188 protein-coding genes, 1 other RNA gene and 1 pseudogene (1 of these 190 running past the window's edge) are annotated in these 198,997 nt (G+C 55.2%); 54 read left to right on the top strand and 136 right to left on the bottom strand.

From position 1 onward, the window contains the following. Positions 1–126 (bottom strand): annotated as a pseudogene (locus E0L35_RS09190) (electron transfer flavoprotein subunit beta/FixA family protein); the annotation flags it as partial. Positions 127–621: 495 nt separating this feature from the next. On the opposite strand from E0L35_RS09190, the gene E0L35_RS09185 reads away from it, so the two are divergent. After that, positions 622–2,286 carry an electron transfer flavoprotein-ubiquinone oxidoreductase gene (locus E0L35_RS09185; RefSeq protein ID WP_009286425.1) on the top strand — a complete coding sequence of 555 codons (1,665 nt, stop codon included), beginning with the start codon at positions 622–624 and terminating at the stop codon, positions 2,284–2,286. Positions 2,287–2,357: 71 nt separating this feature from the next. Here E0L35_RS09185 and E0L35_RS09180 read toward each other — a convergent pair whose 3' ends face one another. From E0L35_RS09180 to E0L35_RS09095, 18 genes are all read right to left on the bottom strand, one after another. Continuing rightward, positions 2,358–4,544 (bottom strand): EAL domain-containing protein, encoded by a 2,187-nt coding sequence (locus E0L35_RS09180; RefSeq protein WP_249362115.1) that lies wholly within the window; start codon positions 4,542–4,544, stop codon positions 2,358–2,360. A 109-nt stretch (positions 4,545–4,653) separates the two neighbouring features. Then, on the bottom strand, positions 4,654–5,091 hold the full coding sequence (locus E0L35_RS09175; protein WP_022523865.1) for a hypothetical protein: 438 nt from the start codon (positions 5,089–5,091) through the stop codon (positions 4,654–4,656). Between the two features lie 11 nt (positions 5,092–5,102). Further along, positions 5,103–6,332 carry a porin gene (locus tag E0L35_RS09170; RefSeq protein WP_138800099.1) on the bottom strand — a complete coding sequence of 410 codons (1,230 nt, stop codon included), beginning with the start codon at positions 6,330–6,332 and terminating at the stop codon, positions 5,103–5,105. A 160-nt stretch (positions 6,333–6,492) separates the two neighbouring features. Continuing rightward, entirely contained in the window at positions 6,493–8,703 is a 2,211-nt protein-coding gene (locus E0L35_RS09165; RefSeq protein ID WP_138800098.1) for an ATP-dependent helicase, read from the bottom strand. Continuing rightward, positions 8,700–9,272 (bottom strand): DUF1285 domain-containing protein, encoded by a 573-nt coding sequence (locus tag E0L35_RS09160; protein WP_027959114.1) that lies wholly within the window; start codon positions 9,270–9,272, stop codon positions 8,700–8,702. The genes E0L35_RS09165 and E0L35_RS09160 overlap by 4 nt, the downstream gene beginning before the upstream one ends. Positions 9,273–9,311: 39 nt before the next feature. Then, positions 9,312–10,142, bottom strand: a complete 831-nt coding sequence (locus tag E0L35_RS09155) for a TatD family hydrolase (protein WP_138800097.1) — start codon at positions 10,140–10,142, stop codon at positions 9,312–9,314. A 62-nt stretch (positions 10,143–10,204) separates the two neighbouring features. Further along, complete coding sequence (locus E0L35_RS09150; RefSeq protein WP_022523869.1) at positions 10,205–10,540, bottom strand: PilZ domain-containing protein; 336 nt, start codon at positions 10,538–10,540, stop codon at positions 10,205–10,207. Positions 10,541–10,592: 52 nt separating this feature from the next. Continuing rightward, a complete protein-coding gene (locus E0L35_RS09145) occupies positions 10,593–11,579 on the bottom strand; it encodes a DNA polymerase III subunit delta' (protein ID WP_022523870.1) in 987 nt (328 codons plus the stop codon). Further along, positions 11,570–12,223 carry a dTMP kinase gene (tmk, locus tag E0L35_RS09140; RefSeq protein ID WP_022523871.1) on the bottom strand — a complete coding sequence of 218 codons (654 nt, stop codon included), beginning with the start codon at positions 12,221–12,223 and terminating at the stop codon, positions 11,570–11,572. Before tmk ends, E0L35_RS09145 begins: the two co-directional genes overlap by 10 nt. 48 nt (positions 12,224–12,271) lie before the next feature. Next, the gene (gene mltG / locus E0L35_RS09135; RefSeq protein ID WP_138800096.1) at positions 12,272–13,279 is read right to left on the bottom strand and encodes an endolytic transglycosylase MltG; all 1,008 of its coding nucleotides are present in this window, start codon (positions 13,277–13,279) and stop codon (positions 12,272–12,274) included. 43 nt (positions 13,280–13,322) lie between these two features. Further along, positions 13,323–14,135, bottom strand: coding sequence for an aminodeoxychorismate lyase (gene pabC / locus E0L35_RS09130; RefSeq protein WP_138800095.1), 813 nt, complete (start codon positions 14,133–14,135; stop codon positions 13,323–13,325). A 6-nt stretch (positions 14,136–14,141) separates the two neighbouring features. After that, positions 14,142–15,380: a beta-ketoacyl-ACP synthase II gene (gene fabF / locus E0L35_RS09125; protein ID WP_022523874.1), complete on the bottom strand. Its 1,239-nt coding sequence runs from the start codon at positions 15,378–15,380 to the stop codon at positions 14,142–14,144. A gap of 192 nt (positions 15,381–15,572) precedes the next feature. Next, a complete protein-coding gene (gene acpP, locus E0L35_RS09120; protein ID WP_008956801.1) occupies positions 15,573–15,806 on the bottom strand; it encodes an acyl carrier protein in 234 nt (77 codons plus the stop codon). Positions 15,807–15,930: 124 nt separating this feature from the next. Further along, on the bottom strand, positions 15,931–16,674 hold the full coding sequence (gene fabG, locus E0L35_RS09115) for a 3-oxoacyl-ACP reductase FabG (protein ID WP_009286414.1): 744 nt from the start codon (positions 16,672–16,674) through the stop codon (positions 15,931–15,933). Between the two features lie 58 nt (positions 16,675–16,732). Then, on the bottom strand, positions 16,733–17,692 hold the full coding sequence (gene fabD, locus E0L35_RS09110; protein ID WP_138800094.1) for an ACP S-malonyltransferase: 960 nt from the start codon (positions 17,690–17,692) through the stop codon (positions 16,733–16,735). A 113-nt stretch (positions 17,693–17,805) separates the two neighbouring features. Beyond that, positions 17,806–18,855 carry a phosphate acyltransferase PlsX gene (plsX, locus tag E0L35_RS09105; protein ID WP_138800093.1) on the bottom strand — a complete coding sequence of 350 codons (1,050 nt, stop codon included), beginning with the start codon at positions 18,853–18,855 and terminating at the stop codon, positions 17,806–17,808. A gap of 43 nt (positions 18,856–18,898) precedes the next feature. Then, positions 18,899–19,069 carry a 50S ribosomal protein L32 gene (gene rpmF / locus E0L35_RS09100; protein WP_138800092.1) on the bottom strand — a complete coding sequence of 57 codons (171 nt, stop codon included), beginning with the start codon at positions 19,067–19,069 and terminating at the stop codon, positions 18,899–18,901. A 36-nt stretch (positions 19,070–19,105) separates the two neighbouring features. Next, positions 19,106–19,636 (bottom strand): YceD family protein, encoded by a 531-nt coding sequence (locus tag E0L35_RS09095; protein ID WP_041158158.1) that lies wholly within the window; start codon positions 19,634–19,636, stop codon positions 19,106–19,108. A gap of 202 nt (positions 19,637–19,838) precedes the next feature. Here E0L35_RS09095 and E0L35_RS09090 point away from each other — a divergent pair, with 202 nt between their 5' ends. Next, complete coding sequence (locus E0L35_RS09090) at positions 19,839–20,480, top strand: nucleoside triphosphate pyrophosphatase (protein WP_171051135.1); 642 nt, start codon at positions 19,839–19,841, stop codon at positions 20,478–20,480. Positions 20,481–20,502: 22 nt separating this feature from the next. On the opposite strand, the gene sppA is transcribed toward E0L35_RS09090, so the two are convergent. The 3 genes from sppA to E0L35_RS09075 are packed head-to-tail and all read right to left on the bottom strand — an operon-like array spanning position 20,503 to position 23,258. Continuing rightward, a complete protein-coding gene (gene sppA, locus E0L35_RS09085) occupies positions 20,503–21,624 on the bottom strand; it encodes a signal peptide peptidase SppA (protein WP_138800091.1) in 1,122 nt (373 codons plus the stop codon). Positions 21,625–21,633: 9 nt separating this feature from the next. Continuing rightward, complete coding sequence (locus E0L35_RS09080) at positions 21,634–22,278, bottom strand: HAD-IA family hydrolase (protein WP_138800090.1); 645 nt, start codon at positions 22,276–22,278, stop codon at positions 21,634–21,636. Positions 22,279–22,316: 38 nt separating this feature from the next. Beyond that, a complete protein-coding gene (locus E0L35_RS09075) occupies positions 22,317–23,258 on the bottom strand; it encodes an RluA family pseudouridine synthase (protein WP_071692872.1) in 942 nt (313 codons plus the stop codon). 707 nt (positions 23,259–23,965) lie between these two features. Here E0L35_RS09075 and rne point away from each other — a divergent pair. Continuing rightward, on the top strand, positions 23,966–27,412 hold the full coding sequence (gene rne / locus E0L35_RS09070; RefSeq protein WP_138800089.1) for a ribonuclease E: 3,447 nt from the start codon (positions 23,966–23,968) through the stop codon (positions 27,410–27,412). A gap of 91 nt (positions 27,413–27,503) precedes the next feature. On the opposite strand, the gene murB is transcribed toward rne, so the two are convergent. The 7 genes from murB to E0L35_RS09035 form a co-directional block, all read right to left on the bottom strand. Then, a complete protein-coding gene (murB, locus tag E0L35_RS09065; protein WP_138800088.1) occupies positions 27,504–28,514 on the bottom strand; it encodes a UDP-N-acetylmuramate dehydrogenase in 1,011 nt (336 codons plus the stop codon). A gap of 25 nt (positions 28,515–28,539) precedes the next feature. Continuing rightward, positions 28,540–29,004: a low molecular weight protein-tyrosine-phosphatase gene (locus tag E0L35_RS09060; RefSeq protein ID WP_138800087.1), complete on the bottom strand. Its 465-nt coding sequence runs from the start codon at positions 29,002–29,004 to the stop codon at positions 28,540–28,542. Positions 29,005–29,078: 74 nt separating this feature from the next. After that, positions 29,079–29,867 (bottom strand): 3-deoxy-manno-octulosonate cytidylyltransferase, encoded by a 789-nt coding sequence (gene kdsB, locus E0L35_RS09055; protein ID WP_138800086.1) that lies wholly within the window; start codon positions 29,865–29,867, stop codon positions 29,079–29,081. Beyond that, a complete protein-coding gene (locus E0L35_RS09050; protein ID WP_022523886.1) occupies positions 29,867–30,100 on the bottom strand; it encodes a Trm112 family protein in 234 nt (77 codons plus the stop codon). The genes kdsB and E0L35_RS09050 overlap by 1 nt, the downstream gene beginning before the upstream one ends. A gap of 13 nt (positions 30,101–30,113) precedes the next feature. Beyond that, the gene (lpxK, locus tag E0L35_RS09045; protein WP_022523887.1) at positions 30,114–31,142 is read right to left on the bottom strand and encodes a tetraacyldisaccharide 4'-kinase; all 1,029 of its coding nucleotides are present in this window, start codon (positions 31,140–31,142) and stop codon (positions 30,114–30,116) included. A 38-nt stretch (positions 31,143–31,180) separates the two neighbouring features. Further along, positions 31,181–32,917, bottom strand: coding sequence for a lipid A export permease/ATP-binding protein MsbA (msbA, locus tag E0L35_RS09040; RefSeq protein WP_022523888.1), 1,737 nt, complete (start codon positions 32,915–32,917; stop codon positions 31,181–31,183). Between the two features lie 55 nt (positions 32,918–32,972). Beyond that, positions 32,973–35,252: a DNA internalization-related competence protein ComEC/Rec2 gene (locus E0L35_RS09035; protein ID WP_138800085.1), complete on the bottom strand. Its 2,280-nt coding sequence runs from the start codon at positions 35,250–35,252 to the stop codon at positions 32,973–32,975. A 95-nt stretch (positions 35,253–35,347) separates the two neighbouring features. Here E0L35_RS09035 and E0L35_RS09030 point away from each other — a divergent pair, with 95 nt between their 5' ends. Further along, the gene (locus E0L35_RS09030; protein ID WP_009286403.1) at positions 35,348–35,905 is read left to right on the top strand and encodes a DUF2062 domain-containing protein; all 558 of its coding nucleotides are present in this window, start codon (positions 35,348–35,350) and stop codon (positions 35,903–35,905) included. 16 nt (positions 35,906–35,921) lie between these two features. Here E0L35_RS09030 and E0L35_RS09025 read toward each other — a convergent pair whose 3' ends face one another. Both E0L35_RS09025 and E0L35_RS09020 read right to left on the bottom strand, forming a co-directional pair. Then, positions 35,922–36,635, bottom strand: a complete 714-nt coding sequence (locus E0L35_RS09025; RefSeq protein ID WP_022523890.1) for an ATP-binding cassette domain-containing protein — start codon at positions 36,633–36,635, stop codon at positions 35,922–35,924. Positions 36,636–36,660: 25 nt separating this feature from the next. After that, the gene (locus tag E0L35_RS09020; RefSeq protein WP_138800084.1) at positions 36,661–37,902 is read right to left on the bottom strand and encodes a lipoprotein-releasing ABC transporter permease subunit; all 1,242 of its coding nucleotides are present in this window, start codon (positions 37,900–37,902) and stop codon (positions 36,661–36,663) included. A 179-nt stretch (positions 37,903–38,081) separates the two neighbouring features. Between E0L35_RS09020 and E0L35_RS09015 the strand changes: the two genes are divergently transcribed. Together E0L35_RS09015 and E0L35_RS09010 are read left to right on the top strand one after the other, a co-directional pair. Further along, the gene (locus E0L35_RS09015) at positions 38,082–39,149 is read left to right on the top strand and encodes an agmatine deiminase family protein (protein ID WP_138800083.1); all 1,068 of its coding nucleotides are present in this window, start codon (positions 38,082–38,084) and stop codon (positions 39,147–39,149) included. Positions 39,150–39,159: 10 nt separating this feature from the next. Beyond that, on the top strand, positions 39,160–40,062 hold the full coding sequence (locus E0L35_RS09010; RefSeq protein ID WP_022523893.1) for a carbon-nitrogen hydrolase: 903 nt from the start codon (positions 39,160–39,162) through the stop codon (positions 40,060–40,062). Between the two features lie 114 nt (positions 40,063–40,176). Here E0L35_RS09010 and E0L35_RS09005 read toward each other — a convergent pair whose 3' ends face one another. From E0L35_RS09005 to E0L35_RS08990, 4 genes are all read right to left on the bottom strand, one after another. Next, positions 40,177–41,133 carry a Nudix family hydrolase gene (locus E0L35_RS09005; protein ID WP_138800082.1) on the bottom strand — a complete coding sequence of 319 codons (957 nt, stop codon included), beginning with the start codon at positions 41,131–41,133 and terminating at the stop codon, positions 40,177–40,179. Between the two features lie 121 nt (positions 41,134–41,254). Then, complete coding sequence (gene argJ / locus E0L35_RS09000) at positions 41,255–42,484, bottom strand: bifunctional glutamate N-acetyltransferase/amino-acid acetyltransferase ArgJ (RefSeq protein ID WP_138800081.1); 1,230 nt, start codon at positions 42,482–42,484, stop codon at positions 41,255–41,257. A gap of 67 nt (positions 42,485–42,551) precedes the next feature. Then, the gene (gene secA, locus E0L35_RS08995; RefSeq protein WP_138800080.1) at positions 42,552–45,284 is read right to left on the bottom strand and encodes a preprotein translocase subunit SecA; all 2,733 of its coding nucleotides are present in this window, start codon (positions 45,282–45,284) and stop codon (positions 42,552–42,554) included. A gap of 101 nt (positions 45,285–45,385) precedes the next feature. Continuing rightward, positions 45,386–45,736 (bottom strand): hypothetical protein, encoded by a 351-nt coding sequence (locus tag E0L35_RS08990; RefSeq protein ID WP_022523897.1) that lies wholly within the window; start codon positions 45,734–45,736, stop codon positions 45,386–45,388. Between the two features lie 110 nt (positions 45,737–45,846). Here E0L35_RS08990 and E0L35_RS08985 point away from each other — a divergent pair, with 110 nt between their 5' ends. Continuing rightward, positions 45,847–46,308 carry a DciA family protein gene (locus E0L35_RS08985; protein WP_009286397.1) on the top strand — a complete coding sequence of 154 codons (462 nt, stop codon included), beginning with the start codon at positions 45,847–45,849 and terminating at the stop codon, positions 46,306–46,308. 137 nt (positions 46,309–46,445) lie between these two features. Here the strand turns inward: E0L35_RS08985 and lpxC are convergent, their stop codons facing one another. The 17 genes from lpxC to rsmI form a co-directional block, all read right to left on the bottom strand. Then, positions 46,446–47,357: a UDP-3-O-acyl-N-acetylglucosamine deacetylase gene (gene lpxC / locus E0L35_RS08980; RefSeq protein ID WP_009286396.1), complete on the bottom strand. Its 912-nt coding sequence runs from the start codon at positions 47,355–47,357 to the stop codon at positions 46,446–46,448. 133 nt (positions 47,358–47,490) lie between these two features. Continuing rightward, complete coding sequence (gene ftsZ / locus E0L35_RS08975; RefSeq protein ID WP_022523898.1) at positions 47,491–48,666, bottom strand: cell division protein FtsZ; 1,176 nt, start codon at positions 48,664–48,666, stop codon at positions 47,491–47,493. A 34-nt stretch (positions 48,667–48,700) separates the two neighbouring features. Next, positions 48,701–49,990, bottom strand: a complete 1,290-nt coding sequence (gene ftsA, locus E0L35_RS08970) for a cell division protein FtsA (protein ID WP_022523899.1) — start codon at positions 49,988–49,990, stop codon at positions 48,701–48,703. Positions 49,991–50,303: 313 nt separating this feature from the next. Continuing rightward, on the bottom strand, positions 50,304–51,017 hold the full coding sequence (locus E0L35_RS08965; RefSeq protein ID WP_009286395.1) for a cell division protein FtsQ/DivIB: 714 nt from the start codon (positions 51,015–51,017) through the stop codon (positions 50,304–50,306). 40 nt (positions 51,018–51,057) lie between these two features. Beyond that, positions 51,058–51,999 carry a D-alanine--D-alanine ligase gene (locus tag E0L35_RS08960; protein ID WP_138800079.1) on the bottom strand — a complete coding sequence of 314 codons (942 nt, stop codon included), beginning with the start codon at positions 51,997–51,999 and terminating at the stop codon, positions 51,058–51,060. Then, positions 51,996–53,441 (bottom strand): UDP-N-acetylmuramate--L-alanine ligase, encoded by a 1,446-nt coding sequence (gene murC, locus E0L35_RS08955; RefSeq protein WP_138800106.1) that lies wholly within the window; start codon positions 53,439–53,441, stop codon positions 51,996–51,998. Before murC ends, E0L35_RS08960 begins: the two co-directional genes overlap by 4 nt. Positions 53,442–53,458: 17 nt before the next feature. Next, a complete protein-coding gene (gene murG / locus E0L35_RS08950) occupies positions 53,459–54,556 on the bottom strand; it encodes an undecaprenyldiphospho-muramoylpentapeptide beta-N-acetylglucosaminyltransferase (RefSeq protein ID WP_138800078.1) in 1,098 nt (365 codons plus the stop codon). 33 nt (positions 54,557–54,589) lie between these two features. Continuing rightward, the gene (gene ftsW, locus E0L35_RS08945) at positions 54,590–55,771 is read right to left on the bottom strand and encodes a putative lipid II flippase FtsW (RefSeq protein WP_022523903.1); all 1,182 of its coding nucleotides are present in this window, start codon (positions 55,769–55,771) and stop codon (positions 54,590–54,592) included. Further along, complete coding sequence (gene murD, locus E0L35_RS08940) at positions 55,768–57,156, bottom strand: UDP-N-acetylmuramoyl-L-alanine--D-glutamate ligase (protein ID WP_035539170.1); 1,389 nt, start codon at positions 57,154–57,156, stop codon at positions 55,768–55,770. Before murD ends, ftsW begins: the two co-directional genes overlap by 4 nt. Before the next feature lie 72 nt (positions 57,157–57,228). Then, positions 57,229–58,311 (bottom strand): phospho-N-acetylmuramoyl-pentapeptide-transferase, encoded by a 1,083-nt coding sequence (gene mraY / locus E0L35_RS08935; protein WP_022523905.1) that lies wholly within the window; start codon positions 58,309–58,311, stop codon positions 57,229–57,231. Between the two features lie 14 nt (positions 58,312–58,325). Beyond that, complete coding sequence (gene murF, locus E0L35_RS08930) at positions 58,326–59,678, bottom strand: UDP-N-acetylmuramoyl-tripeptide--D-alanyl-D-alanine ligase (RefSeq protein ID WP_009286390.1); 1,353 nt, start codon at positions 59,676–59,678, stop codon at positions 58,326–58,328. Next, the gene (locus E0L35_RS08925; RefSeq protein ID WP_022523907.1) at positions 59,678–61,171 is read right to left on the bottom strand and encodes a UDP-N-acetylmuramoyl-L-alanyl-D-glutamate--2,6-diaminopimelate ligase; all 1,494 of its coding nucleotides are present in this window, start codon (positions 61,169–61,171) and stop codon (positions 59,678–59,680) included. The genes murF and E0L35_RS08925 overlap by 1 nt, the downstream gene beginning before the upstream one ends. A gap of 17 nt (positions 61,172–61,188) precedes the next feature. Beyond that, a complete protein-coding gene (locus E0L35_RS08920) occupies positions 61,189–62,895 on the bottom strand; it encodes a penicillin-binding transpeptidase domain-containing protein (RefSeq protein ID WP_022523908.1) in 1,707 nt (568 codons plus the stop codon). Further along, positions 62,892–63,227 carry a cell division protein FtsL gene (gene ftsL, locus E0L35_RS08915; protein ID WP_022523909.1) on the bottom strand — a complete coding sequence of 112 codons (336 nt, stop codon included), beginning with the start codon at positions 63,225–63,227 and terminating at the stop codon, positions 62,892–62,894. The genes E0L35_RS08920 and ftsL overlap by 4 nt, the downstream gene beginning before the upstream one ends. Positions 63,228–63,235: 8 nt before the next feature. Beyond that, positions 63,236–64,192, bottom strand: a complete 957-nt coding sequence (gene rsmH / locus E0L35_RS08910) for a 16S rRNA (cytosine(1402)-N(4))-methyltransferase RsmH (protein ID WP_138800077.1) — start codon at positions 64,190–64,192, stop codon at positions 63,236–63,238. 67 nt (positions 64,193–64,259) lie between these two features. Beyond that, positions 64,260–64,618: RNase P RNA component class A (gene rnpB, locus E0L35_RS08905), an RNA gene on the bottom strand. A gap of 32 nt (positions 64,619–64,650) precedes the next feature. Then, positions 64,651–65,508: a 16S rRNA (cytidine(1402)-2'-O)-methyltransferase gene (gene rsmI, locus E0L35_RS08900; RefSeq protein WP_138800076.1), complete on the bottom strand. Its 858-nt coding sequence runs from the start codon at positions 65,506–65,508 to the stop codon at positions 64,651–64,653. Between the two features lie 114 nt (positions 65,509–65,622). Between rsmI and E0L35_RS08895 the strand changes: the two genes are divergently transcribed. From E0L35_RS08895 to E0L35_RS08880, 4 genes are all read left to right on the top strand, one after another. Then, positions 65,623–67,131: a penicillin-binding protein activator gene (locus tag E0L35_RS08895; protein ID WP_138800075.1), complete on the top strand. Its 1,509-nt coding sequence runs from the start codon at positions 65,623–65,625 to the stop codon at positions 67,129–67,131. Beyond that, on the top strand, positions 67,121–67,492 hold the full coding sequence (locus E0L35_RS08890; protein WP_138800074.1) for a YraN family protein: 372 nt from the start codon (positions 67,121–67,123) through the stop codon (positions 67,490–67,492). The genes E0L35_RS08895 and E0L35_RS08890 overlap by 11 nt, the downstream gene beginning before the upstream one ends. 87 nt (positions 67,493–67,579) lie before the next feature. Continuing rightward, positions 67,580–68,170 (top strand): phosphoheptose isomerase, encoded by a 591-nt coding sequence (locus E0L35_RS08885; RefSeq protein WP_007114714.1) that lies wholly within the window; start codon positions 67,580–67,582, stop codon positions 68,168–68,170. A gap of 64 nt (positions 68,171–68,234) precedes the next feature. Beyond that, positions 68,235–68,807, top strand: a complete 573-nt coding sequence (locus tag E0L35_RS08880; RefSeq protein WP_009286384.1) for a BON domain-containing protein — start codon at positions 68,235–68,237, stop codon at positions 68,805–68,807. 88 nt (positions 68,808–68,895) lie between these two features. Here the strand turns inward: E0L35_RS08880 and E0L35_RS08875 are convergent, their stop codons facing one another. From E0L35_RS08875 to zapE, 8 genes are all read right to left on the bottom strand, one after another. Then, on the bottom strand, positions 68,896–69,402 hold the full coding sequence (locus tag E0L35_RS08875; RefSeq protein ID WP_009287785.1) for a ClpXP protease specificity-enhancing factor: 507 nt from the start codon (positions 69,400–69,402) through the stop codon (positions 68,896–68,898). A 66-nt stretch (positions 69,403–69,468) separates the two neighbouring features. Next, positions 69,469–70,095 (bottom strand): stringent starvation protein SspA, encoded by a 627-nt coding sequence (gene sspA, locus E0L35_RS08870; protein WP_007114711.1) that lies wholly within the window; start codon positions 70,093–70,095, stop codon positions 69,469–69,471. A 154-nt stretch (positions 70,096–70,249) separates the two neighbouring features. Next, complete coding sequence (locus tag E0L35_RS08865) at positions 70,250–71,017, bottom strand: cytochrome c1 (protein ID WP_009287784.1); 768 nt, start codon at positions 71,015–71,017, stop codon at positions 70,250–70,252. Then, positions 71,017–72,276, bottom strand: coding sequence for a cytochrome bc complex cytochrome b subunit (locus E0L35_RS08860; protein ID WP_009287783.1), 1,260 nt, complete (start codon positions 72,274–72,276; stop codon positions 71,017–71,019). The genes E0L35_RS08865 and E0L35_RS08860 overlap by 1 nt, the downstream gene beginning before the upstream one ends. After that, a complete protein-coding gene (gene petA, locus E0L35_RS08855) occupies positions 72,276–72,875 on the bottom strand; it encodes a ubiquinol-cytochrome c reductase iron-sulfur subunit (protein ID WP_022523917.1) in 600 nt (199 codons plus the stop codon). Before petA ends, E0L35_RS08860 begins: the two co-directional genes overlap by 1 nt. A gap of 208 nt (positions 72,876–73,083) precedes the next feature. Beyond that, entirely contained in the window at positions 73,084–73,473 is a 390-nt protein-coding gene (gene rpsI / locus E0L35_RS08850) for a 30S ribosomal protein S9 (RefSeq protein ID WP_022523918.1), read from the bottom strand. Between the two features lie 13 nt (positions 73,474–73,486). Continuing rightward, positions 73,487–73,915, bottom strand: a complete 429-nt coding sequence (gene rplM / locus E0L35_RS08845) for a 50S ribosomal protein L13 (RefSeq protein ID WP_022523919.1) — start codon at positions 73,913–73,915, stop codon at positions 73,487–73,489. A gap of 184 nt (positions 73,916–74,099) precedes the next feature. Beyond that, positions 74,100–75,296, bottom strand: coding sequence for a cell division protein ZapE (gene zapE / locus E0L35_RS08840; protein WP_138800073.1), 1,197 nt, complete (start codon positions 75,294–75,296; stop codon positions 74,100–74,102). Positions 75,297–75,506: 210 nt separating this feature from the next. Between zapE and E0L35_RS08835 the strand changes: the two genes are divergently transcribed. Next, the gene (locus E0L35_RS08835) at positions 75,507–75,965 is read left to right on the top strand and encodes a DUF1043 family protein (protein ID WP_022523921.1); all 459 of its coding nucleotides are present in this window, start codon (positions 75,507–75,509) and stop codon (positions 75,963–75,965) included. 54 nt (positions 75,966–76,019) lie between these two features. Here E0L35_RS08835 and E0L35_RS08830 read toward each other — a convergent pair whose 3' ends face one another. Then, the gene (locus E0L35_RS08830; RefSeq protein WP_138800072.1) at positions 76,020–76,781 is read right to left on the bottom strand and encodes a Nif3-like dinuclear metal center hexameric protein; all 762 of its coding nucleotides are present in this window, start codon (positions 76,779–76,781) and stop codon (positions 76,020–76,022) included. 128 nt (positions 76,782–76,909) lie between these two features. Here E0L35_RS08830 and E0L35_RS08825 point away from each other — a divergent pair, with 128 nt between their 5' ends. Continuing rightward, on the top strand, positions 76,910–78,175 hold the full coding sequence (locus tag E0L35_RS08825; RefSeq protein ID WP_022523923.1) for a Do family serine endopeptidase: 1,266 nt from the start codon (positions 76,910–76,912) through the stop codon (positions 78,173–78,175). A gap of 46 nt (positions 78,176–78,221) precedes the next feature. Here the strand turns inward: E0L35_RS08825 and hisD are convergent, their stop codons facing one another. From hisD to E0L35_RS08780, 9 genes are all read right to left on the bottom strand, one after another. Further along, complete coding sequence (hisD, locus tag E0L35_RS08820) at positions 78,222–79,538, bottom strand: histidinol dehydrogenase (RefSeq protein ID WP_249362114.1); 1,317 nt, start codon at positions 79,536–79,538, stop codon at positions 78,222–78,224. A gap of 25 nt (positions 79,539–79,563) precedes the next feature. Next, entirely contained in the window at positions 79,564–80,217 is a 654-nt protein-coding gene (gene hisG, locus E0L35_RS08815; protein ID WP_022523925.1) for an ATP phosphoribosyltransferase, read from the bottom strand. Between the two features lie 61 nt (positions 80,218–80,278). Continuing rightward, entirely contained in the window at positions 80,279–81,541 is a 1,263-nt protein-coding gene (murA, locus tag E0L35_RS08810; RefSeq protein WP_022523926.1) for a UDP-N-acetylglucosamine 1-carboxyvinyltransferase, read from the bottom strand. 10 nt (positions 81,542–81,551) lie between these two features. Then, positions 81,552–81,803 carry a BolA family protein gene (locus E0L35_RS08805; RefSeq protein WP_022523927.1) on the bottom strand — a complete coding sequence of 84 codons (252 nt, stop codon included), beginning with the start codon at positions 81,801–81,803 and terminating at the stop codon, positions 81,552–81,554. 93 nt (positions 81,804–81,896) lie between these two features. Beyond that, on the bottom strand, positions 81,897–82,235 hold the full coding sequence (locus E0L35_RS08800; protein ID WP_027959089.1) for an STAS domain-containing protein: 339 nt from the start codon (positions 82,233–82,235) through the stop codon (positions 81,897–81,899). Beyond that, positions 82,232–82,891, bottom strand: a complete 660-nt coding sequence (locus tag E0L35_RS08795; RefSeq protein WP_022523929.1) for an ABC transporter substrate-binding protein — start codon at positions 82,889–82,891, stop codon at positions 82,232–82,234. The genes E0L35_RS08800 and E0L35_RS08795 overlap by 4 nt, the downstream gene beginning before the upstream one ends. A 72-nt stretch (positions 82,892–82,963) precedes the next feature. Beyond that, positions 82,964–83,428: an outer membrane lipid asymmetry maintenance protein MlaD gene (mlaD, locus tag E0L35_RS08790; RefSeq protein WP_022523930.1), complete on the bottom strand. Its 465-nt coding sequence runs from the start codon at positions 83,426–83,428 to the stop codon at positions 82,964–82,966. A gap of 16 nt (positions 83,429–83,444) precedes the next feature. Beyond that, positions 83,445–84,245, bottom strand: a complete 801-nt coding sequence (gene mlaE / locus E0L35_RS08785) for a lipid asymmetry maintenance ABC transporter permease subunit MlaE (protein ID WP_035539165.1) — start codon at positions 84,243–84,245, stop codon at positions 83,445–83,447. Between the two features lie 67 nt (positions 84,246–84,312). Further along, positions 84,313–85,125, bottom strand: a complete 813-nt coding sequence (locus E0L35_RS08780; protein WP_027959086.1) for an ATP-binding cassette domain-containing protein — start codon at positions 85,123–85,125, stop codon at positions 84,313–84,315. Positions 85,126–85,452: 327 nt separating this feature from the next. Here E0L35_RS08780 and E0L35_RS08775 point away from each other — a divergent pair, with 327 nt between their 5' ends. The 10 genes from E0L35_RS08775 (at position 85,453) to E0L35_RS08730 (ending at position 92,653) form a co-directional block, all read left to right on the top strand. Next, positions 85,453–86,439: a KpsF/GutQ family sugar-phosphate isomerase gene (locus E0L35_RS08775; protein ID WP_022523933.1), complete on the top strand. Its 987-nt coding sequence runs from the start codon at positions 85,453–85,455 to the stop codon at positions 86,437–86,439. A gap of 52 nt (positions 86,440–86,491) precedes the next feature. Further along, positions 86,492–87,034: an HAD hydrolase family protein gene (locus tag E0L35_RS08770; protein ID WP_022523934.1), complete on the top strand. Its 543-nt coding sequence runs from the start codon at positions 86,492–86,494 to the stop codon at positions 87,032–87,034. Further along, positions 87,035–87,604: an LPS export ABC transporter periplasmic protein LptC gene (lptC, locus tag E0L35_RS08765; RefSeq protein ID WP_009287775.1), complete on the top strand. Its 570-nt coding sequence runs from the start codon at positions 87,035–87,037 to the stop codon at positions 87,602–87,604. Between the two features lie 11 nt (positions 87,605–87,615). After that, on the top strand, positions 87,616–88,131 hold the full coding sequence (gene lptA, locus E0L35_RS08760; RefSeq protein WP_009287774.1) for a lipopolysaccharide transport periplasmic protein LptA: 516 nt from the start codon (positions 87,616–87,618) through the stop codon (positions 88,129–88,131). Positions 88,132–88,142: 11 nt separating this feature from the next. Continuing rightward, a complete protein-coding gene (gene lptB, locus E0L35_RS08755) occupies positions 88,143–88,892 on the top strand; it encodes an LPS export ABC transporter ATP-binding protein (protein ID WP_022523936.1) in 750 nt (249 codons plus the stop codon). 129 nt (positions 88,893–89,021) lie between these two features. After that, entirely contained in the window at positions 89,022–90,437 is a 1,416-nt protein-coding gene (locus E0L35_RS08750; RefSeq protein ID WP_138800070.1) for an RNA polymerase factor sigma-54, read from the top strand. A gap of 97 nt (positions 90,438–90,534) precedes the next feature. Then, positions 90,535–90,843 carry a ribosome-associated translation inhibitor RaiA gene (raiA, locus tag E0L35_RS08745; RefSeq protein WP_007114683.1) on the top strand — a complete coding sequence of 103 codons (309 nt, stop codon included), beginning with the start codon at positions 90,535–90,537 and terminating at the stop codon, positions 90,841–90,843. 4 nt (positions 90,844–90,847) lie between these two features. Further along, entirely contained in the window at positions 90,848–91,318 is a 471-nt protein-coding gene (locus E0L35_RS08740) for a PTS sugar transporter subunit IIA (protein WP_039859784.1), read from the top strand. A gap of 87 nt (positions 91,319–91,405) precedes the next feature. Further along, positions 91,406–92,338 carry an RNase adapter RapZ gene (rapZ, locus tag E0L35_RS08735; RefSeq protein WP_022523939.1) on the top strand — a complete coding sequence of 311 codons (933 nt, stop codon included), beginning with the start codon at positions 91,406–91,408 and terminating at the stop codon, positions 92,336–92,338. Positions 92,339–92,383: 45 nt separating this feature from the next. Next, the gene (locus E0L35_RS08730; RefSeq protein ID WP_022523940.1) at positions 92,384–92,653 is read left to right on the top strand and encodes an HPr family phosphocarrier protein; all 270 of its coding nucleotides are present in this window, start codon (positions 92,384–92,386) and stop codon (positions 92,651–92,653) included. A gap of 16 nt (positions 92,654–92,669) precedes the next feature. Here the strand turns inward: E0L35_RS08730 and pmbA are convergent, their stop codons facing one another. Beyond that, positions 92,670–94,010: a metalloprotease PmbA gene (pmbA, locus tag E0L35_RS08725; protein ID WP_027959079.1), complete on the bottom strand. Its 1,341-nt coding sequence runs from the start codon at positions 94,008–94,010 to the stop codon at positions 92,670–92,672. Between the two features lie 123 nt (positions 94,011–94,133). Here pmbA and yjgA point away from each other — a divergent pair, with 123 nt between their 5' ends. Then, entirely contained in the window at positions 94,134–94,655 is a 522-nt protein-coding gene (gene yjgA / locus E0L35_RS08720) for a ribosome biogenesis factor YjgA (protein WP_039859781.1), read from the top strand. Between the two features lie 51 nt (positions 94,656–94,706). On the opposite strand, the gene tldD is transcribed toward yjgA, so the two are convergent. The 7 genes from tldD to E0L35_RS08685 form a co-directional block, all read right to left on the bottom strand. Next, positions 94,707–96,158 carry a metalloprotease TldD gene (tldD, locus tag E0L35_RS08715; RefSeq protein WP_027959077.1) on the bottom strand — a complete coding sequence of 484 codons (1,452 nt, stop codon included), beginning with the start codon at positions 96,156–96,158 and terminating at the stop codon, positions 94,707–94,709. Next, complete coding sequence (locus tag E0L35_RS08710; RefSeq protein WP_138800069.1) at positions 96,155–100,006, bottom strand: AsmA-like C-terminal region-containing protein; 3,852 nt, start codon at positions 100,004–100,006, stop codon at positions 96,155–96,157. The genes tldD and E0L35_RS08710 overlap by 4 nt, the downstream gene beginning before the upstream one ends. Before the next feature lie 2 nt (positions 100,007–100,008). Continuing rightward, on the bottom strand, positions 100,009–101,472 hold the full coding sequence (rng, locus tag E0L35_RS08705; protein ID WP_041158045.1) for a ribonuclease G: 1,464 nt from the start codon (positions 101,470–101,472) through the stop codon (positions 100,009–100,011). 71 nt (positions 101,473–101,543) lie between these two features. Then, positions 101,544–102,125 carry a nucleoside triphosphate pyrophosphatase gene (locus E0L35_RS08700; protein WP_039859775.1) on the bottom strand — a complete coding sequence of 194 codons (582 nt, stop codon included), beginning with the start codon at positions 102,123–102,125 and terminating at the stop codon, positions 101,544–101,546. Further along, positions 102,122–102,610, bottom strand: coding sequence for a rod shape-determining protein MreD (gene mreD / locus E0L35_RS08695; protein WP_022523947.1), 489 nt, complete (start codon positions 102,608–102,610; stop codon positions 102,122–102,124). Before mreD ends, E0L35_RS08700 begins: the two co-directional genes overlap by 4 nt. Continuing rightward, positions 102,610–103,572 (bottom strand): rod shape-determining protein MreC, encoded by a 963-nt coding sequence (mreC, locus tag E0L35_RS08690; protein ID WP_009287769.1) that lies wholly within the window; start codon positions 103,570–103,572, stop codon positions 102,610–102,612. The genes mreD and mreC overlap by 1 nt, the downstream gene beginning before the upstream one ends. Before the next feature lie 24 nt (positions 103,573–103,596). Continuing rightward, complete coding sequence (locus E0L35_RS08685; protein ID WP_007114671.1) at positions 103,597–104,634, bottom strand: rod shape-determining protein; 1,038 nt, start codon at positions 104,632–104,634, stop codon at positions 103,597–103,599. Positions 104,635–104,863: 229 nt separating this feature from the next. Here E0L35_RS08685 and gatC point away from each other — a divergent pair, with 229 nt between their 5' ends. The 3 genes from gatC to gatB all read left to right on the top strand — a co-directional run bounded on the left by gatC (position 104,864) and on the right by gatB (position 108,150). Beyond that, positions 104,864–105,151 (top strand): Asp-tRNA(Asn)/Glu-tRNA(Gln) amidotransferase subunit GatC, encoded by a 288-nt coding sequence (gene gatC / locus E0L35_RS08680; RefSeq protein ID WP_022523948.1) that lies wholly within the window; start codon positions 104,864–104,866, stop codon positions 105,149–105,151. 84 nt (positions 105,152–105,235) lie between these two features. Next, positions 105,236–106,696 (top strand): Asp-tRNA(Asn)/Glu-tRNA(Gln) amidotransferase subunit GatA, encoded by a 1,461-nt coding sequence (gene gatA, locus E0L35_RS08675; protein WP_138800068.1) that lies wholly within the window; start codon positions 105,236–105,238, stop codon positions 106,694–106,696. Further along, on the top strand, positions 106,696–108,150 hold the full coding sequence (gene gatB, locus E0L35_RS08670) for an Asp-tRNA(Asn)/Glu-tRNA(Gln) amidotransferase subunit GatB (RefSeq protein ID WP_009287767.1): 1,455 nt from the start codon (positions 106,696–106,698) through the stop codon (positions 108,148–108,150). The genes gatA and gatB overlap by 1 nt, the downstream gene beginning before the upstream one ends. Positions 108,151–108,322: 172 nt before the next feature. Here the strand turns inward: gatB and sixA are convergent, their stop codons facing one another. The 4 genes from sixA to E0L35_RS08650 all read right to left on the bottom strand — a co-directional run bounded on the left by sixA (position 108,323) and on the right by E0L35_RS08650 (position 112,491). Next, positions 108,323–108,805 carry a phosphohistidine phosphatase SixA gene (gene sixA, locus E0L35_RS08665; RefSeq protein ID WP_041158042.1) on the bottom strand — a complete coding sequence of 161 codons (483 nt, stop codon included), beginning with the start codon at positions 108,803–108,805 and terminating at the stop codon, positions 108,323–108,325. After that, positions 108,798–109,943, bottom strand: coding sequence for an NAD(P)H-dependent glycerol-3-phosphate dehydrogenase (locus tag E0L35_RS08660; protein ID WP_249362113.1), 1,146 nt, complete (start codon positions 109,941–109,943; stop codon positions 108,798–108,800). The genes sixA and E0L35_RS08660 overlap by 8 nt, the downstream gene beginning before the upstream one ends. Positions 109,944–110,072: 129 nt before the next feature. Further along, positions 110,073–112,007: a molecular chaperone HtpG gene (gene htpG, locus E0L35_RS08655; RefSeq protein ID WP_138800067.1), complete on the bottom strand. Its 1,935-nt coding sequence runs from the start codon at positions 112,005–112,007 to the stop codon at positions 110,073–110,075. 151 nt (positions 112,008–112,158) lie between these two features. Beyond that, on the bottom strand, positions 112,159–112,491 hold the full coding sequence (locus tag E0L35_RS08650; RefSeq protein WP_022523954.1) for a DUF1232 domain-containing protein: 333 nt from the start codon (positions 112,489–112,491) through the stop codon (positions 112,159–112,161). Between the two features lie 139 nt (positions 112,492–112,630). Here E0L35_RS08650 and E0L35_RS08645 point away from each other — a divergent pair, with 139 nt between their 5' ends. Beyond that, positions 112,631–114,580 carry a transglycosylase SLT domain-containing protein gene (locus E0L35_RS08645; protein WP_138800066.1) on the top strand — a complete coding sequence of 650 codons (1,950 nt, stop codon included), beginning with the start codon at positions 112,631–112,633 and terminating at the stop codon, positions 114,578–114,580. 35 nt (positions 114,581–114,615) lie between these two features. Here the strand turns inward: E0L35_RS08645 and E0L35_RS08640 are convergent, their stop codons facing one another. After that, positions 114,616–115,272 carry a LysE family translocator gene (locus E0L35_RS08640; protein ID WP_138800065.1) on the bottom strand — a complete coding sequence of 219 codons (657 nt, stop codon included), beginning with the start codon at positions 115,270–115,272 and terminating at the stop codon, positions 114,616–114,618. Positions 115,273–115,405: 133 nt separating this feature from the next. On the opposite strand from E0L35_RS08640, the gene E0L35_RS08635 reads away from it, so the two are divergent. Next, on the top strand, positions 115,406–115,609 hold the full coding sequence (locus E0L35_RS08635) for a cold-shock protein (protein WP_007114660.1): 204 nt from the start codon (positions 115,406–115,408) through the stop codon (positions 115,607–115,609). A gap of 69 nt (positions 115,610–115,678) precedes the next feature. Here E0L35_RS08635 and E0L35_RS08630 read toward each other — a convergent pair whose 3' ends face one another. The 4 genes from E0L35_RS08630 to E0L35_RS08615 form a co-directional block, all read right to left on the bottom strand. After that, on the bottom strand, positions 115,679–116,569 hold the full coding sequence (locus tag E0L35_RS08630; protein WP_138800064.1) for a hypothetical protein: 891 nt from the start codon (positions 116,567–116,569) through the stop codon (positions 115,679–115,681). Between the two features lie 44 nt (positions 116,570–116,613). Beyond that, entirely contained in the window at positions 116,614–117,573 is a 960-nt protein-coding gene (gene yegS, locus E0L35_RS08625) for a lipid kinase YegS (RefSeq protein ID WP_022523958.1), read from the bottom strand. 55 nt (positions 117,574–117,628) lie between these two features. Beyond that, entirely contained in the window at positions 117,629–120,259 is a 2,631-nt protein-coding gene (gene pepN, locus E0L35_RS08620) for an aminopeptidase N (protein WP_138800063.1), read from the bottom strand. A gap of 67 nt (positions 120,260–120,326) precedes the next feature. Further along, positions 120,327–120,812, bottom strand: a complete 486-nt coding sequence (locus E0L35_RS08615) for a YajQ family cyclic di-GMP-binding protein (RefSeq protein ID WP_007114656.1) — start codon at positions 120,810–120,812, stop codon at positions 120,327–120,329. A 248-nt stretch (positions 120,813–121,060) separates the two neighbouring features. Here E0L35_RS08615 and cobO point away from each other — a divergent pair, with 248 nt between their 5' ends. After that, positions 121,061–121,660: a cob(I)yrinic acid a,c-diamide adenosyltransferase gene (gene cobO / locus E0L35_RS08610; protein WP_022523960.1), complete on the top strand. Its 600-nt coding sequence runs from the start codon at positions 121,061–121,063 to the stop codon at positions 121,658–121,660. Positions 121,661–121,728: 68 nt separating this feature from the next. Here cobO and E0L35_RS08605 read toward each other — a convergent pair whose 3' ends face one another. The 11 genes from E0L35_RS08605 to E0L35_RS08555 all read right to left on the bottom strand — a co-directional run bounded on the left by E0L35_RS08605 (position 121,729) and on the right by E0L35_RS08555 (position 134,861). Further along, on the bottom strand, positions 121,729–123,024 hold the full coding sequence (locus E0L35_RS08605; RefSeq protein ID WP_022523961.1) for an adenylosuccinate synthase: 1,296 nt from the start codon (positions 123,022–123,024) through the stop codon (positions 121,729–121,731). Then, positions 123,024–124,220, bottom strand: coding sequence for an ATP phosphoribosyltransferase regulatory subunit (locus tag E0L35_RS08600; RefSeq protein ID WP_022523962.1), 1,197 nt, complete (start codon positions 124,218–124,220; stop codon positions 123,024–123,026). The genes E0L35_RS08605 and E0L35_RS08600 overlap by 1 nt, the downstream gene beginning before the upstream one ends. Before the next feature lie 143 nt (positions 124,221–124,363). Further along, entirely contained in the window at positions 124,364–125,260 is an 897-nt protein-coding gene (gene hflC / locus E0L35_RS08595; protein ID WP_009287760.1) for a protease modulator HflC, read from the bottom strand. Then, positions 125,261–126,532: an FtsH protease activity modulator HflK gene (gene hflK / locus E0L35_RS08590; RefSeq protein WP_138800062.1), complete on the bottom strand. Its 1,272-nt coding sequence runs from the start codon at positions 126,530–126,532 to the stop codon at positions 125,261–125,263. It lies immediately after the preceding gene. 149 nt (positions 126,533–126,681) lie between these two features. Continuing rightward, positions 126,682–127,992 (bottom strand): ribosome rescue GTPase HflX, encoded by a 1,311-nt coding sequence (hflX, locus tag E0L35_RS08585; RefSeq protein ID WP_009287759.1) that lies wholly within the window; start codon positions 127,990–127,992, stop codon positions 126,682–126,684. 37 nt (positions 127,993–128,029) lie between these two features. Further along, positions 128,030–128,278 (bottom strand): RNA chaperone Hfq, encoded by a 249-nt coding sequence (gene hfq, locus E0L35_RS08580; RefSeq protein ID WP_007114649.1) that lies wholly within the window; start codon positions 128,276–128,278, stop codon positions 128,030–128,032. Positions 128,279–128,470: 192 nt separating this feature from the next. Continuing rightward, positions 128,471–129,409 (bottom strand): tRNA (adenosine(37)-N6)-dimethylallyltransferase MiaA, encoded by a 939-nt coding sequence (gene miaA / locus E0L35_RS08575; protein WP_027959066.1) that lies wholly within the window; start codon positions 129,407–129,409, stop codon positions 128,471–128,473. Positions 129,410–129,469: 60 nt separating this feature from the next. Next, the gene (gene mutL, locus E0L35_RS08570) at positions 129,470–131,386 is read right to left on the bottom strand and encodes a DNA mismatch repair endonuclease MutL (RefSeq protein ID WP_249362117.1); all 1,917 of its coding nucleotides are present in this window, start codon (positions 131,384–131,386) and stop codon (positions 129,470–129,472) included. 9 nt (positions 131,387–131,395) lie between these two features. Further along, entirely contained in the window at positions 131,396–132,859 is a 1,464-nt protein-coding gene (locus tag E0L35_RS08565) for an N-acetylmuramoyl-L-alanine amidase (RefSeq protein ID WP_138800061.1), read from the bottom strand. Further along, positions 132,850–133,377 (bottom strand): tRNA (adenosine(37)-N6)-threonylcarbamoyltransferase complex ATPase subunit type 1 TsaE, encoded by a 528-nt coding sequence (gene tsaE / locus E0L35_RS08560; protein ID WP_035539154.1) that lies wholly within the window; start codon positions 133,375–133,377, stop codon positions 132,850–132,852. The genes E0L35_RS08565 and tsaE overlap by 10 nt, the downstream gene beginning before the upstream one ends. A gap of 11 nt (positions 133,378–133,388) precedes the next feature. Next, complete coding sequence (locus E0L35_RS08555) at positions 133,389–134,861, bottom strand: NAD(P)H-hydrate dehydratase (protein ID WP_138800104.1); 1,473 nt, start codon at positions 134,859–134,861, stop codon at positions 133,389–133,391. 136 nt (positions 134,862–134,997) lie between these two features. On the opposite strand from E0L35_RS08555, the gene queG reads away from it, so the two are divergent. Continuing rightward, positions 134,998–136,086 carry a tRNA epoxyqueuosine(34) reductase QueG gene (gene queG / locus E0L35_RS08550; protein WP_138800103.1) on the top strand — a complete coding sequence of 363 codons (1,089 nt, stop codon included), beginning with the start codon at positions 134,998–135,000 and terminating at the stop codon, positions 136,084–136,086. A gap of 16 nt (positions 136,087–136,102) precedes the next feature. On the opposite strand, the gene orn is transcribed toward queG, so the two are convergent. From orn to E0L35_RS08505, 9 genes are all read right to left on the bottom strand, one after another. Continuing rightward, the gene (gene orn, locus E0L35_RS08545; RefSeq protein WP_039859766.1) at positions 136,103–136,708 is read right to left on the bottom strand and encodes an oligoribonuclease; all 606 of its coding nucleotides are present in this window, start codon (positions 136,706–136,708) and stop codon (positions 136,103–136,105) included. 253 nt (positions 136,709–136,961) lie between these two features. After that, on the bottom strand, positions 136,962–137,936 hold the full coding sequence (locus E0L35_RS08540; RefSeq protein WP_138800060.1) for a 2-hydroxyacid dehydrogenase: 975 nt from the start codon (positions 137,934–137,936) through the stop codon (positions 136,962–136,964). A gap of 24 nt (positions 137,937–137,960) precedes the next feature. Then, a complete protein-coding gene (locus E0L35_RS08535; RefSeq protein ID WP_138800059.1) occupies positions 137,961–138,671 on the bottom strand; it encodes a GntR family transcriptional regulator in 711 nt (236 codons plus the stop codon). 180 nt (positions 138,672–138,851) lie between these two features. Next, on the bottom strand, positions 138,852–139,895 hold the full coding sequence (locus tag E0L35_RS08530; RefSeq protein WP_027959059.1) for an L-idonate 5-dehydrogenase: 1,044 nt from the start codon (positions 139,893–139,895) through the stop codon (positions 138,852–138,854). 9 nt (positions 139,896–139,904) lie between these two features. Then, positions 139,905–140,672, bottom strand: a complete 768-nt coding sequence (locus E0L35_RS08525; protein WP_041158031.1) for an SDR family oxidoreductase — start codon at positions 140,670–140,672, stop codon at positions 139,905–139,907. 11 nt (positions 140,673–140,683) lie between these two features. Continuing rightward, positions 140,684–141,883, bottom strand: coding sequence for a mandelate racemase/muconate lactonizing enzyme family protein (locus E0L35_RS08520; protein WP_138800058.1), 1,200 nt, complete (start codon positions 141,881–141,883; stop codon positions 140,684–140,686). A gap of 12 nt (positions 141,884–141,895) precedes the next feature. Continuing rightward, positions 141,896–143,203, bottom strand: coding sequence for a TRAP transporter large permease subunit (locus E0L35_RS08515; protein WP_022523978.1), 1,308 nt, complete (start codon positions 143,201–143,203; stop codon positions 141,896–141,898). Continuing rightward, positions 143,193–143,714, bottom strand: a complete 522-nt coding sequence (locus E0L35_RS08510) for a TRAP transporter small permease subunit (protein WP_138800057.1) — start codon at positions 143,712–143,714, stop codon at positions 143,193–143,195. The genes E0L35_RS08515 and E0L35_RS08510 overlap by 11 nt, the downstream gene beginning before the upstream one ends. A gap of 57 nt (positions 143,715–143,771) precedes the next feature. Then, positions 143,772–144,797, bottom strand: a complete 1,026-nt coding sequence (locus E0L35_RS08505; RefSeq protein ID WP_249362112.1) for a TRAP transporter substrate-binding protein — start codon at positions 144,795–144,797, stop codon at positions 143,772–143,774. Positions 144,798–145,590: 793 nt separating this feature from the next. Between E0L35_RS08505 and rsgA the strand changes: the two genes are divergently transcribed. The 3 genes from rsgA to asd all read left to right on the top strand — a co-directional run bounded on the left by rsgA (position 145,591) and on the right by asd (position 148,556). Next, positions 145,591–146,610, top strand: coding sequence for a small ribosomal subunit biogenesis GTPase RsgA (gene rsgA / locus E0L35_RS08500; RefSeq protein ID WP_138800055.1), 1,020 nt, complete (start codon positions 145,591–145,593; stop codon positions 146,608–146,610). A gap of 18 nt (positions 146,611–146,628) precedes the next feature. Further along, positions 146,629–147,471 carry a sulfurtransferase gene (locus tag E0L35_RS08495; RefSeq protein ID WP_138800054.1) on the top strand — a complete coding sequence of 281 codons (843 nt, stop codon included), beginning with the start codon at positions 146,629–146,631 and terminating at the stop codon, positions 147,469–147,471. A gap of 251 nt (positions 147,472–147,722) precedes the next feature. Continuing rightward, on the top strand, positions 147,723–148,556 hold the full coding sequence (asd, locus tag E0L35_RS08490; protein ID WP_138800053.1) for an archaetidylserine decarboxylase: 834 nt from the start codon (positions 147,723–147,725) through the stop codon (positions 148,554–148,556). Positions 148,557–148,577: 21 nt separating this feature from the next. On the opposite strand, the gene E0L35_RS08485 is transcribed toward asd, so the two are convergent. Next, positions 148,578–149,240: a TetR/AcrR family transcriptional regulator gene (locus E0L35_RS08485; protein ID WP_022523985.1), complete on the bottom strand. Its 663-nt coding sequence runs from the start codon at positions 149,238–149,240 to the stop codon at positions 148,578–148,580. A 182-nt stretch (positions 149,241–149,422) separates the two neighbouring features. Between E0L35_RS08485 and E0L35_RS26605 the strand changes: the two genes are divergently transcribed. Genes E0L35_RS26605 through E0L35_RS08475 form a run of 3 tightly spaced genes read left to right on the top strand, consistent with a single transcriptional unit; the run spans position 149,423 to position 152,126 of the window. Then, positions 149,423–149,965, top strand: a complete 543-nt coding sequence (locus E0L35_RS26605; RefSeq protein ID WP_249362111.1) for a biotin/lipoyl-binding protein — start codon at positions 149,423–149,425, stop codon at positions 149,963–149,965. Beyond that, positions 149,962–150,579 (top strand): HlyD family secretion protein, encoded by a 618-nt coding sequence (locus E0L35_RS26600; protein WP_249362116.1) that lies wholly within the window; start codon positions 149,962–149,964, stop codon positions 150,577–150,579. The genes E0L35_RS26605 and E0L35_RS26600 overlap by 4 nt, the downstream gene beginning before the upstream one ends. Positions 150,580–150,617: 38 nt before the next feature. Further along, the gene (locus E0L35_RS08475; RefSeq protein ID WP_231500663.1) at positions 150,618–152,126 is read left to right on the top strand and encodes a DHA2 family efflux MFS transporter permease subunit; all 1,509 of its coding nucleotides are present in this window, start codon (positions 150,618–150,620) and stop codon (positions 152,124–152,126) included. 28 nt (positions 152,127–152,154) lie between these two features. Here the strand turns inward: E0L35_RS08475 and epmA are convergent, their stop codons facing one another. Together epmA and efp are read right to left on the bottom strand one after the other, a co-directional pair. Beyond that, positions 152,155–153,135 carry an EF-P lysine aminoacylase EpmA gene (gene epmA / locus E0L35_RS08470; protein WP_009287746.1) on the bottom strand — a complete coding sequence of 327 codons (981 nt, stop codon included), beginning with the start codon at positions 153,133–153,135 and terminating at the stop codon, positions 152,155–152,157. A gap of 86 nt (positions 153,136–153,221) precedes the next feature. Next, positions 153,222–153,788, bottom strand: coding sequence for an elongation factor P (gene efp, locus E0L35_RS08465; protein WP_022523987.1), 567 nt, complete (start codon positions 153,786–153,788; stop codon positions 153,222–153,224). A 164-nt stretch (positions 153,789–153,952) separates the two neighbouring features. Here efp and epmB point away from each other — a divergent pair, with 164 nt between their 5' ends. Further along, positions 153,953–154,987, top strand: coding sequence for an EF-P beta-lysylation protein EpmB (gene epmB, locus E0L35_RS08460; protein ID WP_022523988.1), 1,035 nt, complete (start codon positions 153,953–153,955; stop codon positions 154,985–154,987). 71 nt (positions 154,988–155,058) lie between these two features. On the opposite strand, the gene E0L35_RS08455 is transcribed toward epmB, so the two are convergent. Continuing rightward, entirely contained in the window at positions 155,059–155,457 is a 399-nt protein-coding gene (locus E0L35_RS08455; RefSeq protein ID WP_236557278.1) for a type II toxin-antitoxin system VapC family toxin, read from the bottom strand. Continuing rightward, positions 155,447–155,686, bottom strand: coding sequence for a type II toxin-antitoxin system prevent-host-death family antitoxin (locus E0L35_RS08450; protein ID WP_022523990.1), 240 nt, complete (start codon positions 155,684–155,686; stop codon positions 155,447–155,449). The genes E0L35_RS08455 and E0L35_RS08450 overlap by 11 nt, the downstream gene beginning before the upstream one ends. Positions 155,687–155,934: 248 nt before the next feature. Between E0L35_RS08450 and E0L35_RS08445 the strand changes: the two genes are divergently transcribed. Then, positions 155,935–156,300 (top strand): hypothetical protein, encoded by a 366-nt coding sequence (locus E0L35_RS08445; RefSeq protein ID WP_022523991.1) that lies wholly within the window; start codon positions 155,935–155,937, stop codon positions 156,298–156,300. Between the two features lie 10 nt (positions 156,301–156,310). Beyond that, positions 156,311–158,329 (top strand): pyrroloquinoline quinone-dependent dehydrogenase, encoded by a 2,019-nt coding sequence (locus E0L35_RS08440; protein ID WP_138800052.1) that lies wholly within the window; start codon positions 156,311–156,313, stop codon positions 158,327–158,329. Positions 158,330–158,399: 70 nt separating this feature from the next. On the opposite strand, the gene E0L35_RS08435 is transcribed toward E0L35_RS08440, so the two are convergent. Genes E0L35_RS08435 through E0L35_RS08425 form a run of 3 tightly spaced genes read right to left on the bottom strand, consistent with a single transcriptional unit; the run spans position 158,400 to position 162,169 of the window. Further along, entirely contained in the window at positions 158,400–159,521 is a 1,122-nt protein-coding gene (locus tag E0L35_RS08435; RefSeq protein WP_138800051.1) for a hypothetical protein, read from the bottom strand. Positions 159,522–159,555: 34 nt separating this feature from the next. Then, complete coding sequence (leuA, locus tag E0L35_RS08430) at positions 159,556–161,262, bottom strand: 2-isopropylmalate synthase (protein ID WP_138800050.1); 1,707 nt, start codon at positions 161,260–161,262, stop codon at positions 159,556–159,558. 16 nt (positions 161,263–161,278) lie between these two features. Beyond that, positions 161,279–162,169, bottom strand: a complete 891-nt coding sequence (locus tag E0L35_RS08425) for an ion transporter (RefSeq protein ID WP_138800049.1) — start codon at positions 162,167–162,169, stop codon at positions 161,279–161,281. Between the two features lie 175 nt (positions 162,170–162,344). On the opposite strand from E0L35_RS08425, the gene E0L35_RS08420 reads away from it, so the two are divergent. From E0L35_RS08420 to E0L35_RS08395, 6 genes are all read left to right on the top strand, one after another. Further along, positions 162,345–165,185: a monovalent cation/H+ antiporter subunit A gene (locus tag E0L35_RS08420; RefSeq protein WP_138800048.1), complete on the top strand. Its 2,841-nt coding sequence runs from the start codon at positions 162,345–162,347 to the stop codon at positions 165,183–165,185. Continuing rightward, positions 165,185–165,517, top strand: a complete 333-nt coding sequence (locus tag E0L35_RS08415) for a Na+/H+ antiporter subunit C (protein ID WP_022523997.1) — start codon at positions 165,185–165,187, stop codon at positions 165,515–165,517. The genes E0L35_RS08420 and E0L35_RS08415 overlap by 1 nt, the downstream gene beginning before the upstream one ends. Next, the gene (locus tag E0L35_RS08410; RefSeq protein ID WP_138800047.1) at positions 165,514–167,025 is read left to right on the top strand and encodes a monovalent cation/H+ antiporter subunit D; all 1,512 of its coding nucleotides are present in this window, start codon (positions 165,514–165,516) and stop codon (positions 167,023–167,025) included. The genes E0L35_RS08415 and E0L35_RS08410 overlap by 4 nt, the downstream gene beginning before the upstream one ends. Next, positions 167,022–167,519, top strand: coding sequence for a Na+/H+ antiporter subunit E (locus E0L35_RS08405; RefSeq protein ID WP_138800046.1), 498 nt, complete (start codon positions 167,022–167,024; stop codon positions 167,517–167,519). The genes E0L35_RS08410 and E0L35_RS08405 overlap by 4 nt, the downstream gene beginning before the upstream one ends. After that, positions 167,513–167,782, top strand: a complete 270-nt coding sequence (locus E0L35_RS08400; protein ID WP_138800045.1) for a K+/H+ antiporter subunit F — start codon at positions 167,513–167,515, stop codon at positions 167,780–167,782. The genes E0L35_RS08405 and E0L35_RS08400 overlap by 7 nt, the downstream gene beginning before the upstream one ends. A gap of 67 nt (positions 167,783–167,849) precedes the next feature. Continuing rightward, positions 167,850–168,236, top strand: coding sequence for a Na+/H+ antiporter subunit G (locus E0L35_RS08395; protein ID WP_027959043.1), 387 nt, complete (start codon positions 167,850–167,852; stop codon positions 168,234–168,236). A gap of 169 nt (positions 168,237–168,405) precedes the next feature. On the opposite strand, the gene serB is transcribed toward E0L35_RS08395, so the two are convergent. The 5 genes from serB to pgi form a co-directional block, all read right to left on the bottom strand. Further along, complete coding sequence (gene serB, locus E0L35_RS08390; RefSeq protein WP_138800044.1) at positions 168,406–169,332, bottom strand: phosphoserine phosphatase SerB; 927 nt, start codon at positions 169,330–169,332, stop codon at positions 168,406–168,408. 20 nt (positions 169,333–169,352) lie between these two features. Beyond that, positions 169,353–171,608, bottom strand: a complete 2,256-nt coding sequence (gene parC, locus E0L35_RS08385) for a DNA topoisomerase IV subunit A (protein WP_233974806.1) — start codon at positions 171,606–171,608, stop codon at positions 169,353–169,355. Between the two features lie 74 nt (positions 171,609–171,682). Next, positions 171,683–173,650, bottom strand: coding sequence for a methyl-accepting chemotaxis protein (locus tag E0L35_RS08380; protein WP_249362110.1), 1,968 nt, complete (start codon positions 173,648–173,650; stop codon positions 171,683–171,685). A 125-nt stretch (positions 173,651–173,775) separates the two neighbouring features. Continuing rightward, a complete protein-coding gene (gene parE, locus E0L35_RS08375; protein WP_022524004.1) occupies positions 173,776–175,671 on the bottom strand; it encodes a DNA topoisomerase IV subunit B in 1,896 nt (631 codons plus the stop codon). A 190-nt stretch (positions 175,672–175,861) separates the two neighbouring features. Beyond that, complete coding sequence (pgi, locus tag E0L35_RS08370; protein WP_138800042.1) at positions 175,862–177,544, bottom strand: glucose-6-phosphate isomerase; 1,683 nt, start codon at positions 177,542–177,544, stop codon at positions 175,862–175,864. Positions 177,545–177,703: 159 nt separating this feature from the next. Here pgi and cmoA point away from each other — a divergent pair, with 159 nt between their 5' ends. Both cmoA and cmoB read left to right on the top strand, forming a co-directional pair. After that, on the top strand, positions 177,704–178,447 hold the full coding sequence (cmoA, locus tag E0L35_RS08365; RefSeq protein ID WP_138800041.1) for a carboxy-S-adenosyl-L-methionine synthase CmoA: 744 nt from the start codon (positions 177,704–177,706) through the stop codon (positions 178,445–178,447). A gap of 2 nt (positions 178,448–178,449) precedes the next feature. Further along, positions 178,450–179,460: a tRNA 5-methoxyuridine(34)/uridine 5-oxyacetic acid(34) synthase CmoB gene (gene cmoB, locus E0L35_RS08360; protein ID WP_138800040.1), complete on the top strand. Its 1,011-nt coding sequence runs from the start codon at positions 178,450–178,452 to the stop codon at positions 179,458–179,460. Positions 179,461–179,479: 19 nt separating this feature from the next. On the opposite strand, the gene E0L35_RS08355 is transcribed toward cmoB, so the two are convergent. The 4 genes from E0L35_RS08355 to E0L35_RS08340 form a co-directional block, all read right to left on the bottom strand. Further along, positions 179,480–180,154, bottom strand: a complete 675-nt coding sequence (locus tag E0L35_RS08355) for a zinc metallopeptidase (RefSeq protein ID WP_041158012.1) — start codon at positions 180,152–180,154, stop codon at positions 179,480–179,482. Between the two features lie 85 nt (positions 180,155–180,239). Then, positions 180,240–181,268 (bottom strand): phosphatase domain-containing protein, encoded by a 1,029-nt coding sequence (locus E0L35_RS08350; RefSeq protein WP_249362109.1) that lies wholly within the window; start codon positions 181,266–181,268, stop codon positions 180,240–180,242. Between the two features lie 89 nt (positions 181,269–181,357). Continuing rightward, positions 181,358–181,921, bottom strand: coding sequence for a type 1 glutamine amidotransferase domain-containing protein (locus E0L35_RS08345; protein ID WP_022524012.1), 564 nt, complete (start codon positions 181,919–181,921; stop codon positions 181,358–181,360). Positions 181,922–182,030: 109 nt separating this feature from the next. Next, the gene (locus tag E0L35_RS08340) at positions 182,031–182,918 is read right to left on the bottom strand and encodes a helix-turn-helix transcriptional regulator (protein WP_027959030.1); all 888 of its coding nucleotides are present in this window, start codon (positions 182,916–182,918) and stop codon (positions 182,031–182,033) included. A 171-nt stretch (positions 182,919–183,089) separates the two neighbouring features. Between E0L35_RS08340 and E0L35_RS08335 the strand changes: the two genes are divergently transcribed. The 3 genes from E0L35_RS08335 (at position 183,090) to E0L35_RS08325 (ending at position 185,397) form a co-directional block, all read left to right on the top strand. Then, entirely contained in the window at positions 183,090–183,794 is a 705-nt protein-coding gene (locus E0L35_RS08335) for an ABC transporter permease (protein WP_138800038.1), read from the top strand. Continuing rightward, complete coding sequence (locus E0L35_RS08330) at positions 183,791–184,522, top strand: ATP-binding cassette domain-containing protein (protein ID WP_039859750.1); 732 nt, start codon at positions 183,791–183,793, stop codon at positions 184,520–184,522. Before E0L35_RS08335 ends, E0L35_RS08330 begins: the two co-directional genes overlap by 4 nt. A 65-nt stretch (positions 184,523–184,587) precedes the next feature. After that, on the top strand, positions 184,588–185,397 hold the full coding sequence (locus tag E0L35_RS08325) for a substrate-binding domain-containing protein (protein ID WP_027959028.1): 810 nt from the start codon (positions 184,588–184,590) through the stop codon (positions 185,395–185,397). Positions 185,398–185,592: 195 nt separating this feature from the next. Here the strand turns inward: E0L35_RS08325 and cysN are convergent, their stop codons facing one another. The 6 genes from cysN to E0L35_RS08295 form a co-directional block, all read right to left on the bottom strand. After that, positions 185,593–187,035, bottom strand: a complete 1,443-nt coding sequence (gene cysN / locus E0L35_RS08320) for a sulfate adenylyltransferase subunit CysN (protein WP_009287724.1) — start codon at positions 187,033–187,035, stop codon at positions 185,593–185,595. 14 nt (positions 187,036–187,049) lie between these two features. Next, positions 187,050–187,982: a sulfate adenylyltransferase subunit CysD gene (gene cysD, locus E0L35_RS08315; protein ID WP_138800101.1), complete on the bottom strand. Its 933-nt coding sequence runs from the start codon at positions 187,980–187,982 to the stop codon at positions 187,050–187,052. Between the two features lie 253 nt (positions 187,983–188,235). Beyond that, positions 188,236–189,000: a phosphodiesterase gene (locus E0L35_RS08310; protein WP_138800037.1), complete on the bottom strand. Its 765-nt coding sequence runs from the start codon at positions 188,998–189,000 to the stop codon at positions 188,236–188,238. Continuing rightward, on the bottom strand, positions 189,000–189,446 hold the full coding sequence (locus tag E0L35_RS08305; RefSeq protein WP_022524019.1) for a DUF1249 domain-containing protein: 447 nt from the start codon (positions 189,444–189,446) through the stop codon (positions 189,000–189,002). Before E0L35_RS08305 ends, E0L35_RS08310 begins: the two co-directional genes overlap by 1 nt. Before the next feature lie 2 nt (positions 189,447–189,448). Then, positions 189,449–190,168: an NUDIX domain-containing protein gene (locus E0L35_RS08300; RefSeq protein ID WP_041158009.1), complete on the bottom strand. Its 720-nt coding sequence runs from the start codon at positions 190,166–190,168 to the stop codon at positions 189,449–189,451. Between the two features lie 72 nt (positions 190,169–190,240). Continuing rightward, the gene (locus tag E0L35_RS08295; protein WP_138800036.1) at positions 190,241–190,900 is read right to left on the bottom strand and encodes a hypothetical protein; all 660 of its coding nucleotides are present in this window, start codon (positions 190,898–190,900) and stop codon (positions 190,241–190,243) included. 173 nt (positions 190,901–191,073) lie between these two features. Between E0L35_RS08295 and greB the strand changes: the two genes are divergently transcribed. Then, positions 191,074–191,604, top strand: a complete 531-nt coding sequence (greB, locus tag E0L35_RS08290; protein ID WP_009287719.1) for a transcription elongation factor GreB — start codon at positions 191,074–191,076, stop codon at positions 191,602–191,604. Positions 191,605–191,632: 28 nt separating this feature from the next. On the opposite strand, the gene E0L35_RS08285 is transcribed toward greB, so the two are convergent. The 4 genes from E0L35_RS08285 to E0L35_RS08270 all read right to left on the bottom strand — a co-directional run bounded on the left by E0L35_RS08285 (position 191,633) and on the right by E0L35_RS08270 (position 195,143). Then, complete coding sequence (locus E0L35_RS08285; RefSeq protein ID WP_022524022.1) at positions 191,633–192,361, bottom strand: SIMPL domain-containing protein; 729 nt, start codon at positions 192,359–192,361, stop codon at positions 191,633–191,635. A gap of 130 nt (positions 192,362–192,491) precedes the next feature. Next, positions 192,492–193,514 (bottom strand): zinc-binding alcohol dehydrogenase family protein, encoded by a 1,023-nt coding sequence (locus E0L35_RS08280; protein ID WP_027959023.1) that lies wholly within the window; start codon positions 193,512–193,514, stop codon positions 192,492–192,494. A 23-nt stretch (positions 193,515–193,537) separates the two neighbouring features. Next, positions 193,538–194,380, bottom strand: a complete 843-nt coding sequence (locus tag E0L35_RS08275; RefSeq protein ID WP_027959022.1) for a fumarylacetoacetate hydrolase family protein — start codon at positions 194,378–194,380, stop codon at positions 193,538–193,540. Between the two features lie 22 nt (positions 194,381–194,402). Beyond that, positions 194,403–195,143, bottom strand: coding sequence for an SDR family oxidoreductase (locus E0L35_RS08270; RefSeq protein ID WP_138800035.1), 741 nt, complete (start codon positions 195,141–195,143; stop codon positions 194,403–194,405). Positions 195,144–195,390: 247 nt separating this feature from the next. On the opposite strand from E0L35_RS08270, the gene E0L35_RS08265 reads away from it, so the two are divergent. Next, positions 195,391–196,146 carry a FadR/GntR family transcriptional regulator gene (locus E0L35_RS08265; protein WP_022524026.1) on the top strand — a complete coding sequence of 252 codons (756 nt, stop codon included), beginning with the start codon at positions 195,391–195,393 and terminating at the stop codon, positions 196,144–196,146. Between the two features lie 23 nt (positions 196,147–196,169). Here E0L35_RS08265 and E0L35_RS08260 read toward each other — a convergent pair whose 3' ends face one another. Continuing rightward, complete coding sequence (locus E0L35_RS08260) at positions 196,170–197,174, bottom strand: methyltransferase (protein ID WP_041158006.1); 1,005 nt, start codon at positions 197,172–197,174, stop codon at positions 196,170–196,172. Continuing rightward, entirely contained in the window at positions 197,171–198,010 is an 840-nt protein-coding gene (locus tag E0L35_RS08255) for a methyltransferase domain-containing protein (RefSeq protein WP_041158005.1), read from the bottom strand. The genes E0L35_RS08260 and E0L35_RS08255 overlap by 4 nt, the downstream gene beginning before the upstream one ends. Positions 198,011–198,289: 279 nt before the next feature. On the opposite strand from E0L35_RS08255, the gene E0L35_RS08250 reads away from it, so the two are divergent. Beyond that, positions 198,290–198,997, top strand: partial view of an HD domain-containing phosphohydrolase gene (locus E0L35_RS08250; protein ID WP_138800034.1) — the 5' end (the start) only. The gene runs 1,032 nt beyond the window's last position; only the first 708 of its 1,740 coding nucleotides appear in the window; its start codon is at positions 198,290–198,292; its stop codon lies beyond the right edge, outside the window.

Here is a 198,997-nt window from a genome sequence, read left to right as displayed (position 1 = left end):
GGCAATTTCGCAGAAAGGGTTCATGGCCATTTTGACGTTGGTAAGATCGACGTCCGAATGATCCGCCTTAACGCGGATTTTGACGTTATAGTCGATGACGCGTTTCACCGCGACGAGTACTTTCATAGGTTCCTCGCTTGGCTTGTCGTAAAGCCGTTACCCTGAGACGGCACCCGCCCAGCGGATACCCCTTTTTAAGATGTGTGGTGTATTGAAGACTTACCGGCAATCGCTCAACAGCGATTCGCCTGCCCCAATACAGGCGCTGCCAACAAAAAATGGCGGCGCTTTTAAATTCAATCGAGCGTTTGATAGGTGCGCAATTGAAAAACCCTCCCAATTTGCCATAGCCTGCCACAAAGCGACAATACCTAATGCTTAATCATCCACTACGGCCTTAGTTGTAGCACTGAACGAGGGTTAACAAAGCATACCGTCAATAAATGCTCCTTTCACCATCGTAGGCGTGACCTGACACAGGTATTATGCCTATCATGGGGCATAACCAGAAGCAAACGACCGTTTTAAATTAAGGCCGACTTTTTATAAGCTAGTTCCCTGGAGTTAACCTTAGATTAGCTTTGTAAACGCTGGCACTTAAAGAGAATAAGGAGAAACCGGGTGGAAACTGTAGAACGCGATGTAATGGACTTTGATGTCGTCATTGTCGGTGCGGGCCCATCTGGGCTTTCCGCCGCATGCCGACTAATGCAGCAAGCCAACGAGGCTGAGCAAGAGCTCACGGTTTGCGTCGTTGAGAAAGGCTCAGAAGTTGGCGCACATATTTTATCGGGCGCAGTCTTTGAACCTCGCGCACTGGCGGAACTGTTTCCAGATTGGGAAGAGCGCGGCGCACCGCTCAATACCCCGGCGATTCGCGATGACGTTTTCTTGCTCAAAGACGCCGAAAAAGCGCAGAAAGTGCCCAACGCCTTGGTACCTAAAAGCATGCATAACACCGGCGGCGAGCTTACCCGCTATGTAATCAGTGCAGGCAATCTGTGCCGCTGGCTGGCGGAACAGGCAGAGGGCCTCGGCGTAGAAATCTTCCCAGGCTTTGCCGCCCAAGAGGTCATTATTGAAGAAGGCGCCGTGCGCGGTATTCTGATTGGCGACATGGGTGTTGCCGCAGATGGCACCCCTAAAGATGGCCATATGCCGGGCATGGAACTACGCGCCAAATACACGCTGTTTGCCGAAGGCTCGCGGGGGCATTTGGGCAAGCGCTTAATCAAAGACTTCTCACTGGATGCAGGACGCGACCCGCAACACTACGGCATCGGCCTTAAAGAGCTGTGGGATGTGCCTGCCGACAAGCATGAGCCTGGGCTTGTGTTGCATGGTTCTGGCTGGCCATTAGATAAAAACGCTCACGGCGGCTGGTTTCTTTACCATGCGGAAAACCAGCAGGTGGTGGTGGGTTTGATTATGGATCTGGGCTACCAGAACCCGTGGCTCTCGCCCTTCGACGAATTTCAGCGTATGAAGCATCATCCGGTACTTAGTCAGTATCTGGAGGGGGGCAAGCGCGTGGCTTATGGCGCCCGGGCGATTACCAAGGGGGGCTTTAACAGCCTACCCAAAATGACCTTCCCCGGCGGGCTATTGATTGGCTGCGATGCGGGCACTCTCAACTTTTCCAAGATCAAAGGCCTGCACACCGCCATGAAGTCTGGTTTGGTTGCCGCGGAGAGCGTATTTGAGGCGATCAAAGGTGGTGATGAAGGCGCCCAGGAGCTAACGAGCTTTACCCAGAAATGGGAAGCCAGCTGGGCCTACCAAGAGCTTAAAGAGAGCGCCAGCTTCGGCCCCGCGATCCATAAATATGGCACCGTGGGCGGTGGAGCATATAATTTTGCTCACCAGTTGCTGGGCAACAAGCTGCCTAACGTCCACGACACCACCACAGACTATGGCGCCCTCAAGCCTGCAGCCGAGTTTGAAAAGATTAACTATCCCAAACCGGACGGCAAGCTCTCCTTCGACAAGCCTACCTCTGTGTTTCTGTCGAACACCAACCATGAAGAGGATCAGCCGTGTCATTTGCGCCTGGACGATCCTGAGCTACCGATCCGCGAAAACCTGCCCAAATACGCAGAACCGGCGCAGCGCTACTGCCCGGCCGGTGTTTACGAAGTGGTAGAGGATAGCGCGGGCCAGCCACGCTTTCAGATCAATTTCCAAAACTGCGTGCACTGCAAAACTTGCGACATCAAAGACCCAGCGCAAAATATTACCTGGGTAGCACCAGAAGGCGGTGGCGGACCCAACTACCCTAATATGTAAAGTAGTCGGCTAAAACCTGTGCACTGCTTGCCCTACATTGGCTGTAAAAGGGTAAGCGGTGTCTGTCTGGGCTATTTCTCCCTTTGACAGCTCTCCTCTGCTGATAACGGTCTATTACTATAAAAGCCGTGAAAAGGGAGACTGGAGTGGCTGCCTATGAAATGGGACTGCTCATGAGAAGCGACCCCTTTCGCGAACACCTGCATCCCTAGACGCTTACCCAACTCAATGACCGATGACGATAACTGCTGGTCGCGATGAGTGCCTGATAAGCGCTTAACTAAAGAAGAACTTACTTTTAACGTATCGACAGGCAAAGCGTTTAAGTCAGATAAAGAAGAATACCCTGTACCAAAATCGTCAATGACTATCTTAACCCCGAGTTTTTTAATCTCGGCAAAGATACTCGCCGTACTCTGAACATCCTGCAGCAGCATGCTCTCTGTCATTTCCAACTCAAGTAGCCAGGGATCCATTCCAGTAGTGGCTAATGCCTCCTTGATACTCTCCACAAAGCTGTTGTCGTAAAATTGACGTGCAGAAATATTGACCGCCATTGTTAATGTGGGAAACCCTTCTTGTTGCCACAGCATGTTTTGCCTACAGGCATTTTCGAGCACCCATTGAGCGATAGGCATGGCCAAACCGCTCTCTTCAGCCAGGGGCATGAATTGGGCGGGTTCCAGCAATCCAAGCGTTGGATGCTGCCAACGAAGCAATGCCTCCATGCCAAGCGTGCTGCCTACTTCGACGTCATGCTTTGACTGGAAGAACAACCTAAACTCATGACTCACAAGCGCACGATGCAGGCCAGACTCCAAGGTTAAACGCACATCCATTTCCGCACTTAATTCATCGGTATAGAACTGAACAGTGTTTTTGCCCAGCAGCTTCGCCTGATACATCGCCATATCAGCGCTTTTCATTAATGTTTGCTCGTCAAGCCCGTCAAACGGATACAGCGAGACACCAATACTTACCGAGACATGGCACTCCTGGCCCGCTAGCATAAAGGGCTCTCTGATGGCTGAAAGAATTTTTTGGGCGATGGGCTCAATCTGGTCTCGTCGACTAACCTTACTCAAAAGGATGACAAATTCATCGCCCCCTAACCGAGCGACGACATCACTTTCACGCACCGAAGTGGTCAGTCGACTTGCTGCTTCTTGCAGGAGATGGTCTCCGGCATCGTGACCCAAGGTGTCATTGATTAACTTAAAGCGGTCAAGATCCAAGAAAAGCAGCGCGAAGGATTCACTATGGCGACCGCCAAGCTTCACGGCCTGAGTAATCAAGTGGCTCAAAAAGGCTCGATTAGGCAAATCGGTTAGCGTGTCATGGAAAGCTAAGTGTTCGACCTGCTGAGCATGTGATACACGCTCTTCCATTACCCGCCGCCGCGCCCACTGAAGTTGCCAGCTCAAACGACCGAGTATAGCCAGAATGATGAGTAGCAGGCCGCTAGTCCAACCGGCCCGCTGCCAATAGTTTCGCGCAAGCTGGTGAGCTGCGGCCAACTGCTCCTGGGCAGAGAGCCCTACCACGATCGAGAGTGGAAAATCATACAGCTCGCGCACCAGTGTGTAACGCTCAACCCCTTGCCAGTGGGTCATAAAGGGCGCACTAACAGCATCCAGTGTGCTACTTTTCCAGGCTCCTATATCCATTAACTCGCCTGAATGGATCACATCTCCAGAACGCCTGACCCGTACGATGCCATCCGCACCGACGAGTGCCAGCATGCCCTGCTGGCCCAAAGACCGAACTTCATAACTGCTCACAAAGTAATTGGCATCAATAGCGATGATGACCCAACCTGAGCCTCCCCCTTGCGCAGATTCTTGCTCAGGCCTTAATGGCCGAGTAAAGGTAATCTGGTTAGCATCCTTTTCTCCCACGGCTAAGTAATCATCGTCCAGCATTGCTTGCGCAGGAGGCGTTAGGCGCTGCCCAAGCAGCCCAGGATCAGTGGTCTCAACAACCATGCCCTGCGAATCAACAATACTGATGGTAAAAAGCAGTGCGGGAGGCAGCAGCCGCTGCTCATTTAACACACTGAGCACGCTCGAGTGATTGCTGCTATTGGCGGTAAAACGTACTAACTTCAGTGTCGTGTCAATTTCCCTGAGGGCCCTTACAACCCTTGCTTCGTAGGTGTCGGTGATTTCACCCACGGACAGCTCTGCCTGGCGCTCAATGGACATACGCTCTTTATTGACTAAAAAATAAGTACTTCCCCATATAACCAGTAACATCATAAAAGCCACGATGCTAAAGAGTACCAGTGGCTCTACAAGATGATGTGACCATCGATGAATAAAGGCTCTGGATGAGCTGACCCGGCTCGGGCCTCTTGGATCATTGAGACTACTCAATTGTCACCACTCTCAAACGCTCATCAAGAAAGGAAGGGTCTATATAGCCCAGTGCTTTTGCATCACTGACTAATCGCTCTACCACTGCGCGACTATTAGCCAGCGCTTGGGGCGGCTGCCCTCGCCCGGTAAATATCTGCCTGGCCCAGTGTGCCTTGATCTGCGCAGGGGTTTGCCCCGTGTAGCGGGTATAGAACTCACTTCTCGCTGCCGTACCTTCAGTCAGATCCAAGGGCACCACCTGTGCTCCGTTAACTATTAGCGTGCGGCGCCCTAAATAAACATCCCTTAAATCGCTGCTGGTAAGGCGAGTAAAAGGCGCCTCGGCTGATACCACCACCAATACTTCGGCTGAAGCAGGATGATAAGTCATGCTCAACATCGCCCCCAATAAGAGGCTGATTCCGGATCCAGTTAGACGTTTAAGCATGGCCACTCTCCTTAAAACACAAAGTCGAGCGAAAGGCTGAACAGGTTAATACGTCCACCTGGGGTAAACTCGGGCTGTTGATTAATCAGCCCCCCTGATGTCCCTGAGCGCATATCGATGTGATCATATTGGGCCGTAAGAGCCATACCCGGTCTGAAATCCCAGCGTGCACCAACCGTTATGCTTTCTTGCTGTATTCCGCTGGATAGTAGCTCATTCAACATCCCGTTAAGGAGCTGGGCACCTTCTGCAAAGGGTGATGGATACAGGGCAGCATTTAGCCCAGGCTCTGACGTATTGCTGGTGACTTTTGCTCGCGCCACACCTACATACGGTGTCCACTCGGCGACACGGTAACCTAACGTCATGTAGGCTCCTTCACTCTCCCCTAACAGAGAAGGCGACGAAGAGCGTGCCCACTCGCCCATAACAAACCATGACCCAGGGTCATAACCTAACCCTAAACTCAGCAGGCTCGTACGCTTACCATCAACTTCGTAGCGGCTAGCAAGCTGTTCACCGGGTAGACCAAAGAGGCGGTAAACATCGAAAAATTGTGAGAGTTCATCTGCGCTTACTTTCAGTTCGCCGTAGCTGGCGAACAGGGTGACATCCCCCCAATGAGTACGGTGAGAAACGCCCCAGGAATCGCTGGCGTCGATACTACCCGTTGAGTAATCAACGCTGCCACCACCAAAATTCAACTGCAATTCATTGGTAGTCTCCCCTACTGGGTATCGATAGCGCATATCAACACCGTCAAAATTAGCCACCGGCATTAGACGATAAACTTCTTGCGGAGGCCGCACCCATGGAGTGGCGTAATTAACTTTACGATGTTCAGAAGCCATGAATGAGCTCTGCACCATACGCCCAACGCGGAAACTAAGATTAGGGGTAATGTCGTATTGAACATTCGCCCATTCAATCTCAGGTGCGTAAAAGCCGTCATACCGCTTCTCGCTGACTACTTGAACAACCGAGGACAGTTTAGGCGTGAGATGCAGCGTAGCTTGAAGCCCTAAGCGGCTATCAACTTCTGCGCTCCAATCATGGCTGTATCCAGCACCTTGTGAAGCAAAAGGGTCATTAACGAAGTCAGCATTTTGCTCGTCAGAGTGAACGACCCCCAGCGTGCCAAAACCATTGAATTCAAGATTAGGTAGGGAGTTATCAGCAAGCAAGGCGCCGCTTTGGGTAACGATCAAAATGGCGCAAAGCCAAGTGACTTGCCTTACCATGCTCGTTCCCTATTTCATTAGTTATATACTATGAGCTGCTGAGTATTAACTCGGTAGAAGTGTGGGTATTAAATCGGCAGGGCGATGCTAAGTCAAACAGCTCTAAAGCTTAATTTGAGTTCAAATGTGAAAGAGTGTGTACTATTAGAAAATCAATGACTTACCCAGCAAGCGTTGAGCCATTTTCGAGTAGCTCAATGGGTGCGCGGCGGGCAATGAGTCGCCTTCGCCCTGCCTGATCAAAACGCACATCAATGACCGGGTCGCTGGCGCTTCCCTCCACCGCCGCCACTTCGCCTACGCCAAATACCGCGTGATGAAGCCGTTGACCAGGGTAGAAATTCGCCTCTGCTGAATAACCCGCTTTGACCTCATCAACCTGTGCCGGCGCAAGCGCAATATCGTCTCGCCCCAGCCGAATCAGATAGCGTTCAACCAGGCCCACCGATGTCACTTGCAGGGTCGCCGCGGGCGCACTGGTACTGGCCAAGCAGGAGGCAACCCGCATGCTATCCTGCCAGGCGCTTTCGGCAATAAAGCGACTCGGCCGGTGCACGCCCCCATCATGAAGCACTAATAGCTGCTCCTGGGCGCGGGTAATTGCCACGTAGAAGAGCCGCCGCTCCTCCTCAAGCCGCTCATCGCTGAGCGGGTTATCGCGGCTATAGTGAGGAAAGTCTTCTTCGTTAACACCGGCTACCGCTACCAGTGGCCACTCCAGCCCTTTGGCCCCGTGCACAGTGCTAATCAGCACACCACCCGCCTGATTTTCTACCGGGCGCTCAAGAAGTTCGATAAAGGCATCCGGGTCTTGCACGCTTTGCGCTTGTTCGATCAGCACGTCAAGTAAGCGCACATCCTCTTCGCCTTTATCCCGCCGCGCTGCCGCACGCTTAAGCGTTTTTTCAGCATCAATGCTTTCCACCACATGGCGTAGCAACTTCGCGGGCGGCCATGCACTCAGCTGTGGCAACTCACAAAGCAGCAGCCAGCGCTTTTTCAGCGTGCGCCTCTGGATCGGCTTTAACGCCGTTAACATGGCGTCATGCCGCTCGGGCCACTGCTGAGTAGTCGCCAGTTGGTGCGCCAAGCGCTGAAGCCGCTCACGGGCAACGAAGGGGGTCGGCTGTGAAAGCAGCAGTAACAGTTGCTGCGGGTCGCGAAGAAGATCTGGACGACGCGACAGCTTTAAATAGCCCGCCAAGGCCTGCACCAGCGGCAGACGAAACACAAAACGATCCTCGCGCTGAAGCCGAAATGGAATCCCTGCTTGTAGCAGCGCCAGTTGAAACGGCACCGAAAGCGCCCAACTGCGTACCAGCAAACTAGCTTCGTTAAACGCTCGTCCCTGGGCCTGCCAGTCCATCAACGCATCAAGTAGCAAACGGCTCCCCTGCCCGACTGAGACGCGGGTCTCCGGGTTATTAGCCGCTGCAAGGCATAGCTGATTAGGACGCCGCTGGTTAGCGGCAATGGCATGGTTAGCAGCCAGCGCCAACGCATGACCGTGCCGGAAGGTGGTTGATAGTGGGTAATCGGTCGCTTCGCCAAAGGTGGCGGCGAAATTTTCCAGCATGGTGTCGGGCTTGGCACCGCGCCACTCGTAAATACACTGGTTGGCATCGCCAACTGCCATTACCTCGGCACGAGTGCCCACCAACACAGATAAAAGTCGCTGCTGTGCGGCGTTAATATCCTGATACTCATCAATAATGACATGGTCGAGGAACCCTTCGACGCGACCACGTAAAGCACTATCTGCTTCTAGCGCCAACAGCGGACGATAAAGCAGATCGGCATAAGTCATCACACCTTCCGCTTCCAATAGCCTCTCTGCTTCGGCAAACGCCGCTGGGAAATAGTCGGTGTCTGGATCAAAATTCAGCCGCTCATAGAGCGCCTCTGGGGTGATCATTTCTGCTTTAACCAAGCCGCAAAAGTGGGCTAAGGTTTCTAGCCGATCCCCTTCCAGAGCAGCATCTCGGCGCTCAACGGCATCACGCAGTACATTAATACTTGCCTGACGAAGCAGCCTCTCTAATTGCCAATCGGCGGATAATAGCTGGCGCGGCGCTAGCGCCCCCCAGCGGCATAAGCTTTGAGTCAAGCGGTGCCCCAGGGAGTGGAAGGTGCGGACATCGGGCAATGCCTGCCCGGCAGGTGCCATTGCGGCTAAACGACGCTGAAAATCATCCTTTGCTGAGCGGTTAAACATCAGCACTAAAATACGTTTTGGCGGTACACCGCTGGCCAATAGATGCAGCACCCGAGCGGCCATGGTGGTGGTTTTGCCTGCCCCGGCCACCGCTGCCACGCGCGCATGCCCGGCCTGATGATTAACAACAGCTTGCTGTTCAGCAGTTAACTTCACGGCGCCTCGCCAAGTAATTCATCATCCACCTGACCCAGCGCAAACCACTGACCGGCACTCGTTAGCCCCAGTTCACTCTTGCCACCGGCCACATCACGGCTTTCAGCCGCCTCAACCAACTGGTAATAGACATTGCGGTGCAAGCGGGCAGCTAGCCCAAAACGCACTGGCAGCTGTGGCACCGCCTCACCTTGGGGGGTTGAGGTGACGGTGAGCGGATGCTCGGCATCTAAGCGAACAACGTCGTCAAACTGGGTGGTAAACCACCAGGCACCGTCACGGAAGTCAGCCTCTACCGCCACCAATGGCAGGTCTTCGACCTTTATTCGCCAGCGCTCTACCGGCGTAACCAGGCAGTAACCCTCGTCATCCAGGCGCAGCAGCGTTGCCAATAGGCGTGCCACCTTGGGTCGGGCAAACGGCTGACCTTCGTGCGACCAGCGACCATCGGCGTGAATGATGATGTTCATATCGCCAGAGAGCGCAGGCTGCCACTCATCGAGTGGAGGAATAGCGCCAGTGCGCCCTTCATCTCCATTACCTTGCTGCAGCAATCGATCAATATTCATCTCACCCACCTCGCTTGAGCGTATTCAAGGCACTTCAGGCTATAGAAGCCCTGAGTGGGCCAACGCCTCTTTAACGTGTTCCGGGGCATCGGGAGCGGCGGCACGAAAAAGCTGATAAAAGTTAGCGGTCGTCTGCATGGCCACTTCATCGACACTGATACCTCGCTCCTTGGCGATGCACTCAGCTACTTGCACCACCCACGCGGGCTCATTGGGCTTGCCGCGATGAGGAACGGGTGCTAGATAAGGGCTATCGGTCTCAATCAGCAGGCGATCCAGCGGCAGTTGACGGGCAAGTTCACGCAGCGGAGCGGCGTTTCGAAAAGTAATAATGCCCGACAGCGAGATATAAAAACCCAGCCGCACCGCCTCACGGGCCATCGCCAAGTCTTCAGTAAAACAGTGTAATACACCGCCCACCCGCGGGTCGCTATATTCACGTAGCAAGGCCAAGGTTTCCTCTTTGGCTTCGCGGGTATGAATAATCACCGGCAGTTCTAACTCAAGCGCGGCGATTAAGTGACGCTTAAAGCGCTCGTGCTGAATCTCGATAGGTACGCTGTCGCGATAGTGGTAATCCAGGCCAGTTTCGCCGATCGCCACCGCACCATACTGCTCAGCGGTGTCTTTTATATCGGCAACGCTGGGTTCATTCTCACTGTGGTGCAGGGGGTGCAAACCAGCGGAAATCGCCACATCGTGATGTTCGCGTGAAATGGCCGCAAGCTGCGGCATGTCTTCTAGGGTAACCGCTACAGCAAGAAATTGGCTGACATGGGCAGCGCGGGCGGCGGCCAAAGTGGCGGCAATATCGCCCCCATGGGTCTGGTCGGATAAACGATCTAAGTGACAGTGTGAATCAACAAACATACGGTTCTCAACAAATAGGTCAAAACAGATAGGCCATAACGACTGGATCAGAAAAATGGCATTCAGAGCGTGAACGATGGAGCTGCTTTATCTAATTGACCGGCAAGCAGCGCCTCAATGCGGTCACGCACGGGATAGTCCTGCTGGCTGAAGTGAAGGCCAATGCCTGGCATACGGCGGCCACTCACCCCCTCTGGAGATACCCACACCACCTGGCCGGTAATTGAAAGGCGCTCGCTTTCACCCGGCAGCGTAAGCAGCAAAAACACTTGCTGGCCAAGTGCGTAAGGGGTTTGAGTAGGTACAAAAATCCCCCCGCGATCCAGAAAAGGCATATACGCGGAAAGCAGTGTCGGAACATCCGGAACGGTAAGAGAGAGCGCTTTCTGAGCTGCCATGACGACCTCGCTGCACTGTTTTGAACAGCCGTGGGGGATTGAATAAACACCACTATGAACGCAGCAGCGCCGCCCAGCGCACCAGCCATGCTTCAAGCACTAGCTGAGGATTGGGGTTTGCCCCCACCGCCAACAACCGTCGCTGCTCGCGGGCATAATCAAGCAGGCGAAACCAATCCTGAACACGACCATTTTTCACCGCCTGGCGGTAGAGCGGTTCTAAATCAGGGTTATGCAACACCGCCGCCTCCCCAGACAAACCTAGACGAATCAGGTCTTCCAGCCAGGCGATACCGTACCACAAGATGGCATCAATCGCCTGGCGATCCAGACGGGCCGCCTCTGAAACGGGCTCGGCCCCGCGCACCAGCTGTTCGAAACTGTCGTGAATTTGATGGCGTAAAGCGCGCTCTTCGGGCGCTGCCAGCTCCACGGCGAGCAGTGGTAGCCCACCCGCTACCTGCCACCAGAAGTAGGCTTCGTCAGTGCTGCCCAATTGCTCAATCAACCAACCACGACACGCCTCAAAGGCAACGCTGGGTAGTGACCACTGCTGACAGCGCGAACGGATCGTCGCCAGCATCCGCGACGGCACGTCGGAAAGCAGAATAAACAGGGTTTTGTCACCGGGCTCTTCAAGGCTTTTGAGCAGCGCATTGGCGGCGGCAACGTTCATTGCCTCGGCGGGGGAAACCACAATCACTCGATAACCGCCCTGCTGAGCCGTTTGCGACACAAAGCGATTAACCTCGCGGATAGGGTCAATGCGGATTTGGCGCTTTCCCTCTTCTGGTGAAACCCGCAGCAGATCCGGGTGATAGCCCGATTCCAGCATCGAGCAGCTATGGCAATGGCCACAGGCTTGATCAGCGGGCGAGGCGCATAGCGTTCGGGCAATTAACGCCTCCGCTAACTGCTGCTTACCCACGCCGTGGGCGCCGTGAATTAACAACGCGTGGGGCATCCGTCCACCATCAGCCAAGCGGGTCAAATGCTGCCAGGTGGCTTGGTGCCACGGCATTACGCCGGTTAACGCCATGCCGCGACCTTTGTTAATAGGACTTGTCGGATTTGGCTTTGTACCTTATCCAGTGTGTATTGTGCATCGATCACCGCAAAGCGCTCGGGCGCTTCTTCCGCTCGTGCCAAATAGCCATCCCGCACAGCCTGGAAAAAGTCAGCCTGCTCCTGTTCAAAACGATCAAGCTGCTCATGGCGATCACGCAGGCGCGACTCTAAGCGTTGTCTTGCAGCCTCTTTGGGCATATCGAGCAGTAGGGTTAAATCGGGAGAGAGCCCCTGCTGAACAAAATTCTCCAGCACGGCGATACGCTCCTTGGGAATGCCCCGCCCCCCGCCCTGATAGGCAAAGGTGGCATCGGTAAAGCGATCACACACTACCCACGCCCCTCTTGCCAAGGCGGGGAGTATTTTTTCCGCCAAGTGCTGCGCTCGCGCGGCGAACATTAGCAGCAGCTCAGCGTCGACATGTAGCGGCTCTTGGGGGACAGGATCCAGTAACAGTGCGCGAATAGCTTCACCACGAACGGTGCCGCCCGGCTCGCGGGTACGCACCACTTCCAACCCCTGGGCCTCCAAACACTCGGCCACAAAGCCCACATTGGTGGATTTACCCACACCTTCGCCGCCTTCCAGCGTAATGAAGCGTCCACGCTTACTCATCATGCTCCCTTACAGTGGTCATCAATCATGGGTGATGTGTCATGGCGATTAGCGATTGCGGATATAGCGATTAACGGCATTGTTATGCTCCCGCAGCGTACGCGAGAAATGGTGCGTGCCATCGCCACGGGAAACGAAATAGAGCGTTTCGCCAGGCAGTGGATTCACCGCTGCCTCCAAGGAGGCACGCCCAGGCATGGCAATCGGCGTGGGCGGTATGCCGTCAATGACGTAAGTGTTATAGGGCGTGGCCTCGCGAATATCGGCGCGGGTAATTCGCCCTTCATAACGCTCCCCCATACCGTAAATAATCGTCGGGTCGGTTTGCAGGCGCATGCCCTGCTCCATGCGGCGCTTGAACACACCGGCAATTTCGCGCCGCTCCTCGGGCGCACCGGTTTCCCGCTCGATCAAGGAGGCCATAATCAGCGCTTCGTAGGGGGAGTCAATGGTTAGGTCGTCCGCGCGCTCCTCCCACACCTCTTCCAAAATGCGCTCCATCCGCTCCAATGACTGGCGCAGGATATCGACATCGCTCATACCCAGATGATAGCGATAGGTATCGGGAAAGAACCAGCCCTCGGGAAAGGTGCCTTCTCGATCGAGTAACGTCATCACCTCTGCATCGCTCAACTCCGCCGTGCGGTGGTCGAGTTTCGGCGCCGCATTGAGTAATTCGCGCATCTGCCGAAAAGACCACCCCTCAGGAATGGTCAGCGAGTAGGTAACCACCTTATTGCTACCCAGCAGTGCCATCATTTCCAGACCGCTCATATTCGGCAATAGCTGATACTCGCCGGTACGCAGTTGCGGCACGCGTTCCGGCTCGACCCGCGCTAGCAAGCGAAACGCCCAAGCATCCTCCAGCACGCCCTGCTCTTCCAATTGCGCCACGACCTGATTAAAGCCCGCACCAGAGGGCACTTGGTAAAGCATTGGCTCATCGAGCACTAGCGGTGCCTCTAATCGGCTCTGCCAATAGAAATAACCGCCTGCTGCACTTGCAGCCCCAACCACTACTAACACCAATAAAGCGGTTAATAACCGTTTCACCATGACACCTCTAAAAAATTGCAGAGCGATATCTAAACACTGGCGTTTAAACAACGCCCAATAGCTGATGTGCCAAACGCTGGAACGGGTCAGGCTGACTCAGAGGCCAGCGTTGCAGCAGTGAACCATCCGCGGCAAGCAAGGTGGTAACAGGCCATACACCCTGAACAGAGTTGGCCACCCATAGCCGCTCGACATCAACAAGTTGATGAAGCGTCAGCGACGCCTGAGCGGCGGCACCTTGGTCAAGCAATGCAGCACGCAACGTGCCAGCCACGCCGCACTGGTCAAGCAGAGGCGTTAACACTTCCCCCGCCTGTTGCCAAAAAACATTCATACTGGTGGCTTCTACCACAAGGCCTTCACTGTCGGCGAGCAATCCTTCGGCAATAGTGGCATCGCCCCACTCTTGGCGGGCCAGTACGTTTTCCAGTCGATTGAGGTGCTTGATACCCGCCAACCGAGGCTGACGGGCCAGCCGCAAATCGCAAAGCCGCACTGTCACGCCTTCCTGCCAGCGCTTAACCGACGGTTGAAACGGCGTTCGACGACTGAGCAGCCGCGGCGTGATCTGATCGGGCTGGGCATAGCCACGCCCGCCGCTGCCTCGGGTCAGTATCAGCTTAAGCACTTCGAACTCAGCAGTGGGATCGCCTTGCCAAGTGGCGTCAAGGGCCTCCTGGCAAGGTAACGGTAGCCCCAGGCGATGACAGCCTTGTGCCAGACGCTCCCTGTGATAGCGCCATAGCACCGGCTTTCCCGTACGCAATAGCACCGTTTCAAACAGACCATCACCATACGCCAGCCCACGATCATCAAACGGCACAGATTGATCATCACATAACGTAGGCGTCAGCATCGCTAACTACACCTTCTTAAATAGCAGCGAGCCGTTGGTACCACCAAAACCGAAGGAATTTGAAAGCGCCATATCAATGCGCATATCCCTCGCAGTATGCGGCACATAGTCCAGATTGCAGCCTTCCTGCGGGTTATCCAGATTAATCGTGGGCGGCGCGACCTGATCACGAATAGCCAGAATACTAAACACCGCCTCTACCGCACCGGCGGCGCCCAACAGGTGGCCAATCATCGATTTGGTGGAGCTCACTGCCACGCTGCTTGCAGCGCCACCCAAGACGTTCTCAATGGCACGACTTTCGGCCAGATCGCCTGCCGCAGTGGAGGTACCATGGGCGTTGATGTAGTGAACCGAAGAAACGTCAACCTGGGCATCTTTAATCGCATTGCGCATGGAGAGCGCTGCGCCACGTCCATCTTCCGGCGGTGAAGTCATGTGATAAGCATCATCGCTCATACCAAAGCCCACCAGCTCGGCGTAGATATTGGCACCCCGCGCCTTGGCGTGCTCATACTCCTCAAGCACCAGCACACCGGCACCATCGGATAACACGAAACCATCACGGTCGGTATCCCAAGGGCGGCTTGCCGCTTGTGGATCGTCATTACGCGTAGAGAGCGCGCGAGCCGCAGAAAAACCACCCAGGCCCAGCGGCGTGGTGGCCATTTCAGCCCCACCACAGATCATCACGTCCGCATCGCCATAGGCGATGGTGCGTGCGCTATAACCAATATTATGAGTACCGGTGGTGCAGGCAGTCGTAATGGCAATGTTCGGGCCTCTGAAGCCGTGCTGAATCGCCATATTGCCCGAAATCATATTGATGATAGAGCCCGGCACGAAGAATGGCGATATCTTGCGAGCGCCACCTTTGTTGAGTGCGTTGTGGTTATGCTCAATCATGGGTAGGCCACCAATGCCTGAGCCGATAGCCACACCGATGCGATCGGCATTCTCTTCGGTGCACTCAATCCCCGAATCTTCTACCGCTTGGGCGCCCGCCGCCATGCCGTACTGAATAAACAGATCCATCTTGCGGGCATCTTTAGGATTCAGATACGGGCTAATATCAAAGTTTTTGATCGATCCACCAAAACGAGTGTTAAAACCGCTGGTGTCGAAATGCTCAATAGGCGTAATACCGCTTTTACCGGCCACAATGTTGGCCCACGACTCATCAACGCTATTACCCACTGGGGTCACCAGGCCTAACCCAGTTACCACTACCCTTTTCCGTGCCATCAGCTTTCCTCCAGGCATCCATGGTGACGCGACCCACTTGGGTCATTTGCTGCTTAAATTTGGTCAACAGTATAACGGAGATTGAACGTTATAAGCATTGTGGCAGCAAAGCAAAAAAGCCGTCCTGGAAAAGGACGGCTTTTAAGGCGGGTGGCTAGCACCCCACCCTGGTTCGATGCATCGACGCAGCCCTTACTGGTGGGCGTTCACGTAATCGATGGCTTCTTGAACCGTGGTGATCTTCTCAGCTTCTTCATCGGGAATTTCAGTATCGAATTCCTCTTCCAAAGCCATGACCAGCTCAACGGTGTCGAGCGAATCAGCACCCAAGTCTTCTGTAAAAGAAGAGCTGTTTTGGATGTCTTCTTCTTTAACGTTCAGGCGCTCTGCTACAACTTTCTTAACGCGCTCTTCAATAGTACTCATTAACGTACTCCAGTCGTTCACATTAGCCGTTTTTGATAACCAGCTATTTGGAAACCGCAAGCCAAAAGCTGCGGGGTAGTTTATAGACGCCCTTGGGTAGACGCAACCGCCAAGCCCAAGGCCATCAACGCATATTCATGCCGCCATTCACGTGAAGCGTCTCGCCAGTGATGTAACCGGCTGCATCACTGGTCAAAAAACCCACTGCTGCGGCGATCTCTTCCGGCGCCCCTAAACGGGCCAGCGGAATTTGCTTAAGCAGCATTTCGTGCTGTGCTTCAGGTAGCGCTTCGGTCATATCAGTCGCAATAAAGCCCGGTGCCACTGCGTTAACCGTAATCGCACGAGAGGAGACCTCACGCGCTAATGCGCGGCTAAAACCTTCCATACCGGCCTTAGCTGCAGCATAGTTAGTTTGGCCCAGGTTGCCCATGGTTGCCACTACAGAACTAATCGACACAATACGCCCAAACCGCGCCTTGGTCATACCCCGTAAACACGCCTTGCTAACACGATAGACAGATTTCAGATTGGTATCCATGACGGAATCCCACTCATCTTCTTTCATGCGCATCAGCAGATTATCACGCGTGATACCCGCGTTGTTGACCAAAATAGTCGGCGCACCAAAGCGCTCAGTAATCGTTTTCAATACGCTATCGATACTGGCCTGGTCGGTCACGTTAAGACATAGACCTGCCCCTTCAATGCCGTGCTCTTTCAAATCGGCATCAATTTTTTCAGCGCCAGACTCACTGGTCGCGGTGCCAATGACGATACGGCCCTGGCGACCTAGCTCGCGAGCAATGGCCTGACCAATACCACGACTCGCCCCTGTTACCAGGGCAACTCTACTCTCTTGTGTCATAACGTTCTGCCTCTAACCGTGTAATCAAGCAAGGATAGTGGATTGCAATCTCTCTTGGTCACGCCTTATCAGCCAAGGTTTCACGCGCCAGCTCAAGCGCGGCTTCCAGACTGTCAGGATCATTCACCGCCAATCCCTTGCTACCCTTCACGATACGCTTATTGAGGCCAGTCAACACCTTCCCTGGCCCGCACTCAATGAACACCTCCACGCCTTGATCCGCCATGGCTTCAACACAGGCGCTCCAACGCACCGGCTGATAGAGCTGCTCGACTAGCCGCGTGCTCAATGTCGCGGTATCGGCATGGGCCTGGGCATCGACGTTTTGGATGACACTGTAGCGCGGCGCCCGCAGCTCGATAGTTTGTATCGCCTCTGCCAGGCGCTCGGCCGCAGGGCGCATCAATGCACAGTGCGAAGGCACGGAAACCGGCAATGCCATGGCACGCCTGGCACCGGCCTCCTGGCAAGCAATAATAGCTCGCTCAACGGCTACTTTAGAGCCCGCTATCACCACTTGCCCTGGGGAATTGTAGTTGACCGCTGAAACAACGTCGCCCTGGGCAGCCTTTTCACAGGCGGCTTCAACCGCATCGTCTGCCAAGCCCAGGATCGCCGCCATGCCGCCTTCGCCAGCAGGCACTGCCGCCTGCATGGCTTCTCCGCGCAGACGTACCAAGTTGACGCCTTCGGCAAAGCTCATGACGCCTGCGCACACCATAGCGCTGTATTCGCCCAGGCTATGGCCCGCCATAACCGTCGGCCGCGGCCCTTCCAGCTCTTGCCACACACGCCAAATGGCGACGCTGGCAGAAAGCAGCGCAGGCTGGGTACAAGCGGTTGCATTAAGCGACTCTTCGGGGCCTTCTTGGACGACTTTCCACAAATCGTAGCCCAAAGCATCCGACGCTTCCTCAAATGTCGTTCCCACCACACTATAGCGCTCGGCAAGCTCTCGCAGCATTCCAAGCTGCTGAGAGCCTTGCCCGGGAAAAATGAGGGCAAGGGGTTGAGACATGTCGTTCACCTTTGCTCTTGTAGGCATTTGCTCATATGAGCGATAGGCGAGGTTATTGGCACATCCTGATGCCACCTATAAACCCGCAAAAAAGTTAAATCGTTATTATCTGATCATGGCTGGCCTGTGCCATCGTTTTCACTTGATGGCGCTTGCCAGCGGCCTGCGATCCGCGCAGGTAAGTTATGTTCTACTTCCTGCAGGGCGCGATGAATAGCGTAGTAAAACCCATCGGCATGAGTACTGCCGTGACTTTTCACTACGATACCGCGCACCCCCAATAAACTGGCCCCGTTGTAGCGCACGGGATCAAGCTCTTGCTTTAAGCGCTTTAACACAGGCTTGGCCAGTAGGCTTGCCAAACGACCACTTAGGCGCGACTCAAACGCCATCTGCACGCGTTCAACCAACATACTCGTCAAACCTTCGCTCGCCTTGAGGACAGCGTTGCCCACAAAGCCATCACACACCACCACATCAAGCTGGCCTTTAAACAGGTCGCCACCCTCAGCATAGCCTTGATAGTCGAAACCACTACCACTGGCATACTCACGCAGCAGACGATCAGCCTCACGTACGCTCACACTCCCCTTGGTGGCTTCAGCGCCAACGTTGAGTAGCGCCACGCGCGGCACCGCAGTGCCATCGATACACTGCGACATCGCCGCCCCCATCAGTGCAAAATCGACCAGTCGATGGGCAGGGGAATCCACGTTGGCGCCTAAGTCCAGCAAATAGCAGCGGCGCCCTTGGCGGGCTGGGATCGCGGTACTGATTGCCGGACGAGAAATCCCCTCGACCATCCCCAGTTCGCGCCTTGCCAAGGCAACAAGCGCTGCCGTATTGCCTGCGCTTACACCAGCCACAGCTTCACCCTGGGCGACGCACTGCAGCATGCGCGCCATGCTCGTTGCCTCGCCTCTGCGCAACGCCCAGGCCGCTGTTGCCCCCGGCATTACGCTATCGGGCGAATCACGCGCCACCAAACGTGACGTTGCCGCAGCCAGAGGCTGCGGCAAGCGCGAAAGCTCAGCAATAATCTGCTGACGCGGGCCAAACAGAACCAGCTCAAGACCGGGGTGTTCCAGCACCGCCCTTGCGGAGCCTGCGATAATCGCATGAGGGCCTTGGTCACCCCCCATCACATCAATCGCTAAGCGCATACCGCACTGAGTCCGTTTAACCGCTTAGTAATGCAGTTGAGGCTTATACCTCAACCATTTTACGACCACGGTAGAAACCGTCTGGAGAAACGTGGTGACGCAGGTGAGTCGTACCGGTTTCTTTGTCCTGAGACAGCGTCGGAGCGGTCAGCGCATCGTGGCTGCGACGCATGCCGCGCTTGGAACGAGTTTTACGGTTCTGTTGAACTGCCATGGGGGTTTACTCCAAGGTATTTAAGGTAAAGGGTGCTTATTTTTTGCCTTTCAAGACATTCAGCACCGCGAAAGGGTTCGTCGCTGGCGCTGTATCTGACGCCGCGCCTTCTGTTTTGCTGACCAGCTGCTCCGCCGAGACATGACATTCGGCTTCATCGTGATAGACCACCTGGGGCAGGCTGAGAATCAATTCATCCTCAACTACCGTCAGAAGATCCAGCTGTTCCTTTTCCACCAGCACCGGTTCATGACTAGCAGGCAACTCGGCCGCCAAGGCTTCATCAGTGACCATTCCAAGCAGAAAGTCACTACTCACCTCTTGAGGCAGCGGCACTAGGCAGCGTCGGCAGGCAAGCGCCAACGTCGCTTGCAAGTGGCCACGAATTTCACGACGGCCTTGAGCATCGACACCAAACTCAAGCACGACATGACAGTCGCCGGTTTGGTCACCCGCTTCTTCGGCAAGACGTGGCAGCTTATCCAGCGCTACCAAGCCTTCGATTCGTTCGTGGCGGGCTGCGAGCTTATAAGGCTCCACCCGACTGGGGAGTTGTGAGGTCAACATAGGCGCGCAATGATAGGCACTCCCCCTGCTGGTGTCAAAGCTGTCGGTGTATTTCTTCATCGCTTCCTCAATAAATAACCAACATAGGCCTCAATAAACAGCCGACATGGGCACAATTCGCAGCTTTCGCTACACTCTACTGCTTTGCCGTCCCACTAGCGCAACCACATTAGCCAGGAGTTATACTGTGACCTCACCCGCCATGACCGAGCCATCAAGCACTCAGTCATCAACTGCGCAGTCCTTAAGTACAGAAAATACAGAGCTAGTGCTTGCCTCAAGCTCACGCTGGCGGCGTGAGCTGCTGGATCGCCTACAACTCCCCTACCGGTGCCATTCACCGGATATTGATGAAACGCCGCATAATGGCGAAACACCACACGCACTGGTACATCGCCTAGCACTTAGCAAAGCCAACGCCGTGTCGGCTCACTTCCCCCACCACTGCATTATAGGCTCCGACCAGGTTGCGGTATTTGAAGGCGATATTCTTGGCAAACCACATACCACAGAAAAGGCCTGCGCTAACCTTGCCCGCTTTTCTGGCCAGCGCGTCACCTTCCTGACCGGTTTAGCGCTACTGGATACTCGCCACCAGCGCCATCAAGTCCATGTCGAGCCCTTCGAGGTCGTGTTTCGCACTCTTAGCACGCAGGAGATCGAAAACTATGTGGCCAAAGAGCAGCCCTTAGATAGCGCTGGCAGCTTTCGTATGGAAGGCCTTGGCATTGCGCTGTTTGAAAGACTGGAAGGCCGTGACCCCAACGCGCTGATTGGGCTACCGCTGATCGCGCTCTGCGACATGTTGCGCCAAGCGGGCTTGGATCCGCTTGGCGCGCCCTAGGGCCCAGGACGTGAATTGGCGATCAGAAACGAAGCGGGGTGTTAGGCGCCCTAATACCTAGCACTTCAGCGGCAACCTCGGTAAAACGCCGAGTAAAGCGCTCAAATGGATCAAGACTCGGCGTATAGTCCACCCAGTCGATGTTACCTACTTGATCGCGAGACAGCTGTTCGAGGCTACCCAACTGATCGACCAACCCTAGCTCGATGCTCTGCTCGCCACTCCAGATCAGGCCTGAGAAAATATCCGAGCTATCACTGAGCCGTTCGCCGCGACCCGCGCGGACGTCATCGATAAATTGGCGATGGGTTTGGCTCAGCACACCTTGCCAAAACGTCTCTGCATCATCGTCCAGCGGCTGGAATGGATCTAAGAAGGCCTTATTCTCTCCTGCCGTAAGCACGCGGCGCTCAACGCCAAGGCGCTCTATCGCCTCCTCAAAGCCAAAACCAGCGTAAATCACACCAATCGAGCCCACTAAGCTCACCGGCGAGGCAATAATCTCATCTGCTGCTGCAGCAATGTAATAAGCGCCGCTGGCACCGATATCCTCAATCACCGCGATAATCGGCTTATCACCCTGCTCGCGCAGGCGCATGATTTCCGCATAGATACGCTGAGACTGAACGGGGCTACCACCGGGACTATTAATGTGCAGCACCACGGCTGCAGCGCTTTCCGATTCCCAGGCACGATTCAAGCCTTGGATGATACGCTCCGCATTGGCTGGCGTGTCGCTTGCAATCACCCCATCAACCTTAACAATACCCAAGTGACGCTGGGTGGGCGTTGCGACACTCGGCGAGTCCCAAAACAGGCTATAAAGCGCGGCAGACAGCGCGACCAATACCACAGCGAGAAACATCAGACGGAAAAACAGCTTCCAGCGGCGTGTACGCCGTTGCTCGGTCAAGACACCGCCTATCCAGTGATCCATCATTTCCAGCTGCGCTAATCGCTGGCGTTCGCGCAGGGTTTCGGCATCATCACCTGGCGCCCCAGGGGGCTGCTTAGCCCCCTTACCAGGCGGAACCTCGGCCCCTTCAGTCCAAGGATCTTCCTTGAACTCGTTGAGCTGGTCGCTATTAACCGGGCCATCATGACCCTCTTGTGCACCCTCTTGGCGGGTTGGATCGTCACTCATAAAATGTCCTTATAACCGATCAAAAAGCTCGTCTACGCTATGGGCAATCCACTTGGGTTCGCTCATTGCCAGGCGCTCAGGCGCATGCACCCCATAGCTTACCCCCACCCGATCCATGCCCATCGCCCTAGCCATTTCCATATCATACTCAGTATCGCCGACCATCACCGCCCGCTCGACCGGCACCGCAAGCTCAGCCAGTAACTCTGAAAGCATCTGCGGGTGCGGTTTAGAGCGGGTTTCATCCGCGGTACGGCTGGCATGAAACCACGCGCCGCTGCCGGTCTCAGTAAAAATACGGTCAAGCCCGCGACGGCTTTTACCTGTTGCGACCGCTAAACGCTGCTGCTCATGCCCGCGCAAACGGGCGATATGTGCTTCGACACCGCCAAAAAACGCCATCGGCGTGGCGTCGGCCTGCACAAAGTGGTGCGCATAACGTTCGCGAAGCCGCTCTGCCTGGGCAGGTAAAATACCTGGACAAAGCTGGGCAATTGCCTCGGGCAGCCCCAGGCCAATAATATCTTCCACCTCAGCCGCTGTAAGCGCCCCCCACTCAGCCTCTAAAGCAGCCGCCTGCATACATGACACAATCCGCGGCACCGAGTCCATCAAGGTGCCGTCCCAATCAAATATAATTAACTCATACTGCATAGCAGCTCCCTGTAAAAGGCAACGCGGTGAAAAAGAAGTTATTGACGGGCGCGCTTGAGCGTTTCTTCCAGAGCTTCTGGCAGCGGCGCCTTGACGGTAACCGGGCGGCCGTTAGTGGGCTCAGGAAAGGTCAGCGCTCGCGCATGAAGGAACAGACGCCCCAGCCCTAACTGCTTGGTGAGCAGACCACTTTCACGGGTAGCGTACTTATCGTCACCTAATAACGCATGGCCTGCGTGGGCGGCATGTACCCGAATCTGGTGGGTACGGCCCGTGACCGGCTCAGCCTCTATAAGGGTTACTTTTTCGAAGGTTTCGACCACTGAAAAGTGGGTGCGCGACACTTTCCCGTTAGGATCTACCCTTACCCTCCGCTCGCCGTTACCGGCATCAAAGCGGTCTAACCGAGCACTCTCATAGGTTTTCCGCGCTGGCCAGCGCCCACTGACCAGGGCCAGGTAACGCTTATCCATGCCATGCTTTTTCAGTGACTCGTTCAGCGTCACCAGCGCATCCCTAGACTTGGCCAACAGCAAACAGCCGGACGTATCGCGATCCAGGCGGTGAACCAGTTCCAGAAAGCTTAGGTCATCGCGCACCTGGCGCAGCGCTTCTATTAAACCAATTTTAACCCCGCTGCCGCCATGCACCGCCAAACCAGAGGGTTTGTTAAGCACCATCCAATCGGGGCCTTCCATAATAACGCTGCCTACCAGGAGGTCGCGCAAATTATCACTGACTTCCTTCACCGCTTCGCGAGGCGCCAAACGCAGCGGCGGAACGCGTACTAAATCGCCGGCCTGCAAACGGTAATCCACCTTCACGCGCTTTTTATTAACGCGCACTTCGCCTTTACGCACGATGCGGTAAATAAGCGCGCGAGGCGCCCCTTTAAGCCGCGTCATGAGAAAATTATCAATTCGCTGCCCTGCTTGCTCCGGGGCGATATCCACCCACTGCACTTCACGCCCTTCGGACATTACTGCTTACTCCTGCTTAAAAACGGCATTCTAGCGTAGACCCAAGGGCATTGCGTCAATTGCTGGTCGTAGTCTTTACTGTTATATTCGAAATCGTTCACCAGCTAAGCGCAGAAAGCTGTCTTGTCTAGCGCTAGTGACTAGCTGTTCGATAGCTAATTGATTAAATTTGTTAGCAGAGAGCATCACCGCTGAGCTTGGTTAATGCGCCTGCCCGACTAACACGCAGGCCTGAACGCAAAAACGGCACCAGTGTACGCATTGCCCGTTTTCCAGTATTAAAACTGATCTTAAAAATGCAGTAACTCTGCCGCCCGTTTTTTATGCCGGCAGAGGAAAATAAGCCTTGCCCTCAACGGCAGGCAGCAACGAAACAACGCCACGTCCTGAGCAGCTCCGCCTTATTCGTCACAAGGCGATGACTGTCTCCGGGCGAAAAGTTCAACGCTGTGCCGGTGGCCGGCGTTGGTGAATCGATGAATGCCAGGTGTTGGCGGTGTCAGCAGGGCCGGATGGACGTGACAGCCACCGGAACACGTCCTGCCTCCGCCACGTACTCAACGCCCTATCGGCCGGGTTGGCGATGATGCCTTCCCGGCTTGACGCGTCAGCATTGCAATGCGCCGAGCACAAGCACGCAGCACCCAGCGATTCGCCTACGTCACCCAATAGGCAGTTCGCCGGCACGCAACGCTATGCGAGACACTATGAAACGGATGCTTATCAATGCGACCCAGCCCGAAGAGCTGCGTGTCGCTTTAGTTGATGGACAACGCCTATACGATTTAGATATCGAATCCGGCGCAAGAGAACAGAAAAAAGCCAATATCTATCGCGGTAAAATCACCCGCGTAGAACCCTCCCTGGAAGCTGCCTTCGTTGACTACGGCGCCGACCGTCACGGCTTTTTGCCCCTCAAGGAGATCTCTCGCGAGTACTTTGTCAAAGACGTTTCCGGACGTCCGAGCATTAAAGAAGTGCTTAAAGAAGGCCAAGAGGTCATCGTCCAGGTCGATAAAGAGGAGCGTGGCAACAAAGGTGCCGCGCTAACCACCTTTGTCAGCCTGGCTGGTCGCTTTTTGGTATTGATGCCCAATAACCCGCGTGCAGGTGGCATTTCTCGCCGTATCGAAGGCGACGAGCGCAGTCAGCTCAAAGACGCCATGGGTCAGTTGACCGTGCCGGATAAAATGGGCCTGATCGTGCGCACTGCAGGCATTGGTCGCAATCCGGAAGAGCTCCAGTGGGACTTGGACTACTTGGTTCAGGTGTGGGAATCGATCACCACTGAAGCTGCCAAGCGCCCTGCCCCGTTCCTGATCTACCGTGAATCCAACGTCATCATTCGCGCCATGCGCGACTACCTACGCCAGGACATCGGCGAAGTATTGATCGACAGCCCCGAGATTCACGCCGAAGCGCTGAGCTTTATTCGCCAGGTAATGCCCTCGTATCAACAGAAGATCAAGCTCTACGCGGACGAAGTACCGCTATTCTCGCGCTTCCAGATCGAATCACAAATCGAAACCGCCTATCAGCGCGAAGTGAAGCTGCCTTCTGGCGGCTCGATTGTGATCGATCACACCGAAGCGCTAGTCTCCATCGATATCAACTCCGCCCGCGCCACCCGCGGCAGCGATATCGAAGAGACCGCCCTACAGACCAACTCTGAAGCCGCCGATGAAATCGCCCGCCAACTGCGCTTGCGTGATATCGGCGGTTTAGTGGTGATCGACTTTATCGACATGGGGCCTGCGCGCAACCAGCGTGAAGTTGAAAACCGCATGCGCGATGCCCTCAAGCTGGATCGCGCACGGGTACAGATTGGGCGTATTTCACGCTTTGGTCTGATGGAAATGTCCCGCCAGCGCCTGCGTCCCTCACTGGGGGAAACCAGCGGCGTGGTCTGCCCGCGCTGTAATGGCCAGGGCACCATTCGCGATGTTCGCTCGCTCTCCCTCTCTATCATGCGCCTGATTGAAGAAGAGGCGATGAAAGAGAATAGCGCGCAGATTCGCGCCATTCTACCGGTACCCGTGGCGACTTACCTGCTCAATGAAAAACGCAGCGTGTTGGCAGATCTTGAGTCTCGCCAGAATGTTCGTGTGGTACTGCTGCCCAATCCTGATATGGATACGCCCCACTACGACGTGCAGCGGCTGCGTGATGACCACCTGGACGAGGATGACACTCAAAGCCTATCGAGCTTTGAGCTCTCCACCGACACCGAAGTAGGCAAAGAGCCGACACCCAGCTTCGTGCCGCCCGCTCAACGCGCCGAAGCCGCCGTCAAGAGTGTCACCCACAACGCTCCCGCCCCGGCATCGCTGCAAACGGAAGAGAAGGCGCCCGCTGCAGCTCCAGCGGCCAAAGCAGCACCGGTGACCAGCGAGCAACCCAGCGTTATTGGGCGCTTTATCCGCGGCTTCGCCAAACTGCTCGGTAGCGACGAAAGCAATACCGAAGCCACGCCAGAGCCCAAGGTTGAAACACCGGCTCCGCGCAAGCCAAGCGAGCGCAAAACCAATCAGCGCAGCAGCGAGTCGCGGCAAAAATCGTCGCGTGGCGACAACGCCAGCCGTAACGAGTCGCGCAGCGATAATAGCGCCCGCCCTGAGCCAAAAGCTGAACAAAAAGCCGAGCAGCGCAGCAGCACACCGCGTCCTGCCAGTGACGACAATAGCGATAAGAGGAGCGGCCCCAGCCGTACCCGCAACCGCCGTCGCCACCCTCAGCAGGACGATGCTAACGGTCAAGAATCAGCCAAAGCACCTCGTAAAGAGAACCAGGCTGATAGCTCTTCCAAAGACAGCCCTAGCAAAGACAGCTCCACGAAAGAGGGCTCTAAAGAGAGCACCAGCGGCAAAAGTGCAGCGCAGAAAGAGTCGCGTCGTGATGGTGGTGACAAAAACCGCGACAGCCAGCGCGATGCAACGGCCAAGAGCTCAGAGTCCAAGAACTTAGAGACCAAGCAGGATGACGGCAAGCCGAAGCGTACGCGTAACAACCCGCGTAACCGCACGCGCACCCAGGCGATCAACCCCCAGGCAGAAGCTGAGCAGTTAAAACTGCAGGCCGAGGCTCAGAATGAAGCGTCAGCAGTAACACCAGAGCCGGCCGAAGCCCCTGCGGCAGAAGAACAGGCACAGGCGGCTAAAGCAGCGACAAATGACACAACGATTGCACTAGGATCGGACTCGGACGTCACCGCTCAGCCAGAAGCGGCAGCAGCCGATGCGCCTGAGTCCGACGCCGAGCAAGCGGACGACGCAACGACCGCCGACCGCCCCGTGGCAGAAAACGCTAAAGCGCGCAAGTCGACGCACCAGCGCCGCCAACCTAAAGCGGCTTCACCGGCGGAGCAAACGTCAACTGCCAGCACCGTTGAGCAGGATGAGGCCGCCGCCAAGCCAAGCGAACCGGAGGCCACAGCCAGCGAAGAGCCGTCAGCGCCATCTGAGGTGACCTCAGCAACGGCCAAAGCCAACGCCGAACCAGCTGAAAGTAAGAAAACCGCCGATAGTCAGCAGCCCAGTGCTAGCGAACAGGCAGCGCCTGAAGCCGTCGAACCGCCTGCGACCAACGCCGTTGATCCAGCCGCAACTATTGAAGAGGCGGCCTCCCCGGCACCTTTCAATATTGCGGGTACGGATCAAAGCAGCGACGAGCATCAGCCCGAAGCGCCAGCTAGCACCCAAACTCGCCAGGAAGCGGCAAACCCAGATGTTGCTGAGAGTACTTCTGAGAACGCTTCTGAGAGTGTCGCCGCAGCCCCTTCAACTGAAGAGCCTGCCAACAGCGAGCCAAAGCAAGACAGCGCAGAAAAAGGTGATGAGCCTAAGAGCGTTAAAGACACAAACGCTGAAGACCGAGTCGCTGAAGAAAGGAGCATTGAAGAGAGTAGCGCTGAACCGAATAGTTCTGAAGACAGTCCTGAAAAGAGCAGCGACGAACTAGCAGCGACTGAAACGCCTGTGACTGCTCCCCCTGCAACTGAAGCAGACGCTCAGCCCACTCAACCGGTCACCAGTGAAGCACCCGCTGAAGCCGCAGTAACTGAAGAAGCGCCTAAACCCCGCCGCCGTCGCACACGGGCCCACAATGACCCGCGTGAGAAGCGCAAACAGGCGCAGCAAGACACACGCTCCGAATAGATCGGTTCGCGCGTATTGTAGTAACAAAAATCCCCGCTTCGGCGGGGATTTTTGCGTTATGTGCACCTTAGAGACAGGGCCTAGAGATTAACTAACAGGGATTAATTAACCGCGGCTCGGGCTCTAAACGCACCCCAAAGCGTGCCTCGACCTGGTCCGCGATATAGCTAGCTGTTTTCATTAGCCCCTGACGATCACCGCCGCCAAAGTGCACCAGCACCAGCGCTTGATGCTGGTGTACTCCGAAGGCACCATCACGCATCCCTTTCAAGCCACACTGGTCGATTAACCACCCCGCCGCCAGCTTTGTTTGCCCTCCTTCCTGGGGGAAATGGGGCATAGCAGGATACTGCTGCAACAACTGCGCTGCCAGCACATCAGCTACCAGCGGATTTTTGAAGAAGCTCCCCGCATTGGCCAGCACCTGTGGGTCGGGCAGCTTCTCGCGTCGAATACCACATACCGCTTCGGCTACCGCGAGCGGTGTGGGAGGGCTTGCTAAGCGTGCGGCGAGATCGCCATACCCTAGCCGGGGCGCTGGCGTGCGTGACAAACGCAAGACTAACTGAGTGATCACAATGCTACCTGCCAACTCGCCTTTAAAAATACTCTCACGGTAACCAAAGGCGCACTCTTGCGCGCTTAGCCAATTTACCCGCCCGGTGGCAAGCTCCATTACCTGCACCGCTTGCAGCGTATCGGCAAGCTCAACACCGTAGGCGCCAATGTTCTGCACTGGCGCAGCACCACAACTGCCAGGGATCAGCGCCAGATTTTCAATGCCCCACAGGCCGCGTGCAGCAGTCGCCATCACCAACGTATGCCAATTAACTCCCGCCCCTACATGGGCAAGCACATGCCCTTGACGCTGACTGAGCCAGTGTTGTTGCAAATCAGGCCGCACCACCAAACCTGGTAGTGCCTCGGGAAGCAGAACATTGCTGCCGCCACCGAGCAGCGTGACGGGCCAGCCTTCATGGCGTGCCTCTGCTAGTGTTTGGCGTAGAGCTGTTAATGTCTTTGGTGACGCGAAGCGCTCTGCTTGGCAGGGGAGCCTAAGTGTATTAGCGGCGGACAAATCCACATTGCTGAGAATATTCATCTGTGCAGCCACACCATTAGCCCCATTACAGCTCTCGCTTAAGGTGTCGAATCAGCCCTTCTGATGCAGCTTCAATCATATCCAGAGCCTTCTCAAATCCCTCATCACCGCCAAAATAGGGGTCTGGGACTTCAGCACCGGGGGTACCAGCAAAATCTAAAAACAGCCCAACATGCGCTTGGCTATTAGCAGGCTTCAGCTCGCGTATGGCGCGTAAATTGTCCTGATCCATGCCTAACACGTAGTCGAATTGGGTAAAATCGTGCTCGCTTAGCTGACGGGCACGCAGGTCGCTTATATCGATACCGCGCAGTAGTGCTGCCTGCTGCGCGCGGGCGTCTGGCGCTTTGCCCAAATGCCAACTGCCGACGCCGCAGGAGTCTATCTCGACCTCATCGGCCAACCCTGCTCGCTCAAGAGCACGACGAAAAACACCTTCGGCGGTCGGTGAACGGCAAATATTGCCTAAACATACAAATAATACTTTCACGATAGCTCCTTAAAAACTGAGCTGCCCAAGCAAGCGCCCGCCCCTGCGCTAAGCCGGCAACGCCCGAACCCGCGCTAGGCCAGCAGCGCCCGAATCCGCGCTAGATCCTCGGCCGTATCAACACCGGCAGGGTTTACTTCGCAGGCCAGCGCCACTTGAATAGCGTGACCATTCTGCAGCGCACGCAGTTGCTCGAGCTGTTCAAGCTGTTCGAGGCTTGAGGCTGGCCAGTCTCGGTAGGCAGCTAGAAAACCGGCACGATACGCATAGAGACCGATATGGCGCAGCCAGGCATCGGTTGCCAGCATGGTCGGTGGCGTTTTGAACTGCTCACGATCCCAGGGGATAGGGGCCCGTGAGAAATACAGCGCGCGGCCTTGTAGCGTTCGCACCACCTTGACCACGTTGGGATTAAACAGCGTGTCCACGTCATTGATAGGCTCCGCCAACGTGGCTATCGACGCTCCGGGATCGTCGGCTAGGCGCAGAGCCACCTGGTCGATCAGCGCGGGAGGAATCAGCGGCTCATCGCCCTGCACATTCACCAGCAGCGCATCATCCGTCAATGCCAATATACCAGCCACCTCGGCTAATCGGTCGGTGCCCGAGGGGTGATCGTCGCGGGTCATGATCACTTCGGCGCCGTAAGGCAGCATGGCATCACGAATACGGCTATCGTCTGTTGCCACGACCACTCGGCTGGCGTGGCTTTGGCAAGCACGGCGCCATACGTGAGCGACCATCGGTTCCCCGGCAATATCAAGCAGTGGCTTGCCGGGCAGCCGGGTAGAGCCGTAGCGAGCAGGTACGACGACGGTAAAATCAGGCACCTTGAAATCAACCATGTCATCAAAGACAGCCATTAAGCGTCTCCTAAACGCTCTTGGGAACGTCCTGGAGAGCGTCCTGGAGAAGTAGGCAGCTTTTCATCAGCATCCATCACGCGAGCCTCTTCCGGCAACATCACCGGAATCCCCTCTTTGATCGGATAGGCAAGGCCATCGTAGTGGCAGCGCAGCTCTTGAGCATCGCGATCATACTTCAGCTTACCGTTACACAACGGGCAGACCAGCATTGCCAGCAGTTCCTTATCCATGCGCTTATCTCCTTTAGGAAAGTGCCGACAGCCGCGCTGCCAGCCAGTGCTCAAATTCGGGTGGAAGGGATGCCTCCACATCTAATACCCAACTGTTAGGCGGAGCCAGGGCGTAACACTTAACGGCGTCTTTAGCGGTCATAATCACTGGGCGGGTATCTGCAAAGCTTAGCGCGCCCGCACTAAAGTGCTGGTGGTCGGCCAACGGGTGCCACTCGCCCTCAACACCCAACGCGGAGAGTGTACGAAAAAAGCGCTCGGGATGCCCGATACCTGCCACCGCGTGCACCGGCAGCGTAAACGGCAGCGGCGCAAGCGGAAAACGTGCGCCGTCATCAAGGCGGCGCCAGCGCAGCGGCGCCAGCTGCATAGTAGTGGCTGCTTGCATGATAGACGGAGTAAGCGACAAAGAGGGCGGTGAGTCGCCGTTAATGATCACCGCGTCAACACGCTGCAACCGGCTGGGCGACTCGCGCAGCGGCCCGGCGGGCAGGCAGCGCCCGTTGCCCAATCCACGGTCACCATCCACAACCACCAACTCAATATCTCGATCCAGTGCCAAGTGCTGTAAACCGTCGTCGCTCAAGATAATATCGCAGCCCTTCTCGATCAGTGCCTGAACACCGCGCACGCGATTGGGGTCTGCGGCCACTGGCAGTCCCGTCTGCTGTGCCAGCATCAGCGGCTCATCACCGCTTTCGACAACGTTCGTGTCGGCGGTGACCAGCAGCGGGTAACTGGGCGCTTTTCCGCCATAGCCGCGGCTAACGATACCTGGCGACCAGCCTTGGGCCACCAGCCAGCCAGCTAGCCACGCCACCAGCGGCGATTTACCCGTCCCCCCCAAGGTGATATTGCCTACCACGATAACCGGCACCGGCGCCTTCCAAGTAGCTTTTTGGCCGCTAGAGTATTCCCGCTCCCGCCGCGCCATGGCCCACTGATAAAGCGCCCCTAAAGGCCTCAGCGGCGATAGCCAGCGACTGCCCTGGTAAGCGCCTTGCAGCCAGCGCTCCGCCAGCGTTCTCTTGGCAAAGCTCATAACGATAGGCTCATATCAAAAGGCTCATATCGATAGCCTCATGGCGCTTCTTGAAACTGCAGTTGATGCAGCGCCGCGTAGGCGCCATCGGCATCCAGCAGCGACTGATGCGACCCCTCTTCGATAATGCGCCCCTGATCCATCACCACAATCCGGTCAGCCCGCTCTATGGTAGAGAGGCGGTGGGCGATGACCAGCGTGGTGCGCCCTTCACAGACTCGCTCAAGGGCTTTTTGAATATAGCGCTCGGATTCTGTATCCAACGCAGAAGTGGCCTCATCCAGCACCAGTAGCGGCGCGTCCTTGAAGATCGCCCGGGCAATCGCCAGCCGCTGGCGTTGGCCGCCCGAGAGCATCACGCCATTTTCACCCACGGTGGTGGCATAACCATTGGGGAGCTTATCGATAAACTCATGGGCATAGGCGGCTTCAGCTGCAGCCTGTACAGCCTGGGGGTCAGGATTGGCCACCCCGTAAGCAATATTATCGGCAATCGAGGCGTTAAATAGCGTCACCTGCTGCGACACCAGAGCAATTTGCTGGCGCAGTGGGCCAAGCGCGTATTCATCAACATTAATGCCATCGATAGTAATACGGCCTTGAGTGGGGCAGTAAAAACGCGGCAGCAAGCTGACCAGAGTGGACTTGCCGCTCCCCGAACGCCCGACTATCGCCACCAGTTCGCCCGGTGCTATGCGCAGATTAATATCGTGCAGGACTTCGGGCTGGTCGTCGGCATAGCGGAAGCTAACATGATCGATCACGACATCGCCGTTTAAACGGCTGGCAATATGTTTGCCACTATCCTCTTCAGGGGTCATATCCAGCAATCCGAAAAGCTCTGACGCGGCCGCCAGGCCTTTCTGAATTTCACCGTTAATCTCGGTCAGTTGACGTACCGGCTTGATCATCAGGGCAGCCGCGGTAATAAAGGCCACAAACTCACCAGGCGTCATGTTCTCCATCAGCGAGGGTGCCATGGCCAGCCAGACCAGTAGCGCCATGGAGATGGCCACCAACATCAGAATCACAGGGGAACTGACCGCACGGGTCATGGCTTCTTTCATACTTTGGCGGCGATTCTCTTCACTGACCCGCTCAAAGCGCTGCTTTTCATACGGCTCTGCGCCGTGGGTGCGCACTACCCGATAGCCCGACAGCGCTTCCGAGGCAATATGGGTGACATCGCCCATGGAGTGCTGAATGCGTTTTGAAATGCGTCTAAAGCGCTTGCTGACGTAGCTTACCACCACGGCAATGATCGGCGTCACGCCCAAAAACAGCAGCGTTAGCATCCAGTTAGTCCAGAGTAGATAGAGCACCAAGCCGACGACGAACAGGCCTTCCCGAAGAATAATCGTCACCGCTTTGGTGGCCGCCCCCGCGACTTGCTCAACGTGGTAGGTCACCCGTGATACCAGTTGACCGCTGGAGTGATGGTCAAAAAACCAGCCCGGCAGATGGAGTAGATGGGCAAACACGTCGCAACGCAGGGTATGAATCACGTAGCGGCCCACATAGGCCATGAAGTAGGTGCTTAAAAAAGTACCTAACCCCCGGGCGGAAAACATAATAATTACAAACAGCGGTAGAAAGAACCGAAACGCCGCATCTGGGTTTTGAATGCCATCAATTAATCGCTTCATCATTTCCGCCAGCGCGGTACTCGACGCGGCGTAAACCACAAAGCCCACTATCGCTAGCGCAAAAGCTCGCCAATGCGGCTTCACATAGCCCAACAACCGCTTATAAATACCCCAACCTGAATCAGTCACACGCGCTCCTGGCCATAGTGTGCAATCGGAGAATTCTACCTGATGGCGACGCGCTTCAACACTGGTTGCGTCGCCCTGGCAATGGTCGCGTTGTTTCAACCTGGATGGGCTGGGCCGCTTTTAGCCAAAAACGCAGTGCGCCGTCATGCGCCGTGTTCCATAGACAGCTGCCCTGCTGGCGAAAACGGCGCACGACAGAATCTACCGGATGTTGAAACGCATTACTCCGCCCGGCGCTAAATATCACATGCTCAGGAGCGATGGAACGTACGAACTGGATACCCGAGCTGGTGCCGCTGCCATGGTGCCCTGCCACCAATACACTAACAGGCGGCTCCACCTCTCGCAGAAAGCGACGCTCTACCTCAGTGCTCACATCCCCCGTAATCAGCAGTCTCTGCTCACCAGCGCTCACCTCAAGTACGCAGGAGCGATCGTTGGCAGATAAATCGTTATCACCCGCGGGCGGCCAGAGAATACGGTAACTCACCCCATCACGCTGCCATGTTTGACCACGCTGACAATCAATACCGGAAATTGGCAGCGCCTCACCTGCAGGAGCCATCCACTGTTTGACCCGATGATCGGCTAACAATGCGCTGATACCGCCCGCATGGTCATTATCAGCGTGGCTGACTAACACTTGATCAAACAACTGCCCCGGTGACCAAAGCGCCTCCAGAGGCATAAAACCACTACGAAAGCGAGGGCCGGTGTCGTAGAGCAGGCGATAATGCGCGCTGCGCAGTTCTATCAACTGCCCCTGCCCCACATCATGGACGCTGACTCTGAGCGCATTGGGGGGAATCGATGACGGAAGCGACCACCAGGGCAGCGCAACGATCAGCGCTGAGGCTGCCAGCCGTAAGCTTGGCAGCACGGCAGGTAGCCCCCAGCATAACGACAGTAGCAACAGTGCGAGGGAGAGCGGATACGTTAACGACCGATCAGGTTCCCATAGTGGCCAGTGCTGCACCACCAGCGTCAGCAACAGGTGGAAAACGCTTAGCGCCTGCTCAAACAGCCACCATACCGTCTCTCCCACCATGGGCAGAGGTGACAGCAGCCACCCCAGCAGTGCGGTCGGCACCATCACCGAGCTTACCCAGGGTACGGCGACTAAATTGATCAATGGGGCAGCGGGTGCCACTCGCCCAAAGGCCACCAATACGGCGGCGGCCATTAGCGGGGCTAGCAGCAGTTGCGATCTCACCAGCGCCCAGAACCAGCCCTTTATCCCTTGAGGACGCCGCCGCCCCTGCCAAATAATAATCAGCCACGCCACTGCCACAAACGATAGCCACATCCCTGGGCGCCATAGCGCTAGCGGATCGACAATAAGTACCAGCGCGAGAGCCAGCCACCAGCCCTGCCAAGCCCCCGGCGCATGCCGACCACTCAGCACCCACAGCCCGATCAATGTCATCACCATCGCCCGCATAGCCGGTGGCGCCATCCCGGCAAGGGTGGCGTAACTGACACAAGCTAGCGCTGCTAACCACCACGGCCAGGTGCGCATACGCCAGTTGGTGGGAGTTGCAAACTGAGCGACTGACTTGGCTAGCAGCAGTACAAATGAGGCCACCAGCCCGACATGCAAGCCTGAAATCACCACCAGATGCGTGGTTCCGGTGGCATTCAGCAGCGACCAGTCGTCTTGGGTAAGCTGTTCGCTATCGCCTAACGTCAATGCGGCCAGCCAGCGTTTGGTTCGATCGTCGAGCGGCTGACGGGCTAAAAAATCCAGCGCTAGCTGGCGCAACGAAGGGCCCGCAGAAGAAAGCCGAACCGGCGCTGGCTCCTGGCGCAAGTAGCCGGTGGCGTGGATTCCCTCACGCCACAGCCACTGCTCATAATTGAAGGCATCAGGATTGGCAAAGCCACTTGGGGGACGCAAACGAAGCGTCATTTGCCACTGCTCGCCGGGCCTAAAGCGAACATCGCTATAAGCGGTAATGCGCACCTTGGTGAGCGCGGAACAGCTGGGCCGTTGTGCCAGGCTAGTCGAAGAGCTTTGACACTGATCAACGCTTAACAGCAGGCGCGTGGCATTACCCACCGGTTGGGCGGTCAACACGGTTGCCTCAACAGCAAGATCTTCTCCGCTTAGCCCCGTCGGTAAGCGACTCCCCCACTCTTCTTGTACGCCAGTGAAGACCCAGGCGCCGATCAGCAGCCATATACCAAATCGCGGGCACCGCCCCACTACCAGCAACGCGGCTACCAACACCCAGCCAAACGCATTTGGAGTCACCTCTGCGGTGTGGAAATACCAGGCAAAAATACCTCCTGCAAGTGCTGCAAGCGCCGCGGGCATGGCAACACCTAACCGCATAGAGCCCTCCAGCGAATGTTCATTAATGGCCTAGCATAGCCGAAGAGTGGATCTATATGGATAATGAGCCACATCGATAGGCAAGAGTATCCGCCATGCCGCGCAGATTCCTGCAGCGCTACATGCCCAAACCCGACACTATCAGGAAACAGCGCTCGCTACGCTTTATTGCACCGCTGATTGCAGACCCGGGGTTGTGGCTTCTAACTCGCCGAAGCGTTGCCAATGCGTTTAGCGTGGGCGTGTTTTGCGCGATGCTGCCCATCCCCTTTCAGATGGTCGTTGCCGCGCTAGGCGCGCGCCTAACACGCTGCAATTTAGCCCTCTCGGTAGGCTTGGTATGGATTACTAATCCATTAACGATGCCGCTGATTTTTTACGGCAACTACTGGATTGGCACCTTTATCCTCGGCGCGCCCGTGCGGGAGGCCCCTTCGCGTATTTCAACGCACTGGATCGCCGAACAGATGCACGACATTATGCCGCCACTGATCGTCGGCTCGTTGGTAACAGCGATCATATTAGCCATCGTGGTCAATATTGGCATTCGCTTGATCTGGCGCTGGCACGTCTCCCATAACTGGAAACGCCGCCGCCAGATACGTCGGCAGCGGCGTGCGCAGATAGAAGCAGAATTTGACGATAAGGTTTAATGATTGAACCCGACGGTTAAAGCGCCGGCGCCTGCTCGACCAACTTACCCGCATCCAGTTTAAGCACGCGGTCTTGATGGGCCGCCAGGCTAACGTCATGGGTCACAATCACGAATGCACAGGCGCTCTCTTTGGCCAGTTCATCCATTAGTGCCAAAATAGTCGCCGCCGTGGTTTGATCCAGATTGCCCGTGGGCTCATCCATCAGCACCAAACTAGGATCGGTGACCAACGCACGGGCAATCGCCACGCGCTGGCGCTCCCCGCCGGAAAGCTCACCCGGCTTATGATCCGCCCGCGGCTGCATGCCTACCCGCTCGAGTATCTGCATGGCACGCTTCTCGGCCGCCTTTTTCGACTGACCGCGAATAATCAGCGGTAACGCCGCATTTTCGAGTGCAGTGAATTCCGCCAATAGATGGTGGAATTGATACACAAACCCGATGTAGCGGTTACGAAAGCTGCCAAGCGCCGCTTCATTCAGCCCTGATAGAGGCTCACCGGCGATAACGACGCTGCCTTCACTAGGGCGGTCAAGACCGCCCAGCAGGTTTAACAGCGTTGTCTTACCTGACCCCGAGCTGCCGACGATGGCCACCCGTTCCCCGGCGCGCACCTGCAAATTGAGCTTATCCAGTACCGTCAGATCCTGGGGGCCTTCGCTGTAGGTTCGTGTCAGCGTCTGACAATCGAGCATGACGGCAGCTTCTTGCCCTGTATTTATCGACATCGTGTCATCCTTATTCCTGAAGCCATTATTCATAGCGCAACACATCCGCCGGCTGAACTTTTGCCGCCCGCCAAGCGGGATAAAGTGTCGACAGGAACGTCAGACCAAAGGCGGCCAATACGATACGACTGACATCATTCCACTGCAGGCGTGAAGGCAGGTCGCTAATGAAATAGACCCCAGCATCCAGGAACTGAATCCCCAGCGTTCCTTCCACCCAGCCAATCAGATCCGCAATGGTCAGCGCCAGCAGCACACCCACGACCACCCCAACAGCGATACCAATCAGCCCGATGGCCATGCCCTGAACAATAAAAATCCCCATAATCGAGCTCGGTTTAGCACCGATAGTCCGCAGAATGGCGATATCCGCGCGTTTATCGGTGACGACCATGACCAGCGTCGAGACGATATTAAACGCCGCCACGGCGATAATCACCGTTAACAGTAGCGCGATCATGCGCTTTTCCATCTGTATCGCCTGGAAAAGATTGCCTTGAGAGAAGGTCCAATCGCTGCCCCGATACTCCGGGCCAAGCTCATTGAGAATCGCCTGGGTCTCGCTACTGGCAGCAAACAGATCATCCAGCTGGAGGCGAAGCCCGCCAACCGCATCACCCAGGCGCGCAAGAGTCTGCATATCTTCAATATTGGCGTAGGCCAAATTAGCGTCTAGTTCGGCACCGACGCTAAAAATACCGCTAACGGTAAAGCGTTTTAAGCGTGGAAAGACCCCGGCGGGGGTAATTGATGCTTCGGGTACCAGCAGCGTTACTCGATCCCCCACGCCAACGCCCAAGTTGCGCGCCAGCATTGAGCCCAGCACCACATGCCACTCTCCGGGAACCAGATCGGTCAATTCACCTTGGCGCATGTGCTCACCAATAATTGACACTCGGTCTTCCCATTCCGGGTTGATGCCATTGACCATGGCTCCCTGATTACGCCCGCCCACGGAGAACATACCTTGTTGCTCAACGTAGGGCGCCGCACCAATGACCCGCTCCCTTTGCATAAGCTCTTCAGCCAGAGCCTGCCATTCAACCATGCCCTCCCGGGACTCAATTTTAGCGTGGGGCACCATGCCTAAAATACGTGTGCGCAGCTCATGGTCGAAGCCATTCATCACCGACAGCACCAAAATAAGTACGGCGACCCCCAGCATTAGCCCCAACATTGAGGTGAGCGAAATAAACGAAATAAAGTGGTTCCGGCGTTTAGCGCGCACGTAGCGCAGCCCCACCAGAAAAGGCAAACGATCAAGCATGGCGTCATTCCTTATCAATAAGCGCTCATGGTACGGTTTTTTTAGTCTCTCTGCATGTTCAAACGGCCATTAGAGCGGCCTTCGCCGTGAGCGTTCAGAATAAAAACGTTACGCTTGCAACTTGCCCCGCCACACCCTACATTGCGCCGATTTACTGCTGACAGTGGGGCTGCGCTTTTATGACGTATCGTTTGCTACCCGAATGGTATCCCCAAGATGGGATACAACTGACCTGGCCACGCCCAGACGGCGATTGGGCGCCTCTGCTTGCGCGCATCGAAGCCACCCTCGAGCGTATCGTGATGGCCACCGCGCGCTATCAGTGTGTGCTTATTTGCGTACCAGACGAACTAACCAAGCAGCGCCTGGCCGATACTTTTCACGCCTACGGCGTGCCCGCTGAACGCCTGCAGCTTATTGTCGCACCCACTGACGATACCTGGGCACGGGATCATGGCCCGATCAGCGTGGTCGATGAAGATGGCCAATGTGTCTTGCTCGATTACACGTTCACCGGCTGGGGTGGAAAATTTCCCGCCGAGCGCGATAACTTGCTCACCCAATGGCTTGCCAATGCGGGGGCCTGGGCCTGCCCGGTGGCCTCGCGGAATCTGGTACTGGAAGGCGGCGGTATAGAAACTGACGGCGAAGGCACCCTGCTCACCACCGAAGCATGCCTGCTTAACCCCAACCGTAACCCCACGCTAACCCGAGCAGAGGTAGAAGCGCAGCTTAGCGACGACTTCGGCGTTGACCGTGTGCTGTGGCTGGCCAACGGCCATTTAGAAGGCGACGATACCGACAGCCATATTGATACCCTGGCACGCTTCTGCAACCCAACCACCATTGCCTATGTGCGTTGTGACGATCCCCACGACCCGCACTACGCGGCCTTGGCGGCGATGGAGCAAGAACTGCAGTCTTTCCGGCAACGCAATGGTGAACCCTACCGGCTTGTTCCACTGCCCTGGCCCCAAGCCTGCTTTGACCCGGAAGATGGCCACCGCCTGCCCGCCACCTACGCAAATTTCCTGATCATCAATCAGGCCGTACTGGTGCCTACCTACGGCGACCCGGCGGATGTCACTGCACTGAACGCGCTAGCGGTTGCTTTTCCTGAGCACACGCTAATTCCGATTGAGTGCGTAAGCGTTATTCGCCAACATGGCAGCCTGCACTGTTTAACCATGCAGCTTCCACAAGGCACGCTTGCCCGGGGCACGCCTGCCACGACCGCTATTTGCTAAAGGAGTCACCATGTCGACAACGCTAACCGTCGCTGTTGTGCAGCAACCCGCGTGGCCGGACAAAGCCCAAAGCCTGTCAGCAAGCGAAGAAGGTATCCGTAGCGCCGCTAAACAAGGCGCGCAGTTGGTACTGCTACAAGAACTGCACGCCACCCACTACTTCTGCCAATTTGAAGACCCTGCCCTGTTTGATCTAGCGGAACCGCTGGATGGCCCTACCGGCCAGCGCCTGGCGGCGCTCGCTAAAGAGTTGAATATTGTGCTGGTTGGGTCGCTATTTGAACGCCGCGCTCCAGGGCTATACCACAATACTGCGGTGGTCTATGACCGCGCCAAGGGCCGGGTAGGTCAGTATCGTAAGATGCACATTCCCGATGATCCCGGGTTTTATGAGAAGTTTTACTTCACGCCGGGTGATCATGACAGCACCCGCGGAGAAGGCTTTACTCCGATCGAAACATCCGTGGGCCGTCTCGGCGTCTTGGTCTGCTGGGATCAGTGGTACCCCGAAGCCGCCCGTCTTATGGCGCTAGCCGGTGCCGATTTACTGCTCTACCCCACGGCGATCGGCTGGGATCCCAATGACGACGGGGAAGAGAAGAGCCGCCAAAAAGATGCCTGGACAGTGATTCAGCGCGCCCACGGTGTCGCCAACGGCTTGCCGGTTCTAGTCGCCAACCGGGTTGGCTTTGAGGCGGATCATTCTGGGGTGGGAGACGGTATTCAGTTCTGGGGCGGCAGCTTCGTCTGCGGACCACAAGGTGAACTATTGGCCCATGCGGGGGAAGAGACTGAACAGTTAGTCGTTCAGCTAGATATGGCGCGCAGTGAAAATACCCGCCGCATCTGGCCCTATCTGCGCGATCGTCGTGTGGACGCTTATGGGGATCTGACTCGCCGCTACCGCGACTAGTAGGCTTGGCCTTAGTCTTAAAGATGAAAACGTAAAAACGCCTGCCTTGGCTAAATACCGAGGCAGGCGTTTTTCATTATATAACGCTCTTTTTATGCGTTCTGGCTTGGCGTGTTATTTCCAGAAATCGCGGATCGATGCGATTCCTTGAGCGCCCACGGCACGGGCATGATTGGCATCAAAGCGCGTCATGCCACCCAGTGCGAATACCGGCATGCCTGCGCGCTCTACCAACTGCTGGAAATCATGCCAGCCGAGCGGGAATACTTCCGGGTGTGACGGTGTGGTGCGCAGCGGCGATAAGCTAACAAAGTCGCAGCCTAACACCGCCGCCTGGGTAAGCTGCGTTTGGTTGTGTGTCGATGCGGACAGCCACTTGCTTTCGGCAATCGGACGACGCTCGAGCTGCATCAAACGCTCGCTGGTCAAATGAATGCCATCGGCGTCAATGTGATCAAGCAGCGTCGGCTCACCATTGAGCAGTAATCGCGCGCCGTGCTCACGACACAGGCTCAAGGCACGCTGGGCACGAGCCAGATAAGCCGCTTCATCCAACTGCTTGGCGCGCAGTTGTACCAGGCGAATTTTGTCTTCACGCAGCGCGCGTTCCAAAAACGCATCGAAACGCGCCTCATCCAACTCTTCCCCGGTAATTAAATACTCGGTAGGCAACCTTACCGCTCGCAGAATCGGCAGATTAGCCGCCGGGAAGGGGTAGTTGGAGAGCTCGCTCATGGGCACCCAGCGCACCGCCTGCCCTTCACGACCAAAGGGCTCGCCAGCAAACTCATGCACTTGCCATACATCGAGCAAGATATGCTTGTCGGGGTACTCATGGTGGACGCGAATCAACGGCTGGGCACAAACAATCTCAACGCCTAGCTCTTCGTGCAGTTCACGCTTTAACCCTTCAAGACCTGTTTCATAAGGGGCCAGTTTGCCGCCTGGAAACTCCCAAAGCCCGCCATGATCTACGTTTGATGGCCGACGAGCGATCAGTACTTGCTGTTGATCGGCGCTGATAATCGCTGCCGCCGCGACGTGAACCCGTCGTTTTACCTTTATGCTCATAGACTCATATACTCGTTACGTCTTTATCCACTGCGTGCACCAATGCTAAAGGCATCGGTGCTATATCGCTGCGTGTGCCCACTACCCCTGCCAACCAACGCCCCACACAGGGGGAGACTGATTAGCTGCGGTAATCCGCGTTAATAGACACATAGTCATGGGAGAGGTCGGAGGTCCATACCGTGGCACTTTCCTCGCCGCGCCCCAAGTTAATGCGAATGGTAATTTCTGACTCGGCCATGACGGCGCTTCCTGCCGCTTCGGTATAGCCTGCAGCACGCCCGCCATTTTCAACTAGACGTACATCGCCTAAATCAATCACCACACGGTTGACATCAAAGTCGCTTACAGGCGCTCGTCCTACCGCGGCCAAAATACGCCCCCAATTAGCATCTGAAGCGTAAAGCGCTGTTTTGACTAGCGGTGAGTGCGCAACAGTAAAGGCCACATCGAGCGCCTCTTGACGACTTTTCGCTTCGTCGACCTGAAGGGTAACGAATTTGGTTGCGCCCTCGGCGTCGCGAATAATCGCCTGCGCCAGCTCGGTCATTACCCGCTGCAAGGCGTTGCTGAAAACGGCAATCTGCTCATCATCGGCAATGCGGGGGCCTGTGCCGGTCGCTGCCAACATACAAGCGTCATTGGTAGAGGTATCGCTATCCACCGTGATGCAGTTAAACGAGCGATCGACGGTTTCACGCAGTAGCCGATCCAGCAGCGGTGCTTCGATAGTTGCATCGGTCACCACAAAGCCCAGCATGGTCGCCATATTGGGCTTGATCATGCCAGACCCTTTCGTGATGCCGTTAATCGTTACCTGCTGATTGCCTATTTCAACCGTGACACTGGCGCCTTTGGCACGAGTATCGGTGGTTAAAATACCTTGGCCTGCGTGTTCCCAGGCAACACTGTCGCTGGCCATGCTTTCAAGTGCCGGTGCCAATCCCGCTAGCAGACGCTCCATCGGCAGCGGCTCGCCAATTACGCCGGTTGAAAACGGCAGCACGTCCTGCGACGACACACCGGCTTGTTTAGCCAGTTCTGCACAGCTAGCCCTGGCATCCCGCAAACCTGCTTCACCCGTACCTGCGTTAGCATTGCCAGTGTTGATCAGCCAAAAGCGTGGCGAACGGTGTTCTGCCCGGCACTGCTCGAGGTGTTGCTTGGCCACCAAAACGGGCGCTGCGCAGAACGCATTACGGGTAAAGACCCCAGACACCGTCACGGTCTCGGGCAGTTCAATCACCACTACATCACGACGATCCGGCTTTTTGATACCCGCCATTGCAACCCCCAGGCACACCCCTTTTAGGGGTGGCAACTCTGGAAAGGGAGTGTTTCCAACCGCCATGATTTTCTCCTTTAGACAAAGACCGTTTCACAGACCGTCTCAAAAAACGGTCTCAAAACGGGCGCCGTTAGCTTAGTTTTCCACAGCACTGCTTGTACTTTTTACCCGAGCCACAAAAACAGGGGTCGTTGCGGCCCACTTTCGGGCCTTCGCGACGCACAGGGCGGCCATCAACACCAGGCGCTTCCTGCTCAGTTTCGGGCTGCTCCTGGGTCGGGGTGTCATGACGGCTTGCCGCCGTGGCGGTTTCCCGCGCCAGCGCTTCGCGGCGCTGTTGCTCAAGGGCGTCTACTTCCTCGGGCTGACGAACCTGTACGTGGCTCAGAATACGCGTCACATCGGCTTTAATGTGCTCTAACAGCTGCTGGAAGAGTTCAAAGGATTCACGCTTGTACTCTTGCTTGGGGTTTTTCTGAGCATAGCCACGTAGGTGGATACCGCGACGCAAATGATCCATCGACTGAAGGTGTTCTTTCCAACGCGTGTCCAGTACTTGCAGCATGACCTGCTTCTCAAAGCGACGAATCAGCTTCTCGCCAGCCGCCTCGATTTTGGCTGCATAGGCCTCGCGGTGCATAGTCTGCAGCCGTTCACGCAACTGCTCTTCACTAAAGCGATCATCTTCGGCGGCCCATTTAACCACCGGTGCGTCAAGGTTGAACTCCGTCTTCAAGTGCACTTCCAAGCCGGGCAGATCCCACTGCTCGGGCAGGCTTTGGGGCGGCACGTAGTCGCTGATGGCCGTCTCCATCACCTCTTCGCGGATACCAATAACGGCATCAGCCACATCGTCCGCGGCCAAAATCTCATTGCGCTGGTCGTAGATCACCCGGCGCTGATCGTTGGCAACGTCGTCGTACTCAAGTAGCTGCTTACGAATATCGAAGTTACGCCCTTCGACTTTCTTCTGGGCACGCTCAACGGCGTTAGAGACCATCTTATGCTCAATGGCTTCGCCATGCTCAAGCCCCAATGCCTGCATCAAGCGTTTGACGCGGTCAGAGCCGAACAGGCGCATCAGACTATCTTCAAGCGACAAGAAGAAGCGCGTTGAGCCGGGGTCACCCTGGCGTCCGGCACGGCCACGCAGCTGGTTATCGATACGCCGGGACTCGTGGCGTTCAGAGCCCACCACATGCAGGCCGCCAGCGGCGAGCACACCATCGTGGCGCGCTTGCCACTCGACTTTTAACGCCTCAACCTGTTCTTGGCTAGGGTTTTGCAGCTTGGCGACTTCGGCCTCCCAGTTACCGCCTAGAACGATATCGGTGCCACGACCGGCCATGTTGGTGGCGATCGTAATCGCCCCTGGGCGGCCTGCCTGAGCAATGATCTCCGCTTCACTCTGGTGCTGCTTGGCGTTAAGCACATTGAACGTAAGACCCGCCTCGCGCATCAGCTTGGCAAGGTACTCGGATGTCTCAATAGAAGCCGTACCCACCAGCACTGGACGCCCGGCTTCGGTCTCGGTTTTGACATCTTTGATGATCGCTTCGTACTTCTCTTCAGCGCTCAAATAAACCAGATCGTTGAGGTCTTTACGGGCCAGTGGCCGATTGGTGGGAATCACCACCACGTCGAGGCCGTAAATTTGCCGAAACTCAAAGGCTTCAGTATCCGCCGTACCGGTCATCCCGGCGAGTTTTTCATACAGACGGAAGTAGTTCTGGAACGTCGTTGAGGCTAGCGTTTGGCTTTCGCGCTGCACCGTGACGCCCTCTTTGGCCTCGACGGCTTGGTGCAACCCTTCCGACCAGCGGCGCCCGGGCATAGAGCGGCCAGTGTGCTCGTCGACGATCACCACCTGACCTTCAGAGATGATGTAGTCGACATCACGGTTATAGAGATGGCGGGCGCGCAGCGCCGAGTGCATATGCTGAAGCAAGTTAAGGTTTTGCGCGGCATACAGCGACTCGTCATCGCCCAATAAACCTTCAGCGCGCATCAGCTCTTCAACTTTATTATGCCCCTGCTCGGTTAACTCTACTTGCTTCTGCTTCTCGTCGACCAAGAAGTCACCAACAACCGTGGCTTCCTCATCTTCAATCTCTTCGCCTTTTTCAAGCTGCTGGGCAAGTTGATTGACGACTCTATAGAGGTCGGTATTCTCATCGACCGCACCGGAAATAATCAGCGGCGTACGCGCTTCATCGATAAGAATCGAGTCAACCTCATCGACAATCGCATAGTGCAGGCCACGCTGAACTTTATCTTCTAACGAGAACGCCATGTTATCGCGTAGATAATCGAAGCCGAACTCGTTGTTGGTGCCATAGGTAATATCACACTGGTACGCATGACGCTTCTCTTCGCCTGTCTGGCCGGAGAAAATGACGCCAATGGTAAGGCCCAGAAATTCATACAGCGGACGCATCCACTCAGCATCACGGCGAGCCAGGTAGTCGTTCACCGTGACCACGTGCACCCCTTTACCCGGCAATGCATTCAGGTACACCGCCAGCGTCGCCACCAGCGTTTTACCCTCACCGGTTTTCATTTCAGCGATGCGGCCACGGTGCAGGGTCATGCCGCCTACCATCTGCACATCGAAGTGACGCATGCCCATAACGCGCTTACTGGCTTCTCGCACGATCGCAAAGGCGGGCGCTAACAGCGAATCAAGCGACTCACCGGCTTCTAAGCGCTGGCGCAGCTCGGCGGTTTTACCTTGCAGTTCAGCATCGCTAATCGCCTCAAGCTCTGCTTCTAATGCGTTAATCTGCGGCACCTTCTTGTGCATGCGTTTGACATCGCGGTCGTTTTTAGAGCCCACGACTTTTCGTAATAAATTATTAAGCATGAAATATCCAAGTATTCACGAGCGTCCCAGCGGACATTGCCCTTTCAATGCATGCTGTTTATCTCTAGAGCATGCACAAAGTAGATGTATTATCGACAGACTTAGCGGGAAGGCGGGCCGCGCTGGGTCAAGACATCCCGGGCGGCGACCAGCATAGCCATCGGGGCTAGCCAGAGACATAGACGCCGAACAGGCGCAAAGCGCTGGGGGCTTTGAGCAAAACGTTGCAGCGCGCGCCGACGCCTGGCCACCCAGTGGGACTGGGCGCGTAAAATCGCGGGCACCCAGAAACAGATCGTGACGCTACGCTCACCGCCGCGGAATGCATCTGCAGGGCCTAAACTGGCGGGTAAAAGACAACTCACCAACAGACCGGCCAGCCACCAACGCGCTAAACCGTAACGGCGATGGCGCCGCGGCAAAGCTGATTGAACATCAAGCGTAGGTGACATGCTGTAGACCGGCTCCTGAGCGTGGTAGAGTTTACTAATCAGCCATCGGCGAAGGTGGCCGACGTCATTAGTAGCGGTGCCTAAACAGCAGCACCCTAGGAATTAAGCGTATGAGTATAAAGGTTAAGCGTTCTCGCGCACAGCCCATCGCCCGTCTGCTCTCCAAGTCGGGTGATATTAATCAGTTAATGCGCCTATCTCGTCTCATCGATCAGGCCCAGCGACACTTGCGCGCCCACTTGCCCGAAGAGATGCGCGAACATATTTTTGTGGGTGGCTTTAGCGAAGGTCGTTTAACCCTGATTAGCGGTCAGGCGAGCTGGCTGACGTGGTTACGCTTCGAACAGCGGCGCTTATTGGAACTGCTCCATCAACTGCCTGGCTTTGAAGGAGTCAGCGGCTTTACCTTTAAGGTACGCCCTGTACGCCCTATTGTGGCACCAAAGCGTAACACGCGTAGTCTGTCGGCCGACGCGGGCAAAACCCTTTCCGAGTGCGCTGAAGATACTACCAATCCAGCGCTAAAACGTGCCTTGGAACGGCTTGCATCTCATGCTCGGCCAGCCAAGTAACGCTCACACCATTTTCTCTTCCCATCAGGCTTAGTGCCTTATCGCCACACTCTTAAAAGCATAAAGCACCGCCTAAGCGATGCTTTATGAATCAAAAAGTAAAAAAGCGCTAATATAAAAAGCGAAGCCTAGCTACATCACGCCATTGCAGGTGCGGCATAAGAGATCGGCGCAACCGCCTTTTCCTCTTCAAAGGTGACAATTTCATAGGCATCGGGCTGCGCCATCAATTCGCGGCAGAGCTGATTATTGAGTGCGTGGCCAGATTTCACCCCACGGAACTCGCCGATCAGGCTATAACCCAGCTGGTACAAGTCACCGATAGCATCCAATACTTTGTGCTTAACAAACTCATCTTCGTAGCGCAGGCCGCCTTCATTAACGATGCGGTAATCATCCACCACAATGGCGTTGTCTAGACTTCCGCCTAGCGCCAGATTGTTAGAGCGTAAGAACTCTAGGTCACGCATAAATCCAAAAGTACGTGCACGGGAAACTTCTTTAACGAAGGACGTGGTCGAGAAATCGATCAACGCGGTCTGTTTCTGCTGCTCAAAAACAGGATGATCAAAGTCGATTGCAAAGGAGACTTTGAACCCTTGATGGGGTAAGAACACCGCTTCTTTATCGCCATCGGTCACCGCTACACGGTGCTTGATACGAATGAATTTCTTCGCTGCATCCTGCTCTAAAATTCCCGCTGATTGGATTAAAAACACAAATGGACTCGCACTGCCGTCCATAATAGGCACTTCAGGTTCACTAACATCCACATAGGCGTTATCGATACCCAACCCAGCAAAGGCCGACATCAGGTGCTCAACGGTAGCTACCTTGACGCCGTTAAACACAAGAGCAGTACATAGCTTGGTATCTTCAACCAATTCTGCCCGTGCGGGAACGTGCGCAACGGGATCCAGATCGGTTCTAACAAACACAATCCCAGTATTGGCCGGCGCCGGACGCAGAGCTAAGTGGACTTTTTTGCCAGAATGCAGGCCCACTCCGGTGGCGCGAATGACGTTTTGTAGGGTGCGTTGTCTGATCATGGATAGTAGCCGAGCTCTAATGACGGTAATAACCGCAGGGGAAAAGTTATCAAACAGTGTTCACTTTAACAGCAAACGAGCGTTTAGCCAATAAAACGCTCGCTCGCTGTTGCAATGAGCCTGATAGCGAGAATCAATCCGCCTGACGGCGTAGAAACGCGGGGATGTCCAGATAGTCATCGGCTTCGGAAGCGCGACGCTTTTCAGGACGCGGTTTTGCGGCCGCTTCGGGTGCTTCAGCGCGTGCTGTTGCCTGCTGACGCATTACCGTTGGCTGTTGCAACTTGCGGTAATCCGAGGACTCTGCAGCTGACCGACGGGCAGGCTCGCGCGCGGCCGCCTTAGGCTTTTGCCCGTCCAAGCCGGCGGCAACAACAGTGACACGCAGCTCGTCGGACATTTCCATATCAATGGAGGTGCCGACGACAATGGTGGCATCTGGAGACGCAAACTCCTGGACGGTAGCGCCTACATCGTTGAACTCGCCGATCGACAAATCGGGGCCTGCAGTAATGTTGACCAAGATACCGCGTGCGCCGTGAAGGTCGATATCTTCCAGCAGCGGGCTGCGGATCGCTTTCTCGGCGGCTTCGCGAGCACGATTTTCACCCGTGGCACCACCGGTACCCATCATCGCCATGCCCATTTCAGACATAACGGTGCGCACATCAGCAAAATCGACGTTGATGATGCCCGGGCTAGTAATCAGTTCTGCGATACCTTGAACAGCCCCCAGCAGCACATCGTTCGCCGCACTAAAGGCCGTCAGTAGCGTGGCACTCTTGCCCAGCACAGAAAGCAATTTTTCGTTAGGAATAGTGATCAGCGAATCCACATGCTCAGAGAGCTCTTTCATGCCCTCTTCAGCAGCGCGCATACGCTTTGGCCCTTCAAAGGGGAAGGGGCGCGTCACTACCGCAACGGTGAGAATCCCCAGTTCCTTGGCGACCTGGGCAACCACCGGCGCACCCCCTGTGCCCGTACCACCGCCCATACCGGCAGTGATGAAGACCATATCGGCACCGACCAGCAATTCCGCAATGCGTTCGCGGTCTTCCATTGCGGCTTGGCGGCCCACGTCGGGATTGGCACCTGCGCCTAATCCTTTAGTGATTTCGCTACCCAATTGCAACACCGTCTTTGCTGCACAGCGTTTCAGCGCCTGGGCGTCCGTGTTGGCGCAGATAAACTCAACGCCTTCAATATTGCTTTCGACCATGTGGTTAACAGCATTGCCGCCACCGCCGCCAACGCCAACCACTTTGATGACCGCACTGCTCGAGGGTGCGTTATCTACCAATTCGAACATAAGCCCCGTCTCCTGAACCGCGCTTGCGGCCCTGTCAGAAATTTCCTTTGAACCAGCCTTTAATTCTTGCCAGCGCCGAATGGTCTTCCTTGATATCACGCCGGGCAAGCTCGTTACGGCCCTTATGGGCTGCAACCACTCCCCCGTGGCTTCTTAGACCTTGCCCATGACGCGTTTCCTGCAAGGCATAATGCAGCAGACCAACGCCCGTCGCATAAATGGGATTACAAACGACGTCCGCCAAACCTCTTACATTCTGCGGACATGCGATACGAACGGGCATATGGAAAATCTCTTCTGCCAATTCGCTAACCCCTTCCATGCGCGAGGTACCGCCGGTAAGCACTATCCCAGCAGCCACCATGTCTTCATAGCCACTACGGCGCAATTCGTCTCTCACTAGCGTAAATAGCTCTTCGTAGCGTGGTTCTACCACTTCAGCAAGCGCTTGGCGCGATAGATCACGCGCTGGACGATCACCTACGCTAGGTACTTTAATCATTTCATCGCTGGCGGCTAAATGGGTTAGCGCGCAAGCGTATTTAACTTTTATCTCTTCAGCGTGCTGCGTGGGTGTTCGCAACGCCATGGCGATATCGTTAGTGACTTGATCCCCGGCGATAGGAATCACCGCCGTATGGCGTATGGCGCCTTCGCTGAAAATAGCCATATCGGTGGTTCCACCACCAATATCAACCATACAGACACCCAGTTCACGCTCATCTTCAGTCAGCACGGCCATACTAGAGGCGAGCTGCTCTAAGATAATAGCATCAACTTCAAGACCGCAGCGGCGCACACACTTCTCAATATTCTGCACCGCGTTTAATGCGGCTGTCACTAAGTGCACCTGTGCTTCCAAGCGCACACCGGACATGCCAAGCGGCTCACGAATGCCCCCCTGGGCATCAATCGAGAACTCTTGGGGCAGCACATGCAGCACTCGCTGGCCTTCAGAGATGGCACGCGCCCGCGCGGAGTCAATCACACGTTCAATATCGGAGGGCGTTACCTCACGCTCTTTAATGGCGACAACGCCATCCGAGTTCATTGAACTGATATGGCTGCCTGCCACGCCAACGTATACCGAGTGAATATCACAACCGGCCATTAATTCTGCTTCTTCAACGGCGCGCTGGATAGACTGCACAGTCGATTCAATATTGATCACTACGCCACGCTTCATACCACGCGAAGGATGCGAACCAATACCTGCAATTTCAATTCCGCCGTCGTCGGTAGGTTGACCGACTATCGCGACGACCTTGGACGTTCCAATGTCCAGCCCGACCACCATATTGGATGCGTTGGGTGAGCCTGCCATGAGTCGGGAAATCTCCTTGCGTCATTGTTAAAAATAAATATAAATAGGGTGGCGCTTAATCTAACGCTTAACATTGAAAGCGTGCTACCCAAAATAATCAGTGCTGCTTTTCAGACAATCGCTAAGTACCAATAGTCGAAATTAAAAACTATTTAACCCGCTTCTGGCCCATAGTATAGAAACAATAGTCGCAATACGACTAGTACAAATCCACAATAATAGGCTTGGGTAGCAATTTAAAGCCGATTACTGGCTTTTTCAACGATGGCAACCACTCACTTTTACACCTTATTTGCATCAAGTAATAGAAGAGCTACTCATCTTGCACCGTAAATTCACTTTCTCCATGCCAAGCAACAGCAACACCGTTAGGGTAGCGCAGGTCAATATAACGAATCTGATCGCCAAGAGACGACAACTCACGCTGCCATGAAGCCGACAATCGTGCTAAGCGCACTTCATGCTGACGCCGACCTAACATCACCCAAGCGCCATCGTTTAATTGTAGCCGCCAGGCACCGCGCGGCTCTAAACGAAGTTGAGTAAGATTCAACGATAACTGTTCAAAGTGAAGTTTTAACCGGTGGTAATAATCCAGCACTTCTTCACTGCTTCCAGCAGGGCCAGCAAGATCGGGTAAACCTGCAGGTGGTGATAATGGCGCAAAAGCGAAAGGCTCACCTTCAGGGTTAAGCAAGAAGTCATCATTCCAGCGTGCGACAGGCTGCTGTTCAACCAGCTCAAACACCAGTGCATTCGGCCACTCACGGGAAATACGCACTTCGTTTAACCAACCCACTTGCAGTGCACGGTCGCGTAATTCACCCAAATCAGCTGATAACCAGGTGGCATCAACCACCAGGGGCGCCAACTGAGTACGCAGGTAGTCAGCGCTGACGTACTCCCATTCACCGCGAATAGACACACGTTCAATAGGACGATCCAGCCACAGCCAAAGCGCCCGCCCGCCAGCTCCCATAAGTAGCGCCAGCAGGAGAATTCCCAACCAAGCGTTACGCTTTTTCATAAGGCACTTTTTAAAAAGGCGCTTTTAAACAGGTCATTACTCATGCTGTGAACTGCTCGCCTGCGGTATTGAGTATTCGTAACACTAGATCATCAAAGCTAATGCCCGCATGAGCCGCCGCTTGAGGTACCAAACTATGATCGGTCATACCTGGCACCGTATTGACTTCCAACAGCCAAAAACGCCCTTCACTATCACGCATGACATCAACCCGGCCCCAGCCGACTCCACCGATAGCGGCAAACGCCTGCTGGCAAAGCAATGCAAGCTCAGCCTCATGTTGCGCCGACAAACCGCAGGGCAAGTGATACTGGGTGGTATTAGCGATATATTTGGCCTCGTAGTCGTAGAAACCACCCGGTACTTCAACACGAATCGCCGGCAGCACCTGATCACCTAGCAGCGCAACGGTAAACTCTTCACCCACCACAAAACGCTCCGCCATCACGCGAGCGTCGAACTGGGCCGCCTCGTGATAAGCCGCTTCAAGCGCTGCCTGGGTTTTTACAATGCTAATACCCAGCGTCGACCCCTCATGCACAGGCTTCACAATCAACGGCAAGCCAAGTTGCTCGACCACGGCGGACCACTCCGCCGTTGCCTCCAACATAATACTTTCCGGAGTGGGTAGCCCAACTGCGCTCCATACCTGCTTGGTGCGCTGCTTATCCATCCCCAGGGCCGAAGCGAGCACCCCGCTGCCGGTATAAGGAATGTCGAGCAGTTCTAGCGCGCCCTGTAGGGTGCCGTCTTCACCGCCGCGGCCATGCAGAGCCACAAAGACAAGCGAAGGAGCCAGTTGTTCCAAGCCCACTAGGCCGTTGTCGCGGGGATCATAGCCGCAGGCGTTGACACCTTTACGCTGCAGTGCCGCAAGCACCGCCGACCCGCTTTTCAGCGACACCTTGCGTTCAGCAGAGGTGCCACCGTAAACGACAACGACTTTTTCAAGAGACTGGGGAGTTGCTACGTCAACACTCACAGATCCACCTCGTTCATCGCTAGCTGTGCCTGGGCCAGGCGCAGGGAGATCCCACCCACATCACCGGCACCCTGGGTTATTAAAATATCGCCTGGGCGCAATACGTTGGTTAACAGCGCAGGCAGTTCGTGTTTATGCTCGACAAATAGCGGGTCGACGTCACCACGCTGACGAATGGAGCCCGCCAAGGTTTTTCCTTCGGCACCGGGAATAACCGCTTCACCGGCACTGTAAACATCAAGCAGCACAAGCGTATCGACTTGAGAAAGCACCCTGACAAAATCTTCGTATAAATCGCGGGTACGGCTATAGCGATGGGGCTGATAAAGCATGACTAGGCGACGATCTGGCCAGCCTGCACGAATAGCCTGAATGACCATATCCACTTCACGAGGATGGTGGCCATAGTCATCCACCAGCATGATATCGCCGCCCCCTTGGGGTGCAGGGAAATGGCCATGCACCTGAAAACGGCGACCAACACCGGCAAAACCTGCCAGACCGCTCAAAATAGCGCTATCGCTCACACCGGCATCGGTGGCTACCACAATTGCCGCCATGGCGTTTAGAGCATTGTGGCGCCCCGGCATAGCCAAACGGACATTTAACGGCGCAGCGCCGCCAGGGCGTAGCGCAGTGAACGACACTTCCCCGCCACGCTGGGCAAAATCAACAATCCGGTAATCGGCATCGCTATCAAACCCATAGGTCACGAACTGCCGCTTCACCTGCTCACAAAGCATGCGCACATGGGGGTCATCGATACACAGCACAGCCAAGCCATAAAACGGCAAGTTGTGTAGGAATTCGATAAAGGTACTCTTGAGCCGCTCAAAGTCGCCGCCATAGGTCGCCATATGGTCAGCATCGATATTGGTGACAATCGATACCATCGGCTGTAGGTGCAAAAAGGAGGCGTCGGACTCATCGGCTTCAGCAACTAAATAGTCGCCCTCACCTAAACGGGCATTGGCGCCGGCACTGGTCAGCTTGCCACCAATCACAAAGGTGGGATCGAGCCCCCCTTCAGCCAGCAGTGTTGCCGTCAAGCTGGTCGTGGTGGTTTTACCATGGGTGCCCGCCACGGCAATACCGTGACGAAAACGCATTAGTTCAGCGAGCATTTCAGCCCGGCGCACCACCGGCACACGGTTCTCATGGGCCCAGCGTATTTCTGGATTGGTTTCATCAATGGCGCTCGACACCACCACCACATCAGCGCCCTCGACATTGGCCTCGGCATGCCCGATCGCCACACCAACACCGCATTGCCGCAGCCGCTCCACGACCGAAGAGGCTTTCGCATCACTACCGCTCACGGTGTAGCCTTGATTCGCTAACACCTCGGCAATACCGCACATCCCTGCGCCACCAATGCCGACAAAATGGAGTCGCCGAATTCGGCGCATGCCGGGGCCAGCGGCAGAACGTGAGGGTGTCATGGTTTTGTCTGAATCGATCACGCAGAGTCTCCTAACGGCACCATCGCCAAACACCCTTCAGCCAAGCGCTTCGTGGCGTCTAAATGGGCAGCCTGACGTGCATTCGCCGCCATCGCAGCCAGGGTATTTGGGACGAGCAATTGATTTAAAAATTCACTTAACCGCTCAACGGTGAGCTCAGACTGAACCACGCACTTTGCCGCTCCCGCCTTGACGAGTACCTGGGCATTGATCCGCTGATGGTCATCAACGGCAAAAGGAAACGGCACTAGCAGCGCTGGCTTGGCCGCAGCTGCCAACTCCGCGACAGTCAGGGCGCCTGAGCGACACACCACTAAGTCGGCCCACTCGTAGGCAGCGGCCATATCGTCAATAAAGGGGCTAACCTCGGCGCTCACGCCGTGCTGCTGATAATTTTCAGCAGTGGCCTTTTCACGGTTTTTACCCGCCTGATGGCGCACCTGAGGTCGCCGCTCAATGGGCAGAGCTGCCAGCGCGGGGGCCAAGCGCTCGTTAAGGGCGACGGCACCGAGCGAGCCTCCCACCACCAGCAACCGCAGAGGCCTTGCAGAGAGGCTCTCCGCATCTCTTGGGGTGTTCCCTAAGGCGGCGATATCGTCACGCACTGGATTGCCAATGACATCGGCACGCGCCCCAAAGGCCTCGGGGAAAGCGGCATAGGTACGCTTGGCGAGTCGCGACAGCACGCGATTGGTCAGGCCTGCCACGGCATTCTGCTCATGGATCACTAAAGGAACGCGCGTCAGCCAAGCAGCTAACCCGCCAGGACCACTGGCAAAGCCACCCAAGCCGACCACCACATGAGGCTTGAAGTCGCGAATAACCGCACGCGCCTGCAGTACCGCACGGCTAAGGTTTAGCGGTGCTTTTAGCCAGCCCGTCAAGCCATTGCCGCGCAGCCCGCTAACCGCAATGGTATGTAATGTAATGCCCGCTTCGGGCACCAGGCGGTTTTCAATCCCTCTAGGACTGCCCAACCACTCAACGTCGACCTGCTGCGCCTGCAAAGCGTTGGCGAGTGACAAGGCTGGGAACACGTGGCCGCCGGTGCCCCCCGCCATAATCAGTACTCGTCGGCTAACGTTAGTCGTCACATCAAACTCCTGATAGCACCAAGCGACATAGCGTTACGATAAACGCGGTTCATGGCGCGATTTATAGGGGGTGGACGCGCGTCGGGGGCGATGACGTGTTTCAGCATCCGTGCGTAGCAGTAGTCCAACCATTACGCCTGTTACTAGCAGGCTAGAGCCGCCATAGCTCATCAGCGGCAGCGTTAGCCCTTTAGTCGGCAACAGCCCGGAACTTACCGCCATGTTAATAAACGCCTGAGCGGCTACGACAAAGCCGATGCCGTAGCTTACATAAGCGCCAAATAGGTGCCCTGCCAGCTCAGCTTTGCGCCCTATCCACATAGCGCGGGCAATAAACAGCGTGAACAACAGCACGACGATAATCGCACCTATCATGCCCAACTCTTCAGCGATGACGGCAAAGATAAAGTCGGTATGCGCTTCGGGCAGGTAATGCAGTTTTTGCACACTGTTACCCAAGCCAGTACCGGTGACGTGCCCCCGTCCGAAGGCGATTAACGCTTGAGTTAACTGGTAGCCGGTCGCAAACTGATCGGCCCAGGGGTCTAAAAAACTGGTCCACCGGGCCAGCCGGTAGGGCTCGATCAACACCATTACAACCGCCCCGGAGCCGAGCAGCAGCCCGCTGCCAACCAGCAGCACCAGCGAGGCACCGCACATCATCAGCATGCCAATCACGCAGACGGTAAAGACCACCATCCCGCCGAAATCAGGTGCTAAAAATAGCAGCCCAACCGGTACGGCCAGCACGGCCAGAGGGCGCCACATGCTGAACGCTCGACGACGCAAATCGTAGGTAAAACGCGACATAAACGCCGCCATATAGAAAATCAGCCCGACTTTGGCAAATTCAGAGACCTGTAAACTCGGCAAGGGCCCCGGCAACGCTATCCAGCGCTTGCTACCATTGATCTCCTGACCAACAATCAGCACCAAAACCAATAGAAAAATAGTGGCGAGCAGAATTAGCGCTGCGTTTTGGCGCCACACTTCAAGCGGCACACAGAGCATAAATACGCAGGCGATGATGGCAAGCACCAGGAAAACGCCATGCTGACGTGAGTAGTGATAGGTATCTTCCAGCAAGCCAATCGACGCCGAGCTGACCATGACCCAACCCAACCCCGCCAAGGCAACCGCCGCTACAATGAGCCATACATCGCAGGGTAGATCCCGAGTGGTAAGCACCGCGCGCAGACGCTGAATTCGACTCATGGCGCTTCCTCGGCTGTAGTCGATGCTTTATCCAGCACCCAGCGACGAAACGCCTCGCCACGCGCTGGGTAATTAGCAAATTGATCCAGGCTTGCACAGGCGGGTGAGAGCAGCACACAGTCACCCGGCTGGGCGAGTTCAAACGCTGCCTGCATGGCCTGGGTTAAATCGTCAACTTGCTGGGTCGTTACGTGCCCATGCAGCGCCTCGGCCAGTAGCGGAGCATCTCTGCCAAACAACAGCACGTGACGCGCGCAGGCTGTTAAGGGTTTGGCCAACGGGGTAAAGTCTGCGCCTTTGCCAATCCCGCCCGCGAGTAAAATCAAACGGCCTTCCAGCGTCGCGCCAATGCCGTTAATCGCCGCCAGCGTGGCCCCAACATTGGTGCCTTTGGTGTCGTTAACCCAGGTGACGCCGTTAATTTCTGCAATCACTTCGCTGCGGTGTACCAAGCCCTTAAATTCCCGCAGCGCGCTGCACATGGGCTCAGCCGCAAAGCCCAGCACTTGCCCCATGGCCAGTGCCGCCAAAGCATTGAGATAGTTGTGCTGGCCGGCCATTTTTAACTCATCAATAGCCAACCAAGGGGTGGAGCCCTGCATTAACGTCAATTTGCTCTGGTGAAGCGCCAGCCCCCACTCGCCCCCCTTTGGGGCTGCTTGCGTAAAGTAAGTCACTTGGTCAACGGGATATTCAGGCCACGTGTTAGAATCATCGGCATTCACCACGGCGTGCTCGGCACCCATAAAAATACGCTGTTTGGCGGTGCGATAGCCGTGCATATCTCCATGGCGATCCAGGTGGTCTTCGGATAAGTTCAGAAAGGCAGCACAACTGGCATTCAGATGGGGCGTCATTTCAAGCTGAAAGCTTGAAAGCTCTAAGATATAGAGCGCGGCATCGGGATGGCTGGTCAACAGATCCAGCGCAGGGGTGCCAAGATTCCCCCCCACCGCCGCATTAACACCGGCAGCAGCGGCCATTTCTCCCAGCAGCGAAGTGACTGTTGACTTGGCATTGGATCCGGTAATAGCAGCGATGGGGGCGTTAGCGGCGCGAACAAAGAGGGCTATCTCGCCCACCACCATCGGTTCACCTGTGTGCGGGTTTAGTTGATCCGCCAGCTCTATCAAACCCGGCATTCTCGGATCAAGACCAGGGCTAACCACTACCTCTTCAACATCACGCAGATCCAGCGACGTTAACGGGCCACAGTGAACTTCAACATCCGGATGAGCGGCTTTAAAGTCATCCAACCCCGGAGGTTCGGCACGTGTATCCGCTACCATGTAGGGCACTTTCAAGCGGCTTAAATGGCGGCATATCGCTCGACCCGACAGCCCCAGCCCCACCACTAGCGTTAATCCTTTAGCAACTCGAACCATCACCGGCTTCCTCTCGCCTCATGCTCTCGACCCGTCGATCCACTCTTGGCCATTTGCATCAACGAACTTTCATTAACGAACCTTGAGCGTTGCGAGGCCGAGCAGCACCAGCACCACGGTAATGATCCAAAAACGCACGATTACCCGCGGCTCAGGCCAACCTTTCAATTCATAGTGGTGATGCAGTGGCGCCATGCGAAAGATGCGCCGCCCGGTAAGCTTATAGGACCCCACCTGAAGAATGACCGACACCGTCTCCATGACAAAAATACCGCCCATAATAAACAGCACGATCTCCTGACGCACGATCACTGCCACCACGCCCAACGCAGCCCCTAACGCCAAGGCACCTACGTCGCCCATAAAGACCTGGGCGGGGTAAGTGTTGAACCATAAAAAGCCAAGCCCGGCACCGGCAATGGTGGCACAAAAAACCGCCAGCTCACCGGTACCGGCAATAAACGGAATATGTAAATACTCGGCAAACACGGTATTACCGCTGGCATAAGCAAACACTGACAAGCCCATGGCCACCAGCACCGTAGGCATAATTGCCAAGCCATCCAGACCATCGGTCAAATTAACCGCATTGGAACTGCCCACAATCACTAAGTAGGTGAGCACGATATAGAATAGGCCCAGCGGCAGTGCGACCTCTTTGAACATTGGCACTAACAAGCTGGTTTCGACCGGCGTTGAGGCAGTCAAATAAAGCAGCACTGCCGCCCCAATCCCCACCACCGACTGCCAGAAATACTTCCAGCGGGCGGGTAAGCCACGCGGATTTTTCTCCACTACTTTGCGGTAATCATCGACCCAGCCGATAGCACCAAAACCTAGTGTGACGCCTAACACCACCCAAATATAAAGATTGGTTAGGTCACCCCATAGCAAGGTACTCATGGCAATGGCCAACAGAATCATCGCTCCCCCCATGGTCGGGGTACCCGCCTTGGAAAGATGGGACTGAGGGCCATCGTCACGCACGGATTGACCGATTTGCCCCTCGACCAGTTTGCGGATCATCCATGGCCCCAGCCATAAGCAGAGCATTAATGAGGTGAGAGCGCCTAAAATCACGCGCAGGGTTAAATAATTGACTACCTGAAAATCAGATTGGTACTGCGACAGAAAATTCGCCAAGTGAAGTAACATGAACGGCGTTTACCTTATTTATCCGAACGCAGTGCATTAATGACATGTTCCATGCCCGCACTGCGCGACCCTTTCACCAGCAAGGTGGTGTCCGGCGGCAAAGTATTAGTGACATGACGCGTTAGCGCCTCGTGATCGTTAAAATGCAGCCCACGACCAAAGGCCTCGCTGGCAGCGCGTGCCGCGTCGCCCAGCGTCAACAGCTGATCAATGCCAAGCTCTGCAGCGTAACGGCCAATGTCCGCATGCAGCGCTGCCGACTCGTCTCCCAGCTCGCCCATTACGCCCAATGCACACCAGCGTGGAGCCGGGAAACTTGCCAGCGTATCCAGAGCGGCTTTGACCGCCCCGGGGTTGGCATTGTAAGTATCATCCAGTAGCTTGCCCCCCCGCAAACCGGGCACTACGGTTAGTCTACCCGCTAGCGCTTGCAATGCACCCACGCGCGTAATGATCTGCTCTGGCGGCACGCCCAGCGCTAATGCCGCGGCAGCCGCAGCTAAGGCATTGCTGACATTATGCTTGCCAAGTAGCGGTAAACGCACTTGGCCCAGCGCCTGACCATGCTGCAGTAGCGTGAAAGCATACCGCCCTTGAGGATCACAGGAAAGCGCTGAGGCGCTGACATCTGCCTGGGGATGAAAGCCAAAGCTAACCACTCGCCTTGGGGCCGCACGCGAAGCCCAAAAGGAGTAGTAGCGATCATCGCGGTTCAATATGGCCGTACCCTGCTCGCTTAGCCCGGCGAGCAGTTCACTTTTCGCCTGGGCGATCTGCCCCATGCCGCCAAACTCACCCACATGGGCGCCGGTGACATTGGTGATAATCGCAATATCGGGCTGTGCCAGCGGCGCCGTCCAGGCGATTTCACCCAGATGATTAGCGCCTAACTCTATCACGGCGACTTTGTGCTGTTGGCGCAATCGCAATAAGGTCAGCGGCGCACCGAAATCATTGTTCAGATTCCCCTCGGTCGCTAACACCTCGCCCAAAGGCCTCAGCAGTGCCGCGCACATCTCCTTAACCGTGGTTTTACCACTATTGCCGGTGACCGCTACCAAGGGCCCGTGCCATGCGCGCCGATGTGCACCGGCTAGCAATCCCAGGGCTAAGCGCGTATCGGGACACACCAATTGGGGTAAGTCGCTAGCAACAGGTGCGTCGACCAACGCCGCTGCCGCGCCAAGCGCATGGGCACGCTCGACAAAATCGTGGCCATCAAAATTGACGCCTTTTAACGCGACAAACAGGCAGCCAGGCTCAATTTTACGGCTATCGGTAACAACCGAGTGAATGATTAACTGTGCACTGCCTGATGGCGCTTCGATGCCGAGCGCGGCGGCCACTTGACCAAGAGCCCAATGCATTACTGCGCTCTCCGCTGAGCAAAAGCGCGTTGAATCTCTTCGCTATCGGCGTAAGGATGGCGCACCCCCTGTATCTCCTGATACGCCTCATGCCCTTTCCCGGCGATCAGCACCACATCCTGGGCGCCAGCTTGTTGAATAGCCGCTACTACGGCCTCGCGACGCTCAGCAATTTCAATCGGCTGCACAGCGGTTGAGAACCCGGTCAGAATCTGCTCACGGATTTGCGCGGCGGATTCATTCCGCGGATTATCGTCAGTGACAACGATGCGATCTGCCAACTGCTCGGCGACCCGGGCCATCTCGGCTCGCTTACCCGTATCACGCTCCCCGCCGCAGCCAAACACACACCACAATTTACCCGCGTCCCCCAAGTGAGCACGTAGCGCCTGAAGGGCACTCTGTAGGGCATCCGGTGTGTGGGCATAGTCCACGACCACACTGGGGGCGTCCACATCGCCATAGCGCTCCATACGCCCCGGCACCGGAGAAAGTGTTGTCGCTGCATCAAACAGCGCATCGAGGGATTCACCTAACCCATACAGCACAGCCATCGCCAGCAGGACGTTATCTAAATTAAAGCGTCCCATTAACGTTAAGCGCAGCATTTTCTCGCCGTCGGGGGTCGCAATCATTGCCTGCTGCCCCTGCTCGAACGCCTGCCAGTCCAGCACCCGCAGCGTAACAGCCTCGTCTTGCCCAGTGGCCAGCACACGTACGCGGCTACTAGAACCAGCCAGCATTAAGCGCGCCAAGGGGTCATCACCATTCACCACCGCCAAGCTAAGCTCAGAACGGCGAAACAGCTTGGCTTTCGAGGCCGCATAGGCCGCCATGCTGCCGTGATAATCTAAATGGTCGCGGGTCAGATTGGTAAACACCCCTACACTAACGTTGACCGCTTCCAACCGGTACTGATCCAGAGCGTGGGAAGAGGCTTCGAGGGCAACGCGCTTCACCCCCTGTTGGGCCAACTCACCCAGCGTCGCCTGCAGCGCCAAGGGGCCAGGCGTGGTTAAGCCACTATCGCTCAGTTCGCCAGGACGCCCCACGCCTAAGGTGCCGACAAGACCCGCAGGTGTTCCCAACGCTTCGCTGAGGGCAGCAATATAGTGAGTAACAGAGCTTTTACCATTGGTACCGGTCACCGCAATGACTTCCAGATCACTAGGCACCTGGTACAGCGCCCTACCTAGCTCGCCTAAGCGCGACGACAAATGTGGCAGTTGCAACACCCGCCCTTCAAGCTGTACATCGCCGTGAGCCCCCTGCGCTAAAACAAGCGAAGCCCCAGCTTCAAGGGCTTGCTCAATGAAATCGCGTCCGTCACGCTGACTGCCGGGCACGGCCACGAAAATGTCGCCCTTGGCAAGCTTGCGCGAGTTCATTTCAATGCGCACCTGATCCGGCAGCTTGGGCAGGTCAGCGGGCAGTGGTGACTTGGGCCATACTTTCGCGAGTGCCGTTAATATTTCGCCTGGACTCAGCGTCATGCCATCTCCTTAAAAAACTACTCCGCCTCGTGATCCGGCGGGACGTCCAGCAAGCGTAAAGCATTCCCCGTCACGCTGGAAAAAACCGGTGCGGCAACGGCGCCGCCATAAAATTCGCCTGCTTTGGGGTGATCAATCATTACCACTGTGACAATGCGCGGGTCGGAAATAGGCGCAATACCGGCAAAAACGCTGCGGTAGGCATCGGTGGTATAGCCCTGCTGGCCTATTTTGCGCACCGTGCCCGTTTTTCCGCCAACACGATAACCCTCGACACGAGCTCGCCGCCCGCCGGTATAGGCCGCAACGGAAGTTTCCAGTATTCGCAACAGGTCATTGGCAACCGTGGGCTCTATCGCGGGGATGCCTTGGGGTGGCTCAGAAAGGCGTAACAGCGAAGGCGGCAGACGCACGCCATCATTGGCTAGCGCCGTGTAAGCACTCGCCAACTGCACCGCTGACACGGATAGGCCGTAACCGTAGGAGAGCGTCGCCCGCTCGCTGCGCGACCAGCGAACTGGCGCCGGTAAGCTGCCAGTGGACTCGCCAGGAAAACCGGTTCCGGGTGCCTGCCCCAGCCCTAACTGGTTATACTTTTCCCAAATCGCCGTATCGCTCAACCGCAGTGCTAGTCGGGACATCCCCACATTCGAAGAGTGTTCCAGAATGCCAGCCAAATCCAGTTCGCCATAATTACGGAAATCGCGAATGGTGAACTGATCCAATCGCATCCAACCAGGCGAGGTATCGACCACAGCATCGCGATCCACCACGCCACTCTCTAACACGGCAGCCATGGCCAGCGGCTTCATCACCGAACCGGGCTCAAATACATCGACCAACGCTTGGTTACGTAACCCACGCGGATCAAGCCCCGCTCGGTTGTTAGGGTTGTAGGAGGGCAAGTTAGCCATAGCCAACACCTCTCCCGTACGGGCATCCATCATCACCAGCACGCCACCATCAGCCTCATTCTCAGCCACCGCTGCGCGCAGCTCCCGGTAAGCCATATACTGGATGCGTTGATCAATAGAGAGGGTCAGTTCGCCCCCTGGCTGGGCTTCGTCAATAACGCCCAGCTCGCGCACCAAGCGCCCGCGACGATCTTTAATGACCCGCCGCTGACCTGGTCGCCCTGCCAGGTAAGGCTGATAAGCAAGCTCCAGGCCTTCCTGACCGACATCGTCAACGTTGGTTACCCCCAGCAGTTGAGCGGCAACCTCGCCAGCGGGATAGTAGCGTTTATATTCACGCTGCGGGTAAACGCCGGGCGTGCGCAGGTTTAGAATCTGCTGGGCCGCCGCGGGGGTCATCTGACGGCGTAAATACATGAACTCATGCTCGCTGAAGCGCGCCACCCGCGCCTCGAAGTCACCCAGCGTCATACCCAGCGCCTGGGCCAGCATTACACGCTGTATAGCATCGTCGGGTAGTTCTTGCGGATTGGCCCAGAGGGTGACCACTGGTGTGGAAATCGCCAACGGTTCGCCATTGCGGTCTGTAATCATGCCGCGGTGGGCAGGGATCGTTTCGTGACGAAGAGTACGCGCGTCGCCCTGGCTTTGCAGAAAGGGTCGGTCAATGACCTGCAGCAAGGTAATCCGACCAATCAAAATAGCCGATGCCAAGCCAATCGCAAGCAGAATAAACATGAACCGCCCGCTGCCGAGCGGAGGGGCAATCGGCGCCTGACGCGAGGTACCGCCTCGACGTTCGCTTCTCATGGTCGAATCACCTCAACATCATGGACATCGGGGATTCGCATACCCAGGCGGTCAGTGGCAATTTGTTCAATACGGGCAGGTGTCGACCATGCGCCCTCCTCGAGCAGCAGTTGCCCCCACTCCGTTTGCAGCTGGTTCTCTTCTTGCTCCAGCTGTTGCAGCTGAGCAAATTGAACCCGCGTCATATGGGTAGTGACAACCACGCCCAGCCCGGAGGCCATGCAGAGTAGAAAGAGTAGCGTAATAGCTACCGGCCAGGCGCGTAAACGCAGCCTGAAAGGCCATTCGGTGCGTAGCGTGGTTGCCCACTGCTCAATCCGATCCATGCTCATGATGACATTTACATCCGTTTGCGTGCAGCCCGCATGACGGCGCTACGTGCGCGGGGATTGGCATCCACTTCCTCCTCGCTTGGCCGCACACCTTTGCCTAGCGCTTCAAGACGCCGATTCATTTGATCATCGCGAATCGGCACCCCTCGCGGCAAGTCGGTATCGCCGCGGACATGGTGGCGAATAAAGCGCTTCACGCGACGATCTTCCAACGAGTGAAAGCTGATAACCACTAAGTGACCACCAGGTGCCAGCGCCTCTAGCGCGGCGTCTAAAGCACTGTCTAACTGCTCCAGCTCGCCGTTGACGAAAATACGCAGCCCTTGAAACGCTTTGGTGGCAGGATGGCGTCCCTTTTCCCAGGCGGGGTGGGCTACTTTTAATACCTCGGCCAAATCCACCGTGTGGGTAAACGGCTTCTCGACCCGGCGAGTGACCACAGCGCGGGCCAAACGTTTGGCATAGCGCTCTTCGCCGTAGGTTTTAAACACGTAGGCAATGTCTGCTTCACTGGCCCGGGCCAGGAAATCAGCCACACTTTGCCCTTGGGTAGGATCCATACGCATATCTAGCGGGCCATCGCGCATAAAGCTGAAGCCGCGCTCGGGGTCATCTAGTTGAGGCGACGACACGCCAACATCGAGTAACACACCGGAAAGCTTGCCAAATACGCCCTGTTCACGGGCAAACTCGGCGAGCTGAGCAAATTCTCGCTGGGCAATCTGAAAGCGTGGATCGTCTATGTCAGCGGCCGCGGCAATCGCTTGGGGATCGCGATCCATCGCAAGCAGCTGGCCCTGAGCATCCAGACGATCAAGGATCAAGCGTGAGTGACCGCCCCTCCCAAAGGTGCCATCTAAATAGACGCCTCGCGCATCGTGCACCAGAGTATCGACAGCACCTTCCAGTAGTACGCTGGTATGGCGAAAGCGGGTAGCAACCTGTTCAGCGTCAGGAGAAGGCATGTTTTTCTCACACAAGATGATAGAGATAGCGTCATTAAGGGCGTGCAAGCACGCCCTGGTACGTAAGTGGGGGAGTCGGCCGATAAGCCGGGTTCTGTCGTGGACAGCCATTCCTCTAGGCGCTGCGTTACCACAGCGCTCAAGCAACCTACCCGGATCCAGCGCGGGCCACGCCATTGGATCCCTATTTGGTCTTGCTCCGAGTGGGGTTTACCATGCCACGCACTGTTACCAGGCGCGCGGTGCGCTCTTACCGCACCCTTTCACCCTTACCGGCCCCGAAAGGCTTAGGCGGTCTACTCTCTGCTGCACTTTCCGTCGGCTCACGCCGCCCAGGCGTTACCTGGCACTCTGCCCTATGGAGCCCGGACTTTCCTCCCCCAACACCTTTTAAGGGGTATTAGCGGCGACTGTCTGGCCAACTCCGGCGGCAAGCATACCAGCGCCCTCGACTTGCCTCAATGCTCACCTTTAATTGCTTGCAAACGCGCGTACCAGACTTGCTTACGACCACCAAGCATTCGCGCGGCAATTGCAGCGCCCTGTTTCACGCCAACCCCCTCTGCCAGCAGTGCCTCCAGCAAGGCGTCCGCTGATATATCCTGATGTTCACTCTGCTCAACCGGCGGAGCCCCAGCAACAATCACCACGAATTCGCCGCGGGCTTGATTAGGGTCGGCAGTCAATTGTTCCAGTAACGATGCAGGCGTACCGTGCAAAAACGTTTCGAAGGTTTTAGTTAGCTCACGCGCCAATACCACATCGCGATCCGCCATTTGCGCCTGTAACGCTTCAAGGGTATGCACGATACGATGGGGAGATTCATAAAACACCAGCGTCTCTTCGCGGGTTTTCCAACCCTCCAATGCTTGGCGCCTTGCGCCTGGCTTGGCAGGCAGAAAACCGGCAAATACAAAGCGGTCTGTCGGCAGGCCCGCCCCTGACAGCGCAGTAATCAGCGCACAGGGGCCGGGAATTGGCACAATATGGCGATTGCGTGCCCGCAACTCACGTACCAGCACAAAGCCGGGATCGCTAATCAACGGTGTCCCGGCGTCACTGATCAGGGCAATATCTTCACCTGCAGCGAGATAGCTATCCAAAGTATCTACCCGGCGCGCTTCGTTGTGTTCATGCAAAGAGAGCATCGGCTTGTTGAGCCCCAAGTGCGCCAACAGGCGGCCACTATGGCGGGTATCTTCAGCAGCAATACGTGTCACTTGGCCCAGCACCCGAGCGGCACGCGCGGTTAAGTCATCCAAATTCCCAATTGGCGTAGCAACCACGTACAATGTGCCCGGATTATCGTCTGTCATTGTTGACTCTCAATTCGTTGATGGCTTGCCCTGCTGGTGCGCTATGCTTGTGCAGTGGCTTGGTCAATCGCTGACAAGCAGCGACAGCGCAAATGGAAACCTAAGGAAGGATACATGAAACAGTCATTACGTGGCTTACTCGCCGCTGCCCTTGTGGCATTTCTCGTTGCTGGCTGTGCGATGCAATCGCCTAGCGTGGTAGATCGAGTGCCCGATGAAAACCCTGGCCAGCTACTCAGCCAAGCGGAACAGCAAGCGCCAGAGCAAGCCGCAAAAACACGCCTGGAAGCGGCTAATATTCTGGCCCGTCAAGGTGAGCGCGACAGAGCCTTCGAAACCGCCGATGGGATTGATGAAAGCTTGCTCTCAGAACCCGACCGGGTACGCTGGGCACTGCTATTTTCCGAGCTTGCCCGCGCGTTGAATGAACCCCGTGCCGTGCTGCGCGCCACTCAGGTACTCGGCGACGAGCTGCCGATGCAGGCTAACCAGCAGGAGCGGCTTGAAGAACGCCAGCGCTGGGCCCGTGAGGCGCTTGATCAGCCCAGCGGCGCAGTGAGCGTTGCGCTGCCAGAGCTTGAGGGTCAGGAAATACGCCGCATCGTGGTAGCACTGCCCGAATCAGGCCCGCTTAGCAGCGTCGCCAATACTATCGCTTCGGCTATGCGGCAGCACCATGACGCCAAGGGCAGCAACGTCGAGCTAAGCTTCCTGGACACCTCGCGCTACTCGATGGATGAGCTCTATGACCGCGCCCAACAAATGAATGCGCAGTTAATTATTGGCCCGCTGGATAAGGATCGAGTTACCCAGCTAGAACAGCGCGATAGCGTGCCGCTCCCTACACTAGCACTCAACTATGGTAGCGGTGATAACAATCAAGCCCAGCGACTCTTCCAGTACGGCCTTTCAGCTGAAGACGAAGCACGCCAAGTTGCCCGCCGCGCCTGGCAGGACGGGCACCGCCAAATGTCCATGATGGTTCCGGATAACGGCTGGGGCCGACGCGTAGGCGAAGCCTTCTGGAATGAGTGGCATAGCCAGGGTGGCGAAATCACCAACGCCGTGCGCTATAACCCGGATAGCTCGGTCTCCAATGCCGTACAAACCGCGCTCAGTGTTAGCGGTGATCGCGCGCGCCTAGGCAATATTGACGCCCTATTCCTGCTCGCACTGCCCGAGTATGCGCGCCAGGTACCGCCGACTATGGATTACTACTACGCTCCCAATCTGCCAATCTATGCCACCTCACACTTGCATGAAGGACGCTTGCAGACTCGCCTCGATCAAGATCTAAACGATGTCATGTTCGTTGATATCCCCTGGCAAATCCCCGACGCCGCCGTTGGTGGCGAAGAGGCTCTGCCCTTTGCATCTACCTACCAAAGCCTGCGGGATGAATCAGACGCTTCCATGTTCCGCCTGATGGCAATGGGCGTTGATGCTTACGAGCTGGCTATCCGCTTTTCCAACCTTGGCGAGCTGAACGGCCTTCATGGCAGCACCGGCACTCTCTACTTAAGCGACGATGGCCGCATCTACCGCGAGCTGCCCTGGGCTAAATTCCAGAATGGCGTTCCATCACCTATTTTAATTCCTAACCTGATCGAAAGTGACGACTAACGCCCACACTGCCCGTGCCCGCGGCGCAGCCATTGAGCAGCTTGCCGCTCAATGGCTGCGCCAACAGGGGCTCACCCTTGTTACGCTGAATCATTACGTGAAAGGGGGTGAGCTTGACTTGGTAATGCGCGATGGCGATATTCTCGTCTTTGTTGAAGTCAAACACCGCACCACGACGCGCTACGGCCACCCGCTGGAAACCGTCACTTATCAGAAGCAACAGCGCCTGGTGCGTGCAGCACGGCTTTATATCGCCCGCGGCGGGCTTTCTTCACCCTGCCGCTTTGATATCCTGGCCATAACGGGTAAGCCGCCCAACCTTGAGTTTCACTGGGTAAAAGCTGCCTTTGATGCCTTTTGACTGTTTTTTTAAAGCTGTTTTTATAAACTGGCTTTAAAAACGGTCTTTAAAAAACACTCTTTATCACTATTCAACCAGGAAGCCCTGATGGACTTTCAATCTCGGATACTCGGCCACTTCAACGCTAGCATCGACACCAAGACGTACGCCAGCGAAGTACTTCCGCCGTTCATTGAAGTGGCTAGCCAAATGATGGTGCAGTGCCTTGTCAGCGAAGGAAAAATTCTTGCCTGCGGCAATGGCGGCAGCGCTGGTGACAGCCAACACTTCTCCTCTGAACTGCTCAACCGCTTTGAGCGAGAACGACCTAGCCTACCCGCACTGGCACTCACCACTGATACGTCCACGCTCACTTCAATCGCAAACGACTATAGCTACAACGAGGTGTTTTCAAAGCAGATTCGCGCCCTCGGGCAGCCCGGTGATGTACTCTTAGCTATCTCCACCAGTGGCAATTCGGGCAATATTGTGCAGGCCATTCAAGCCGCCCATGATCGCGATATGACCGTAGTTGCCCTTACCGGCCGCGACGGTGGCGATATGGCGTCACTGTTAGGCCAGGATGACTGCGAGATTCGCGTCCCGGCGACATCAACGGCCCGCATCCAGGAAGTTCACCTGCTGGTGATTCACTGTTTATGCGATCTTATCGATGAACAGTTGTTTGGCAGCGCTTAGTCGCCATTTGTACTGTGTTAACAACCACGATGTCTTTAACTGCTAGCATCAAAGGAGTCATACGATGACCCAACGCCTCTCCCCCCGCGGCTTCATGGCCGTTGCGCTTTGCGCGGCACTCTTCATTACCGGCTGCGCTAACAACTCAGCCTCCAATCAGTCCAACTATGCTCAGCGTAGCGACGATGTTGAAGCCATCGACACCACCATTGAGCGTGAAGTTGATGACGCGTTAAAGCGTGCTGACGCCCGGCTAGGCGATGCCCGCATTCGTGCCCACAGTTATAACGGCGTTGTGCTCCTGGTGGGCCAAGTACCCAGTGAAGAGCTTCGCGATATGGCGGGTGAAGTTACCAGCAACCTACGCGGTGTTACTGACGTCCACAACGAACTCACCATCGCCGCTCGCCTACCGGCCAGCCAGCGCCTGACCGACACATGGCTCACCACGAATGTCGTCAGCCACCTGGCAACCAACGACCGCATCGACTCTTCAAAAATCAAAGTCACCACCGAAAATGCCAGCGTATATCTGATGGGCCGCGTGACCCGGGAAGAGGCTGACCGTATCGTCAATGCCGCTTCCTCGGTTGGTGGTGTACAACGAATCGTAAAAGTATTTGATTACCTAGACTAATCCACTGTTTTCCCATTGCGTTTTAGCAGCCACAAAAAAGCCTCGCTTAATAAGCGAGGCTTTTTTGTGGGCGGCACACCCCAGGGTGTTATTTAACGACCCGCAGGGTGGGTTTTTTCTTCGTCTTGCTCTTAGCTTGAGACTCTTTTTCAGACGTATCCGCTGACGCCGTTGAGTCACTGTCACTCTTTTCGGAGACGGGCTCTGTGATCGACAGCTCAGGCTTACTAGAGGGCTTCTCTTCGTCCTCAATAGCGCCAAAAGAGTCGGCTCCATCACCTAGCTCAGGCTCATGACCAAAGACCATTCCTGCACCGTTCTCACGGGCGTAAATAGCGATTAAGGCCGGAGTCGGTATCATTACCTGCATAGGCTGCCCGCCAAAGCGCGCATTAAAGCCTATCGCCTGATTCTCCATAAAAAGATCACGTACTGCAGTCGGCGCCACGTTCAAAACGATCTGACCGTTTTGAACAAACTGACGGGGCACCTCAACGCCAGGCAAGGTAGCATCAACCACCAGGTAAGGCGTTAGCTCATTATCCAGCAACCACTCATAGAGTGCTCGGGCGAGATAGGGGCGACTCGATTTCATCTAGACTCCCTCCTCCTTACAAGAAAGGCTCCCTGCCCTTATCAAGCACAAAGGAGCCAAATGAATTCAAGCGCGCATCTCTTTTTCACGCTCACTTAAAGATGCCTTGAACGCTTCACGCTCGAATACTCGCGACATGTAGGACAGCAGCGGCTTAACCTGCTTCTCGGGCAATTCGATATTGAGTTCCGGCAAACGCCACAATACAGGCGCTAAACAACAATCCACCAGCGTAAACTCTTCGCTCATGAAGTAAGGCATATCCTCGAAAATTGGCGATATGCCGATCAGACTTTCACGCAACTCTTTACGCGCTTTATCTGCCTCTTTCTTTCCACCACTGCGAATCAGGTCGACCATTGGGCACCACTCGCGCTCAATGCGGTGCATCCATAGGCGGCTTTGCGCACGCGCTACTGGATAAACAGGCAATAGCGGAGGATGCGGGAAACGCTCATCCAGATACTCCATCATAACTTTGGACTCATACAGCACCAAGTCACGATCTAACAGCGTCGGTACGCTGTTGTACGGATTGAGGTCTGCCAGCTCTTCCGGTGGTTTTTCGTCGAGTACATCGACGATGTCGACGGCAACCCCCTTCTCGGCCAGCACAATGCGCACACGATGACTGAAATGATCATCACTGCCTGAGTAAAAGATCATCGACGACCGTTTGGCCACAACACCCATGAAAGCATCCTCACATCAAAACAATCTTGGATAATAACACGCCAGCGCTACCTTAGGGGAAGCCAGCTTGCTTTGCTTTGCTTTACTGCCATGCTGACAAGCAAAAGGCGCACGACTTACGCCGTGCGCCCCACTGACCATCAGCTACTGCTAATTAGTGGATATCTCGCCAGTACTCGCGCTTGAGCAGGTAAGCAATCACACCAAAAATGAAAATAAAGATCAGTACTTTAGGTGCCAGCGCCTGTGCTTGAAGCTTGGAGGGCTCACCTACATAAGCCAGGAAGTTAGTAAGATCATACATCGCCTCCTCAAATTCCGCAGGTTCGAGCTCCCCCGGCTCGGTCACTTGCAGCACGTTACAAGACTGATACTTGCCCGATAACGCATCCGGTTCTTGCCCTTCTACCGGGTGATCGGTTTCAGCACATACCAGCTCTTGCACGCCCTGCAGAGGCTCTAACACGTTCGGCATTGCCACTAGGTCAAACACCGTATTGTTAACGCCCGTGGGACGGCTAGGATCTTTGTAGAAACCGAGCAAATAAGAGTAAATCCAATCGGTCCCACGCACACGCGTCTTGAGCGACAGGTCGGGCGGCGGCGCACCAAACCAACCCTCCGCATCACCGCTGTTCATGGCGTTATGCATTTGATCGTTGTAAGCCAAATCTGACGAGAAAATCAAATTCTCTTCAACCAAATCCTGAGGCATCCCCAAGTCGTCTGCCGCACGCGAAAAGCGTTGATAGTTAAGCGAGTGACAGCCCATGCAGTAGTTAACATAGAGCTTCATGCCATTTTGCAACGAGGCCTGATCATGCAGATCAGGATCCATCGAGTGAGGCACACTTGCGCCCCCCGCAGCCATCGCGGTTACTGGCACTAAGGCGAAAAGGAGTCCAAATAGATACTTTTTCATTAGCCAGTCACCCTTTCCGGAACGGGTTTAGTCTTCTCCAGCTTGGTGTAGAACGGCATCAAGACAAAGAAGGCGAAATAGATCACGGTGCACGCCTGGGCTAGCAGTGTCCTACCCTCTGTCGATGGCAACACACCTAAAACACCCAGGATGACAAAACTGATAGCAAACAGCAGCAGCATGACTTTCGACATCCAGCCTTTGTAACGCATAGAGCGCACGGGGCTACGATCCAGCCAGGGCAGAACAAACAGGATTGCAATCGCCGCGCCCATAAAGATAACCCCTAGGAACTTGGCGTCTAAACCAAAGACCGAGAAGGTGATGGCGCGGAGAATGGCGTAGAACGGTGTCATATACCAAACGGGGGCAATGTGATCTGGTGTCTGCAGCGGGTTCGCCTGATCAAAGTTAGGCCGCTCAATAAAGTAGCCACCACCTTCGGGGAAGTAGAACACCACTACGCAGAAAACGAACAGGAACACTGCCACACCGACAAGGTCTTTCACCGTGTAGTAAGGGTGGAAAGGAATTCCATCCAACGGCACACCAGCCTCATCCTTCTTCTGCTTGATATCAATGCCGTCCGGGTTATTCGAGCCCACCTCATGCAAAGCAATGATGTGCAGCACAACCAGTGCCAGAATAACGATTGGCAGCGCAACCACATGCAGTGCAAAGAAGCGGTTTAGGGTAATGCCTGAAATCAGGAAGTCACCACGCACCCACTGTGCCAGGTCAGGGCCGATCGCCGGAATCGCTGAGAACAGCGAGATAATCACCTGCGCACCCCAGTAGGACATTTGCCCCCACGGCAGCAGATAACCCATAAAGGCTTCCGCCATTAGCACCAGGTAAATAGTCATGCCGAAGACCCACACTAACTCGCGCGGGGCTTTATAAGAACCGTACAAAAGGCCACGGAACATATGCAGATAGACAACGAGGAAGAAGGCGGAGGCCCCCGTGGTGTGCATATAGCGAATCAACCACCCCCATTCCACATCACGCATGATGTATTCGACGGAATCGAAGGCACCTTCAGCTGAGGGGTTAAAGCTCATGGTCAACCAAACCCCGGTGAGGATTTGGTTGACCAGCGCCAGCAGCGCTAACGAGCCAAAGAAGTACCAGAAATTGAAGTTTTTCGGCGCGTAATATTTGGAGAGGTGCTCTTGCCACATCTGAGTAGCAGGGAAGCGATCATCCACCCAACGCATGAGGCCTTTTTCCGCCTTGGCTTTATTCGGATTACCCATTAGGCAGTCTCCTCATCTTCGCCGACGATAATGATATCGTCATTCTCAAAGCGGTAGGGTGGAACCTCAAGATTGGTCGGCGCAGGAACGTTGTTAAATACGCGACCAGCCAAATCAAAGCGGGAACCGTGGCATGGGCAGAAGAAACCACCCGGCCAGTTATCAACGCCTACGCCCTCTGCGTCGGGTTCAGGCCGGAATAACGGCGAACAGCCTAGGTGAGTACAAATACCGATCAACACCCCAATCTCGGGCTTGATAGAGCGCAATCCACCCTCGATATAAGCGGGCTGTTGTGGCTCTTCCGAATCCGGATCGGCCAGTTGCTCACCGCTCAGCGACTCAGTACGCTCGATCATTTCCGGCGTGCGATTAATGATCCATATTGGCCGACCACGCCACTCAACGGTCATACGCTGCCCAGGCTCAAGCTTGGAAATATCTGCTTGAACGGGAGCACCCGCCGCTCTTGCTTTGGCACTAGGCTGCCAAGAAGCCACAAAGGGTACCGCTACCCCGACAGCACCTACCGCACCCACAACGGAGGTGGCGCCTACGAGGAAACGGCGTCGGCCTTTGTTTACGCCGTTATCTGCCATTTCAGGTTTCTCCCATCAGCTTACCCGTTCCGCCACAAAGGCGTCTTGCGGCGACGAATATTAATTACGCTCTATGGTAAAAAAACAAAGCGCTGTGCACAAGAACAACCGCTCGTGACCATAGTGGTACGAGCAATATAATTTTTTGATATTCCAATAAAAAACGCCCAGGTCGATGACCTGGGCGTTTTTCCGCATAGCGTAAAAATTAACGCTTCGAGAACTGCGGACGACGACGTGCTTTGCGCAGACCGACTTTCTTACGTTCAACTTGACGTGCATCACGCGTTACGTAGCCAGCGGCACGTAGCGAAGGACGCAGGTCTTCATTGTAGTTCATCAGGGCACGTGTAATGCCGTGACGGATCGCACCAGCTTGAGAAGAACCACCACCACCAGCGACAGTCACGAAGATGTCAAACTGGTTCAGGGTTTCAGTCAGTTCAAGCGGCTGGCGAACAACCATACGACCGGTAACACGACCAAAATAGAGGTCAAGGTCTTGGTTGTTGACAGTAATTTTGCCAGAGCCCGGCTTCATAAACACGCGAGCGGTGGAAGTCTTGCGGCGCCCGGTACCGTAATACTGCTGTGTCATGGCGAAGATTTCCTCAGAGGTTCAGTTCAAGCGGCTGTTGGGCAGCATGCGGATGCTCGTCGCCAGCGTACACTTTCAACTTCGTGTACATGGCACGGCCCAAGGGACCTTTCGGCAACATACCTTTAACGGCAGACTCAATGATACGCTCGGGCGCATGATCAAGCATTTTGTCGAATGTCATAGAGCGCAGACCGCCCGGGTAACCAGTGTGGCGGTAATAGGTTTTAGCCTTCGCCTTATTACCAGTTACGTGGACTTTCTCTGCGTTGATCACGACGATGTAGTCGCCAGTATCAACGTGAGGGGTAAATTCGGGCTTATGCTTGCCACGTAGGCGGCGAGCAATCTCGGTTGCCAGACGACCGAGCGTTTTGTCCGTAGCGTCGACTACATACCAGTCGCGCTGGACGGACTGCGGCTTAGCACTGAACGTCTTCATGGATGAAATCACCAGATTAAATGTATTGGGTGACTTACACCGTTGTACGGCGAAGCACCATCCCTATTCTTTTTGGTTGCTGGTTTAACCCAGCAACATGCAGCGAGGCGGCATTCTACAGTAAGGCTACTGACAAGTTAAGCCGTATCGTGACTTTTTTACTGACCCGACACCCCGTCAGGCTTTAAGGCTTATGCGCCAGCGCCAAGTACTCCTTGGACTGCATCTCTTGTAGACGCGACAAAGTCCGCTGGAACTCGAACGTGAGCTTGCCATCGCTATACAGCTCTTCAATCGGCGCTTCCGCGGACATCAGTAGTTTGACGCCACGATCATAAAACTCATCGACCATATTGATGAAGCGGCGCGCCTGATCATCCTGCTTGGCATTCATACGCCTCACATTGGAAACCAGCACCGTATGAAATTCCCTGGCCAGTTCAATATAGTCATTTTGACTGCGCGGCCCGTCACACAGCTCAAGAAACTCAAACCAAGCGACATCATCATGCAGCCGACGCGTTTTCAACACACGGTGATTTACCTCTAGCGACGCCTCTGACTCGCCTTTGTGCCCGGCTATTTCCCGAAAGCTACGCGATAGTTCGCGCTCAGCCGCTTCATCCAGCGGCGAGTAGAAGATGGCCGCACGCTCCAATGCGCGCAGTCGATAATCCACCCCTGAATCGACATTAACCACCTCACAATGACGATTCACAAGCTCAATGGCTGGCAAAAAGCGCGCCCGCTGCAGGCCATCTTTATATAAATCATCAGGTACGATATTAGAGGTCGCCACCAATACCACTCCGCGCTCAAATAACGCCTCTAGCAAGTTGGCAAGAATCATCGCATCGGTAATATCTTTGACGAAAAATTCATCAAAGCAAATAACACGCGCCTCAGTGGCAAACTTACCCGCGATTAGGGTCAGTGGATTCTTTTCACCTTTATAGTGGGTCAGCTCGTTATGGACACGCTGCATAAAGCGGTGAAAATGGGTACGCATTTTGTCGGGAAAGGGCAAGGCTTCATAAAAGGTATCGACCAAGTAGGTTTTGCCCCGCCCTACCCCACCCCAAAAATAGAGGCCTTGGATATCAGGCAAGACAGGCTCATCAGCCAATGAGGATTTCTTGCCCATGAAACCCGCCATCTTGGCTTTTAACCCTTTATGGAGCCCCTTATTCGCAACCAGAGCTTTGGGAACGGTTGTTGGCGCAGCGACAAGCTCATCATAGAGCCGCTGTAGATGCTTTACGGCCAACTCCTGCGCTGCATCATATTGAAAATCATCGCGCTCTAAGTCCGCCCGATAGCGCTCTATAGGCGATGCAGGGCGCGTTTTTGACGATGCCCTACTCGCAGTTGTTGATAACATGCACTCGCCTCCCACAGCATGTAAGGCAGCCGCCAGTACATGACTGGCAACCTTGAAAAGGTTGTGATTATACCTGTAGAGACATCTAAGCGCATGAGCGGATTGACCCAACCGGCTGAGTGACGCCTATAATGGCAGCCTGTTTGATTCTTAAGCTGCTAGCATATGCAGCCTCTAAATCATTATATTCAAGGCGCCAGGGAGAACACTGTGGACGCGAGCTCACCATTAACGTTTGCCATAATCGGTTTTATCGTCGGCCTGATCATTGGAGCGGTTGCTTATCGCCTCTTCAGCAAAAGCCAGCGTGAAGCGGCTTCCATGCGCCAAAAGCTACTCGAACGCGAGCACCAGATTGCCGAGATGAAGAGCAGCGTGGGCAGCCATTTAACGGGTATTTATCAACGCCTAAGCAATATACGCGATGAAGCCAACCAGCTTGAGCTTCAACTGAAAGAGGACGCCGCGGAGTGGGATATTCGCGACGCTGCTATTCAGCCTAGCCTTGATCTCTCGGGTATTGATCCAGCGCGCGAGCAGCAGACGACGGCAGACGCCAGCTCCCCTTCGACGCCACGTGACTACGCGGATGGTAAGGGCGGCACGCTGTCAGAAGACTTTGGCTTGAAGAGCAATGAGGCGGCGACACCACAGCCACCGCGCTACTAATAATGATTGATCAGCCCCGGCTTCTGTTATCGGTGATCCGGGGCATTTAATGCGTTAAGCGGGATTATCAATATCCACAAAGCGGTGCTCAACGTCATACTCATCGCTTAGCCACTCGCCCAGCGCCTGAACACCATAACGTTCAGTGGCATGGTGCCCGGCGGCGATATAATGAATACCCATCTCCCTCGCCAGGTGAGTGGTTCGCTCGGATATCTCACCCGATACAAATACCTGTGCGCCCGACTCATAGGCGTCGGTGATCATGTCCTGCGCACCACCGGTACACCAGGCGATGCGCTCAATATCTCCCACCTGCGGGGCTTCAATGACCAACGGCTTGCGCTGTAAGGTTTGCGCTATTTGCGCTGCCAGCTCACTGACTGAGTGTGGCTGCGGTAATCGTCCTGACCACAAAAGCCCCTCCCCCAGCGCGCCATCAATGCATCCCTCTACTTTCCACCCCAAGTGACGGGCTAACTCCGCGTTATTGCCCATCTCGGCATGCGCATCCAGAGGCAGATGATACGCTAACAGACTAATGTCATGATCAAGCAGGGTTTTAATCCGCCGCTGCTTCATACCAGTAATCGCCACGGGCTCGTTTTTCCAAAAGTAACCGTGATGCACCAGCACCATATCTGCCTGCCAGGCAACGGCTTCGTCCAGCAGCGCTTGGCAGGCAGTAACACCGGTCATGATGCGCTTGACGTGCTCACTGCCCGCCACCTGTAAGCCATTAATGGTAAAATCTTTAAACTCTGCCGCACGTAACTGATGGTCACAAGCCGCTACTAGTTGATCACGATGAATCATATTGAGTCCTTTATTGATTTAACCGCACCCGTGAGGTAGCTGCTAAGAAAGTGTTACCATAAAACCATTGTAAAACTCGCTGCTTTATATCGCGAACAGCGAGACTGACCCGTTAAGGAATTGATTGCATGCGACGCTACGTGCTGCCTTATCTCTGGCCTGTTATCACTGGCGTACTGCTCGCGGTGGTGATTCTCTTCGCACTCCCCGAGCAGTTGCCCAACCCGTTTCGTGACTCGTCGCCTCAAGCCCCCCAAGTCGCCGCGCCGGTCATCTCGACGACACCAGAAGTGGTAGAACCCAACCCTAGTCGCCCTGCGCCTGAAATTCATCAGGCAGCGCCGCTTTCCCGGAACAAAGGCCCCGTCAGCTATGCTCAGGCAGTGGAGCAAGCCGCGCCGGCGGTAGTAAATATCTACTCATCGCGCATCGTTGAGCGCGACCAGCACCCACTGATGTCAGATCCATTTTTTCAGCAATTTTTTGATAACCAGGGAGATGACGCGACGACCCATCAACGCATGCTCTCAAGCTTGGGCTCTGGCGTTATAGTCAGTGAGGACGGCTACGTACTAACCAATCACCACGTCATCAACGGCGCCGATGAAATCCAGGTCGCTCTGCGCGACGGACGCGAAACCCTGGCAGAGGTGATCGGCACAGATCCTGAAAGTGATTTAGCCGTGCTAAGAATTAACCTGGACGATTTGCCAGTCATTGAACTCACAGACTCAGCCGACGTAGCGGTAGGCGACGTAGCGCTCGCTATTGGCAACCCTTTTGGTGTCGGTCAGACGGTCACCATGGGTATTATTAGTGCCACGGGGCGCAATCATTTAGGGCTAAACGCCTATGAAGACTTTATTCAAACAGATGCGGCTATCAACCCGGGTAACTCAGGTGGCGCGCTGGTCAATCCTGAGGGCGCCATGGTCGGCATTAATACGGCTATTTTCTCGCGCTCAGGTGGCTCCCAAGGCATTGGCTTTGCCATTCCTGCCAACCTTGCCCACAGCATTCTGGATGAACTGGTCACTCAAGGACGGGTAATTCGTGGCTGGTTAGGCATTGAAGCGCAAGCACTATCACGGGAACTGGCAGCCTCTTTTGGACTGCAAACACCCCAAGGTGTGATCGTCGCGGGGGTTGTCAGCGGAGGGCCTGCCGCGGAAGCGGGGCTAGAGCCAGGCGATGTGCTTCTCTCTGTCAATGGCCAGCCGATTCTGGATGCCCGCACCACGATGAGTGAAATCGCCTCTATCGCCCCCGGCACCTCGCTACCACTCACCATCGTCCGTAGCGGCGAGCGCCTGGAGATGACCCTCGAAGTGGGCGAACGCCCACTCCCTACCATCCCAATTAATGAAGAGACTCCTGGTCCACGCGACTCGTAGCCTGTTTACAAAACGCGCTGGCGTAGCGCAAAGCGCATTGGCAGTATCAATCGCGAATCCGGTACTCCGCGGAGCGGGCGTGGGCGGTGAGTGATTCACCTCGCGCCAATACCGAGGCGATTTTGCCCAGCTCAGAAGCACCGCCTGCGGAGCAGTGAATAATCGAAGAGCGCTTCTGGAAATCGTAAACCCCCAACGGTGAAGAGAAGCGCGCCGTGCCAGAGGTAGGCAGCACGTGATTTGGCCCAGCACAGTAATCACCCAGCGCCTCGGCGGTGTAACGCCCCATAAAGATTGCCCCGGCATGGCGGATATCGTCCAACCATGTCTCGGGGGCAGCCACCGATAGCTCCAGGTGCTCAGGAGCAATCCGGTTAATCAACGTAATCGCTTCTTGGGCGTCCTGGCAGAGCACTAACGCTCCTCGCTTACGCAGCGACTCACGCACGATCTCTTCGCGCTCTAAGGTCGGCAACAGCCGCTCAATTGCCGACTCCACAGCATCTAAGTGCCCGGCATCCCAGCTCACCAAGATCGCCTGGGCATCTTCGTCGTGTTCGGCTTGAGAAAATAGATCCATTGCCAGCCAATCGGGATCAGTCTGACCATCGGAAACCACCATAATCTCCGAGGGCCCGGCAATCATATCGATACCCACCTGACCAAATACTGCACGCTTCGCCGTGGCCACATAAATATTGCCCGGCCCAACTATTTTATCGACTCGGGGGACACTTTCAGTGCCGTAGGCAAGCGCGGCTACGGCCTGAGCGCCACCGATGGTAAACACATAGTCGACTCCCGCCAGGTGGGCCGCTGCCAGCACCAACTCATTGAGCACGCCATCCGGCGTAGGCACGACCATAACGATTTCGCGCACACCGGCCACATGGGCCGGAATCGCATTCATCAGCACTGACGAGGGATAGGCAGCCTTGCCGCCAGGAACATAAATACCGGCGCGATCCAGGGGGGCAACTTTCTGCCCCAGTACCGTGCCGTCTGCTTCTTCGTATTGCCAGGAGCTGGGCTTCTGACGCTCGTGGTAGCACTTAATCCGCTCGGCGGCGCTGGAAAGCGCCTCGCGCTGCTCAGCAGGCAAGTTATCAAACGCTCTTTTCAACTGCTCGGGCGTTAACTGCAATTCGTCCATCGAGGTAGCCGCAAGTCGGTCAAAACGATTCGTGGCTTCCACTACCGCAGCATCGCCGCGCTGCTTTACACTGGCAAGAATTTCTTCGACCCGCGCCTGCACCGCTTTGTCAGACACCCCTTCCCAATCTAACAGCGCATCAAGTCGATGGTTAAAGGCATCATCGCTTGTCGATAGGCGTGAAATCGTTGCAGTCGTCTGTTTGCTCATGGGTTCACTCATGGGTCACCTCACATCATTCGGCAAGCTGGGTCTGACGCTTTTTGACCGCACTGTCCAAGCGCTCTAGTAACGGCTTAATACGCTCATGCTTCATGGTCATGGCGGCCTTATTCACCACCAGCCGGGTGCTGATATGGGCAATAAGCTCACGCGGCTCCATACCATTCGCCCGCAGGGTATTGCCAGTATCGACGATATCGACAATTTCATCGGCGAGATTCATTAACGGCGCCAGTTCCATAGCGCCATAAAGTTTGATCACCTCAGCCTGAATTCCCTGCTCGGCGTAGTAGCGTCGCGCCACGTTAACAAATTTCGTTGCCACCCGACGCCGGGCACGGGCTGGCAACTGGCCGGTCACACCCGCGGTCATCAACTTACAGCGGGCAATTTCCAAATCCAACGGCTCATAAAGCCCTTCGGCACCGTGCTCAAGCAGCACATCTTTACCTGCGATACCGACATCGGCTGCCCCTAGCTGAACGTAGGTGGGCACGTCGGTGGCACGGATAATCACCAGTTTTACGTCGGGCAAGTTGGTATCAAATAGCAGCTTACGACTTTTGCTTAAATCCTCTGCAGGTGTAATACCCGCATCGGCCAGTAGTGGCAGCGTCTCTTCCAGAATACGGCCCTTCGAGAGGGCTAAAATCAGTTGCTTACTCATCGTGTTGCCCAGTGGTTATTAGCATGCAGGGGCTTAGCAGCAGAGACTCAGTAGAAATGGTCTAGCCAGGAATACGGCGAATGCGCGCACCCAGCAGCTGCAATTTCTCTTCGATACACTCGTAGCCACGGTCAATGTGATAGATGCGGTCTACTAGAGTTTCCCCCTCGGCCATCATGGCCGCAATCACCAGCGAAGCCGACGCGCGCAGATCGGTTGCCATTACCGGTGCACCGGAAAGCTTCTCGACCCCCTCAATCAAGGCGGTGTTGCCCTCCAGCACGATATTGGCGCCCATTCGGTTAAGCTCTTGAACATGCATAAAGCGGTTTTCGAAGATCGTCTCGACCACCCGAGAGTGCCCCACGGCCACAGCGTTCATGGCCACGAACTGCGCCTGCATATCGGTTGGGAACGCTGGATAAGGCGCAGTACGAATATTCACCGCCTTAGGACGCTTGCCGTGCATATCCAGGGCGATCCAGTCGTCTCCACTGGTGACTTCCGCACCCGCCTCTTCCAGCTTGGCAATGACCGCGTCCAGGATATCGGCCCGGGTGCGCTTGACCTTCACCCGTCCGCCAGTCATGGCGGCGGCAACTAGAAAGGTGCCTGTCTCGATACGGTCGGGCATGACATCGTGCTCGCAACCGTGCAGTTTTTCGACGCCTTCGATAGTAATGGTGTCAGTGCCTTGACCGCAGATTTTAGCGCCCATTTTGATCAAGCACTCAGCCAAGTCGACAATTTCAGGCTCGCGGGCAGCGTTTTCCAGAACGGTTTTGCCATCGGCTAGGGTCGCCGCCATCAGCAGGTTTTCGGTACCGGTCACTGTCACGGTATCAAAGTAGATAGTTGCCCCTTTTAGACGACCGTCCACCCGCGCGCGGATATAGCCAGCCTCAACGCGAATCTCCGCCCCCATGGCTTCTAAACCGCGAATATGCAAATCCACCGGGCGCGAGCCAATGGCGCAACCACCGGGTAGCGATACATCGGCTTTACCGAAGTGGGCAAGCAGAGGGCCCAACACCAGTATCGAGGCACGCATTTTCTTAACCAGCTCATACGGTGCGTGACACTGAGTGACTTGGGAGCCATCCAACTGAATACTCAGCTTTTCGCCCATCACCGGCTCAACGCCCATGCGGCCGAGCAGTTCTAAGGTGGTGGTAATATCCTGTAAGTGCGGCAAGTTACCAATCACCACGGGGCCATCGGCCAACAGGCTGGCACACAGAATAGGCAGCGCCGCATTCTTAGCGCCACTCACCCACACTTCACCGTCTACCGATCCATTGCCGGTAATGATTAATTTATCCATGGGGCGACCGTTATTGAACGTTTTCCGGTGCAGTTTGCCACTGCACCGGGGTAAACGTTTTGATGCTAATAGCGTGGAGCGCACCCGAGGCGATCTCATCACTCAGCGCAGCGTAGACAAGCTGCTGACGTTTGACCGGAGAGAGACCTTCAAAGGCATCGCCAACCGCAATCACCTGAAAATTACAGCCTTCACCCTGGATATGGAACTGACATCCGTCGATACGGGATTCAAGCAGTGCTTTTACCTCGTTGGGTTGCATGGCGCAGAAAACTCCTTTGGGGTCATCGTTATTAATGAACGTAATTGGGTCGACATAATAAAGAAAAGCAGTGCGCTTGGCGATGCCGGAGCGTTAAACGGCCAGAGTAGCCGCAGGCTGATCGATCAAAGCATCCAACTCAGCCAGGGAGGCAAGTCGGCGTAGCGGCGCTGAAAAAAGAATGGCTTGGATATGGATACCGCGCTGCCGACAAATTCGGAGCCATTCAAACAGCACGCTAATGGCAGCGCTGCTAGCCTTCTCAATGCGACTAAAGTCTAAGCTAAGCGAAGTTAGCTCGGTGTGCTTGAGCCATTTAACACCACAGGCGGCCAAATCGGCCGCCAAGGATACCTCCACATCACCTTCCACCAGCAAGGTAGTGTTTTCTACACTAACCGTTACACTGGGGCGTGAAAACAGCACTGTCACGCATCGCCTCCCTGCTCAAGCTCTTCAACGCCCACTTCAGGTGACCATCCGTCAATAACCGCGTCATAATCACGATTGTTATCGCGCATGGCTTGGTCAAACTGATTGCGGAACGTCAGACCTAGATTAATACCGTTAACGATCACGTTAACCACCCGCCACTCGCCGTCGGAGAGTCTCAGGCTATAGCTTACGGGGTACACCTTGCCGTTATTGGCCACCACTTCCATGGCAACGCTGGCCTGGTCGTCATAGCGCTGAGCCTGCTGGGCATTCAGCACCCGCAGCTCATCATAATCAAACGTCACTAGCCCACGAGTATAAGTATCAATCAGCGTTTGGCGAAACACATCGACAAAACGACGGCGCTGCTCCGGGGAAGCGTTGCGGAAGTAGTTCCCCATCACGCTGGCCCCGATATAGCGGAAATCCGCCACTTGTTCGAGGTTGCTATCCACTAACGCCTCAAGCTCGCTAAGATTATTGGCGTAATAATCCTTGCGACCTTCGAGTTCCGACATCAGTGACTCAACGTTATCGCGAATCATTGCTTCTGGTGTCTGAGACTGCGCCTGTGACTGCAGTGGCACCATTAACGCCGCCATCATCATTACCACCAATAACCAACGACCCATCATCAAGTTCACTCCATTCATAACCATCATCTCCCCACCCGGTATTGCACTGGGCCCGTTATTACACTGGATTAGTGCCTGCCGTTTGAAACACTAGTTAGTTGCCATATTGGACACAAACTGCTGGATAAGTTCTTCCAACACCAGTGCCGACTGGGTGTCACGAATCGTATCGCCATCCTCAAGCATTTCAGGGTCGCCGCCCACGCTAAGGCCAATGTACTGCTCACCTAATAAGCCTGCAGTCAGGATCGAGGCAATCGAGTCTTTGGAGAGCTGACCCTCAAGCTCGCTATCCAGGCTAAGAACGACCCGCGCATCGAACCACTGCGTATCCAGCTCAATGGCTTCTACCCGCCCCACTGTCACACCCGCCATGGTGACCCTGGCACGGGGTTTTAAACTACCAATATTGGCGAAGTTGGCCTCTAACTGAAACGACTGCGTGGGCGCTGAGAGCGTCAGTCCACTCACACGTAGGCCGAGGAACACCAGCCCCAGAATGCCCGCCACCATAAACAGGCCCACACCGAACTCCATGGTTTTACTGCGTTTCATGAAACTGCTCCAGCCATTAAAGGCCGCCAAACATAATGGCGGTCAACACAAAATCAAGCCCCAATACTGCAAGCGACGAATACACCACCGTGCGCGTAGTAGCGCGGGAAATGCCTTCAGAAGTGGGCACCAAATCATAACCTTGAAATACCGCGATCCAGGTCACCACCAAAGCAAATACGGCGCTTTTGATCATGCCGTTACCGATATCACTGATAAAGGCTACATTGGCCTGCATGTTGCTCCAGTAAGAGCCCTCGAAGACGCCTAGCCACTCCACGCCCACCAAGTAGCCGCCCCAGATGCCCACGACACTAAACCCAACCGTTAAAATAGGCAGTGACACAAAGCCTGCCCATAGGCGTGGCGCCACCACGCGGCGCAGTGGGTCAACACCGATCATCTCCATGCTGGTGAGCTGCTCTGTCGCTTTCATTAAACCGATCTCGGCGGTGAGCGCAGATCCCGCCCGGCCAGCAAACAGTAGTGCTGCCACCACTGGGGCTAACTCCCTCAATAGCGACAGTGCCACCATTTGTCCCAGCGCCTGCTCAGCCCCGAAATCGACCAAAATGGTATAGCCCTGCAGTGCCAGCACCATGCCGATAAACAGCCCCGACACCAATACAATGGCTAACGAAAGCACGCCCACAAAGTGCATCTGGTGCAACCATAATCGCCAGCCTTCCCGGGAAGGCACGCCGACCACCGACTGGAATAGAAACACGCCCGCTCGACCCAATGCTTCCATTAAGTCGCACCCTCGGCGCCCCAGCCGTGTAACACGTGCGGCGCTATTAGAGAACTTTGACTGCATTAACTCTGCCCTTTATTTACCCTGCATTGGTGCATTTAAGCGCCTTATGTCACCCACTCTAGCGGTTCTATTTAACCGGAGCCCCGCCCAGAATATCGCGATAAAACGCCTCAGCGGGGTAGTGAAATGGTACCGGCCCATCAGGTTCGCCATGAATAAACTGGCTAACCCGGGGATCTTGATTTGTGTCCAGGGTTTGCGGTGTGCCATGGGCTACCACCTGGCCATCGGCGATCAGATAGAGATAGTCCGCAATGCTCAAGGTCTCCTTGATATCATGGGAGACCACCACCGAGGTTAGCTGCAGCGCTTGATTAAGGCGCTTGATTAGCTGCACCAACACGCCCATAGAGATGGGATCCTGACCAACAAACGGCTCATCATACAAAATCAGTTCTGGATCCAGCGCCACCGCACGAGCCAATGCGACCCGGCGCGCCATCCCTCCGGACAGCTCCGCAGGCGTTAAGTGTCGCGCTCCACGCAGGCCGACCGCCTGTAGCTTGAGCAACACCAGGTCACGCACCATAGTATCGGGTAAATCCGTATGCACCCGCAGCGGAAAGGCAACGTTTTCAAACACATCCAAATCAGAAAACAGCGCACCACTCTGAAACAGCATTCCCATCCGCTTGCGTAGCGTGAATAGCGCCTTCCGGGACAGTTTATGAACATCCTGCCCATCAATGAGTATTCGACCACTCTCCGGGGTTAGCTGGCCGCCGATCAGCTTCAGTAGCGTGGTTTTACCGGTACCACTTGGCCCCATGATCGCGGTTACTTTACCCCGCGGTATGGTCATATTCACACCACGGAAAATTTCGTGATCACCACGCGAAAAGTAAAGCTCTTCAATTTCTATAAAGGGTGCATCTGTCATGGATCAGTTGACTCTTAACGAGGCGCGACTAAAGCTGTATAGCATACCCTACTTGCGGCTATCGCAATTAGAAAACAGCGTTTCTAAAACATTATCGAACATTGTACTATAACGCTACAAGGCATTACTGCACGAATGGGCTTTCCTATTGTTCAGGGTTATCAAAGTTGCAAAGGCTTGCTTACCCTCGCCTAAACCTGCTCTCGGCCCTGGTGATGCGGGTATGCCCCCCCAGGGAGTCGCCTCAATTACTGCCTATTAGAGGTGTCGAGATGTTATTCTTACCGGTTACTACTTTTATATTTTCATTTGTTAAGAGAAAACGCTATGCGCCAGCCTATCGCCCCCTCCAGCCTACTACGTGAAAGCGCACTGCGTACGCTACAAATCGAGCAGGCAGCGATTGGAGGCCTTCAGGCTAAGCTAGACGAAAGCTTTGATCGCGCCTGTGAGCTAATTCTCGCCTGCCAAGGTCGTGTAGTGGTGACCGGTATGGGCAAGTCGGGGCATATTGCTGGCAAGCTAGCGGCGACACTTGCCAGTACCGGCACGCCGGCTTTTTTCGTTCACCCCGGCGAAGCCAGCCATGGCGATCTAGGCATGATTACCCGCGCAGATGTAGTGCTGGCGCTCTCTAACTCGGGCGAAACTGCCGAAGTCACTGCTCTGCTACCACTGCTTAAACGCCTGGGCACACCGCTGGTCAGCATGACGGGGCGGCCCCACTCCACGCTTGCCAAGCACGCTGATGCGCACCTAAACAGTGGCGTCGAGCGTGAGGCTTGCCCGCTCGATCTAGCCCCCACCAGTTCCACCACCGCTGCCCTCGCCCTGGGTGATGCACTAGCGGTTGCGTTACTGGAAGCACGCGGCTTTACCGCTGAAGATTTTGCCCTCTCCCACCCCGGCGGCAGTTTGGGCAAGCGCTTACTGCTACGCGTTAGAGACCTCATGCACGACGGCGCACGCCTGCCCCAAGTCGCATTGGGCAGCCCGCTGCGCGACGCATTACTCGAAATTACCCGGCAAGGGCTTGGCTTTACCTGCGTAGTGGATAGCGAAGGACGATTAGCGGGGGTCTACACCGATGGCGATCTACGCCGCACGCTGGATCAATTCCATAATCTGCGCGACGTGCGCGTTGATGATGTCATGACCCGGCCGGGCAAGCGCATAGGCCCCGATATCCTGGCGGCCGAAGCGGTACGCATCATGGAAGAAAGCCGTATTACCGCGCTAGCGGTGGTTGATGAACAACAGCGCCCAATTGGGGCTCTACATATGCACGACCTGCTCGCCAGCGGCGTTATTTAACCCAGCGGCGCCAACACGACCTGCTTTACGAACTGATTGATATGGAGGTTCTATGACCCTACCTGCCTCGCTACTCGACCAACTCCGCCGTGTACGCCTGCTAGCACTGGATGTTGACGGCGTCCTTACCGATGGGCGCCTCTACTTTCAGGCCGATGGTATCGAAATCAAAGCATTCCACACCCAGGATGGCCACGGGCTAAAGCTTCTCAAACGCGTGGGCGTACATGTCGCGTTGATTACCGGGCGCGACTCCCCCATGGTTAGCCAACGCGCGGCGGCACTCGGCATTGACCATGTTCACCAAGGCTGTGAAGACAAGCTGGCCACACTGCGCGGGCTCTGCCAGCGCCTCGATATTGAACTAGAGCAGGTGGCTTATTGTGGCGACGACCTACCCGACCTAGCGGCTATCAAACGTTGCGGCGTCGGCATTACCGTGCCAAACGCGCCGGACTATATGCATACCCACGCCGACTGGACTACCGAACGCCTGGGTGGCCACGGTGCCGTGCGTGAGATCTGCGATACGCTGCTTGAATCTCAAGGACACTGGGGCGCGGTGCTCGACACCTATCTGCACGGCCGCACGTAAATGTTTAAACGCTTTAAAGTACGCCTCTGGTTAGCCGGGCTAGTCATCGCGCTGGGGATTCTGCTGGTATGGCTTGACCCCCGCGGGCCTCAAGACACCAGCATCGACCCCGAAGCACAGGCTCAGGAACCTGGCCACGTGCTGGAAAATGCCGAGATTACCCTATTCGGGGATAACGGCAGTGTCATGCAGTCGCTAAAAACACCGCGCCTTATCCATACCCCGCAGCGCAGCGAAACCTGGACGGAAGAGCCCGAGGCAGTACTGTATGACAGCGAAAACCGTCAGTGGCTGGCCAGCGCCGCTGTAGGCACGCTCAACACCGCTACCCAAGCCCTGCTGCTGTCAGGTTCGGCTCGACTGTTTGCACCAGATGAAGGCTGGCAGCTAGATACCGAGCTACTGCACTATGATGGCCTCGAGCAGCATGCCTGGAGTGACACACCGGTATTGATGCAGCAACCGCCGCAGCAAATGAGCGCTTCACGTATGGACGTTTGGCTTAACACCAGCCAGGTTCGCTTAACGGATAATGTGCGCGGCACGCACCCCCCGGCCACACAACGCTAATAGGAACCGCCATGAAAGCCATGATTTCCCCAGCCCTGCTCTACACTGCACTGTTCGGTTTAGCGATACCTTTATCAGTGTTAGCCCAAACCAACTCATCTTCCCAGGCCCCAGTGGAAGTGGAAGCCGACCGTTTAGATCTTGATCAGCGGGCAGGCACAGCTGTTTATACTGGGGATGTGGACATTCGCCAAGGCGAAATGCAACTGCGCGGCGAGCGGGTAGAGATCGAACGCAACGACGCGGGCGAACTCTCGACAGCCACCGCTACCGGTGAGCGCGCCTACTTGCGCCATCAAGGCGAAGGGCAAGAAGGCCCCACGGAAGGCTGGGCGCGGCGGATTATTTATCACGTCGCCGAGCGTCGCGTAGAGCTGATCGACCAAGCCGAACTGACCCAGCAAGAGGACACCTTTAGTGGCGGTCGCCTTGAGTATTTTATTGACCGAGAAGTGATTCAAGCGCGCTCTGACGTTGATGGCAGCGAGCCCCAGCGCATACGCATGACCCTTCAGCCTGAACAATAGGGAGCCTAGCTGTGGCCACTGCTGACACTGCGCCGATCAAAACCCTTTATGCCCACCACCTGGCTAAAAGCTACAAACGCCGCCGAGTGGTCAAAGACATCAATCTGGAGATATCCCAAGGCAGTGTCGTTGGCCTTTTGGGCCCCAACGGCGCGGGCAAAACCACCTCATTTTATATGATTGTTGGGCTGGTCAAATCCGACGCTGGCAAGGTGGGTATCGACGATGTGGATTTAACGCGCGCCCCCATGCACGAGCGCGCAGCCGCGGGGATTGGCTATCTACCTCAAGAGGCGTCTATTTTCCGCAAACTCTCGGTTGCCGAGAATATTATGGCGATACTCGAGACCCGCAAAGAGCTTAACCGCAGCGACCGCGAACAGCGCCTGGAAGCGCTACTCGAAGACTTCCATATCACCCATATTCGCGACAACCTGGGCATGAGCCTTTCGGGCGGCGAGCGCAGGCGTGTAGAAATAGCCCGCTCGCTAGCCACAGAGCCCGCTTTTATTCTGCTCGATGAGCCTTTTGCGGGCGTTGACCCCATCTCGGTAGGTGAGATTAAAACCATCATTCGTGCACTGAAACAGCGCCATATCGGCGTGCTGATCACCGATCACAACGTGCGTGAAACACTAGACATTTGCGATATCGCCTATATCGTCGGCGATGGGCAAATCATCGCCAGTGGCTCGCCCGCCTCGATTCTCACCAACCAAAAAGTAAGGGATGTGTATTTGGGCGCCGATTTTCGCCTGTAATGTTTTTGCCTTAATTGCCCCTAAATAGCGCTTTAAAACAACTTTACGACCAATGGCATGCTTATTGCACTTGCGCCAAGCACTCACTCGCACTAGGGTGGAGCATTCTGATTAACGAGTGGTTCTCAGATGGTCATGAAAGCTTCTCTCCAACTGCGTATCGGCACACAGCTGACCATGACGCCCCAGTTGCAGCAGGCCATTGCGCTGCTGCAACTCTCTACGCTGGATCTTCGTCAAGAAATTCAGCAGGCCCTCGATGCCAATCTCATGCTGGAGCAGGAAGATGAATTTAGTGAACAGGCTGTCAGCGAGCCTAAGGAAGAAGAGTGGTCAGAGAGCATCCCTACTGAGCTCTCGGTAGATAGCGACTGGTCAGATACCTATCAAGATATGGGAAGCCAGGGGGGCAGCAGCAGCGAAGGCCCCGACTTTGAGCGCCAGGCAGCCGGGCAGAGCCTTCATGGCCACCTGCTGTGGCAACTCGCCATGACCGATTTTAGCGCTCGCGAGCAGCTTGTCGCGGAAAGTTTAATCGACGCGCTAGACGCCAACGGCTACCTGACCCAGCCGCTCAACGACATCCGTGAAGGGCTTCGTGCCCAGGGCATTGACGGGCTAAGCCAGCGCGAAGTGGAAACCATTCTACTCAAGCTCCAGCAGTTTGAGCCGACCGGCATATTTGCCCGTGACTTGCGTGAATGCTTGATGCTGCAGCTCGCCGCTCTCCCCGATGATACGCCACTGCTGGTTCCCGCCCGCCGCTTGGTGCGGCAGTTTCTCGAAGCGCTTGGCAAAGACGATATGCGTCTGCTGAAACGCCGTCTAGGGCTCGACGACGAACAGCTGGCCGATGTCATCCTGCTTATTCGCAGCCTAGACCCACGCCCAGGCAGCGCCTACGGCGACACCGATGACAGCTATGTCACCCCCGATCTAGTCGTCCGCCACGATAATGAAGGCTGGCATTTAGAGCTCAACCCCGAGGCCCTGCCACGGCTGCGCATTCAGCCCGACTACGCCAGCTTGATTAAGCGTGCGGATAAAAGCGATGACAACCAGTTTCTCAAAGAGCACTTGCAGGAAGCGCGCTGGTTGATCAAGAGCCTCTCTAGCCGAAACGATACGCTGCTGCGTGTTGGTCGCGAGATCATTACCCGCCAGATTGGCTTTTTAGAGCACGGCGAAGAAGCCATGAAACCACTGATACTGGCCGACATTGCCGAAGCCGTGGAGATGCACGAGTCGACTATTTCACGGGTAACGACGCAAAAATATATCCATACACCCCGTGGTGTGTTTGAACTCAAATACTTTTTCTCAAGCCAGGTGAGCGGTCAAGATGGCGACAGCCACTCCAGCACCGCCATCCGTGCACGACTCAAGAAACTGATTCAAGAGGAGCCGCCCGGCAAGCCGCTTTCAGACAGCCGCTTAGTGACGCTATTAGGCGAAGGAGGGATTCAAGTGGCGCGTCGTACGGTGGCGAAATACCGTGAAGCCATGGGCATTCCCTCTTCCAGTGAACGGCGTCGTTTGCGCTAACTTCGTTAACGTTTCAGGGAAACTCTCGACAAGGGCTTTGCAACGCGGCAAAAAGGGTTACAATCGAAGTACAGTCCGATGGATAAGGAGCACGTCAATGCAAGTAAATATCACTGGTCATCACGTAGAACTGACTGACGCCTTGCGTGACTATGTCAACGAGAAGCTTGAGCGTGTAGAGCGCCATTACGACAATATAACTACGGTGCAAGTCACCTTATCAGTGGAGAAAGAGCGCCAGCAGGCCGCCTGTACGCTGCACGCCGCAGGTGCTGACTTACATGCGGAAGCCCTAGACAGTGATATGTACGCCGCTATCGACGCACTAGCGGACAAAATCGACCGTCAACTCGTTAAACACAAGGAAAAAGCACAAGCTCGCGCCCAAGGCGCCGGTGTGCGTTAATTCAATGACGTTGGAAACCATACTCCCCCCGGAACGCGTTCTGTTCGACGTCCCCGGGGGCAGCAAAAAAAGGGTGCTGGAGTTTTACAGCACCTTTATCGCCCAAAATATCCCCAGCCTGGACAGCCAAGAAGTGTTTAGCCGTTTAATCGGCCGCGAGCGCTTAGGTAGTACGGGTATTGGTAACGGCGTGGCTATTCCTCATGCGCGTAGCCCCCACTGCAACGCCCCTATCGCTGGATTTTTGAAACTGGCTGAAGCGATCGATTTTGACGCTATCGACGGCGACCCGGTAGATCTGGTGTTTGTCCTGTTGGTACCCGAAGAGGCAGATGACACGCATCTCTCACTACTGGGTCAGGTAGCGACCATCATGAATGATGCGGACACGCGCCAGCAACTGCGTAAAGCAGCCAGCCAGCGCGAACTGCTTGAGCTGATTACCGCCAAAATTCGCGAGCAATCAGCGGCCTAAGGGTCTGAAACCCTGTTCAGGGCAGATCACAGCAGGTTATCCGCTCACCACCCTCAACGCAGCTTGATCAAAGCAAAGAGAGACTCTATGCAACTGGTGATCATTAGCGGCCGCTCCGGGTCAGGTAAATCTATCGCCTTGCAAGCGCTGGAAGATCTTGGCTACTACGCGATTGATAACCTCCCAGCTATGTTGCTGGGGTCGTTGGTGGATGAACTGCGTGACCAGGGCGACCGAGCACATTTAGCGGTGAGTATTGATGCCCGCAATTTGCCGGGAGCTCTGGAGCGCCTGCCCTCTTTATTAGACGAGTTGCGCCAGCGTAAAATCGACTTTCAAGTTATTTACCTGACCACCGATGCGCGCATACTGCTTGAGCGTTACTCAGCAACGCGTCGCCGTCATCCGCTGACCCGCGATAGCGAAATGACGCTGGAAGAGGCGATCAATAAAGAAGAGACGACGCTAGAGGATATTCGCGATCTGGCCGATCTATTGATCGATACATCACGATTATCGGTGCACGATTTACGCCGTCGCATTACCGACCAAGTAGCCCATCAGCGGCGCGACAAGCTGACGCTAACGCTGGAATCGTTTGGGTATAAACGCGGCGTACCGTTAGACGCCGACCTGGTCTTCGATGTGCGCTGCCTGCCAAATCCGTACTGGGATCCAACGCTGCGCCAGTTCACTGGCCGCGACGCGGAAATCGTGGCTTTTTTGAACAGCTATCCGATTGTTGATGCCATGAGCGACGACATCTTGGCCTGGCTAGAGCGTTGGCTACCCGCTTACCAGAATAGCCAACGTAGCTACATGACTATCGCGATTGGCTGTACTGGTGGCCAGCACCGCTCGGTCTATATGGCCGAGAAGTTAGCGGAAAAATTGACTCCTAGCATGGGCGAAGTTCAACTTCGCCACCGCGAACTGGGTCTGCACTACACCATAAGCGAACAGTTGGCCGCTCCCCTCGTCAGCGCTTCCACACCTAACGAGCGGCCAGAGACCTCTTAAGCGCGTCTATCCATTAATGACACCACTCGGCGAAAAGGAACCAGGGTGCCAGAACGCATACTTACACTTACCAATCAACGCGGGCTACACGCTCGCGCGGCGACAAAACTGGTCAAATGCGGCCAACAGTTCACGGCAAACATACGCGTTTACAAACAGCAACAGGCCGCCGACGCCGCCAATATCATGTCACTGCTGATGCTTGCCGCACCTTGTGGCACCGAGCTTAGAATCACCGCCGAAGGCGATGACGCCGAACAGGCGCTTGAAGCGATTCAAGCGCTGTTCGACGCCCGCTTTGAGGAGGATCAGTAAGCCGCCGCTTGGCTTGTTAGTCCCCCGCCACGGTCATGGCATCAATCAACCAGCTACCCGTGTGAACACTGCCACGGGTATCAGTGTCATCGCCAATACCTACTAAGCCAGCAAACATCCGCTCCAGGTTTCCAGCAATGGTGAACTCTTCGACCGGGTACTGCACCTTTCCATTTTCGACCCAAAAACCTGCTGCACCGCGGGAATAGTCACCGGTCACACCGTTGACACCTTGGCCCATCAACTCAGTCACCCAAATACCCCGCCCCATCTCTTGCAACAAGCTTTCGCGTGATTGCAGTGGCGTTGCTAAACGCACGTTACGTGCCCCACCGGCATTGCCCGTGGTTTGCATATCGAGACGACGAGCGCTGTAAGAAGAGAGCATATAGCTGGCAATGCGTCCCTGATCGATAAAGCGATTATTGCGCGTTTGCACGCCCTCGCCATCAAACGGTGAGCTTGCCGTGGCGCCAATCTCCATTGGCCGCTCTTCGAGACTAAACCAGTCGGGAAACAATGGTGTACCGAGCCGGTCGCACAAAAACGAGGCCTGCCGGTAAAGCGCACCACCGGCTAACCCACCGAGCAGGTGGCCAATCAAGCCACTGGCCAACGATGGGTCAAACAGCACCGGAAAGGTGCCCGTTGGCGGCCGTTTAGCACCTAGCCTGCGCAGCGTACGCATCGCGGCTTCGCGCCCCACCTCAGCGGGGTCACGTAGCGCCTTGGGGTCACGGGCAGAGGTGTAGTCATAATCACGCTGCATACCGCTCGCGTCTTGGGCAATCAGCATGCAAGAAAGAGAGTGACTACTGCCCTTTTGGGTACCTAAAAAGCCGTGGCTATTGGCGTAAACGCGCACCCCTTCGCCACTGGAGAGAGACGCGCCATCTGACTGTGAGATGCCGTCAACGTCTCGCCCCGCCTGCTCGCAGGCAAGCGCTAACTCAATCGCCTCATCCGTTGTGAGCGCCCAGGGGTAGTGCACTTTTAGATCGGGCAACTCAGTAGCCATAAGGGAGGCATCGGCCAGCCCTGCGGCCGGGTCTTCGCCGGTATAGCGGGCAATCGCCAGCGCTTTCTCTACGGCTGCCTGGATCGAGGCACTGCTGGCATCAGTGGATGAAGCGCTGCCTTTACGTTGACCCACGTATAGCGTGACGGCAATGCCTTGGTCACGGGATAACTCAACCGTTTCAACTTCGCCCAGGCGTACGCTAACGCCTATACCCTGATCGACGCTTGCGCCTACTTCGGCAGCATCCGCGCCCAAGCGCTTCGCCAGCGCTAACGCCTCTTCGGCGCGCGCGGTCAATAGCGACTGCTGCGCGGATGCATCAAATGCCTGTGCCATATGGCCTCCTATTTCAACCGAATGCCTCTCAACAAAAGTCTTGCAAGAGAGTGTCATCGGCGAATCAATGTTGTACTCGCAGCTGGTATAATGCCGCCACGAATCTTGTCTGTGAGTCACACTATGCGTAAGCAACGTCCCGATCCCGTTGAAGTAGAAGAACAGGAAGAACGCCCTAGCAAGTCGCAACTCAAACGCGAAATGCATGCCTTACAGGCACTTGGGGAAACCTTAATCGCCATGCGACCGGCGGAACGCGCCCGTTTCCCCCTCTCTGACGATATGCTACGCGCTATCGAGGAAACCTCGCGTATTCGCTCCCATGAAGGTCGCCGCCGCCATATGCAGTATGTCGGTAAGCTGATCCGTAAAGAGGATCTTACCGCCATTCAAGCCGTGTTCGACTCCATCGATCAGGAGCAAGAGCAGCGCGACCACGCGTTCCACCGACTGGAAAAATGGCGGGAACGCTTAATTGACGAGGGCGATGCGGCAGTTGACCTGTTTATGGCGGAGCACCCCGACGCCGATCGCCAGACACTGCGTCAATTGATTCGCAACGCCCAGCGGGAACGCGAACAGGGCAAACCGCCGACCAGCTCGCGCAAGCTCTTCAAACACCTGCGCGAAACCTTAGCGCTTTAAAAACCGCACTTTAAAAGCAGCCTCTTTAAGACGGCTTTTCAAGACCGCCTATCAAGACTGCGTGCCGCCGACGGTCAGCTCATCCAATTTCAGGGTGGGCTGGCCCACACCCACCGGCACGCCCTGCCCTTCTTTACCACACACGCCAATACCGGTATCCAGCGCCATATCATGGCCAATCATGGAAACACGCTGCATCGCTTCCGGCCCGTTACCAATCAAGGTGGCGCCTTTCACCGGCGCCGTCACCTTACCGTCTTCAATCAAGTAGGCTTCGCTGGCAGAGAACACAAATTTGCCAGAGGTGATATCCACCTGCCCGCCCCCAAAGCTCACCGCGTAAATACCGCGCTTAACGCTTTTGATAATATCGCTGGGCTCATCTTGGCCCGCAAGCATGACCGTATTCGTCATGCGCGGCATCGGCAGGTGGGCAAAGGATTCGCGTCGCGCATTGCCTGTGGGAGCCATACCCATTAAGCGGGCATTGAGTTTGTCCTGCATATAGCCGGTCAAAATGCCGTCTTCGATAAGCGGCGTGTATTGGCCCGGCGTGCCCTCGTCATCCACGCTCATTGAGCCACGGCAATCCGATAGTGTCGCATCATCGACAATCGTCACGCCTTTTGCGGCCACGCGCTCGCCCATTTTGCCAGCAAAAGCGGAACTGCCCTTACGGTTGAAATCCCCTTCCAAACCATGGCCGACGGCTTCATGAAGCAAAATTCCCGGCCACCCCGACGCCAGCACCACAGGCATTTGCCCCGCGGGCGCATCGACGGCTTCCAGGTTGACCAGTGCCTGACGCACCGCCTCTTTGGCGTACTGCTCGGCAACTTGGTCATCGCGCAGCTTGGCCATGGAGTAACGGCCACCGCCGCCCGCACTGCCACGCTCACGACGACCATTTTTAACCGCGATAACGCTGACATTAAAGCGCACCAGCGGGCGAATATCCGCCGCCAAGGTGCCATCGCTTGCCCTCACCAGCACTACTTCGTAGGTACCTGAAAGAGAAGCACTCACTTGACTGATGCTCGGGTCTGCAGCACGCGCGATTTTGTCAGCCTGTTTTAGCATGGCGACTTTGTCTTCCGCGCTTAGCCCGGCCAGGGGGTCGATTCCCGCATAGCGCGACATGGCGGATACCGGGCGCACCAACTGTCCAGGCAGACGTTGACCGCTGCGGACGATGCCTGCCGCCGTGCGGCCGGTGTCCATTAGCGCATCGGCCGTTATTTGGTTGGAGTAGGCAAAGCCAGTCTTTTCACCTGCCAGTGAGCGTACGCCGACGCCACCGTCAATATTGTAGCTGGCCTCTTTTACCTCTCCATCCTCCAGTACCCAGCCCTCTTGCCAGGTACGCTGGAAATAGAGATCGGCATAGTCAATGCCCGCGCCCATGGCGTAGCCCAACCCCGTTTCCAGAGCCTCTAAATCGAGTCCTCCGGGGGTCAACAGAATGGCGGCGGCCGTATCTACATCACTTTTATATGCGGTCATTGGGGGCCTTCTAAAGTAACCTGCGGCGAAGTCCAAGGGCCTCGCACGCGATAATGGAGTGTCGTGGCGCGATCTAAGGCGTCGCCAAACAGCTGGTCAGCAAGGAACAGCGCGCCACCCACGATGGGTGCGCCAACGGCAATCGCCGCGATCGGTAAACTTTGCGTCACTGGTAGTGTGACGCCAAGCCGCTGGTCAAGTTCACGCGTCACCAGGTTGACACTGCCGGTAAGCGTTAGGGTGGTGGCCGGAGTATCAATTTGCAATGGCCCGCGCAGCGTCAGCAACTCACCAGTAACATCAGCCGTCCCCTTAACACGGTCAAATGCCGTGCCGCGGCCGGTAACGTCGGAAAAATCCAAGCGTAGACGACGTAAAATATTATCGAAATTGAGCAAGCCAATTAAGCGCGCAGGTGCCGATTCCAGAGTGACAAAGCGGCCATCACGAATGTCGGTACTGATATAGCCATCTGAGCGGCTTAACTCCAACTGCCAGGGCGCCCCCGGCCAATCAAGCGAAGCAGCCACATCGGTACTTCGGCTACGCATGGCCACCGGTTGGTCAAGACGCTCAAGGGCGGTGCCGATGTCGCCACCCTGAATCGTAATGTCCGCACGGGTATGACTGGAAACAGCGTCCCCCTCCCAGTAAAGCTCACCTCGCGCAGAGAGCTGACCCAGGGTTAAGCCAACGGGGGTAAGCGAAAAACGCTCGCCGTCAGTTTTCCAGTAAGCAGTCAAAGGGCCGAAGCGGCGCGGCCCCATAGCAATTTCGGCTAAGCGTAATCGTCCATTGGGCACATCGGCTAGCCAATCAGGAATGGCCACAGGCACCTTGCGCTGGGTGTCGACCGTTTCCATCCAGGAGTCTGGCATCGGAGCATCGCTGTCGTGTTCAACATTGGCTAACGCCAGCAAGCGATCAAGCGCCAGCGCTTCAATGGCCACATCTAACGGTTGCGGTGATTGAGCATCGTACAGTAAATGCCCAGTGACCAGATTACCGCTTAGCCCCAAATCGATCCGGCCATCGTTCACGCCTCCCGACGCGTTAAGGCTGCCTAAACACTCCCTTTGGTAAACCACACAGGGTGTGGCTAACGAGACCGCCAACGGTATTTGAGTACCTCCACCCGACGCACTGAGCAACCCGCTGGGCATTAGCGGTGAAATCGCCTGCTGCCACGCTAGCGGGTCAATGCGAGGTAGGGCAGCATCGATACTAACCCCTGGCTGGGAGGGCCAGTCGGGCAAGCGCACCGCCTGGCTGCCTAAATTTAGCGTCCCGGCAAGCGAGCCATTAAGCTGTTGCAGTCGTGCAGAAGCGATATCGGCTAGGCGGCTTTCGATACGTTTTGTGTCCATATCGGCGGTTAATGTCCAGGGCCAGGCCTGCTGTGGCGATTTTGCAAAGGGCTCGGGAAGATGACTGGTGACGCCGACTAAACGACTCTCCAAGCGCAGGATGGGCGTTGGCGTTAGGGCGACACTGCCCTGCCACTCTAGCGGTCCTTCTAGCGGCATACGCCCTTGACTATCCAACCCTGCAAGCCCAAAAAGCGCCCCAGTGGCGACACTCCCCTGCAGCTGTATGTCGTTGCGTTGAGTATCAATATCAGCGTTGATAGGGCCTCCCAGCAACTGCCCACTAACCTCACCGACGAGACCTGAACTCTTCCCGTTTTGAAGCCAGGCGAGATCCCCCTCAACCGATTGAAGACGTAGATCGAGCGGTTTATACACCACTTCCGGAAAGCGTGGCCGAGCATTGATTTCCAGTTGCAGCGCTTCAGGGTTTGCCAACGGCAACGACAACGCAATATCGCCGTTAACGCCACCCGTTACGCGCAAATCACTTAGTGGGGAAAGATCAATCTCGGGCATTGCCTGTAAAAATGATATCAGCGCTGGCCCATCCGATGTTAACTGCCCCGAAAGGTTGAGCGTCTCATCCTCCATCACCACCTCACCCTCTGAAGCAGTGATGCCATGGCTCAGAGCGTTATCAATTTCAGCTTCTAACACTCTGTTTTGCCACTTTAAGCGCCCCTCGACGTCGTCAAGACGTGGCCAGCCTGGCGCAATCGGCAAATGTCCTTGGGTCACCGCCAGAGCGAGCGTTGCAGTAAAGTCGTTGGCGGTCGCCCCTTCGCCTAATGGTTGGCTAAGCTGTAGGGAGCCCTCGCTCACGTAGCCACCAATATCATTAAGCAGCCATTCGCGAAGCTCGTCATCCATGACGCTGAGCGGCAACCACTGGGCCAGCGGACGCTCAACAGCATCCACGTCACTGAAATTGAGGTCTAAACCAAAATGCCCGCGCTGATTACCCGTCACCAAACCAAAGCCGCCCGCTATCTGGGCGCCGTCCCAGTCGACGCTTAGGCGCTTGCCACTCACCATGGTATTGGGGCCGTCGTATACCCACTCCACTTCCCCTTCAGCACGTCGCAGTTGCATGGGAGCGGCAAAAAACTCAGGAAAGTAGAGAGTGCTTTCACCGTTGCTGCTAAACAGCACGCGGCCGCGTAAATCCCGCGCCTGTACCCAGGCATCCAGCGGGCCTCCGCCCGGTGCCTGCTGCCACGGTGAGACCTCCACGCCGGTTAACGCCGCATCCACTCCCCAGTGACCATCCTGCTGCCCCACGTGCAACCCCTCGACTTGCCCACGGGGAGCAAGGGTTTGCAATACCCGGGTGACGGATTCAGGGAGCAATACGTAGTCACGCCAAGCGGTCAGCGAGGCAAGCTCAAAGGCGCTGGTGCGCACTTCCCACTGTCCTGGTTGGTGGGTGGCATGCCAGTGGCGTGGCAACGCTGGCCCAACGTTACCTCCAGGGGGCTGGGCCCACTCAACGCTCTCCGCGTCGCCGCTTAGCCACGCCTCACCACCTTCGCCGTCGCGCTGCCACAGGCCATTAGCCTTAATATCTCTTAACACCGCGTACTGAACCTGGTGGCGAAGCGTCAACTGTGGAACGTCGACGGCAACACGAGCTTCCTCAAGGCGTCCAGCGCTCCAACGCCCCCATAGCCGCGCACTGCCACCGGCTTGCTCTAAATAGGCGGCATGATCAGGTCGAAACATATCCGCCAGAACCACTAACTGATCAAGCTGAATATCCAACTGCAGTGCTGCCGAAAAATCGCTAAAACCTCGTCGGCCGGGCTGCATTTCGACCTTCATTTCCGCCGCAGGAAGGTCTATATCGCGAGCCTGCTCTAACGATGGGGCAATATTGATGGCGCCCTCTAACCTTGTGCGCCGCTCATCACCGGTCAGCAGCAGTGTCTGAGCATGCAGCATCACGGTGTCGTCTTTGCCGTGCAGTACAACCCGCGTGTCATCCACCCACAGGCGTTGGCGTAGAATCAAGCCCGCCCAGCTATCAATTGTGGCCAGATCCACATCGGGTTCTGCTGCCATCAATAGCGGTAACTCCGCAGGCTCAGGCCACTGTAAAGACCTCCCCGAACCTTGATAGAGGTGAAACTGTGTACCACTGATACGCGCATCACTAAAAATCGGTGCCAGATTGGCAAACGACGCCCAGGTATCTAAGCGCAGCCCCGCATGCTCAAGGGAAAAGAGTGCTTGGCCATCGGGGGTTTCCGCGTTCACCCCGTCAAGCCGTAGCAGTAGATCGCTACGCGCTAGCGATAGCGATAAGCGCTCGATGGTCACCGGCACGCCAATGCGCGCCTCAAGTAACGCTTCAATGTGGGGGGTAAGGGCATCGGATTGGCTGATCGCTAGACGCAGCAGCAACAGCAGCACAGCCGCGCTGCCCAAAAGCCAGGCCGCTATCAGCAAACTCCAACGCACCAGCGAACGAGTCAGCATGGTTACATCAGCACAATATCGTACTGCTCTTGGGAGTAGTGTTGCTCAACCTGAAAACGGATCGTTTTATTGATAAACGTCTCCAGGTCAGCCACTGCCGCTGACTCTTCATCTAGTAAGCGGTCAACAACGGGCTGCGATGCAAGCACCATATAAGTTTCAGCACTGTAGGCACGCTCTTCGCGCAGAATCTCACGGAAAATTTCGTAGCAGACAGTCTCAGGCGTTTTAAGTGTGCCGCGCCCACTGCAGGTTGGGCACGCTTCACACATCGTTTGCTCTAGGCTCTCCCGGGTGCGCTTGCGGGTAAGCTGAACCAAGCCAAGCTCGGTAACACCGGTACACTTGGTTTTAGCGTGGTCGCGCTCTAAGGCTTTTTCCAATACTCGCAACACTTGCCGCTGATGCTCAACATCGTTCATATCGATAAAGTCGATAATGATGATACCGCCCAGGTTGCGCAACCGAAGTTGGCGGGCAATCGCCGTGGCCGCCTCAAGGTTGGTTTTGAAAATGGTCTCTTCAAGGTTGCGGTGACCCACATAGCCGCCGGTATTAACATCAATGGTGGTCATTGCCTCGGTGGGGTCAATCACCAGATAGCCACCGGATTTCAGCTGCACCTTGCGACCCAAGGCTTTCTGGATCTCATCCTCGACACTGTAGAGATCAAAGATGGGGCGCTCACCTGGGTAGTACTCAATCCGCTCAACGGCATCGGGCATAAACTCTTCGGCAAACTCGACCAGTTTGACGAAGTTTTCCCGCGAGTCGATACGCACTTTTTCAATATCGTCGCGCATTACGTCGCGCAGAGTGCGCATAAAGAGCGGCAAATCATCATAAATGACGCTTTGTGGCGTCGCGGTGACTTTACGCTCACTCACCTTACGCCACAGCCGCAACAGAAAGTGCATATCGCCTTTTAGCTCTTCGTCACCTACGCCTTCCGCGGCAGTTCGGACAATAAAGCCACCCGTCACTTCCAGCGTCTGCTCCGCCACGCTGTTATCCAGCAGGGCTTTTAAACGCTCGCGTTCACGCTCATCCTCGATGCGTTGCGAAACGCCGTGATGCGGCGAGTCAGGCATATACACCAAATAGCGGGAAGGGATCGAGAGGTGCGTGGTTAAGCGCGCACCTTTACTTCCAATAGGGTCTTTGGTCGCCTGCACCACCAACGCCTGGCCTTCATGAAGCAACTGGCCGATGGTCTGCTGCTCATCGAGCGGCGTGCCGGGTGGCATCACTTCGTGGGCATGAATAAATGCCGCCCGCTCTAAGCCAATATCAACAAAGGCAGCCTGCATACCAGGCAACACACGCACTACTTTGCCTTTGTAGATATTGCCCACGATGCCACGCCGACGGGAACGCTCGATCAGTGCCTCTTGCAAAACGCCATTTTCAACCAGCGCGACGCGGGTTTCCATTGGCGTTAAATTGATGAGAACTTCACCGCTCATGCAAAATTCCTTGTTGGTTGACGTATTCCTTGCCAGCGATACAGGCGGCGTTGCCCTCTATATCTAGAGAATTAAACACGCTGCCAGATAGGAACTCCCTGTCGGCATAGCAAGTGCGTCGTCTCATACAGCGGTAGCCCTACCACTGCTGAGTGACTGCCTTGAATCTGTTTTACAAATATGGCGGCTAACCCCTGTATTGCGTAGCCACCAGCCTTATCAGCAGGTTCACCCGTGCGCCAATAGGCAACGATTTCATCAGCGCTTATCTCACGCATTGTCACCTGAGTAGTCACGCAGGAGGAGAGCATACCTTCTGGCCCACTTATCGCCACAGCGGTAAGCACCTCGTGGCACCGCCCCGAAAGCAGCCGCAGCATCTCGGCGCCCTCCTCAGCATTCGCTGGTTTACCTAGGATACGCCCATCGACCACCACAGCGGTATCTGAACCTAGGATAGGCAAGTGGGTAAAAGGGGCTGCTGCCTCGGCTTTGGCAACTGCTAAGCGCTGCACATACGCTTGAGCCGACTCACCCACCTGCAGTGTCTCATCAATATCACAAGGGTGAACCGTGACCGGAACACCAATGGATGCCAGCAAAGCTCGACGGCGTGGAGAGGCAGACGCTAAACACAAAACAGGCGCAGTCATGAAGCAGCCAACCGACGCTCTAATGCCTGGAACATCGTCGCTAGCCATGGCCATAGCAACGCACTGATCAGCGCGGGAATCAAAAAGGCTAAATGAATCGAAAAATCACCCACGATAGTGCGTAGCCATTGAGCAACTAATTGCATCAAGCCCAACAGCACCAACACCAGCGCTGACTGCTGTACCAGTGAATAAGCACGGAAGCGGGGATAGACCAGCGCACACAGGAAGGCCAGCAATGCATAAATAAGCGCATGCTGGCCCAGCACGGTGCCTTCAATTAAATCCATCAAAATCCCCAGCACAAAGCCATGAAAAACGCCGACTCTGTCGGGTGTGCGCATACACCAGTAGATCAGCATCAGCCCTAACCACTCGGGGCGATATACCTGCCAGCCATCGGCCAGCGGCATCACCTGCAAGCAAAGAGCCAAGACCAAACTAAACCAAATAATCACTAGCGGAACAATCGGTGCTCGTGGCATCAGGGCACCTCTTGAGATGATGCATTTGAGTCGCGCAACGCATTGTTGGGGCTTGTTGAAAGCTGGAGTGAAGAGCGCAAGGCCTCTGCGGAGATATCCAGCGTCTCATCCCAGGCATGTTCTTCTACCTCCTCTCGCGGGGGCGGAAAAAGTAGCAAGAAATGACGCGAGCGCTGCAGTTGAGCCATCGGTTCGGCCGTCACGCGAGCAAAAGGCTGCCCCGGATCGTGAAACACCTCGGTGACTCGCGCCACGGGGTAACCCGGAGGAAAGCGTCCAGCCAAGCCCGATGTGGTCAGTAAATCACCTTCACGGATATCAGCCGTATCAGGTACGTGCATCACATTAACGCTGCTGTAACGCCCCGCCCCTTGGACGATAAAACGTAAGCCATTGCGGTTTAACTGAACCGGCAACGCATGACTGGCATCAGCTAACAGCAGTACCCGACTTGAGTAGGCAGAGACCGCGGTAATTTGCCCCACCAAGCCCGAGGCATCAATCACCGGCTGCCCCACGTAGGTGCCATTGCGATGGCCGCGATTAATCACCATCTGATGACTAAAGGGGTCGTTATCAAGCGACAACAGTTCGGCGGTGATATAAGGAATATCACGCCGCTTCGCGGCTTTTAGCAATTCGCGCAGCTCGCTGTTTTCCGCGGTCAAATTCGCCATTCGCTGACCACGATGGGAAAGGGTGAGAATCTGCTCACGCAGGCGACGGTTTTCATCCACCAACGCCTGCTGATCGGAGAGCGCAAGCGACCCCCAATTCAACAGGTCGCTAGGCACACTGACGACCCATTGAATAGGAGCAACGACCATCGACATTTGCGCGCGCACTTTCTCCATACGCGTGAAATGCTGGTCGACAAACATCAATGCACTGGCGGCCAAGACGCAAAAAAACAGCCGGTAGCCCGGCAGTGGCCCGTGCGAAAACAGCGGTTTAATAGGCAATCCCCCCGCAATTAACCGCTGCGATTAGTCGCTCGACAGCAACTCAAAGGTGTGCTGATCAATCATCTCCAGCGCCTTACCACCGCCGCGAGCAACGCAGGTCAACGGGTCTTCGGCAACAATTACCGGCAACCCTGTCTCTTCAGCGATCAGCTTGTCCAGGTCTCGCAACAGCGCCCCACCGCCCGTTAGCACCAAGCCTCGCTCAGCGATGTCGGATGCCAACTCAGGCGGTGACTGCTCAAGGGCGCTCTTAATTGCGGCCACGATAGAACCCAGGGTTTCTTGCAATGCTTCCAGGGTTTCGTGGGAATTGAGCGTGAAGCTGCGTGGAATGCCTTCGGCCAGATTACGACCGCGCACGTCAATTTCGCGCAGTTCGCCACCGGGGTAGGCGCAACCAATCTCTTCCTTGATGCGCTCGGCTGTCGCTTCGCCTATCAGGCTGCCGTAGTGACGACGTACATAGGCAGTAATGGCCTCATCAAAGCGGTCGCCGCCCACCCGAATCGATTCGGAGTAGACCACGCCGTTGAGTGAAATAATCGCGATTTCAGTGGTACCACCACCGATATCCACCACCATCGACCCCTGCGCTTCATCAACCGGAAGGCCAGCGCCAATTGCCGCCGCCATGGGTTCTTCGATCAAGAACACCTCGCGGGCACCTGCCCCTTCGGCAGACTCACGAATCGCCCGACGTTCTACTTGTGTTGACATGCAAGGAACGCATACCAGAACGCGTGGACTGGGGGTTAAGAAGGTGCTTTGGTGAACTTTACGGATAAAGTGCTGAAGCATCTGCTCGGTGACGGTGAAGTCGGCAATAACGCCATCTTTCATCGGCCGAATCGCGGTAATATTGCCGGGCGTACGCCCCAGCATTCGCTTGGCATCAGTACCAACTGCCGCGACGCTGCGCATATTGCCAGACTGGCGGATAGCAACCACGGACGGCTCATCGAGCACGATACCGCGACCGCGAACATAAATCAGTGTGTTGGCCGTACCCAAGTCGATCGATAGATCGCTGGAAAACAGCCCCCTCAAACGTTTAAACATGGATGTTGTTACCTAGTGCAGACCGGGAACCCTGTGCGGATGCAAACGGTATCACCGCAACCCCCTGGCAGCAAGCACGAGTCGCGCCTAACACTGCCCGTTAAGGCCAAGATGTGGTACCTTTTGCGGCTATTTTCCACGTCTGCAACACAAGACGTTTTTTTGATATCGGTATGTATACCGCTTAAAGCCGATTATGTTCCATCACGTTTATGAGGAAATATCGATCATGGCGCTTGAAGAATCTCATGTGCGCCGGGCCGCTCACTTGGCCCGACTCGCTGTCAGCGATGACCAAGCCAGCGGCTTTGTAGACGACCTAAGCCGGATTCTGGACATGGTCGACCAGCTACAAAGCCTCGATACTGAAGGCGTTACGCCGCTCGCCCATCCGCTAGATGCGACCCAGCGACTGCGCGCCGATGAAGTGACGGAAACCAACCAGCGCGACACGTTTCAGCGCTGTGCTCCGGCAGTGGAAAATGGCCTGTATCTCGTGCCCCGCGTCGTTGAATAAGTACGCTGAGTAACAACGCACGAATATTTAATCAAGCCACCACTATTGCCTCTTTTTTTCTCCCCTGAACGGAGCTTCTGGGTCATGTACGAGAAAACCTTAACGCAACTCGCCGCCGCGCTAAAAAGCGGTGAGTTCTCAAGCCGCGAGCTGACCGCTCACTATTTGCAGCGTATCGAACAGGCTGACGGCAAGCTGAATAGTTTTATCAGCGTGACCGCCGAGCAAGCGCTGAAACAGGCTGAAGTAGCCGACCACGCCCGAGCGGCGGGCAAGGCTGGGCCGCTGGCGGGCATCCCCCTGGCGTTGAAAGATATTTTTTGTACCCAGGGCGTAAAAACCAGCTGCGGCTCAAAAATGCTGGATAACTTTATCGCTCCCTATAACGCCACCGTGGTTGAAAAGCTCAACGCGGCGGGCACGATCAGCCTGGGCAAAACCAATATGGACGAGTTCGCCATGGGCTCCTCCAACGAAAACAGCTACTACGGCCCGGTCAAAAATCCCTGGGATCTGACAGCGGTGCCCGGCGGCAGCTCCGGCGGCAGCGCAGCAGCAGTCGCAGCTGGTTTGGTGCCCGCCGCCATGGGTACCGACACCGGCGGCTCGATTCGCCAGCCCGCGGCATTTTGTGGCATCACCGGTTTAAAGCCCACCTATGGTCGTGTGTCGCGCTTCGGCATTATTGCCTACGCCTCAAGCCTTGATCAGGCTGGCCCCATGGCGCGCAGCGCCGAAGATTGCGCCCACCTACTGGGTGTTATTGCGGGCCATGACGGCCGCGATTCCACCAGCGTTGCCCGCGGCGTACCCGACTATGTGGAAGGCCTTAATGCCCCCCTCTCGGGCCTCAAGATCGGGCTTCCCAAAGAGTATTTCGGCGATGGTTTAGACCCTGATGTCGAAAAAGCCGTCCGTGAGGCGGTAAAAGTTTACGAATCCCTAGGCGCGACGGTTCGTGAGGTCAGCCTACCGCATACCCACTATGCGATTCCGGCCTACTACGTGATCGCCCCCGCGGAAGCCTCTTCCAACCTGTCCCGCTACGACGGTGTGCGTTTTGGTCACCGCTGCGACAATCCCAGCGATTTGATTGACCTCTACACACGTTCGCGGGCTGAAGGCTTCGGCGAAGAAGTTAAACGACGCATCCTGATCGGCACTCACACGCTCTCTGAAGGCTTCTTTGACGCTTACTACACCAAAGCCCAGCAGGTGCGCCGTTTGATCCGTCAGGACTTCCTGGACGCCTTTGAAGACGTCGACGTGCTGATGGGCCCCGCCTCGCCTACCCCCGCGTTTGACCTGGGTGCCAAAAAAGATCCGGTGTCGATGTACCTGCAGGATATCTACACTATCGCGGTGAACCTAGCGGGCATTCCCGGCATCAGCGTGCCGGCGGGTTTGGCCGGTGGCCGCCCCGTTGGTCTCCAGATTCTGGGCACCCACTTTGCCGAAGCGCAGCTGCTTAACGTCGCTCACCAGTTTCAGCAAGCGACCGACTGGCACTTACAACGTCCTGCCTTTGCCGAGGAGTACGCCTAATGCAATGGGAAACCGTGATTGGGCTTGAAGTCCACGTTCAGCTCGCAACGCGTTCAAAAATCTTTTCCGGTGCCTCAACGGCGTTTGGCGCCGAGCCAAACACCCAGGCCTGCGCGGTGGATTTAGGCCTACCTGGCGTGCTGCCAGTGCTCAATGAGCAGGCCGTGGCCATGGCCGTGCAGTTTGGCCTGGCGGTGCATGCGGATATCGCCGAAGTCTCGGTGTTTGACCGTAAAAATTACTTCTACCCCGACCTGCCCAAGGGTTATCAAACCAGCCAGATGTACCATCCCATCGTCGGCCCTGGCGATGTTGAGATTACGCTGGAAGATGGCAGCACCAAGCGTATCCGCATTCACCATGCCCACCTTGAGGAAGATGCCGGTAAATCGCTGCATGAAGATTTTCACGGCATGACCGGTATCGACTTGAACCGTGCTGGCACGCCGCTACTGGAGATCGTCTCCGAGCCGGATATGCGTAGCGCCAAAGAGGCCGCGGCGTATCTCAAAGCGATTCACTCGATCGTTACTTACCTGGGCATTTCCGACGGCAATATGGCGGAAGGCTCCATGCGTTGCGACGTTAACGTCTCGGTACGCCCCAAAGGTCAGGAAGCCTTTGGCACCCGCGCTGAGATTAAAAACGTTAACTCTTTCCGTTTTGTCGAGCGCGCCATTGCCTTTGAGGTTGAGCGACAAATTGAGCTGATCGAAGATGGCGGCAGCGTGGTTCAAGAAACCCGCTTGTTTGACCCAGACCGTGATGAAACCCGCAGCATGCGTACCAAGGAGGAGGCCAACGACTACCGTTACTTCCCCTGCCCTGACCTGCTGCCGGTGGTGCTTGACCAAGCTTATCTTGACCACCTGCGTGGCCAGTTGCCCGAGCTGCCAGCAGATAAGCGTGAGCGCTTCCAGAACGAGCTGGGTCTGTCTGCTTATGACGCCAATGTCATCTCCGCCAGTCGCGATATGGCCGAATTCTTTGAAGCGGTGCATAGTGAGTGCGGCGATGCCAAGCAGGCAGCTAACTGGGTACAGGGTGAACTTTCCGGGGCACTTAACCGCGAAAACCTGAGCATTGCCAATAGCCCGATCTCAGCGCGCCAGCTAGGCGAGCTGATCAGCCGCGTACTGGATGACACCATTAACGGCAAAGCCGCTAAAGAGGTTTTTCAGGCGCTGTGGAACGGTCAGGGTGAGTCCGCCGATGAGGTGATTGACGCAAAAGGCCTCAAGCAGGTGACCGACACCGGCGCCATTGAAGCAATGATCGACCAAGTGATTGCCGACAGCCCCGCTCAGGTCGCCCAGTACTGCGACTCGGAGCCGGAAAAACGCGGCAAAATGATCGGCTACTTTGTTGGTCAGGTGATGAAGGCGTCACGCGGCACCGCCAACCCACAGCAGGTGAACGGCTTGCTAAAAGAGAAGCTCGACGCGCTGCTGTAACAGCAGTTTTGGACGATCCGAACAACTCTTGGCGGGGGCGCTGTAAACCCTTCCCTGGGCGCTACTTTCGCCATCCCTGGCGAAAGACCCCCGCTACGAGCTGATTCGGATCTGAAAGTTTCCAAATACTAGCGGCTGCCTAGGCAGCCTTTTTTAATGACACACATTTGAACTAGGCCAACTGGCTGGGCTGGGTAAATCGCTTCAACTGCGCACAACCTGCCGCCCATACGTCGGCCTCAAGCTCGGCGATGGCGGCGGTAGGGAAGCCAAGCCCCTGGGCAGGGCTGCCCTCTACTAACAACCCCGCCAGTTCGCCTACCAGCGGCATATGGCTGACCAGCATGATCGGCGCACCTTCAGGCTGTTCAAGCAACCAGTCGCTTACTGCATGAGGCGAGTCATCCGGAGTGATAAAATCCAGCGTTTCCAGCGAGGCTCCCAGCGCATCACATAGCGTTTGCGCGGTTTGCTGCGCGCGAGAATAGGGGCTGGCATAAATTCTCGGCATAAACAGCTCCCCATCAGCCACGCGCTCAGTCAGCCAACGGGCCATTTTTTTGACCTCCTGCTCACCATGAGGCGTTAATCGACGCGCTTGGTCGGGATACCCCGGTGCGGCCTCAGCGTGGCGCATAATCAACACATCAGGCATCCCTGCCTCCCTTGTCCTTAGAAACCTGGCCCTTAGAAGCCTGGTTCTTAGAAGCGTGGTTGTGAGGAGCTTGGTCTCGATGGGCCTGCTGTACGGCTTCACGGGGCAGAATAAACTCTACATCGCTACTCTGCTCACCCATCATAAGGGTGCGCGCCATCTCCTGGGCGGGCACGCCGTCAAACAGCACATGATTGAGACCTTCCGCCAACGGCATATAAACACCCATTTCACTCGCTTTAGCGCATACCAGTTTAACGGTGTTTACCCCTTCTGCGACCTGGCCAAGGGCATCAACCGCCTCTTCCAACGTACGCCCTTCGCCCATGGCGTAGCCAACACGATAATTACGCGACAGGTTAGACGAGCAGGTAACGATCAAATCCCCCACCCCCGCCAGACCTAAAAAGGTCATTGGGTTAGCCCCCTGGGCAACGGCAAAGCGGCTCATTTCGGCTAAGGCGCGAGTCATCAGCATGCTGCGGGTGTTTTCGCCCATGCCCAGCGCCGCCGCCATACCGGCGGCAATCGCATAGATATTTTTCAGTGCACCACCCAGTTCAACACCATGACGGTCATCGCTAGCATAAACACGAAAGTAACGGCAGCCCAATACTTGCTGTACGCGGGTGCGGGTAAGCGGGTCAGCGCTGGCAATCACGGTAGCGGTTAACTGCTTATCGGCAATTTCAGAGGCCAGATTTGGGCCCGCAATCACGCCAATGTGACTAAAGCCCGTTTCCTGCTCGAGTACTTGGCTCATCAACAGAAAGCCTTCCTGCTCGATCCCCTTGGTGGTACTGACCAGTATCTGCTCGGGCCTCAACCACGCTTTCGCCGCCTGCACAACGCTGCGAAAGGCCTTTGATGGAATAGCGATGAGTACTAGCTCCGCGTCGGCCAGCACGGCTTGAAGGTCGGTTGAGGCCTCCACGGCCGGATTCATTGCATAGTGGGGCAGATAACGACCGTTACGGTGCTCTTGGTTGATTTGTGTGACCAGCGTTTCGTCACGCATCCACTGACGAACGCGGGCACCATTATCGGCGGCAATGCTCGCTAGCGCCGTACCAAAACTACCGCCTCCCAGCACCGCTACGTTGGTTGTCACTGGGACATTGGTTTGCTGCTCAGCCATGACGATATCCTGATCGTTAGTCTCTTACATTTACTGGGTACTTTAGCATCTTCACCCATAGCATCTTCACTAACAGATGCGGCCCGCTTGGAAATCCAAGCGGGCCGCATGTCTGACGTTATTGGCTCATTAAGCCGTCAAGACGCTATTCAGACGTTTCACGTAGGCAGCCGGGTCATCCAGATGGCCGCCCTCTGCAATAATTGCCTGATCGAGCAGGATGTGGGCTAACTGTCCAAATTGATCGCCTTCAGCCCCTTCCAAACGCGCTACCAGCGCGTGGCTAGGGTTAAGCTCAAGAATCGGCTTCACCTCGGGCAGCGGCTGACCGGCGGCTTCCATAATGCGGCGCATCTGGTAGCCCATTTCATGCTCGGGTAGCACGACGCAGGCCGGTGAATCGGTAAGGCGGTGAGTCACTTTTACCTCTTGAACACCATCGCCCAGCGCTTCTTTTACGCGCTTCACCAGTTCCTCTTTGGCTTTAGCGGTCTCCTCCTGAGCTTTTTTCTCTGCTTCGTCTTCCACATCGCCAAGATCAAGCTCGCCCTTGGCCACATCAGCAAAGGTTTTACCGTCGAATTCAGTCAGATGGCTCATCAACCAGTCATCGATACGGTCAGACAACAGCAGAACTTCGATGCCTTTTTTGCGGAAGATCTCCAGGTGAGGGCTGTTTTTCGCCGCATTGAAGCTATCAGCTACGACGTAATAAATCTTCTGCTGCCCCTCTTTCATGCGCTCGACATAGTCTGCCAGCCCGTGCTCCTGGGCAGCCGTATCGGCATGGGTTGAGGCAAAGCGCAGCAGACCAGCAATTTTTTCCCGATTAGAGGGGTCTTCGCCCGGCCCTTCTTTCAACACGCTACCAAAGGTATTCCAGAACGTCTGGTACTGCTCTTTATCTTTGGCCAGCTTCTTCAACATATCCAAACCGCGCTTAGTAAGCGCCGATTTGATCTTATCAACATTGGGATCCTGTTGGAGCAGCTCACGGGATACGTTTAGCGACAGTTCGCGGGTATCCAGTACGCCTTTGATAAAGCGCAGGTAGAGCGGCAGGAACTGTTCGGCATCGTCCATAATAAAGACACGCTGAACGTAGAGCTTAACGCCCCGGGCACCGTCGCGCTCAAACAGGTCAAAAGGTGCACGACCCGGTACATAGAGCAGGCTGGTGTATTCGAGCTTGCCTTCGACCTTGTTGTGGCTCCAGGTCAGCGGGTCAGAGAAATCGTGGGCAACGTGCTTGTAGAACGCCTTGTACTCATCGTCGGAAACCTCGCTCTTGGGACGCGACCACAGCGCCGTCGCCTCGTTAACGGTTTCCCAGGTAGTCACTTCACTACCCTCGATAGGATTGCCCTCGTCGTCCTTCGCCGTTTCTGTTTTCGGCATGCGCACGGGGACTTCGATATGATCCGAGTACTTACGAACCAAGCCCTGCAGCCGATAGTCGTCAGCAAACTCTTTGGCGTCCTCTTTCAGATGCAGAGTGATTTCTGTGCCGTGCTGAGCACGCTCAATATCGGCAACGGTAAATTCACCTTCCCCTTTCGAGCGCCACTCAACGCCTTCTGAAGCGTCTGTACCCGCCTTGCGGGTGCGCACCGAAATTTCATCAGCGACGATAAAACCCGAGTAGAAACCAACGCCGAACTGACCGATTAGCTTGGCGTCTTTCTGCTGCTCACCAGAGAGCTGCTTGAGAAACTCAGCGGTACCGGAACGCGCAATGGTACCCAAGTTGGCGATCACGTCTTCCCGGTTCATGCCAACGCCATTATCACGTAGGGTGATAGTGTTGGCATCGCGGTCGTGTTCGATTTCAATGCGTAGTTCGCTGTCGCCTTCGTAGAGCGCATCGTTATCGAGAGCCGCGTAACGTAGCTTATCGCAGGCGTCGGCGGCGTTTGAGATAAGCTCGCGTAAGAAAATCTCCCGGTTAGAGTACAGGGAGTGAATCATCAAATTCAGCAGTTGCTTAACTTCCGTTTGAAAGCCTAGCGTTTCTTCGTGGTTAGCCGATTTATCAGTCGCTTGTTCGTGGGTAGCTGTAGTCATGCGCTTAGCCCTTATCAATCACGTTGAGTCGCATCCCTCTGCGTGTACATGCAATGGGATAAAATGGTTTCGTGGAGTAGATATGGGGATAGGCAGCGATTTTTCAAGCAGCCTTGATCAAGAAGCCACTGGGGGTAGCAAGCCGCTGGGGTCAAGAAGGCGTCATATCGGGATCGGTATATTTCCAGGCTCGATAGCCTTCCAGGCGCTGATCGATACGATTGAGCAGCCAGCCGACAATCAGCACGTCATCCACCACGCCGATTAGCATCAGAAAATCGGGTATCAGATCGAACGGCAGTACCAAATAACCCAGCGCTAATGCCATCATGCCGAATGCCGACCAGGGAATAGGCCGAAAATCGCCACGCATGACGTCTCGCGTCATGGGGATAAACAGTTTTAAAGCACGCACTATACGTTTTGTCGCCCAAACGCGTGATTTGAGTCGACGCAGCAACGACCAAGTGGATAATGGGGCCATAGGTAATTAAATCCTTTTAGTATCTGGGCTGTCAGATCATGACGGCTAATATTCGTTCAGTATAGCGGTTGCACCGCAAACTGCGTGGGCTGCTCCCGAGCCCCGATTAAGTGACACCGATTTACAGAGAGAGAGCACCATGTTGGTTTCGCCATTTCGCCATACCGCCCGCGTGCTGTGTACAGCACTACTGGCGGGATTACCTGCATTTTCGTGGGCCGCATCCGATAGTGAGTTACGCGATGCCCTCGCTGCTGCCCGCGAGCAGCAGTGGGCACGGGTCGATGAGCGCTCAATTGAAGACCACCCGCTGCGTGGCTATGTGGAGTACCACCGCTTAAGGGGGCAATTGCCTAACGTGGCTCCTGAAAGGGTGCATCAATTTATCGACCAGCACGCAGACTCTCCTCTAGCAGGGTGGCTGCGTGGTCAAGCGATCGCAAAGTATGGCCATGCGGGCCGCTATAGCGACCTGCTGGCAGTGGCCGATGGCGAGCCTGCGGGCACGGTTCGCCAGTGCTACTACTACACGGCGCTGCTGGATGAGCAGCCTCAGCAGGCGAGCGAAGCGGGGTTGGCTTTATGGCGCGTAGGCAGCTCGCAGCCTAATGCTTGCGACCCGCTATTTGCACGCCTGCGGGCCAATGGCACTATTGATGCCACAGCTATTTGGGAGCGTAAAATGCTCGCCTGGCAGGCGGGAGAAACACGCCTGTCGAGCTATCTTGGTGGGCTATTAAGCAGCCAGTGGCAAACCGCTCTAGAGACGGTGGATAGTGTCACCGCGCGCAGCAGCGCCATTACCCAGGCGCCCAGTTGCCTAGGCCCCGAGTGTGCCGCCACGGCAAGCTTCTACCGGGCCGCCATGCAGCGTTACACCCGTGAAGATACGCCTGCAGCCTTTGCCGCCTGGCAGACGCTCTCGTCGCGTTTAAACCTGCTGCCCAGTGACCGTCAAGCTATTGAAGAAGAACTGGCTTTTTACGCCCTGGTGCGCAATGTACCGGGCACGCTAAGCTGGGTTGACAGCGTGCTACCGGGCCTGGAAAGCGAGCGCGTATTAGAGCTGCGTGTCCGCAATGCGCTGGCTAGCCGGGATTGGAACGGAGTGCTCTACTGGATTGCCGAAATGCCCGCTATCCAGCAGGAGAATAGCCGTTGGCAGTATTGGCTGGGCCGCGCCAATGAGCAGCTTGGCAACCAGGCGGCCGCCGAAGCACGCTACCAACAGGCTGCGCAGGATCGCAGTTTTTACGGCTTTGCAGCAGCAGAAAAGCTCGGCCAACCCTATCAACTGAATCTTGAACGCAATCATTTTGACGAAGCGTCGCGTCAACGTATTGCCCAACTACCCGCCGTTCAGCGCACCGAGGCCTTGCTACGCATTGGTGAGGATGGTCTCGCCAACAGTGAGTGGCTGCACGCGGTGCAGAGCGGTTCGCCGCAACAAGCACGAGCGCTAGCCGACTATGCCGCTCAGCAGCAGTGGCATGCACGCCTGGTGCAAACCACCATTGCCGCTGAAATGTGGGACGCCTTGGATTGGCGCTTCCCCCAGGCCTACCACGACAGCTTTCAACATTGGGGCCGTCTCACCGGTGTGGATCCATACCTATTGATGGCCATTACTCGGCGTGAAAGCGCTTACAACCCTAACGCCCTTTCACCCGCAGGGGCGCGTGGATTAATGCAGCTAATGCCCGGTACCGCCAGCCAAGTCAGTCGCGAATTGGGCATTAGCGATCCTGGCCCCTACGGCGTCCTCGACCCAGAGCTTAATATTCGCCTGGGCAGCACCTACCTGCGCGACAAGCTGCAACGCTACCAGGGCAATCGACTGGCCGCCGCAGCGGCTTATAATGCGGGCCCTGGCCGCGTCGATCAGTGGCTGGGCGATGGCGTAGAGGCCTTTGATCTCTTTGTAGAGAGCATCCCCTTCCGCGAAACTCGTGACTACGTGCAGGCGGTGCTTAGCTATCGGGTGATTTTTGAAAGCCTCGCTAACGGTGGCAGCAGCGAAGGCGTTTCACTGCTTAGCGATAACGAGCAGCAGGTACGCTACGACCGAGCCCTGCTGGCCCGCCGCTAAGCCCTTCTCTACTTACCATATTACCAGCGCCTGGTTTATACCGGGCGCTGTGTTAATGCCAGCCGAATACCAAACACCACCAATACACTGCCCGTAGCGGCATTAAGCGCTTGCGCAAAACGTGCGTTAGCCAACCATTTGCCGGCACTTCCCACCATCATGACCACGCTGATTTGCCAAATATTGGCGATGATAAAGTGCACTCCCGCCAGCCATAGCGACTTCAGTAGCGCAGGATCGCCAGGAGCGATGAACTGAGGCAAAAAGGCCATGTAGAACACCACGGTTTTGGGGTTCAACACATTGGACAAAAAACCCTCTTTAACCGGCTGCCAGCGCGAAACGGCAGGCACACCTTCTAGCACACCATTAACCGGCAGTGGCTGGCCTTTCCGCGCTGCTAACAAGCTGGTAATACCCAGCCAAATTAGGTAGCCCGCCCCCAGCAGCTTCAGCATATGAAACGCCCAGGCCGACTGGAGCAGGATCAACGAAATGCCCAATGCAGAAATCGTGGCATGCACAAACAGGCCGCAGCAGATAGCTAAACTCGTGGTGACCCCATCGCGGATGCCTCCGCGGGCCGTATTGCGTATCACCAGCAACGTATCAACACCGGGGCTTATCGTCAGCAACGTGATCGCTACCAAAAAGGAAATAAACTGCGCATCAATAAAACCTAACTGCATCATTTGTGCTTGCTCGCAACCAAATAAAAAATCTTAGGAATGTCGCTGGACGACAGCCGTGTTTACATCTAGAGTAATTGTAGCGGGTGGACAATAGAGTTGCCCGTGATTACTAAGCACGTTAAGGAAATAGAAAATGGCAACTGGCACTGTTAAGTGGTTCAACGACACTAAAGGCTTCGGCTTCATCTCTCCTGATGACGGCGGAGACGATCTGTTCGCCCACTTCTCCGAAATTCAAGCTGAAGGCTTCAAGACCCTGCAAGACGGTCAAAAAGTCAGCTTTGAAGTGACTCAGGGTAAAAAAGGCCTTCAGGCTTCCAACATCCGCCCAGCTTAATTGCTAACGGATGGACAAAGGCCCGCATACGCGGGCCTTTTTTATTGCCTGACTATTGGCTAAAGAGAATCACTCAAGCGATCCTCTCTCACTCCGCGACTCTCCATTAGCACCGGTTTCCTGGCTATCTTCAGCGCTATCGACATCACGATTATCAGAATCACCGCTATCGGAGTCATTGCTGTCAAAGTCATTGCTATCAAGCTCGCCTGACGGCTCGACCACAGCACCACTCTCCGCCTCACGATTCTCCAACTCTTGGAATTGTTCCTCAAGCCGCTGCTGCGCTTCTTCAAAGCGACGTTCGGTGTCTTCAATCAAGGCGTCAACATCGGTTACATCACTGTCATCTTGCAAGGGTGTGCGCTCGGGCAGACTGCTTTCGGCGTCCCAGCTAGGCGGTACATCCTCGTTCTCCATCGGCTCCAAGGTCGGCGCCTGCTGCTCTACCTCCTGAAACTGCTCCTCCAAACGCTGCTCGGCCTCTTCAAAACGGCGTTCAGTTTCGGCAATGATGTCATCTACATCGGAACGTGTAGCTTCACCCGGCATAGCGCTCTCTTCATCGAGCACCTCTTCAGGATCCGCCGCCAAGGTGTCTTCACCAGCCTCAACCTCTTCACCGCCAGCCGTCGCACTGCCACTGGACTGAGTGCCGCTGGATTGGGGATCACTAGCCTGAGTGTCGCTATCCTCGCGCAGCGCTTCCGCTCGCTCAAGCTCCTCAGCAGCTTGGCGCTCCTCAATATCATCCTCTACTTCTTCAGGACTGGACATCTCAGTCGCGTTTTCAGCCGTGACCGACGCTTCTTCGCCCGCCCCCTCATCACGAGCCGTTTCTTCATCCGTCACCGCAGCATTATCATCGGGTGTCACGGTGGGATCTTCCTGGGAGTCACCGCAGGCACTCAGCAAAAGAGCCACGGCGGCGAGCGCGGGTATCCACACGCGATTTGCCATTTAATTCTTCTCCTTTATAACGTTAACAATGTGAGCCAAAAGAACTAAGGCCGGCTGGTCGAGGAGAGCAACGGGCACTCCTCAGGCAGTAACACACGCAGAGCAAGGGGCACTACTTCCGCGCAGAACTGGTCATAGTAGCGCGCTTCGCCGTCTAACGTGAGTGGCCAGGGCGAACCATTTGCCTGGGTGGTCACGGTTAGTTGGGTCGTGGTGAAGTAGCGCACGAATCGCCCGTCATAGGGGAAACTCTGCAGCTCGCTAATGAGCTTGGTCAGTTCCGTTATCGACCGAAAGTCTTTGACCAGCAGCACGTCCAGACGGCCATCATCCAGCTTGGCACGCGGCCCCAGTACCTGTCCCCCGCCCGACTGGCGGCCATTACCTAGCGCCAGTAGCAACAAAGACGCACTCTCCTCTTTTTCGTCCCAATGGAGCGTGCCGCGATAGCTGCGGTGGCGCCAAGCCTTCAGCGCGCCCATCACTGAGTAAGCCCCGCCCCCGAGCAGCCGCTTAAGCGTTTTCGGTGTCGACGAGGTAACTTCAGCGCCAAACCCACCGGTGGTCATGTTGATATAGTAGCTGGTGGACGATTCGCCACCTGCACCTGCGGTCACGCGCACAACATCAATGGGATAGGCGCTTAACTCCCGTGCAGCGGCCAAAGCGGCGCCTGGCTCCAGCGGTAAACCAACGGAGGTAGCAAAATCATTGGCACTGCCTAGGGGCACAATGCCCAACGCAGGACGCCGGTCATGAGGTAAGCGCATCAGCCCGTTCATGACTTCGCTGACAGTGCCATCGCCACCACAGGCAATCACGTGGGTAATGCCCATGGCGCCAGACTGCTCTGCAATATCCGCAGCGTCGCCCCCTTCCCAGGTAGCGCGAACCGTAATCAGCATCCCTGCCTGACGTTGTTCATTGACTGCTTCACGCAATGCCGGGTTACCGGCGGATTTACCATTGATAATCAGTAAATAGTGTTGCTGTGAGTCTGTCACTATTGTTATTCCTTTCCATGGTTTAACTGCGGTTATTCACTACTGCGCTAAACGCTTATGCCAGTGCTTTCTCGACCACCTCGTATACATTTGAAGATAGCGGCTGTTGTTTGATCCGCTCAAGCTCAGACCGCATTAGTGCTTGGCGGGTTTCATCAAAGCGCTGCCAGCGGGTTAACGGGGTGATTAGCCGCGCGGCAATTTCCGGGTTAAGCCGGTTGAGCTCGATGACCACATCAGCCAGTAGTTGGTAGCCTTGACCATCCAAACGGTGGAAATTGACCCGGTTCTGAGCAAAGGCGCCGACCAATGCACGGACTCGATTGGGATTCTTGAGTGAAAAGGCGGGATGCTGCATCAGGTACTTCACCCGCTCAAGCACATCTGGCTGAGGGCGCGATACCTGGACGGTGAACCACTGATCCATCACCAACGGGTCATGCGCCCACTTCTCACCGAAGGCTTTGAGTGCTGGCGAAGCCAGGTCGTCGCGGTCGCTGTGCACCAGCAGGGTGAGCGCCTGACGCACATCGGTCATATTGTGGTCAGCAGCGAATTGGCTTTCACACAGTGCCAAGCCCTGCTCATCTTCAATCGACATAAGATAAGAGAGCGCCACGTTTTTCAGGCTACGCTGAGCTATTTGCTCCGATGTCGGCGCGTACGCTTCTTCCGTCACATTGGCTTCATAGATAGCCAGAAACTCATCCCGCAGAGCCACGGCTAATGACTGACGGACAAATTCCCGCGCGGCATGGATAGCATCTACATCCACAATGGGCTGCTGCTCGGCGATATATGCTTCAGAGGGTAGCGCCAGCATCTCTGCCAATACCGCCTTATCGCTCATTGGCCCGCTCAGCAGCGCTCTAAAGGCATCGACGACGCGGCTATCCATGACCTTTTCGACGCCATTCCTATGGGCAGCAATCAAGTCATCCAAGGCCAAAAGCGCCAGGCGTTGACCCGCATCCCAGCGGTTGAAACCATCGCTGTCGTGGGTCAGCAAGAAGGCGAGATCTTCCCTTGAATAGGGGTAATGCAGCTTCACCGGGGCGGAAAATTCGCGTAGCAAAGAGGGCACTGGCGCTTCGGCAACATCGGTGAATACGAACGTTTGCTCATCGTCACGTAGATGAATAACCGCGTCTTTGCCGAGCTTTTCGCCATTGAGCGTCAGGGTGAGATCCTGCCCCGACTTGGTACCTACCAGCCCCATACGCACCGGGATATGCAACGGCAGCTTATCTGGCTGGCCAGGTGTTGCAGGCGTACGCTGACGCAGCGTCAAGTGGTACTCGCCCTGAACATAATCATACTCACCGTGGGCATCAATATCCGGCGTTCCCGCCTGGGAGTACCAGCGCATAAACTGGCTGAAGTCTTCACCGGAGGCTTCAGCCATACAGCCGACAAAGTCTTCAATGGTCACCGCTTGACCGTCGAACCGCTCGAAGTAAAGGTCTGAACCGCGACGAAAGCTCTCCTCCCCTACTAAATTACGCAACATGCGTACGACTTCGGCCCCTTTCTCATAAATCGTCAGGGTGTAGAAGTTGGTAATTTCGATAAAGTGGTCGGGACGAATCGGATGCGCCGTGGGGCCAGCATCTTCGGCAAACTGGGCCGTGCGGAAAAAGGAGACATCCTGAATGCGCTTAACCGGCGCTGAATTGGTATCCGCTGAAAAGCACTGGTCACGAAAGACCGTGAAGCCCTCTTTCAGCGAGAGCTGGAACCAGTCGCGGCAGGTAACGCGATTGCCCGACCAGTTGTGAAAGTATTCGTGGGCGACTATGCCTTCCACGTTTTGGAACGCTGCATCGGTGGCGGTCTGGGGGTGGGTCAAGACTGCGGCAGAGTTAAAGATATTGAGGCCTTTGTTCTCCATCGCCCCCATATTGAAGTCATTGACGGCCACGATCATAAACAGATCCAGGTCGTATTCGCGCCCATACGCCTGCTCATCCCACTCCATGGCACGCTTTAACGAGGCCATGGCATGCTCGGTCTTATCCAGGTTCTCTTTTTCTACCCAAATTTGCAGCGTGACATCCCGCCCACTCATGGTGGTGAAATGATCTTCTACGCTATGCAGGTTGCCTGCCACCAAAGCAAACAGGTAACAGGGCTTGGGGTGCGGGTCTTCCCAAGTAACAAAGTGGCGACCGCCCTCCAGCTCGCCGCGCTCAATCGGGTTACCGTTAGCCAGCAAAATCGGCTCTTGCTGCTGATCGCCGATCACAGTGACCTTAAAGGTCGCCATGACGTCTGGGCGGTCAGGGTAAAAGGTAATCCGCCGGAAGCCTTCGGCCTCGCACTGGGTGCAGTACATACCGTTGGATTGGTACAGCCCCTCTAACGCCGTATTCTCCTGCGGGGCGATCTCCACCTCGCTCTCCAACACAAAACGCTCGGGCACCTGAGCAATGCGCAGGACTTCATCATCTAGTTCATAAGCAGCGGCATCCAGCGGCGTTGCATCAATCGCCAGAGAGATAAGCTTTAGCTGCTCGCCATTTAAGGCGAGCGGTGCCTTAGCGTCAGCTTCTGGATGTCGCTCAATCAACAGTCGCGCTTTCACACGGGTCGCGGCGGGGTCAAGATCAAACGTCAGCTCGGTATGAGTTACCCGGTAGGCGGGTGGCTGGTAGTCGCTTAAATAAACCGGCTGCGGATCAGACATAGTGCGTGACTCCTGTATAAAACGAATATTACATACTTCAAAATGTTCGACAGCTTAACACCGCTACCTAGTCGCGGAAGTTATCGAATTGGAGCGGTAAATCCGGCCCCTCTTCGCCGCGCAGCAATGCCATAACAGCTTGTAAATCGTCGCGCTTTTTACCCGTTACACGCACTTTCTCACCTTGAATTTGCGCCTGCACTTTGAGCTTGCTGGCCTTGATGCGCTTGACCACATCTTTGGCTTCCGCCGCGTCGAGCCCCTCCTTGAGAGCGACTTCCTGGCGTGCTTTCACGCCGGAGAGCACCGGGTCTTGAACATCCATACAGCGGGCATCGATACCCCGGGCGATTAAACGGGCTCGCAGCACATCGAGCATCTGCTTGAGCTGGAAATCGACTTCCGCCTCTAGCTGCACTTTGTCACCTTCAAGGGTGAAGCTGGCATCGACCCCCTTAAAATCGAACCGTGACTGCACTTCCCGGTTAGCTTGGTCTACGGCGTTAGCGCCTTCGTGTTTATCGAACTCTGAAACAATATCAAATGAGGGCATGATGTAATTCCTGAAAAGACATGACCACCTATTCTAGAGCAGCCAGCCCCCTAGGGGCCAATCCTGTTCTTTTTTGTTGGATTTTAGGGTGCATTATTGAGACAAATATTCACAAAACACCGAAAATACCTGTACAAAAATTATCTTCAAGTACCTCCATAAAGATGTTCAACCCTGTGCTGATAGCTTAGGCTAGCGGATTATGAATATTGGCTATTTTTCAGCTTTCCGCTTTATCAGGAGATACCATGAGTGACCGCGACACCCGCCACAAAGCCTCTATGGAGAAGCTTAAAACGCGCGTAGAGGAGAAAGTCGCCAGTGCTAACGAGCAGCGCGGCCTAATCATCATTAACACCGGTAACGGTAAAGGCAAAACAACCGCTGCCTGGGGCACGGTCACCCGCGCTTTGGGTTATGGCTATAAAGTGGGCGTAGTGCAGTTTATCAAGGGGTTGTGGGAGTGCGGCGAACGCAATCGATTGGAGGAGGATGCCAATCTAGAGGTGGCGATAATGGCTACCGGTTTCACCTGGGATACGCAAAATCGCCAAGCGGACACCGACGCCTGCCAAGCAGTGTGGAAAGAGGCTGAGCGTATGCTCGCAGACCCAGAGACCTATCTGGTGGTGCTCGACGAAATCACCTATATGCTCAAGTTTGGCTACCTGGAGATCGAAACCGTTAAACAAGCACTGGAGAATCGTCCTAAAGAACAGACAGTGATTATTACCGGCCGCAACGCTCACCGCGAACTCGTCGCTATGGCCGATACAGTGACTGAAATGCAGGAAGTGCGCCATGCCTTCAACAATGGCCTGCAGGCGCGTCGGGGTATCGACTTTTAAATAGCAAAAGGGGCAACTAAGTTGCCCCTTTTGCTCATCTGCTCACTAATGGCCCGCTTAAAGCGTGCTTAGCTATCGAACGGGTTACGTAGCACGATGGTTTCCATGCGGTCTGGACCGGTGGAGATAATATCGATACTGGTACCTACCTGCTCTTCAAGGTAACTGATATAAGCGCGGGCATTGGCAGGTAAATCCTCTACCTTTTTAGCCCCTAGAGTCGACTCTTTCCAGCCTGGCAGGTCTTCGTAGAGGGGTTCAACAGCTTCATAGCCTTCTGAATCCACTGGCGTTTCCAGCACGTCACCATCTTTACTGCGATAGCCAACGCACACGCGGATATTTTCCAGCCCGTCCAGTACGTCCAGCTTGGTCAGGCAGATACCGGTGACCGAGTTGATTTGCACCGCGTGACGCAGTGCCACAGCGTCAAACCAGCCACAGCGGCGGGCACGGCCAGTGGTAGCACCAAACTCGTGGCCACGCTCGGCAAGGTGGCGGCCATCGACATCGAACAGCTCAGTGGGGAACGGGCCTGAACCAACACGGGTGGTATACGCCTTGGTGATACCCAGCACGTAGTCCAAATAGAGCGGGCCGACGCCAGAGCCGGTGGCTGTGCCGCCTGCGGTGGTGTTAGAGCTGGTTACATAGGGGTAGGTACCGTGGTCGATATCCAACAGCGAGCCCTGAGCCCCTTCAAACAGGATATTCTCACCGGCTTTTCGCAGGTCGTGCACCATACTGACGGTATCGCACACCATGGGACGCAGCTCTTCGGCCATTTGCATCGCCGTGTCCAGCACTTCCTGGAAGTCGACCGCCGGTTCACCGTGGTAATTCACCAACACGAAGTTGTGGTAGTCGAGCACTTCGCCCAACTTGGAAGCGAAACGTTCGCGATGAAGCATATCGCCTAAGCGCAGGCCACGACGGGCGACTTTGTCTTCGTAGGCAGGCCCAATGCCCCGGCCAGTGGTGCCAATTTTGGCAATGCCACGGGCTTTTTCACGGGCCTGATCCAGGCGCACATGGTAGGGCAGGATCAGCGGACAAGCTGGCGACAGACGCAGGCGTTCGCGTACTGGCACACCTTTGGCTTCCAGCTCACGGATCTCTTTGATCAGCGCTTCCGGCGAGAGCACCACACCATTACCAATCACGCAGGTTTTGCCTGGACGCAAAACGCCGGATGGAATCAGGTGGAGAACGGTCTTTTCACCGTCGATGACCAGCGTATGACCCGCGTTATGGCCACCTTGAAAACGCACCACGGCGGATGCGGACTCAGTCAGCAGGTCAACGATTTTACCCTTGCCTTCGTCACCCCATTGGGTGCCCAGCACTACGACATTCTTACCCATTATGATGCACTCGTCTCTTGTGTCAGGGCCGTTGGCTGCCAACGACCATCGATAAGCTCAAGACGGCGGTCACACTCATGCTCCGCCGGCCCAGTACGCTGCCCTGGCAGCGCTTGAATCACGCGTTCCCCCTGCTCACGCAGCGCGACAATGGCAGCGTTGAGCGACTCATCCTGCACAGCGGGCGACCAAATAGCCCCGCGACTCGGTGATGCCAGCGCCAGCGACGCCAGCTGTTTCAGATCCATCGAGAAGCCGGTGGCCGGGCGCGCACGACCAAAAGCCCGCCCGGTATCGTCATAACGTCCGCCTTTAGCCAGCGCATGTCCGTAGCCCGGCACATAAGCGGCAAACATCATACCCGTGTGGTATTGATAGCCGCGCAGTTCCGCCAAGTCAAAGTAGAGCGACACATCAAAGCGTGCCAGCACCCCTTGATAGAGCGCATCCAACTGATCCAGTGCCGCCGTGACCGAGGCCGGCGCACCGGCAAAACGCTCCCGCGCCTGGCGTAAAACATCCGCACCGCCGTGCAGATCACCCAGAGCTAACAGCATGTCCGCTAAGGCCGGGTCGCTGACGCTGGCATCTACATGCTGCGCCAGTTGACTGGGTGATTTTAGCGCTAACGCCTCAAATAACGCACGCTCCTGCTCGTCACTGAGCGCTGCCGCTTCTGCAAGGCTTCGATAGATGCCGATATGCCCTAACGCCAAGTGAATCTCCTCAGCGCCCGCGGCCTTCATACTGGCCAGCGCCAAGTGAATTATCTCACTGTCCGCTTCTAGCCCGGCATGACCAAACAGCTCAGCACCCACCTGCACCGGGCTACGGCCACCCTGATGCTGGTCTGCCTTAGCACGCAGTACATTAGTGCAGTAGCAAAGGCGCACCGGCCCCTGACGCTTTAGCGAATGGGCATCCATACGCGCAACTTGCGGCGTAACGTCCGCCGAGGCGCCCATCATGCGACCCGTTAACTGGTCGGTCAGCTTAAAGGTCTGAAGATCCAGATCCGTGCCGGTGCCTGTTAACAGTGAGTCCAGAAACTCCACTGGGGGCGGCATTACCTGGTCATAGCCCCAGCAGTGGTAAAGATCGAGCAGCGCGCGGCGCAGCTCTTCCATACGGCTTGCCTGAGGCGGGAGCACCTCATCCATGCCGTCGGGCAGTAGCCAGCGGTCAGCGATGGTCATGACGATTGCCTTGAACTTGAAGAAATAGGAGCCACAAAAAAACCGGGCGACGCCCGGTCAACAAATTCTATCACGTTTATTGGCCGGGTGAACCCCGCTTGGCTATCAACAAACCAAGACGAGGAGCACCGGCCAACGGCGGTTTACTCGCCGCTGTCTTCACCGCTTTCTGGTTCAGCGCTGCGCAAATAGCGGAAGAAGTCGCTACTCGGCTCCAGCACCATCAGATTGCCATCGTCGGCAAAGCTTTCGCTATAGGCATTAAGGCTACGCCAGAAAGAGTAGAACTCCTGATCCTGACCATACGCTTCAGAGAAAATCGCAGCGGCTTGGGCATCACCTTCACCGCGCAGCGTCTCGGAGCGCTCATTGGCCTGGGCAAGCAGTACTTGGCGACGACGATCCGCATTGGCGCGAATACGCTCAGCCTCTTCCTGACCCTGAGCACGCCATTCACGAGCTTCACGCTCACGCTCGGAGCGCATCCGCTCAAAAACAGCGGCTGATACGTCTTCGGGCAAATCGATGCGCTTGATACGAATATCGCGAATTGCCACCCCGAGCTCTTCACGCATCAGCTCGTCGAGTTCTGCGGTGGGGCCCGTCATCAGGTCATCACGACGCTCGGCGATAATTTCCTGAAGATTCAAGCGACCAAATTCATTACGCAGGCTCTCATCCACCCGCGGCTGAATCAGGCGAATGGCCATCAACTCATCGCCGGCAGTCGCCTCGTAGTAGCGAGTAGGATTAACCACCTGCCACTTAACATAGGAGTCAACGATAACCGCTTTCTGCTCAAGGGTCAGATAGCGGCTGGTATCGGTGTCCAGCGTCAACAAGCGCGTATCAAACTTACGAATCGTTTGCGCGATCGGCACTTTGGCATGCAAGCCAGGCTGAATATTCTCTTCAATGACTTCACCAAAGCGCAGTTTAACGGCACGCTCGGTTTCGTCTACCACGTACAGAGTGTTGCTTGCCAGCCACGCCACGGCAGCCAGACCACCAACAATCAGCAGGGATCGATTATTAATCATTTACCGGCCCTCCCTGCGGATGGAGCTACTATTGGTATTCGATGAAGAGCTGGAACTGCCCTGGGTGTTGCGTAACCGCTCAAGCACACTCGGGTCTAGCTGTTCATCGCTATTGGCGCTTCCGCTCGAAGAGTTATTTCGACTACTGCTCCCACCGCTAAGCTGATCGAGGGGCAGATACATCAGCGGCGCGTTTTCGCTTACATCCAACAGCACCTTCGGCGAATTACTAAACACTTCTTCCATTGTGTCCAGGTACATACGTTCACGCATGATATCCGGGGCATTTGTGTACTCGGAGAGTAGCGAGTTAAAGCGGTTGGCTTGACCCTGCGCTTCAGCGACTACTGACTCACGGTAACCCTGCCCCTGCTCAACAATACGCTGCGCCTGACCTTGCGCTTCCGGAATAATCGCGTTGGCGTAAGCAATACCCTGGTTGATCGTACGCTGACGATCTTCACGGGCCCGAATAACGTCATCGAAGGCGTCAATCACTGGCGCGGGCGCCGAAGTGGACTCGATGTTAATGGTCTGTAAACGAATACCAGCACCGTAGTTGTCGAGATAGGACTGTAGACGACTAGCGACCGAGCTACCCAGAATCTCACGACCCGAGGTCAGGATATCGATCATATCGGTACCGCCGACGACGTGACGTAGTGCCGAATCCAGCGCATTCTCAATCGAGATAGCAGGATCGCGTACGTTAAGCACAAAATCACGTGGATTAGCTACCTGATACTGAGCAGAAATTTCCACTTCGACAATGTTTTCGTCGCGGGTCAGCATCGACTGGGTCTGCGACAGAGAGCGCACACGGGTCACATTGACCATACGTACATCGTCAATCAGCGGCGGATTCCACTGCAGGCCTGGATCTACGATGCCCTGAAACTCACCAAACCGCAGCACAACGCCGCGCTCGGATTGATCCACGAGGTAGAAGCCCATTGCAGCCCAAATAGCCAGCGCAACAATAATCAGCAGGCCTGGCAGCGCGAAAGGGTTGCGGTTCTTATCACTACCGCCACCCCCGGTTTTCTTGCCGCCGCCTTTTTTGCCGCCACCCAACATGCTGTTGAGCTTGTCCTGAAACTTTTTCAGCGCTTCATCCAGGTCAGGTGGACCTTGGTTGTTGCCCCCTTTATTGCCATTGTTGCCGCCGCCATTATTACTGCCACGGTTTCCATCGCCGTCGTTTCCACCGCGTCGGCCGCCACTACTCCAAGGGTCGTGCTGGTTGCCACCACCAGGCTCATTCCAGGCCATACTTCGTCTCCACTAAGGTATTCGCTAACGCTAATGGCATCACACTTAGGCGGCACCACCGCGTTTTGATATTATTGCTCTATAAACCTTGTACCATTTTCATACAAAACTGCATACATGCAGCGTACTAGGATGGGTAATTAAGTCGCTTACCACTCATTGGTTTCACGCAGCGCTTCAGGTAAATAGGTGTTGGCTCGCTCGCCCAGTTGGGCCATCAACTGATTAAAGTCACGCCGCGGCAAACGCACATCAAGCACTGAATGCCCCTGCTCATCAAAGGCTTCCTCGCGAACGGCATTGAGCTCGTGCAACCCTGCCCGCAGCTTACCCTGCTCGGGAGTCAGTGTCAGCGAAAAGCCAATGACATCATTTGCCAAGCGCTCGGTCAGCGCCTCATGGAGCAGCTCAAGCCCCTGGCCCTGCTGGGCCGAAAGCCAAACCACTTCGGGCACACCATGCCCATCACGCTCTATACGTGGGGCACTATCGAGCTTATCAATTTTATTCATGACTTTGAGTACCGGCACATCATCGGCGCCGATCTCTTTGAGCACTAGCTCCACCTGCTCCACGTTTAACTCGCGGTCAGGATCTGCGGCATCGATCACGTGTACCAGCAACGACGCTTCAGAGGCTTCCTGGAGCGTCGCTTGAAACGCCTCAACCAACTTGTGCGGCAAGTGGCGAATAAAGCCCACGGTATCGGCCATCACTACCGGACCAACGTCTTCAATCTCAAGCCGCCGCAAAGTAGGGTCAAGTGTCGCAAACAGCTGGTCGGCTGCATACACCTCAGAATTGGTTAAGGCGTTAAATAGCGTTGACTTACCGGCGTTGGTGTACCCCACCAGCGATACGCTATGAATTTCCGCGCGCGCACGCGCTCGGCGATTCTGGTCGCGCTGGCTGCGCACTTTATCGAGCCGTTTGTGAATCGATTTGATCCGACCACGCAGCAGACGACGGTCAGTTTCTAACTGCGTCTCGCCTGGGCCGCGCAGGCCAATCCCACCTTTTTGCCGCTCTAGGTGTGTCCAACCACGCACGAGGCGAGTCGACATATATTCAAGCTGAGCAAGCTCTACCTGCAGCTTACCTTCATGGGTTCTTGCCCGTTGCGCAAAGATATCGAGGATCAAACCAGTACGGTCGAGCACTCGGCACTTGAGCTCTTGCTCTACATTGCGCTCTTGAGAGGGACTTAAGCTATGGTTGAAGATCACCAGCTCTGCCTCATGAGCCGCGAGCAGTGCCCGCAGCTCTTCCAACTTACCTGACCCAATAAAGGTGCGCGAGTCAGGTCGGTGGCGGCTAGCAGTGAGAAGAGTCGCAGGCTCTGCACCAGCAGAGCGTACGAGCTCTAAAAACTCACCCGGGTCTTCACGTTTTTGTTCATCATGAAAATCGACGTGAACAAGAACTGCCGTTTCACCGGCGTCTGGGCGTTCGAAAAACAATCAATACCTCGTGGACTCTCTTGCTTCTCCAGCGATGTTAAATCTCCGCATCCTGCTCTGCCGGGTCTTGCGCAGGCAAGCGTACGTTGCGAGATGGAACAACCGTGGAAATAGCGTGTTTATAAACCATCTGACTAACGGTATTGCGCAGCAGGATAACAAACTGGTCAAACGATTCGATCTGACCCTGCAGCTTAATGCCGTTGACCAAAAAGATAGAGACCGGAATGCGCTCCTTGCGCAGAATGTTCAAGTACGGGTCTTGAAGGGACTGCCCTTTGGACATGTTGCTCTCCCTAAAACTGTCGTTGGGGTTAATTATCAAATGGCGTGCCCTACTGGTGCTACGCCGCACTATTTTATTACTGCCCGAAAGGCCGAATGATGCCCGAAGAGCCTAGTGATATTCGAAAGGCTCAAACACCCAGCCAATCGAAAACACACTACCTAAATTACCAGCTTAGCGAACTATCTTACGCTAAGCACTGCTGTCACGCACGAGTTTCAACACCTGATCCAGTGCATCTGAGCGCTGTGAATCTACCCAGTTAAGTTCTGGCCAGCTTCTTAACCAGGTTAATTGTCGCTTGGCTAACTGACGAGTTGCGATCACGCCTCGCTCAACGAGGGAGGCATAATCATACTCACCTTCCAGGTACTCCCACACTTGGCGATAACCAACACTCTTCATCGCCGGTAGGCCTAAATGTAAGTCATTACGCTTTTTGAGGGCGGCGACTTCATTTATCAAGCCCTCACCCAACATTACTTCGAAACGCTGGGCAATGCGTTGATGCAGCAAGCTGCGATCACTGGGCGCCAAAGCTATCGACAACACGCGCCAGGGAAAGGTTTCCGGCTGTTGCTCCGCCCACAGCTCACTCATTGGCCGCCCACTGGCGTAGTACACCTCCAGCGCGCGCATGACGCGCTGCGGGTCATTGGGGTGAATGCGCTGGGCGGATAGCGCATCCACCTCTGCCAGGCGTTGATGTAGCGACAATAGTCCTTCGTTTTGCCACTGTGCTTCAAGCCGCTGGCGAATAGCCGGGTCGGCAGAAGGCAAGTTTGCCACCCCTTCGACCAGCCGCTTGTAGTAAAGCATAGTACCGCCGACCAGCAGGGGGACTTTGCCCGCCGCGCTGATTTGTCGCATAAGAGAAAGCGCATCTACACGAAAATCGGCCGCCGAATAGGGCTCAGCGGGATCGCGGATATCGATCAAGTGGTGAGGCGCACGGGCAAGCTCACTCGCGCTGGGTTTGGCACTGCCAATATCCATGCCGCGATATACCATGGCCGAGTCAACGCTAATCAGCTCATGCCCCAGGCGCTCGTGTAGCGCCATCGCAGCATCGGTTTTCCCAGCGGCCGTGGGGCCCATTAAAAAAATCGCCCAGGGGCGGGTATCAGCCATGCGCGGTTCCATTAGCTAAGAAAATGGTGATTACTGATTGCGCAGCTGTTGTTCAAGCATCTATTGGCCGCGCAAGAAGAGCCGATCAAGCGCTTTGAGCCCCATCTGCGTCCAGGTGGGACGACCGTGATTACATTGGTCGCTGCGCTCGGTGCGCTCCATGTCGCGCAGTAGCGCGTTCATCTCGTCGATAGTAAGCCGACGGTTGGCACGCACGCTGCCATGACAGGCCATAGTAGAGAGTAGTTCATGCACCCTAGCCTCGACTTGATGGGTAAGCCCATAGCGCGCCAGCTCTTCCAGCATCTGACGCACCAGCGCCTCAGGATCAGCCTGGGCAAGTAACGCCGGCAGTTGGCGTACCAGCAGCGTCTCTGGCCCGGCGATATCCAGCTCAATACCCAGCTTGGCAATTGCCTCTTGCTCGCTCTCTGCCGTGGCCACTTCGGCCCGGCTAGCAGCAATGGAGACAGGCACTAGCAGCGGCTGCGCATCCAACCCTTTGGCAGCGGCCAGCTGTGCCTTCATGCGCTCATAGACGATTCGCTCATGGGCGGCATGCATATCCACCAGCACCAATCCCTCAGCGTTCTGGGCCAGAATATAAATGCCGTGCAACTGCCCTAGCGCAAACCCTAGTGGTGGTGGCGCAGTGGGATCGTTATCAGGCATCGCCAGGGGCGCTTCACGCACCTCACTACCTCGCTCACTGGGAGGGCTCGGCTGAGGCGTTAACAGCGTTTCTTCGTGATTGGGGTGTAGCGCCTGATAACCCTGCATAAAGCGGCGCACGCGCTCAGCACCGGGGTGGCGATCCGGCGAGTGGGTCAGCGCAATCCCCTGCTGCTGCCAGCGGGGTTGTTCGGCACCCACTTCTGAAGCTTCGCCCTGTGGCGATGCGCCTGACGTATCAGCCACCTCGGCATTATGCTCCTCTGCACTCTCAGCGGGTTTAGCCGACGCCAGGGAGTGATGGAGGCTCGAATAGAGAAAATCGTGAACCATACGACCATCACGAAAGCGCACTTCATGCTTGGTGGGGTGGACGTTGACGTCCACAACGTCTGGATCAAGCTCCAGATAAAGCACAAAGACCGGATGACGGCCGTTAAACAGCACATCACGATAGGCCTGACGCACCGCGTGGGCGACCAAACGATCACGCACCACGCGTCCATTGACAAAAAAGTACTGTTGGTCAGCCTGTGAGCGCGAGTGGGTGGGCAAGCCAACCCAGCCGCTTAGCCGTATACCGCCCGCTTCGCGCTCGATATAGCGAGCATGCTCGATAAAATTCTTGCCCAGCAGCGAGGCAATACGCCGCTCCCGGGCCGCCGCAGAGTGACCGGCGGGCAACTGGTGAATGACTTTTTGGTTATGGCGCAATACCCAGGCGATGTCGTAGCGGGATAGCGCCTGACGGCGAAATGCCTCTTCTACATGGGCAAATTCGGTCTTTTCTGTGCGCAGAAACTTGCGCCGGGCGGGGGTATTAAAAAACAGATCGCGCACGCCAACGCTGGTACCACGGGGGTGTGGCGCAGGTGTCACCCGTGCTTCCATGCCCCGCCCTTCCGCAACCACCCGCCAGCCATGGCGGGGGTCGTCTTCGGCATTGGAGATCAGCTCCAGCCGCGAGACGGAGCTAATCGATGCCAGCGCTTCACCGCGAAAGCCTAGCGAACTAACGCCCTCTAAGTCTTCCAGGCTGCCAATCTTACTGGTGGCATGGCGGGCCAGGGCCAGCGGCAAATCCTCTTCGCCAATGCCAATCCCGTCATCGCGCACTTTGATCAGCCGCGCGCCCCCTTGCTCGATCTCTACTTCGATACGCTGGCTGCCCGCATCAATAGCGTTCTCTATCAACTCTTTGGTGACCGATGAGGGGCGCTCAACCACCTCACCGGCGGCAATCTGGTTGGCCAACCGCGGGTCGAGTACCTGTATACGCGGTGCGATAGCGGTTATATCAGTCAACACGGCACCTCATGAACGGGGAATCTGTAACACTTGGCCAACGCGAATCACGTCACCATTCAGGTCATTGGCCTGCCTCAACTGATTAACCGGCACGCCATGACGCACAGCAATCGCTGACAGGGTGTCTCCCGACTGAATACGGTACTCGTTACCCGAAGGGCGACGCTGATTATCACGCTGCCAGGCAAGCAGGCTGGCCGGCGGTGGGAAGCGCTCGAAATGCTCGCGCAAACCGCTGAAGATAGCCTGAGAAAGCCCTGATTGGTGGACTGGGTCGCGTAGCCGACGCTCTTCGTCAGGGTTAGAGATAAAGCCAACCTCGATCAACAGCGAGGGGATATCGGGAGACTTCAGTACCATAAACCCAGCCTGCTCGACCCGCGACTTATGCAGCCGGTTAATGCGGCCTAACTGCTCCAATACCTGACCACCGATCGAGAGCGAGTCATTCAGCGTGGCAGTCATGGTCAAATCCAACAACACGCCGCGCAGCACCTGGTCTTTATCACGCAAGGAGAGACTGCCATCGACACCGCCGATAAGGTCGGAGCGGTTCTCACTATCCGCCAGCCACTGGGCGGTTTCCGAGGTGGCGCCGCGCTGAGAAAGCGCATAGACCGAGCTCCCTTGGGGTCTTGGGCTGGTGAAAGCATCGGCGTGTATCGAAACAAAAAAGTCGGCTTTCTGCTCACGTGCCAGTGCGGTACGCTGACGCAACCCTATATAGTAGTCACCATCCCGCACCAGCACGGCTTTAAAGCCCTCAGTACCGTTCACTTCAACGGCTAGGCGACGGGCAATTTCCAGCACTACGTCCTTTTCCCGTGTGCCTGAAGGGCCAATCGCCCCTGGGTCTTCACCACCATGACCGGCGTCGACGGCAATAATAATATCGCGCCTTGGGTGCGGCTTGGCTTCCTGCACTTCTGTCGGCGCTGCCTCGCTAGGCGGCGCCACGCTGTCCGACAGCTGGCCTTGAGTAGATGCCCGCTGGGCCTGAATTTCCTGGTCCCGAATCATCGCCTCAATGGGGTCAATCGGATTCTCGACGGCACTCTCACCAGGATATTCGAGATCAACGACCAGTCGGTGACCGTACTGGTCGTTAGGTGTCAGGGTAAAATGGCGTGGCTCAATTTCTCGATTGAGTTCAAGCACTACCCGCAGGCCCCCACCCTCCCGCACGCCGGTACGCACCGAGGTAATTGCACTGTCGTGCAAAGGCAGCGTACTGGGGTCGGTATCCATTTGGGTATCATCTAAATCAATCACCAACCGCGCCGGGTTCTCCAGCGAAAATACGTTGGCATTAGTCGCAGCGGAGAGATCAAACACCAGCCGGGCATGATCTGGCGCCGCCCAAAGCCGCATGCTCTCTACGCTGGACGCTTGTACATCAACCGCCGCCAGGGCAAAAAAACCGGCGGCTAATAAACGATATACGCCTGCCGCTATGCCCTTCATTTCCATTGAATCACACCGTTCTCCAACTGGTCGGAACCTTCTTTACTGACTGCACTTACCTTGCTACTTACCTTACTTCGCAATAATTCAAGCATACGCTGACCGTTATCACTACCCGCAGCTAATGAGACTAAACGCCCTTGCGCCACTACTTCCAAGGTTAGGCGCAGGTCAGGCGCTGGCAACCACCCTTCACCGCGGCTGGGCCACTCAATAATGGTGACTGCATCGTCGGCCAGCACGTCTCGACCACCAATAAACTCAAGCTCTTCTGGATCCGCTAAGCGGTATAAATCCAGATGATAAACCCGCTGATCGTTCAACTCATAAGGCTCTACCAAGGTGTAAGTGGGGCTTTTAACCGCCCCTTGATGGCCGTAAGCCCGCAGGATGCCACGCGTTAACGTGGTTTTACCGGCACCTAGCTCACCCTCTAGATAGACGAGCCCGCGTCCTTGCAATACGTGCCCGAGAGTTTCGCCAAAAGCGACCTGGGCCTCTTCGTTGTCTAATTGCACCTGCATGTGGGCTGCCTTCACGGATTAATCAATTTTCGCGCATAGGATGCCAGATCGCTGGCCAGCAGGCCACGCTCGCCTTCTTCCGCTGCCGCGCGATCGGCCGCTAACGCATGCACCATGGCACCTAGCCAGACACTAAACTCCACCTCGCCCCGCTGAGCAACCAACGCCCCCAGCATGCCGCTGAGCACATCGCCCATGCCGCCGCTGGCCATACCGGGGTTCCCGTAAGGGCACACCACCAAACCGCTAGGCCCAGCAATTAAACTGCCCGCGCCTTTTAAAATCACCACACCACCCCGAGCGCGTTGCAGTGCCTGGGCAGCAGCGGGCCGGTCGGATTGGATATCGGCAACGGAACAGTTCAATAGTCGCGCGGCCTCACCGGGGTGTGGAGTCAAAATCCAGTTATCACGGCGAACCTCCGGCCACTGGCGCGCCAGGAGGTTAAGCCCGTCGGCATCTACCACCAGCGGCTTATCTGCCTGCAGCGCACTCTGCAGCACCGCCTGCCCCCAGGCAGCTTGGCCAAGCCCTGGCCCGACCACCACAACGTCAGCGTTACTGGGCAGTTCAGCGGCCTCAGCGCCACCGCGTACGCCATGAGCCATCACCTCCGAGCAACGCACCAAACTGGCGGCAATATGTTCTGGGGCAGTCGCCAAGCTTACTTTACCCGCCCCTAAGCGGGCAGCAGCCTGACAGGCCAGCAGCGCGGCACCTCCGAAACCAGGGGCGCCGCCCATGATCAGCACATGGCCCATGTCGCCTTTATGGCTGGTACGCAGGCGTGGTGCAAAAGCCTCTGCCAGCAGCGAATCATCCAGCCGCCAAGCCGTGGGGGGAATATCGAAATAGGCCTGGGCTTTGACACCCAGGGGTCGAAAGTCGATCTCGCCAGTATAGGCAGGGGCATCACCTGTATGTAATCCAACCTTATCGCCAATAAAGGTCACCGTGCAGGAGGCCTTCACAGCAATACCCGGTACCGCACCGGTGTCGGCAACCAATCCAGAGGGAATATCAATCGCCAGGACTGGCTGCTTTGCAGCGTTGATCGTTTCAATAGCACGCTTGAAGCGCCCCTCTACTTCACCGGTCAACCCGGTACCCAGCAATGCATCAACAATCACTTCGCCGGTGAGCTCAATCCCAGCGTGCCACTCCTCGCAGCCCACGCCCGCGGATGTTGCTAATTCTGCGGCACGGGCCGCGTCGCCGCTGAGCTCTTCAACGGACTTAAGGGTTATCCGCTGCACTTTGAGGCCCGACTGCATGGCTAGCGCTGCCAGCACGTGACCATCGCCACCGTTGTTGCCACTCCCACATAGCACGGTGATACTACGTGCTTGTGGCCAGCGGGAGCGGAAGCTGTGCCAGGCGCTTGAGGCGGCGCGCTGCATCAATGCAAAGCCATCGATACCCCCGGCGATCGTGCGCCGATCGAGTTCCTGAACCTGGGCGGCTTTATAGAGGGGGCGTAGCATGGAAGTATTCGGGACTGTCACGATCGCTCCTTTCACATGTTTTGATGGCTGCCAATGCGTTAGCATAGCGCGCTTAATGCCTTGCTGTTGATTGACTATGTCGAATTCCACTGCCTTTGCACGTTCTGATGGTGCAATGACTGATCAGAAACTTGCTCGCCTTGCCGACCTGATTAAAACCTGGGGGCGAGAGCTGGGTTTTCAGCAGGTGGGCATCACCGATACTGAACTGTCGGCTCATGAAGACCACCTCGACGCGTGGCTGGAAAAAGGCTACCACGGCGAAATGGGCTTTATGGCCAAGCATGGCACCAAGCGCACTCGCCCAGAGGAACTGGAACCCGGCACTCAACGCATTATCAGCGTGCGTATGGATTACCTGCCCGCCGAAGTGGAGAGCACCAAGGTGCTCGGTCAGCCCAACCGCGCCTATGTATCGCGCTACGCCCTTGGCCGTGATTATCACAAGCTAATCCGCAAACGGTTAGCCCTATTAGCAAAAAAAATTGAGCAGGAAGTCGGCAGCTTCGGTTACCGCGCTTTTGTCGACTCAGCGCCGGTGATGGAACGCGCCCTGGCTCAAAAAGCGGGGCTCGGCTGGTTTGGCAAAAACGCCATGCTGCTCAACCCCAAGGCGGGTTCGCTGTTTTTTGTTGGCGAACTCTATACTGACCTTCCATTGCCCATTGACGCACCGTTTGAGCACGAACACTGCGGTAGCTGTAACGCGTGCAAAGTGGCCTGCCCCACCGGTGCCATTGTTGACGATAAAGTGGTCGACTCGCGCAAGTGCATTTCGTATCTCACTATTGAGTTGCACGGGGCGATTCCAGTCGAGTTTCGTCGCGCCATGGGCAACCGTATTTACGGCTGCGATGACTGCCAATTGGTATGCCCTTTTACGCGTTTTACCCATATTACCCAGGAAGATGACTTTGCGCCGCGCCATGACCTGGATCGCGCATCGCTTATTAGCCTGTTTGGCTGGGGCGAAGCGGAGTTTCTGGATAAAACCGCTGGCAGCCCCATTCGGCGCATTGGCTACCAGCGCTGGCTGCGCAATATCGCCATTGGCCTGGGCAACGCGCCCTGGAGCGAGGCCATTGAAGCCGCGCTATGGGCACGCAGAGCCTACCCAAGCTCGCTGGTGCGTGAACACGTCGCCTGGGCGCTTGAGGAGCAGCGCCTTAAACGCAGTGAGCGCATTGCCACTGACGCGTCTTAAGCGCTACTCTTCTTAGCTATTCTTCTTCGTCGCTGCGCTGATCAACGCGTAAAAATGTATTGCGGTAGTGGGCCAGCTCGGCAATCGACTCTTTAATATCGTCCATGGCCAAGTGCACATTCTGTTTACTAAAGCCCGCCAGCGCACCGGGATTCCAGCGTTTGGCCACTTCTTTTATGGTAGACACATCAAGATTGCGGTAGTGGAAAAAGTTGAGCAACGCAGGCATTTCACGCTCGAGAAAACGACGATCCTGATGGATGCTGTTGCCACACATGGGCGACGAACCTGCCACTGCGTACTGCTGCAAAAACGCCAGGGTTTGCTGCTCAGCTTCAGCGGTTTCCACTTGGCTTGCCTTCACGCGTGCGACTAAGCCTGATTCGCCGTGGGTTTTCTGGTTCCAGTCATCCATCTGCGCCAGCAGACTATCGGGCTGCTTCACCGCAATAACCGGCCCCTCGGCGACCACATTCAAATCCGCATCTGTAATGAGCGTGGCTACTTCAATGATGCGCTCTTTATTAGGATCGAGACCGGTCATCTCTAGATCAATCCACACCAGCAGATCATTCCGCGGCGCTGTTTTTCCTTCTGTTGCACCCGTCGTATCGTTGCTCATTACCGTTATCCTTTTGCCTAAATGGCTATTCAAATCATGCCATTGTGCCTTAAATTTACGCTTACAGTTAAACAAGGGCCTGTGGACGTTTCAGCGTGAATCACGACGAAACGTCCACAGGCCCTATAAATTCTCGCACTTTAACACGAGGGGAAACAGTTCTGCATCTGCCGCTGAAGCTATATCATCAGCAAACTATGCCGTTTTAATTATGGGTAAAGATTCACAAGCAGATCTCTGATTTAATTGGCATTTAAGTAGAAACAATGTTCACAAGATCGCCGTCACCCTTGGAAAGTTTATTAATATTGCGTGCCATCATTAACTGGCGGCGCTTTACCGTACCGTGTGTCCATCCTGACATGTGCGGGGTCATAATCACGTTGTCTAATTCATGGAAAGGAAGAGAAGCGGGTAAAGGGTTAGACTCTGAGCCTGCTGGATAGACATACCAAGTATCTATGACCGCGCTAGCAATTCTCGACTCATTTAGGGCATCAAATAACGCTTTCTCATCAACCACGCGGCCACGACCAACATTGACAAAAACAGCGCTCCTTTTCATATCTTTAAACTCTTTTTGACCAATAAAACCTTCAGTATCTTTAGACAGCGGAAGCGTATTAACGACAATATCGACATCTTTCAACATAGAAGATAGATCATCAAAAGCATAATATTTTTTTATTTGGTTAGACGCTTCAACTATGCTCCTATTTGCTATTGAAACATCCATTCCAAAAGCATGAGCTCGACTTGCCAATTCTTTCCCAATATGTCCAAAACCGATGATACCTATGGATTCAGAAGATAGCTCAGTGCGTAGGCCTGATGCACCACCAGCCCAATACTCCCAGTCACCATGTCTTAATTTTTTATCAGCATCCGCTAGAGGAACATGTCTCAGCAGCAGAGCTGATATAATATACTCAACGATGGCTTGCTCATGGCCAAAACAATTACAGACCGTTGTTGTGCTTGGAAGCAGAGAGAGGTCTAAACCGTCATAACCAGCGCCTGGGACATGAAACAACTTTGTTTTTGTTAAAGTAGGTAGCGATGAATCATGTTTGACACCAACAATGACATCGGCACCGGCATAGCAAGCAATATCTTCTTCGGATTCGAGCGTATCTGGCAACAGTTTTATGGTGTGATCGTCCTCAAGAAGGGATTCAAAATTGCTAAAAAATGTTTGTGCATTTTTGCCATGAAAGACTATGTCCATGGAAGCTCCAGTATTGTTATTAAATTAAGGTTGTTTAAATTCCATTCTTACATCAAAGACACTAGGAGGTAATTCATCGCTTAAAACCGGCAACATATCTTTCACAAAGTCAATAAGCTTATCAGATGCCAGTGCGGCTTGTTCTGGCTTACCGGAAAGTATGGCATCCAGGACAGCGATATGACCTTCCACGGTACTATCAAGACTTTCCCCACCGGCAGTATAGGAATGATAAACCCAACCAATTCTTCGAAAAATAGTATGCAGAGGTCTAAGCGTATACTGTAGAAAAGGCTCACCGCACGCGGAAAGCACCATTTGGTCTATTTTGCTATCATAAGCATTGAATTCAGAGATAATTAAAGACTCACTTGTTTTTAACAAGTTAGCTATGTGGCGAAACTGACTTCTTTGCGCGTCGCTTGCCCTTTGGCTAGCCAGCGATATAACAAACCTTTCAAGGTCTCGACGTAAGTCAAGCAGTAATGAAGCACGAGACAAGTCTATTGGTGAAATCTGGACACCTTGTCGCGGATGAATAATCATTAACGTATCAGCAGCCAAACGAGTTGTCGCCTGATACACCGGCATTCGATTAAAGCCTGTCATCGTTTGTAAGTCTTGAATCCTAAGATGGCTGCCTGGCTTTAGCTCGCAGGTGACAATGAGTTCTTCAAGCTTATCATAGGCGAGATCAAGCAGGTTCTGACCCGCATTACTAGTTTTATTGCTCATATCTATTCAGCCATTGTTATCGGACAAAACTTGCCTATTTTTCCATGCATAAGCTCGCCAAATAAAATATTATGCTTGGTAAATAAATAAAAATACTCATCGCACCTTTCATAGCAAACATAAATTTAACATTCAATCAACCTCTATCAAAAAAGCACAAAAAATTACCATGTAAAAAACTCATTTTCCGTCAAAATCAAGCTGAACTTTCATGGATTTTTCACGCAGAGAAGCTAGATCGAAAGCAGACTTTGCCTCTCCAAAAGGTATAACTGAAGATACGAAAGGTTTTAAATCAACCACCTTTCTATCAATAAGATCAGCTGCCTGGGAAAATTCCTCGTCAAAGCGGAAGCTCCCCATCATCTTAACCTCTTTAGCAACCGCTAAATTTAAGGGAAATGGAATCTCACCACCTAAACCGACCAAAATAATAATACCGCCGGGCTTAATAATCTCTAATGCCGACGCAAGTGCTTTGGGGCTACCCGAGCATTCAAAGATAACATCTTGGCTACCCTTCCCGTGAGCAAGGGAGGTCAACGCATCTGGTTGGCTATTGAGATTAACACTACGATGCGCACCTAATTGAGCCGCAATCGCTAAAGGAGCATCAGAAAGATCTGTCGCGGTAATATATTGAGCCCCAGCACGAGCAGCAGAAAGTACCGTTAAGCAGCCAATCGGCCCGCATCCCGAGACTAATACGTTACTCCCGACCAAAGAGCCTGCTTGGCGTACAGCATGGAGGCAAACGGCTAAAGGCTCTGCGCAAGCAGCATATGTCAGGTCAGTATCGGGTTGTAGCGGGTAGAGTTGTTGGGCTGGAATCGTGACATTTTGGCGAAACAACCCCTGTTGATGAGGAAAACGCATGGCACTTCCAAAAAAACGCATGTCTTCGCATTGGTTTCGTTGGCCATTTTGACAGTACTGGCATGTGCCACAAGGCATAGAAGGATTCACAGCCACCTTATCGCCCACTTTCAAATGTGAAACACCTATGCCAAGTTCCGCGACAACACCAGCTACTTCATGCCCTAGAACCATAGGCTCTTGCAACCTTACCGCACCAAAACCGCCGTTATGGAAGTAATGAAGGTCAGAGCCGCAAATACCACCTTTACTAATCGTTATTTTTGCTTCACCTGAACCAGGCGGATGCGCTTCTTGATGCTCTTCGACGCGCAAGTCACCGGGGGAGTGTATAACTATTGTTTGCATAAAGGCCCCCTATAGCACTGATATCATGCCGCCATCAGCATAAATTATTTGTCCATTAACATAGGCTGAAGCAGCGGAGCTAAGGTAAATGGCTGTTCCTGCGAGTTCCTCAGGCTTTCCCCAACGACGGGCAGGTGTTCGGCTTTTTACCCATGCATCAAAATCTGGGTTTGAGGTTAGGGCTTCATTCATATCAGTCAACATATAACCAGGCCCAATGGCGTTAGCCTGGATACCATGCTCTCCCCACTCAGCAGCCATGGCTTTAGTCAGCATTTTAACGCCGCCCTTGGCTACCGTGTAGGGAGCAACCGTTGCCCGGGCTAGCTCACTGGTTAGGGAACCTATATTAATTATCTTGCCGTAACCACGCTCAATCATTCTTTTTGCCGCTTCTCTGCCGACAACAAAAGCTGAGGTTAAATTAGTATCTATTACACGGTGCCAATCGGATGTTTCAAGCTCAACCATCGGCTTTCTAAACTGCACTCCGGCATTATTAATCAAAATGTCAATATTGATACCAGCTTTATCGAATTTAGCGAAGGCTGATTTAACCTCGCTTTCATCGGTGACATCAAAAGCAGCGATTTCGACATGATAGCCACTCTGAGTCATCTCTCTTTCAGCAACTTCTAGTCGCTCTCGGTTCATTCCGTTAAGGATGATCGAAGCTCCAGCACTGGCAAGCCCCTCGGCAAAAGCGCGACCCAAGCCCCGTGAAGAGCCGGTAATGAGAGCGGTTTTGCCTGTTAAATCAAAAAGATTCGTTGCCATGGGTATCTCCTTTAAAGTGACGTTTTTCTCACGCTCAAATCGGAGCGTTTAAAGAAAGTGGGCAGAAGCTCAACGCCAAGCCCTGGCCCCTCCATGGGGTATACAAAGCCATTCTCGATTTTGGGTACAACCGTTACCAACTCGGTGTACCAGCCTCGATAAAAAGCTCTTACGCTCTCCTGAATGAGCGTGTTTGGCTGACTAAACGACATATGAATGGCGGCCACAAATCCAACCGGGCCAATACAGTCATGAGGAGCAAAAGGGCGATGCCAGGTTTCGGCAAGGGAGGCTATTTTGCGCCCTTCTGTTAACCCCCCAGTCCAGCAGAGATCGACCATAACCACATGGGTTGCGTCACGATCCAGCATGTCTTTATAGGGCCAACGAGAACCAAGCGTTTCACTGGCACACGTCCAAACAGAGGTAGAAGCGGCAAACTCAGCAAGTGCTTGCGGTGAGTTCATTCGGATGGGGTCTTCATACCAAGTGGGATTAAATTGCTCCAATTCCTTAGCAATATTTTTTGCAGTAGGTAAATTCCACTGAGAATGGAACTCAACCATAATGTCCATATCATCGCCAACGGCCTTACGTATTTCTTCGAAGGGCTTTATGGCTTTTTTCATTTGCGGTGAGGTGATGTACTGGCCACGCGTTTCAGCAGCAATAGGGTCAAATGGCCAGATTTTCATTGCCGTAATACCCGACTCCAGGAGATTTTCAGCTAACTGCGCTGGGCGGTTCATAAAGCCGTCCAGATCCTCATAAGGCCCCTCTGAGGCACCTATATTCCAATTTGAAACCGGCTTGATATTGTTGGTTCGAACGTAACGATAACCTGCGCAAGTGTTATATATACGAATTTTCTCCCAACAAAGCCCCCCTAACATTTGGTGGACTGGCTGGTTACATACTTTACCAAAGATATCCCAGAGAGCTATGTCGATAGCAGAGGCTGCGCGGTATTCAGCGCCTGTTGAAGACTGTGCCATGGGGAGTGATACCATCTCTTTGTGCAAAGCCTCAATATGAAGAGGATCTTTGCCCAACAACCGCTCGGAAAGTGTTTCGTGTATATGGGCCTCTACAGCCCCAGCACCATAAAATGTTTCACCTAAACCGACGATACCTGCATCCGTTTCAACGTGCACCCAAAGCACATTGGAAAATTCTTTTAGTCGATATGTTTTTATCGCTGTTATTTTCATTTTTAATCCTTTTTAGCTGAGTGCGGCAGGCAACCAAAGTGCTATACCAGGAAAAGCCAACATAAATACCAGTATTGCTATTTGTATAAGCATAAATGGCCAAAGCGAAGCGTATATTGTCTGAAGGCTGATCTCAGGTGGGGCAACACTTTTCAAATAAAATGCAGCCGGCCCAAATGGAGGTGACAAAAATGCAACTTGCATCGTTAGTGAAAAGAGCACACCAAACCATACTGGGTCATAACCTAAATGAGTTACAATGGGTACAAAAATAGGAATTGTAAGAAGCAGTATTCCAATCCAATCCATAAACAGCCCAAGCACAAAAAACACTAGCATCATAACCAAGATTGTTGCAAAAGGAGAAATACCTAGCCCAGCAATAAAGCTAGTAACATACTGCTGCCCCCCTGAGAGATTGTATATTCCAATTAATACAGCTGCGCCAAAAGTTACCCATAAAATGATACCGCATGACAGGAGCGTCCTTTTAAGCGCTTGCCACACTAACTCTTTGCAAAGCTCTTTGCGTGCATATATCACCATAAGGGTGGCGCCCACAGCTACCCCAGCTGCTTCTGTAATTGATGTTACTCCTCCATAGATGCACCCAAACACGATAAAAATTAGCAACAGAAACGGAAGGAAGCCATGAATAATGTCCTTCCAACCAATGGCTTCGACTTCTACTTTATCAGGCATTGGGGCTAGATTTGGATTTAACGTACAACGAATATAGATATAAGCATAATAGGCAAGCGCTAATACAAAGCCTGGAAAAAATGAAGCAAGAAACAATTTATGTACTGAGACTTCAGCGGTGAGCCCATAAACAATTAGCACAATTGACGGAGGGATCATTGTCCCCAAGGAACCGCCAGCACAGATCACGCCAATTGCCAGTTTTTTATCATAGTTAAGCCTCAACATTTGAGGTAGAGCCACTAGACCGAGCAGAACAATCTCACCACCTATGATACCGCTTATGGCAGCCATAAAGATGGATATAACAAGCGTAACGGTCATTACCCCACCTTTTCGGTGTCCAAATAGTTTATTGAGACTATTGTAAAGGTCGTGAGCTATTCTCGATCTTTCTAACAGCGTTGCCATAAATATAAACAACGGAATAGAGAGTAACGCATACTCAGTAGCCAGCCCATATATCGTTTTGTGGGCAATGGCGATGACGGGAGTACCATAATTAAAATAAGCTATTGTGATCGCAAGAGAGCCCGCAGCAAAGGCCAGCGGCACACCTATGGCCATCAGAAATAGAACGCCAAGAACAAGTACTAGGGTAATTAACTCAATCGACACGTCCCTTCTCCTCAGCCAGTGAGCGAGTGTCGTTCCCCCGCATATTGTTGACGAAATTGATAATCGCGTAGATCGCTATTATCAGTGCTGCGCACACTATGGCAGGCTTGACTGTCGCAGGTATGGGAGGATTCCAAGCGGTACCAAAGCGCTCCCACGTTGACAATGCTTTCCATGAACTGGGCCAACCGAACCAGGATACCGCCAAGCAGTAAGTAAGCACGCAAATAAGCTGGATACAGTCGAATACTCGCTTTAGCCAAGATGGCGAAGCGTCATATAAGACGGTAATACGGAGGTGTTGGTCGAGCTGCATTGCATAGACACCTGCCGCCGCATAAAGAATCGCAGATAACCAAAGTGCCAGCTCATTGGCCCACAGGGTGGGAGATTTAAATATATACCTGGCTAACACTTCGTAAAAAGTGACGGCCACAATCACGAGTAGCAGCAAAGAAAAAAGTGCCGTTATTGTTTTTGCAATCGATGACTTATGCTTAGCAGGTGGCATAGAGTCTCTCCTTGAGTAAGCCGAGGCCTAATGACCTCGGTTTATTGGCATTTTCATCTATTCAAGGATGCCTATTTTCGTCATATAGGCGATATGTGAATCGTACGCGGCTTTTGCTTCAGGACTACGTGTCGACCAATCTTCCCACACGGCTTGAGCTGCTTCCCTGAATGCCTGACGGTCTTCCTCGCTCCAATCGTGCAGAGTTACGCCTTCTTTCCTAAGTTCTACTGCTGCTTGACGATCGAGCATCGTGGAGTCTTGAACTATCTCCAATGCAATGGTATCCAGAGCAGAACGAAGTATTTGTTGCTCTGCTTCACTAAGGCTATTCCACTTTTCAAGATTCATCGCCACGTGCTCAATGGGCATTGAATGAAAACCCGGATAAGTAGCGTGCTCTGCTATATCGTAGAGACCTAAACCTTTATTCACTGCCAAGGTGGATGCATCCGCGCCGGAAACGGTTCCTGTGGACATCGCCGTAAACACTTCACCAAAAGGCATTACAACTGGGCCAGCTCCCAAACTTGCAAATATTTCAGACTCCATACCAGGAGGAGAGCGGAACTTCCAACCGTCTATATCTTCTATCCCCGCCAACTCAGTAGTCGAGCTGAGCGCTTCAGGAGTCGCGACAAACACTCCAACCAAGTGCATATCAAATTTGTGGTATAGTTCGTTAGCTAGCTCTAATCCACCTCCATCTTTATACCAACCGATTAACTCGTGAGGTGTGTTGTACCCTCCCATGATATCGCCATAAAATTGAAAGGCTGGATTTTTACCCGTTATATATCCTGCCCCTGTTGCATCACCATCAATAATTCCCATGCTGGCTGACTCAAATGCCTCAGACGCTTTCACTACTGCTGAGTCAGTATGCATTTTTATATCTAAACTACCGCCTGACATTTCGTTTGCCAAATCGGCAAATCTAATAAGAGCCTCCCCTTGTAGCGATGAGGAACTATGATGCGTTTGAAAGTTAAGCGTTGTTACATCTTGCGCGTAACTGTTGGTTAAAGGCGTGAGTAAAGCAATGCCAAGCGCTGCTACGATAGATCTTTTTATAGTTTTCATAAGCTGCTCCATGTTTGCGATGCATGCTGTGATATATCAAAAAATATTAATAGCAGCCCTCAGATTGCTGTGTCAAATAGCCCTTGGTGAAGATTTTTTAAAGACCCATAAAAAGACTAGTGAGACCTATGCTTATACAACCCTATAATTCAGCCTGGCTCAGAACATAAAATGTATAAGAATACATTTTATGTTATATAAAACACTTCCTTACGAGAGCCACTCCGATTTCAGGTGCATACGACATAAGGTCATCTGATTTGACGCCCACAGTAAATGCGTAGTGAGCAGCTACAATGCCTTATACTAATTGATGAGTGCTCTTGAGACATTTCACCAGACAGAGCGAGCGCACAACCTCCGCGAATCTCACCTTGAGCACGGTTACGATACCTTGTAATGCTTAGCCTTTTTAGGTGTTGATGAGAGCACTGCAATGAGTAGCAGACTTGAATGCAACCTGAATAGTGAAAAACAAAATAATACTTAAGGAGCCTCTGATTAACGTAATGAGTGAAGGCCAGACAAGGCAAAAATCAACGAAAAAAGGATCGGATTCGCGCGCGAATTTACGGGTTGTAAATGAGCATTTTGATCGGACTCGCGCACGAGGCGATTTTTAACGCCGTATGGTCGAGCGCAATAGTTAATCAGAGGTTTCTTAAATAACACTGAAAATAGACCCTTCAAGCAGCTACAAAGGAGAGCTTGGCTACTTGATGGCATCTTTGATAAGTACAATCACACCTTTGATAGGTACAATGACATCTATTGTAGCGATCATCAGGTGGTCATGAGCAAACGTAAATTAAGTCGCCAGCAGCAGTGGCGAGTCGAGAAAGTCCAGGCGGAACGTGCCCAGCGCGCCGAAAAGCGCGATGTGCAAGACGCTGAAAAACTCGCCGCCGGTGAATACGGTGCCGAACAGCCGGGCCGTGTCGTTGCTCACTTTGGACGCACCCTGGAGGTGCGCAATAGCGATAATGAACCGGTGCGCTGTCACTTACGCGCCAACTTGGATGGCCTAGTTACCGGCGACAGAGTGATATGGCGCGCAGGGCAAGAAGGCTCCGGCGTGGTGGTGGCACGGGAAGAGCGCGACAGCGTGCTAAAGCGCCCCGACGCTCGCGGCCTGCTCAAACCGGTGGCCGCCAATATTGATCAGCTATTGATCGTATTTGCGGTCGAACCCGCACCTCACGCCAACCTTATCGATCGCTATCTGGTCGCCGCCGAGGCCACCGGTATAGCGCCAGTGCTGGTGCTCAATAAAACCGACCTGCTGCCAGAAGATGGCGGCGAGTTAGGCAAATTATTAGAACGCTACCGCGATTTGGGCTATCCCGTCGTACGCACCACCACCGCTACCGAAACCGGGCTGGATGATCTGCGCAGCCAGCTTGAAGGCCGCACCTCGGTATTCGTCGGTCAAAGCGGCGTGGGCAAATCTTCGCTAATCGACCTGCTGCTACCCGATGAAACCCTGCGCATTGGCGCGCTCTCGGAAGACTCGCGCAAAGGTACTCACACCACCACCACGGCACGCCTCTATACCATGAGTCGCGCTGAAGTGGCCGACGGCAATCTCATCGACTCACCGGGTATTCGCGAGTTTGGCCTGGTGCACCTCAACGAGCAGGAAGTCACCGACGGCTTTATTGAGTTTCACGACTATATTGGTCACTGCCGCTTCCGCGACTGCCGCCACCGCAATGAGCCAGGCTGTGCTTTACTCGCAGCGGTCGAGGCAGGCAAGATTCATCCAGCACGCTTTACCAGCTACCGGCGCATACTTGATAGCTTGGATAGCTAGGATTTAGAGGAGTTACTCATGAGCACCGAAAGCCAATCGTCGGAATCCAACCTGCTGCCGCTAATCGTTGAGCCTGAACAGCTGCAGGAACATTTGGGTGACCCACAGCTGCTGATTATCGATGTACCGGTCAACGGCGATAGCTATCGCCAAGGCCATGTGCCTGGGGCTATCTTCCTCGATTTTCGCTACTTGATGCGCGGTGAAGGGCCTGTGCCCAGCGACGTTCCCAGCGTCGAGGCGCTATCAAGGCTGTTCAGTGCCCTGGGCTTAACCCGCGATACTCACGTGGTCGCTTACGACGACGAAGGCGGCGGTTGGGCGGCACGGTTACTGTGGACGCTAGACCTGATCGGCCACACTCGCTACTCCTATTTGAACGGCGGCATTCACGCCTGGCGCGATGCGGGCCTGGAAGAGAGCACAGAACCGACCGCCCCAACCCCCAGCGAATACCACGCTGAGTTTCTCAACCCCCAAGCCCTGATTACCTGCGACGAAATCAAAGAAAAGCTCGATGATAGGCAGTTTGCGGTATGGGATGCGCGCTCCAAAGATGAGTACGATGGCTTACGCGGTAACAACAAGCACCTGGGCCATATTCCGGGGGCGGTCAATATGGATTGGCTCCATGCCATGGATCGCAACCGCGCGCTACGTATACGCGATTACGCCGAGCTGATCACCGAGCTAGGCGCCCTGGGCCTCACGCCCGACATGGAAATTGCCACCCACTGCCAAAGCCACCACCGCAGCAGCTTCACCTGGCTGGTCGGCAAGGCACTGGGCTTTAATATGCGCGGCTACGCGGGTTCCTGGGGTGAATGGGGCAACCGCGACGACACACCGATTGAGAAGTAATAACACACTCTTCCCCAATGTTTAAAACAAATATGTGCTCGATCAAGAGCGCCGGGGACAGGTTGTAGAGGGGGTCATTTGCCATGGCCGGAAAATGTTCCATACCATTCCGGCATTTCCGCCATCCATGGCGGTCAGATGGCAAATGTAGCGTCCAAGGAAGGGTTCACAGCGCCCCCTCGTAGACCTGTCACCGGGGTAGCTCTTAATGGCAATATCCCACTACAAGCCACTGCCAAAAAGTAACCACTGTGACTCTTTCCCAAAAAGCCTTTTCGCTACTCCAATATCCGCTGCCTCACCACGCGATCTCGCGCCTAACCGGCCAGTTCGCCCAGTGTGACAATCCCTGGGTGAAAAACACCTTGATTAAAGCGTTTATCAAACGCTTCAACGTTGATATGAGCCAGGCGCTAGAGCCAGACCCTACCGCCTACGCTACGTTCAACGACTTCTTCACCCGTGCGCTCAAAGCGGATGCCCGCCCGCTAGGCGACGGTATCCTCAGCCCCGCCGATGGTACGCTCTCCCAATACGGACGCCTACAGGCCGGACAACTGGTGCAGGCCAAAGGCCACACCTACTCCGCGCAAACCCTACTCGGCGGCGATACGGCACTGGCAGAAGAGTTTTTAGGCGGCAGCTTTGCCACCGTTTACCTCTCCCCACGGGACTATCACCGGGTGCATATGCCGGTAACCGGCACGTTGCGAGAAATGATCTACGTACCTGGGCGACTCTTCTCGGTCAACCAGGCCACCGCCAACTACGTGCCGGGCCTCTTCGCCCGCAACGAGCGCTTAGTATGTATCTTTGATACCGAGCACGGCCCCATGGCGATGGTACTGGTTGGTGCGATGATCGTCGCTGCCATCGAAACCGTCTGGTCAGGGCAGGTGACGCCGCTTGCGGGCTGCCCTCAGCGCACACAATTTAGCCAACCTATCACACTTGAAAAAGGCGCTGAGATGGGCCGCTTCAAGCTCGGCTCAACGGTGGTGATGTGTTTCGCCAAGCCGCCCAATTTCGCAAACAATCCGCTGGGCAGCATGGTGCAGATGGGGCAAACGCTGGGAGCTTATTGATGACCTTTCCCCCTGAACGACCTAGGTCGAAGCACTAGCCGCACCTGAGAGGAAGAGCTCGACACAGCGTCGAGCTCGAGCGTTGCACCGCGTCTCGTCAAGACGCACATGGCGACCAAGCAGAGCGTCAATGTGCCATTCACCAAGCAACATGCCCATAAACATACCGGCCGCTTCACGCGGATCGTCGAGGTCAAGACGGCCGCTATCCACCTGCTCGCTTAAGTAAGCAGCTAGCGCCTGACGGGTCTGGTCGGGGCCGCGAGTGAGAAACAGCTCACCAAGCTCCGGAGCCCGTTCGGCCTCAAAGGCTAAGCCGCGAACTAAACGGATCACGCCCGGCTCGAACACCAACGTCAGCATTCGGCGGCCTAGCTCGTACAGCACCTGCTCTAGGGCTTGGTGATCCCGTCGCCCCTCCTCCAGCACTGCCCAAGCGGTGGAGATATGACGCTCCATCGCCGCTGTGAATAATCCCTCCTTGTTACCGAACTGCTTATACAGCGTCGCCAAAGATCCGCCGGCGCGGGCAACCACTTCGTTAACGCTGGCACCGGCATAGCCCTGTTCAAGAAAAACATCCCGGGCAGCATCCAGCAAACGTTCACGGCGCGCCACGCCGCGCGACGTTACGCCATCAGTTATGTTGCGACCGAGCATATCTGGCGCGGTTGAGCGTGGCATTGACACTCCTATAGAGGTATATAAAGAAGGATTAATTATAAAGACGCGGCGCACAGAAGTAATATTTTTTGCCCTGGAAATGTAATGTAGCATTCATTACACTATTTGTCTTTTTCCCAAGGGAGGTGTCTTTGCCTCACAGGGAGCCCTTAGCAGGAGCGCTATTGCCTTAAGGAGTGGTCATGACATCGAATACTAAGCCGGGCGAGCCCCCGGATGAGCGCCAAAGCAGCCATACCGTCGCGGGTCAAGATGCCCACTCCAGCGGCAAAACTAGCCGCAAGTTACTCGCTATGGTGGCGGGGATTATCGTCCTGGCGGCGCTAATTTGGTGGGGCATGGGCTGGTGGCAAACCGGGCGCTTCATGGAAGAGACCGACAATGCCTACGTGCGCACCGACAGCGTCGCGGTACGCGCCGAGCTATCAGCGCGGGTCGTCGAGGTGGCGGTAGATGATAACCAAACGGTCAAGCAAGGCGATCTGCTGATACGTCTAGACGCCGAGAGCTACCGCGACCAGGTGACCCAGGCCGAGGCCCAGCAGGCAGTGGCCGCAGCCTCAATCGCCCAATCACACCGCCAGGTAGATTTGCAACAGGCGGCTATCGATCAGGCCACGGCTCAGCAGCAGGCGGCCCAGGCTAATCTCGACCAGGCGCGCCAGCATCTGGAGCGCTCCTCGTCGCTTGCCGTCAACAGCGCGAAGATGACCAGGCCGCACTGAGTGTCGCCCAGGCAAAGCTTGCCGAAAGCCAAGCCGCGGTTGTCTCGGCCAGGCGGCAGCTAGCCGTGGCCGAGAGCGACGTGACCCGCGCTGAAGCCAATCTGGACGCCGCTAGCGCCGATCTTGACTATGCTCGCCACCAGTTGGATAAGACCCGCATCGTCGCCCCCCGGGACGGCGTGATTGGCAATTTACGCGTTGAGGTCGGCACCTTAGCGCAGCCGTCGCTGACGCTTTTGCAGTTGGTACCCATCGAGTCGGCCTACGTGGCGGCCAACTTTAAGGAGACCCAGCTCGAGCGGATTCGCGTCGGCCAGCCAGTCGCGGTGCATTTGGATGCCTACCCGGATATCACCTACGAAGGCATCGTCGACAGCCTATCGCCAGCCACCGGCACCGAGTTCAGCCTGCTGCCCCAGGACAATGCCACCGGCAATTTCAACAAAATCGTCCAGCGGGTGCCGGTCAAGATCCGCGTCACCGGCCCCACCGAGGCGCTGAGCCAACTGCGCGCCGGGCTATCGGCCGTGCCCGAGATCGATACTCGTCATCTTGAACCACAAAATGACTCCCGCCCTGCCCAGCAGTTGGCAGCGGAGCGGCCCAAGTCATGAGCGAGACGGTCGCCGGCTCGGTGACGGGCGTCAACGACATGCCACCCTGGCCACAGCGCATTGGCTTCATTGCTGCGGTGTTTGGCATGTTCATGGCAATTCTGGATATTCAGATCGTCGCCAGCTCGCTCAACGAAATCCAGGCGGGGCTCTCAGCCAGCGAGGATCAAATCTCCTGGGTGCAGACCGCTTACCTGATCGCCGAGATTGTGATGATCCCGCTGTCGGGCATGCTGATGCGCATTCTCTCCACTCGAGTAGCCTTCACCCTGTCGTGCGTCGGCTTCACCCTGGCGAGCCTGGGCTGCGCGCTGGCCACCTCGATCGAACAACTGATCGTGCTGCGCGCCATTCAGGGCTTTATGGGTGGGGCGATGATTCCCATTACCCAGGCAGTTAGCTTTTCGATCTTTCCCCGCCGGGTAATGGGCAGCGTGCAGGCGGTGATCGGCATGGTTGTCACCATGGCACCCTCGGTGGGTCCCACCGTGGGCGGCTACATCACCGAGACGCTCAGCTGGCACTGGCTGTTCCTGGCCAACGTGATCCCCGGCGTTCTGGTCTGCTGGGCCGCCTGGACATTTCTCGATATCGATAAGCCCAACCACGCGGTCGCGCGCCACCTGGACTTGATCGGCCTGGTATTGATCGCGGTGTTTTTGGGCTCGCTAGAGTTTGTGCTTGAAGAAGGGCCCGGCGATGACTGGTTTGCCAGCCAGCGAATCTTGCTGTTCAGCCTGACCTGTCTGGTGGCGGGAGCCTGGTTCTTCATCCGCACCCTGCGCAGCGACCACCCAATCGTCGATCTGCGCGCCTTTACCAACCGCAACTTTGCCATCGGCGCCGGGATGGGCTTTATCATCGGCATCGCGCTCTACGGGCTGGTCTACATCATGCCGCTGTTTTTTGGCTATGTGCGCGGCTATTCGAGCCTGCAAATTGGCCAGGTGATGTTCGTCACCGGGCTGACGATGTTTCTTTGCGCGCCTATTGTCGGTCAGCTGTCCAACCGCCTCGATCTGCGCATTATGCTGTTTATGGGCCTGCTGCTGGTCGGCGTGGGCACCATAATGAACGCCAATCTTACCGTGGAGTCGGGCTTTTGGCAGTTCTGCGTGCCGCAGATCGTGCGCGGCATGGGGCTGATCTTGTGTATCATTCCAGCCTCGCGTATTGCCCTGGGCACCCTGCCGCCGAGCGAGGTAGGCAACGCCAGCGGGCTTTTTAACGTGATGCGCAACCTGGGGGGTGCCATGGGACTGGCGCTGATCGATACGGTGCGCGACATCCGCGAGGACTTTCACTGGAATCAGCTCATCCCTGCTATCGATACTAGCCGCGAGGTCGTGGTAGCGGAGATCGCCAAATACCAAGCGATGCTCGCCGGCTCGGTGCCCGATACCTATCACACCGCCGTCGCCATGCTGGCGCAACGCGTCTCTCAGCAGGCACAAGTGCTGGCCTTTAACGACATCTTTACTTGGATGGGACTGATCTACATTGCCAGCGTACCGCTGGTATTCCTACTGCGGAGGATTTCGGCTTGACGGCTTGCAGCCTGTTAGCGACTAGCCGCTAACAGCTGGGCGTTGAGAATGTAAGCACGTCTTCCAGGCGTGCCTTGCCGAGTGCCAACTGAATCAAGCGATCTATCCCCAGCGCCACACCGGCGCCTTCGGGCATTCCGTGCTCAAGTGCGGCCAGCAGCCGCTCATCCACATCCACTTCCGGTAAGCCCAAACGGCGGCGCTCAGCGTTATCTTCAGCAAAGCGCGTGCGCTGCTCAGCCGCATCGGTCAGCTCATCGTAGCCGTTAGCCAACTCAATACCGTTAAGATAGACCTCAAAGCGGGAAGCCACCCACTCACCATCTGCATCTTGATGGCGCCGAGCCAAGGCTGCTTGGCTAGCCGGATAATCAACTACCACGCTTAGCTCCTGCTGGCCTAACTGCGGCTCGATCACCACGCTCATTAACAGGTCAAGACAGGTCTCGCGGCCTTCATCAGCTAAGGATTGGGCAGACATTTGTGCCCGCTCGGCAGCTATCGCCCTCAGCCTATCCAGAGACGTCGTGAACGGATCAACCTCTACGTAAGTATGAAACAACTCCCGGTAGCGGTAATGCACAGGTGGGCCCGGGAAACTGGGCAACAGTGACATAATGAGCGTCGCAGTCTCATCAATCAGTTGATCCAGCGTAAATTGCGGCCGATACCACTCCAGCATAGTGAACTCAATATTATGGCGGGCGCCGATTTCGCCATCGCGAAAACTTCGCGCAAGCTGAAAGATCGGCCCACTGCCCGCTGCGAGCAAGCGCTTCATATGGAATTCAGGGGAGGTTTGTAGCCATAGACGGCGCTGCCCTTTGTCCGTGCGCGCCAGAGTGTGCAGCGACACCAAATGGATATCCGTGCTTCCCCCCTGCCCCAGCACGGGCGTTTCCACTTCCAGCACGTCACGCTGGGCAAAAAAAGCGCGCACTTTGGCCATTAACCGCGCCCGTTCGCGCAGCGTTTCAAAGGACGCTGAGGGTTGCCAATCAATGGCCATAACGACTCCTTGAAAAAATCACCTTAAATAATAATGGCCACGCACAAAGCGTGGCCATTAAGACATACAAGCGCCCTGGAAAGCGATCAAGCGCGTGAGACGTAGTCCCCACTGCGCGTATCAATTTTCAGCACTTCACCCTGGTTGATAAACAGCGGTACACGCACCACAGCACCAGAAGACAACGTCGCAGGCTTAGAACCACCCTGTGCCGTATCGCCTTTCAAACCGGGATCTGTTTCCACGACTTCCAACTCGATAAAGTTAGGCGGCGTCACGGAAATGGCCTTATCATCCCAAAGCGTAATGATATAGGGCACCTGCTCTTTCAGCCACTTGATGGTATCGCCTAGCGCTTTTTTCTCTACCGCATACTGCTCAAACGAGCCATCGGTCTTCATGAAGTGCCACATATCACCATCGGTGTAGAGATACTCCATCTCTAAATCCATGACATCGGCACCTTCCAGCGAGTCACCGGATTTGAAAGTCTTCTCACCTACGCGGCCAGTCATCAAATTCCGCAGTTTAACGCGGTTAAACGCCTGCCCCTTACCGGGCTTGACCAGCTCGTTCTCAACGATCGCACAAGGATCGCCGTCGAGCATTACTTTCAGACCGGCCTTGAATTCGTTGGTAGAATAGTTCGCCATAATGTCTCTCAATCATCCATTTCAGTTATTTGTATCAACAGGTGGTGCGCGAAGCCATACTTTGCCGCTGTCAGCAGGTTTATATACCAGTAGCTATATGCCAGCAGCGTTGCAAATGGCGTCGTTAAATAAGTGCGCGCATGATAACCCGAAGGAGGGCTTTTTTGCAGGAGAACATCATTATTGCCGCGTCTGAAACGCAAAGCCATCGCGACTCACTGGCGCATTCCACTTGGCAGCAGCAGCTTTCTCATGCCATTCGTGATCCGCAAACACTTTGCGAACGGCTGGGCCTAAGCCACGACTGGTTGGCGGGCGCCAAGGCTGGACATGCACTGTTTGACGTATGTGTGCCTGAAGCGTACCTCAACAGAATAGCCTATGCCGACATAAACGACCCGCTGCTGCGTCAGGTACTGCCGCTTGGCGAGGAAGCACTAACGCCACATGGCTACGTCGTCGATCCGCTTGAAGAAGCCGAACATCGGCCCGCCAAAGGGCTGATCCATAAGTATGCTGGCCGAGTGCTGCTTATCGCCAGCCCCAACTGTGCCATCAACTGCCGCTACTGCTTTCGCCGCCATTTCCCCTACAGCGATAACTCACCCTCCAGAGCGCAGTGGCTGGAAGCGCTGGATTACCTGCGTGCTGACACCACTATTCACGAGGCGATTCTGTCTGGCGGCGATCCGTTGGCCGCCAGCGATCGCCAGTTGGCATGGCTGGTGGAGCAGCTAGAAAGCATCCCGCACCTAAAACGGCTACGCATTCATACCCGCCTGCCGGTGGTGATTCCCGATCGGGTCGATGACGCTCTGCTTGGCTGGCTTTCCTCTACACGCCTGCAAAAGGTGGTGGTGTTGCATATTAACCACGCCAATGAAATCGACCAGGCGGTGGTAGACGCCTGCGCGCGCCTTAAGCAGGCGGGTGCAACACTACTCAACCAGAGTGTACTGCTGCGCAATGTGAACGATAGTGTCACGGCCCTTACCGCACTTTCTGAACGGCTATTCGAAGCAGGTATTCTGCCCTATTACCTGCATGTACTGGATCCTGTGCAAGGCGCTGCGCATTTTGATGTGCCGGACAGCGAAGCACGCGAGCTGGTTGCTCATCTTCGCGATCATTTACCCGGTTTCTTAATGCCACGCCTAGTGCGAGAAATTCCTGGAAGGGGAAGTAAAACGCCGTTGTGACGCATGTTGAAGAAACAGCGGCACTGAGACGTTTGAATGGCTCAGTGCTGAAGCCTTAAGCCACAAGTTAGTTATACCCTCCGAATAGGCCCAGCATACTGAGCCACCAGCTCATCCGCAGTAAGCAGCAAAAATCCCTCAGCTTCTGCCTGGGCCACCAAAATTCGATCAAAAGGGTCTTTGTGGATGACTGGTAAATGAGCAACGTTAAGTGTATGCAATGAATTGATAGAAAGTTCTAAATAACCGTTATCCAGCAGCCCACGACGCAGCAAGTGCGGGTCAACGTGAAAATCAGGGCGTTGCAGACTGTTCTTAATGACCACTTCCCATATGCTGGCAGCGCTAAAATAGAGCCTGTTATCTTCGTCATTAATCATAGCTCGCGCATCAGCAGAAAGCCTCTCCGGCGCTGCCGCCGCCCAGAGCAAAACATGCGTGTCCAGAAGTAGATTCACATCAACCTCCAAACATCTCGGCTATTTCCTCCTGTCCCATACGATCAAAATCATTAGGTATCTTAAACTGGCCTGCCAGAAACCCCAGACGCTTTTGCTGGCCAGAAGCAGGGCTATCAATGGCCGTCACGCGTGCCATCGGTTTGCCTGCTTTGGCAATAATAAACCCCTCCCCCTCGGCAGCCCTCGCCACCAGCTGAGACAACCGTGTTTTAGCTTCGTGAATATTGATAGCCTCCATATAAAATCTCCTAAAAATGCGGCTTTGTTAGTAAGCTTAGTTTAATAGGTTTAGTTTAGCCGAGGCGAACGCTTTTACAATGCATCCCCTTCATTGAAAAAACAGCGCTAGGTGTTGCTACAGTTAATCAAGACATGTCACCCAGATCGTAAAAATATCGTTTTCTGCTAAAGTTATAGTGCTAACGATTTCTGACGTTGAATTAGCCTCAACGTTGGGCATCTCACTCAGCAGGAGGCCATAGCGTTATGTCACCATCCCTCTCGTCCAGACCGGGCGCTTTCGTCCTCTTAATAGCCTCGCTTGCCGGGCTGGCCATCGCTTTATATGCCTATTTCACACCACTAACCGGCGTCACTGGAACGCTTGGGGCACTGGTCGCCATTGTGGCCTGCCTCGCCCTTGCGGTGATGGCGTTACTTCTCTTTAAAGTTAGAGGGCGTGGTGCTTCCATCGTACTGCGGATACTCATACTGATGGGGCTTGCCGGTACATCTTTCGCCGGAATGCTGCTGCATCAGTGGTGGATCAGCGCAGCCATGGTAGTCGGTCTGATCGGCTTGATTGTTGATATGGTTCGCGCAACCCATCACGCCCGTCTCACCCACACCTGAGGAGCCGCCCATGCCGACATTATTACCCACCCCGTTTAAATCGATAACCCCAGGCTTAGGCGCAGTCACCGCCCTGGCGATCTGTTTTACGCCCTTGCCGTTACTGGCTCAGGGTCAACCCAGTGAGCAGGAGAATCCCGAGCAGGAAGAAGCGCCCAGTCGCGCTCCCATCCCGCTGGTGCCTGGCGAGCCGACCTGGAACAGCTTCCATGGCCAGCTTAATGCCCAAAAATATAGCCCACTTGATCAAATCAATACTGATAACGTCGGCGAGCTGGAGAAGGTATGGGAAGTGCATACCGGCGATGTCGCGGATGGCTCGGGGGAATTGCCAGCCACCGTTTGGTCAGCGACCCCGGTGTTTGCTAACGATACCCTTTATATTGGTACCCCCTTCTATCGCATACTCGCGTTAGACCCCGGTAGTGGCGAAGAGAAATGGAGTTTCGATACTCAATCCTCTCTGGAAGCGCTAACTCAACCCGCCTTGAAAAACCGTGGTGTGGCCTACTGGGAAGCCGACGATCCGGTAGCAGGCGAGCCCTGTCAGAAAATTATCTATATGGGCACCATGGATGCACAGCTTTTCGCGGTTGATGCCGATAGTGGCGAACAGTGCGCCGACTTTGCCGATAACGGTGTGCTCGACGTCAACCAGTGGAACGACACCAACGACCGCTGGCCGCTTTCGCTACTACAACCCCCTACCGTGGTGGGAGACCACTTGGTACTCGGCTGGGCAGGGATGGACTGGGCCTACGAACAGGCGCCACCCGGCACTGTTTACTCAATTAATGCCCGCACTGGAGAACGTGAATGGACGTTCCAGGCACTTTCCGATGAGATGCGCGATCAAAGCGGCACCGCCAATGTCTGGACACATATGTCCGCCGACGAGGAGCGTGGTTTAGTCTATCTGCCGGTTTCCTCACCCTCGCCGAACTACTGGGGCGGCAATCGCACCGAAGAAGTGCCTCTGGGCACATCCACCACTGCCCTGGATATCGAGACCGGCGAAGTGGTTTGGTCGCGGCAGTGGGTACATCACGATATCTGGGATTACGATATCAATGCCGCACCAACGCTGATGGACATCACAGTAGATGGTGAAGAAATACCGGCACTCATCCAGGCAACCAAAATGGGCTTTCTGTTCGTGGTTAATCGCGAAACAGGCGAAGACGTTTGGCCGATTGAGGAGCGCCCGGTACCCAGCGGCGACGGCAGCGTTGAGGGCGAAGTTTACGCGCCGACCCAGCCTTTCCCGACTAAACCGGAACCGCTGTTAGATCAGTCTGAAAAGCCCAACGTCTGGGCGCTGGCCGACGCGGTTAGCTTCGGAGAGTGTTCCGCATTGTGGGACGATCTTCACTATGAAGGCATGTACACCCCACCGACGACCCAAGGCGAAGGCACCCTTGGCTTTCCCATCAGCGCGGGTGGCGTTCAGTGGGGCGGCGTAGCCTTCGACCCCGAAAGCCAGACAGCGATCGTCAATACCTCGCACATTGTGCAGTACATAAAACTCTATAATCGCGAAGATTATGACAAAGCGGATAGCGGCTCCGGCAACGAAAGCGGCTTCGCCCCTCAAGAAGGCGCCCCCTACGGGATGCGCCTTGAGGTAGCGCTTAACCGGCTAGGCATGCCCTGCTGGGAGCCCCCCTTTGGCGAGCTTGTCGCCCTGGATATGACCAGCGGTGATATCAAATGGCGTCGTCCGGTGGGTGCATCGCAACAGTATGGCTTTTTTATGCCTGAGAGCTGGGGCTCGCCCACCATCGGTGGCCCGGCCGTAACCGCAGGCAATATTATCTTTATTGGCGCTTCCATGGATGCCAAGGTGCGTGCCTACTCCCTTGAGACCGGCGAGGAGCTCTGGTCAGACCAGACCGAAGCCCCCTCCGTCTCGAACCCCGCGGTCTACGAGTACAATGGCCGCCAATATGTCGCCTTTGTTTCCGGTGGCAATACCATTCTGAAAGACCAGGTGGGTGATCAGATCGCGGTCTACGCGCTGCCAGAGTAACCCTTAGCGTAAAACGGGGCGGCCTCAGAGGCTGCCCCGTTTACGTTAACAACTACTTTCTCTCACTGCTTCAGCCAAGATCACGGGTCTGAGGCTTGGTACGCCTGGCTAACTGATTGTTTGCCGCCCTAAAGCATACCCGCATCAGCGGCACCAGCAGCCACAGTATCGGCGTAAGTAGCCAGCGGTAAATAAAGCGCGCAATGAAGAGTACTGGCAGTAGCACGATGAGCCAGATAAGAAACTGACCGAGCCAAACCGGCCAGCCTAGCCAGGAAGAGAGGTTGGCGCCAAGTGCGCTCACAAGGCTTGGATGGCGAACCACTACATAGGCAGTGCCCGCCACAGCGGCTACTTTGGCCATACGTGGCAACGCCGCAAAACGCCCGCCACCACTCATTAACGCGCCTTGGCGCAAACCAGCACGAGTCCCCTGGGCTTCCACACTGCCCACCCGGGCAGCACGAGCGGCCTTGCCTGCCCGCAGCACCTTCACGGTGCTGGCCATCACGAGTAGATCGACACCGGCCCAGCCTAGATCGGCGGCGCCAATGTCGTCACCCCGCCGCCACTGGCTTTCCAAATCGCGTAGCCCGCTGGTGAAGAAATCGCCTAGGCCCGCAACCAGACGCTCACCCTGTAGCCACTCCACGTCGCCTTGTTCGCTGACCACAAACTGGTTGAGCAGCGCGTGACCATTGGCATCCAGCAGCACAATGCCCATCTGCCCACGTCGATAAGGAGTAAACGCTGAATCCGCATCTCCCTCCTCATCGCTCCACCAGCGGCTGAATTGCTGATAACGCTCACCGACCCAGTACTGCGCCTTTAGCGTGGCCACATCGTGGTTGCGAAAGTAGCTAATGGGAAGTACGGCGTCAGCCCCATAGCGCACCAGTACTCGCTGAAAATTGGGCAGTAAGCCGTACTCCACTAATACATCGCGGGCCATATCACCGTGGCGCAAAATCGCCAAAGAGGCGCTCATCCACAGCGCCTGATCGTCAGCATAACTGAGAAACAGCGCATTGAGCTCCGCTGTTTCCTGCTGAAGCGCCGCCTCTAGCGAGGGCAATGCCCGCTGAGCTTCCAATCTTACCAGTTTGGACTCAAACGGCTCATGAGAGGCCAATGTTGATGCTAGCCCGGCGATCACTATCGCGGTTACTACCATTATCTGCCAGGGCCGCATTGCAATTCACCTCGCTCAACTGGTAACTGCAGTATTACCCCAACGTCTCTGCCGTTACGTTGGCCGCCGCAGGCTGGGTCGAATAGTGGCGATTGATCGCACTCAATACCCCCTTCATCGACGCGCTGGTAATGCTTTCATCGTTACCTACACCGAATACCGCTTTGCCGTCGATACGCACTTCCACATAGGCGATCGCTTCAGCGTCGGCGCCCTGGCCACGGGAGTGCTCGTGGTAGTCAATAATCTCTACATCGTGCCCTGCGGCTGCCAGTGCTTTAACAAAGGCCGCTAACGGGCCGTTGCCCTCGCCCTTTAACGTTTGCCGTGTGCCGCTCTCCTCAATCACGGCGTCCAGCGTGACTTTGGGGCTGTCGGGTTCAGACGACAAACGGTGGTTAACTAATGCAAAGGGCACTCGCTGCTCTAAATACTCATCCGAGAACGCCTGATAGATCATCTGCGAGGTGATCTCACGCCCGGTGCGCTCTGCCACTTCCTGAACGACCTGACTAAACTCGATGGAAAGCCGGCGCGGTAGCTCAATACCGTGTTCCTGCTCAAGCAGGTAGGAAACACCGCCTTTACCCGATTGGCTGTTAACCCGAATCACCGCTTCGTAGCTACGGCCCACGTCCAGCGGATCGATAGGCAAATAAGGCACATCCCAAACGGCATCAGGGTTGGCGCGACGATCCGCCATGCCTTTTTTGATCGCATCCTGGTGAGAGCCGGAGAAGGCGGTAAACACCAAATCGCCCACGTAGGGGTGGCGCGGATGCACCGGCAGTTGGTTGCAGTACTCCACTTCGCGCATGATGGGCGTGATATTGGAAAAATCGAGCTGGGGGTTAACGCCCTGGGTATACATATTCATCGCCAGGGTGACGATATCAACGTTGCCGGTGCGCTCGCCATTCCCAAACAGCGTACCCTCAACGCGATCAGCTCCGGCCATCAGCGTCAGCTCTGCCGCCGCAACGCCGGTACCGCGATCGTTATGGGGGTGAACGCTGACAATCAAGTGGTCGCGGTTTTTGACGTGGCGACAGAACCACTCGATCTGGTCGGCGTAGTTGTTGGGCGTGGCGACTTCTACCGTGGCAGGCAGGTTCACGATCATGGGCTTATCGGCGCGGGTGCCATAAGCGTCCATGACCGCTTCGACGATCTCAACGGCAAAGTCCATCTCGGTGGTAGTGAAGAGTTCCGGCGAGTACTGGAACGTCCAGTTGGTTTCTGGTGCGGCGTCCATCTGCGCGCGAATCTGCTGGGTTGCTTCGACGGCGATTTGCACGCATTCAGCTTTATCGACATTGAACACTACCCGGCGAAACATGGGATCGGTAGCGTTATAGACGTGGACGATAGCGTTTTTGGCGCCTTGTAGCGCTTCAAAGGTGCGTTCAATTAAGTGCGGACGTGCCTGGGTTAGCACTTGAATGGTCACATCCTCAGGAATTTTATCCTGCTCAATCAGCGAACGAACGAAATCGAAGTCGGTTTGGGAGGCTGACGGAAAGCCCACTTCTATCTGTTTAAAACCGACACTTAGCAGCATGTCGAATAAGCGCTGTTTGCGCTCCTGATCCATAGGGTCGATCAGCGACTGGTTACCGTCGCGCAGGTCAACGCTACACCAGACAGGCGCTGTTTCAATACGCTTGCTCGGCCACTGGCGGTCGGGCAGATCAACGGCCACAAAGGGGCGATACTTTTTGGCAGGATCAGTCAACATCATGGCGGCTCTCCTAAAATCAGTCAGTTGTGGGCTTATCGCTGTGCTTACCGCCCGCGTCATTCTGGTGTGTTGGGGCTGTCGAGTATGCTTGAGAGAGCGCTGACTCCATACGGTCAAGCTGCGCTTTCAGCCCGCGAACATCATTGCGCAGCGACTGCAGCTCGGCTTCTTCGCCTTCGCCGTTGTCCAGCGCCATTTGCGCGCTCTCTTTCTGCATCACGTCCAGCACAATACCAATCATCATATTGAGAAAGATAAAGGCGTTCAAAAAGATAAAGGTGAGAAAATATATCCAAGCGTAGGGGTAGACCTCCATGGCCGGATACAGCACAGCGGTGGCCCAGCTCTCAAAGGTCGCCACCTGAAATAGAGTTAGCATGGCCAGGGAAATATTGCCCCACAGCCCCTCGTCTACATTGTGAAACAGAAAGCTCCCAATGGCAGCGTATATATAGAAGATGATAAACATCAGCAGTACCACATAGCCCATCCGTGGCACCGACTTCACCAGGGCGCTAAGTAGCATCTGAAGTTCAGGAATCATCGACACCAGGCGCAGTACCCGGAAAATGCGCAGCAGCCTGGCCAGTAGCACCATTTCCGAGTCATCCATGGGGATAAGACTGGCAGTCACAATCAGGAAGTCAAAAACGTTCCAGCCCTTTTTGAAGAAGTCGAGCAGGCTGCGCTCCGCGGCCATTCTGATTAAAATCTCAATCAGGAAAAATATCGTTACCGCGATATCGAGATAAAGCAGCCACTGCTCAACCTGAGTGGTTTCGTCGTAGGTTTTTGCCCCGATCACCAGGGCAGAAATGACGATAATGGCGATCACCATCGCTTCAAAAAGCTTATTAGAGCGTAGCTTTTCAAATCGGGCCTGCCAGGTAGTAAAGGACTCACTCATGTAACAAAAAATCTCTCAACGGTTAATCCGCACACTTTATACTAAAATTACACACCTGCTACACAAGTGATATCCTGTTGTTTCACTTGATGTATCCTACGCCACCAGAACGCCTCTTTAGACGCCCTGTTGGTACTCTTTTGACTTTTTTTACTTTAGCCGCTGGATGATCCCCATGACACTGCTTTGGATAGCCTTATTGCCTCTGCTAGGCGTACTGGTGCCGGCACTCACCGCACGGCGCGGGCGCGGTTTCTGTTCCCTTGCAACGGCGGTACTGCCCGCTACCGCCCTAGTAATGACGCTACTCAACGTGCCAGCTCTTTTAGATGGCGAGCAGCTACGTTTTTCGGTCACCTGGATGCCGGAACTGGCACTGAACCTGGCGTTCCGCCTGGATGGGCTATCGCTGCTGTTCAACCTATTGATACTCGGCATCGGTCTGCTGATTATTCTTTATGCTCACTACTATTTAGCCAAAGACGAACCCTATGGCCGATTCTACGCCTTCCTGATGCTTTTTATGGCGTCAATGGTAGGTATTTCAATGTCGGACAACCTGATTCTGCTATGGCTATTCTGGGAGTTAACCAGCCTCTCTTCGTTTTTGCTGATCGGTTACTGGTCACACCAATCGGATGCCCGTAAAGGCGCACGCATGGCGCTCACTGTTACCGGCGCAGGCGGCCTTGCGCTATTGGCGGGCTTACTGCTGTTGGGCGATATGGCGGGCAGCTTCAATATGGGCGATGTACTGGCTAGCAGCGAAGTGATTCTGGCGGATTCCCGCTACCCGCTTATGCTGGGTTTGGTACTACTGGGGGCGTTTACCAAATCAGCGCAGTTCCCGTTCCATTTTTGGTTGCCCCACGCCATGGCGGCACCCACGCCAGTATCAGCCTATCTGCACTCGGCCACCATGGTTAAAGCGGGCATTTTCCTGATGGCACGACTGCACCCCGCCATCGCGGGTAGCGAGCTGTGGAGCGTGGTGGTCTCCCTGGTCGGTATCATCACCATGCTATATGGCGCTTGGTTTGCACTGATGAAGACCGACCTAAAGGGTATTCTGGCGTTCTCCACTGTTAGCCATTTAGGCTTGATTACCGTGCTGCTGGGTATCGGCAGCCCCATGGCGATTTTAGCTGCCCTGTTTCACATTCTGAATCACGCCACCTTTAAAGCCGCACTGTTTATGAGTGCCGGCATTATCGATCACGAGACCGGCACCCGGGAGCTGAAACAGTTGGGCGGGCTGAAAAAAGCCATGCCAGTGACGGCACTCTTGACCACGCTAGCGGCTGCCTCAATGGCGGGCGTACCACTATTTAATGGTTTCTTATCCAAAGAGATGTTCTTCACCGAAGCGCTAGCGACGCCCGTGTTAGGCGGCCTTAGTTGGCTATTGCCCGCGCTGGCAACACTGGGCGGTATCCTCTCTGTGGCTTACTCGCTGCGTTTGGTGCACGCCGTTTTCTTCAAACCGGCACGTGAAGCACCACCGAAATCGCCCCACGAGCCGCCGCACCTTATGCGTTTTCCGGTAGAAATATTGGTAGCCCTGTGCGTGGTAGTGGGCCTGTTCCCGGCTTTTATGGCAACGGGATTATTAGAGCTCGCCAGCCAAGCGGTGATTGGTAGCCCACTGGATTTCCATCTGGCTATTTGGCACGGTGTGAATCTACCGCTCATCATGAGTTTGCTCGCCTTTGTGGTGGGTATTGCACTCTATTGGCGCTATGGCGAGGTGCGTCGATTTACCCAGCAGTTTGCCGGGGTCGATGCCCGGCGGGTGTTTGAGCGCATGCTTGTCTCCATGGGCTATCGCGCCGAGCAGCTTATTGCCAAGCTTGAAGGCAATTCGCTACAGCGTTATGTGGGCTGGCTCTGGCTAGGCGCATTAGTCATGGGTGGGATCGGCCTGGTTCAGATCACTGACTTAACGGGTGCTGCTGGCAATCAAGAGCTGGATGGTATCCTCATACTCGGGGCGGGGATGCTGATGTTTGGCGGCGTGGCCACCGCTGCCACTCACCGCTACCGGCTGATCTCTCTGCTGATGCTATCGGTCGTCGGGCTCTTTGTGGCGCTCACCTTTGCTCGTTTCTCAGCACCCGATTTAGCGCTGACACAGCTTTCGGTGGAAGTGGTGACCATGATCCTGTTGATGCTGGCGCTATTTTTCTTGCCCCAAAAGACCCCGCGCGAATCCAGCCCACTGCGCAACGTTCGCGATATGCTGCTGGCAGGCACGCTAGGCTTGGTGATTGCCAGCCTTAACTACGCGGTCATGACCCGCGAGACGCTGTCGATTTCCAGTTTCTTTGTGGAAAACAGCAAGCCCGGTGGTGGTGGCTACAATGTGGTCAATGTGATTCTGGTCGACTTCCGGGGATTCGACACCTTGGGTGAAATCACCGTACTCGCCATCGCTGGCCTGGCGATATTTAAGCTGCTGAACCGCTTACGCCTGTTTATGCCGCACAGTGACGGCGAAGGCCGGGTATGGTCACCTGACCGCTACCCAGCGGTACTCACGTCAATTTCAATGACGCTGCTGCCACTAGCGCTGTTGGTATCTGCATTTATCTTCCTGCGCGGCCATAACCAGCCAGGGGGTGGCTTTATCGCGGGGTTGATTACTGCGGTAGCCTTGATCCTGCTGTACATGGCCCGGGGTGTGGCGTGGGCGCAAGAACGTTTGGACTTCCCTTTCCAACCGGTAGCCGTCATTGGGGTGGCGATAGCCACTCTAACCGGGCTGGGTAGCTGGCTATTTGGTCACCCGTTCTTAACATCCGCATTTGGCTATTTCAGCCTACCACTCATCGGTACCTTTGAACTGGCCACCGCGCTGCTCTTTGATCTGGGTGTCTACTTAGCGGTGGTGGGCGCTACGCTGATGATTCTTGCCAACCTTGGTAAGGTCACCACCGCTCACCGCCCGGTGACCGAAGCAAGCGAACAGGATGCAGATGCCAGCGCCGCCGCCACCTCTGCCAAGGAGCCTCGTTAATGGAACTGCTTTATGCGATGACCACCGGTGTATTGACTGCTTCTGGCCTCTATCTAACGTTACGCGGCCGTACTTTCCCGGTCGTGGTGGGCCTTACGCTGCTCTCTTACGCAGTGAATTTGTTCCTGTTTTCGATGGGGGGATTAACCACTGATGGCGCTGCCATTGTCTCTGAGGGTGCAGGTTTCGCCGACCCGTTGCCCCAGGCACTAGTGCTCACGGCCATAGTGATTGGCTTTGCGATGACGGCGTTTGTGGTGATCCTGGCCATGCGGGCGCGGAGTGAAGTGGGGAACGACCACGTCGACGGTAAAAAGGAAGACCGAGAATGATGCAGCATCTAATTGTTTTCCCTGTCGTTCTGCCGCTAGTCGCGGGCATATTGCTGCTCTATCAGCGCCAAGGATTAGTGCGTTACAAGCGCACGGTGAGTGTTGTGGCCACGGTGCTACTGCTGCTGGTTGCGATAGGCCTATTACGCCAAGCCGCCAGTGGGGAGATCACCTACTACGCGCTGGGTGACTGGCAAGCCCCGTTCGGCATCGTATTGGTACTCGATCGCCTCTCGGCGTTAATGCTACTGCTGACTGCCGTATTGGCCGTTGGCGCAGTGGTGTTTGCCTGCGCTGGTGACGATGAAAAAGGCAGCAACTTCCACGGCCTTTTTCAGTGGCAACTGCTGGGCATTAACGGTGCTTTTTTAACCGGTGATTTGTTTAACCTGTTTGTCTTTTTTGAAGTTCTGCTGCTGGCGTCCTACGCCCTGCTGCTTCACGGCGGCGGTAAAGCGCGCATTCAAGCCAGCGTCCACTACGTGGTGCTCAACCTAGCGGGATCTTCGCTGTTTCTGATTGCAGTGGGGATTCTGTATGGCGCAACAGGCACGCTCAATATGGCCGATATGGCGATCCGGGTAGCCGAACTACCCGAAGAGCGTGACGGCTTAGTGAGCGCTGGGGCACTGATGCTGCTGGTCGTGTTTGGGTTAAAAGCCGCCATTCTGCCGCTCTACTTCTGGCTACCCAAAGCTTACGCCTCGGCCCCCGCGCCAGTGGCGGCGCTGTTTGCCATCATGACCAAAGTGGGCATTTACGCCATTCTGCGCGTCTACTCGCTCATTTTTGGCGATAGCGCTGGCGGTTTGGAGGCGCTGGAACAGCCCTGGGTGTGGTGGCTATCGCTCGCTACCCTGGCTGCCGCAGGCGTTGGGGTAATGGCCGCAAGGGACTTACGACTGCTGGTTGCTTATTTAGTGCTGGTGTCAGTGGGCACGCTGCTGGCGGGTATCGGCATGCGCTCGCCACAGGCGGTCTCTGCACTACTCTACTATTTGATCCACACTACGTTGATCACCGGGGGTCTGTTCCTGCTAGCGGAAATGATTGGCCTCCAGCGTGGCAAAGCGGGTACTCGCATAGTCAAGGGCCGCCCTATGGTGCAGGGCGCAGCACTCGCCATGTTGTTTTTTGTCGGCGCTATCGCCGTCGCAGGCATCCCGCCGTTCTCCGGCGCTTTCGGCAAAGCATTGATGCTCAATGCTGCCGAAGGCACCCAGCGACTATGGCTATGGCCGCTGCTGCTGCTAACCAGTTTAGCCTCGCTGATAGCCCTCTCCCGGGCCGGCTCTACGCTGTTTTGGCGTAGCCACCGGGGCACGATCAGCGGTACGCCGCTTTCCCATTGCCAGTGGTTTGGGGCTATTTGGCTGCTGAGTGCAGCCCCTCTATTAGTCGCCATGGCCGGGCCAGTGAGCAGCTACACTCAAGCCACGGCTGAGCAATTAGCCAACCCCCAGGTGCTGATTCGCACGCTACTACCTGATGCTGGAGATGCCCAATGATTGCTCCGCGCTCCTGGCTACCCACGCCTGTTTTATCGATACTACTGCTCGTCGTTTGGCTGCTGCTGGTACGCAGCTACGCCTTTGGTCAATTCGTACTCGGTGGCTCGTTAGCCATTTTGATCCCTCTGCTGACCCACCGCTTTTGGGATGCACGCCCCCGGATCTCTAAGCCTCTCGCCTTACTGCGCTTTGTACTTCGAGTACTAGGCGATATCGTAGTGGCCAATTTCGAAGTCGCGTATTTGATTGCCAACCCCTGGCGAAGGATGAAACCTCATTTTATTGAATATCCATTAATGCTAGAGGATCGATTTACTATCACGCTGCTGGCTAGCACCATTAGCCTGACTCCCGGTACTGTCTCCGCCAATCTGCGCCTGGATGGCAAGTCACTGCTGATTCACGCCTTAGATGTAGACAATGAGGAGGCGCTGATTAACCAGATTCGTGAGCGCTACGAACGTCCGCTCAAGGAGATTTACGAATGCTGAGCATTGCGCTTTATATCACCTTATCCCTGGTGGTGATGGCACTGTTGATGAATCTCTACCGGCTTACCATCGGCCCCAGCCTGCCCGACCGGGTACTCGCCCTGGACACTATGTACGTCAACTCGATTGCACTGATCGTGCTGCTGGGACTATGGCTGAACAGCAAAACCTATTTCGAGTCGGCGCTGCTGATCGCGATGCTAGGTTTCATCAGTACCGTTGCGGTGTGCAAATATATTCTGCGCGGAGATATTATCGAATGAGTACCGTGATCGTCGCCTCCATAAAGAGGCAGCCGCTATGCCAGAAAGGCTCATGCCAGGGGGCGTTATGTCAGGAGTAATAGAGGCGGTTATTTCGCTGCTGCTGGTTGCTGGCGGCATCTTTGTGTTTATTGGTTCGCTAGGGATGGCCCACTTGCGTGACTTTTATATGCGCCTGCATGGCCCGACTAAGGCCACCACTCTGGGTATCGGCTGTATGCTGATCGCTTCGATGATGTATTTCTGGAGCGTGGATGGCAAACCCGATATTCAGGAAATGTTGATTACGCTCTTCCTGTTCATTACCGCCCCCGTTAGCGCCCACTTGCTGGCCAAGTCCGGCTTGCACCTGCGTTTAAAGCACGCTGATAAAACCCAGGGTAAGCCAGTAGAGCTGCGCCCGGAAGAAGTCGGCGATAAACCGGTACCCCACCCGGATAAAGGCCATGGCTGAAAGCTAAGCAACCTCGCTTTTGTCATTGCGAGCGAAGCGCGGCAATCCTGAATCTGTCATTGCGAGCGAAGCGCGGCAATCTTGGGTTGAACTGCGCCTGCGCAGGTTGAGATTGCCGCGTCGCAAGCTCCTCGCAATGACATTTTGCGCGACTGTGCCAAAGCAGAATTTACGGGGTTAAATCCTGCTGGTGATAGCCCAGTAGATAGAGCACGCCATCAAGGCCCGAGGTTGAAATCGCCTGGCGCGCCTGGGCACGCACCAGGGGCTTGGCCCGAAACGCAATCCCCATGCCCGCTTTGGCAAGCATTTTCAGATCATTGGCGCCATCCCCTACCGCAATCGTTTGACCCAGGGTAAAACCTTCACGCTGAGCAATGGACTCTAATAGTTCGGCTTTGCGCTCGGCATCGACGATCGGTTCACTTACTTCGCCGGTTACCTTGCCATTTTCGATGATCAGTTCATTGGCATGGATCTCGTCAAAGCCCAGCTTCTCCTGTAAGTGGCGAGCAAAGTAGGTGAAGCCGCCGGAGAGGATGGCGGTGCGAAAACCTAAGTGCTTCAGGTTAACCATTAAGCGCTCTACGCCTTCCATTAGCGGCAATTCCTCAGCGATCTCCGCCAGCACGGACTCATCCAAACCTTCAAGTTTACTCATCCGCTCACGAAAGCTCGCTTTGAAATCCAACTCGCCGCGCATGGCACGCTCGGTGACTTCTGCGACTTCATCACCCACACCATGGCGGCGGGCCAGTTCGTCAATCACTTCAGCTTTGATCAGCGTGGAGTCCATATCGAAACACACCAAACGGGGCTGAACGTGATCGCGAGTATTCGCTTGGACAACAATATCGACACTCAGGGTTTCGCTCAGTACCAATGCCGCATTGCGGACAGCTTCAATATCCACCTCACCTACCAGACGGTACTCAATACAGTCGATGCACTTATTCTGCTGTAACGAGGCGTCGGCAAGGCGCTGGGTGCTCTTTTCTTGTAGGCCAAACTGCACGATCAGTGCATCTACCTGGGATTGAATATCTGCGTTTAAACGTGCCGCTAAAACGGTTAGGATCAAGTCACCGCCTGCCATCACTTAGCTCCTGCCATTATTTACTCTCCTGCCTCTAAACGGTCGACTTTCTGGAAGCCACGGGGCAACTTGCTACCGCGGCGGCCACGCTCGCCACGATAATAAGCTAAATCGTCGGCTTTTAGGGTTAGCTTGCGCTTACCAGCATGAATCATCAGCGCATCACTGGCAGCGAGAACCACAATGCCGGTAACAAACTCCTCCCGGCGGGCAGCGCGTGGGCCAGGGATATCGAGCATCTTATTGCCTTTGCCCTTGGACATTTCCGGTAGTTGATCCAAGGGAAACAGCAGTAGCCGGCCTTCGTTTGAAACCGAGGCAACCCACAGCTCGTCGCCCTCTGGCACTTCAACCGGCGCCATCACATTGCAGCCTTTGGGCAGGCTAAGCACCGCTTTACCGGCTTTGTTTTTACCGGTAAGTGTATCGAGCCGTGCCACAAAGCCATAACCGCCGTCAGTGGCGAGCACGAAGCGCCGCTCCGGCGGTGCGAACATCAGTCCCGCCATTTTCGCCCCAGCGGCAACGTTCGCGCGACCGGTGACCGGCTCCCCCTGCCCCCGCGCACTGGGAAGATTGTGAGCAGACAGCGTATAGGCACGACCGGTGTCATCCAGCAGCACCAGCGGCTGATTGGTTTTACCTTTCGCCGCCAGTTGGAAGCTATCCCCGGCTTTATAGGAGAGCCCCTCGGGGTCGATATCGTGCCCCTTGGCCGCCCGAATCCAGCCTTTATCGGAGAGCACCACGGTAATCGGGTCAGCGCCCAGCAGCTCTACTTCTGAAAGCGCCTTGGACTCTTCGCGCTCGACCAGCGGTGAGCGACGCTCATCGCCATGCTCTTTACCTGCTGCGCGGATCTCTTTTTCAATCAGCGTAGTGAGCTTGGCTTCGCTGCCCAGCAGCCCCTCTAGATATTTGCGCTCTTTTTCCAGCTCATCCTGCTCGCCACGAATTTTCATCTCTTCGAGCTTGGCAAGGTGACGCAGGCGCAGCTCTAAAATGGCTTCGGCTTGGCGTTCGGAGAGACTAAACGTCGCCATCAGCGAGGCTTTAGGGTCGTCTTCCTCGCGAATAATGCGGATCACTTCGTCCAGATCAAGGTAGGCAATTAGCAAGCCTTCCAGGATATGCAGCCGGTCTTCGACTTTGCCTAAGCGGTGCTCTAAACGACGGCGCACCGTGCTGCGCCGGAACTGCAGCCACTCACCCAGCATTTCGGGCAGCGGCATCACCCGTGGGCGGCCATCCAGGCCGATCACGTTCATGTTCACCCGTACATTCTTTTCCAGGTCAGTCGTGGCGAACAGGTGCGCCATCAACGACTCTACGTCAATGCGGTTAGAGCGCGGTTCGATGACCAGGCGAGTAGGCTCTTCGTGGGTCGACTCATCGCGCAGGTCAGCCACCATGGGCAGCTTTTTGGCCTGCATTTGCGCAGCAATCTGCTCCAATACTTTGGCACCGCTGACCTGATAGGGCACGGCGGTGATAACAATATTGGCTTCTTCGCGGATGTAGCGGGCGCGCAGCTTGACCGAGCCACGACCGGATTCGTAAAGCTTTCGCAGATCAGCAGGCGGAGTAATAATTTCCGCATCGGTGGGGAAATCCGGTGCGGGCACGAATTCCATTAAATCAGCGGTGGTCGCCTTGGGGTTGCGCAACAGATGACAGGTGGCTTCGACCACTTCCGAGACATTATGGGGAGGAATATCGGTGGCCATGCCAACCGCAATCCCTGTGCCGCCATTGAGCAGCACATGGGGTAACTTGGCCGGCAGTACCAGCGGCTCCTGCATGGTGCCATCAAAGTTGGGAGCCCAATCGACGGTGCCTTGACCCAGTTCACCCAGCAGCACTTCGGCGAACTTGGAAAGCTTGGCTTCGGTGTAGCGCATGGCGGCGAAGGATTTGGGGTCATCGGGGCTACCCCAGTTGCCTTGGCCGTCTACCAGCGGGTAGCGATAGCTAAACGGCTGCGCCATCAGCACCATGGCTTCGTAGCAGGCGCTGTCGCCATGGGGGTGGAATTTACCCAGCACGTCACCGACGGTACGCGCCGACTTTTTGTACTTGGCGTTGGCGTGCAGCGCCAGCTCACGCATGGCGTAAATTATCCGCCGCTGCACGGGTTTCATGCCGTCGCCAATATTGGGCAAGGCGCGGTCGAGAATGACGTACATCGAGTAGTCGAGGTACGCTTTTTCGGTGTAGTCGCGCAGGGAGAGACGCTCGACGTCTCCTTCCGCTACTTGAATATCCATGTCGATCATATCCTACCTTGACAACAAAACCGCCCCTGTTGGGGCGGCTGATAAGCGGACACGCGGCCACTTAACATGGCCCGCTATGTTAATTGATACCTTTCGTTTGATGCATTAGATAGCGCTGCCGTAGATGACGCTTCTTGAGAACTACCGTGAAACTCGTCTAACAGCCCTTTTAAGCGCTGAGCCTGTAATGACAGCTCATTGGCAGCACTCGCCGCTTCGCTAACCAACCCGGCATTTTGCTGCGTCACCGTATCCATTTGCGTGACCGCCCGGTTGATCTCATCAATACCGTTGGTCTGCTCGCCAGACGCTTGGCTGATTTCGCTAATACGTGCAGTAACCTCTTCAATCGCCACCACGATATCTTTCATGGCGGATTCAGCTGCTTGAGCATAGCCACTACCGGTGGCAATCTGCTCTGAGGTGGTTTTAATCAGCCCATTAATGTTTCTGGCAGAAGCAGCGCTACGCGACGCCAGCTCACGTACTTCGCTGGCCACTACGGCAAAGCCACGCCCATGTTCACCGGCTCGCGCCGCCTCTACAGAGGCATTTAACGCTAAAATATTGGTTTGGAAGGCAATGTTTTCAATCACATTGACTATCGAAGAGACCTCAGTAGAGCTTGCGTTGATAGCCTCCATGGATTGCGCCAGCCGTGATACCTGCTCTCCACCCTGTTTCACTTTTTCCGCTGACTCTTTCGCTCGCTGATCCGCCTCTTGAGCGTTATCAGCATTGCGCTTCACCGTAGCGGCCATCTCTTCCATCGTAGAAGAAGTCTCTTGCAGAGAAGCCGCTTGCTGCTCAGTGCGGCTAGAAAGCTCGGTATTGCCCGCGGCAATTTCCGTCGATTCACTGGCAATGGCATCCGCTACGCCACGCACATCACCAAACAGGCGCTGCAACTTCTCCGCGTAGCGATTCACAGCACCGCGTAGCTCGCCGATTTCATCATCGCGATAAATGGTCAGTTCACGACTGGAACCGCCCTGGCCCAGTTGATCAATCTGCCCAGTAGTGCTGCGAATCTGACGTAACAAGATACGCCCACCCCACCAGCCTAGCGCGAGCAGCAGCGCCAACAGCGGTAAAATAAACATCAATAAATCACGCGTTAAGGTGCGCGCCAAGGCTGTTACCTGTTCGCTAGGCGTTACCAAGCCGAGTGTCCAGCCAGTGTCTGGCATATCAAACAAACGCACTGCCGCAGGCTCGTCCAATACGCCCGCACTTTCTACATTGGCCTCATCACGGCCAGCCTCAACAGCCTCTACAACGGGCTGAAGCCAAGGCATATCCCCCACTAAATCGCCCAGGCCGCGCATTTCATCCGACGCCTGCTCAACGCCCGGTAGGTCAATCACGTTGTGATCTTTATCCAGTACAAAGGCATAGCCGCCCGTTCCACCACCATTTTCGGCGAGAAACTCAGCAACACCGTTTAACTGCATATCAATGGTGGCCACACCGGCAAAGTCATTATCGAGGTAATAAGGCACACTACAGGTCACCATCGCGACGCCGGTCGCCGGATCGCGATAAGCAGCAGACCAAACACACTGCCCGGGGGTCGCATCACGGGCACTGCTGTACCATGCCTCATCATGATAGGCGGCAATATCGCTTGCGTTATAGTCATCCAAAAACTCCAGCTCGCCCTGGGCATTGCGTGCCCAAAAAAAGCTAAAGCGCTCGACACCCGAGGAAAATGCGCCGGGTTCAGGCCAAATACCGCCGCCCGCCACCGTGGCATTGCCGTTGTCATCAACGACATTTGGCAAGGCCTCAAGGTAAATGGCTTCTTCACGCGGCAGCGATTCGGCCAAAGCCGCCAAGCTCGATGTATTGCCTTCGACCCGGGCTAATTGACCATTGAGCGCATTGACAATCGAGCCCCCCGTACGCTCTATCAATGACTGGCTCGCATCGATAACCAGCGGCTGACCTCGCCACGCCATTACGCCGTAAATACTGGCCGCCATCAGAAGCATAAGTACGACTGCAGACAGCGTTAACTGTCGAGATATCGTGTTAAACAAAAGCCTTCCCCTTATATATGAATGTACGTTTATTACGTCTTTTTAGTATGTAAGCTCTACATTCAACTATCGGCTAAAGTACGCGTTACTGTAACAACGGCTTGTTAACGCTTGTCTGCTTTTACCTACACTTCGATATCGGCAAGATTGCCGTAATCTTCCAGCCATTTTTTGCGATCACCGGCACGCTTCTTGGCCAGCAGCATATCCATCATTTCCATGGTGCCGTCGCCGACGGTCAACGTCAGTTGTACCAGTCGCCGAGTCTCCGTCGACATGGTGGTTTCACGCAGTTGCAGCGGGCTCATCTCACCCAGGCCCTTGAAACGCTGCACATTAGGCGTGCCGCGCTTACTGGCCAGTTGCTTGAGAATGGCGGCTTTTTCGCTCTCATCCAGGGCGTAGTGCACTTCTTTGCCCAGATCAATCCGGTAGAGGGGCGGCATCGCCACATAGACGTGGCCGGCATCGACCAGGCTCGGGAAGTGGCGCACAAACAGCGCGCAGAGCAGCGTGGCAATGTGCAAGCCATCAGAGTCGGCATCGGCGAGAATACAGATCTTGTGATAGCGCAGCTTTTCCAGATCAGCGCTGCCGGGGTCAGCGCCAATGGCGACGGCGATATCGTGCACCTCCTGGGAACCGTAGATATCGTGGGTTTCCACTTCCCAGGTATTCAGGATCTTACCGCGCAGGGGCAGTATCGCCTGGGTCTCGCGGTTACGCGCCTGCTTGGCACTGCCGCCAGCGGAGTCCCCTTCGACCAAAAACAGCTCACTCTGGGCAGGGTCTTGGCCGGAGCAGTCCGCTAGCTTACCGGGCAAGGCCGGGCCGGACGTGACCTTTTTACGGGCGACTTTTTTGGCTTTTTTCTGGCGATTTTGCGCCGCGCTGATGACCAGCTCGGCAATCGCTTCGGCTTGATCCACATGGTGGTTCAGCCATAGCGAGAAAGCATCTTTAACCACGCCGGAAACAAAACCGGCAATCGTGCGCGATGACAGCCGCTCTTTGGTTTGCCCGGCAAACTGCGGGTCGAGCATCTTCACTGAGAGCACAAAGGAGGTGCGCTCCCAAAGGTCATCAGCGGTGAGTTTGATGCCGCGGGGCAACAAGTTGCGGTATTCGCAGAATTCCCGCAGCGCGTCCAGCAGCCCGGAACGAAAGCCGTTTACATGGGTACCGCCCTGAGGGGTGGGAATAAGGTTAACGTAGCTCTCCAGCAGCGCTTCGCCGCCTTCTGGTAGCCATTGAATCGCCCAATCGACACCGTGCTCGTCGTCATTGAAGTGGCCTACAAAAGGCTCCTTGGGCAGTACTTCATAACCATCGGTGGCTTCAACTAAGTAGTCGCGCAAACCATCGGCGAACTCCCACTCTGTGGAAGTGCCGTCAGGTTCTACCAGCGTGACTTTCAAGCCGGGACACAGCACCGCTTTGGCACGCAGCAGGTGTTTCAACCGGGTTAGCGCTAACTTGGGGCTATCGAAGTAGCTCTCATCCGGCCAGAAACGCACCAAAGTGCCACTTGCCCGCTTGGGGGCTTTACCAATTTCATGCAACTCTTCGACTTTCTCACCGAACTCGAAGGCCATGGCATGGCGTGCCCCATCCCGGGTAACTTCGACATCCAACCGGCGCGATAGCGCATTAACCACCGAGACACCTACCCCGTGTAGGCCGCCGGAGAAGCGGTAGCTAGTGGAGGAGAATTTGCCACCCGAGTGCAATTTGGTAAATATCAGTTCAACGCCCGAAACACCGTGTTCAGGGTGTAGGTCGATGGGCATACCACGGCCATTATCCTGCACCTCAATCCCGCCGTCGCTATGCAGCACGACGTTAATCATGGTGGCGTGGCCCGCTAGCGCTTCATCGACGCTGTTATCAATCACTTCTTGAGCAAGGTGGTTGGGGCGTGTGGTGTCGGTATACATACCGGGACGCTTACGTACCGGCTCGAGGCCCGACAGGACTTCGATGGAACTCGCGCCGTACTGAGAGGCATCAAACTGGGTCATGTAACGTCGGTTCCCTGAAAAATCGTACTGGCAGCCATATTGATTGCTGAAACGAGTGATTGGCGGCTTGCAAAGAAGCACAGGATAGCGGAAAAGCAAAAAGCTGTATATCTAGCCATGTTTATCAAGAGCAAGGTGGTAAAGGGCTACCCCATCAATGAGACTTAGAGGGGCGCCTTTACTTACTCGCTTACTCCTTTTCCACCGCCCAAAACGCCTCAATCAACCCACGGCTAGAGACATCCATCCGCGATAGATCTCCCTCATGGTCGATAATCTTTTGGGTATCAGTGGCAATCTGTTTGCCTAGCTCAACGCCCCACTGATCGAACGGGTTGATATCCCAAATCACCGCCTGAACAAAGACTTTGTGCTCGTAAAGGGCGATAAGCGAACCCAGGGTCGCTGGGGTGAGCTGGTCAAGCAGCACCGTCGTCGAGGGCTGGTTACCACGATAACGCTTGTGCTCTGGCCGTGGGCCGTCGTCTTCCAAAGCGTCATCACCAAGCATTAATACGCGGGACTGCGCAAAACAGTTGGCCAGTGCCAGACGGTGCTGGGTTTTAAGGTGGCGGCGGGTATCCGGGTCTTCCACCTCATCGTAGCGCTTGAGCGGCGCGATAAAATCACACACCACCGGTTGAGTGCCCTGATGTAATAGCTGATAAAACGCGTGCTGGGCGTTGGGGCCAAGCTGCCCCCAGAGCACAGGGCAGGTGGAGTAGTTAATCGGCTGGCCTTGACGGGTAACCGACTTGCCGTTGGACTCCATCTCAAGCTGTTCAAGATAGGCGGCGAAATACTCCAAGCGCCCATCGTAGGGCAGAATGGAGTGCGCACGGATATCCAGGAAGTTGACATTCCAGATTCCCGCTAACGCCAGCAGCACGGGCAGGTTCTCCGCCATTTCTGCCTCAGCAAAATGGCGATCCATGGCGTGCGCACCGGCTAAAAACTCGCGGAAATTCGCCATCCCCACCACCAGCGCAATCGGCAAGCCAATGGTGCCCCACAGCGAGTAGCGCCCGCCGACCCACTCCCAAAAGGTTAACTGGTGATCCTCCGCAATGCCCCACTCGGTCATTTTCTCAGGGCTCGCCGACACACCAATAAAGTGCTGACGCACCACCAACTCAGCGCTAATCGGCGTCGCACCATGCTGGGTCAAGCGGCTAAGTAACCACTCCCGTGCGGTGTTAGCGTTGGAAAGTGTATCAATGGTGGTGAACGACTTGGATGACAACACAAAGATAGTAGTTTCAGGATTCAACCGGCTCAGATAGTCCGCTAGCTGGGAGCCATCCATGGTGGAGGCAAAATGCACCTCAACCGGATGAATATCTTTGGGCCGAAAATCTGCCAACGCATGGGTAACCATTAACGGGCCCAGATCTGAACCGCCTACGCCCAGGTTAACCACATGCCGAATCGGCTTGCCGGTGGCACCACGCCACTGCCCTGCGTGCAGCCGACTGACCAAGCGCTCCATTTGAGCAAGGCTTTCGTGTACGGCAGCGACAATATCCTCACCCTCAACCTCCAGCGTCGCATCAGCGGGTAAACGCAGAGCCGTATGTAACGCCGGGCGGTTTTCGCTGACGTTCACTCGCTTACCGCTCAACAGCGCTTCAATAGCAGAGGGTACGCCCGCTTCACTAGCCAGCGTAAACAGATGTTCGAGGGTATCATCATCCCAGCGCTGCTTGGAAAGATCTAGCGTCAAGCCCGCCACCTGGCGAGTAAAGCTTTCCCAGCGGGAAGGCTCGGTGCCAAACAGCGTTTTCAAGTGGACATGCTGCAGCGTTTCAGCGTGATGCTTTAACGTCTGCCATGCCGGTAACGTATCGGGTGTAGCGCTTGATGCTGAGGCCATTTAGCTTCTCCAGTGGCGTCGATCCTTGCAGCGGGGTTCATTAAACAGGTTAATAACCTTAAACAGGGCTGTTCTATGTGAGTCTGTGCTAGACAGGCCTGTTCTAGTCAATTAAGGGCGCGTAAACTAGCACGCCTTTTCCATGATCCCGGCTTGCCCATGAGTGATGCATCTTACCGTGACGCTATCTTTTCGACACCCCTTGACCGAGTCGCGCGGTTCTCTTTCGACGAAAAGGTGGTCGCCTGCTTTCCTGACATGATCCGCCGATCGGTACCCGGCTACGGGCAAATTCTTGGCATGTTGAGCTTAATTGCCCAGCGCCACCTGCGCCATGGCGCCCATGTCTATGATCTAGGCTGTTCGCTGGGCGCTTCCGGCCTTGCGCTGGCAGGGGCGCTGGCGCCTGACGCCTTTCGCTATACGGGCGTTGACCTATCGCCCGCCATGGTCGCCCAGGCTCGGCAAACCTTTGCTGACGAGTGCCCAGCGTACGCTATGCAGGTCGAAGAAGCCGACATTCGTACCCTTGAGTATGCGCCTTCGGGCATGATCATTCTCAATTTTACCCTACAGTTTCTACCCGCCGCCGACCGCGATGCGCTACTGGCGCGGCTTTATGCAGCGCTGGAACCCGGAGGCGTGCTGATTCTCTCGGAGAAAACCGTCGACGCCGACGAGCGCGACAACGCCTGGCGGGTAGAACGCTACCACGATTTCAAGCGCGCCAATGGCTACAGTGATCTGGAAATCAGCCAGAAGCGCACCGCTCTTGAGAACGTACTGGTGCCGGATACCCTCGATGCACTTCATGGTCGTTTGAAACAAGCAGGTTTTCCACGTTCGATGACCTGGTTCCAGTACCTTAACTTTGCCTCGCTGATTGCGTTTAAGGAGGGTTAAAGGTGGCACCACTACCCGACGATCATCGCGCAATTTATCAGGCGTTTTTAGATCAAGCCACGCTTGATGCCTCGCTAACGCCCTGGCTAGCGAAGCTTCCCGAACAGTTAGCTCACGGGCTTGACCGTAACCGCCACGGCGATTTATCCGCCTGGGAAAAAGCCGTGGCCAAGCTTCCGGCGCTGCCCGCCGAGCGGCGCGTGGATTTAAACAGCGACACCGTCAGCGTTGATCTCGATCTTAGCGATAGCCAGCAGCGCCAATGCTTTAACCTGCTTAGAAAGCTTGCCCCATGGCGTAAAGGCCCTTTTCAGCTAGGCGGCATTTATATCGACACCGAGTGGCGCTCTGACTGGAAGTGGCAAAGAGTGGCGCCACACCTGGCACCGCTAAAATATCGCAAAGTGCTCGATGTGGGTGGCGGCAGCGGTTACCACGCTTGGCGGATGGCCGGGGCAGGTGCTGCTTTTGTGCTAATCATCGACCCTTCGCCACGTTTCTACTGGCAGTTTCAGGCAGTACGCCACTTTGTGGGTGATGCGGATGGCGGCAAAACGCAGTTTTTACCCGTGGGCATTGAAGATGTGCCTGAGAATCTGGGCTTTTTCGATACGGTATTTTCCATGGGCGTGCTCTACCATCGCCCTGCCCCATTGGAACATCTTCAGCAGCTAAAAGCCGCGTTGGCGCCGGGCGGCGAGCTGGTACTGGAAACATTGGTAGTCGAAGGCGACGAGCAGACCGTATTTGTGCCCGGCGAACGTTACGCCGCCATGCCCAACGTCTACTTCCTACCCTCTTCTCAAGCTCTCTGCCACTGGCTGGAGCGCTGCGGCTTTACCAATGTGCGCGTGGTCGATGAAGCGGTTACCACGTTAGATGAGCAACGCTCAACCGAGTGGATGACCTACCAATCGTTGGCCGATTTTCTCGACCCTGAAGACCGCACCCGCACCATTGAAGGCTACCCTGCACCGCGGCGGGCGGTGATTATCGCCAACAAGCCAGAATAGAAGCTGCCTGCTTTCAAACTTAGCGCCGCAAAATCACCAACCAGCGGCCTAGGTTCATCACGCTGGCGAGCGAGGCGGCGACGTAGGTAAACGCGCAGGCGGTGAGTACGTGCCGGGCACCGGGCATATCGTAAGGCGGGACGTACTCTTTCAAGAGCGGCAGCGCCCGGTTAAAGCTGGCATCAAACTCAACTGGCAGGGTCACAAAATGCACCAGCGCCGCGGTGCCAAAGCTGATCACCGCCATGGCAATTACAATGGCCAAACCACCCGGCAGACGCGTCAATAAAAACAGAAAAGGCGCAGCCATCATCAGCACAGCGCCGAGTTTCTCAGCTTTTTGGGCAACGCCGACTAAGCGGCTACGCGCCAGTAGCGGCGCGTAACCCTGGTGATGCTGAATGGCGTGCCCTACTTCATGGGCAGCCACCGTGACGGCCGTTAGCGAACGCCCATCGTAGTTATCTGGTGAAAGACGTACGCAGCGGGTTTCAGGGTCATAATGGTCACCGAACTCAGTGCGCTCAACGCTTGCGCCCTCAATGCCTAGTCGGCGCAGCAAATGATCGGCAAGCTCTGCACCCGTGCCCGGGTAATCGTCACGACCGCGGGTATGGCGTTTAAGCACCCACTTGGCCCAAACATTGGGGAGCACAAATACCGCCAGCGCAAAAATGATCAGCACAACAACCATGGCAGTCCCTATCTACAAACAACCGTCGTTAAACACACTTCTTTCGCAGCGTACTTTTACCATGGGGACTGACTTGGCAACAGCGTTATACGGGATCGTTGCGATGCTCTTCCACTTCGCGCTGTACTGCCGCTAAGCCATGGGCGGAGATATCACCCTGGGCGTGGGCGTGTTCGGCAATTAGCACGCTATCCGCGGCAAGCACTAAATCACACTGGGTGCCGACTAACTCATCCCGCAACCGCTGGATCGCCTGCTCGCGCTTGGGGTTTTTATCCACTCGACGAATGTAAATCGCTTTAATACGATCCGGGTAGGCTTTCACGATTTCAATATATACTTCTGGATCGTGCTGACCGCTGTCGCCAATGAGAATACACGGCATATCTTTATAAAGCGTCAACATACGGTCGATCAGTTCGCGCTTATGCTCTTCTGCGCGGCGCGGCCAGGGCTTGCGTAAAGAGACGCCCCATTCGCGTAAAAAAATAATCGGCCCAACGGGGATGCGGTTGATCTGAAAAAAGGTTTCGAGCATTTCGTATATCGCCCAAGGGCCACGGGATACATACAAAATGGGCCGCTCAGCGCGTTCACTAACGCCACGATGTAAAGCTTGATAAAGCGGCGCAACCCCAGGGAAAGCGGTGCGGCGATGAGGCTTTTTAACAAATAAGCGATAAAGCATTTTGAGCTTTTCCGCCACCCCGGTAAACATAACGGTGTCATCAATATCACTGATGATCAGCAAATCCGCCTCTGACGGAGGTACATAAACTTCTACGTGAGTACGTACCGGCGTCTGCCCCGAGCAATGCACTAAAATATCGGCGCGGTGCCAGGAGACATCAATGGGCAGGGTGTGACTAATCGGTAAGTGGACGTCGAAATAGCCATCTCGATCCGTGCCGACGCAGAGCTTATTTTCGCCGATGTGAATTTCTACCTGCGCATCGGCCAGCCCCCGGCGTAAAACGCGCCGTGCCACGTCCGCAGTATCGCGTAGCATGCCATGGCGAGGAATGGCTCGACCTAGTGCGGCTTGGCGAAACACCCGGCCCATGACAAAAACTTCACGTTGGGAACCATAGCCGCGGTAAGGATGAACCACCATTCCGCCGCGGCTACTGTCTCCTTTGATAGGTTTGGCAATAACGTGGACAAGCCTTTTGATAAAGCTTGTCCACTGACGCAATACGCTCATCAAGCGTGTTGACCGGAGTGACGCCCTTCCTGCAGCTCTTCGAGTAACTTGGCGTTAAAGGCATCCAAGTCCTTCGGCGTACGGCTGGTCACAAGACCGCTGTCCACAACAACTGGCTCATCGACCCACTCAACGCCGGCATTGCGTAAATCTTGCGCGACGCTGTGTACCGAGGTCATGCGGCGGCCTTCAACCACGCCCGCATTAATTAAAATCCACGGCGCATGGCAAATAGCAGCAACAGGCTTACCTGCCTGGAAAAACCCTTTTACAAAACTCAAGGCATCGTCGTTAATGCGCAGTTCATCGGGGTTGAATAAACCACCCGGCAGTACCAAGGCGTGGTAGTCAGACTCACTGGCATCAGCAAGGGCTTTATCGGCTTCATAGGTGTCGCCCCAGTCGGTTTCCGCCCAAGCGCGGACTCCTTTACCGTCGGGGGTGACCACATGAACCTCAACACCCTCTTTCTGTAAGGCGGCGCGCGGTACGCTCAGCTCAGACTCTTCAAAACCAGCTGCCGCTAAAATAGCAACACGCTTACCGTTTAGTGCTTGTTTCATCATGCTCTCCTTTTCGTGATGATTTGCGTTAGTAACGCCCCACTAGTGTGGCGTATATTGAATCAGGGTCAAGCTCTTCTACTGACGCCGCAGATTAGCGAATAGCGCGCTAGGCGTTATGCACAATCCTTCCTAGTTCAGCAATATCATAACCTCCTAACTGTGTTGCCCTCTCGGCAAAACGCGCTTGATGAGCAAACGCCAACAGGCGCTGTATTGAAGGTTCGAAATAACTGCGCCGCTGCATAATTAAATCAAACGGCTCATCGCAAAGTGTAACGAAGCCAAGGTGCTGGCGATGGGCGGCGGCTTCAACCCCCAGCCCAACATCTGCCTCACCCTGCCCAATGCTAAGCGCCAAATCATCTTCACTTAAGGAGGCATGGGGCGCCCAGTTGATCGCCGAGCTTTCAATGCCTGCTTGTTGTAGCAAACAGTGCAGCAACCGTGCTGCTCCAGCGTCGGGCTGGCGATGCGCCACGCGGATCCCGGGCCGTTTTAAATCATTTAGCCCAGAGATGCTCATCGGGTTGCCAGCGGGTAAAAGCAGCCCTTGGCGGCGCTTTGCCCAGTGCACTATCAACAGATCACGCATGCCGCTTAAGCCGAGCGCGCTGGGTTCGTTATAGCGCTGAGTAGAAGCATCCAGCAGATGAATGCCCGCCAACATCGCCTTGCCGTCAAGCAACCGCCGCACGCCGTCGCCACTGCCTTGGCAGAGCATCGCCAAATCAGAGCCGCTTTCCCGAATAGCCCACTCCAACAGTGGATCCTGGCTACCGGCTGCTACTAGCGGCACTGATAAACGCTGCGCCTGATCGCCTTCTAAATGGTTCAGCACCCATAAATCGATCTGTTGGCGGGGAAACAGCAACTTTCCCGTTACCCGACTACAGGGAATCTGGCCTTGGCGCACCAAGTCATACACCTTGCGCTCTTTTAAACGCAAATAGTCAGCGACTTCTGCGGTGGTCAGGTAAGTATGTGGTTCAGACATCGCAAGGTAGCCTCGCTGGGTAAAATGCAAACCTCTTTTGTATTTTAACTGCATATGACTGCATAAATTTCAGGACGCAGTGCATTAAGTCATTTTTCGATACATCATGCCAATTCTCAGATAACAGTTTTCCTACAACAGCTCTTCATACAAAAGTGAAACCGACGCTCAATGCTCACCAGTGATAATGCTTTTAGTACTGCTCTCACCCTGATCCTGAGTATGGATAGCGCGCTAATCTCCATCGTGATGCTCTCGCTGCAGGTATCGCTGATGGCGGTATTGATTGCCAGCCTGATAGCCCTGCCCTTAGGCGCTGCTCTGGCGCTATGGCGCTTTCCTGGACGTAACGTCGTGATTGTCGCCCTCAATGCCTTGATGGGCTTACCGCCAGTCGTGGCAGGGCTTTGTGTCTACCTACTGCTTTCGCGCGCAGGCCCACTGGGTGAATGGGGGCTGCTGTTTACGCCAACAGCGATGGTGATAGCCCAAGTGATTCTGGTACTACCCATTATTGCCGCCCTCACCCGCCAGCAGGTTGAAGCGCTTCACGGAGAGTATGACGAGCAGTTGAACTCACTGGGGCTAACGCGCCTACGCATGATCCCCACCCTGCTATGGGACGCACGCTTTGGGCTGTTAACGGTGATCCTGGCAGGCTTTGGCCGCGCCAGCGCCGAAGTGGGCGCAGTGATGATTGTGGGCGGGAACATCGACGGCGTCACCCGCGTGATGACCACCAGCATTGTGTTGGAAACCAGCAAGGGCAACCTGCCTATGGCCCTTGGCTTAGGGATCATTCTGCTCGCCCTGGTCACCATGATTAACGCGATTGCCCACATAATCGGCGAAACGGCGAAAAGGCGGCTGGGATGAACGCACATCATACGCCCCCCGTCGCCACCCTTGAGCTCGACAGCGTGAGCTTTATCCATCGCGGCCATACCCTGCTTAGTCCCACATCGATGCGCCTTGCAGGCTGCCAGCGAACGCTAATAATGGGGCCGAACGGTGCGGGCAAAAGCCTATTAATGCGTCTAGCTCACGGCCTACTAACGCCCTCCAGCGGTTCGGTTCGCTGGCAAGGGGTTCAGCCCGCGCAAGCCATGGTTTTCCAACGCCCTGTGCTGTTACGCCGCTCAGCGCTGGATAACCTGACCTATGTGCTAGCCATCAATAAAGTGGCGCGACCAGAACTGAAAGCGTTACCTCGAAAAACCCAGGCGATGAGTGCCCTTGAGAAGTTTGGCTTAGCACACCTAGCCAAACGGCCTGCGCGGGTGCTTTCCGGTGGCGAGCAGCAGCGTTTAGCGTTGGCACGGGCCTGGCTGCTCAATCCCCAAGTTCTGTTTTTAGACGAACCCACCTCGGCGCTCGACCCCGCCGCCATCAAGGCCGTTGAAGATGCCGTACTGGAGTTTCATCACAGCGGTACACGTATCGTTATGACCACTCACGACTTGCACCAAGCACATCGCTTAGCCAATGACGTGGTGTTTTTGCACAACGGCGAACTACTTGAACACACCCCTGCCCGCGACTTTTTTACCGCCCCCACCTCACCTGAGGCGGGGGCGTTTATTCGCGGCGAGTTGGTCTGGTAGCTCCAATATGAGTGAGCCCTAGGATTGAAGTAAAACGATTCATGAAAAGCGATCAAGGAGCAAAAATGAACAAAACTACCGCACTTATCACCGCTGGCACCCTAGGGCTGACCTTCAGCGCTACGCTGATGGCGGCCGATGACTACATTACCCTGGCCTCCACGACCTCTACCGAAAACTCTGGCCTGTTTGACGCCATCATCCCCGCATTCAGCGAAGAGACCGGGATTGATGTGCACGTGGTCGCCGTGGGCACCGGCCAGGCATTTGAAATTGGTCGCCGTGGCGATGCGGATAGCCTGCTGGTTCACGACACCGCAGGTGAAGAAAAGTTTGTGGCCGATGGCTACGCCACAGAACGCTTGAATGTAATGTACAACGATTTCGTGATTGTTGGCCCGAGCGATGACCCTGCAGGCATTAGTGATAGCGAAACCGTTACAGATGCCATGCAGCGCATTGCCGAGAGCGAGTCCCCCTTCGCCTCACGCGGGGACGATAGCGGCACCAACCGCGCGGAATTGCGCTTATGGGAAGATGCTGGGGTCACGCCACAGGGCGAGTGGTACCGCGAGCTGGGCAGCGGCATGGGCCCTACGTTGAATACCGCCGCGGGCATGGACGCCTATACGTTTACCGATCGCGCCACCTGGGTCGCCTTTGACAACCCACAAGACCTTACCTTGCTGTTTGAGGGCGATGAAGCGCTATTCAATCAGTATGGCAGCCTATTGCTCTCGGCAGAGCGACACCCGCATTTGAAGCACGACCTCGCCGCCCAGTGGCACGAGTGGCTGGTTTCTGAACAGGGCCAGCAAGCGATTGCGGATTTTGAGGTAGATGGTCAGCAGCTGTTTTTCCCTAATGCTGAGTAAATCTAATCACCTACCGCCATTGCGAGTAGCTTGCGACGAAGCAATCTCATACCGGCGATGGCACTAACTTTGAGATTGCCGCGCTGCGCTCGCAATGACAAAAGCAAGTTTGCCGCGTCGCTTCGCTCCTCGCAATGACATAAGGAGAACTCCTCGCACGGATGTGAGGAGGCTCATGACCGGAGCTTATGCCGGTTAGCGGCTGAATAAACCGCTGATATCTTTCGCTTCCCAGTGAGGGAAATGCTTACGCACCAGGGCATTCAAGTCACGCTCAAAGTCGGCCCAATCGGTGGCGTTTGAAGCATTGCCTGGGGCGCTGGCGGTACCGCGGATCATACCGGCGCCTACGGTCACGTTGGTCAGCCGATCAATGATGATAAAGCTACCGGTACCGGGGCTGGTGCGGTAATCATCCACGGGAATAGCAGCTGTCAGTTCCACGTCGCAGCGGGCAATAGCATTTAGCCCCAGCGAGTGAGTGGCATGCTTCTCCAGAGTATTGACGTCGATTTGGTAATCAATCGCACTGATCTGACCGGAAAGATCGCGGGTCGCCAGTTTGAAATCGTAGAGCTTACCTGGCGTTAACGCCTCTTCCTGCATCCAAACAATATCGGCTTTAAAGGTGTTGGAGAGCGGCAGTTCGCTATCCGCTGCCACCAGCCAGTCGCCACGGGAGATATCGATTTCATCTTCCAGAGTCACAGTGATCGCCTGACCTGGATAAGCGGCCGCAAGGTCACCATCAAAAGTGACAATCCGTGCAACCCGCGACGTTTTACCCGATGGAAGTGCCTTAACGGCTTGACCAGGACGTAATACACCCGCGGCTAAGGTGCCGCAGTAACCGCGAAAATCAAGGTTCGGGCGGTTAACGTACTGAACCGGTAAACGCAGATCGCTGAGGTTCTGGTCGCGGGTAATCTCGACACTCTCTAATAGCTCGATCAGTGTTTCCCCCTGGTAAGCATCGCTAAAATACCAGGGCGTTTGTTCGCTGCGATTGACCACGTTGTCGCCATTCAGGGCCGACATCGGTACAAAGCGAATGTCAGGTGCTTGCAGATTGGTGGCAAAGGCTCGGTACTCATCGACTATCTCGTTAAAGCGCTGCTCGGAGAAGTCCACTAGATCCATCTTATTGACCGCAATCACCAGGTGCTGAATACCTAGCAGGTCGGCAATAAAGCTATGGCGGCGAGTCTGGGTCTGCACACCGTAGCGGGCATCGATCAGGATAATCGCCAGGCTGGCGGTTGATGCCCCCGTGGCCATATTGCGGGTGTACTGCTCATGCCCAGGCGTATCGGCGATAATAAACTTGCGCTTATCGGTAGAGAAAAAGCGGTACGCCACATCGATGGTAATGCCCTGCTCACGCTCTGACTGCAGCCCATCCACCAACAGCGCCAGATCAACGGTATCACCAGTAGTACCACTGGTTTTAGAAGCCTGAGTGATCGCCGCCAGTTGATCTTCAAAGATCATTTTCGAGTCGTGAAGCAGACGGCCAATCAGCGTCGATTTGCCGTCGTCTACGCTACCGCAGGTGATAAAACGCAGCAGGTCTTTGTTTTCGTGCTCGTGCAGGTACTGCTCGATATTATCGGCGATTAAATTAGATTGGTGAGACATCAGACTTTCCTCATTTAAAAATAGCCCTCGCGCTTTTTCTTCTCCATCGAACCCACCTGGTCGCGGTCAATGGCACGGCCACTGCGCTCGCTGGTTCGGGTCAGCAGCATCTCTTGAATAATTTCCGGAAGCGTCGCGGCTTCGGATTCCACCGCGCCGGTTAGCGGGTAGCAGCCAAGCGTTCGAAACCGTACCGACTTCATTTCCGGCACTTCGCCAGGTGCTAACGGCATACGGTCGTCATCGACCATAACTTGCATACCGTCGCGCTCGACTATGGGCCGCTTGGCCGAGTAGTAGAGCGGCACGATGGGAATCGACTCTAAGTAGATGTACTGCCAGATATCCAGCTCGGTCCAGTTAGAAAGTGGGAACACGCGGATCGATTCACCTTTATTGACCTTGGCGTTATATACGTTCCAAAGCTCAGGGCGCTGGTTCTTGGGATCCCAACGGTGATACTTATCGCGGAACGAGTAGACGCGCTCTTTGGCACGCGAGGCTTCTTCATCACGACGCGCGCCACCAAAGGCCGCATCAAACCCATACTTATCCAGCGCCTGCTTGAGCGCCTGGGTTTTCATGATATCGGTGTATTTGGCGCTGCCGTGGTCGAACGGGTTGATATTGGCTGCCCGCCCCTCTTCGTTGGTGTGCACGATCAGTTCCATACCCGCCTCTTCAGCCATGCGGTTACGGAACTCGATCATTTCGCGAAACTTCCACGTGGTGTCCACGTGCATCAGCGGGAATGGCGGTGTACCGGGGTAAAAAGCTTTGCGCGCCAAGTGCAGCATTACCGACGAATCTTTACCGATGGAGTACATCATCACCGGGTTGGCGAACTCAGCGGCAACTTCACGGATGATATGGATAGACTCGGCTTCTAATTGCTTGAGGTGGGTCAAGCGCGCGGCATCAGGGGCATTAAAAGCCTCCCCCTGCATCGCTGAAGATGAAGAACGCGTCTCTGAAGACCGCTCTTTTGACGACAATGTAGACAATTGGGTCATGGCCCCTTACCTCACAAGAACAAGCTCGTCACACAAGCTAAAATCAGCGTACGTTATAGATAAATGTACGTTCGAATGTGAGTAGGGTAACGCCGAGCCGGTAATAACCCAAAAGAATTAATAACTATCTTTTTATTCCTAAAAAACCTATCCAGAAATGGGAGAGAAATAAGAGAGCAATTAACGTCTAATCAATGCGCTCTATCCAGCTCTGCCACTCGCTTCCCTGGGCATCGCTATACGCCAAATCGATAACCCGATAGCCAGGGCGGGAAGCTTCATCAATGGCAAACTGCTCGGCACCGGGCAGAAACTGATCGGCCATCGCCGGGCAGCCATAAACATCAATAGTGGCCTCACCTATGCCTCTACCTGTGCCTAAAATATGATGCTCGGCGTAGGCTTGGTGCGCGTGACCAAACAGGATGATCTTGACGTGCGGGTATTTACTTAGCAGTTGCCAAAATGCGTCGCGATCTTGTAGGCCAATGGCATCCATCCACACCGCGCCGACGTCCACCGGCGGGTGGTGCATGGCTATCAGCGTGGGCTGGTCATCGTTCTCTAACTGTTCAGCGAGCTTAGCTAGCCGCTCGCTTCCCAGTTCACCGTGGGGTTTGCCCTCCACCTGGGTATTGAGCAACAGGATGCGCCACGAATCCAAGTCCACTTGTTCAACCATCGGCCGCTCGGCCGCCATGAACTCGGGCTGATCGTGATTACCCGGCAGCCAGTACCAGGGGCAAGGCAACTGCTCCAGCGCCTGCACCGCCAAGGCGTAGGAAGCGGCCGATTCATCCTGGCTAATATCACCAGTAAACAGCACGATATCGGGCTTTTCGGCGACAACGGCATTCAACACCTGCTGAAACTGCCGCCAGGGTATGCCCGCCCGGGAACGCGCTTCGATATCCGCATAGAGATGGGCGTCGGTAATTTGCACCACACGCATTAGGGCATCTCCGGCACGTCGACCGTGTGACCGTGAGCAAGGCCATGAGCCAGCCACTCGCCCAAGAAGCGGTTGAGTTGAAGCTTCTCATCCGGCTGATGCATCCGGGCATTGGGGTAGCGGTAGCGGCCACTAAAGTGGCGCTCGCGCTGAAAGTCGGTCACTTCCGCCATGCGTACATCGTGATAAAGATGTACGCGCATACGCGGCCCTTCCAAAACGGTATCTAGTGGGCCGGTCTGAGAAACATTCACCATGGTGGTGTAAGGCGCCTGCTCTTGAATATACAGATGCAGATCACCGAAATGCTGTTTATCACCGCGCAAGGCAATATCGCGGCGCTGGCCGGCCTCCATATCGCCCACCAGGCGCACCAAACGTAAATAGTTGGCGCTGCACTCCCCTTGGAGCGATTTTAAATCGGTGACATAGGCCGTTCTCGCCATGTTCACTCCTCGTCGGTTTCGCTTTGCGTCAAAGCGCGCTGTGAGGCAGCACGCAGTGAGGCTCGCTGACTATTAAGCCAATGTAGACCAATTAAACACATGGCGTTGTCGAGTCGCCCCTTCTCTAAGAGCTCCCAAGCGTTAGCGAAAGGCATGACGTGAACACGAATATCCTCATGCTCTTCATCTAGGCCATGAATCCCACCTAATCCTTGGGTATCTACCAAACCACAAAATAGTGTCACTTGCTCGCTGCAGGCGCCAGGGCTGGGATAATACGTGTGAAGTTTGGTCAGTTGGGCCACTTTACAACCGGCCTCCTCCCACGCCTCGCGACGCGCCACATCTTCCAGCGATTCGTCTTTTTCGACCAAACCGGCCACGAGCTCGAGCTTCCAGGGAGAAACGGAATCATCAATGGCGCCGGCACGAAACTGCTCAATGAGCACCAATGAGTCGCGCTCGGGGTCGTAGAGCAGCACACCCACTGCATCAAAGCGATTATGCACTTCACGACGCATAGGTTCGCTCCAACCGCCTTCAAACAGCCGGTGACGAAGCTCTAAGGCTTCCAGGCGGAAAAACCCCTGGTGTAGCGTCTCCCGCTTAAGCAGCTCAACATCATTGCGCTTTAAGTCTGGAACGCTAAGAGCCGTGTTTTTAAAAGGAGGGCGCTGAAAATTAGGATTCTGAACAGCATCGTGCTTGGAGTTGGACGCCATGAGGCACTCCCGGTGGTGATAATCGATCTATTATCAATGCTTGCCACCGGGAATGCCAATTCAGCGGGGGATTTACAGCTGCTTAAGCAGCGCTTCGGCATCACGGCGTAGCGCTTCATCGGAGACTTTCCGGTTGTCTCGAGCGGTGCCGTTAACCGCTCGCTGGGCGTGCTCGCGAGCGGCCTGCTCATTGCCCTCTTCTTTCAAAAAGGCAGCGTAGTAGTAGTTCACATCGATGCCGTCTGGGCGGATCTCCAAGGCACGCTGGAACATGCGTTCAGCGGTATCACTATTGCCAAAACCGAGTGGCCGCCCTGGAGCGCGATCGTAAAGCGCACCTAGCGTGACGTAGGCGGAACCATTCAACCCCTGAGGATCTATTTCAATCGCCTTTTCTAACGCGTCACGCGCATCACCTGCGATTCCTAATGCGCCTAAACCACCGCGCTCACGGGCATAAGAAGCCAGAACTATTCCCTGCCAGACAAGTACATCAGCTTCATCGCTGTACTGCTCGGCCAACTGCTCCGCTTCACCTGCCAATGCCTTTAACGTGCTCTCGCGCTCGTTGGCGGGCATCTCAGTCACGGTATGCTCCCACCTGTTTTTAAGCGAAAACAGCTCGCCTTCAAAGGCAGAGGCGGTTAGCGGAGACAGCATCAGCGCGCTGCCAATGGCGGCGGCGATTATTAAACGTGACAAAGAGTTGCGTGAAAAAGAGTGAGTTCGCATACATGCTCCTAACATTATTGTTGTCCTGGTTAGACCTACTAATAGCGGGCCTCTCGCTCAATATAGCAAAAAATGTAACAAACGTTTGAATGATTTTCCAGTAGCATGTTGCTTGGTATGCTTCGCGCAATTAACGTAAGGTAGATAGCTCGAAACACAATGGGGAATAGGTAATGAAAGGCCGCAACATGACCCGCTGGCGCGATCCAGCCAAAGATCCGCGTCAAGCCCCTAAGAGCAATCTGATTACCCCAGAAGGGGCGGCTCGCTTGCGCGCTATCTTGGATCACCTATCGCGGGTTAAACGCCCGGATATTTCAGCAAAAGTCGGCGAAGCAGCCGCCCAGGGCGACCGCAGTGAAAACGCCGATTACACCTATAACAAGAAAGAGCTGAACCGCGTTATCGCCCGGATTACTTACCTGACGAAACGCTTGGACGAACTGCAAATCGTAGACCGCCTGCCTGCCGATACCAGCAAGGTGTTTTTCGGCGCTTATGTAAGCCTGGAGGATGAAAGTGGCGGTGAGGTGCATCTCAGGATCGTTGGCCACGATGAAATCGACACCAAAAAGCGCTGGATCAGTATCGATGCACCTATGGCTAAAGCACTGCTCGGTAAACAGGTGGGTGATGAAGCAAAAGTGCTCACGCCTAACGGTGATACGTTTTATACCATCACCGCCATTGATTACACTGGCTAATCCCTGCGCCATTAACGCCGCCTAGGGCCTAATCTTGTAAGGAGTAGTCCACCGTGGTGACAACGCGAACACGTTTGGTTTGCGGCGTGTAGCTGTCCAAGTCCTCGATGGAGAAGTAGCCCTGGGTCGCCTGACGAATCTGGCCCACTTGGCTACCGGAATCTTCGGCAAACTGCTGTGCGGCGTTACGCGCATCCGCAGTGGCCGCCGCAATCATTTCAGGCTTGATCGCATCAAGTCCGGTAAATAGAAACTCCGTGCGGTATTCGTAGCTGGGCGAGAGCAGTACGCCCTCTCGAACCAGTGAAGTCGCATTGGGGATTGCCTCGATCACGCCCTCGACATCGGGGGAGCGCAGTAGCAGTGTTGCTTCGGCGCGATAGCGCTCATCCGGGCGCTGACCACCGTACTGATTGCTATATTGGTCGGTAATCCGCGGCGGAGTGGAGCTAACATGCTCTGATGCAAACCCCTGGGCCTCCAGAAAATCGCGAATTGCCTGCTCGTCACTGGACAACTGCTGCTCAAGGTCACTCAAGCTATTAGCGCTGACACTGTAATTGAACGGCCACAGCACCAAATCCGCCGGCACTTCTCGCTCGGCTAAGCCGCGCACCGTGACGCTACGTGACGACTGCTGCCATACTTCTGCGGCGCCCTTGATATAACTACCGCTCCATACCAGCCCTAGCGCCAGCAGCCCGCCCAGCAGAACGGCACTTCCCAGTACCGCCGTATTTCGAATATTTCCCGCCATTGCTGCCACTCCTACTCACTACCGTTAAATTAACGACTACTTATTTGCATCATAGTCCTTAACGATAGACCTTACCGGTAAATTCGTCGGCGGCTGAATGTGGCAAGTTTGAGGAAACGATGCAGAAGTGTTAATGATCAATCGATATCATGGCCTTGATAACCTGATTAGCGGGGTCACACCACTGGGGCATCTGGGCAGGCACGTCAGCAAGGTAAGCACGGTGGGTAATCATTGCTTCAGCATTGATGTCCCCACTATCCATCAGTGACACCACACTATCAAAGTCTTCCCGAGTGGCATTACGGCTGCCGATCAAGGTCAACTCTTTCTTGTGGAAATCAGGATCACTGAAGGTAATGTCTGCTTTGACTATACTCACCAGAACATAGCAACCGCCATGCCCCACCAGATCGAACCCAGCCTCCATAGCACGAGGGCTCCCTGTGGCATCAAACACCACATCTGCTAACGCACCGCCATTTAGCTTGCTGATCTGTGCAGCCACTTCCACTTCCTGAGGGTTCGCCACCGCATCGGCACCCAGTACGTCACGGCAAAAAGCCAGACGTGATGGATTGGTATCCACCATCAAGGTACGCGCACCCTGGCTTTTAGCGACCTGGAGTACGCCCATACCAATAGGCCCCGCACCCACGATGACGGCTAATTCATCCGCTTGTAGCACGCTACGCCTTACAGCGTGAGCACCAATTGCCATGCACTCCACCAGGGCCAATTGATCGATGCTAAGGGTTTCAGATACCACTAAGTGAGTGGTAGGTACGGCCAGGTACTCCGCCATGCCACCATCTTGATGTACGCCAATAACCTGCATGTTCTGGCAGCAGTTGGTTTTATGCTGCTGGCAGGCACGGCATTCACCACAATGCAGGTAGGGTATGACATAAACCTGCTTGCCCAGTAAGTGCTGGTCATGGTCATCAGCGACTTCGACTATCTCACCGGCAAGCTCATGGCCTAACACCCTGGGGTATTCAAAATAGGGTTGGTTTCCACCATAAGCATGAATATCCGTTCCGCAGATACCGATACGGCGTATCCGTACCACGGCATGCCCAGAGGCACACTCTGGCTTAGAAGCGTGACGCAGCTCCAGATGTTGCGGCTTTGAACAGATAAGCACTTCCATAAGCGCGCTTCTCCTCGTTATGTTTAGGCCTGAACGACCCGCTGCCGCTGCACACCTAAGCCCTCAATACCTAAACGCATTTGCTGCCCATCACGAAGGTAAACGGCAGGCTTCTGGCCCATACCCACACCGGGAGGTGTGCCGGTTGAGATAACATCGCCAGGCTGCAAACTCATGAAACGACTCAAGTAACTGATCAGAAAAGGCACTTGATACACCATGGTGCGTGTATTGCCGTCCTGGTAACGCTGGCCGTCTACCTCAAGCCACATACCTAACTGGTGTGGGTCAGCAATCTCATCACGGGTAACTAACCAGGGCCCCAAGGGGCCAAACGTATCGCAGCCTTTGCCCTTGTCCCAAGTACCACTGCGCTCCAACTGAAACTCGCGTTCAGACACATCATTAACTACGCAGAACCCCGCCACATGTAACATCGCCTCAGCTTCATCAATGTAACGACCACCCTTTCCAATAATTACCCCAAGCTCGACTTCCCAATCGGTCTTTTTGGAGCCACGGGGGATCTCCACATTGTCATTGGGACCACAGATAGCGCTTGTCCACTTATTGAAAATGACCGGCTCGGGGGGAACCTCGGCGCCGGTTTCTGCTGCGTGATCGGAGTAGTTGAGACCAATACAAATAAATTTGCCCACCTGACCAACACAAGGCCCCAGACGCACATCAGCCGCGACCTCTGGCAATGTAGAGAGATCCACATCGCGAAGTTTCTGCAACCCTTCGTCGCTCAACACATCACCGGCAACATCGCTAACGAGGGCGGAAAGATCACGCACCTTACCCTGACTATCGAGAATGCCCGGCTTTTCCTGGCCCAGCGTTCCAAAGCGTAAAAGTTTCATATTGTTATTCCTTCTGAAGTAATCAGTTAGCCCAACCACCATCGATCAATTGCGTGGTACCGGTAATAAACTGCGATTCATCACAAGCCAGAAAAGCCGCCAGCGCAGCCACTTCCTCCACTCGCCCCAGCCTACCCATTGGCTGACGGGCAATAAAAGAGGCTAGCACCTCTGCATCACTGCGCCCCTCTTTACGTGCCTGCTCAGCAATACGCTGTTTGAGAGAGGGAGACTCAACGGTGCCAGGGCAGATCGCATTGCAGCGAATTCCCTGGGTCATAAAGTCGGCGGCGACAGACTTGGTCAGTCCGATCACCGCGGCTTTAGAAGTACCGTAAGCGCAGCGATTAGCAACTCCTTTAATGCTAGATGCCAGGGAAGCCATGTTGATGATGCTGCCACTCTCTTTTGCCAACATGCCCGGTAAAAAAGCCTGCAAGGTATGAAACATTGAAGTGACATTCAGATCCATCGATCGCTGCCAAGTGGCCTCGTCGCATTCGAGTACGCTGCCACCTGCCACCATACCGGCGCAGTTAAACAGTACATCCAAGGCTGGCAGTGAAGTGGCTAATTGGTGGATCGCTTGGCTATCCGTGACGTCCAGGCGATAAGCTTCAACACCCGGTATCCCTTCTAAGCTGGCAATATCGATATCTGTCGCGAATACGCGTGCGCCCTCGGCAACAAAGCGCTCGACGCTAGCACGCCCAATGCCGTTTGCAGCGGCGGTGATCAGTGCAGTTTTGTTTTTGAGTCTCATACTATTGCACATCCCTAACGGCTAAGGCGCGCCCCTAAAAGCGGTGGTACGACCTTGAAAAGAATGGGAACATACATTAGGCCAAATCATCCAGACACCTAATGGCCTGACCAATGAGCCGAGTATGAGCGAGAAACTTTGACCCTGACAAGCCTCAAAAGGCCAAATAGCAGCTTTTGGGAATAAACTTTAGTAGCCATCAACTTTAGTCGAAAAACACCAGTGAAACGGATAGGAAACACCACGAATGCCGATTCAAACCATCCGCTCGCAGCGCCTCTATCGCCAGATTGCTGATCAATTACAGCAGTTAATCAATGATGGTGAGTTTCCCCCAGGAACGCTGTTACCCCCCGAGCGAGAGCTTGCCCAAGCTCTTGGCGTTAGTCGGGCTTCAGTGAGAGAGGCCTTGATTGCTCTCGAAGTGGTTGGGCAGGTAGCTGTTCGAGTCGGCCATGGTGTCGTGGTGCTTGAATCGCGCGCCACTCCCATGGAGTCGGTGATGCGCGCAGCCGCTCGAACCGAGCCCTGGGCAATAGACCCAGAGTTCGAGAGCGAAATTGAGCTCAATCTGGACGAAGAGATCCCGCCCTTTTCACTTCTCCAGACGCGCCGCTATCTGGAACCGGAAATTGCCGCGTTAGCAGCCATGAACGCCACTGAAGAGGATATGAAAGCGATCCGTTTGGCATTTGAGCGGAATGTGTCTGACAACGCCAATGGCGGGCGCAACTGCGCCGGAGATCGATTACTGCATATTCGTATTGCTGAGGCCTCAGGCAACGCGGCCTACGCACTTGTCATCAAGCATCTGCTTGGCCACAAGTACGGCGCCATGTTTCGTCGACTCCAGGAACTCTTTATGGAAACAGATATGCCGCAGCGCTCCCAGGATGACCATAAGCGCATCGTTGAAGCCATTGAAGAACGTGACCCGGCGGCTGCTCGTCGTGCCATGGAAGTGCATCTGGATCACGTACTTAATGTTTTCTTTGCTGAGTAAGTACCTCATCAAATGCCGTAGACCTAGCGCTGTAACTTAATCGCACCGTAAACCTTGAAGCGGCGATTATCCGCCAGGGTCTGGAAGTCTTGAAATGCCCGCTGCAAGTGGTCTGGATAGGGCAAAAAGCCATTTGCCACCAGGATTAACCGCCCGCCCGCATTGAGATGCTCTGGCGCTGCGCTGATCAAACGCTGGCTAGGGCCATAACTGATATCACGCTCTTTATGGAAAGGCGGGTTGCTAACAATCCAGTCAAACTGCTCACCTTCAAGTGCACTGAATACATCACTGCAGAGTACCCGCCCCTCTAGCCCATTCGCCGCCAAGGTGCGCTTACACGCCTCTACCGCAAAAGCGCTGACGTCCACCGCGGTCACATGATGGCCACGCTGGGCCAACCAAGCGCTAATAATCCCATCGCCACAGCCCATATCCAGCACTTTGAGCGGTTTTTTCGGCAAGCTATTCTCAATGCTTTCCAACAGTAACAGCGTTCCTTCATCGACTTTGCCGTGGCCAAATACGCCCGGGTGGCTGTTCAGCGTCAGTCCTAATGTCTCGAATTGCTGCCAAGCGCTATCGCTAGTCGAATCCAATGCCACGGTTTGGGTGGCAAAGAGTGAACAGCGCCGGGCGTTGTCGCGCTTATCCCAAGGCATCCCCAGCTCTTCCAGCATCTTGGGAACGCGTTTAATGCCACCTTGATGCTCGCCGACAATTTCAATGGGTGTGCCTTCAGGTAGCTGCTCACATAACCACTTGAGCCACCAAATACCTAACTGATGCGCCTTCGGCCAAAACAGCACCATCTCTTTGCCGAATGGCTCACCCGCTGCTAAGTCAAAAGGCGCTCGGGCCTGTTTGCCTTTAGCCTGCCACTCACGCAGCACGTCAAAATCGCCACTGACCACACCCGTCGATTGATCAATAAGCCAGCTATCGACTGGCGGGCCAATGACCCACAGCGCTACATAGTTATCTTTTTGCCGCTCTAACAGTTGGCACGCTGGGGCTTGGGCACTCATTCAACGATCTCCGGTTTAATTAATGTATAAAGTAGGTAGCGGCCTAAGCGCCAATGGGGGTCATGGCGACAATACTTTTTTTCCAGCGCCAGCAGCGTTTCAGTTTCTACTGGCGTGGCGGGAGGGTGGCGCAAGTAATCTTGAAAAACGCGGATACCGGCGACTGCATCTATCACTAAGCCGTTATCTGCACTCCACTGCTCAACCTCGGCATGACTAACAGGCGAAATAGGCGTCAATCGTTGTCGCTTGCCCTTCCCCGCTAAGCGGTCGCTCAACGCCTTCTCAAGATTGCCTTTGACCGCGTTGGAAAAGCGCAGTGCATCGCGATTAAACACCATCAAGCTAAGCTGGCCACCCGGTGTCAATAAATGACTCAAGGTAGCCAGTGCTGCTTGCGGGTCGCCCAACCACTCCAACACTGCATGGCAGGTAATCAGCGGCCATGGGCCAGGAGCTTGTTCTGTTAACAGTTGTAGCGGCGCCTGCAGATAAGTAATCGCCTCTTCCGGTAACGTTTTAACGTCCCGGTGCCAGGTTTTGGCGTAGCTCAACATATCTGCTGAGGGTTCAGTCATCGTGACATCGTGCCCCCGCTCAGCAAACCATGCCGCCTGCTGGCCCAGGCCACCGCCCACGTCCAGCACGCACTGCCCCTCTAGATTCAGCATTTCCGGTAGCAGGTAGTCGAGCATTGCGAGACGCAGCTCGCCCCGGGGCGCCTGATAGAGCGAACGGGAGAATTTCTCGGCCAGGCCATCGAAATAGCGATCGCCAGACGGCGTTAATTCATAGCTGCTCGATTGAGAATGGAGTGATTTAGGGTTTGAGGGCATGCCGCGAGCATCGCTGTAAAAGAAAGCGTGCAGTTTACCTGATTATCCCTACCCGGCCGAATGGCGGTCTGGCCTGCATCAAACACAAACAAAAGTTATCAAATCATTACAAATGTCTCTTAAAATAGATATAAATCGGTTTGCAAACTGGAGCGAAATAATAGCTAATCGACACAGGAAAAATGTCCTATCATGGTAGAAGTGACAAGCAATAGAAGCATATAGCAGTCACCACCAAGTCGATATAAATTATAACAAAATAAATACGGTGGGTTTTATATGATTATCGATACGGCGAACCAAAATACCACTGGGCAGATAATACGCTCACTGCTAAAAAAAGAGCATGCTATTTCTATCTTTTCTAAAGAAGCAGCCTACGCCATAGAAGCGAAGGCAATTAAGATGGAGCTGGATACCGGAAAAATAACCTTAGCTATTCACTACACCGGAAATTCGCTTTCTCCATATTTTAAAAACGAAACTATTTGCTTTGACATAGAGGCTTCGCACCCTTCACCTGGTATAGAAGAAGAAATTTACAACATTGAGCAAGTACCTGCACACGTCATTAAGATAGATGCCTGCACTTACCATCTTGAGTGTCAGCTTCCCAACTCTATTTTTGCTTCCGATAATAGAGGTGCTCTACGCGTTCCTTTTATTCTTGGTATGCATGCACGTGTGCACCTTGAAGTCTTTGCTCATGAGCTTAATGTGGAAGGAAAAGTGCGTAACCTTTCAGTGGGCGGCTGCATGGTGTATGTCAGCCTCGAAGACAGCATGGCCCTTAGCGTTAACCAGACGCTGCCAGAGGTAACACTCGAGTTTCCAAACGGAGAAACATTCAATACTCAGGGGCGTATTCGTCATATGCGCCCTTTTGGAAGCCACGACTACGCGGCTATCGGTATTGAGTTTATTAATATGACAGCCACAATGACTGAAACACTTTTCCATTATGTATCGGAGTCTGAGTTCGAAGCC

Source organism: Halomonas sp. ATBC28 (assembly GCF_005937175.1).
Classification (GTDB): domain Bacteria; phylum Pseudomonadota; class Gammaproteobacteria; order Pseudomonadales; family Halomonadaceae; genus Vreelandella; species Vreelandella titanicae.
Note: the sequence above shows the minus strand (reverse complement) of the source record. Positions and strands in the feature narration are given on the sequence as shown.

What these genes read in the sequence shown, in the direction of transcription:
- E0L35_RS09180 (WP_249362115.1), bottom strand. Translation starts at nt 4,544, where the DNA reads ATGATGTTACTGGTTATATGGGGAAGTACTTATTTTTTAGTCAATAAA.
- E0L35_RS09175 (WP_022523865.1), bottom strand. Translation starts at nt 5,091, where the DNA reads ATGCTTAAACGTCTAACTGGATCCGGAATCAGCCTCTTATTGGGGGCG.
- E0L35_RS09170 (WP_138800099.1), bottom strand. Translation starts at nt 6,332, where the DNA reads ATGGTAAGGCAAGTCACTTGGCTTTGCGCCATTTTGATCGTTACCCAA.
- E0L35_RS09160 (WP_027959114.1), bottom strand. Translation starts at nt 9,272, where the DNA reads ATGAATATTGATCGATTGCTGCAGCAAGGTAATGGAGATGAAGGGCGC.
- E0L35_RS09155 (WP_138800097.1), bottom strand. Translation starts at nt 10,142, where the DNA reads ATGTTTGTTGATTCACACTGTCACTTAGATCGTTTATCCGACCAGACC.
- E0L35_RS09150 (WP_022523869.1), bottom strand. Translation starts at nt 10,540, where the DNA reads ATGGCAGCTCAGAAAGCGCTCTCTCTTACCGTTCCGGATGTTCCGACA.
- E0L35_RS09145 (WP_022523870.1), bottom strand. Translation starts at nt 11,579, where the DNA reads ATGGCGTTAACCGGCGTAATGCCGTGGCACCAAGCCACCTGGCAGCAT.
- tmk (WP_022523871.1), bottom strand. Translation starts at nt 12,223, where the DNA reads ATGAGTAAGCGTGGACGCTTCATTACGCTGGAAGGCGGCGAAGGTGTG.
- mltG (WP_138800096.1), bottom strand. Translation starts at nt 13,279, where the DNA reads ATGGTGAAACGGTTATTAACCGCTTTATTGGTGTTAGTAGTGGTTGGG.
- pabC (WP_138800095.1), bottom strand. Translation starts at nt 14,135, where the DNA reads ATGCTGACGCCTACGTTATGTGATGATCAATCTGTGCCGTTTGATGAT.
- fabF (WP_022523874.1), bottom strand. Translation starts at nt 15,380, where the DNA reads ATGGCACGGAAAAGGGTAGTGGTAACTGGGTTAGGCCTGGTGACCCCA.
- acpP (WP_008956801.1), bottom strand. Translation starts at nt 15,806, where the DNA reads ATGAGTACTATTGAAGAGCGCGTTAAGAAAGTTGTAGCAGAGCGCCTG.
- fabG (WP_009286414.1), bottom strand. Translation starts at nt 16,674, where the DNA reads ATGACACAAGAGAGTAGAGTTGCCCTGGTAACAGGGGCGAGTCGTGGT.
- fabD (WP_138800094.1), bottom strand. Translation starts at nt 17,692, where the DNA reads ATGTCTCAACCCCTTGCCCTCATTTTTCCCGGGCAAGGCTCTCAGCAG.
- plsX (WP_138800093.1), bottom strand. Translation starts at nt 18,855, where the DNA reads ATGCGCTTAGCGATTGATGTGATGGGGGGTGACCAAGGCCCTCATGCG.
- rpmF (WP_138800092.1), bottom strand. Translation starts at nt 19,069, where the DNA reads ATGGCAGTTCAACAGAACCGTAAAACTCGTTCCAAGCGCGGCATGCGT.
- E0L35_RS09095 (WP_041158158.1), bottom strand. Translation starts at nt 19,636, where the DNA reads ATGTTGACCTCACAACTCCCCAGTCGGGTGGAGCCTTATAAGCTCGCA.
- E0L35_RS09090 (WP_171051135.1), top strand. Translation starts at nt 19,839, where the DNA reads ATGACCGAGCCATCAAGCACTCAGTCATCAACTGCGCAGTCCTTAAGT.
- sppA (WP_138800091.1), bottom strand. Translation starts at nt 21,624, where the DNA reads ATGAGTGACGATCCAACCCGCCAAGAGGGTGCACAAGAGGGTCATGAT.
- E0L35_RS09080 (WP_138800090.1), bottom strand. Translation starts at nt 22,278, where the DNA reads ATGCAGTATGAGTTAATTATATTTGATTGGGACGGCACCTTGATGGAC.
- E0L35_RS09075 (WP_071692872.1), bottom strand. Translation starts at nt 23,258, where the DNA reads ATGTCCGAAGGGCGTGAAGTGCAGTGGGTGGATATCGCCCCGGAGCAA.
- rne (WP_138800089.1), top strand. Translation starts at nt 23,966, where the DNA reads ATGAAACGGATGCTTATCAATGCGACCCAGCCCGAAGAGCTGCGTGTC.
- murB (WP_138800088.1), bottom strand. Translation starts at nt 28,514, where the DNA reads ATGAATATTCTCAGCAATGTGGATTTGTCCGCCGCTAATACACTTAGG.
- kdsB (WP_138800086.1), bottom strand. Translation starts at nt 29,867, where the DNA reads ATGGCTGTCTTTGATGACATGGTTGATTTCAAGGTGCCTGATTTTACC.
- E0L35_RS09050 (WP_022523886.1), bottom strand. Translation starts at nt 30,100, where the DNA reads ATGGATAAGGAACTGCTGGCAATGCTGGTCTGCCCGTTGTGTAACGGT.
- lpxK (WP_022523887.1), bottom strand. Translation starts at nt 31,142, where the DNA reads ATGAGCTTTGCCAAGAGAACGCTGGCGGAGCGCTGGCTGCAAGGCGCT.
- E0L35_RS09035 (WP_138800085.1), bottom strand. Translation starts at nt 35,252, where the DNA reads ATGCGGTTAGGTGTTGCCATGCCCGCGGCGCTTGCAGCACTTGCAGGA.
- E0L35_RS09030 (WP_009286403.1), top strand. Translation starts at nt 35,348, where the DNA reads ATGCCGCGCAGATTCCTGCAGCGCTACATGCCCAAACCCGACACTATC.
- E0L35_RS09025 (WP_022523890.1), bottom strand. Translation starts at nt 36,635, where the DNA reads ATGTCGATAAATACAGGGCAAGAAGCTGCCGTCATGCTCGATTGTCAG.
- E0L35_RS09020 (WP_138800084.1), bottom strand. Translation starts at nt 37,902, where the DNA reads ATGCTTGATCGTTTGCCTTTTCTGGTGGGGCTGCGCTACGTGCGCGCT.
- E0L35_RS09015 (WP_138800083.1), top strand. Translation starts at nt 38,082, where the DNA reads ATGACGTATCGTTTGCTACCCGAATGGTATCCCCAAGATGGGATACAA.
- E0L35_RS09010 (WP_022523893.1), top strand. Translation starts at nt 39,160, where the DNA reads ATGTCGACAACGCTAACCGTCGCTGTTGTGCAGCAACCCGCGTGGCCG.
- E0L35_RS09005 (WP_138800082.1), bottom strand. Translation starts at nt 41,133, where the DNA reads ATGAGCATAAAGGTAAAACGACGGGTTCACGTCGCGGCGGCAGCGATT.
- argJ (WP_138800081.1), bottom strand. Translation starts at nt 42,484, where the DNA reads ATGGCGGTTGGAAACACTCCCTTTCCAGAGTTGCCACCCCTAAAAGGG.
- secA (WP_138800080.1), bottom strand. Translation starts at nt 45,284, where the DNA reads ATGCTTAATAATTTATTACGAAAAGTCGTGGGCTCTAAAAACGACCGC.
- E0L35_RS08990 (WP_022523897.1), bottom strand. Translation starts at nt 45,736, where the DNA reads ATGTCACCTACGCTTGATGTTCAATCAGCTTTGCCGCGGCGCCATCGC.
- E0L35_RS08985 (WP_009286397.1), top strand. Translation starts at nt 45,847, where the DNA reads ATGAGTATAAAGGTTAAGCGTTCTCGCGCACAGCCCATCGCCCGTCTG.
- lpxC (WP_009286396.1), bottom strand. Translation starts at nt 47,357, where the DNA reads ATGATCAGACAACGCACCCTACAAAACGTCATTCGCGCCACCGGAGTG.
- ftsZ (WP_022523898.1), bottom strand. Translation starts at nt 48,666, where the DNA reads ATGTTCGAATTGGTAGATAACGCACCCTCGAGCAGTGCGGTCATCAAA.
- ftsA (WP_022523899.1), bottom strand. Translation starts at nt 49,990, where the DNA reads ATGGCAGGCTCACCCAACGCATCCAATATGGTGGTCGGGCTGGACATT.
- E0L35_RS08965 (WP_009286395.1), bottom strand. Translation starts at nt 51,017, where the DNA reads ATGAAAAAGCGTAACGCTTGGTTGGGAATTCTCCTGCTGGCGCTACTT.
- murC (WP_138800106.1), bottom strand. Translation starts at nt 53,441, where the DNA reads ATGACACCCTCACGTTCTGCCGCTGGCCCCGGCATGCGCCGAATTCGG.
- ftsW (WP_022523903.1), bottom strand. Translation starts at nt 55,771, where the DNA reads ATGAGTCGAATTCAGCGTCTGCGCGCGGTGCTTACCACTCGGGATCTA.
- murD (WP_035539170.1), bottom strand. Translation starts at nt 57,156, where the DNA reads ATGGTTCGAGTTGCTAAAGGATTAACGCTAGTGGTGGGGCTGGGGCTG.
- mraY (WP_022523905.1), bottom strand. Translation starts at nt 58,311, where the DNA reads ATGTTACTTCACTTGGCGAATTTTCTGTCGCAGTACCAATCTGATTTT.
- murF (WP_009286390.1), bottom strand. Translation starts at nt 59,678, where the DNA reads ATGCATTGGGCTCTTGGTCAAGTGGCCGCCGCGCTCGGCATCGAAGCG.
- E0L35_RS08925 (WP_022523907.1), bottom strand. Translation starts at nt 61,171, where the DNA reads ATGACGCTGAGTCCAGGCGAAATATTAACGGCACTCGCGAAAGTATGG.
- E0L35_RS08920 (WP_022523908.1), bottom strand. Translation starts at nt 62,895, where the DNA reads ATGAGAAGCGAACGTCGAGGCGGTACCTCGCGTCAGGCGCCGATTGCC.
- ftsL (WP_022523909.1), bottom strand. Translation starts at nt 63,227, where the DNA reads ATGAGCATGGATCGGATTGAGCAGTGGGCAACCACGCTACGCACCGAA.
- rsmH (WP_138800077.1), bottom strand. Translation starts at nt 64,192, where the DNA reads ATGCCTTCTCCTGACGCTGAACAGGTTGCTACCCGCTTTCGCCATACC.
- rsmI (WP_138800076.1), bottom strand. Translation starts at nt 65,508, where the DNA reads ATGACAGACGATAATCCGGGCACATTGTACGTGGTTGCTACGCCAATT.
- E0L35_RS08895 (WP_138800075.1), top strand. Translation starts at nt 65,623, where the DNA reads ATGAAACAGTCATTACGTGGCTTACTCGCCGCTGCCCTTGTGGCATTT.
- E0L35_RS08885 (WP_007114714.1), top strand. Translation starts at nt 67,580, where the DNA reads ATGGACTTTCAATCTCGGATACTCGGCCACTTCAACGCTAGCATCGAC.
- E0L35_RS08880 (WP_009286384.1), top strand. Translation starts at nt 68,235, where the DNA reads ATGACCCAACGCCTCTCCCCCCGCGGCTTCATGGCCGTTGCGCTTTGC.
- E0L35_RS08875 (WP_009287785.1), bottom strand. Translation starts at nt 69,402, where the DNA reads ATGAAATCGAGTCGCCCCTATCTCGCCCGAGCACTCTATGAGTGGTTG.
- sspA (WP_007114711.1), bottom strand. Translation starts at nt 70,095, where the DNA reads ATGGGTGTTGTGGCCAAACGGTCGTCGATGATCTTTTACTCAGGCAGT.
- E0L35_RS08865 (WP_009287784.1), bottom strand. Translation starts at nt 71,017, where the DNA reads ATGAAAAAGTATCTATTTGGACTCCTTTTCGCCTTAGTGCCAGTAACC.
- E0L35_RS08860 (WP_009287783.1), bottom strand. Translation starts at nt 72,276, where the DNA reads ATGGGTAATCCGAATAAAGCCAAGGCGGAAAAAGGCCTCATGCGTTGG.
- petA (WP_022523917.1), bottom strand. Translation starts at nt 72,875, where the DNA reads ATGGCAGATAACGGCGTAAACAAAGGCCGACGCCGTTTCCTCGTAGGC.
- rpsI (WP_022523918.1), bottom strand. Translation starts at nt 73,473, where the DNA reads ATGACACAGCAGTATTACGGTACCGGGCGCCGCAAGACTTCCACCGCT.
- rplM (WP_022523919.1), bottom strand. Translation starts at nt 73,915, where the DNA reads ATGAAGACGTTCAGTGCTAAGCCGCAGTCCGTCCAGCGCGACTGGTAT.
- zapE (WP_138800073.1), bottom strand. Translation starts at nt 75,296, where the DNA reads ATGTTATCAACAACTGCGAGTAGGGCATCGTCAAAAACGCGCCCTGCA.
- E0L35_RS08830 (WP_138800072.1), bottom strand. Translation starts at nt 76,781, where the DNA reads ATGATTCATCGTGATCAACTAGTAGCGGCTTGTGACCATCAGTTACGT.
- E0L35_RS08825 (WP_022523923.1), top strand. Translation starts at nt 76,910, where the DNA reads ATGCGACGCTACGTGCTGCCTTATCTCTGGCCTGTTATCACTGGCGTA.
- hisD (WP_249362114.1), bottom strand. Translation starts at nt 79,538, where the DNA reads ATGAGCAAACAGACGACTGCAACGATTTCACGCCTATCGACAAGCGAT.
- hisG (WP_022523925.1), bottom strand. Translation starts at nt 80,217, where the DNA reads ATGAGTAAGCAACTGATTTTAGCCCTCTCGAAGGGCCGTATTCTGGAA.
- murA (WP_022523926.1), bottom strand. Translation starts at nt 81,541, where the DNA reads ATGGATAAATTAATCATTACCGGCAATGGATCGGTAGACGGTGAAGTG.
- E0L35_RS08805 (WP_022523927.1), bottom strand. Translation starts at nt 81,803, where the DNA reads ATGCAACCCAACGAGGTAAAAGCACTGCTTGAATCCCGTATCGACGGA.
- E0L35_RS08795 (WP_022523929.1), bottom strand. Translation starts at nt 82,891, where the DNA reads ATGAATGGAGTGAACTTGATGATGGGTCGTTGGTTATTGGTGGTAATG.
- mlaD (WP_022523930.1), bottom strand. Translation starts at nt 83,428, where the DNA reads ATGAAACGCAGTAAAACCATGGAGTTCGGTGTGGGCCTGTTTATGGTG.
- mlaE (WP_035539165.1), bottom strand. Translation starts at nt 84,245, where the DNA reads ATGCAGTCAAAGTTCTCTAATAGCGCCGCACGTGTTACACGGCTGGGG.
- E0L35_RS08780 (WP_027959086.1), bottom strand. Translation starts at nt 85,125, where the DNA reads ATGACAGATGCACCCTTTATAGAAATTGAAGAGCTTTACTTTTCGCGT.
- E0L35_RS08775 (WP_022523933.1), top strand. Translation starts at nt 85,453, where the DNA reads ATGCGCCAGCCTATCGCCCCCTCCAGCCTACTACGTGAAAGCGCACTG.
- E0L35_RS08770 (WP_022523934.1), top strand. Translation starts at nt 86,492, where the DNA reads ATGACCCTACCTGCCTCGCTACTCGACCAACTCCGCCGTGTACGCCTG.
- lptC (WP_009287775.1), top strand. Translation starts at nt 87,035, where the DNA reads ATGTTTAAACGCTTTAAAGTACGCCTCTGGTTAGCCGGGCTAGTCATC.
- lptA (WP_009287774.1), top strand. Translation starts at nt 87,616, where the DNA reads ATGAAAGCCATGATTTCCCCAGCCCTGCTCTACACTGCACTGTTCGGT.
- E0L35_RS08750 (WP_138800070.1), top strand. Translation starts at nt 89,022, where the DNA reads ATGGTCATGAAAGCTTCTCTCCAACTGCGTATCGGCACACAGCTGACC.
- raiA (WP_007114683.1), top strand. Translation starts at nt 90,535, where the DNA reads ATGCAAGTAAATATCACTGGTCATCACGTAGAACTGACTGACGCCTTG.
- E0L35_RS08740 (WP_039859784.1), top strand. Translation starts at nt 90,848, where the DNA reads ATGACGTTGGAAACCATACTCCCCCCGGAACGCGTTCTGTTCGACGTC.
- rapZ (WP_022523939.1), top strand. Translation starts at nt 91,406, where the DNA reads ATGCAACTGGTGATCATTAGCGGCCGCTCCGGGTCAGGTAAATCTATC.
- pmbA (WP_027959079.1), bottom strand. Translation starts at nt 94,010, where the DNA reads ATGGCACAGGCATTTGATGCATCCGCGCAGCAGTCGCTATTGACCGCG.
- yjgA (WP_039859781.1), top strand. Translation starts at nt 94,134, where the DNA reads ATGCGTAAGCAACGTCCCGATCCCGTTGAAGTAGAAGAACAGGAAGAA.
- tldD (WP_027959077.1), bottom strand. Translation starts at nt 96,158, where the DNA reads ATGACCGCATATAAAAGTGATGTAGATACGGCCGCCGCCATTCTGTTG.
- E0L35_RS08710 (WP_138800069.1), bottom strand. Translation starts at nt 100,006, where the DNA reads ATGCTGACTCGTTCGCTGGTGCGTTGGAGTTTGCTGATAGCGGCCTGG.
- rng (WP_041158045.1), bottom strand. Translation starts at nt 101,472, where the DNA reads ATGAGCGGTGAAGTTCTCATCAATTTAACGCCAATGGAAACCCGCGTC.
- E0L35_RS08700 (WP_039859775.1), bottom strand. Translation starts at nt 102,125, where the DNA reads ATGACTGCGCCTGTTTTGTGTTTAGCGTCTGCCTCTCCACGCCGTCGA.
- mreD (WP_022523947.1), bottom strand. Translation starts at nt 102,610, where the DNA reads ATGCCACGAGCACCGATTGTTCCGCTAGTGATTATTTGGTTTAGTTTG.
- E0L35_RS08685 (WP_007114671.1), bottom strand. Translation starts at nt 104,634, where the DNA reads ATGTTTAAACGTTTGAGGGGGCTGTTTTCCAGCGATCTATCGATCGAC.
- gatC (WP_022523948.1), top strand. Translation starts at nt 104,864, where the DNA reads ATGGCGCTTGAAGAATCTCATGTGCGCCGGGCCGCTCACTTGGCCCGA.
- gatA (WP_138800068.1), top strand. Translation starts at nt 105,236, where the DNA reads ATGTACGAGAAAACCTTAACGCAACTCGCCGCCGCGCTAAAAAGCGGT.
- gatB (WP_009287767.1), top strand. Translation starts at nt 106,696, where the DNA reads ATGCAATGGGAAACCGTGATTGGGCTTGAAGTCCACGTTCAGCTCGCA.
- sixA (WP_041158042.1), bottom strand. Translation starts at nt 108,805, where the DNA reads ATGCCTGATGTGTTGATTATGCGCCACGCTGAGGCCGCACCGGGGTAT.
- E0L35_RS08660 (WP_249362113.1), bottom strand. Translation starts at nt 109,943, where the DNA reads ATGGCTGAGCAGCAAACCAATGTCCCAGTGACAACCAACGTAGCGGTG.
- htpG (WP_138800067.1), bottom strand. Translation starts at nt 112,007, where the DNA reads ATGACTACAGCTACCCACGAACAAGCGACTGATAAATCGGCTAACCAC.
- E0L35_RS08650 (WP_022523954.1), bottom strand. Translation starts at nt 112,491, where the DNA reads ATGGCCCCATTATCCACTTGGTCGTTGCTGCGTCGACTCAAATCACGC.
- E0L35_RS08645 (WP_138800066.1), top strand. Translation starts at nt 112,631, where the DNA reads ATGTTGGTTTCGCCATTTCGCCATACCGCCCGCGTGCTGTGTACAGCA.
- E0L35_RS08640 (WP_138800065.1), bottom strand. Translation starts at nt 115,272, where the DNA reads ATGATGCAGTTAGGTTTTATTGATGCGCAGTTTATTTCCTTTTTGGTA.
- E0L35_RS08635 (WP_007114660.1), top strand. Translation starts at nt 115,406, where the DNA reads ATGGCAACTGGCACTGTTAAGTGGTTCAACGACACTAAAGGCTTCGGC.
- E0L35_RS08630 (WP_138800064.1), bottom strand. Translation starts at nt 116,569, where the DNA reads ATGGCAAATCGCGTGTGGATACCCGCGCTCGCCGCCGTGGCTCTTTTG.
- pepN (WP_138800063.1), bottom strand. Translation starts at nt 120,259, where the DNA reads ATGTCTGATCCGCAGCCGGTTTATTTAAGCGACTACCAGCCACCCGCC.
- E0L35_RS08615 (WP_007114656.1), bottom strand. Translation starts at nt 120,812, where the DNA reads ATGCCCTCATTTGATATTGTTTCAGAGTTCGATAAACACGAAGGCGCT.
- cobO (WP_022523960.1), top strand. Translation starts at nt 121,061, where the DNA reads ATGAGTGACCGCGACACCCGCCACAAAGCCTCTATGGAGAAGCTTAAA.
- E0L35_RS08605 (WP_022523961.1), bottom strand. Translation starts at nt 123,024, where the DNA reads ATGGGTAAGAATGTCGTAGTGCTGGGCACCCAATGGGGTGACGAAGGC.
- E0L35_RS08600 (WP_022523962.1), bottom strand. Translation starts at nt 124,220, where the DNA reads ATGACCATCGCTGACCGCTGGCTACTGCCCGACGGCATGGATGAGGTG.
- hflC (WP_009287760.1), bottom strand. Translation starts at nt 125,260, where the DNA reads ATGATTAATAATCGATCCCTGCTGATTGTTGGTGGTCTGGCTGCCGTG.
- hflK (WP_138800062.1), bottom strand. Translation starts at nt 126,532, where the DNA reads ATGGCCTGGAATGAGCCTGGTGGTGGCAACCAGCACGACCCTTGGAGT.
- hfq (WP_007114649.1), bottom strand. Translation starts at nt 128,278, where the DNA reads ATGTCCAAAGGGCAGTCCCTTCAAGACCCGTACTTGAACATTCTGCGC.
- miaA (WP_027959066.1), bottom strand. Translation starts at nt 129,409, where the DNA reads ATGGCTGATACCCGCCCCTGGGCGATTTTTTTAATGGGCCCCACGGCC.
- E0L35_RS08565 (WP_138800061.1), bottom strand. Translation starts at nt 132,859, where the DNA reads ATGGAAATGAAGGGCATAGCGGCAGGCGTATATCGTTTATTAGCCGCC.
- tsaE (WP_035539154.1), bottom strand. Translation starts at nt 133,377, where the DNA reads ATGCAGGTGCAATTAGACAACGAAGAGGCCCAGGTCGCTTTTGGCGAA.
- E0L35_RS08555 (WP_138800104.1), bottom strand. Translation starts at nt 134,861, where the DNA reads ATGCTACGCCCCCTCTATAAAGCCGCCCAGGTTCAGGAACTCGATCGG.
- queG (WP_138800103.1), top strand. Translation starts at nt 134,998, where the DNA reads ATGACTGATCAGAAACTTGCTCGCCTTGCCGACCTGATTAAAACCTGG.
- orn (WP_039859766.1), bottom strand. Translation starts at nt 136,708, where the DNA reads ATGAGCAACGATACGACGGGTGCAACAGAAGGAAAAACAGCGCCGCGG.
- E0L35_RS08540 (WP_138800060.1), bottom strand. Translation starts at nt 137,936, where the DNA reads ATGGACATAGTCTTTCATGGCAAAAATGCACAAACATTTTTTAGCAAT.
- E0L35_RS08535 (WP_138800059.1), bottom strand. Translation starts at nt 138,671, where the DNA reads ATGAGCAATAAAACTAGTAATGCGGGTCAGAACCTGCTTGATCTCGCC.
- E0L35_RS08530 (WP_027959059.1), bottom strand. Translation starts at nt 139,895, where the DNA reads ATGCAAACAATAGTTATACACTCCCCCGGTGACTTGCGCGTCGAAGAG.
- E0L35_RS08525 (WP_041158031.1), bottom strand. Translation starts at nt 140,672, where the DNA reads ATGGCAACGAATCTTTTTGATTTAACAGGCAAAACCGCTCTCATTACC.
- E0L35_RS08520 (WP_138800058.1), bottom strand. Translation starts at nt 141,883, where the DNA reads ATGAAAATAACAGCGATAAAAACATATCGACTAAAAGAATTTTCCAAT.
- E0L35_RS08510 (WP_138800057.1), bottom strand. Translation starts at nt 143,714, where the DNA reads ATGCCACCTGCTAAGCATAAGTCATCGATTGCAAAAACAATAACGGCA.
- E0L35_RS08505 (WP_249362112.1), bottom strand. Translation starts at nt 144,797, where the DNA reads ATGAAAACTATAAAAAGATCTATCGTAGCAGCGCTTGGCATTGCTTTA.
- rsgA (WP_138800055.1), top strand. Translation starts at nt 145,591, where the DNA reads ATGAGCAAACGTAAATTAAGTCGCCAGCAGCAGTGGCGAGTCGAGAAA.
- E0L35_RS08495 (WP_138800054.1), top strand. Translation starts at nt 146,629, where the DNA reads ATGAGCACCGAAAGCCAATCGTCGGAATCCAACCTGCTGCCGCTAATC.
- E0L35_RS08485 (WP_022523985.1), bottom strand. Translation starts at nt 149,240, where the DNA reads ATGCCACGCTCAACCGCGCCAGATATGCTCGGTCGCAACATAACTGAT.
- E0L35_RS26605 (WP_249362111.1), top strand. Translation starts at nt 149,423, where the DNA reads ATGACATCGAATACTAAGCCGGGCGAGCCCCCGGATGAGCGCCAAAGC.
- E0L35_RS08475 (WP_231500663.1), top strand. Translation starts at nt 150,618, where the DNA reads ATGCCACCCTGGCCACAGCGCATTGGCTTCATTGCTGCGGTGTTTGGC.
- epmA (WP_009287746.1), bottom strand. Translation starts at nt 153,135, where the DNA reads ATGGCCATTGATTGGCAACCCTCAGCGTCCTTTGAAACGCTGCGCGAA.
- efp (WP_022523987.1), bottom strand. Translation starts at nt 153,788, where the DNA reads ATGGCGAACTATTCTACCAACGAATTCAAGGCCGGTCTGAAAGTAATG.
- E0L35_RS08450 (WP_022523990.1), bottom strand. Translation starts at nt 155,686, where the DNA reads ATGGAGGCTATCAATATTCACGAAGCTAAAACACGGTTGTCTCAGCTG.
- E0L35_RS08445 (WP_022523991.1), top strand. Translation starts at nt 155,935, where the DNA reads ATGTCACCATCCCTCTCGTCCAGACCGGGCGCTTTCGTCCTCTTAATA.
- E0L35_RS08440 (WP_138800052.1), top strand. Translation starts at nt 156,311, where the DNA reads ATGCCGACATTATTACCCACCCCGTTTAAATCGATAACCCCAGGCTTA.
- E0L35_RS08435 (WP_138800051.1), bottom strand. Translation starts at nt 159,521, where the DNA reads ATGCGGCCCTGGCAGATAATGGTAGTAACCGCGATAGTGATCGCCGGG.
- leuA (WP_138800050.1), bottom strand. Translation starts at nt 161,262, where the DNA reads ATGATGTTGACTGATCCTGCCAAAAAGTATCGCCCCTTTGTGGCCGTT.
- E0L35_RS08425 (WP_138800049.1), bottom strand. Translation starts at nt 162,169, where the DNA reads ATGAGTGAGTCCTTTACTACCTGGCAGGCCCGATTTGAAAAGCTACGC.
- E0L35_RS08420 (WP_138800048.1), top strand. Translation starts at nt 162,345, where the DNA reads ATGACACTGCTTTGGATAGCCTTATTGCCTCTGCTAGGCGTACTGGTG.
- E0L35_RS08415 (WP_022523997.1), top strand. Translation starts at nt 165,185, where the DNA reads ATGGAACTGCTTTATGCGATGACCACCGGTGTATTGACTGCTTCTGGC.
- E0L35_RS08410 (WP_138800047.1), top strand. Translation starts at nt 165,514, where the DNA reads ATGATGCAGCATCTAATTGTTTTCCCTGTCGTTCTGCCGCTAGTCGCG.
- E0L35_RS08405 (WP_138800046.1), top strand. Translation starts at nt 167,022, where the DNA reads ATGATTGCTCCGCGCTCCTGGCTACCCACGCCTGTTTTATCGATACTA.
- E0L35_RS08400 (WP_138800045.1), top strand. Translation starts at nt 167,513, where the DNA reads ATGCTGAGCATTGCGCTTTATATCACCTTATCCCTGGTGGTGATGGCA.
- E0L35_RS08395 (WP_027959043.1), top strand. Translation starts at nt 167,850, where the DNA reads ATGTCAGGAGTAATAGAGGCGGTTATTTCGCTGCTGCTGGTTGCTGGC.
- serB (WP_138800044.1), bottom strand. Translation starts at nt 169,332, where the DNA reads ATGGCAGGCGGTGACTTGATCCTAACCGTTTTAGCGGCACGTTTAAAC.
- parC (WP_233974806.1), bottom strand. Translation starts at nt 171,608, where the DNA reads ATGATCGACATGGATATTCAAGTAGCGGAAGGAGACGTCGAGCGTCTC.
- parE (WP_022524004.1), bottom strand. Translation starts at nt 175,671, where the DNA reads ATGACCCAGTTTGATGCCTCTCAGTACGGCGCGAGTTCCATCGAAGTC.
- pgi (WP_138800042.1), bottom strand. Translation starts at nt 177,544, where the DNA reads ATGGCCTCAGCATCAAGCGCTACACCCGATACGTTACCGGCATGGCAG.
- cmoA (WP_138800041.1), top strand. Translation starts at nt 177,704, where the DNA reads ATGAGTGATGCATCTTACCGTGACGCTATCTTTTCGACACCCCTTGAC.
- E0L35_RS08355 (WP_041158012.1), bottom strand. Translation starts at nt 180,154, where the DNA reads ATGGTTGTTGTGCTGATCATTTTTGCGCTGGCGGTATTTGTGCTCCCC.
- E0L35_RS08350 (WP_249362109.1), bottom strand. Translation starts at nt 181,268, where the DNA reads ATGGTGGTTCATCCTTACCGCGGCTATGGTTCCCAACGTGAAGTTTTT.
- E0L35_RS08345 (WP_022524012.1), bottom strand. Translation starts at nt 181,921, where the DNA reads ATGAAACAAGCACTAAACGGTAAGCGTGTTGCTATTTTAGCGGCAGCT.
- E0L35_RS08340 (WP_027959030.1), bottom strand. Translation starts at nt 182,918, where the DNA reads ATGTCTGAACCACATACTTACCTGACCACCGCAGAAGTCGCTGACTAT.
- E0L35_RS08335 (WP_138800038.1), top strand. Translation starts at nt 183,090, where the DNA reads ATGCTCACCAGTGATAATGCTTTTAGTACTGCTCTCACCCTGATCCTG.
- E0L35_RS08330 (WP_039859750.1), top strand. Translation starts at nt 183,791, where the DNA reads ATGAACGCACATCATACGCCCCCCGTCGCCACCCTTGAGCTCGACAGC.
- E0L35_RS08325 (WP_027959028.1), top strand. Translation starts at nt 184,588, where the DNA reads ATGAACAAAACTACCGCACTTATCACCGCTGGCACCCTAGGGCTGACC.
- cysN (WP_009287724.1), bottom strand. Translation starts at nt 187,035, where the DNA reads ATGTCTCACCAATCTAATTTAATCGCCGATAATATCGAGCAGTACCTG.
- cysD (WP_138800101.1), bottom strand. Translation starts at nt 187,982, where the DNA reads ATGCAGGGGGAGGCTTTTAATGCCCCTGATGCCGCGCGCTTGACCCAC.
- E0L35_RS08310 (WP_138800037.1), bottom strand. Translation starts at nt 189,000, where the DNA reads ATGCGTGTGGTGCAAATTACCGACGCCCATCTCTATGCGGATATCGAA.
- E0L35_RS08305 (WP_022524019.1), bottom strand. Translation starts at nt 189,446, where the DNA reads ATGGCGAGAACGGCCTATGTCACCGATTTAAAATCGCTCCAAGGGGAG.
- E0L35_RS08300 (WP_041158009.1), bottom strand. Translation starts at nt 190,168, where the DNA reads ATGGCGTCCAACTCCAAGCACGATGCTGTTCAGAATCCTAATTTTCAG.
- E0L35_RS08295 (WP_138800036.1), bottom strand. Translation starts at nt 190,900, where the DNA reads ATGCGAACTCACTCTTTTTCACGCAACTCTTTGTCACGTTTAATAATC.
- greB (WP_009287719.1), top strand. Translation starts at nt 191,074, where the DNA reads ATGAAAGGCCGCAACATGACCCGCTGGCGCGATCCAGCCAAAGATCCG.
- E0L35_RS08285 (WP_022524022.1), bottom strand. Translation starts at nt 192,361, where the DNA reads ATGGCGGGAAATATTCGAAATACGGCGGTACTGGGAAGTGCCGTTCTG.
- E0L35_RS08280 (WP_027959023.1), bottom strand. Translation starts at nt 193,514, where the DNA reads ATGGAAGTGCTTATCTGTTCAAAGCCGCAACATCTGGAGCTGCGTCAC.
- E0L35_RS08275 (WP_027959022.1), bottom strand. Translation starts at nt 194,380, where the DNA reads ATGAAACTTTTACGCTTTGGAACGCTGGGCCAGGAAAAGCCGGGCATT.
- E0L35_RS08270 (WP_138800035.1), bottom strand. Translation starts at nt 195,143, where the DNA reads ATGAGACTCAAAAACAAAACTGCACTGATCACCGCCGCTGCAAACGGC.
- E0L35_RS08265 (WP_022524026.1), top strand. Translation starts at nt 195,391, where the DNA reads ATGCCGATTCAAACCATCCGCTCGCAGCGCCTCTATCGCCAGATTGCT.
- E0L35_RS08260 (WP_041158006.1), bottom strand. Translation starts at nt 197,174, where the DNA reads ATGAGTGCCCAAGCCCCAGCGTGCCAACTGTTAGAGCGGCAAAAAGAT.
- E0L35_RS08255 (WP_041158005.1), bottom strand. Translation starts at nt 198,010, where the DNA reads ATGCCCTCAAACCCTAAATCACTCCATTCTCAATCGAGCAGCTATGAA.